Source organism: Paenibacillus sp. LPE1-1-1.1, assembly GCF_040676435.1.
Classification (GTDB): domain Bacteria; phylum Bacillota; class Bacilli; order Paenibacillales; family Paenibacillaceae; genus Pristimantibacillus.
Genome location: NZ_JBEGHY010000023.1, coordinates 634,388 through 865,073 on the forward strand (window position 1 = coordinate 634,388; position 230,686 = coordinate 865,073).

General features: G+C 48.5%; 223 protein-coding genes, 1 pseudogene and 1 riboswitch (2 of these 225 cut by a window edge). Of the genes and pseudogenes, 42 read left to right on the forward strand and 182 right to left on the reverse strand.

Annotated features, from left to right (window positions below; genetic code table 11):
* The 9 genes from mutL to MRBLPE1_RS19610 all read right to left on the reverse strand — a co-directional run.
* Positions 1-698: the start of a DNA mismatch repair endonuclease MutL gene (gene mutL, locus MRBLPE1_RS19570; protein ID WP_364148617.1), read on the reverse strand. The gene continues 1,336 nt to the left of window position 1, outside the view; 698 of the gene's 2,034 nt are visible here — the first part of the coding sequence; the start codon lies at positions 696-698; its stop codon lies off the left edge, out of view.
* A 27-nt stretch (positions 699-725) separates the two neighbouring features.
* Positions 726-3,389, reverse strand: coding sequence for a DNA mismatch repair protein MutS (mutS, locus tag MRBLPE1_RS19575; protein ID WP_364148618.1), 2,664 nt, complete (start codon positions 3,387-3,389; stop codon positions 726-728).
* A gap of 271 nt (positions 3,390-3,660) precedes the next feature.
* Positions 3,661-5,076 (reverse strand): putative amidoligase domain-containing protein, encoded by a 1,416-nt coding sequence (locus MRBLPE1_RS19580; RefSeq protein ID WP_364148619.1) that lies wholly within the window; start codon positions 5,074-5,076, stop codon positions 3,661-3,663.
* Between the two features lie 139 nt (positions 5,077-5,215).
* Entirely contained in the window at positions 5,216-5,779 is a 564-nt protein-coding gene (locus MRBLPE1_RS19585) for an outer spore coat protein CotE (RefSeq protein WP_364148620.1), read from the reverse strand.
* A gap of 700 nt (positions 5,780-6,479) precedes the next feature.
* Positions 6,480-7,448, reverse strand: coding sequence for an aromatic acid exporter family protein (locus MRBLPE1_RS19590; RefSeq protein WP_364148621.1), 969 nt, complete (start codon positions 7,446-7,448; stop codon positions 6,480-6,482).
* Positions 7,449-7,486: 38 nt separating this feature from the next.
* A complete protein-coding gene (locus MRBLPE1_RS19595) occupies positions 7,487-8,284 on the reverse strand; it encodes an ABC transporter permease (protein WP_364149754.1) in 798 nt (265 codons plus the stop codon).
* A gap of 82 nt (positions 8,285-8,366) precedes the next feature.
* A complete protein-coding gene (locus MRBLPE1_RS19600; protein ID WP_364148623.1) occupies positions 8,367-9,164 on the reverse strand; it encodes an ABC transporter ATP-binding protein in 798 nt (265 codons plus the stop codon).
* A 28-nt stretch (positions 9,165-9,192) separates the two neighbouring features.
* Positions 9,193-10,203: an ABC transporter substrate-binding protein gene (locus MRBLPE1_RS19605; RefSeq protein WP_364148624.1), complete on the reverse strand. Its 1,011-nt coding sequence runs from the start codon at positions 10,201-10,203 to the stop codon at positions 9,193-9,195.
* A gap of 156 nt (positions 10,204-10,359) precedes the next feature.
* Positions 10,360-11,874: a carboxypeptidase M32 gene (locus MRBLPE1_RS19610; RefSeq protein WP_364148625.1), complete on the reverse strand. Its 1,515-nt coding sequence runs from the start codon at positions 11,872-11,874 to the stop codon at positions 10,360-10,362.
* Positions 11,875-12,025: 151 nt separating this feature from the next.
* Between MRBLPE1_RS19610 and MRBLPE1_RS19615 the strand changes: the two genes are divergently transcribed.
* Complete coding sequence (locus MRBLPE1_RS19615) at positions 12,026-12,358, forward strand: iron-sulfur cluster biosynthesis family protein (protein ID WP_364148627.1); 333 nt, start codon at positions 12,026-12,028, stop codon at positions 12,356-12,358.
* Entirely contained in the window at positions 12,355-12,915 is a 561-nt protein-coding gene (locus MRBLPE1_RS19620) for a beta-class carbonic anhydrase (RefSeq protein WP_364148628.1), read from the forward strand. The genes MRBLPE1_RS19615 and MRBLPE1_RS19620 overlap by 4 nt, the downstream gene beginning before the upstream one ends.
* A gap of 32 nt (positions 12,916-12,947) precedes the next feature.
* On the opposite strand, the gene MRBLPE1_RS19625 is transcribed toward MRBLPE1_RS19620, so the two are convergent.
* Positions 12,948-13,487, reverse strand: a complete 540-nt coding sequence (locus MRBLPE1_RS19625) for a DUF309 domain-containing protein (protein ID WP_364148630.1) — start codon at positions 13,485-13,487, stop codon at positions 12,948-12,950.
* 190 nt (positions 13,488-13,677) lie between these two features.
* Here MRBLPE1_RS19625 and MRBLPE1_RS19630 point away from each other — a divergent pair, with 190 nt between their 5' ends.
* The 3 genes from MRBLPE1_RS19630 to MRBLPE1_RS19640 all read left to right on the forward strand — a co-directional run bounded on the left by MRBLPE1_RS19630 (position 13,678) and on the right by MRBLPE1_RS19640 (position 16,486).
* Positions 13,678-14,094 carry a hypothetical protein gene (locus tag MRBLPE1_RS19630; protein ID WP_364148632.1) on the forward strand — a complete coding sequence of 139 codons (417 nt, stop codon included), beginning with the start codon at positions 13,678-13,680 and terminating at the stop codon, positions 14,092-14,094.
* A 2-nt stretch (positions 14,095-14,096) separates the two neighbouring features.
* Positions 14,097-14,378, forward strand: coding sequence for a YxcD family protein (locus MRBLPE1_RS19635; RefSeq protein ID WP_364148633.1), 282 nt, complete (start codon positions 14,097-14,099; stop codon positions 14,376-14,378).
* 200 nt (positions 14,379-14,578) lie between these two features.
* On the forward strand, positions 14,579-16,486 hold the full coding sequence (locus MRBLPE1_RS19640; RefSeq protein ID WP_364148634.1) for a glycosyl hydrolase family 18 protein: 1,908 nt from the start codon (positions 14,579-14,581) through the stop codon (positions 16,484-16,486).
* 129 nt (positions 16,487-16,615) lie between these two features.
* Here the strand turns inward: MRBLPE1_RS19640 and MRBLPE1_RS19645 are convergent, their stop codons facing one another.
* Positions 16,616-17,899 carry a HAMP domain-containing sensor histidine kinase gene (locus tag MRBLPE1_RS19645; protein ID WP_364148635.1) on the reverse strand — a complete coding sequence of 428 codons (1,284 nt, stop codon included), beginning with the start codon at positions 17,897-17,899 and terminating at the stop codon, positions 16,616-16,618.
* 359 nt (positions 17,900-18,258) lie between these two features.
* Here MRBLPE1_RS19645 and MRBLPE1_RS19650 point away from each other — a divergent pair, with 359 nt between their 5' ends.
* Complete coding sequence (locus MRBLPE1_RS19650; protein WP_364148637.1) at positions 18,259-18,681, forward strand: hypothetical protein; 423 nt, start codon at positions 18,259-18,261, stop codon at positions 18,679-18,681.
* A gap of 487 nt (positions 18,682-19,168) precedes the next feature.
* Positions 19,169-19,597 carry a VOC family protein gene (locus MRBLPE1_RS19660; RefSeq protein WP_364149755.1) on the forward strand — a complete coding sequence of 143 codons (429 nt, stop codon included), beginning with the start codon at positions 19,169-19,171 and terminating at the stop codon, positions 19,595-19,597.
* Positions 19,598-19,689: 92 nt separating this feature from the next.
* Here the strand turns inward: MRBLPE1_RS19660 and MRBLPE1_RS19665 are convergent, their stop codons facing one another.
* On the reverse strand, positions 19,690-20,220 hold the full coding sequence (locus tag MRBLPE1_RS19665; protein WP_364148641.1) for a DUF1697 domain-containing protein: 531 nt from the start codon (positions 20,218-20,220) through the stop codon (positions 19,690-19,692).
* A gap of 272 nt (positions 20,221-20,492) precedes the next feature.
* On the opposite strand from MRBLPE1_RS19665, the gene MRBLPE1_RS19670 reads away from it, so the two are divergent.
* Positions 20,493-20,786, forward strand: coding sequence for a hypothetical protein (locus MRBLPE1_RS19670; RefSeq protein WP_364148643.1), 294 nt, complete (start codon positions 20,493-20,495; stop codon positions 20,784-20,786).
* 109 nt (positions 20,787-20,895) lie between these two features.
* On the opposite strand, the gene MRBLPE1_RS19675 is transcribed toward MRBLPE1_RS19670, so the two are convergent.
* From MRBLPE1_RS19675 to MRBLPE1_RS19685, 3 genes are all read right to left on the reverse strand, one after another.
* Positions 20,896-21,795: a hypothetical protein gene (locus MRBLPE1_RS19675; protein WP_364148645.1), complete on the reverse strand. Its 900-nt coding sequence runs from the start codon at positions 21,793-21,795 to the stop codon at positions 20,896-20,898.
* A 119-nt stretch (positions 21,796-21,914) separates the two neighbouring features.
* A complete protein-coding gene (locus MRBLPE1_RS19680) occupies positions 21,915-22,319 on the reverse strand; it encodes a hypothetical protein (protein WP_364148646.1) in 405 nt (134 codons plus the stop codon).
* Positions 22,320-22,382: 63 nt separating this feature from the next.
* Positions 22,383-22,997, reverse strand: coding sequence for an acyl-CoA thioesterase (locus tag MRBLPE1_RS19685; RefSeq protein WP_364148648.1), 615 nt, complete (start codon positions 22,995-22,997; stop codon positions 22,383-22,385).
* A 163-nt stretch (positions 22,998-23,160) separates the two neighbouring features.
* Here MRBLPE1_RS19685 and MRBLPE1_RS19690 point away from each other — a divergent pair, with 163 nt between their 5' ends.
* Positions 23,161-24,054 (forward strand): LysR family transcriptional regulator, encoded by an 894-nt coding sequence (locus MRBLPE1_RS19690; RefSeq protein ID WP_364148650.1) that lies wholly within the window; start codon positions 23,161-23,163, stop codon positions 24,052-24,054.
* 67 nt (positions 24,055-24,121) lie between these two features.
* On the opposite strand, the gene MRBLPE1_RS19695 is transcribed toward MRBLPE1_RS19690, so the two are convergent.
* The 6 genes and pseudogenes from MRBLPE1_RS19695 to MRBLPE1_RS19720 form a co-directional block, all read right to left on the reverse strand.
* The gene (locus MRBLPE1_RS19695; RefSeq protein ID WP_364148652.1) at positions 24,122-24,937 is read right to left on the reverse strand and encodes a helix-turn-helix transcriptional regulator; all 816 of its coding nucleotides are present in this window, start codon (positions 24,935-24,937) and stop codon (positions 24,122-24,124) included.
* 99 nt (positions 24,938-25,036) lie between these two features.
* Entirely contained in the window at positions 25,037-25,723 is a 687-nt protein-coding gene (locus MRBLPE1_RS19700) for a phytanoyl-CoA dioxygenase family protein (protein WP_364148654.1), read from the reverse strand.
* 151 nt (positions 25,724-25,874) lie between these two features.
* Positions 25,875-26,597: a vWA domain-containing protein gene (locus tag MRBLPE1_RS19705; RefSeq protein ID WP_364149756.1), complete on the reverse strand. Its 723-nt coding sequence runs from the start codon at positions 26,595-26,597 to the stop codon at positions 25,875-25,877.
* 21 nt (positions 26,598-26,618) lie between these two features.
* Positions 26,619-27,137 (reverse strand): annotated as a pseudogene (locus MRBLPE1_RS19710) (TerD family protein); the annotation flags it as partial.
* A gap of 133 nt (positions 27,138-27,270) precedes the next feature.
* Positions 27,271-28,230 carry a sugar kinase gene (locus MRBLPE1_RS19715; RefSeq protein WP_364148656.1) on the reverse strand — a complete coding sequence of 320 codons (960 nt, stop codon included), beginning with the start codon at positions 28,228-28,230 and terminating at the stop codon, positions 27,271-27,273.
* Positions 28,227-29,282: an SPFH domain-containing protein gene (locus tag MRBLPE1_RS19720; RefSeq protein ID WP_364148658.1), complete on the reverse strand. Its 1,056-nt coding sequence runs from the start codon at positions 29,280-29,282 to the stop codon at positions 28,227-28,229. The genes MRBLPE1_RS19715 and MRBLPE1_RS19720 overlap by 4 nt, the downstream gene beginning before the upstream one ends.
* A gap of 313 nt (positions 29,283-29,595) precedes the next feature.
* Here MRBLPE1_RS19720 and MRBLPE1_RS19725 point away from each other — a divergent pair, with 313 nt between their 5' ends.
* Entirely contained in the window at positions 29,596-29,958 is a 363-nt protein-coding gene (locus tag MRBLPE1_RS19725) for a hypothetical protein (protein ID WP_364148660.1), read from the forward strand.
* Between the two features lie 188 nt (positions 29,959-30,146).
* Here MRBLPE1_RS19725 and MRBLPE1_RS19730 read toward each other — a convergent pair whose 3' ends face one another.
* Complete coding sequence (locus MRBLPE1_RS19730; RefSeq protein ID WP_364148662.1) at positions 30,147-30,638, reverse strand: hypothetical protein; 492 nt, start codon at positions 30,636-30,638, stop codon at positions 30,147-30,149.
* A 130-nt stretch (positions 30,639-30,768) separates the two neighbouring features.
* Entirely contained in the window at positions 30,769-31,281 is a 513-nt protein-coding gene (locus MRBLPE1_RS19735; RefSeq protein WP_364148664.1) for a DUF6886 family protein, read from the reverse strand.
* Between the two features lie 88 nt (positions 31,282-31,369).
* Here MRBLPE1_RS19735 and MRBLPE1_RS19740 point away from each other — a divergent pair, with 88 nt between their 5' ends.
* Entirely contained in the window at positions 31,370-32,161 is a 792-nt protein-coding gene (locus tag MRBLPE1_RS19740) for a hypothetical protein (protein WP_364148666.1), read from the forward strand.
* Positions 32,162-32,223: 62 nt separating this feature from the next.
* Here the strand turns inward: MRBLPE1_RS19740 and MRBLPE1_RS19745 are convergent, their stop codons facing one another.
* Together MRBLPE1_RS19745 and MRBLPE1_RS19750 are read right to left on the reverse strand one after the other, a co-directional pair.
* Complete coding sequence (locus MRBLPE1_RS19745) at positions 32,224-32,409, reverse strand: hypothetical protein (protein ID WP_364148668.1); 186 nt, start codon at positions 32,407-32,409, stop codon at positions 32,224-32,226.
* Complete coding sequence (locus MRBLPE1_RS19750) at positions 32,406-32,924, reverse strand: phosphatase PAP2 family protein (protein WP_364148669.1); 519 nt, start codon at positions 32,922-32,924, stop codon at positions 32,406-32,408. The genes MRBLPE1_RS19745 and MRBLPE1_RS19750 overlap by 4 nt, the downstream gene beginning before the upstream one ends.
* 238 nt (positions 32,925-33,162) lie before the next feature.
* On the opposite strand from MRBLPE1_RS19750, the gene MRBLPE1_RS19755 reads away from it, so the two are divergent.
* The 3 genes from MRBLPE1_RS19755 to MRBLPE1_RS19765 are packed head-to-tail and all read left to right on the forward strand — an operon-like array spanning position 33,163 to position 36,019.
* Positions 33,163-34,029, forward strand: coding sequence for a class I SAM-dependent methyltransferase (locus tag MRBLPE1_RS19755; protein ID WP_364148671.1), 867 nt, complete (start codon positions 33,163-33,165; stop codon positions 34,027-34,029).
* Positions 34,029-34,742: an RluA family pseudouridine synthase gene (locus MRBLPE1_RS19760; protein WP_364148672.1), complete on the forward strand. Its 714-nt coding sequence runs from the start codon at positions 34,029-34,031 to the stop codon at positions 34,740-34,742. Before MRBLPE1_RS19755 ends, MRBLPE1_RS19760 begins: the two co-directional genes overlap by 1 nt.
* A 20-nt stretch (positions 34,743-34,762) precedes the next feature.
* Positions 34,763-36,019 carry a CapA family protein gene (locus MRBLPE1_RS19765; protein WP_364148674.1) on the forward strand — a complete coding sequence of 419 codons (1,257 nt, stop codon included), beginning with the start codon at positions 34,763-34,765 and terminating at the stop codon, positions 36,017-36,019.
* Positions 36,020-36,043: 24 nt separating this feature from the next.
* On the opposite strand, the gene MRBLPE1_RS19770 is transcribed toward MRBLPE1_RS19765, so the two are convergent.
* Positions 36,044-36,448, reverse strand: coding sequence for a MarR family winged helix-turn-helix transcriptional regulator (locus tag MRBLPE1_RS19770; protein ID WP_364148675.1), 405 nt, complete (start codon positions 36,446-36,448; stop codon positions 36,044-36,046).
* Between the two features lie 204 nt (positions 36,449-36,652).
* On the opposite strand from MRBLPE1_RS19770, the gene MRBLPE1_RS19775 reads away from it, so the two are divergent.
* Positions 36,653-36,820 carry a hypothetical protein gene (locus MRBLPE1_RS19775; RefSeq protein ID WP_364148677.1) on the forward strand — a complete coding sequence of 56 codons (168 nt, stop codon included), beginning with the start codon at positions 36,653-36,655 and terminating at the stop codon, positions 36,818-36,820.
* On the opposite strand, the gene gyrA is transcribed toward MRBLPE1_RS19775, so the two are convergent.
* From gyrA to MRBLPE1_RS19805, 6 genes are all read right to left on the reverse strand, one after another.
* Positions 36,801-39,263 carry a DNA gyrase subunit A gene (gene gyrA / locus MRBLPE1_RS19780; RefSeq protein WP_364148679.1) on the reverse strand — a complete coding sequence of 821 codons (2,463 nt, stop codon included), beginning with the start codon at positions 39,261-39,263 and terminating at the stop codon, positions 36,801-36,803. The genes MRBLPE1_RS19775 and gyrA overlap by 20 nt on opposite strands.
* A 12-nt stretch (positions 39,264-39,275) precedes the next feature.
* Positions 39,276-41,246 (reverse strand): DNA topoisomerase IV subunit B, encoded by a 1,971-nt coding sequence (gene parE / locus MRBLPE1_RS19785; RefSeq protein ID WP_364148681.1) that lies wholly within the window; start codon positions 41,244-41,246, stop codon positions 39,276-39,278.
* Positions 41,247-42,255: 1,009 nt separating this feature from the next.
* Positions 42,256-44,253, reverse strand: coding sequence for a glycoside hydrolase family 127 protein (locus tag MRBLPE1_RS19790; RefSeq protein WP_414698901.1), 1,998 nt, complete (start codon positions 44,251-44,253; stop codon positions 42,256-42,258).
* Positions 44,250-45,362, reverse strand: coding sequence for a response regulator (locus MRBLPE1_RS19795; protein ID WP_364149758.1), 1,113 nt, complete (start codon positions 45,360-45,362; stop codon positions 44,250-44,252). The genes MRBLPE1_RS19790 and MRBLPE1_RS19795 overlap by 4 nt, the downstream gene beginning before the upstream one ends.
* Before the next feature lie 238 nt (positions 45,363-45,600).
* The gene (locus MRBLPE1_RS19800; protein ID WP_364148685.1) at positions 45,601-46,806 is read right to left on the reverse strand and encodes a cohesin domain-containing protein; all 1,206 of its coding nucleotides are present in this window, start codon (positions 46,804-46,806) and stop codon (positions 45,601-45,603) included.
* Between the two features lie 16 nt (positions 46,807-46,822).
* Positions 46,823-50,659, reverse strand: a complete 3,837-nt coding sequence (locus tag MRBLPE1_RS19805; protein ID WP_364148687.1) for a beta-L-arabinofuranosidase domain-containing protein — start codon at positions 50,657-50,659, stop codon at positions 46,823-46,825.
* 298 nt (positions 50,660-50,957) lie between these two features.
* On the opposite strand from MRBLPE1_RS19805, the gene MRBLPE1_RS19810 reads away from it, so the two are divergent.
* Together MRBLPE1_RS19810 and MRBLPE1_RS19815 are read left to right on the forward strand one after the other, a co-directional pair.
* Positions 50,958-51,884, forward strand: coding sequence for a peptidylprolyl isomerase (locus MRBLPE1_RS19810; protein WP_364148689.1), 927 nt, complete (start codon positions 50,958-50,960; stop codon positions 51,882-51,884).
* A gap of 47 nt (positions 51,885-51,931) precedes the next feature.
* Complete coding sequence (locus MRBLPE1_RS19815; RefSeq protein WP_364148691.1) at positions 51,932-52,384, forward strand: hypothetical protein; 453 nt, start codon at positions 51,932-51,934, stop codon at positions 52,382-52,384.
* On the opposite strand, the gene MRBLPE1_RS19820 is transcribed toward MRBLPE1_RS19815, so the two are convergent.
* The 10 genes from MRBLPE1_RS19820 to MRBLPE1_RS19865 all read right to left on the reverse strand — a co-directional run bounded on the left by MRBLPE1_RS19820 (position 52,362) and on the right by MRBLPE1_RS19865 (position 72,215).
* Positions 52,362-54,164, reverse strand: a complete 1,803-nt coding sequence (locus tag MRBLPE1_RS19820) for a sensor histidine kinase (RefSeq protein ID WP_364148693.1) — start codon at positions 54,162-54,164, stop codon at positions 52,362-52,364. The two genes, MRBLPE1_RS19815 and MRBLPE1_RS19820, sit on opposite strands and share 23 nt — an antisense overlap.
* A gap of 71 nt (positions 54,165-54,235) precedes the next feature.
* Positions 54,236-55,834 (reverse strand): response regulator, encoded by a 1,599-nt coding sequence (locus MRBLPE1_RS19825; RefSeq protein ID WP_364148695.1) that lies wholly within the window; start codon positions 55,832-55,834, stop codon positions 54,236-54,238.
* A 164-nt stretch (positions 55,835-55,998) separates the two neighbouring features.
* A complete protein-coding gene (locus MRBLPE1_RS19830; protein ID WP_364148697.1) occupies positions 55,999-61,245 on the reverse strand; it encodes a LamG-like jellyroll fold domain-containing protein in 5,247 nt (1,748 codons plus the stop codon).
* A gap of 64 nt (positions 61,246-61,309) precedes the next feature.
* The gene (locus tag MRBLPE1_RS19835; protein ID WP_364148699.1) at positions 61,310-62,350 is read right to left on the reverse strand and encodes an S-layer homology domain-containing protein; all 1,041 of its coding nucleotides are present in this window, start codon (positions 62,348-62,350) and stop codon (positions 61,310-61,312) included.
* Positions 62,351-62,430: 80 nt separating this feature from the next.
* On the reverse strand, positions 62,431-67,626 hold the full coding sequence (locus tag MRBLPE1_RS19840) for an Ig-like domain-containing protein (RefSeq protein ID WP_364148700.1): 5,196 nt from the start codon (positions 67,624-67,626) through the stop codon (positions 62,431-62,433).
* Positions 67,627-67,764: 138 nt separating this feature from the next.
* On the reverse strand, positions 67,765-68,598 hold the full coding sequence (locus tag MRBLPE1_RS19845) for a carbohydrate ABC transporter permease (RefSeq protein WP_364148702.1): 834 nt from the start codon (positions 68,596-68,598) through the stop codon (positions 67,765-67,767).
* Positions 68,595-69,548 carry a carbohydrate ABC transporter permease gene (locus MRBLPE1_RS19850; protein WP_364148703.1) on the reverse strand — a complete coding sequence of 318 codons (954 nt, stop codon included), beginning with the start codon at positions 69,546-69,548 and terminating at the stop codon, positions 68,595-68,597. Before MRBLPE1_RS19850 ends, MRBLPE1_RS19845 begins: the two co-directional genes overlap by 4 nt.
* Positions 69,549-69,627: 79 nt before the next feature.
* Positions 69,628-71,079, reverse strand: coding sequence for an ABC transporter substrate-binding protein (locus MRBLPE1_RS19855; protein ID WP_364148704.1), 1,452 nt, complete (start codon positions 71,077-71,079; stop codon positions 69,628-69,630).
* 276 nt (positions 71,080-71,355) lie between these two features.
* On the reverse strand, positions 71,356-71,631 hold the full coding sequence (locus MRBLPE1_RS19860) for a YqkE family protein (protein WP_364148706.1): 276 nt from the start codon (positions 71,629-71,631) through the stop codon (positions 71,356-71,358).
* An 86-nt stretch (positions 71,632-71,717) separates the two neighbouring features.
* Positions 71,718-72,215 carry a CBO0543 family protein gene (locus tag MRBLPE1_RS19865; RefSeq protein WP_364148708.1) on the reverse strand — a complete coding sequence of 166 codons (498 nt, stop codon included), beginning with the start codon at positions 72,213-72,215 and terminating at the stop codon, positions 71,718-71,720.
* Between the two features lie 181 nt (positions 72,216-72,396).
* Here MRBLPE1_RS19865 and MRBLPE1_RS19870 point away from each other — a divergent pair, with 181 nt between their 5' ends.
* The 6 genes from MRBLPE1_RS19870 to MRBLPE1_RS19895 are packed head-to-tail and all read left to right on the forward strand — an operon-like array spanning position 72,397 to position 78,584.
* The gene (locus MRBLPE1_RS19870; protein WP_364148710.1) at positions 72,397-73,254 is read left to right on the forward strand and encodes a hypothetical protein; all 858 of its coding nucleotides are present in this window, start codon (positions 72,397-72,399) and stop codon (positions 73,252-73,254) included.
* A gap of 53 nt (positions 73,255-73,307) precedes the next feature.
* Positions 73,308-74,879 (forward strand): spore germination protein, encoded by a 1,572-nt coding sequence (locus MRBLPE1_RS19875; protein WP_414698902.1) that lies wholly within the window; start codon positions 73,308-73,310, stop codon positions 74,877-74,879.
* Positions 74,880-74,905: 26 nt separating this feature from the next.
* A complete protein-coding gene (locus MRBLPE1_RS19880; RefSeq protein WP_364148712.1) occupies positions 74,906-76,102 on the forward strand; it encodes a Ger(x)C family spore germination protein in 1,197 nt (398 codons plus the stop codon).
* Between the two features lie 4 nt (positions 76,103-76,106).
* Entirely contained in the window at positions 76,107-76,340 is a 234-nt protein-coding gene (locus MRBLPE1_RS19885) for a hypothetical protein (protein ID WP_364148714.1), read from the forward strand.
* A 16-nt stretch (positions 76,341-76,356) separates the two neighbouring features.
* Complete coding sequence (locus tag MRBLPE1_RS19890; protein ID WP_364148716.1) at positions 76,357-77,469, forward strand: GerAB/ArcD/ProY family transporter; 1,113 nt, start codon at positions 76,357-76,359, stop codon at positions 77,467-77,469.
* A 17-nt stretch (positions 77,470-77,486) separates the two neighbouring features.
* Positions 77,487-78,584 (forward strand): GerAB/ArcD/ProY family transporter, encoded by a 1,098-nt coding sequence (locus MRBLPE1_RS19895; protein ID WP_364148718.1) that lies wholly within the window; start codon positions 77,487-77,489, stop codon positions 78,582-78,584.
* 63 nt (positions 78,585-78,647) lie between these two features.
* Here the strand turns inward: MRBLPE1_RS19895 and MRBLPE1_RS19900 are convergent, their stop codons facing one another.
* The 3 genes from MRBLPE1_RS19900 to MRBLPE1_RS19910 all read right to left on the reverse strand — a co-directional run bounded on the left by MRBLPE1_RS19900 (position 78,648) and on the right by MRBLPE1_RS19910 (position 81,632).
* Positions 78,648-79,184 (reverse strand): DUF3231 family protein, encoded by a 537-nt coding sequence (locus tag MRBLPE1_RS19900; protein ID WP_364148720.1) that lies wholly within the window; start codon positions 79,182-79,184, stop codon positions 78,648-78,650.
* 87 nt (positions 79,185-79,271) lie between these two features.
* Complete coding sequence (locus MRBLPE1_RS19905) at positions 79,272-80,978, reverse strand: GMC family oxidoreductase N-terminal domain-containing protein (RefSeq protein ID WP_364148722.1); 1,707 nt, start codon at positions 80,976-80,978, stop codon at positions 79,272-79,274.
* Positions 80,979-81,632 carry a hypothetical protein gene (locus MRBLPE1_RS19910; RefSeq protein ID WP_364148724.1) on the reverse strand — a complete coding sequence of 218 codons (654 nt, stop codon included), beginning with the start codon at positions 81,630-81,632 and terminating at the stop codon, positions 80,979-80,981.
* A 152-nt stretch (positions 81,633-81,784) separates the two neighbouring features.
* On the opposite strand from MRBLPE1_RS19910, the gene MRBLPE1_RS19915 reads away from it, so the two are divergent.
* Genes MRBLPE1_RS19915 through MRBLPE1_RS19935 form a run of 5 tightly spaced genes read left to right on the forward strand, consistent with a single transcriptional unit; the run spans position 81,785 to position 86,564 of the window.
* On the forward strand, positions 81,785-83,377 hold the full coding sequence (locus tag MRBLPE1_RS19915; protein WP_414698903.1) for a spore germination protein: 1,593 nt from the start codon (positions 81,785-81,787) through the stop codon (positions 83,375-83,377).
* An 18-nt stretch (positions 83,378-83,395) separates the two neighbouring features.
* Complete coding sequence (locus MRBLPE1_RS19920; RefSeq protein ID WP_364148728.1) at positions 83,396-84,118, forward strand: GerAB/ArcD/ProY family transporter; 723 nt, start codon at positions 83,396-83,398, stop codon at positions 84,116-84,118.
* The gene (locus tag MRBLPE1_RS19925) at positions 84,066-85,250 is read left to right on the forward strand and encodes a Ger(x)C family spore germination protein (protein ID WP_364148730.1); all 1,185 of its coding nucleotides are present in this window, start codon (positions 84,066-84,068) and stop codon (positions 85,248-85,250) included. Before MRBLPE1_RS19920 ends, MRBLPE1_RS19925 begins: the two co-directional genes overlap by 53 nt.
* Positions 85,247-85,468 (forward strand): hypothetical protein, encoded by a 222-nt coding sequence (locus MRBLPE1_RS19930; protein WP_364148732.1) that lies wholly within the window; start codon positions 85,247-85,249, stop codon positions 85,466-85,468. The genes MRBLPE1_RS19925 and MRBLPE1_RS19930 overlap by 4 nt, the downstream gene beginning before the upstream one ends.
* A 19-nt stretch (positions 85,469-85,487) precedes the next feature.
* Entirely contained in the window at positions 85,488-86,564 is a 1,077-nt protein-coding gene (locus MRBLPE1_RS19935) for a GerAB/ArcD/ProY family transporter (protein WP_364148734.1), read from the forward strand.
* Between the two features lie 68 nt (positions 86,565-86,632).
* On the opposite strand, the gene purT is transcribed toward MRBLPE1_RS19935, so the two are convergent.
* The 11 genes from purT to leuC all read right to left on the reverse strand — a co-directional run bounded on the left by purT (position 86,633) and on the right by leuC (position 103,415).
* Entirely contained in the window at positions 86,633-87,814 is a 1,182-nt protein-coding gene (gene purT / locus MRBLPE1_RS19940) for a formate-dependent phosphoribosylglycinamide formyltransferase (RefSeq protein ID WP_364148736.1), read from the reverse strand.
* Positions 87,815-87,937: 123 nt separating this feature from the next.
* Entirely contained in the window at positions 87,938-89,761 is a 1,824-nt protein-coding gene (locus tag MRBLPE1_RS19945; RefSeq protein ID WP_364148738.1) for an ABC transporter ATP-binding protein, read from the reverse strand.
* Positions 89,761-91,548, reverse strand: a complete 1,788-nt coding sequence (locus tag MRBLPE1_RS19950; protein WP_364148740.1) for an ABC transporter ATP-binding protein — start codon at positions 91,546-91,548, stop codon at positions 89,761-89,763. Before MRBLPE1_RS19950 ends, MRBLPE1_RS19945 begins: the two co-directional genes overlap by 1 nt.
* A gap of 311 nt (positions 91,549-91,859) precedes the next feature.
* Positions 91,860-95,516, reverse strand: coding sequence for a dynamin family protein (locus tag MRBLPE1_RS19955; protein WP_364148742.1), 3,657 nt, complete (start codon positions 95,514-95,516; stop codon positions 91,860-91,862).
* A gap of 10 nt (positions 95,517-95,526) precedes the next feature.
* Complete coding sequence (locus MRBLPE1_RS19960; protein WP_183561027.1) at positions 95,527-95,799, reverse strand: NAD/NADP transhydrogenase alpha subunit; 273 nt, start codon at positions 95,797-95,799, stop codon at positions 95,527-95,529.
* 5 nt (positions 95,800-95,804) lie between these two features.
* A complete protein-coding gene (nth, locus tag MRBLPE1_RS19965) occupies positions 95,805-96,500 on the reverse strand; it encodes an endonuclease III (RefSeq protein ID WP_364148745.1) in 696 nt (231 codons plus the stop codon).
* A gap of 163 nt (positions 96,501-96,663) precedes the next feature.
* On the reverse strand, positions 96,664-99,144 hold the full coding sequence (locus tag MRBLPE1_RS19970; protein WP_364148747.1) for an S-layer homology domain-containing protein: 2,481 nt from the start codon (positions 99,142-99,144) through the stop codon (positions 96,664-96,666).
* 96 nt (positions 99,145-99,240) lie between these two features.
* The gene (locus tag MRBLPE1_RS19975; protein ID WP_364148749.1) at positions 99,241-99,780 is read right to left on the reverse strand and encodes a GerMN domain-containing protein; all 540 of its coding nucleotides are present in this window, start codon (positions 99,778-99,780) and stop codon (positions 99,241-99,243) included.
* 19 nt (positions 99,781-99,799) lie between these two features.
* Positions 99,800-101,215, reverse strand: a complete 1,416-nt coding sequence (locus tag MRBLPE1_RS19980; RefSeq protein ID WP_364148751.1) for an N-acetylmuramoyl-L-alanine amidase — start codon at positions 101,213-101,215, stop codon at positions 99,800-99,802.
* Positions 101,216-101,371: 156 nt separating this feature from the next.
* A complete protein-coding gene (gene leuD / locus MRBLPE1_RS19985) occupies positions 101,372-101,971 on the reverse strand; it encodes a 3-isopropylmalate dehydratase small subunit (RefSeq protein ID WP_364148753.1) in 600 nt (199 codons plus the stop codon).
* Between the two features lie 28 nt (positions 101,972-101,999).
* Positions 102,000-103,415, reverse strand: coding sequence for a 3-isopropylmalate dehydratase large subunit (leuC, locus tag MRBLPE1_RS19990; protein ID WP_364148755.1), 1,416 nt, complete (start codon positions 103,413-103,415; stop codon positions 102,000-102,002).
* 163 nt (positions 103,416-103,578) lie between these two features.
* Here leuC and MRBLPE1_RS19995 point away from each other — a divergent pair, with 163 nt between their 5' ends.
* On the forward strand, positions 103,579-104,472 hold the full coding sequence (locus MRBLPE1_RS19995; RefSeq protein ID WP_364148757.1) for a LysR family transcriptional regulator: 894 nt from the start codon (positions 103,579-103,581) through the stop codon (positions 104,470-104,472).
* Here MRBLPE1_RS19995 and MRBLPE1_RS20000 read toward each other — a convergent pair whose 3' ends face one another.
* Positions 104,473-105,273 (reverse strand): carbon-nitrogen family hydrolase, encoded by an 801-nt coding sequence (locus tag MRBLPE1_RS20000; protein ID WP_364148759.1) that lies wholly within the window; start codon positions 105,271-105,273, stop codon positions 104,473-104,475.
* Between the two features lie 123 nt (positions 105,274-105,396).
* Between MRBLPE1_RS20000 and MRBLPE1_RS20005 the strand changes: the two genes are divergently transcribed.
* From MRBLPE1_RS20005 to MRBLPE1_RS20045, 9 genes are all read left to right on the forward strand, one after another.
* Positions 105,397-105,858 (forward strand): hypothetical protein, encoded by a 462-nt coding sequence (locus tag MRBLPE1_RS20005; protein ID WP_364148760.1) that lies wholly within the window; start codon positions 105,397-105,399, stop codon positions 105,856-105,858.
* 86 nt (positions 105,859-105,944) lie between these two features.
* Positions 105,945-107,135 (forward strand): pyridoxal phosphate-dependent aminotransferase, encoded by a 1,191-nt coding sequence (locus MRBLPE1_RS20010; protein WP_364148762.1) that lies wholly within the window; start codon positions 105,945-105,947, stop codon positions 107,133-107,135.
* A gap of 337 nt (positions 107,136-107,472) precedes the next feature.
* Positions 107,473-108,579, forward strand: a complete 1,107-nt coding sequence (gene proB, locus MRBLPE1_RS20015; protein WP_364148764.1) for a glutamate 5-kinase — start codon at positions 107,473-107,475, stop codon at positions 108,577-108,579.
* Positions 108,580-108,596: 17 nt separating this feature from the next.
* On the forward strand, positions 108,597-109,847 hold the full coding sequence (locus tag MRBLPE1_RS20020; protein WP_364148766.1) for a glutamate-5-semialdehyde dehydrogenase: 1,251 nt from the start codon (positions 108,597-108,599) through the stop codon (positions 109,845-109,847).
* 53 nt (positions 109,848-109,900) lie between these two features.
* Positions 109,901-110,770: a pyrroline-5-carboxylate reductase gene (gene proC, locus MRBLPE1_RS20025; RefSeq protein ID WP_364148768.1), complete on the forward strand. Its 870-nt coding sequence runs from the start codon at positions 109,901-109,903 to the stop codon at positions 110,768-110,770.
* Positions 110,767-111,996, forward strand: coding sequence for a 2,3-diketo-5-methylthiopentyl-1-phosphate enolase (locus tag MRBLPE1_RS20030; protein ID WP_364148770.1), 1,230 nt, complete (start codon positions 110,767-110,769; stop codon positions 111,994-111,996). The genes proC and MRBLPE1_RS20030 overlap by 4 nt, the downstream gene beginning before the upstream one ends.
* A complete protein-coding gene (locus tag MRBLPE1_RS20035; RefSeq protein ID WP_364148772.1) occupies positions 111,996-112,679 on the forward strand; it encodes a 2-hydroxy-3-keto-5-methylthiopentenyl-1-phosphate phosphatase in 684 nt (227 codons plus the stop codon). Before MRBLPE1_RS20030 ends, MRBLPE1_RS20035 begins: the two co-directional genes overlap by 1 nt.
* Positions 112,676-113,329: a methylthioribulose 1-phosphate dehydratase gene (gene mtnB, locus MRBLPE1_RS20040; RefSeq protein ID WP_364148774.1), complete on the forward strand. Its 654-nt coding sequence runs from the start codon at positions 112,676-112,678 to the stop codon at positions 113,327-113,329. Before MRBLPE1_RS20035 ends, mtnB begins: the two co-directional genes overlap by 4 nt.
* Positions 113,330-113,472: 143 nt before the next feature.
* A complete protein-coding gene (locus tag MRBLPE1_RS20045) occupies positions 113,473-114,525 on the forward strand; it encodes a MerR family transcriptional regulator (RefSeq protein WP_364148776.1) in 1,053 nt (350 codons plus the stop codon).
* Between the two features lie 146 nt (positions 114,526-114,671).
* Here MRBLPE1_RS20045 and MRBLPE1_RS20050 read toward each other — a convergent pair whose 3' ends face one another.
* From MRBLPE1_RS20050 to MRBLPE1_RS20155, 22 genes are all read right to left on the reverse strand, one after another.
* Positions 114,672-117,704: a family 43 glycosylhydrolase gene (locus tag MRBLPE1_RS20050; RefSeq protein WP_364148777.1), complete on the reverse strand. Its 3,033-nt coding sequence runs from the start codon at positions 117,702-117,704 to the stop codon at positions 114,672-114,674.
* A 218-nt stretch (positions 117,705-117,922) separates the two neighbouring features.
* Complete coding sequence (locus MRBLPE1_RS20055) at positions 117,923-118,603, reverse strand: DnaD domain protein (RefSeq protein WP_364148779.1); 681 nt, start codon at positions 118,601-118,603, stop codon at positions 117,923-117,925.
* A gap of 34 nt (positions 118,604-118,637) precedes the next feature.
* Positions 118,638-119,840 (reverse strand): acetate kinase, encoded by a 1,203-nt coding sequence (locus MRBLPE1_RS20060; RefSeq protein WP_364148781.1) that lies wholly within the window; start codon positions 119,838-119,840, stop codon positions 118,638-118,640.
* Positions 119,840-120,712, reverse strand: coding sequence for a 3-hydroxyacyl-CoA dehydrogenase family protein (locus MRBLPE1_RS20065; RefSeq protein ID WP_364148783.1), 873 nt, complete (start codon positions 120,710-120,712; stop codon positions 119,840-119,842). The genes MRBLPE1_RS20060 and MRBLPE1_RS20065 overlap by 1 nt, the downstream gene beginning before the upstream one ends.
* Positions 120,713-120,862: 150 nt before the next feature.
* Complete coding sequence (locus tag MRBLPE1_RS20070; RefSeq protein ID WP_364148785.1) at positions 120,863-122,356, reverse strand: AAA family ATPase; 1,494 nt, start codon at positions 122,354-122,356, stop codon at positions 120,863-120,865.
* A gap of 1 nt (position 122,357) precedes the next feature.
* Positions 122,358-122,888: a hypothetical protein gene (locus tag MRBLPE1_RS20075; protein WP_364148787.1), complete on the reverse strand. Its 531-nt coding sequence runs from the start codon at positions 122,886-122,888 to the stop codon at positions 122,358-122,360.
* Positions 122,889-123,002: 114 nt separating this feature from the next.
* Complete coding sequence (locus tag MRBLPE1_RS20080) at positions 123,003-123,500, reverse strand: DUF5590 domain-containing protein (RefSeq protein WP_364148788.1); 498 nt, start codon at positions 123,498-123,500, stop codon at positions 123,003-123,005.
* A 32-nt stretch (positions 123,501-123,532) separates the two neighbouring features.
* Positions 123,533-124,834: an amidohydrolase gene (locus MRBLPE1_RS20085; protein WP_414698904.1), complete on the reverse strand. Its 1,302-nt coding sequence runs from the start codon at positions 124,832-124,834 to the stop codon at positions 123,533-123,535.
* Complete coding sequence (locus MRBLPE1_RS20090; protein WP_364148790.1) at positions 124,815-125,471, reverse strand: redox-sensing transcriptional repressor Rex; 657 nt, start codon at positions 125,469-125,471, stop codon at positions 124,815-124,817. The genes MRBLPE1_RS20085 and MRBLPE1_RS20090 overlap by 20 nt, the downstream gene beginning before the upstream one ends.
* Positions 125,468-128,374, reverse strand: coding sequence for an ATP-dependent DNA helicase DinG (dinG, locus tag MRBLPE1_RS20095; protein WP_364148792.1), 2,907 nt, complete (start codon positions 128,372-128,374; stop codon positions 125,468-125,470). The genes MRBLPE1_RS20090 and dinG overlap by 4 nt, the downstream gene beginning before the upstream one ends.
* 16 nt (positions 128,375-128,390) lie before the next feature.
* Positions 128,391-129,125 carry a hypothetical protein gene (locus MRBLPE1_RS20100; RefSeq protein WP_364148794.1) on the reverse strand — a complete coding sequence of 245 codons (735 nt, stop codon included), beginning with the start codon at positions 129,123-129,125 and terminating at the stop codon, positions 128,391-128,393.
* 121 nt (positions 129,126-129,246) lie between these two features.
* The gene (gene panD / locus MRBLPE1_RS20105; RefSeq protein ID WP_364148795.1) at positions 129,247-129,630 is read right to left on the reverse strand and encodes an aspartate 1-decarboxylase; all 384 of its coding nucleotides are present in this window, start codon (positions 129,628-129,630) and stop codon (positions 129,247-129,249) included.
* Positions 129,557-130,507, reverse strand: a complete 951-nt coding sequence (panC, locus tag MRBLPE1_RS20110; protein ID WP_364148797.1) for a pantoate--beta-alanine ligase — start codon at positions 130,505-130,507, stop codon at positions 129,557-129,559. Before panC ends, panD begins: the two co-directional genes overlap by 74 nt.
* Positions 130,504-131,418 carry a 3-methyl-2-oxobutanoate hydroxymethyltransferase gene (panB, locus tag MRBLPE1_RS20115; protein ID WP_364148799.1) on the reverse strand — a complete coding sequence of 305 codons (915 nt, stop codon included), beginning with the start codon at positions 131,416-131,418 and terminating at the stop codon, positions 130,504-130,506. The genes panC and panB overlap by 4 nt, the downstream gene beginning before the upstream one ends.
* Positions 131,419-131,675: 257 nt before the next feature.
* Positions 131,676-132,650 (reverse strand): biotin--[acetyl-CoA-carboxylase] ligase, encoded by a 975-nt coding sequence (locus tag MRBLPE1_RS20120; RefSeq protein ID WP_364148801.1) that lies wholly within the window; start codon positions 132,648-132,650, stop codon positions 131,676-131,678.
* 169 nt (positions 132,651-132,819) lie between these two features.
* Positions 132,820-134,097 carry a CCA tRNA nucleotidyltransferase gene (locus tag MRBLPE1_RS20125; RefSeq protein WP_364148803.1) on the reverse strand — a complete coding sequence of 426 codons (1,278 nt, stop codon included), beginning with the start codon at positions 134,095-134,097 and terminating at the stop codon, positions 132,820-132,822.
* A 34-nt stretch (positions 134,098-134,131) separates the two neighbouring features.
* Positions 134,132-135,295, reverse strand: a complete 1,164-nt coding sequence (gene bshA / locus MRBLPE1_RS20130) for an N-acetyl-alpha-D-glucosaminyl L-malate synthase BshA (RefSeq protein WP_364148805.1) — start codon at positions 135,293-135,295, stop codon at positions 134,132-134,134.
* A 64-nt stretch (positions 135,296-135,359) separates the two neighbouring features.
* Positions 135,360-136,058 (reverse strand): bacillithiol biosynthesis deacetylase BshB1, encoded by a 699-nt coding sequence (bshB1, locus tag MRBLPE1_RS20135; protein WP_364148806.1) that lies wholly within the window; start codon positions 136,056-136,058, stop codon positions 135,360-135,362.
* Positions 136,055-136,477: a methylglyoxal synthase gene (gene mgsA, locus MRBLPE1_RS20140; RefSeq protein ID WP_364148808.1), complete on the reverse strand. Its 423-nt coding sequence runs from the start codon at positions 136,475-136,477 to the stop codon at positions 136,055-136,057. Before mgsA ends, bshB1 begins: the two co-directional genes overlap by 4 nt.
* Before the next feature lie 30 nt (positions 136,478-136,507).
* A complete protein-coding gene (gene dapB / locus MRBLPE1_RS20145) occupies positions 136,508-137,314 on the reverse strand; it encodes a 4-hydroxy-tetrahydrodipicolinate reductase (RefSeq protein WP_364148809.1) in 807 nt (268 codons plus the stop codon).
* A gap of 5 nt (positions 137,315-137,319) precedes the next feature.
* On the reverse strand, positions 137,320-137,865 hold the full coding sequence (locus MRBLPE1_RS20150; RefSeq protein WP_364148811.1) for a tetratricopeptide repeat protein: 546 nt from the start codon (positions 137,863-137,865) through the stop codon (positions 137,320-137,322).
* Between the two features lie 54 nt (positions 137,866-137,919).
* Positions 137,920-138,255, reverse strand: a complete 336-nt coding sequence (locus tag MRBLPE1_RS20155) for a nucleotide pyrophosphohydrolase (RefSeq protein ID WP_364148813.1) — start codon at positions 138,253-138,255, stop codon at positions 137,920-137,922.
* Between the two features lie 164 nt (positions 138,256-138,419).
* Here MRBLPE1_RS20155 and MRBLPE1_RS20160 point away from each other — a divergent pair, with 164 nt between their 5' ends.
* Positions 138,420-139,283 carry a YitT family protein gene (locus MRBLPE1_RS20160; RefSeq protein WP_364148814.1) on the forward strand — a complete coding sequence of 288 codons (864 nt, stop codon included), beginning with the start codon at positions 138,420-138,422 and terminating at the stop codon, positions 139,281-139,283.
* Positions 139,284-139,287: 4 nt separating this feature from the next.
* Here MRBLPE1_RS20160 and MRBLPE1_RS20165 read toward each other — a convergent pair whose 3' ends face one another.
* The 75 genes from MRBLPE1_RS20165 to MRBLPE1_RS20535 all read right to left on the reverse strand — a co-directional run bounded on the left by MRBLPE1_RS20165 (position 139,288) and on the right by MRBLPE1_RS20535 (position 203,443).
* Entirely contained in the window at positions 139,288-140,157 is an 870-nt protein-coding gene (locus tag MRBLPE1_RS20165; protein ID WP_364148816.1) for a sporulation protein YpjB, read from the reverse strand.
* Between the two features lie 42 nt (positions 140,158-140,199).
* On the reverse strand, positions 140,200-140,829 hold the full coding sequence (locus MRBLPE1_RS20170; RefSeq protein WP_364148818.1) for a DUF1405 domain-containing protein: 630 nt from the start codon (positions 140,827-140,829) through the stop codon (positions 140,200-140,202).
* 89 nt (positions 140,830-140,918) lie between these two features.
* A complete protein-coding gene (locus MRBLPE1_RS20175; RefSeq protein WP_364148819.1) occupies positions 140,919-141,788 on the reverse strand; it encodes a c-type cytochrome in 870 nt (289 codons plus the stop codon).
* Between the two features lie 18 nt (positions 141,789-141,806).
* Positions 141,807-142,478: a menaquinol-cytochrome c reductase cytochrome b subunit gene (qcrB, locus tag MRBLPE1_RS20180; RefSeq protein ID WP_183561109.1), complete on the reverse strand. Its 672-nt coding sequence runs from the start codon at positions 142,476-142,478 to the stop codon at positions 141,807-141,809.
* A 16-nt stretch (positions 142,479-142,494) separates the two neighbouring features.
* A complete protein-coding gene (locus tag MRBLPE1_RS20185; RefSeq protein ID WP_364148822.1) occupies positions 142,495-143,028 on the reverse strand; it encodes a ubiquinol-cytochrome c reductase iron-sulfur subunit in 534 nt (177 codons plus the stop codon).
* 232 nt (positions 143,029-143,260) lie between these two features.
* A complete protein-coding gene (locus tag MRBLPE1_RS20190) occupies positions 143,261-143,692 on the reverse strand; it encodes a DUF2487 family protein (RefSeq protein WP_364148824.1) in 432 nt (143 codons plus the stop codon).
* Positions 143,693-143,889: 197 nt separating this feature from the next.
* A complete protein-coding gene (locus MRBLPE1_RS20195; RefSeq protein ID WP_364148826.1) occupies positions 143,890-144,072 on the reverse strand; it encodes an IDEAL domain-containing protein in 183 nt (60 codons plus the stop codon).
* Positions 144,073-144,094: 22 nt separating this feature from the next.
* Positions 144,095-144,601 (reverse strand): gamma carbonic anhydrase family protein, encoded by a 507-nt coding sequence (locus tag MRBLPE1_RS20200; protein WP_364148828.1) that lies wholly within the window; start codon positions 144,599-144,601, stop codon positions 144,095-144,097.
* Between the two features lie 101 nt (positions 144,602-144,702).
* A complete protein-coding gene (locus MRBLPE1_RS20205; RefSeq protein ID WP_364148830.1) occupies positions 144,703-145,878 on the reverse strand; it encodes a hypothetical protein in 1,176 nt (391 codons plus the stop codon).
* 196 nt (positions 145,879-146,074) lie between these two features.
* The gene (locus MRBLPE1_RS20210) at positions 146,075-146,653 is read right to left on the reverse strand and encodes a histidine phosphatase family protein (protein WP_364148831.1); all 579 of its coding nucleotides are present in this window, start codon (positions 146,651-146,653) and stop codon (positions 146,075-146,077) included.
* A 67-nt stretch (positions 146,654-146,720) separates the two neighbouring features.
* Positions 146,721-147,323 (reverse strand): anti-sigma factor family protein, encoded by a 603-nt coding sequence (locus tag MRBLPE1_RS20215; protein ID WP_364148833.1) that lies wholly within the window; start codon positions 147,321-147,323, stop codon positions 146,721-146,723.
* On the reverse strand, positions 147,320-147,916 hold the full coding sequence (locus MRBLPE1_RS20220; protein WP_364148835.1) for an RNA polymerase sigma factor: 597 nt from the start codon (positions 147,914-147,916) through the stop codon (positions 147,320-147,322). Before MRBLPE1_RS20220 ends, MRBLPE1_RS20215 begins: the two co-directional genes overlap by 4 nt.
* 501 nt (positions 147,917-148,417) lie before the next feature.
* On the reverse strand, positions 148,418-149,320 hold the full coding sequence (locus MRBLPE1_RS20225) for a M20 metallopeptidase family protein (protein ID WP_364148837.1): 903 nt from the start codon (positions 149,318-149,320) through the stop codon (positions 148,418-148,420).
* On the reverse strand, positions 149,286-149,420 hold the full coding sequence (locus MRBLPE1_RS20230; protein WP_364148839.1) for a hypothetical protein: 135 nt from the start codon (positions 149,418-149,420) through the stop codon (positions 149,286-149,288). Before MRBLPE1_RS20230 ends, MRBLPE1_RS20225 begins: the two co-directional genes overlap by 35 nt.
* Positions 149,413-150,330: an L-serine ammonia-lyase, iron-sulfur-dependent, subunit alpha gene (gene sdaAA, locus MRBLPE1_RS20235; RefSeq protein ID WP_364148841.1), complete on the reverse strand. Its 918-nt coding sequence runs from the start codon at positions 150,328-150,330 to the stop codon at positions 149,413-149,415. The genes MRBLPE1_RS20230 and sdaAA overlap by 8 nt, the downstream gene beginning before the upstream one ends.
* Entirely contained in the window at positions 150,327-151,007 is a 681-nt protein-coding gene (gene sdaAB, locus MRBLPE1_RS20240) for an L-serine ammonia-lyase, iron-sulfur-dependent subunit beta (RefSeq protein WP_364148843.1), read from the reverse strand. The genes sdaAA and sdaAB overlap by 4 nt, the downstream gene beginning before the upstream one ends.
* A 17-nt stretch (positions 151,008-151,024) precedes the next feature.
* Positions 151,025-152,092 carry a dihydrodipicolinate synthase family protein gene (locus MRBLPE1_RS20245; RefSeq protein WP_364148845.1) on the reverse strand — a complete coding sequence of 356 codons (1,068 nt, stop codon included), beginning with the start codon at positions 152,090-152,092 and terminating at the stop codon, positions 151,025-151,027.
* A 2-nt stretch (positions 152,093-152,094) separates the two neighbouring features.
* A complete protein-coding gene (locus MRBLPE1_RS20250; protein WP_364148847.1) occupies positions 152,095-153,111 on the reverse strand; it encodes an NAD-dependent epimerase/dehydratase family protein in 1,017 nt (338 codons plus the stop codon).
* Between the two features lie 124 nt (positions 153,112-153,235).
* The gene (locus MRBLPE1_RS20255; RefSeq protein ID WP_364148849.1) at positions 153,236-154,591 is read right to left on the reverse strand and encodes a hypothetical protein; all 1,356 of its coding nucleotides are present in this window, start codon (positions 154,589-154,591) and stop codon (positions 153,236-153,238) included.
* A complete protein-coding gene (locus tag MRBLPE1_RS20260) occupies positions 154,540-155,169 on the reverse strand; it encodes a carbohydrate binding domain-containing protein (protein ID WP_364148851.1) in 630 nt (209 codons plus the stop codon). Before MRBLPE1_RS20260 ends, MRBLPE1_RS20255 begins: the two co-directional genes overlap by 52 nt.
* Positions 155,170-155,384: 215 nt before the next feature.
* Complete coding sequence (locus tag MRBLPE1_RS20265) at positions 155,385-156,374, reverse strand: Gfo/Idh/MocA family protein (RefSeq protein ID WP_364148853.1); 990 nt, start codon at positions 156,372-156,374, stop codon at positions 155,385-155,387.
* Between the two features lie 55 nt (positions 156,375-156,429).
* Positions 156,430-157,335: a Gfo/Idh/MocA family protein gene (locus MRBLPE1_RS20270; protein WP_364148855.1), complete on the reverse strand. Its 906-nt coding sequence runs from the start codon at positions 157,333-157,335 to the stop codon at positions 156,430-156,432.
* A 199-nt stretch (positions 157,336-157,534) separates the two neighbouring features.
* Positions 157,535-159,151, reverse strand: coding sequence for a response regulator transcription factor (locus tag MRBLPE1_RS20275; RefSeq protein ID WP_364148856.1), 1,617 nt, complete (start codon positions 159,149-159,151; stop codon positions 157,535-157,537).
* A gap of 16 nt (positions 159,152-159,167) precedes the next feature.
* Complete coding sequence (locus MRBLPE1_RS20280; protein WP_364148858.1) at positions 159,168-160,898, reverse strand: cache domain-containing sensor histidine kinase; 1,731 nt, start codon at positions 160,896-160,898, stop codon at positions 159,168-159,170.
* Between the two features lie 33 nt (positions 160,899-160,931).
* On the reverse strand, positions 160,932-161,168 hold the full coding sequence (locus MRBLPE1_RS20285) for a hypothetical protein (RefSeq protein ID WP_364148860.1): 237 nt from the start codon (positions 161,166-161,168) through the stop codon (positions 160,932-160,934).
* An 18-nt stretch (positions 161,169-161,186) separates the two neighbouring features.
* Positions 161,187-162,074, reverse strand: a complete 888-nt coding sequence (locus MRBLPE1_RS20290; protein WP_364148862.1) for a carbohydrate ABC transporter permease — start codon at positions 162,072-162,074, stop codon at positions 161,187-161,189.
* A 30-nt stretch (positions 162,075-162,104) separates the two neighbouring features.
* Positions 162,105-163,064 (reverse strand): ABC transporter permease, encoded by a 960-nt coding sequence (locus tag MRBLPE1_RS20295; protein WP_364148864.1) that lies wholly within the window; start codon positions 163,062-163,064, stop codon positions 162,105-162,107.
* Positions 163,065-163,150: 86 nt separating this feature from the next.
* Entirely contained in the window at positions 163,151-164,767 is a 1,617-nt protein-coding gene (locus MRBLPE1_RS20300) for an extracellular solute-binding protein (protein WP_364148865.1), read from the reverse strand.
* A gap of 506 nt (positions 164,768-165,273) precedes the next feature.
* Positions 165,274-166,365: a prephenate dehydrogenase gene (locus MRBLPE1_RS20305; RefSeq protein WP_364148866.1), complete on the reverse strand. Its 1,092-nt coding sequence runs from the start codon at positions 166,363-166,365 to the stop codon at positions 165,274-165,276.
* A gap of 4 nt (positions 166,366-166,369) precedes the next feature.
* Complete coding sequence (gene hisC, locus MRBLPE1_RS20310) at positions 166,370-167,467, reverse strand: histidinol-phosphate transaminase (protein ID WP_364148868.1); 1,098 nt, start codon at positions 167,465-167,467, stop codon at positions 166,370-166,372.
* A gap of 189 nt (positions 167,468-167,656) precedes the next feature.
* Entirely contained in the window at positions 167,657-168,466 is an 810-nt protein-coding gene (gene trpA, locus MRBLPE1_RS20315) for a tryptophan synthase subunit alpha (RefSeq protein WP_364148869.1), read from the reverse strand.
* A complete protein-coding gene (gene trpB, locus MRBLPE1_RS20320; RefSeq protein ID WP_364148871.1) occupies positions 168,453-169,658 on the reverse strand; it encodes a tryptophan synthase subunit beta in 1,206 nt (401 codons plus the stop codon). Before trpB ends, trpA begins: the two co-directional genes overlap by 14 nt.
* Positions 169,655-170,332, reverse strand: a complete 678-nt coding sequence (locus MRBLPE1_RS20325; RefSeq protein ID WP_364148872.1) for a phosphoribosylanthranilate isomerase — start codon at positions 170,330-170,332, stop codon at positions 169,655-169,657. The genes trpB and MRBLPE1_RS20325 overlap by 4 nt, the downstream gene beginning before the upstream one ends.
* Complete coding sequence (gene trpC / locus MRBLPE1_RS20330) at positions 170,329-171,129, reverse strand: indole-3-glycerol phosphate synthase TrpC (RefSeq protein WP_364148874.1); 801 nt, start codon at positions 171,127-171,129, stop codon at positions 170,329-170,331. The genes MRBLPE1_RS20325 and trpC overlap by 4 nt, the downstream gene beginning before the upstream one ends.
* Positions 171,116-172,168: an anthranilate phosphoribosyltransferase gene (gene trpD / locus MRBLPE1_RS20335; protein ID WP_364148875.1), complete on the reverse strand. Its 1,053-nt coding sequence runs from the start codon at positions 172,166-172,168 to the stop codon at positions 171,116-171,118. The genes trpC and trpD overlap by 14 nt, the downstream gene beginning before the upstream one ends.
* Positions 172,168-173,739: an anthranilate synthase component I gene (trpE, locus tag MRBLPE1_RS20340; RefSeq protein ID WP_364148876.1), complete on the reverse strand. Its 1,572-nt coding sequence runs from the start codon at positions 173,737-173,739 to the stop codon at positions 172,168-172,170. The genes trpD and trpE overlap by 1 nt, the downstream gene beginning before the upstream one ends.
* A gap of 357 nt (positions 173,740-174,096) precedes the next feature.
* Positions 174,097-174,465 carry a chorismate mutase gene (gene aroH, locus MRBLPE1_RS20345; RefSeq protein WP_364148877.1) on the reverse strand — a complete coding sequence of 123 codons (369 nt, stop codon included), beginning with the start codon at positions 174,463-174,465 and terminating at the stop codon, positions 174,097-174,099.
* Complete coding sequence (gene aroB, locus MRBLPE1_RS20350) at positions 174,465-175,565, reverse strand: 3-dehydroquinate synthase (RefSeq protein WP_364148879.1); 1,101 nt, start codon at positions 175,563-175,565, stop codon at positions 174,465-174,467. The genes aroH and aroB overlap by 1 nt, the downstream gene beginning before the upstream one ends.
* A 2-nt stretch (positions 175,566-175,567) precedes the next feature.
* Complete coding sequence (aroC, locus tag MRBLPE1_RS20355) at positions 175,568-176,737, reverse strand: chorismate synthase (RefSeq protein WP_364148880.1); 1,170 nt, start codon at positions 176,735-176,737, stop codon at positions 175,568-175,570.
* A gap of 199 nt (positions 176,738-176,936) precedes the next feature.
* A complete protein-coding gene (locus MRBLPE1_RS20360) occupies positions 176,937-177,104 on the reverse strand; it encodes a hypothetical protein (protein ID WP_364148882.1) in 168 nt (55 codons plus the stop codon).
* A 73-nt stretch (positions 177,105-177,177) separates the two neighbouring features.
* Positions 177,178-177,957 (reverse strand): CheR family methyltransferase, encoded by a 780-nt coding sequence (locus tag MRBLPE1_RS20365; protein ID WP_364148883.1) that lies wholly within the window; start codon positions 177,955-177,957, stop codon positions 177,178-177,180.
* Between the two features lie 34 nt (positions 177,958-177,991).
* Entirely contained in the window at positions 177,992-178,435 is a 444-nt protein-coding gene (ndk, locus tag MRBLPE1_RS20370; RefSeq protein ID WP_364148885.1) for a nucleoside-diphosphate kinase, read from the reverse strand.
* A gap of 29 nt (positions 178,436-178,464) precedes the next feature.
* Complete coding sequence (locus MRBLPE1_RS20375) at positions 178,465-179,439, reverse strand: polyprenyl synthetase family protein (protein ID WP_364148887.1); 975 nt, start codon at positions 179,437-179,439, stop codon at positions 178,465-178,467.
* 8 nt (positions 179,440-179,447) lie between these two features.
* On the reverse strand, positions 179,448-180,296 hold the full coding sequence (locus tag MRBLPE1_RS20380; RefSeq protein ID WP_364148889.1) for a menaquinone biosynthesis protein: 849 nt from the start codon (positions 180,294-180,296) through the stop codon (positions 179,448-179,450).
* Entirely contained in the window at positions 180,265-180,933 is a 669-nt protein-coding gene (locus MRBLPE1_RS20385) for a UbiX family flavin prenyltransferase (protein WP_364148890.1), read from the reverse strand. Before MRBLPE1_RS20385 ends, MRBLPE1_RS20380 begins: the two co-directional genes overlap by 32 nt.
* Positions 180,927-181,802 (reverse strand): UbiA-like polyprenyltransferase, encoded by an 876-nt coding sequence (locus MRBLPE1_RS20390; RefSeq protein ID WP_364148892.1) that lies wholly within the window; start codon positions 181,800-181,802, stop codon positions 180,927-180,929. Before MRBLPE1_RS20390 ends, MRBLPE1_RS20385 begins: the two co-directional genes overlap by 7 nt.
* A 2-nt stretch (positions 181,803-181,804) precedes the next feature.
* Positions 181,805-182,515 carry a demethylmenaquinone methyltransferase gene (locus MRBLPE1_RS20395; RefSeq protein WP_364148894.1) on the reverse strand — a complete coding sequence of 237 codons (711 nt, stop codon included), beginning with the start codon at positions 182,513-182,515 and terminating at the stop codon, positions 181,805-181,807.
* Between the two features lie 9 nt (positions 182,516-182,524).
* Complete coding sequence (locus tag MRBLPE1_RS20400) at positions 182,525-183,394, reverse strand: heptaprenyl diphosphate synthase component 1 (RefSeq protein WP_364148896.1); 870 nt, start codon at positions 183,392-183,394, stop codon at positions 182,525-182,527.
* Between the two features lie 122 nt (positions 183,395-183,516).
* Positions 183,517-184,095, reverse strand: a complete 579-nt coding sequence (locus tag MRBLPE1_RS20405) for a hypothetical protein (RefSeq protein ID WP_364148898.1) — start codon at positions 184,093-184,095, stop codon at positions 183,517-183,519.
* 157 nt (positions 184,096-184,252) lie between these two features.
* Complete coding sequence (mtrB, locus tag MRBLPE1_RS20410; RefSeq protein WP_308996629.1) at positions 184,253-184,474, reverse strand: trp RNA-binding attenuation protein MtrB; 222 nt, start codon at positions 184,472-184,474, stop codon at positions 184,253-184,255.
* A gap of 250 nt (positions 184,475-184,724) precedes the next feature.
* Positions 184,725-185,000, reverse strand: a complete 276-nt coding sequence (locus tag MRBLPE1_RS20415) for an HU family DNA-binding protein (protein WP_053376669.1) — start codon at positions 184,998-185,000, stop codon at positions 184,725-184,727.
* Positions 185,001-185,229: 229 nt separating this feature from the next.
* Positions 185,230-186,708 carry a stage IV sporulation protein A gene (gene spoIVA, locus MRBLPE1_RS20420; protein WP_364148901.1) on the reverse strand — a complete coding sequence of 493 codons (1,479 nt, stop codon included), beginning with the start codon at positions 186,706-186,708 and terminating at the stop codon, positions 185,230-185,232.
* A 295-nt stretch (positions 186,709-187,003) separates the two neighbouring features.
* Positions 187,004-187,756 carry a hypothetical protein gene (locus tag MRBLPE1_RS20425; protein WP_364148903.1) on the reverse strand — a complete coding sequence of 251 codons (753 nt, stop codon included), beginning with the start codon at positions 187,754-187,756 and terminating at the stop codon, positions 187,004-187,006.
* Positions 187,757-187,911: 155 nt separating this feature from the next.
* Positions 187,912-188,259 carry a 2Fe-2S iron-sulfur cluster-binding protein gene (locus MRBLPE1_RS20430; RefSeq protein ID WP_364149763.1) on the reverse strand — a complete coding sequence of 116 codons (348 nt, stop codon included), beginning with the start codon at positions 188,257-188,259 and terminating at the stop codon, positions 187,912-187,914.
* Positions 188,259-188,861: a hypothetical protein gene (locus MRBLPE1_RS20435; protein WP_364148905.1), complete on the reverse strand. Its 603-nt coding sequence runs from the start codon at positions 188,859-188,861 to the stop codon at positions 188,259-188,261. Before MRBLPE1_RS20435 ends, MRBLPE1_RS20430 begins: the two co-directional genes overlap by 1 nt.
* Before the next feature lie 29 nt (positions 188,862-188,890).
* Complete coding sequence (locus MRBLPE1_RS20440; RefSeq protein ID WP_364148907.1) at positions 188,891-189,187, reverse strand: 2Fe-2S iron-sulfur cluster-binding protein; 297 nt, start codon at positions 189,185-189,187, stop codon at positions 188,891-188,893.
* Positions 189,188-189,243: 56 nt separating this feature from the next.
* On the reverse strand, positions 189,244-189,423 hold the full coding sequence (locus MRBLPE1_RS20445; RefSeq protein WP_364148908.1) for a DUF2768 family protein: 180 nt from the start codon (positions 189,421-189,423) through the stop codon (positions 189,244-189,246).
* A 140-nt stretch (positions 189,424-189,563) separates the two neighbouring features.
* Positions 189,564-189,839, reverse strand: a complete 276-nt coding sequence (locus tag MRBLPE1_RS20450) for a stage VI sporulation protein F (RefSeq protein ID WP_364148910.1) — start codon at positions 189,837-189,839, stop codon at positions 189,564-189,566.
* Between the two features lie 81 nt (positions 189,840-189,920).
* Positions 189,921-190,955, reverse strand: a complete 1,035-nt coding sequence (locus tag MRBLPE1_RS20455) for an NAD(P)H-dependent glycerol-3-phosphate dehydrogenase (protein WP_364148912.1) — start codon at positions 190,953-190,955, stop codon at positions 189,921-189,923.
* Positions 190,956-190,965: 10 nt separating this feature from the next.
* Positions 190,966-191,562 (reverse strand): glycerol-3-phosphate 1-O-acyltransferase PlsY, encoded by a 597-nt coding sequence (plsY, locus tag MRBLPE1_RS20460; protein ID WP_364148913.1) that lies wholly within the window; start codon positions 191,560-191,562, stop codon positions 190,966-190,968.
* Positions 191,563-191,573: 11 nt separating this feature from the next.
* Positions 191,574-192,896, reverse strand: a complete 1,323-nt coding sequence (gene der, locus MRBLPE1_RS20465) for a ribosome biogenesis GTPase Der (protein WP_364148915.1) — start codon at positions 192,894-192,896, stop codon at positions 191,574-191,576.
* Between the two features lie 78 nt (positions 192,897-192,974).
* Positions 192,975-193,154, reverse strand: a complete 180-nt coding sequence (locus tag MRBLPE1_RS20470) for a capping complex subunit for YIEGIA (protein ID WP_364148917.1) — start codon at positions 193,152-193,154, stop codon at positions 192,975-192,977.
* Positions 193,147-194,019: a YIEGIA family protein gene (locus MRBLPE1_RS20475; protein WP_364148919.1), complete on the reverse strand. Its 873-nt coding sequence runs from the start codon at positions 194,017-194,019 to the stop codon at positions 193,147-193,149. The genes MRBLPE1_RS20470 and MRBLPE1_RS20475 overlap by 8 nt, the downstream gene beginning before the upstream one ends.
* A 44-nt stretch (positions 194,020-194,063) precedes the next feature.
* Positions 194,064-194,711: a YphA family membrane protein gene (locus MRBLPE1_RS20480; protein WP_364148921.1), complete on the reverse strand. Its 648-nt coding sequence runs from the start codon at positions 194,709-194,711 to the stop codon at positions 194,064-194,066.
* Between the two features lie 92 nt (positions 194,712-194,803).
* Positions 194,804-196,039, reverse strand: a complete 1,236-nt coding sequence (rpsA, locus tag MRBLPE1_RS20485; RefSeq protein ID WP_364148923.1) for a 30S ribosomal protein S1 — start codon at positions 196,037-196,039, stop codon at positions 194,804-194,806.
* Between the two features lie 81 nt (positions 196,040-196,120).
* Positions 196,121-196,699, reverse strand: coding sequence for a lysophospholipid acyltransferase family protein (locus MRBLPE1_RS20490; protein ID WP_364148924.1), 579 nt, complete (start codon positions 196,697-196,699; stop codon positions 196,121-196,123).
* Positions 196,700-196,702: 3 nt separating this feature from the next.
* The gene (gene cmk / locus MRBLPE1_RS20495) at positions 196,703-197,371 is read right to left on the reverse strand and encodes a (d)CMP kinase (RefSeq protein WP_364149765.1); all 669 of its coding nucleotides are present in this window, start codon (positions 197,369-197,371) and stop codon (positions 196,703-196,705) included.
* Positions 197,372-197,542: 171 nt separating this feature from the next.
* Positions 197,543-197,740: a hypothetical protein gene (locus MRBLPE1_RS20500; protein WP_364148925.1), complete on the reverse strand. Its 198-nt coding sequence runs from the start codon at positions 197,738-197,740 to the stop codon at positions 197,543-197,545.
* Between the two features lie 54 nt (positions 197,741-197,794).
* Positions 197,795-198,448 (reverse strand): flagellar brake protein, encoded by a 654-nt coding sequence (locus MRBLPE1_RS20505; protein WP_364148927.1) that lies wholly within the window; start codon positions 198,446-198,448, stop codon positions 197,795-197,797.
* A gap of 59 nt (positions 198,449-198,507) precedes the next feature.
* Positions 198,508-199,863 (reverse strand): germination protein YpeB, encoded by a 1,356-nt coding sequence (gene ypeB / locus MRBLPE1_RS20510; RefSeq protein WP_364148929.1) that lies wholly within the window; start codon positions 199,861-199,863, stop codon positions 198,508-198,510.
* Positions 199,864-199,967: 104 nt separating this feature from the next.
* Positions 199,968-200,129 (reverse strand): hypothetical protein, encoded by a 162-nt coding sequence (locus MRBLPE1_RS20515; protein ID WP_364148931.1) that lies wholly within the window; start codon positions 200,127-200,129, stop codon positions 199,968-199,970.
* 74 nt (positions 200,130-200,203) lie between these two features.
* Positions 200,204-200,899: a glutamic-type intramembrane protease PrsW gene (gene prsW / locus MRBLPE1_RS20520; protein WP_364148933.1), complete on the reverse strand. Its 696-nt coding sequence runs from the start codon at positions 200,897-200,899 to the stop codon at positions 200,204-200,206.
* Positions 200,900-200,914: 15 nt separating this feature from the next.
* The gene (locus tag MRBLPE1_RS20525) at positions 200,915-202,165 is read right to left on the reverse strand and encodes a Glu/Leu/Phe/Val family dehydrogenase (protein ID WP_364148934.1); all 1,251 of its coding nucleotides are present in this window, start codon (positions 202,163-202,165) and stop codon (positions 200,915-200,917) included.
* 137 nt (positions 202,166-202,302) lie between these two features.
* Positions 202,303-202,917, reverse strand: coding sequence for a genetic competence negative regulator (locus MRBLPE1_RS20530; RefSeq protein ID WP_364148935.1), 615 nt, complete (start codon positions 202,915-202,917; stop codon positions 202,303-202,305).
* Between the two features lie 202 nt (positions 202,918-203,119).
* Positions 203,120-203,443: a hypothetical protein gene (locus MRBLPE1_RS20535; RefSeq protein WP_364148937.1), complete on the reverse strand. Its 324-nt coding sequence runs from the start codon at positions 203,441-203,443 to the stop codon at positions 203,120-203,122.
* A gap of 142 nt (positions 203,444-203,585) precedes the next feature.
* Between MRBLPE1_RS20535 and MRBLPE1_RS20540 the strand changes: the two genes are divergently transcribed.
* The gene (locus tag MRBLPE1_RS20540; RefSeq protein ID WP_364148939.1) at positions 203,586-204,500 is read left to right on the forward strand and encodes a polysaccharide deacetylase family protein; all 915 of its coding nucleotides are present in this window, start codon (positions 203,586-203,588) and stop codon (positions 204,498-204,500) included.
* Here MRBLPE1_RS20540 and MRBLPE1_RS20545 read toward each other — a convergent pair.
* Both MRBLPE1_RS20545 and MRBLPE1_RS20550 read right to left on the reverse strand, forming a co-directional pair.
* Positions 204,490-204,723, reverse strand: a complete 234-nt coding sequence (locus MRBLPE1_RS20545; RefSeq protein ID WP_364148940.1) for a hypothetical protein — start codon at positions 204,721-204,723, stop codon at positions 204,490-204,492. The genes MRBLPE1_RS20540 and MRBLPE1_RS20545 overlap by 11 nt on opposite strands.
* Positions 204,720-205,313 (reverse strand): CPBP family intramembrane glutamic endopeptidase, encoded by a 594-nt coding sequence (locus MRBLPE1_RS20550; protein ID WP_364148942.1) that lies wholly within the window; start codon positions 205,311-205,313, stop codon positions 204,720-204,722. The genes MRBLPE1_RS20545 and MRBLPE1_RS20550 overlap by 4 nt, the downstream gene beginning before the upstream one ends.
* A 111-nt stretch (positions 205,314-205,424) precedes the next feature.
* Here MRBLPE1_RS20550 and MRBLPE1_RS20555 point away from each other — a divergent pair, with 111 nt between their 5' ends.
* On the forward strand, positions 205,425-206,348 hold the full coding sequence (locus MRBLPE1_RS20555) for a hypothetical protein (protein WP_364148944.1): 924 nt from the start codon (positions 205,425-205,427) through the stop codon (positions 206,346-206,348).
* Positions 206,349-206,363: 15 nt separating this feature from the next.
* On the opposite strand, the gene MRBLPE1_RS20560 is transcribed toward MRBLPE1_RS20555, so the two are convergent.
* Positions 206,364-206,690, reverse strand: a complete 327-nt coding sequence (locus MRBLPE1_RS20560; RefSeq protein ID WP_364148946.1) for a rhodanese-like domain-containing protein — start codon at positions 206,688-206,690, stop codon at positions 206,364-206,366.
* A gap of 240 nt (positions 206,691-206,930) precedes the next feature.
* Between MRBLPE1_RS20560 and serA the strand changes: the two genes are divergently transcribed.
* Positions 206,931-208,523, forward strand: a complete 1,593-nt coding sequence (gene serA / locus MRBLPE1_RS20565; RefSeq protein ID WP_364148948.1) for a phosphoglycerate dehydrogenase — start codon at positions 206,931-206,933, stop codon at positions 208,521-208,523.
* A gap of 129 nt (positions 208,524-208,652) precedes the next feature.
* Here the strand turns inward: serA and MRBLPE1_RS20570 are convergent, their stop codons facing one another.
* The 25 genes from MRBLPE1_RS20570 to spoIIAA all read right to left on the reverse strand — a co-directional run.
* Positions 208,653-210,116 carry a HAMP domain-containing sensor histidine kinase gene (locus tag MRBLPE1_RS20570; protein WP_364148950.1) on the reverse strand — a complete coding sequence of 488 codons (1,464 nt, stop codon included), beginning with the start codon at positions 210,114-210,116 and terminating at the stop codon, positions 208,653-208,655.
* Positions 210,117-210,833 carry a response regulator transcription factor gene (locus MRBLPE1_RS20575; protein WP_308996659.1) on the reverse strand — a complete coding sequence of 239 codons (717 nt, stop codon included), beginning with the start codon at positions 210,831-210,833 and terminating at the stop codon, positions 210,117-210,119.
* A gap of 27 nt (positions 210,834-210,860) precedes the next feature.
* Entirely contained in the window at positions 210,861-212,120 is a 1,260-nt protein-coding gene (ccsA, locus tag MRBLPE1_RS20580) for a cytochrome c biogenesis protein CcsA (protein ID WP_364148952.1), read from the reverse strand.
* Positions 212,117-213,775: a cytochrome c biogenesis protein ResB gene (resB, locus tag MRBLPE1_RS20585; protein WP_364149766.1), complete on the reverse strand. Its 1,659-nt coding sequence runs from the start codon at positions 213,773-213,775 to the stop codon at positions 212,117-212,119. The genes ccsA and resB overlap by 4 nt, the downstream gene beginning before the upstream one ends.
* Before the next feature lie 17 nt (positions 213,776-213,792).
* On the reverse strand, positions 213,793-214,323 hold the full coding sequence (locus MRBLPE1_RS20590; RefSeq protein WP_364148953.1) for a redoxin domain-containing protein: 531 nt from the start codon (positions 214,321-214,323) through the stop codon (positions 213,793-213,795).
* Between the two features lie 87 nt (positions 214,324-214,410).
* Complete coding sequence (locus MRBLPE1_RS20595) at positions 214,411-215,157, reverse strand: pseudouridine synthase (RefSeq protein WP_364148955.1); 747 nt, start codon at positions 215,155-215,157, stop codon at positions 214,411-214,413.
* A 55-nt stretch (positions 215,158-215,212) separates the two neighbouring features.
* Positions 215,213-215,716 (reverse strand): spore maturation protein, encoded by a 504-nt coding sequence (locus MRBLPE1_RS20600; protein WP_414698914.1) that lies wholly within the window; start codon positions 215,714-215,716, stop codon positions 215,213-215,215.
* A gap of 25 nt (positions 215,717-215,741) precedes the next feature.
* Positions 215,742-216,398, reverse strand: a complete 657-nt coding sequence (locus MRBLPE1_RS20605) for a nucleoside recognition domain-containing protein (RefSeq protein WP_364148959.1) — start codon at positions 216,396-216,398, stop codon at positions 215,742-215,744.
* A gap of 69 nt (positions 216,399-216,467) precedes the next feature.
* On the reverse strand, positions 216,468-217,661 hold the full coding sequence (locus tag MRBLPE1_RS20610) for a D-alanyl-D-alanine carboxypeptidase family protein (protein ID WP_364148961.1): 1,194 nt from the start codon (positions 217,659-217,661) through the stop codon (positions 216,468-216,470).
* Between the two features lie 126 nt (positions 217,662-217,787).
* Positions 217,788-218,273 (reverse strand): GerW family sporulation protein, encoded by a 486-nt coding sequence (gene ytfJ / locus MRBLPE1_RS20615; RefSeq protein ID WP_364148963.1) that lies wholly within the window; start codon positions 218,271-218,273, stop codon positions 217,788-217,790.
* Positions 218,246-218,938 carry a DUF2953 domain-containing protein gene (locus MRBLPE1_RS20620; protein WP_364148964.1) on the reverse strand — a complete coding sequence of 231 codons (693 nt, stop codon included), beginning with the start codon at positions 218,936-218,938 and terminating at the stop codon, positions 218,246-218,248. The genes ytfJ and MRBLPE1_RS20620 overlap by 28 nt, the downstream gene beginning before the upstream one ends.
* Positions 218,939-218,996: 58 nt before the next feature.
* Positions 218,997-219,599, reverse strand: coding sequence for an SMC-Scp complex subunit ScpB (gene scpB, locus MRBLPE1_RS20625; protein WP_364148966.1), 603 nt, complete (start codon positions 219,597-219,599; stop codon positions 218,997-218,999).
* Positions 219,568-220,347: a segregation and condensation protein A gene (locus MRBLPE1_RS20630; RefSeq protein WP_364148968.1), complete on the reverse strand. Its 780-nt coding sequence runs from the start codon at positions 220,345-220,347 to the stop codon at positions 219,568-219,570. The genes scpB and MRBLPE1_RS20630 overlap by 32 nt, the downstream gene beginning before the upstream one ends.
* Before the next feature lie 35 nt (positions 220,348-220,382).
* Entirely contained in the window at positions 220,383-220,853 is a 471-nt protein-coding gene (gene ribE, locus MRBLPE1_RS20635; RefSeq protein WP_076336425.1) for a 6,7-dimethyl-8-ribityllumazine synthase, read from the reverse strand.
* Positions 220,854-220,876: 23 nt separating this feature from the next.
* Entirely contained in the window at positions 220,877-222,112 is a 1,236-nt protein-coding gene (locus MRBLPE1_RS20640) for a bifunctional 3,4-dihydroxy-2-butanone-4-phosphate synthase/GTP cyclohydrolase II (RefSeq protein ID WP_364148970.1), read from the reverse strand.
* A gap of 79 nt (positions 222,113-222,191) precedes the next feature.
* Positions 222,192-222,851, reverse strand: coding sequence for a riboflavin synthase (gene ribE / locus MRBLPE1_RS20645; protein WP_364148972.1), 660 nt, complete (start codon positions 222,849-222,851; stop codon positions 222,192-222,194).
* 46 nt (positions 222,852-222,897) lie between these two features.
* Entirely contained in the window at positions 222,898-223,995 is a 1,098-nt protein-coding gene (ribD, locus tag MRBLPE1_RS20650; protein ID WP_364149768.1) for a bifunctional diaminohydroxyphosphoribosylaminopyrimidine deaminase/5-amino-6-(5-phosphoribosylamino)uracil reductase RibD, read from the reverse strand.
* Positions 223,996-224,217: 222 nt separating this feature from the next.
* Positions 224,218-224,427: riboswitch (FMN riboswitch) on the reverse strand.
* Positions 224,428-224,460: 33 nt separating this feature from the next.
* On the reverse strand, positions 224,461-224,892 hold the full coding sequence (locus tag MRBLPE1_RS20655) for a peptidylprolyl isomerase (protein ID WP_364148973.1): 432 nt from the start codon (positions 224,890-224,892) through the stop codon (positions 224,461-224,463).
* Positions 224,893-224,945: 53 nt separating this feature from the next.
* Positions 224,946-226,277: a diaminopimelate decarboxylase gene (gene lysA, locus MRBLPE1_RS20660; RefSeq protein WP_364148974.1), complete on the reverse strand. Its 1,332-nt coding sequence runs from the start codon at positions 226,275-226,277 to the stop codon at positions 224,946-224,948.
* Between the two features lie 131 nt (positions 226,278-226,408).
* The gene (locus MRBLPE1_RS20665; RefSeq protein WP_364148975.1) at positions 226,409-228,064 is read right to left on the reverse strand and encodes a spore germination protein; all 1,656 of its coding nucleotides are present in this window, start codon (positions 228,062-228,064) and stop codon (positions 226,409-226,411) included.
* A 25-nt stretch (positions 228,065-228,089) separates the two neighbouring features.
* The gene (locus MRBLPE1_RS20670; protein ID WP_364148976.1) at positions 228,090-228,518 is read right to left on the reverse strand and encodes a stage V sporulation protein AB; all 429 of its coding nucleotides are present in this window, start codon (positions 228,516-228,518) and stop codon (positions 228,090-228,092) included.
* Positions 228,511-229,161 (reverse strand): stage V sporulation protein AA, encoded by a 651-nt coding sequence (locus tag MRBLPE1_RS20675; RefSeq protein ID WP_364148977.1) that lies wholly within the window; start codon positions 229,159-229,161, stop codon positions 228,511-228,513. Before MRBLPE1_RS20675 ends, MRBLPE1_RS20670 begins: the two co-directional genes overlap by 8 nt.
* A gap of 114 nt (positions 229,162-229,275) precedes the next feature.
* Positions 229,276-230,031, reverse strand: a complete 756-nt coding sequence (sigF, locus tag MRBLPE1_RS20680; RefSeq protein ID WP_364148978.1) for an RNA polymerase sporulation sigma factor SigF — start codon at positions 230,029-230,031, stop codon at positions 229,276-229,278.
* Between the two features lie 19 nt (positions 230,032-230,050).
* Positions 230,051-230,497, reverse strand: a complete 447-nt coding sequence (gene spoIIAB / locus MRBLPE1_RS20685; RefSeq protein ID WP_364148979.1) for an anti-sigma F factor — start codon at positions 230,495-230,497, stop codon at positions 230,051-230,053.
* A protein-coding gene (spoIIAA, locus tag MRBLPE1_RS20690; RefSeq protein WP_139994590.1) for an anti-sigma F factor antagonist crosses the window boundary here: on the reverse strand, positions 230,494-230,686 show its 3' portion. Its footprint extends 161 nt past the window's final position; 193 of the gene's 354 nt are visible here — the last part of the coding sequence; the start codon falls outside the window, past its right edge; its stop codon occupies positions 230,494-230,496. The genes spoIIAB and spoIIAA overlap by 4 nt, the downstream gene beginning before the upstream one ends.

The following is a 230,686-nucleotide window of genomic DNA, read 5'->3' on the forward strand; positions in this document are numbered from 1 at the left end:
AGTTCGTAATCGGAGGTTTCCGCTTCAATGGGCAGCATGACCTTCGCCGTATTGGAACCATAGACCGCTGCAATCACCTGCAGCCGGTCCCCTGATCCGAGGGTACGCAGGAGAACATTGCCGTTATGCTTAAACGTAAAAGCGATCCCGGGATGCGCAAGCGCGATCCGGTTAATATAATCAGAAATATGTCCAAGCTCCGTTTGGATGGCCTTCATATATTTCAGGCGGGCCGGCGTATTGTAAAATAAATCTCTGACTGTCATTTCCGTTCCCTGCGGCGCGTTTGCGGGTTCGTCGACGGCTACCTTGCCGCCTTCGATTACGATGCGCCTTGCCAGTCCCGATGAGGTATCGGATGACGTGCACTGCAGGCGCGATACCGCCGCGATACTCGGCAGCGCCTCTCCCCGAAAGCCCAAGCTCGCAATGCGAAAGAGATCGCTGCTCGTCGAGATTTTGCTCGTAGCATGCCGTTGAAATGCCGTAACGATATCAGAGGCCTCGATGCCGTAACCGTTATCGATTACCTTAATGAGGGTCAAGCCGCCCTCTTCAATCGAAATGTCGATGGTCGTGCTGCCGGCATCGACCGCATTTTCGACTAGCTCTTTAACGACCGATGCCGGCCGTTCGACCACCTCGCCAGCCGCAATCTGGTTGGCAAGCTGCTCGTCCAGCACTTTGATTTTTCCCATGACGTTACGTTTCCCCCTTTCGCTATGCTAATTGTTCAACTTGCTTTTCATGTCATTCAGCCATTGCATCGCCTGCATCGGCGTGAGGTTAAACAAATCCAGCTTGCGTAATTGCTCGGCCAGCTGCTCCGCTTTCGGGCTCGCTTTCTTGCGAGACGGCTCCGCTTCGCTTGCTGCAGCCGGCTCATCGAAGATGGACAGCTGTATGATCCCTTGCGATTCCGCAACCTTCTGGGGTTGCGCCTTTTCCTCTGTCAAAACGGATGAAGAATACGTCATGGCCTTCGCTATCGTTTTTGGTGCGTCTGCGGCCAGGGTCTCATCAAGCAGCTCATAAGCTCTTCCGATGATCGACTGCGGCAAGCCGGCTAATTGAGCGCAATAGATGCCGTAGCTTGTGCTTGCGGCGCCAGGAATTAGCTTTCTTAGAAATGTTACATTATCGCCGCTTTCTTCTACCGCCATACGCGCATTCGCAAGCGACGGCAGGGATTCCTCGAGATGCGCAAGCTCATGGAAGTGAGTCGATACGAGCGCCTTGCAGCCAATGTGGTGGTGAACATACTCAATAACCGCCTGGGCAATTGCCATCCCTTCACCGGTTGAGGTTCCCCGGCCCAGCTCATCAATGATTACCAGGCTGTTTGCGGTTGCCTGATCCGTCATAATCTGAATATCCTTCATCTCGACCATAAAAGTGCTCTGTCCGCCAATAAGATCGTCCGCTGCGCCGATGCGCGTAAAAATGCGGTCGATAAGCGGTATGACCGCCGACTTTGCCGGGACGAAGCAGCCCATTTGAGCCATGATGCAAATGAGTGCCACCTGGCGCATGTAGGTGCTTTTGCCGGCCATATTGGGACCGGTTATGAGAAGCATCCACTGCTCGTCCTTGCGAAGCGACGTTCCGTTCGAAATAAACGGCACGCCATCCATCATCGCCTCTACGACGGGATGTTTCCCTTCCTCAATGCGCAAATCAAAGGATTCGGTCACTTGAGGACGGGAAAAACGATGTTCGGCACTGACCGTGGCTAACGATTGGTATACGTCAAGCTCCGCTATAATGGCGGCCGCCTTTTGAAGCCGGTGCAGATGGAGCGATAAATGGTCTCTCAGCTCGATAAAGCGTTCGTACTCCAAGTCAACCATTTTATCCTCGGCCTCAAGAATCAATCTTTCCTTTTCCTTGAGCTCCGGAGTCACGAAACGCTCGGCATTGGCCAGGGTTTGCTTACGCTCGTATCTTCCTTCCGGAAGCGACGACAAATTCCCTTTGGACACCTCTAAGTAATAGCCAAAAATACGGTTATAGCCGATTTTGAGGTTTTTGATGCCCGTCGCCTCGCGCTCTTGGCGTTCCAGCTCTGCAAGCCATTTCTTTCCGTTCGTGCTTGCTTCGCGCAATTGGTCCAAGTAGGCATCGTAGCCCGCACGAATAAGTCCGCCCTCCTTGATGTTTACAGGCGGCTCATCAACAAGCACGGTCTCGATAAGATCGGCGAGATCCGCGCAGTCATCCGTACCCTCAACGAGCGCCTTGAGCACATCCGAGCCGGATTGCTCGCATAAAGCGGTCAGCTGGGGAATACGGCGCAGCGAGCTTCGCAGCGCATTCAGATCTCTGCCGTTCGCGCTGCCGAATGCCACTCTGCCGACCAGCCGTTCAAGATCGTAAATAGGCTGCAGCTCCGAACGGATATCGTCTCTTAAAATAAGGTTAAGATACAAGGTCTCAACCGCATCCAAGCGCGCTTCAACGGCCGCGCTGCTGAGCAGCGGCTTATCGATCCAGCGGCGCAGGAGCCGCGCGCCCATTGAGGTCTGCGTACGGTCAAGCAGCCATAAAAGCGACCCCTTCTTGCTGCGGTCGCGAACCGTTTCGGTCAGCTCGAGGTTTCTCCTTGTATAATGATCCAAAATCATATATTGATTGGGCTCATAGCCCGTGATTGTACGCACATGCCCGAGCGAACGTTTTTGGGTTTCGTCCAAATATCCCGTCAGCACGCTCACGGCCTGCAGGCGGGCTCCCGAAATTTTAGCCAGTTCAGCCTCGCCGAACTGTTCAAGCAGCTTGTCCGCCGCCATCGGCTCGCGCGCTGTCAGAAGCAGCTGTTTGTTCCACGCCGCGGAAGCCTGAATAAGATCCAGCAGCCCCCGGTCGCCCACAAGCTCAGAAGGCTGGTAAACGTTGATTTCATCGATAAGCGCTTCTACATGCTCAGGAAAGGAAGTGACATAGAGCTCGCCTGTCGATAAATCGCAGGCAGACAATCCGAACATGCTGCCAGCTTGTACGATTGCAGCAATGAAGTTATTGGAATTGCCGTCCAGCGCCTTCGACTCCATGACGGTTCCGGGCGTTATAATCCGTACGATTTCACGGCGAACAACGCCTTTGGCCGCCGCAGGATCCTCTACTTGCTCGCAGATGGCAACTTTATAGCCCTTATCGACTAGCCGGCTTATATAATTCTCAGCGGAATGGTAAGGCACGCCGCACATCGGAATTTTTTGCTCGCCGCCGCCCTCCCGTCCCGTCAGCGTAATTTCCAGCTCGCGGGATGCCGCAATCGCATCCTCAAAAAACATTTCGTAAAAATCGCCAAGGCGAAAAAATAAAAAAGCGTCCTTTGCTTCTTCTTTGATTGCAAGATACTGCAATATCATTGGCGTATATCCAGCCATTCCGAACCTCCTCAAAAACGTCAACAGCGTGATGGTATATAGGGAATTCACTAATTAATGTCGTTAAACACATGAGCTTCGGTGAAGCAGCATTGTCGCTCAAGCAGTAAACATCAGATATTCATTATAACAAGCGGAACAGATGTGCGCTATAAGCGAAGTGAAGAAGGCCAGCGACAGCCGGCTTTTCCGAGCCTAAAAAAAACAAGATTGCCTTCGCATATGCGCGGACAACCTTGCTCATCGTTGGAAAAAAGATATTCAAATGAATCTAAATAGGCATCCGCCATTTGATGCGTATATCGGCGCGTTCATCCCAGGTCGTCCCACGCCTAGCCGCCTCGAGAAGCGGCACGATGTAAGATGCCAGATCGCTAAAGCTTGCAGTCGCCGACATCGACTCGGCCAGCCCATCCAGGCAGCCGGCCAGCTCGGAGCGGTCGCCGGTGTAATAGGCTTCTACATACCGCTCCTCCAGAGCCGGCAGGAAAGAGAGATTTTGTTCTTCGCGCGCGCACAGCAGCACCAGCGCGAATGCCGCTTTGGCCGCTGCCGGCGAGACCAGCCAGCTCGGCAGCGTCCGGTATTCGAACCCGCCGTGCGGCTGCTGGCGGAAGTCACCGAGCGTGCCGTAACGGGGACGCCGTGCCCGCCCAGCGGGGTCCTCTACAAGCGCGAGCGGGAATGCCGCGTAGCTGTCTAGCAAGCGGAGCAAGCGGCCCGTAAGCGGCGCTCCGCTGAGGTGGATGTGCCCGCCGAGCGCCAGCCCCGGCACGGGCATTGCTCCTGCGGCCCAGCGCAAGGCGGGGTCGCTGATGCGGTCGGCGGCGCGCTGCAGCAGCCGCCGCAGGTTCGCGGCGAGCGCGGCCGGGTCCGCGGCCGGCTCTGGCCGCAGCTCGGCGACGGGATAAAGCAGCCGCCGCCCGACGAGCACGGCGTCGGCTCCGGCTGCCCCGCCGACGCCCGCCCCAAAAAAACGCGACGCCGAAGCGATCTTCCCTTCCTTCGTCACAAGCACAAACTCGGGATCGGCGCCGATTAGCAGCTGCCGATCCGCAATTCCCGCTCCCGCCGCGGCATGCCGCGCGGCGAATCGGCGCAGCGCTGCCGCCTCCAGCCTCGTATCCCTCAGCTTCGGCCAAGCATCGAGGACGGCGGTGCGCCCGTCCCCGCCAAGCGCCACCTCGGCCTCGCCGATATCGAGGCCGAGCGCATACAGCGCTGCCGTCGCGGTCCGCGCCACTCTCCGCAGCGCCGGATCCTCCGGCCACCCCCCCGTTCCCTCGGGGAGCAGCGGCTTCCCTTGCAAGATTTTACCGGCGGCATTGATGCGAAGCATCTCCACCGGCTCTAAATCCACGGCGCTCACGCGATAAATCCGCTCGCTCTCCAAGGGAGCGCCGCCGCATAAGCCGGCACGCTTCCATATGCTCAGCTTCTCGTCGAGGGACTTCTGCGCAGCCATTCGGCCATTCGCATTCAGTACCCATACGCCGTTAAAGCGGCTGCAATCGATCGTTCGCGCATCTGACCATGCCAGAACGGCGTCTCCTGCCTTTACTTCCGTCCAAGGCTTGGCGTAAAGCGGCTGACCGCTGCGTTCGCCTGCGATAAGCGGTCTTTCTTTGTTAGATGTCATTTTTTCAAGCCGATCGTAGCTGCCCCGCCATATCCACGTCGAAGCCATTCCGTTTCCCGCCTTTTTTGCGATCCGATATCGTGAGATTTCATACCTTTAAATATTTCCAAAAAAAAGAGGGCTTTCGCCCTCGAATTTGCTGCTCGCGCAGCATATGATACCTTGACAGCAAAGCTTCCCGGCTTGCTTACAGCTCGTCGTCCAGCAAATCCGGATCCAGATCCTCATAATCGCTATTGCCGAGGCTGAACTCCAAATCCTTGCCGTCCAGGTCGCCGCAACCGCCTGGAAGAACCGCTACGCAAACCTTAGTCTCGGCAACAAGCTCCACCGAAAACTCACGCTCTACGCGAACCACGACACCGGAACCGTTCGAAGAAATATTCGCTTCGATACAGTTCGGCTCTTGAATCACATCGGCTGACACCTCCACGGTAGACGGGCGATGCTTAGGGTCTACATAGGAAAGATTGACATGCTCGACGTAATGCACCGATTCCTTAGCTACGTCTGTTTGCGAGTTTTTGCTGTACGAATACCAAATGTTGATATCGTAAGTACCAATTACCTCAATGCCGTCGCCCGAACGAACCGCTTCATATTGATGGTTAATTATCCATGCTCCGAGAATACTGGTCGGATTATGAGGCGGCGTTACGGTATGGGTTACAGTGGAAAACTTACGACCTTTGCCGCAGACAGCCTTCGTAATTATTTCTCTGTACTGGAGCTGCTTATCTGCAATAGTCATTGATTTAACCTCCTCCATACAATCATTCATTTAAAGTGTATGCAGGACATTCGTCTAGGGTGACTGTTTATTTTCTCGAAATATAAGATTATATAAGTTTTTATACTTATAGGCATCCATATAGATCTGTGCGGAACGTTTGCTAGGCCGCCCGAGGCCGGAATTAGCCGTCACGCTTGAAATATAAGAATACATAAGTCTCGCACTTATATCGATGCTTATATTTCTCAGCTAAACGTATACTGCGCCAAACCAGTCAACGCAGCCGTTTACGCTTGAAAATCAAGATATTATAGGTTTCCTCCTATAACTACGCTTGTTTTTCTACGCGAAACGAAAGCCGTGTCTCCATTGTAGCCACAGCCGTTTACGCTTGAAAATCAAGATATTATAGGTTTCTTCCTATAACTACGCTTGTTTTTCTACGCGAAACGAAAGCCGTGTCTCCATTGTAGCCACAGCCGTTTACGCTTGAAAATCAAGATATTATAGGTTTCCTCCTATAACTACGCTTGTTTTTCTACGCGAAACGAAAGCTGTGTCTCCCATTGTCGCCACAGCCGTTTACGCTTGAAAATCAAGATATTATAGGTTTCCTCCTATAACTACGCTTGTTTTTCTACGCGAAACGAAAGCCGTGTCTCCATTGTAGCCACAGCCGTTTACGCTTGCCTTCGCAACGAATTTTTCCCTTTACATTCTATGGCTGAAGTTCGGACAACATGACTTTTCTTTTTTTAAGCCGCTTGGCTATGCTCAAATACCGCTCCAGCTCACGGATAAGCATGAGCAGCGATGCGCGCACCTCAAACTCTTCCCTCGTTTTCGGAAGCTCCATCGCTTTAAACAATTGCGACAGCTCATTCAGCCGTCCTTCAACGGCCCCTTCATATACATCTGATTTCACATCGCTTGATAGCTGCTCAAGAAGATTGGCAATCATCGCGGCTTGCGGAAACTTCTGATAAACGAACGCGAGCTCGACGAGCATCTGCTGTACCGATTCGAGCTGCTGCCGCCTCATTTCGAAATAGCTGGACCAATAATGTTCCTGGCCCCACAGCCTATTCTCGCGATTGCGAACGGAGCGCTGCGCCCCCTCTTCAATCGCGTTATAAGCCTCCAATATTTCGCCGCCGTTCCACACATGCGTTGGATTCCGAAGCGTGAAAGCCATTTCTTGAAAAATGACGCCAAAGCTTTGTTCAATCGATGAGCGGTAAGAGCTAAGCTGATGCTCATCCTTCGGCATGTAAATGATATTCACGATCGTTGCCCAGCCTAAGCCGGCAAACAGCAGCATAATTTCATTGCCGATAATATCCGTCGTCACCTCAGCCCGGTTAAACAAATGAAAGACGATAACCGAGCTCGTGACGATGCCGTCTTTTAATTGAAATCGCGACAATACGGGAAAAGTGATGAGAATAAATACCGCAACTGCCCAAATGCGAAAGCCGAACAAGGTAAAGATAAGCGATGCAAAAAAAAGTCCAAGCACCGAGGCGACAAACCTCACGAAGGCGCTTTTAAGTCCTTTCATCCGCGTCACTTCAACGCCGAGAATGGCAAGAATCCCGGCGCCAAGCGGCGGCTCCAAACCTAGATATACAGCGGTATAAATAGCTGCAATGGCGGCTAGCGCCGTTTTAATGATACGAATGCCCATGAAATAACCTCGCGAACCGTAGGATTTATTCCTACATCCTACCGCTCCCGCCAGCCCGCCGTCAACCGTCGTTCAAGCGCGGCGACGAGCTGGTACATCACGGTCGCTACGACCGCAATTACAATTAAACTGGATAGCACTAACGTGAAATTAAAGACCTGAAAGCCATATATGATCAAGTAACCAAGGCCTAGCTTAGCAACAAGGAACTCGCCGACGATCACGCCAATCCATGCTAAACCGACGTTGACCTTCAAGGTGGAAATAATCACGGGAAACGAACCCGGCAGGATGACCAGCTTGAACAATTGCAGACGGGAAGCTCCAAGCAATCTGACAACCTTGATATAACCGGAATCGATTTCTCGGAACCGGTTGTATATATTTAAAGTCGTAATAATGACCGTGACCGATAAAGTAATCGCTACAATCGACATGAAGCCCGGTCCTAGCCCGACGATAAAGATCGGACCAAGCGCTACCTTCGGCATACTGTTTAAGACAACTAAATAGGGATCGAATACACGCGATAAAAAAGGAAACCACCATAACGCAGCCGCAATTGCCGTCCCAAGCAGCGTTCCAAGCAAGAAGCCGACTACGGTCTCGGTCACCGTCATGCCGATATGCGGCCAAATTGAACCGTCAGCCATCGTTTTCCACAGCTGGGCAAGCATCTTCGAAGGATAACTGAAAAGCAGCGGATCAATCCAATCATTGCGTCCTGCAGCTTCCCATAAGCCTACGAACAGCACCAGCAGCACCGCCTGGGTCGCAAGAACGGCAGCGGTAACCCGGCGTTTCTGGCTTTTATAGCGGGAATGCAGCTCGCTCATCCAGAAACGGCGTCCTTCCTGTACAGCTATATGTTTATCGCTTTTTGGCGCGGCTGCTGCCCGAGGGTCCGGCTTTTTCGGATCATCCACCCTGCTTTCCCCCTTCGTTGTCTTCCTTGTCCAGCTCAAGCCATAACCGCTCGAACAGCTCTTGGAAGCCCGGCAGCTTGCGGGCTGCCATTGGTGAAGCAAGCCGTACGTCCTCGGGTATAACGACCTCGCGGCGGATATGTCCGGGATTGCGTCCAAGCACGATGACACGGTCGCTCATTGCAGCCGCTTCCGCCAAGTCATGTGTTACGAGTACCGCCGTCTTGCCTAGACGCTTCAGCGTCTGATGGACTAAATCCTCTAGTTGAAGCTTGATATGCAAATCAAGCGCGGAAAATGGTTCATCGAGCAACAGCACCTCTGGCTCCGTCGCCAATGTCCTTGCAAGCGCAACTCTTTGGCGCATGCCTCCAGAGAGCTCATGCGGATATTTGTGGCTGGAGTCAGGCAGACCAAGCTCATATAACAGCTTTTCAACGGCCTGCAACGACTTCTCCGTTTTCCGCCCGCTAATTTCCAATCCGATTGCAGCATTTTCTTTTATTGATCGCCATGGAAACAAATAATCTTGCTGCAGCATATAACCTACTTTCGGGGAGGGGCCGGCTACCCGCTCTCCGTTTAGCAGAACTTGACCTTTCGTGGGCGGAAACAATCCTGCTAGCAAGCTAAGCACCGTTGTCTTGCCGCAGCCGCTCGGCCCGACCAAGCTAATGAACTCCCCGCGTTCAACCGTCAACTCGATACGTTCTACCGCAAGAGAGGCTCCCTTTTCATTCACGTAAACATGGGATAACTGCTGCAGCTCAAGCACTGGTTCACTTCTCATGCCTAAGCCTCCATTCCTAGCAAGCTTGTTATTTCACCTCTTCGATTGCTTTCTCCGCAAAGCTAGTATCGACAAGCTCGTTATGCTCCGTACGTTTTTCAAGCTCTCCAGCCGTTGTAATTACATCAAGCAGGTTATTCCACTCCGCTTCGTCGATGATCGGATCCGTCGCAAACGAGCCTTGCTTTTTGTAACGGTCGATGGAGCTGATCAATATATCACGGTCGACATTTTCGAAATATGGAAGAACCACTTCGGCGATTGCTTCGGCATCGTTGCTCTCAACCCAAAGCTGGGCTTTATGGACGGCATTCGTGAACGATTGCACCGTTTTTTTGTTTTTATCGATATAGCTTTGCTTTGCCATGAAGACGGTATACGGCAGATGGCCGCTCTCCGCGCCAAAAGACGCCACGACATGGCCTTTGCCTTCCTTCTCAAAGATCGAAGCCGTCGGTTCGAATAGCTGCACGTAATCGCCGGTGCCAGACGCAAACGCCGCCGGAATATTAGCAAAATCCACATTTTGGATGAGCTCCAAATCGGCCTTCGGATCAATGCCTAATTTTTTCAAAGCGAATTCGCCTGCCATCTGCGGCATGCCCCCTTTTCTTTGGCCAAGGAACACGCTGCCCTTTATTGAATTCCAGTCGAAGCTTTCATCCGCTTCCCTCGACACAAGAAAAGTGCCGTCGGTTTGCGTTAGCTGAGCAAAGTTGATGATCGGATCGTCCGTGCCTTGCTGATAAACATAAATAGACGTTTCTGAGCCTACCAGTGCGACATCGATGGCATTAGACAGCAGAGCGGTCATGGTTTTGTCGCCGCCCGGCGTTGTTGTCAACTCAACATCGAGGCCCTCCTCCTCAAAGAAGCCCTTTGCTACCGCTACATACTCCGGGGCATAAAATAACGATCGCGTTACTTCCCCGATCCGGACTTTGACCTTCTCCGAATCATTTTTGCCGCAGCCTGCCAGAACAGCAGTCATGATGAGTGCTACCGATAGCAGCAGCGACAATAAAATACGTCTTTTCATTTTCGAGTCCCTCCTGCGCATTTGTGTTTATAAATGTACTCCAACGTATGCGCAAAAGTCATGGGCGGTGAATGCGAACATCAAAAAGAAGGCTGTCCGCTATCGTCCTTGGACGATGGGACAGCCTTCTTATCGTTTCATCTGATCTGATTCGAGCTAAAGCTTGTAGATGTCTGTATATTTATTCGTTAAATACGTGACTAAATGCTGCGGGTCCAGCGGTTTGCCCGTCACGCTCATAATAAGTTCAGAAGGCGTTCTAAGCTTGCCGTATTTGTATATCCGTTCAGTCAGCCATTGCTTAATCGGCAGCAAATTCCCTTTACCGACATTTGTCCAGAAGCCATCAAGCTCCCGCTCCATCGTGTCTGCGATTTGTGCCGCATACATATTCCCCAGGGAGTAGGAAGGGAAGTAACCGAACGCCCCGCCTGACCAATGTACGTCTTGGAGCACGCCCTCGGCATCATTGGACGGCGTTACGCCCAAATACTCCTTATATTTATCATTCCAAATGGCCGGCAGGTCTGCCGCTTTGGCTCCTCCGTTGAAGATGAGCTTCTCCATCTCGTAGCGTATGATGATGTGCAAATTATAAGTAAGCTCATCGGCTTCAATTCGGATAAGCGAGGGCTGCACGACATTGTTCCCGCGATAAAAATGATCAACGCTGACGTCAAGCTGACCAGGGAACCTTTTTTGAAGCTCGCCGAAATACCGGTCCCAGAATGGCCTGCTGCGGCCGATTACATTTTCCCAGAAACGGGATTGCGACTCATGAATGCCCATGGATGTTCCCGTGCACAGGGTCGTTCCGATCAGCTCTTCCATAATATTTTGTTCGTACAGGGCATGGCCGCCCTCATGAATCGTGCCAAATAAGGCACTGGTTACATCGTTTTCCAAATACCGCGTGGTAATGCGAACGTCGCCTGGGCTAAGTCCAGTAGCGAACGGATGCGCGCTTTCATCCAGTCTACCCGCTTCGAAGTTGTAGCCCATTTGCTCTAATATGTATAAGCTAAATGCTTTTTGTGCCGACTTATCATAGTTTTGCTTAAGAAAGGAAGTATCGGGCTGATGCGGAGAATTAGCGATTGCTGCAGCAAGCGGTACGAGCTGCGAGCGTAAGCCGCCAAAAACCTGATCCAGTTCTGCAACCGTCATTCCCGGCTCATATTGATCAAGCAGCGTATCGTAACGAGTCGCTTTAGGTCCCCATAGATCGATAAATTGGTTCGTGTAATCAATAACCTTTTCCAAATAGGGCTGAAAGCCTGCATAATCATTGCTTTCTTTAGCTTCCTCCCACTTCGACTCGGACTGCGAGGCAAGGACTACGTATTCTTGGTATAGCTTCGGCGGAATTTTGACGCTGCGGTCATAATCCTTCCGAGTCTCGGAAACTAAGCGCTGGTCGATTTCAGTCAGATTCGAAAACACGGTTTTCTCCTCCAGCGTAGAGATCAAATCCCCGAGCTCCGGCGAGGTGGAAAGCTTAAACTGGTCAGCGGACAAAGCCCCGATTACCTCGGAACGATTATCCATCCCTTTGCGCGGTGCGCCTGTCCGCAGATCCCAATAAAGGACGCCAAGCGCTTCCTCATAGCTCTTTATTTTACGAATCGTTTCTTTAAAGCCTTGAAGATCTTCGTTTTGTTTGGCTGTCATTGTTTTTCCACCTTTCTCTTTTCTTAGTTACATACGTATCTTTGGAATAGCGTTCATCGGAACTTCACTTGATCTTGCTTATTTCAATCCTTATAATCATCTTAAACCCGCTAGTCATACAGTGCAATAGAGAGAAAGAGAGGAAATCATCATGCAAATTACTTTTTCGAAAGCTGCAACCGATCGCATATCTCCCTATTTAAATGACGGAAACACTCAGCTCAAGCTGCTACATGATACGGAGGGCTGCGGTTGTGTCGTCAGCGGCGTTCCCGCCCTTCAGCTTATCAGCGAGCCCTCTGTCGACGACAAGCTTGCCCAAGGCGATCCATTTCCATTCTATTATGAGCCTCGGCATGAGATTTATTATGAACCGCGGCTTCGTGTCGATTACGATGCTGAACGCGGCACCTTTAATCTGAAAAGCGATAACCAAATTTATACGACGAACCTTCGCTTTCTAACCCAAGGAAGTGCCGCATGAACAAAATAGATGAAATTTTATCCTACAATCAGCAATTCGTTGAAAACCGCGAGTATGAGAAATATTCAACGAGTAAATATCCGAATAAACGTATGGTTATTGTCACTTGTATGGATACAAGATTGACCGAAATGCTTCCTAAAGCCATGAACCTCAAAAACGGCGACGCCAAAATAATCAAAAATGCCGGAGCTATCGTTACTCAGCCCTTCGGGAATATAATGAGGAGTATCCTGGTTGCTCTATATGAGCTGCAAGCCGACGAAGTATTTGTAATCGGCCATAATAATTGCGGCATGACGGGACTCAATCCCGAACTGATTATTCAGCATATGGAGGAACGGGGCGTTTCAACCGAGACGATTACAACGTTAAAGCATTCCGGCCTCAATCTGATGCGCTGGTTGACCGGCTTTGATAATGTCCGGGACAGCGTCATTAACAGCGTCAGCATTATTCGCAACCATCCCCTGCTGCCAGCCGAAATCCTCGTGCATGGATTAATTATTGATTCAGAAACGGGAGAGCTGGAACTTGTGGACGGAGCCTACAAATAAGGATGACCTATAAAAAGAGAGCGTAAAGGGTATTAAGACAACCCCTCACGCTCTCTTTTTTTTGCGGCAAACGCTGCTTTTCTCGCTAAAATAACTTCTGATCGGTCTCTCTTCGTATGCCTATGAACGACTGCTTCATTATCAAGCGGGCTTGGAGCGCCCCATATTAATCCTCTTTGCTTGCATGCTAGTTTGCAAATAGCAGCCAGCTCAACATTAATAATTTGAAGATTAATGTCCGTATACGGTCTTTCCTCGCCCGATTGCAAAGCGGAAATTCTCGGTTTCAATTGTTCTTGGAGGCTATCCTTATCGATGCCGAGCTGCAGGAGCGGTGCCCGCGATAACTTCCGTTCCGCTTGCGCGAGCATCTTCTCTGCCCCTCTCCGATTGCCTCTCCGTTCGTGATATAGGCCGACAGCGAGCTGTATTAGACCTACCCATGTCAGCGCGAGCGGATCTTCCGGATGCTCCTTCCAATATTCTTCAAGCAGCTCATGGCATTCGAAATAATCTCTCGAGGCATGGAATTCCACCAAATAATCGATATAAGCTTTAGGAAATAATAGCATGAATGCCTCCTCTTCTTGTGTTCGAATGGCCTTAAGCCATGTCCTTCATCCTAAAATATTAGCATATGTCGCTTATACTTTCATACATTTAGACCAATCCTAAAGATGAAACGAAACCTTCGTCTGCATTAGCCGTATTATATTTCTATAACAATGGAAATATCAAAGATACCAGGAGGAGAACAGACAGATGAAAAAGGGAATATTAGTTATGATGGCATTCGTGCTATTCTTCACATTAGGCTTCAGTCAGTATGCGGATGCAAGACCGCGTGGAGGAATTAAATCTCCAAAACAAAGCGTTACGCAAAACCCTAAAAGAACAGATGACGTTAAACAAACCAATCCGGGGACCAAAACTGGCGCGACAACAGGCACGGCAAAACCTGGCTTTTTCAGCGGAGGCAGTTTAATGAGGGGCTTAATGATCGGCGGCTTGGCGGGATTAATGTTCGGAAGCTTATTTGCCGGCTGGGGCGCTTTTGGAAATATACTGGGTCTTATGATTAATCTGCTTGCCATCTTTGCGGTCATCATGCTCATCCGGGTTGCTTTCGTTTATCTTCGCAGCAAGCGTAACCCGCCAGACCGCCGGAGACCTTACTAACCGTGCGCATCTATACGGATGAAATAATAAACGCCATCTGCCTCAACATGGCCGACCGAAGAGGAGTCAGTCCCACAGACGTTGAAGTTCAGCTCTCGTGGGAAGAAGAATACGGGTATACGGCCGAGGTTTGGGTAAATGGCCGCAGCCAATACATTATTGAAGCTAATATCCTAGAAGCCATCGAACAATATATTTTCAAACAATATAACCGACGCGTATTCCGTTCCAATATTACTTTGGACGCGGATGAAGAGTTTTGGGCAGATATCGTGGAAGACTAGAAAACATGCATCCTTCGGCTGACATTATCGAAACGATAAGCAGCTTAGGGATGCTTTTTTTTATGCCTATTTGAATCTATTCATTCTCCTCCCAATAATTACTAGAGATATTTTCATAGTTTTCGTGCAACCTCCCTCTGACTCGTGCGTCTAACCACTTGACTAGAGAGGAGTGACTATAGCTTCATATGAGGAGAAAAATGAGTACGGCCCTGCTGCTGCTATTGTTTTGCCAAACGGTATTGACGGCAGCATCTGGAATCGCGGACGCAGCAGCCGCGCAAATGACGAAGTTTCGTGTCTATCAGAATGACCAGGCGCTTCGTGAATTTGCAACTGAAACGCAAGCTATCGCTTATGCAGGTAAATTCGGTTACAGCCACGTCGAGAAAATTGCTGATCGCGCTTGGGTGTGGGACAACTTTCCCCGTTACAAAGTATATCAGAACGGCCAATCGAACCCGAAATGGGAATTTAGCTCTTATGCTAAAGCCTTGTCTGTCGCAAAGACATTGACCAACGTACATATTCGCGATCTTGAAAACATTGGCTGGAGCTATCAAGCCTATGCCAAATTCAAGCTTTACCAAGGGGATAATACCAGAACGAATTGGTCCTTCCTAACTCTTGCTGACGCTAAGCAAGAAGCCAAAAAATGGGGAAATGCGCACATCATCGATATATCGACGAACAAATGGGTATGGAGCAATCTTACCGCTGCCCAAAAAATAGCCCAACAAAAAGCAGTACCCGTATACCAAATCGCCGTAGGCGGCAAATCTGTTCAAGATCTGCCTTTGTACTCCTTCCTATTCGATGCCATTCAAGCATCGGCTGCTGTTCCGGGAAGCGAGATCATTAACACAGCAACCGGTAAAATCGTTCATTCTAACGAGCCTGCCTATTTGGTATTGCAAAATGGCGTTACGCTCCATTCTTTCATAAGCTTAGAGGCAGCAGTGCAGCAAGCTAAGAAAACGCCGAATGGCGAGGTAATCTACAAAGGATCCGTCTATTGGTCAGGCATTCCGTATTTGGCCGTGTATCAAGGAGAAAACAAGATCCGGTCCTTTAATGCAAGGAGCAGTGCGGTTGCTTTCGCTAAGAGCTATTCCAACAGTACGGTAAGAACGATCGAAGGACGAAAAATCTGGGGCAATACAAAAAAACTAATCTACTTGGGCTGGAACGGAAGCGCAACAAGTACTACCGTAATGAATCATGTCGCAAATACCCAAGGCTTATCCATTGATTCCCCCACTTGGTTTGAGCTCGCATCCGCTGACGGGACGCTGAACGATACTTCGGATCCATCGGCAGCCAATACTTTTAAAGCGCAGGGGATAAAAGTCATGCCTCTTGTTCATAACCAGTTTGACAGGAAAATGACAACGGCGTTTCTAAAAAACGCTTCCGCACAGCAGACGTTCATTAATCAATTGACAGCTAAGCTGTCAAAGCTTGGCGTCGCCGGCATTAACCTTGATTTTGAAGAAGTGGCCGGCAGCGACCGTACGGCATACACAGCCTTTGTAAGCGCACTGGCCAAAGCCGTTCATGCCAAAGGCCTGCAAATCTCCATCGACTTGCCCCGCGGAAGTTTGAGCTGGAATCATTTGACCGCTTATGACCATGCAGCGCTGGCAGCAGTCGTGGATACCATCATCATAATGGCTTACGACGAGCATTGGAGCGGCAGCGAAACACCTGGTTCGGTCGCAGGGCTGCACTGGGCAGAAGAAGGCGTTAAGCAATTTCTAAGCTATGGGATCCCGCGCAGCAAGCTTATGCTTGGCATTCCGTTTTACGTGCGGGAATGGAAGCTGGACAGCAATAACAAGCTGGTTGGGAACCGAGCCATTTTCATGAAAGAAGTTCCTAAGCTGATTGCCGATACGAACGCTAAAGGCGTGCTGGACCCGGAATCAGGACAAATGAAATATAAATACTTCAAGGACGGCTATACCTATCTGTTCTGGGCGGAAACCGAAAGCACGGTAAAAGCTCGCATTGATATCGCCAAAACCTATGATCTAGCAGGCGTCGCAGCATGGCGGCTTGGATATGAAAGCTCAGCTTTGTGGAACATGATGCTGCAAATGAAATAAACGGCTTACCTCCCCAATCTTTTGTCATAGGATTGGGGATTATTTTTTTCGGCATTTACACCAAAAAAAAGACTATATCAGCAGATGCTGCACAGTCTTTGATCAAAAATCCTTTTCCATTCGGTTGGTCTAATGATTCTTTTTAGCGGCCGGAAAACGAAGCACAACCTTCGTTCCTTTTCCGACAACGCTTTCAAATGCGATCTTACCTTTCAGAGCTTCAACAATTCGAACCGTTACTAAAACCCCTAATCCCGTGCCTGTATCCTTTGTGGTAAAAAAAGCGGTACCGACATTGTCTAAATCCTCTTTGCTCATCCCTTTCCCTGTATCTATAATTTCTATGAATATCTCTTCAAAGCGATAATAAGCATTGATCGTTACTTCACCGTAGTCCGGTATCGCTTCCACGCCGTTTTTGATCAAGTTCAATAAAACTTGCGACAGCTTTGGCTTATCAGCCCGTACATACAAATCCGTTTGGTTGCAATTTAATTGGATTTGGACATTTTGGATGAGTCCATAGGAATTCATCATTTCCAAGGTGCTGCCCAGAAAGCTGGCAACCTCTATTAATTCAAGCTGGTCCGAGTGCGGCTTTGCCAAATTCAAATAATCGGTAATGATGAATTCTGCCCTGTCCAATTCGTCTAATGCGATTTTTAAATAATCTTTTTTCTTATCGTCAACGGATTCCTTAACAAGCTGCAAAAAGCCTTTTACAACCGTTAACGGATTACGCACCTCATGCGCAACGGAAGCCGCGATTTGACTCACGATCTTCAGCTTCTCGCTGCGTTCCAATTCAAGCTTCAAATAAGCCGTTTCTATGAGATGTTCCTTTAGCAGGGTTGATATTCCCATTCCGATTAATGAAGCGAATGCGAGAATCATCGACATCATTAAGCTATGAATTTGGCCTTCCATGTCATACTGATAACTCTTTATGTAAAAGGTCAACAGCACATACGTAATGAATACCGAATTTAATGATAGCAGCAAGCATATTGCGATTCTTCTAACCGATGAATAACCAAGAAATGATTTTACAAAAAGAAATGCGGGTCCAAGAATAAGTAAAAAAGATAGTTCAGCAATAAGTACAGCATCCCCGCAGATATAATAACGGTACAAAACAGCGATAAGAAGCGCAATTATGCCAGGCACGTATTTTCCAGACCCGTATACAATCGAAATGATTAAAGGAATGCTTCTTAAATCGCCTTGAAAGCTGCCAATCATTTGAACAGGAACAGCCATGCAAAGTACAGCGGATAATCCAAACATACAGCCATTCAAAATTTGGTAATGCAGGTTATCGATTATTTTTTTGCGCGAAAAAAAGAACTGCTGAATAAAGATCGGAAATAATATGATAATTAGATGAATTAGCAATTGATTTACCATATCCATATATCGATTCCTCTCTTTTTTACAATATATGTATAGTTCTAAAGTACCAAATCCCTGAAATTATAATACCATAAAAAATTATAATCCATCACTATTTAAATTATATGAACGCCCCAAAATTCATCCACATGTTTAGATGTCCAATCGAAACTATAACTCTATGAATATACTAGTTCAACTCAGCATAGAGGTGGTGATTGATATGGGATTCGGCGGCGTGAACAAAAAAAGCGTATTGGTTATTTTTGTTAAACCTGGTCAAAAAGTTGTTATTATCGGCAAGAAGCATCGGAAATGGAAACATGATTGCTAATTTTGAACAGTGCATGGTCTAACAGAGTTAATGGAGGTGTCCAAGTATGCTTCAGCTTAATGGAATCGTAGGCGGTAAAAAGGATATTGCGGTTGGTCCTCGCAAAACTATTCTTTTGCAACAAATTGTTATCGCAGTAGAAAACAATCAAAAGCTGACCTTAAAAAGTTTAAATTTCTTATTCAACAATGATGCTTTCGCAATTAAAATCGAAGCGAATCCAACGCCCGGCATTTTTGTTGCGAAAGGCGGATTTGGCGACCTCAATCCGAATAAGGTGCTTTTCAATAACAATACCGGTGATGGAATCATCATTTTTCTAACGATAAGCGCCGTAAACTTAGCCAGAAATACTCGCACGCTTAGCCGTTCCGACAGCTGGGTTCTTGGACTCTCCCGTTGCTCGAAACGTTTTCCTAAAGTGCCAATCCAGAAGAAAAAAAGTTACAAAGTGAAGAAAAAGGTTTGAGGATAACCATCAAGCAGTCTGGATCAGGAAAAAAACCTGCTAGGCTGCTTTTTTTTCCGTTGTTCAGCGCATGTAATTTCCCTAGGCTAATAATACGGATAAAGAGCCATCGGAACAAACACCCAATCATCCACGAAAAAATTCGCATACATTACTGAGTACACTCAACACGCAAGGAGGTGCATTTATACGATGTCCGGTCATGTAGGTGGTGCTTTTACAAACACTGGTACGATTCTGGTGCTTTTCATACTATTGGTGATTATTGCTTGTAGCTGCGGCGTATTCGGCAAAGGCTACTAAAAAACAAAAAAAGAAGGACCCTCAGATTACTGAGGGCCTTTTTTCCGTTCCTATGGACACATAATTTAAATGGATAAGAATTTACATAAATATATTTTGTTTATTTACGCCTAAATGTTACACTAGACTAGGAAATAATGGAATGGAATGCCTAAAACGCTTAGATGATGAAGGAGTGAATGTAATGGCCCTAGATGTATATTTGAACTTTAATGGTAACTGCCGAGATGCCGCACATTTTTACGCAAAAGTTTTTGGATCGGAAGTCACGCATTTAGCTACCTTTGGTGACATGCCGCAGCATCCTGATTTTGAACTGCCGGAGGAAGCTAAGCAGCTTGTCATGCATGCACGCGTAAATGTAATGGGAAGCAGGGTTATGTTCTCTGATGTGTTTCCAGGCAAGCCATTTACTTTAGGAAACAATATTAACCTAACCTTAGTAAGCAAAAACGAAGATGAAGTGAGAACCTTATTTAATAAGCTGGCAGATGGCGGTCAGATTACGATGGAGCTTCAAGAAACCTTTTGGAGCAAGTGCTACGGCCAAGTTACAGATAAGTTCGGCATGGAGTGGCAATGCAGCCATGAAGGCGAAGAATTCTCAGCGTAGCACATAAACCTTACCAAAAAAAGAAATGAAGCTTTTCCAATGCGAAAGGCTTCATTTCTTTTACAATTGGTTATATATACTTGATGGCCCTCCTACGTTCTTGCCATAGCATCCAGCTTGAGAATGGTTTTCCAATTCCTATCCGTAGCGGGCAGCAGCTTTTGAAATTTTTTGGTAAGCTTGGAGTCTAATATGCTCTGCCGGTAAAGAAAGTAGATTTCTTTTCCACGAATTAAATATTCGTCTTCGCCCTGTTCGACTTCCGGTAATTTATCCAATTGCTCTTGCGTTGGAGCTTCCTTTAATAAGGTAAGATGGATACTTTGTTTGTCTTCAAGCACAACCGACTTAAACGGTGATTGGCCGATGATGCTCGCAAGCTCTGCTGCTGATCTCACGAAGACAGCAATATTGAATCCAAAGAGGCGGCTGATCTCCATTTCTAGCTTCTCTTCCAATGTATCAGCGCTCACATCTGCTTCAAACATCACGTTCCCGCTGTTTATGTACGTTTGAACCCGCTTGTAGCCCATTTCCTCAAACATTCGCTTGAGCTCCGGCATCTTAATCATATTATGCCCGCTCACATTGATGCCTCGCAATAATGCAAAATAAATGGTCATCTGCAGACTCCTTTCTCTTTCCGGCGAATGAATATTTATTGTAAAGTTACTATAATTATACCTTGTGCAAACAGGCTTGTCCTACAAATTCATCGCATCTTTGCGATTTATTCGACTAAAAAGACGCACCGGCATTTTTCGTCAAACATTCCTATAAACTGCACCTATCGTTTGACATACTTTTTCAGTAAAATCAATTATTCTTGTCTTGTTCTTATGCAAGCTTACAACTAAATATGACTATTATTTTATAAAGAAAGAGGAGATTACTAATGCTGATTAAAAAGAAAACGGACATTACATTTATTCTTGAGAATTTTAACACTTTGGCTCAATGGGATGAGGAAGGCGAAAAGTTTTATCTAGTTTTTGCTGACCGGAAGCGCGGAGGGCAATGGACGTTAATGAGCTATGGCGAGGATCGTTTCAGCGTACACGGACTTGGACAAGACTACTGGGATAAAAGCGAATATTTCTTCGATGAACAGAATGAGATCTTCTCTTTTTTATGGGAAAACCGGGCAGCTTTCAATGCAGCGCTAAAGCCGACCTCCATGTGCAGCTAATGAGTAACTTACGGCCTTGAGATGGACAGCATTCCGCTTGAAAGCATGAAATATACGAACAAAAAAACACACCAGTCACTGCGTGTGTTTTTTGTTCGTATATTTCGTTTTATTCTTTGAATACTAACCTCTGCTGCAGCATGGAGGCCAAATCCTCTGGGTTGTCCCACATGAGCGGCCGTACGGGCTGCGCATGGACGCCGGCACCGGCTTCCGTGCCTTTCTTCATCGTCCAGATGACAGGAATGCTTCTGCCAAGCGCGTAGCCTGCCGCTAAATATACCTCCGGTGCGTGATACGTAATATCCGCAAAAATCAGCTTGCTGTCCGAAAGATCGGAAAGGGATTGCGCTTCACAGCCTTCCTTTTCCGTTTGTTGAAATAGCCGCGGCAAAAATCCGCTTTGCTCGATTTTCGGAAAAATGCTATCGGTCCATTCCTTGCGGATTCCCTCATCATCCGGCAGCAGAAAGTAAGAGGATTTCAGCTTTCTTCCCCCAGCGCTTGCCGCCGCTTCATTCCACCCTTTTTCCGTGAGCTTGAAGGTCATGCCTTCCCTGGTCAGCAGCTGAGCTTCTCTTAGCTTTTCAATAATATAAACAAGCTCCTGTAAGTTTGGCGAATACGTCAAGTTATAGTTATTTGCTAAAGGCTGGATAACGACGGACTCGCCTGGCGCCTCCGAATTCCGGTACACGTATTGCAGCAACCGGGCTTCCTTGTCCTCAACGGATACGGGAATGGTTGGCGCATTTTCAATGTTTTCTATGTTCTCTATGGTCAATGTGACTCTCTCGCCACAATCCGATTGTTCTCTGATGTATCCTGAAATAATGGGAAAACGCTTATTTTTAACGGAATAGGATAATGCGTTAATTGCCGTGTAATCATCCCTTAGCAAGCTATAATAGCTGCCCGGCGAGCAGTTGCAGCTCAAATATCGTTCAAACTCCCCTTTTACCTCGATAGGTACGATCTCCGAACAAAACAAACATCTCTTTTTCTCCATGCCGACTCCTCCCCCTCTTATCATCTATCTTTCGCACATCTTATCGGATATTAGGGGGACGATGGGATTAATATTTTTTAATATGCCAATATAATCCTAATAAAGCCGCTTATTGATTACTATTTTGATCTGTCTTTTTTCGAATCGAGCTCCGATTCCTGCTCTATAATGAGTCGGTGAAGTTTTTCCGTCTCTCTCTTTTGATCATCTATTTCTATATAAATATCACGGAGCGGCGGCGGTGGGTTATCATCAAAATGAACTTGCGGAGACCAATCACCAAATTCGCCGTTTTCCCGATCCGTTGAAGAATAGCTTCTCTTTCTTGCTGGGGACCTAGGGTTAATCCCGTTAAGTTTTACCATGATTTTGAGAACCAAAGCAGAAACCAGCATGAAGGCTCCCGACTTCAAATGGTCGGTCAGCCCAATAACGAGCACAGAGAAAAGAATGGCCGGAATAATAAATAGAAGCGTAAACAAGAAAATGACCAGCTTCACTACTATTCTTCCCGCATCTTCCATGGCATGCTCCTTTAACCATTAATCATACCGTCATTTAGATTATGCGAAAACAGGTTATCCCTATTACCACTCCACGCCCCAAGCAGACTCATAGCCCTTGTTAGCGGAGCGCTGCGGTACTGCGGAACTGCGTGAATTCTTAATGGCATCATCCGTACCCATATAATTTGCAAAATGCTTGCTTTCTTGCCTGCGGATTCTGCGCGCTTCCTTCCGATCGGGCGCCGTGTCGAACAACAAACGTTCCTCATCCGATTCCGCAATCACGCCGGGTACCTCCGTTGGTTTGTCATCGTCGCCCAGCGCAACGAAAGTTAAAAAGGAGGTAGCGCAAACTTTGCGGGCGCCTGTCAGCAGATCTTCCGTCACCACACGGACGAAGACCTCCATCGATGTTTTATGCGACCAGGTAACGAACGCCGATAAACTGACCGCGTCCCCTTTTTTTACAGGATACAAAAAGTCTACGGAATCTGTGGATGCCGTAACGACAGGCCGGCGCGAATGCTTCGTTGCCGCTATCGTGGCCACATCGTCGATATAGGCCATTAATTTTCCGCCAAAAATCGTACCGTGATGATTCGTATCCGGTGGAAGCACAATCGATTCTTTTATGGTTAAAGAGGCAGATGCCGGTCTTGAAGCGATGGGAATAATCATTTCTTCTAATGTTTTCATGGTAACACCTTTTTTCTTGTTTGATTTTTTGCTACGGCTAAGTTTACACCCCCCAGACATATAGGTAAAATACATATATCGAATAGTTTTCATTCCTTTTCACTATACTTGCAGATGAGCAGACCTGAGCGGATATCTGCTTTTATGCAAAGGAGCAACTCTCATGGACCTCAAGCATTTAACCTATTTCGTAGCCGTAGCCGAAGCGGGAAGCTTCACGCAGGCGGCGCGAAAGCTGCACGTAACCCAGCCTTCCTTGTCAAAAATGGTCCGGCTGTTAGAAGAGGATCTTGGCGTTCAGCTGATCGACCGATCCGCCAAACAAATCGAGTTAACCGATGCCGGGTTATCCATTCTTCGCTCGGCAAAACATATTATCCAGTCGTTCGAAGATATGTCCAGCGAGCTGGAAGAAGTGGTGAAATTAAAAAAAGGCACTCTTCGCTTAGGTATCCCTCCAATGGTAGGCGGTTATTTCTTGCCTTCCGTCATTGAGAAATTTTCGACTCACTATCCTCAAATCAAGCTTCAAGTGATAGAGCAAGGCGGACAAAGCTTGGAGCAGGATATTCTCCAAGGCGATTTAGATTTCAGCATGGTTATTCTCCCGGTAAAAAACGAGGAACGGTATCATGTTCTGCCTTGCATTAACGAAAACTTAAAGTTGGTTGTACATCCGGAGCATGAGCTTGCTGAGCAAACCCGCATTCAAATGAATCAGCTAGAGGATGAATCATTTATCCTTTTCCGCAAAGACTTTACGATCCATCATTTGATCAAGGAGAATTGCGCGGCCGCAGGCTTTGAGCCGAAAATCGTATTCGAGAGCTCGCAGTGGGATTTTATGACGGAAATGGTTGCGGCCAAATACGGCATTACCCTGCTGCCAGAGGGTATTTGCTCACAACTTGACGCGAAACGCTTTTCTTCCGTTGCGGTCGTTAAACCCGCAATCCCATGGCAATTATCCATGATCTGGCGCAAGGATAAGTACCTTTCTTTTGCTTCGCGCGAGTGGATTCGTTTTGTTGAAACGGAGCTGAGTGAAAATAAATAAGGAGGGTTAAGCTAATAAAGACCAAAAACAAATAAGCAGCCAGTATCATGGCTGCTTAGGGTTTTCTTTATTCGGACTGGCTGCCTTTCCAAGAGAAAAGCCTTATTTCCGTAGCCGTTTTGCCCGTATGCTGCTTCACCGTTCTTGCAAAATGAAAGGTGGATTTAAATCCGCATCGGAGTGAAATTTCAGTAATCGATAGACCGGTATGGCTCAAAAACTCTAGCGCTCTTAGCACCCGGTAGCGCCATAAGTATTTAACCGGAGTCGTATTCTCATTCACACGAAATAGACGGACCAGATGCTCCGGCGAGACACCGGCTTGATCTGCCAGCATGGTTAAGGTCAGCTCATCCTGGTAAGCCTTGTGAATCAGGTTTTTGGCCCTCAAAATAGAAGAATGCACCTCTTCAAGCTCCCGTGTACGGGTCATTTCCGAGATATATACCAGAAGCGCCGACATTCCCAAGCTTCGCAAAACTTCACTGCTCGATGGATGTTCAAATTGCAGCGAAAGCATAATATCTGCTATTCGGTTTAATTCCTCGGAGATCGGAAGAAATAAAGGCAGTGCATCGAAAACAGCTTTCTCCTCCATCGATACATGGCTCATATGAACCGAGATCCAGCGATGCCATGTCTCTCCGCGGTCAGAGAAAGTAAAAAGCTCATGATGCCCGGGCTTAAGCAGCACGACGGAGCCGGGCAAGAAGTAATGTGCCATGCCGTCAATTTCGATCTTCATCTCGCCCGAATGCAAAAACACCAACTGGAAATCATCCTGAATCCGGGGCCCGTAACGGCTGCCGGATGGATAAATGACCGTCCCCGCCCTAGCCGATATAATTTTGTTATAGGATACCGCGCACGGGCTGCTCTTCATGTTTCAAACCTTCCTCATCCTTGGGTCTCTTCAAAATTAAACCAAAGCGTATTTCTCGCGCAAATCTTCGCGCAGCGTTACGGCTGAATCTTCGCGAATTTAGTGGCATACGTAAGAACGGCGCCAGCGGTCGGTGCTCCGGTTACGATTAGAGGAATGAATCAACAGCTCATGAAAAAATAAGATGTCTCCTTTCTCCATAATGACCGGAATTTGCCGCGTTAAATCGATGCCTTCCGTTTCATGTGTCCACTCTTCATGCTCCTCCAGGTTTTTGACCTTGCCATGCGGCAGGAGTCCGAGCTTATGCGTGCTTGGAATGACCCATAAACAGCCGTTTTCCTCATTCACCAGCTCTTCCATCGCAATCCAAGCCGCAACCATGGTCATTGGATCATTTTTGATATAATAATAATCCTGATGCGCGGCTTGGCCATGGGAGCCAGGTTCTTTATAAAAGAACATGCTTTGCACGCAAACCGCTTCCTTTCCCATGAGCTGGGCTAAAGTGCCCCGTACGATCGGCAGCTTCATCACCTGACGCGAGAAGCTGTCATGCTGATGCGGATTAAATAACCGCGTGGAATAACGGGCTTTCTCCGAAGTGCGCGCCCAGTCCGGTGTTTCTTCCAGCGGAGCCGAGCGGAGCTCAAAAATATGTCTGTTAAAAGCATCGATCAAATCTGAGCTGCAGCCTTTTTTTATTACTATATATCCGTCTCTTGTGTATTGCTCCATTTGCTCAAGTGAAAGCGGCTTCAAAAGTTCGGATTGCAGTGTAATCAAGGTTATTTTCTCCCTCTCCCATACCCAAGAATGAACGGCGCCGTTTCGGTGCGCCGCTATCCTCGTATCTTACTGCTGCAAACGTTTTTCAACAATGGCTCTAATTATCATCATTGTGTCTGTAATTGATATTTATCGTTTCGATGTTAAATCAAGATGACCGAATAATCCGCTTCTCCTTTGCCGCCATTAGCCAGCTCGGAAACTCATTGAGGAGCTGGTCGTACAGCTGCTCATCCGATACGGCAGCAATATCATCCAAATGAATAAAGTTAGCATTATCTACGACTCGTCCTTCCATCGTATCCAATTGCTTAAGCACCTCGAAGTCAGATTGCCCAATGCCGACGAATTGCCAGAAGATAGGCTGAACGGATGCAGCGGTGATCACCTTTTTTATCGGCTTCACTACGCCGCCATCATTGATAAAAATGATAAACACAGGAATTCCGTCATCTTCCTCGACCGTATATTTTCGGATGACGTCTTCCATGACAGGCGGCTCGTTATTCCGGCCGAATTTATGGATTTCATGGTTATTCAAAATTTTATTTTGCACATAATCAACAAAATCCCGCTCAGTTACCGAAGGCAACCGGCTAAAATGAGTATCGTACACCCACACGTCGAGCGTACCGTTATCATCGAATTTGCTTGCAACGGCGAGTATCCGCTCAACCACTTCCTGTACGGTCCCATTTTTGTATAAGGCTTGCATCGATCCGGTTATGTCGAGAACAATGCCTACCTTAGCAACGACATGGGTCAGCTTTTTTTTCTCCAACGTAATTTGAACGAGCTTTTTGCGCAAATCGATTGGCGTTAATACGATCTCCTCAACAGCTGCAGCCGCTTCTGAAGCATCGGCTTTAATTTCAAGCCCAAAGCTTGTGCATAACGCTTCAAGCCCGCCATAAAATCCACCGCCGATCGCGTTGAATTTCCACTCGCCGCTATGTCTATACAATTCACCGACAACTACAGCTGTTTCCTTCGTAAATTCAGCGCCATATTCGTAACGGAGCAGCTCATCACCATTACTTTCGTTTATGAGCCGAACATATAAGCCGGACACATCCTGCATAAAATGCCCTTGACGTTCGCCTTCGTGCAGGGTAACCGTGAATGCTATTTTCGCGGTAGAGTCCGGCACGCGCTGCAGGTTTATGGAGACGGCTTCTTGCTCATCGCCATGTAATAACCCCGTATGAGATGCAGCCCCGCTGCGAGCGACTGGATTTCCGTAAAAAATAAAGTCCTCATCCTTCTCACAGCGGTTCCTATCCGATAAAAGAAATGCAGCCGCATCTATGCTCATCGAGCTGTCACTCTTTGTCCATCCGAATAGCAGCTTTATCGTTGTGAGTTTACGCCCCTTCGTGACATCTACCTTTTGACCTTTTGACAGCAGCATGCAAACAGCTCCGTTTCATAGGCTATTCTATCGCCCCAAATTAACATTCCAATTCTGAATGACATAGAATTGGCTTCTATTATTATAACCGATCTACAACGAGTCGGTAGATCCTATGATAAGCCGACGCCTATTAAACCACCAGCTGCCCTTTGCTCTCGGCTATCCCGATCGTCGCTTCTACGCCCGCATTAAATTCCAGAAAATCGCTTTCCACGCCGTCACTGAAAATAACTCCGTTTTCTGGCATTTGAGAGGTAACCCGAAGCGGCTTGCTCTCGTTGATCTGACCAAAAACAAGCTCTGCTGCCGTGGTCTTGCTCGGAAAAGGTTCTCTAACCGTGAAATACAGATATGGCGATTGCCATGTAAAGCTATCTTTCTCCTGCTCCGATTGATTTGGCGCCAGCGTAACCCTTTGCTTTGTCGTACTGCTGACGATGCCGGCTGCACCGGCTAGCACGCTCTTGAACCAGCCTGTCGCACCCAGCCCCGTGGAAATAATAATTCCGCTTGAGGACTGCTGTTCGATTTGATTGTCCAGCTGCAGCTGATACCGTGCAGAGACATGCGTTTTACGGCCAACAAACAGATCATTCACGCCATACAGTGCCTGACCGTCATTTAGCTGCACCTTCGCCAGCGTAACCTCCTTGATCTGGCGCTTATTGCGAAGCACCTCCGGTACGATACGTTTTATATCTTCCACCGTGAACGGGAGCAGAACCCCGTCCCAACGCTGCGGATCGGGATTCACGCCGATTAACGGCCGTTTTCTTGCATATTTTAAGGTGTTGGCAACAAGACCGTCTTGCCCGATGACAACGACGGTATCCTGCTCGCCGAAGATAAACTGCGGTACATGCTCCCGATCAATGATTTGCACGCGCCCGAAAGCATTCAATTCGTCCGCTGTATAAGCAACAGCTCGTTGATAGCAACTATCCTCTGCAAGATAATCACTGAAATCGGCACCTAGTCTTTCGACATAGAACTGTGCTTGCTGAACCGTATTAAACCTCGCAACTAACTCTTCCAAGCGTGTTTTGCGTTTGATCAAAATCATTTTGTGGCTCATTCTTGCATCGTTCATCGTGTATGCCTCCCCTTGCTTCCAGCTGGCTCCGATATCCCCGCACCTGTCATGATGCCCTGCAGCAGGTCTGGCGTTATATTAAGCTGGCCGATTTTTCCTGCATTTTCCGCAATATCCTGGAATGCGATTGCGATGAGCTTATTCGGCTCCATGCCCATGTTCGCCATCGACTGCAGCACATAAGGTTCTGTGCCGCTTATCGCTTTCATGACCGCTGCCAGCTCATATGCTTTTGCGTCGGCCTCGGCTTTCTTGTTCGCCATTGCCAGCTCGATCAATGCGCGTTTCTTCTCCTCCAGTGCGGTATCGAAATAAAGCTGTTCTTCCTTCATTTCATTTTGCTTTTGCTTCACCAGCCGCTCGGCGTCAAGCTGCGTCTCGCGAATTTGTTTTTTCTTTGTTTCAACAGCGATTTCAGTGCTAAGCTCGTTTTCCTTGACTCGTCTTTCCTGCTCGATTGACGCATTTCGGCGCTCGTATAGCGCTTTGTCTGCATCACGGAGAATTTCCTCGCGTGCCTTCGCTTCAAGCGCACGCATCGTCTCTTTGTTAGGCAATACGGCTAGCACGGATAACCCGATCAACTCGATGCCCAGCTTCTCGATCTCCTCGTTAACCAGCATTTCTCTTGAAACGGTTTGAACCAGTCGCTCGCTGGCTTGAATCGCGTCTTTAAGAGGCATCTGGACCAACTGCTTCTTTATTAATACCTTAACGATGTGAATAACTCGCTGCGCAAGCTTATTGGGGTCATCCGATATATAGGCTCTCTTCTTCAAATTGTACGTATAGTTCAAAAGTTGAATCGTTTTTTTAAAATCGGCGATGCGATAAGTCAATTGTCCCTGAACCGTGACCGTCTGATAGTCATGCGTCATTTCTTCGAACATGAACGGAACATCAATTGAGGATGTCGGCACTACGACAACGGAAGTCACGGGCTCGTAATAATGAAAGGAGAGCCCCACTCCTTCTTGAACAACCTTCCCGTTTTTCACCTTTAGCACATAATCGCTCGGCTGGAACTTGACGAATCGAAAACCAAACATAATGAAAACCTCACTTTCACGGGATAATTCGTTATTGTAATTATCATTTTGATATTATCAATAAGATATCATCGAACTTCGATAATGTCAATATGATTTTATCAAAACAATAAAGCGTATCAACCCCATACTGTTTCTCGCCAACCCACTCGAACGAAATACCTAATTCTTCCAATCTTATAACCTAAGCCCCCCTACAAACTATCCATTTTTTATGAAGGTTTCGTTTACAAAAATACATATTTAATATAAAATTCTTTATAACGAACATTAAGTTCGCAATGAATGCTTTGTTGGGGGAGGTGTTGACGTTATGTCCAAATTCAAGAAAATCTTATGTCTTACGCTGCTCATAAGTGTGTGTATGTTCCCCGCTTCCGCTTTTGCTGCATCAAGTAAAGATACATCCAATAACAAAAAAAGCTTTTTATCCAGCATATTTTCCGTATTTACAGTAACGAAGAGCAATAACAGCAATGACAATAACAATCAGCAAAACAACAGCAATAATCACTCCAATTCAAACTCGTCCAACCATAATAAGGTCGATAAGGATTGGGATTCAAAAGACTGGTTTGATTGGTTGGACGATGATGATTGGTGGGATGAAATCAATTGGTGGGATAAAAATAAAGATGATTCCTTCAAAATTTGGGAACGTTATTATTGTTACTAACGGTAAGCCCGGAGGAGAACCGCAAGCGAGAGCCTGCGGTTCTTTTTTCGATTTCTTGCGCATATTGGAAAAACTCGATTCTTGTCGAATTATTGTAATGATGATGTTTAACGGATCATAAATTTTGCAAAAAAAAAAAAGCGACATTGCCCTACAACGGCATGTCGTTTTCTCTATTAATAAGATTACTAGCCCAGTCGGTAAGCTTTGCATTCCAGCCTTACTGCAATAACAGCTACCCAATCATCGAAAGCACGCATCATTCGCCCTGTTTTATTTTCACGTTTCAAGATCCTGTAATCCTGCAGTAAAGGAACAAGCCAGCGACTCAGCGGAGAAGCTGCATTTCCTATCGAATAACGTACCTCGCAGCCTTTGGCATGCGGCTTAAGCTCATAATCGTTGCGGTACCACCAGCCGCCAAATACGGTGAAGTGACCGTTTGCGGCATCAATATCCATATAGGCAACACGTATGGCTTCCGACTCGCTGCCCGTATAGACCGTAAATAATTGCGGACCGCCTTTGATATGCAAAACTCCCTCGCTCCCCGATGCTCCCGTTAACAGCAGGGGCAAATGGCTTGCTGTTATTCTCCCTGTAGGCATGGTCGCAAGATATTGAACGACCTCTTCATACGGCTTTTCGATTACTCCGGTAAATGAAATCAATTGTTTCACAGCTGTCCCCCCCTTACTACAGTACTTCCATTTTGACATCATTCACCGGACTTAAACTCGCGCCATGGCCCGAATTCTTTCTCCGTCTCCAGGCTGATATTTTAACAAAATCAAATTTCGGTCCATCCTGTTAGCGCTTGGCATTCGCGAATCTGTGTATGCCGAAATCGGTTACCGACGAGTTTAGAATCGCCTCTTTTAAGGGGTGAAGGTTCGGAGTAAATCTTACCTCGATATTAAGCTCTATTAATCTTTCTAAAAGATTATTTACCGGTTCGACCTCGAGGGGTTTTACGGTTTGAGTGGATATGTAGTATCCTGCGAATTCATCGAATAATCGAAAAGAATCTGCAGGCATCGCATATTTGAAAACGGTTGTGCTCATCATTCGCCCGTACCATGCCGTTTCAACCGTAACGACAATGTTTGAGGCAGTCGATCCAAAAAACTTGTCGTTGTCGTCATCGGTCAAATCATTCGTTCTCGTATATACGATTCTCGGACAATTTCTTGGAAAATAAAAGGTAAATTCATGAGCATCATCAATCGCCCATACGACCGGGGGCATATCCCTGCGATTTTCTTTCACTCTAGGCACGAAAATATCGATGCCGCTTTCTTCGCTGAAATGAAAAAGCTTCAATGCATATTCCTCCTTTTGAGAATATAGCCGACTTTCCTTCCAAAAAAATGATAAAATAAACGAGAACAAATTGAAAGGCGGAGAAACGATGCAGCATACTTTTATTATTGAACCCATAACGTACATGCCCTTCGAGAGCGCAGCAGAGCAAATAGAAAAATGCAAGGAATGGGGCTTGCTTTCCGAGAAAGCCGTCAAAACAAAAACTTTCTTCTATAAAGGGCACGGAAATCATCTAACCTGCAGCATCATTGGTTTTGTGGATAAAATGACTGCGGTTATTTCATTCGACAATGAGCAAAAGCACTGCATCCATCCTTCCTATTTAAAGGAAATGCAAGCTGCGAATTACGGACAGAGAACAGCCGTCGCTACTGAAGAATCAGAATCTGCAGCGCCTGAAATTACGGAAACTAGCAGCAATGATGCTGCCTATGAAACAGCGATGAGCGCCGAGCAAGATTCGAGTTTGAAGGCAGCATTGCCAAATAAGGAAACAAATGAGGAAACAACTGAGCAAAAACCGGCGGCAAAGAACCCTCCGAAAGAAAAAGCAAAAAAAGAAAAGCAGCCTAAGCTGCAGCTCCCCGAAGAAAAGGTCAAGATGGCAGCAACCGTAAAAGAATTTACGACAGTGCCTAACAATTTTTCGGACACGGAGGATGAAGTGGTTATTTATGAAGCGGTTGCCATCGAGGATCCCGAAATCACCGTTGGCGATGCGTGGTCCAGCCATAGCGCAACGCTCAAAAAATTAGAACTGGAAATTGGCGATATCCTTCATTTCGAAGGCAAGATCGTTGCGAAAAAATTGACCAAGCACCCTATTCCCTACAAAATCAATAACCCCGCGAAGATTCAAAAAGAGAAAACGGAATAACAATGGAACGAGGCTGCAGCTTAAAACCTAAATAGGTTAAAGCTGCAGCCTCTTCGCTATCATTAAATTTGTTCCAAACGGTATGTATATCCGCAAAACGAACAACGGAACAGAACGCTTTTATCGCCGATCGTGAAGGTCAGTCTCTCGTCATCTTCAATCTCGATATATTCCCTGCCCTGCTCATCGCGGTCTCCAGTCGCAAACATTACTGTCTTATTTCCGCACTCGCATTCAAAGCTCATCATAAATTAACTGCTCCTCTTTTACTAAATGTAGTCCGGATGAAAAGGATAAGGCTGATGACGGCCATACCTGCTGCATAGCCTCCCAAAATATCCGTCATGTAATGAACGTGAAAATATACGCGGCTTAGACCCATCATCGCAATGAGAAAGATGATAATAGCGGTACTCCATGCCTTAGCTCCGCGAGAAAATCCGCTTGCAGCAATAATGTTCCACGCGAGCAATCCGAACATCGCCATCGCCAGCATCGCATTCCCGCTCGGAAAGCTGGCCCCGTCCGCTTCGATCCCCCACGCAGTGGATGGCCGCGGCCGATCGATCCACGTTTTGATCCAAACGTTGAGAGCGTAAGCCGAGGCTGCGCCTATTAGCACGATAGTGCCTCGCCCCCACCCATATTTCCAACCTGTAGACAAACTTACTAGTAAGGTCATCGCGATGATAGCCGTTGTTGAGCCTAGTAATGAAAACAGCTTCAAAACAGACGTTAATCCGTCATTCCTTATGCTGTCCATCATCTCTTCCGCTGATTGATCTAATGCATTGCCATTGTTCTCGGGGACGGCCGCTGCAAGTGCTGCGAACAGCATTACACTTACGATAAACGTAATAAGCCACCCTTTCTGTTGCTTTCGAATAAATACCAGCCTCCATTTCCATCGGTTTCATTGCTTCATTGTGTTAGCTTCGATATAATTATCGATGACATTTATTATATTACAAAAACAACGTCAAGGAAGGGTTACGAAAAACATGTACATAGCAGATAAATGGGTAGACTACGAGGTTATAGATACAGGAGACGGGGATAAGCTGGAGCGTTGGGGAAATTATACGCTTCGCCGACCTGATCCACAGATTATTTGGCCGATCACAAACGAAACCGGCTTATGGAAAAAAGCGGACGGCCACTACCATCGCAGCAATTCCGGCGGCGGCCAATGGTCGATGAACGACACGCTCCCAGAGCGCTGGACGATTTCATACGGAGAGCTTAATTTCCATATTAAGCCTACAAATTTTAAGCATACCGGCCTATTTCCAGAGCAAGCGGTTAACTGGAGCTGGATGATGGACAAAATCCGCTCGGCGGGCAGGCCTATTCGTGTTTTGAATCTATTCGCTTACTCCGGAGGCGCAACCGTTGCTGCCGCCGCTGCCGGCGCAGAAGTATGCCATGTTGACGCAGCCAAGGGCATGGTCCAATGGGCGAAGGATAACGCGCAGCTGTCAGGACTGGAATCCGCACCGATCCGTTATATTACGGATGATGTATTTAAATTCGTACAGCGCGAACAGCGCCGCGGCAAGCAGTATGACGCAATCATTATGGATCCTCCTTCTTACGGGCGGGGACCCAATGGAGAAACATGGAAGCTCGAGGAAAACCTCTTCCCGTTCCTGCAGTCCTGCACGTCCATCCTATCCGATAATCCATTGTTTCTGCTGATTAACTCCTATACGACGGGTCTGTCGCCTTCCGTGCTGCACAACCTGCTGCATATGACGATGAATGCGAAATACGGCGGCGAGATTCATTGCGGAGAAATCGGCTTGCCGATTACGAAATCCGGACTTAACCTGCCATGCGGGATTTTAGGACGCTGGGAGTCTAAGTAATGCCGATCAAAGTATTATTTGAGGATAATCACATCATTGCGGCCGTGAAGCCGCCCGGCATCCTCTCCCAAGAGGATGATACGGGCGATCCAGACATGCTCACTCTGCTTAAGCAGGATATAAAAGAAAGATACAACAAGCCGGGAAATGTTTTTCTCGGCCTCGTTCACCGTCTTGACCGTATGGTCGGCGGCGTCATGGTTTTTGCTAAAACATCGAAAGCCGCCTCCAGATTGTCCGAATCGGTTCGCAGCCGCCATTTTGGAAAAACCTATGTCTGCGTTGTGCAAGGCGTGCCCAGCAAACCGCAGGCCCGTCTTACGAATTTTATCCGCAAGGATAACAAGCAAAACCAGGTTACGGTCTACAATAAGCCAACAAACGAAGCAAAAGAAGCGATACTTGATTACGAAGTGGCAGCCGTATCCGGCCGTTATTCGCTAATCGCCGTTAAATTGCACACGGGCAGGCCGCATCAGATTCGCGCGCAGCTGGCGCACATAGGTTGTCCTCTGGTAGGCGATCTTAAGTATGGCGCAAAGCCAACGGGCGGGATTACCGAAATCGCATTGTGGTCAACATCGGTTTCCGTCCCTCATCCCGTTTCAAAGGAAATGATGAGCTTCCGCTCCGTACCAAGCGGTTCGGAAGCCTGGAGCTGGTGGATGGATTCTCAGCTCGCAGACGCATCCGTCATGCTAAGCAATGAGTAAAAAGGAAGGAATAATACAAGATGCGCCGCAAACGGCACCAAAAAGTTCAAGCCCTATTATTAGTATTTTGTTTAATTGGATTATTGATCATCTTTTTAGTGCCCCTCCTTACGGATCGCGCACCTGAATCTTCTAATCAAATTCCGATAGTGACCGCAGAACCCGTTCCTGATGAAGCAGCAGCCGTTACGCCTTCTCCGTCACCCGTTGTCCTAGAGCCTACTCCTACACCTGAGCCTGTATACGCAGACGCCGTATGGATGGCTGTAGGCGATGTGATGATGCATACCCCGCAGCTCCCTGGCGCTTTTGACAAAAAAACAAACCGTTATAACTTCAATCCTTTTTTTGCGGAAGTGAAGCCTATTTTGGAACAAGGCGACTGGGTCATTGCTAATCTAGAAACCCCGATGGGAGGCGCGGAATTCGGTTATTCCGGATATCCGCAATTCAATGCTCCTGCGGAGCTTGGCGAAGCGCTCAAGGCCGCGGGCTTCAACCTCATTACGAATGCCAACAACCACGCTTTGGATCAAGGCGAATCCGGCATTTTGCGTACGATTGAGAACCTGAAAGCATTGAATATTCCATTTAAAGGAACCGCTTCGACGCAAGAAGAGGCTGACAGCATGGTTTTATCGGAGAAAAACGGCATTGTGATGGGCTTGCTGGCCTACACGTACGGAACGAACGGAATAGCGGTTCCCGAAGGTAAGCCTTACCTCGTCTCCCTAATAGACGAAGAAAAAATAAAAGCGGATATCGTCCGGCTCCGTGATGCCGGCGCGGATTTTATTACCGTTTCCCTTCATTTCGGCACCGAGTATCAAATCGCACCAAACGAGGAACAAAAACGCCTAGCCAGAAGCTTGGTCGCTGCGGGAGCGGATATTATTGCCGGCTCGCATCCGCATGTCGTACAGCCCTATGAGGTCGTTGAAACAACGGACGAGAACGGCCATGCAAAAAAAGGACTCATTATTTATTCTATGGGAAATTTCATTTCTAACCAACGGGGCGACTCGAAGGATTACGGGGTTATTTTCAAAGTAAATGTTCGTAAAAATATGACGGACGGCTCCGTGGACTTTACGGAAATCGAATCGATACCGACATGGGTTCACCGTTATAAGCCCGATCAGGCTTACCGCTATCGCGTCTTGCCTGTCGAAGATACGATTGCTGCATCCAACGATGCCCTGCTTACAAAAGCCGACTACGAAGTGCTTAAGAGAAATTACAATATGCTGCGTAATCGGCTCGATTCCATGAAATAAGCTCATTCACCGGTAGTAGCTTACTTACAGATTAGCAACTTTACCCAACAGATAAACTAAAAGCTGTTGATTATGAGAGGAAATGCGGTCCAGCGATTGTTCGATCAGTTCGGTCCGAATCGTTGTACCGCGCTCCGCCTCAGCCTTCCCCTTCTCCGAAACGGATACCCACACGATTCTCCGGTCATTATCGTCCCGCGTGCGTTCGATTAATTCATTTCTTTCCATCCGGTCTAGCAGCGTAGTAATTGCAGCAGGCGTAGTAGACAAGTATTGCAGCAAATCCGAAGGTTTCATAGGCTGATGCTGAAGCAGCAGCTCAAGCACATTAAGTTGGCCTTCCGTTAATGGCGCAAGCGATTGTTCCAAGTTATTTTTCCATTCCCGCGATAGCCTTGTCCATAATCGAGTAAATTCTCCAGTCACCATACTCTCACACCAGCTCTCTGTCAATTTCCAACTATTTGTTATTTATTATAACAGTCTTCATTGTCGAATAAAAGATTAACCCAATTAATAATTTGCGCTATTAATCGATAGGAAGTCGAACATTATGACATCGTTAGACATACAATGTGGCGAAGGCCCAGCGCCATGTCTGTTTATGTTAATAAAGTAAGGAGCGTGTACCGAGTGCAAGAAAGAAAAGCGTTGATTATGGAAAAAATCAAAAGTTATGGCATCATAAAAGACCCACAATGGCTGGACCGCCCGGATGAGCTGGTACCATTGTGGGTCATGCTTGAAGCCATATTAGAAGTTATTGAACGATTTGATCCGCCTAATCGGCCTTTTGATTAAGTTCTGAGAAAGAGCGTGCAAGCGTATTTGTAATTACATCCGATTTCTCGACTGGGAACACAAGCTTGCCAATCGCTTTACGCTCTTCTATCGGCGCTTTCTCCGAAGTGGCCGTTAGCTTGGCACCCGATGAGGTCACTGCAACAATTTCCTTCGCTGCTTTGCAATAATACGCCCCGACGAGCGCAGCTCCGTTCGGACGCACCCGCTTGCCTTCTTTGAATTCAAAGGTCTGTACGCCTTTGCCTCCTCTGCCCTGAATTGGATAATCCAGCAGCAGCGTTCGCTTAGCGTAACCAATATCGGTAATGACGAGCACTTCGCCTTCATCCTCTGCAACCCATTCCGCAGCGATAAGCTCGTCTCCATCCTTCAGCTGGATTCCTCTTACGCCGGTTGCCACTCTGCCCATCGGATTAACCTCCGTCTCAGCAAATCGAATGCTCATTCCCTGTTTGGTAACGAGCATGATTTGCTTCGATCCGTCACTGAGGACCACCCGGATCACTTCATCGCCTTCCGAAACCTTGCATGCCGCAACGGCGGTCGATCTCGTAGTCGCGTATTCCTTAAGCTCCGTCCGCTTGACTTGGCCTTTTTTGGTTACAAAAACAAGCGATGCGGCGGAAGCAGAAATATCTTTAACCGGGATCACGCTAACGATCGAGTCATCCTTTGGAATCGGCACAACGTTTACGATAGCTGTTCCCGTGTCCTTCCATTTAAATTCAGGAATTTGATGGACAGGCAATAAATAATATTGGCCTTTGCGCGTGAACAGCAGCAAATTATCAATAGTATTTACCGCGAGCAGCTCTCGAACGAAGTCGCCTTCCTTGACGCCAGCATTTTGCAGCTCTCCGCCCGATCTCGTAAACGAAAGCATGCTTGTCCGTTTCACATATCCGTCCTGGCTGAGCGTAACTAGAACATCCTCCGGCGTTACCAGCACTTCAAGGTTTACCTTCAGCTCTTCGATTTCACCGCGCAGGTCCGAACGGCGGTCGATCCCGTATTTCGTCTGGATTTCAAGAAGCTCATCCTTTATGACGCCAATAAGCTTTTTGTCGCTTGCCAAGATTGACTTCAAATAAGCAATCTTCTTCATGGCTTCTTTAAGCTCTTTCTCAAGCGTCGTAATCTCAAGATTCGTTAAACGGTATAGCTGCAAAGTCAGAATGGCATCCGCTTGTCGGGCGGTAAACCCGAACTTCGCGATCAGGTTATCTTGGGCATCCGCGCGGTTTTTGGAAGCTTTGATCGTTGCGATGACTTCATCCAAAATATTGAGCGCCTTCACGAGACCCTCGACCACATGCGCCCTGTCCTCAGCCTTTTCGAGATCGTATTTCGTCCGGTAGGTGACGACTTCCTTCTGATGTTCGATGTAGGCCGACAAGATTTGCTTTAAACCTAGCTGCATCGGCGTTTTATTGACGATTGCGACCATATTGAAGCTGTATGCCACTTGTAGATCGGTTTTTTTAAATAAATAGGCCAAAATCCCCTGCGCATCGGCGTCTTTCTTAAACTCGACGACAATTCGGAGACCGTTCCGTCCGCTCTCGTCGCGCACCTCTGCAATGCCCTCGACCTTTTTCTCGAGCCGGATGTTTTCCATTGCGGTAACCAGGCGGGATTTAACGACCTGGTAAGGGATTTCAGTAATGACCAGCTGCTGCTTGCCGCCTCGCATATCTTCGATCGCTGTTTTGGCGCGTATGTAAATACGTCCCTTGCCAGTTGCGTAAGCATCGCGAATACCTTCTTCGCCCATAATGATGCCTCCGGTCGGAAAATCCGGGCCTTTGACATAAGTCATGAGCTCTTCCAGCGAAAGCTCAGGACTGCCCATAAGCGCGATACAAGCATCGATGATCTCGCGCAGGTTATGGGGCGGAATTTCCGTGGCAAAGCCGGCAGAGATGCCGCTGGTCCCGTTAACGAGCAAATTAGGGTACCGCGACGGCAGCACAACCGGCTCCTTCGTCGTATTATCGAAATTATCCTTGAATTGAACCGTTCTTTTCTCTATATCGCGAAGCAGCTCCATCGCAATAGCGGACAAACGCGCTTCCGTATAACGCATGGCAGCCGCGGGATCATCATCCTGCGAGCCCCAGTTTCCGTGTCCGTCAACGAGCGGATGCCCCATTTTCCATGGCTGTGCCATCCTTACCATACCTTCATAAATGGATGAATCGCCGTGCGGATGATAGTTACCCATAACGTCGCCGACCGTTTTCGCCGATTTGCGGTATTGCTTGTCCGGCGTATTTCCCGAATCATACATCGCATATAGAATACGACGCTGCACCGGCTTCAAGCCGTCGCGAACGTCAGGAATGGCGCGGTCCTGAATAATATACTTTGAATAGCGTCCGAAGCGGTCTCCCACAACCTCCTCCAAAAACGCCGGTAAAAATTGTTCCAGCATACTCATGCAGTAATCCCCCTACTCCTCATATTCCATAAAGTCGACATTCTCTACGATCCAGCGCTTACGCGGATCGACCTTATCGCCCATAAGCGTCGATACTCGGCGCTCTGCTTTGGCCGCGTCTTCAATCTGCACCTGCAGAAGCGTGCGTTTCTCCGGATCCATCGTTGTTTCCCAAAGCTGGTCGGGATTCATCTCTCCAAGTCCCTTGTAACGCTGCAGTTCGTAGTTTTTGCCGTATTCCTTCAAATAATTTTGCAACTGTTCATCCGTCCATGCATAGCGTATCGTTTCGAGTTTACCTGATTTGCGGGTAATTTTATACAGGGGCGGCTGAGCGATATATACGCGGCCCAGATCGATAAGCGGCTTCATATAACGATAGAAAAAAGTAAGCAGCAGCACTTGAATATGAGCGCCGTCTGTATCCGCGTCCGTCATGATAATGATTTTATTGTAATTGCATTCTTCCGCTACGAATTCGGAACCGACACCCGCTCCGATAGCCGAAATGATCGCTTTATACTCGTCATTTTTCAAAATGTCGATCAGTTTCGCTTTCTCGGGGTTCATCGGCTTGCCTTTGAGCGGCAGGAGCGCCTGGTATTTCGAGTCTCGGCCTTGCTTGGCCGAACCGCCTGCGGAGTCCCCTTCCACGATAAACAGCTCCGTACGCGTATAATCCTTAGACTGCGCAGGGGTTAGCTTACCGTTCAGGTTCGAGCTTTCGCTCCGCTTCTTGCCGCTTCGGATTTCTTCGCGCGCCTTGCGGGCCGCTTCACGGGCCTTCGAAGCTTGCAGCGATTTTTTTAGCAGCATTTGCGCGATTTGCGGGTTTTCCTCCAGAAAAACCTGCATCTTCTCGGAGACGATCGCATCTACTGCGCTTCGAGCGGAAGAGCTGCCGAGCTGATCCTTGGTTTGGCCCACAAACTCTACCTCGGACATTTTGATATTAATAACCACCATCATGCCTTCCCGCAGATCGTTGCCTTCCAGATTTTTATCTTTCTCCTTCAGCATTGCCGCTTTCCGCGCATAATCATTCATTACTCTCGTATAGGCGGTTTTAAAACCGGTTTCATGCGTACCGCCGCCTCGGGTCGGAATGGAGTTAACGAAAGAAGCGATGGTTTCGGTATACCCGTCGTTATATTGGAGGGCAACTTCAACCTCAATATCATCCCGCTCGCTTGCGAAGTGAATGACGTCGTGAAGCACCGTTTTGTCCTCATTCAAAAACTGAACGAATTGACGCGCTCCGCCTTCGTAATGATATACATCCTGTTTGCCGCTGCGGTCATCTTTAATCGTTACTTTAAGCCCGGAGTTCAGAAAAGCGATTTCCTGAAGCCTTTCCGCGAGCGTGTCATAGCTTAGCGTCGTCCCGTTCTGAAAGACGCGGCCGTCCGGCTTGAAAGTAACCTTGGTGCCTGTCCGGTTTGTTGTCCCGATAACCTCTAACCCTCGAACCGGCTCGCCGACATGCTCGCGGCCTGCTTCGTCGACCCAATACTCGAACCGTTGGCGATGAATTTTGCCATCACGGTAGATGTCGACCTCGAGCCATTCCGACAGGGCATTCGTTACCGAAGCGCCAACGCCGTGCAAGCCGCCGGATTTCTTATATCCGCCGCCGCCGAATTTTCCTCCTGCATGCAAAATGGTAAACACAACCTGCGGCGTCGGGATGCCGGTCTTATGCATGCCGGTCGGAATACCGCGCCCGTTATCATGAACGGTTACCGCTCCGTTCTTATGCAGCGTAACTTCGATAGCCGAACAAAACTTGGCTAAGTGCTCGTCGACCGCGTTATCGACAATTTCCCAAACCAAGTGATGCAAACCCGAGCTGCTCGTACTGCCTATGTACATCCCCGGCCTTTTTCGTACGGCTGTCAAACCTTCAAGTACCTGTATATCATCGGCCTCGTAATTTCGGTCTGCGGCCGCTGTATTTGCGAAGAGATCTGTTTGCTCTGACATGAGCGTCCCCCAATCTGTAGTCACGTTTCCGTATCTTCAAGCTATTTTAATTCAAGTTGTCCTGTTTCGTAAAGACACCAAAGCAGAGGATCAAAGCCCTAATCCTCCAAACCGCATGCACAATAAGTGAAAAAGGTGTGGCATTCCCGCCAAGCGGCGGAGTAATCCGCCAAAAGCCAACATTCGGATAACGAAGTAAAATGATATGACATCCGTTAGCGCTACGAATAAGGATAACACATTTCATTTATTAAACAGTATCTTTCTCCGAATAAACAAAACAATGTGCAGGATTGATTCTAAATCGTGCCCGGTTGACGGTCAATTGATACCTTTGCAGCCGGGCTTGGCCTTGCTTTTCGTAAAATCCTTCGGCACGGTATCGAGAAACCTATTGCTCAGCGTAAGTAAAAATCGGAATACGCGCAAGCAAAAACCAGAACGATTGCGAAAAAAGAAATGTCTCTTAAAAGGCGGCATTGCATTTGTTAAAGGAACTGTTGTTAGCATGTTTTACAAATTTATGGGATTTATGTATGGAGTGATGAAAATAGGGGTTAAATGATCTGAAAATATGGCAAATTGATTGTGAAGTCACAGACCTTGAGATAAGATATACTTAAATTTATCCTAATTATTGCGAGGTCGAAATGTCGGAGAATCCACGGATTGACTGCATGAAATGCAAATATTTTTTTATAACATGGGACCCTAATAGCCCAAGAGGCTGCAAAGCCTTTGGTTTTAAAACAAAGACGATGCCTAGTCTCGCGGTCTTGTCCTCCTCCGGGAAGCCTTGCATGAATTTTGAGGCTAAACAGCCGGTGCGGGCTTAGCTGAATAAAACGAAAGGCAGCGGCATCCGCAGCAATCAAAAGAATCCGTCCCGACGATAGCCGTACTGCTTATATTCCATCTGAAACAGGGGGATATCCCGCAAGGTCAGTGACCTAGCGGGATATCCCCCTGTTTGGGTTTCGTTTCAAAAAAACTCCCGCGAGCCGAAGCGTTATTTCTCTCTTATCCATACGCTCATTTCGCCGCAGGCTCGATTTGCCCATGCGTAATACGGTATGAAAGTTACCTTTTCCTCGACGCTGGTTTCCGCTGCAGCTGGTTTATAGAGCTTTCCGTTCCAATCGGAAGCCGAAGCTCGCTCAGCTAGTCCGCGGATGACCGTGACGCCTCCAAGCAAGTCGCTTTGAAAATCTGCTTGTAATTGCGCATTTCCGGGAAGCACGAGCTCATGCAGCAAATTTCCGTTATCCGCCTCTTCTAAGCAATAAACGAGAGGTCCTCTTTGAAGCGCAACCTTACCTATCGTTTCGCGAACAAGCGGGTTCGCTTTCATCCGGATAATCGGCATCTCCAATTCTAACTCGACCGCATCACCGTTTTTCCACGTCCGTTCAATCCGAATGTAGCCGTTTTCCGAACGGCCCTCCGTCAAAAGCAGCTCACCGTTAACTGATATGTGCATAGCCGGACACCAATCAGGCTGTCGAAAACCTAGAGAGAAGACGGCTTCCTCGCCCGGATATACCTGAACGGAAACTTTATTGCCGCTAGGCAAATCAGCTTCTTGAACGAGCCGAACGTTATGTGCACCGAGCTTCAAATCGGCTTCGCTGCCTGCATAAAGATGAACAAAAATCGTGTTTTCGCGTATGGAATAAATGTACTTGCCAAGCGATGATAGCAACCGCGCCACATTCGGCGGGCAGCAAGCACAGCCGAACCAGCCTTGCCGCTCTGCCTTTACATGCTGCTTGTTATGGTAATCGCATGCCTCGGGCACAACCTCGAGCGGATTCACGTAAAAGAATTTTTTTCCGTCCAGCGACATGCCTGCAAGCACGGTGTTGTATAAAGCCCGCTCGAGCACATCCGCATATTGACTGTTCGGCTCCAGACGAAGCATCCGCTCCGCGAAAAAAATAAGTCCGATCGAAGCGCAGGTCTCAGCGTAAGCGAGATCGCTCGGTAAATCATAATCAAAGGAAAATCGCTCGCCGAAAGCCTGCGATCCGATTGCTCCTGTAAGATACATTCTCTTTCCTGCAAGATTATCCCACAAGCGCTTACAGGCCTCATAAAGACCGGCATCACCCGTTTCTGCAGCGATATCAGCCATGGCAGCATACATGTATACGGCCCTTACCGCATGTCCGGTCGCATGCTGCTGCTGTCTTACGGGCTCATGCGCCTGCGCGTAATCAACGCCAAAATCCTTCATTTCCGGGAAAAAGGTTTTCCGTCCCCTTCGTTCCCACTCCTCTGTCAAATACAGAGGCGATTGGCCTCGCTCATCGATGAAGTATTTGCTTAACTGCAGGTAGCGGTCATTGCCCGTTGCGCGGTACAGCTTGATTAACGCCAGCTCGATCTCCTGATGGCCGTCATAGCCATGAAGCCTGCCCTCTCCTTTACCAAAAACCGAATCGATATAATCAGCGAATTTGCACATGACATCAAGCAGCTTCCGTTTGCCCGTTGCATCAAAATAAGCCACGGCTGCCTCCATCATATGGCCGGCGCAATATAGTTCATGGCATTCAGCCAAATTGGTCCAGCGCTTATCCGGCTCCTTAATCGTGAAGTATGTGTTTAAATAACCGTCAGGCTGCTGCGCCGCCGCAACCAAATCAATCACCTCGTCAGCCAGCTTCTCCAACTCGGAATCTGGCACAGCCTGAAGGCTGTATCCAACCGCTTCCAGCCATTTTGCAACGTCGCTGTCTTGAAAGACCATGCCTTGAAATTCCCCTTCCGCGAGTCCTGCGGCGATCCGGAAATTTTGGATGGCGAAGCTCTTTTCCGCTTCGGGAATTCGGTCGTGTATGGCTTTATATTGATAGGGTATAACCGTGTTTTTTACCAGTTGAATATATCTCGACCAAAACGGACTGTCTATTCTTACATCTTTCAGTGCCGGCGTGACGCCGTAACGCGGATTGGCTAAATGATTGGTCAATGAAATCCCTCCCAAAGGTTCGCGGCCGGTCATCCTCTAAGGACGGCAGCCGCTTTGTCCATTTTGCGAAATTCCCTAGTTGTCGTGCCTGTGAATTTTTTGAATAAGAAACTAAAGTAATGGGCATCGTTATAGCCCACTTTGTAGGCAATTTCATAGGTTTTGAAGTCCGTCGTTCGCATGAAATCAATCGCGCGGGCCATTCGGACGGAGGTCAGAAACTCGACAAAGGTTTGACCCGTTTCCTGGCTGAAGATCGTGCTGAAATAACTGGGGCTCATGCCGACATGTTGGGCAACGATATGAAGCGATAATTCGTACCTGGCCGATTGCGCGCGGATAAAGTCCTTCGCTTTTAAGATTTTTCCCGCGTATTTATTGTTAGCCTGCTCGCGGAATCTCGTAACCGTCTCAAGAAGCTCGGCGATATAATCGACGGCCTCTTCATGGCTGGTTACCTTTGCTATTTTTTGCTCGAGCATATTGATCTCATCTTCGGACAACCCCTCGCTAGAGACCGATTCCCTGCAGAATTGAAGCGCCGATAATCCGAGCTCCATGCAGACATAGCGGCCGACAAAGGATGACTTCCAATCTATGCCGCCAAGGAAGCTCATATATTTTCTCGTAAAGGACAATGCGTTTGCGGCTTGGCCATACTTCATAAAGTTACTTATTTCTGTACGGTCGATAGCAATCAGCTTCTGCATGGATAACGTTTCCCGCTGGCTGTGGATGCTGGCATGCTCTGATTGCCTATGGTCCTGCTGCCTTTGGATATCGATCTGTCTGGCTGCTGCCCGAACGGCATCGCTTAGCTCAGAGGCACTGATCGGTTTCAGGCAATATTCGCTTACCCCGATACGCAGTGCCTCAAGCGCATAATGGAACTCCTCGTGTCCGCTTAGCAAAATAATTTTCACGGAAGGCATCGTGCGCCTCACATTTCTGCTAAGCTCCAAGCCGTCCATAAACGGCATCTTAATGTCGGAGACGATAATATCAGGATGAAGCCGGTTGATTAGCGGGAGCGCCAGCTCCCCGTCAGGGGCATCACCGCAAAAAACGCAGCCTATCGACTCCCAGTCAATCCGGTCGCGCATCGCTTCTCTTATATCCGGTTCATCATCGATCAGAAACACTTTTTTCAACGAGCTCGCCTCCTTTTTGATGAAGCGGGAGCATCTTCCGTTCACCTCCGCAGCCTTGCTGGATGTAAGCATTTACATTTCCATTCCATCTTAGCAACTATTGCCGGATGCCACTATATAAACGGGAACATTACCAAATAATTTCTACGATTACAAAAAAATGAGAATAAAAAACGGGCGGCGGACCCTAATGCTGTCCGCCGCCCGAATCATTTGTCTGCCTTACCGGCTACCAGTTAAAAATCAATCTGGCTAAGGCCGCAAGATCCTCGATGTCGATTTTGCCGTCCCGATTGAGATCGCTTCCCTTCACGGCATCCCAGCCCGGACTTTGCGATGTCATGCCGTATCCTTTGGCCATGACCGCCAAATCACCGATGCTTACCTGGTCATCGTTGTTGTTGTCGCCGATAACCTTCGTAATGACTGCCGCTTTAAAAGCTTCGAGCGCCGCATTTAAGTCTTCGGCTGCTTTCGTTACTGCAGCTTGCGCAGCGTTCCTGTCCCCAGCGATAAGCGCAGCGATATCAATCGCTTGCTGCAGTGCTGCTTTGGCACCGGCAGGGTATTGGCCGATCCGGTTACCTTCAACCGCAGATTGATGGGTCTGTTGCGCCATCAACAATAGCTCGTTCAGAGCGGCTTTGTCTACGTGCCCGATCTGAATGCCGTGCGTAGCGCCTTGAAGCTTCGTTTCAACTCCGTTTCCGCTTGCCGTAATGAGTTCGGAAACCGCGACATTAGCGATGCCGTCTGCCGCATTCTCCTTAACTTTAAACGTTAATTTCAGGTGATCGATATTGCGGTCTGCAGGCGGTTCATGAAGATGAACGCTCAAAAAACGGATTTTCCCTGCTGTCTGTTTGAAATCAGCGATCGCGAAATTCCCTTCATCCAAGGGAATCGCGGAAATGAACGCAAGCTTGGTTTCATCGAAAACAAGCGTCATGTCTTGAGCCATAACGTCTTCTCCGACTCCCTTTAAGCCAAACACGATTTCAATATTTTGCCCGGGCTGAACGGCATCCGGCCCCTTTAGCACAGCGCCGGCCAAGTTCCCATTTAATTGAAGGGCCTGATGGTATGGCGTATTTACTTCTTCCCCGCCGGCTCGCAAATGATATTCGCCGGCAGTAACGTGAGTAGGCAAATAAGTGAAAGCGAAGAAACCTCCCGCTCCGCTTGTCGTTTGATTCAAGTAATCCAGCTTGCCGCCCGGGTCGGTAATGGTCAACGTTACTTGCTTCCCGCTGCCCGAAGCGATTTTGCCTTGAACGGTTACGAAGCCGGAAGTTTCATCCACGTTCACGTTCTGTAACGTCACTTCTTCCTGCTGCTCTGACGCACTGACGATATTCGCAGCCATGAACAAGCTTATGGCAACGGCAAGCATTAACTTCAAGCTCCAAATTCGCGTTGGCAACTTTCGTGGCATATCCTCGTTCCTCCTTTTAAGGGTTGATTTTGAAATAAGCGTGATATCTGAAATTATGAGCCTCGTACATCGGCACGAGCGGGATGCCGTTCGTCGTAAAGCTTAGCGGTCCTGTTGAGGCGATAGATTGGGACAATTGATTTTCATTTAACGCCAAATTCAACCAAGAAGTACTGTTGCTATTACCGACCATGACAAGCGGACCGTAATAAATGCTGCCAATCTTCGCATCGTCAGGCGTTTTCTCCAGCCGCAGGCTGAACGGCATGGTTATATCGACGATATCGCCCGAAGACCAAGTCCTGCTCAACGTTACGTAAGATCCGGGGACGGCCTCAATGTTTTGTTCAACTCCGTTTATGGATACTTTATAGCCGTTCTCTACCCAAGAAGGCACACGCAGCTTAATCGCGAGCGGACCGTTTCCGTCAACGGAAATGGACGTTGCCCCTTCTTCCGGATAACTCGTCGTTTGGGTGACCGTAAAACCTTTTGCCTGCCAATGCAATGTAGACGGGATGTAGAGATTTACATAGAGCGTCGATAAATCCGCGGAATGGAAATAGATGGACTCCTGGTATTTTACATGGTTTTCGAGTCCTGTCCCCATACAGCAGGTAAAGGAATTATAATCATTCGTATACGATTTTTGGTTGCCCGGTCCAAGCGGAACAAAATAAGTCGTATGGCCATGCTCCTCATGCTGCTGCGAGGCAAGGATGTGATTGTAAAGCGCTTTTTCGTAATAATCCATATAGACGGGATCAGGATTATGGAAGAACAGGTTACGGGTCAGCTTCAGCATATTGTACGTGGCGCATGTTTCTGCCGTTTTGTCATCAAGAATAGCGGCGATGGCGTCCGCGCCCCTGAACATCTCGCCCTGCCCGGTACCTCCGATATTAAAGGTCCGTTTATCAACGACCATATGCCAGAAGTTATCCGCGACCTTATAATAATAAGGATCATTCGTTTGATCGAATATGCGCAAAGCTCCCGTAATTTGAGGGATGTGCTGATTCGCATGCTTGCCTGTCAAAGTATCCGTATTATCGGCCGTCGGTTTAAATAAGGTCTCGTTATCGAATAGCTTGGCGGTTTCCAGAAATGTATCGTTACCGGTAATCGCAAACATTTCCGCGAGCACCTCGTTCATTCCCCCGTATTCCCCAGCAATGTAGATCGACCACATTCGCTTCAATTGCTCCTTGGGCAATACGCTTAAACGTCCGTGTGTCCATTCGCCCATCGCCTCTACGATCTCGAGTGCTTGCTCATTTCCCGCGTATTTGTAGGCATCTACCAGTCCGGCCATAATCTTATGAAGCGTGTAATACGGAGCCCAGATGGTCGGATAGGTCGTAAATTGTTCCAGCTTAATGAACTGATCCTCCGAATAGCCGCTCAAAAATCCTTCGCTGTATCCTTTGGCCGGCATGGCATCTTGGACCTTACCCAGCTCGGTAATCATTTCATCCAGCTTCTGCTTGAAGCGGTCGTCGCCGCTGCTGGCGTAGGCCATCGCCAGCGCAGACAAATAATGCCCGGTCGAGTGGCCGCGAAGATTGGAATTCGGCGCATCCCAGCCGCCCAGCGGCTGAGCGCCCTTGGTCGACAGCCCAGCGGCATCACGGAAGTTATATAACATCCGGTCATTATCCACGAAAAGCAGGTAGGAGTAGGTGCGGTCCCGGTTTTCGGTGAACGGGCTGTCTTCAAGCGATACTTGGCTTAGCTGAAACGGCTGGACAGACCAGCTTGCATTGCCCGGTACGCCTTGCACGGTGGCGTTTTGCGATAAGCTCCATGCTGATGTATCGTCCGCGCGTTTGGCCCGAACCGCATAAGAATGCGTAGAGTCGTAAATCAAGCCTTTATGCTCGTAAGGACTGCTTACATTGGTCATCACCGCGCCGTCAACTTCAAGATCGTAACTGACGGCCCCTGGTGAAGAATCCCATGTTACGGTAATTTGGCTTTTCCCTTCCTCTGCTTTGACCGATAGGTTGGTTGGAGTCGACGGTGCGCTTGATAGATCCGCGAGCTGGGTAACGGTAGATAAAGGCTTCAGCTTGGACGATTTAATCTCATCGCCTTCCCATACAAACACCTTCACCGTATGCCCGGCAATTTGACTTGGAAGAAGCAATTCGGCGTCCAGCTGCTCAGTTGTTCCGGCTTCTACCCGCTTATTGGCATGAACGGCATCCTTCATCCGTCCAGCCTCGTCGAATCTTGCAGCTGTTACGAGCACAGGGACGGCAATGCCGCTTTTGTTGCTAGCTTTTACGGCGACTTGAAGGTTCTCGCCCGGCAGAAGCCGATCGTGGCTGAACGTGGTTTTAAATAATATTTCCTTGACCTTGACCTCTGCTTTTGCCTTGACCGTTGTACCAGGCACTGTGCCCTCTACTTGGAAGGTACCTGTTTTTTCATAGCTCGACGGGTCAATCTCTGGCCATATGACTTTCATTTGCCGGCTTGTTTCACCGTCGTTATAATCGGCAATCACGATGTCAGTAAGGACAGGCGCCGTCCCTATTGCAGTTTCTAAGTACTCTGGCCTAATGCTTTGTATGGACAGCTGGAATGGCTGTTCTATCACCCGTGCCCCGAAAGTCTTCGTCGCGCTGGCCGATCCTTTTGTGAGCACGGCCGTTAACGTTACCTCCGCATCGCCCGTGCGCGGCTCGGGTCTATTCACCTTTCCGTCCGTACCGATGACCTGGCTGTTGCTCGATTGCCACGCAATAGCCGAACCGTTTGGCCCCGTCTCCGGCAGCTCCAAATCGGAAATAATCGCTTCGATATCACCGAGCTGCAGATGTTCCTTATCCAAAGCCACTATTTCCTGATCGGAAAGCTTAGCCAAAACGGTCGCTTGGAATTCCCTTGTTACGCTATAGCCGCCTTTGGCGATTGTCGCAGTAAGAAGCACGTTCTCGTTTCCTTTTCCAGGCGCTGGCCGAATCACCGTTCCATCCGTTGCAATCACTTTCTCATTGCTTGAAGCCCATGTAATCGATGATCCCATTTGACCGAGAGCAGGCAGCGCAATATCCGCCTCCACCGTGAATAAATTTCCTAAATTAATCGCATCCCGATCCGTATGCACAATAAATTCGTCAGACAAATCCAGCAGCGATGTTATTTCAGCCGCGCTCAGCGCTTTATTGTAAATACGGAAATCCTCGAATTTTCCGCGGAAAGATGCGTCGCCGTTATATTGCGATTTGCCGATGAAATTAGACGTAGTGCTTCCCAGACTGGATGGATTTAGCGTCAAATCCTTGTTTTCCGCTGCTTTAACGCCATCCTCGTACAAGGTTCCCGTTTTCCCTTCTATGACGAGCGTAACATGCTTCCATACGCCTGTGCTTAGATCCGTTCCCTTCGTTACATGCTGCTCGCTTCCCCAGCCATTTGTCGTAATCGCGGCGGTTAACCCCTCCGCCCCCTCGTTTCTACCTGTTGCGGTTACGAACAGGTAACGCGTCGTCCCGCTTCCGAAATCGAACAATCTGGCATAGTCCTGCGAGGTGTCCATATACACCCATGTAGAAACGGTCATATCGGTCACGCCGTTTAAAAGGTTATTGGGCAGCTGCACGTATCCGCCCGCCAATTGAACAGCTTTGCCGTTTTTGCCGTCGGTGATCGAAGTGCTTCCCACGAGCGTTGCATCATTTCCTTTTCCCGATTGATCCTTGATTTTGCTTGCTTCCGCTTCATCGAAAGTGTACCAAGCAATAAGATTTGCCGCAGATGCATCCGCGAATACCTGAACGGTCGGAATGATTCCCCCCAGCATAGCTGCGACCAGAAAGAGCGACATCCATTTTTTTATCCGCATCTCTTAAACCTCCTCATTCCCCATGTTTTTCGATAATCCTTTTAAGCGTTTACACGAATCAAGCTCCACTCCTCCTTCTTCAGACGGCTAGGTACATCAAGACTATAAAAGGACGAGGAAACGAAGACAATGCAATTTCATCCGAAAAAAGTTCGATATTTTTGAAGGGTGTTTTCTTCCATTCGCACGGTAACCTGCCGTATATTTTTCACCTTTCTTTGCTATTATCGATTTGCTATAGTGACTTTGCGGCAACTTTCTATCCAAAGACGAATGAACCGTAAAGGAGAAATAGATGATGAAACGAGCGGTCAAACCATGGTATCGAAGCTATCGTTTATGGATGTTTAGCTGTCTTGCTTTGTTCCTCTTGCTGCTGCTCCTTCTTATGACAGCCTTCATGAACGGACGTGAAAGCAATAAAAAGCCTGTACATGAAACCATTGCGATTGTAAACGGCATCGAAATCGAAAAAAACCGGCTCTACGACATGCTGATGGATACCGGCGGCAAGCAAGCATTAGAAAAGGTAATCGTGGATGAGCTTATCGCTCAAGAAGCGAGCAAACTTAAAATAACGGTCACGGAAGAGGACATTGACCGGCAGCTCGATATCTTAAAACGGGAATACGATTCTCCGGAGGAATACCGTGCCAAGCTGGCGGAGGACGGCTTCACGGACCGGTCCGTGCGGGCCCAAATACGCTCGCAGCTGCTGCTGCGCCGGCTGCTATCGGACAAAACCGACGTAACCGAAGCCGACGTACGTAACTACTATGACCAAAATAAAGCGCTGTGGTCGGAACCGGAAGCCATCCGGGTTTCTCATATCCTTGTGCAATCGAAGGAACAGGCGGAAGAAATCTCCGCAAAATTAAAAAAAGGCGAAGATTTCGCCAAGCTCGCCGTCCAGTTCTCGCTTGATCCAGGTGCAAAAAGCAACGGCGGCGATTTAGGCTTCATCGAACGGGGTTATTTGGAACAAAGCTTGGAAGATGCCGCCTTTGCCCTGCAGCCGGGTGAACAAGCTCATATCGCGGAATCCAGCCAAGGCTTTCACATCCTTAAAGTAACGGAACGGCAAGAAGCCGCTGCCGCAACCTTCAACGAACGCGAAGAGCAAATACGAAATGAGTTGATTGATTCGGAGATTTATGATTTGCTCGGTCCTTGGCTGGAGGAATTGCGTGCCGAAGCTTCAATTGAACTCATGCAGGCGCAATAACGCAATAGGCTTTAGGTTAAAAAGAATGAGGATAAAGGGGGTAAAGGATGAAACGAGGTATTATGCTGCTCGTAACCTTATTCATGGCTGCATCGATCCTTGGCTGCGCCCAGGAAGAAGCAGAGCCGCTGACCAAAGAACAATTCCGAGCCATGTACGAGAAGGTAAATAAGTTTAAGGGAAGGACCGTCGAGATTTACGGCGAAATCTTCGCGACGCCGCAAAGACTCGAAAAAATGGTTTATATTCAATTGTACGCCGATCCGGTCAACCGTGAGCAAAGCGTGATCGTCGCCTTCAAGGATCCTGGTCTGGATGTGCAAAACGGGGATTATGTCTATGTTGCAGGAAAGGTCAAGGATGCTTTTACGGGAGAAAACACGTTTGGCAGCAAGCTTAGCGTTCCGAGAATAATCGCTGGAACGGTCCGTAAAATCGATCCAGCGACTGCCCTCTCTCCCCCGTCACGGAGCAAGCTTACCTCTGAAGAGGGATCGTAACCGCAACGACGGTCCCTTTTCCAATTTCCGATTCAATGCTCAGCCGGGACTGGTTTCCGTAAATAAGCGAAATTCGCTGGGCTATGTTTTTCACGCCGATGCCCTCCGCCTCCGGATTCAGCAAGGTCCTGACCTGCTGCTCGGACATGCCCTTTCCATTATCACTTACCTCGAAATACAGCATCTCTCCGTGCACCTGCCCGCTAATTCGGATAACGCCTCCGCTTTCCAAAGCTTCAAAACCATGGATAATCGCATTTTCCACGATCGGCTGTAAAAACAGCTTCGGCACCTTGCAATCACCAGGCAAATGATCCAGCTCGTAAGTGACTTTAAAAACGCCTTCAAAACGGTTCTCCATAATATGCGTGTAGCTTCTCAACCACTCGAGATCATCCCTCAGCTTCACGATTTCCTGCTTGTTATTCACCGTATACTGCAGCATCGTGGAAAGACTCACGATCATTTTACTGATTGCTCTATCGTCCCGGTCAATCGCCATCCAATTGATAATGTTCAGCGTATTGTACAAAAAATGGGGATTTAGCTGCAGGTTGAGCGCCATGATCTCCGCTTCCTTCTCGCGCAGCGTGCTCTCATAGTTTTCCTTGATTAATTCTTGGATCTTCTCGTTCATATGGTTGAACTTTTTGATCAGGATACGAAACTCGAGCTGCGGTTGATCCGGAATTTTGGTAGAGAAGTCGCCGGAACCGGTTAACTGGATCGCAACCAGCATTTTTTTAATCGGATTCGTCAGCCGTCCCGCGATAAAAGAAGCTATGACAATCGCGATTACGATAAGGGCCATGGCGATCAGGAGATCCATATATCGAACGGTAGGCAAATTTCGCAGCAATTGGTTGTACGGAATGACGGAAACGGTTATCCAATCCGTTACTTTCGACGTATCGTAAGCAATGAGAACATCCTCGCCATCCTCCTTCACGAGCGAAGTGCCCGAGGAGGCCTTAAACTCATCAAGGTACCAGTCGTTCTCATCTTTTTTCCCCAGCTTCGAGAAATCCGGATGCGTTACGATTTGGCCATCCCGCGACACGATATAGAAATAGGAATCCGGCACAGGCAATCTTTGTTCGACCGTATTGCGGTAAAATTCTTCATTGAAATTAATGAGCAGCACGGGGCGTTCTACCGAATCCGGCCAAGTATAGCTGACGCCGTCAATAATGGGCGAGCTGTTGATCATGCGCGCGCTGGAGAACACCATTTTAAACTTCGGATCCATCCCAAAAAGCTGATCCTGGTTATACACTCTCGTCAAATCGTATGTCGGCACCCACACTAGGCTTCCTTGACGTTCCTTTACTTGATCATAGATATAGGAATTTTGGAAGCCTTGGGGCGAGACGGACACGAACGGCGAGTTCGTCGTATACGTCGGCGTTCCGGAACCGAAGCTGTAATAGCTGGTCATGAGCTGCACGGTGTAAAAATCTTGGCTGTGTCCAAAATACTTATACAAAATGGCCGTCGCCTGCCGATCCATTTTCACAAGCTCATAATCGTTACTTGGACGGGGCCTATCGAATAATCGAAATAAATCCGGATCGGAAATGAGCGCAACGGTTCGCTCCTCGATATTTTTGTAGACAATGTCGCCGATCTCGTTATTTTTTTTGACGATTTCCTGGATGCTGTCCCTCGCGTTGCGGACGATGATATCGGAGCTCGCATTATAATTGATATAACCGTTAATTACGGAAGGAAGAGAGATGAGCAGCACAAAAAACAGGATCAGCTTGGTCCTGAATTTCATGTTTAATAATCGGTCTTTCACAATTGAGATCGTAACGGTTCCCTCCCGAATGGATGACTGCGGATATAAGATTATCCCTGCTTCATGCTGCGGGCTATCGACCGGTATTCCTCAGGCGTCAAGCCGAACTCCTTCTTGAACACGCGGTTGAAATATTTAGCATCCTGATACCCGAGCCTGCCCGCCACCTGATAAATCTTATCGTTGCTTTGCTCCAGAAGCTCCTTGGCCTTCGTCAACCTGATTTGGGTCAAATATTGGCTGAAATTGATATTTAGCTTGCTTTTGAAATAATGGCAAAAGTAGCTGCTGTTGAAATGAAAGACTGCGGACACCGACTCCAGCGACAAATCCTCCATATAATGCTCTTCCATGTACGCCAGGCATTTAAAAATGACCGTTTCTTTGCTGTCCCGCCGCGCTTCCGTGATGGCAGCGGCAATATCGGCTAAACGGCCTGCAATAACCGCTTGGAGCTGCTCAATCGCATGAACTTCGTCATGCGATTCTGCGATGCCTGCAGCCAAGCCTTCCCGAATTTCAGGCTTTAGGTATTCCGCTGCCTCCGAAAGTTTCATTAGCAGTTTTTTGCAGTACGCGATCAGCTCTGAAGGCGCTGGCAGCCGTTCCCCCTCAACCAGCTTCGCTATGATGGTCCTCGCTGCATTCTCTATCGCTTTTTCGCCATGCGTCGCATGTATGGCATCGCCCAACATCGTCTCAAGCCTTGCGCTTGATTTAAGAAATAAACGCGGATCAATTTTCGTTCCGGTGCTCTCAAAGACGATTCTCCCATCCGCGTAGAACCCTTCCATCCCGGCAAAATAAGCCTCTTTGAACAAGCTCGGCGCCGCTTCGACCAATTCTTCCGTGCAACGGCTTATTCCGACATTGATGCGAACGCTTTCAAATTCAGCAAGCCGAAACTGCTCCTCGATCCGTGCAAGCAAGGATTCTTCCAAGCGTGCATTCGTTGCTGAAATGAGCAGGCTCCGCTCCTGCTCCGAGAAGAAGCTGATCGAAACGCCGTTTTCGCTTAGCAGCTCTTGCATTTTTTCCCTGATCCGTTCCTTGCTTAACTCCAGTGCCGTATCCTCCTGATGGTCCCTTCCATGGATCGCAGTTACGACGATGCTGCCTCCGCCTTGGAACAGCAAGGTATCGCGCAGTTCCCTCTCTTCATCCTTGGACAGCGGCAAGCCATGGTTCCAATCGCTCAAAATACGGTTATGATATAAGGGAATGATGGTCTGCAGCTTTGCCGATAAGCGCTCCTTCTCCTCGATACCGGCAAGCTCTTCCTCTAAGCTCCGTTCGGCCTTCTCCAGAATATGGGTAAATTTATCGATATCGACGGGTTTCAGCACATATTCAAAGGAGCCGAGTCCAATCGCCTTTTGCGCATACTCGAAATAATCATAACCGCTTAAAAAAATGACCTTTTGCGGTTTCCGGCTGCTTGGCAGCCTTTCGTAAAAATCAAGCCCGTCCATAATGGGCATTTGAATGTCCGTAATAATAATTTCAAAGTTTTCCGAATCGCAAATATTTAAGGCCTCTTCCCCGTTTTTAGCCGTGCGTACGGCGTATTCCGGACGGAGCCTTCGCAATATTTTGGACAAGCCGGCCAGATGCCCCGGTTCATCGTCCACGAGTAAAATATTATACAAGAAGATCGCCCCTTTCTCTTGTCGTATCTTCATCCTATTCTACGTAAAATCGGTTTGCAATCGGAGGTTTTGTTGAATAATGAGGAATTTTGCCGATCCGCTGACAGCGAATAGAAGGGATGCCAAGCCGGCATCCCTTCCCTTCTCCCATCGCTGCGAATGTGCTATCCGCTTATAATCTGCCTTGCGAGTGCGGCTAGATCCTCGATATCGATTTTGCCGTCGTTGTTCAGATCGCCTTTCTTTAGGATGGCCCATTGCGGATCATCGGAGGTCCTCCCATAGCTCGCTGATACGATGCCCAAATCGCCGATGCTGATGCGTTGATCACCGCTTACATCTCCCGGAAGCTCCTTTATAATGGCTGCCTTAAAGGTAATTAACGCCGTATTCAGCTCCGCTGCAGCCTGCTCGATCTGCTGCGCAGTAGCGGCGCCGTCAGCCGCAATGCTAATTGCATGGTCAATCGCTGTCAGCAATCTAGCCTTTGCGCCAACCGGATATTGTCCGGCTTTCGTGCCTTCCACCGCAGAAGCGTATATGTCGCGCGCTTCTGCGATCAACGCGGTCAAAGCTTCTTTATCGATTGCGTTAATCATGACGCTCAACGTTGCTCCTGTCAGGGCCGTTTCCTCGCCTTCCCCGTTCGCAACCTCCAGCTTCGACACCGCGATTCCTGCAGTCGCCTGACCTTCGATGCTTTTTGCTCTAAATCTCAGCTTAAGAAGCTCTCCGTTCGCGCCCGCATCCGCATCCCCGATATTAACAAGCATGATGCGTACCGTTCCTGGCTGATGATCCTCGCCGACTTTGACGAAATTGCGGTTGAGAACCGGTTCCTCGACACCGATCCACTCCAGCTTATCCGCATCATAGGTAACGGTCATATCCTGGGCAAGCACCGGCTGATCGACATCCTGCAAGGCTGCCGTTACGGTGAACTCCTCCAAAGCCGCAACCTTGCTAGGTCCGCTTAGCAGCATCGCTCCTTCCGTTTCCGATTCTCCCTCGTACAATGCCATAATGTCCGCTTCAGACATTGCCACGTCATAAATGCGCATGTCATCCAATGCCGCGTTTAGATGGGAGTTCGAATATTCCGACATGCCGATCATTTTATTTTTGGCCGACGGAGTAATCGAGGCTGGCGTGCCATTTACCGTTAGGGTCTGGCTTATGCCGTTCTTGTAGATCGCCCCCAGCTTCGTCTCCGAATCGAATGTAACGGCAATATGGGTCCATTCGCCGAGCGGAAGAAACTCATCGGGACTTTCATTCACATAAAATCCGTTAAAGCCGTCCACGATCATATAGCTGGAGCTGAGATCCTCCGGATTCGAGCCGTCATAGGTGATATAAAAGCCATTGCCGTTCCAGCCATCCTTGAACCACAAAATATTGCTGTTGCGCCCGTTCATCGTCTCGGTTCGTTTAATCCAATACGCTACCGTAATATCCTTAGGCTGGAGCTGACCGCTTGCGCCCAAATCCACATAATGATTTGTGCCGTTAAATTTTAGGGCACCGCCCCCGCGGCCGTCTTGGATCCACTCGCCGTCATCGCCTTCCACTAAACCATGAAGGCCATTTCCAGAAGCATCCGAGACTTCTTTTCCCGACTGCTCATCGAAGGTATAACGGGCCACCAAATGCGGGATTTGCACGGGAGGTTCTGCAACCGTTACAGTAACAACCGCTTTCAGCGCCGTGCCTTCCACCGTTCCATTCACGGAAAAGCTGCCAGGTGCGGCATAGACCGCCGGCGCCACCGCATCCCATGCTACGGCTGCGGCAGAAGTGCTGCCATTCTCATACGTCACGTTTACAGTCGTAGGCAGCTTTGGCGCTGTACCTGCAACCGTAGCTGCCGCAGCGGGGTGAACGGCTTCGATAAGTTTCCCGTCATATAGCGCTTTCACCTGCGTGTCGCTCATTGCCCCGTCGTAAATTCGGAAATCATCCAAAGCTGCTTGAAGCTGCGCGCCGTTATTATAGCCGGATACGCCGATTTTTTTGACATCGCTTGTAGAGGTGATGGAATCCGGCGTACCCGTAAGGGTGATCTCTTGCTTGACGCCGTTTTTGTAGATAGCGGAATCATCCGTCTCCGAATCGAACGTTATGACAACGTTCGTCCATTCATTCAGAGGCAGAAACTCGTTTGGCCGCTGCTTCACGTAAAATCCGTTAAAGCCGTCAACGACGACTAAGCTCGAGCTTGGATCTGCCGCGTTTGTGCCGTTATACGTAATATACAAGCCATTTTGGTTGTAGCCATTCGTCGGCTTGAACCAGAGCAGGACGTTTTCCGCGCTGTCCATGTCACTTGTCCGTTTAACCCAATAGGATAACGTCAGGCTGCTCGGCTGCAAGGCCTCGCTCGTTCCGGCATCGATATAATTTCCGCTTGTGCCTGCGAAGGTCAATGCGCCTCCTTTTTTGCCGCCTTGCTCTCTCTTTATTGTTCCTACAAGCGTACCGTCATGCCCATGGTAAGTGGAGTCTGACACCGTAGTGCCAGACGATTCATCGAATCCGTATTTGACGATAAGCGAAGGCATAGCCGCTTGCGGAGGCTCCTCCCCCTGCGTCACGGTGACGTGTCCGTACACGTTAAAGGTTGCACCCTCAATTGTGCCTTGAACCGTAAAGGAACCGGGCTGCTCATATTTAAACGCTCTTACGGGATGCCACTCTACCGCAGCCTGCGACGTCGATCCGTCGCTGAGGGTAACCTCGACGGTCTCCGGAAGACGCGGCGCTTGGCCCGCTTCCGTCGTCACGGCCGCTGAGGCTGCCGCTGCGATTCCCGTTCTCGTCTTAAGCCGAAGAATAGATACGGAATTCGGAACGCTGTCATACAAGAACGAGTCCGATACACCCGGTAGAACGCTTGTAACGGGAGCTACGTTAAGCGGATCGGCAAAAGTGTTTTGCGAGCTGATGTTATCGGAAGCCAGCACAATCGCCGTCCCGCGCGGCTCTAATCCCGAAACATTCTCCAGGTTCACGTTAACGGTCTGCACATCCGGAGAATTATTGACAAGCTTAACAATCACATCGCCGCTTTCATTGTCTTTGCTCACGACCGAATACAAGGGGGAAATCGCTCCGCCCGAATCCGTGAACTCATGGATCAGCTGGCCGTCGATATAGCAGCGGACTTTCGAGCCTTCGAGCTCGATTTTCAACTGGTAGGTTTTGTTCGTTTCTACCCGAAACGTCGTATTGACTGAGCTGGCTTCGGTTTTGCTGCCGCCAACCGCCTTCTCCACCAGAGTCCGGGTGTTGCCCCAACCCCCGATATTCCACCAATAATAATTATCCGTGTCCTTTACGCCGAAGCCGACGAGCATGCCTTCATTCCCCGATTTCTTCGTTGCTTTTAAGGTCATCGTATAATTGTTCCAGCTTGCGTCTCCTGCCGTGTTGCGGGCGGGTGTCGCCGTGCCTGACTGTCTCATGACCCCGTCAGTTACCTGCCAGGTCCCGCCGCTCGGGCTCCAAAGGCTGTTCGCGCTGCTGAAATCATCGCTCAGCAGCGTTTCGCCGTTAGCCGCGGTAACCAATAGATCATCGTAATCCACCGCAGTGCTCCAAGAGGCGAGCATGATTTTGCCCGTAATCGGCTTCTGTTCCTGTTCGTCGTTTTGCAGCAGCTCGCTTGCTGTCACTTGATCGCCGACGTTTGCGCTGAACATCTGCTGCACATAGAAGCTGGGGGCGCCAAATACATCTGTATTATTAAACCAGATCAAGTCCGGCGTCCATTGGACGAATTTATCCTTCGCAAACGTCGGCGCATAAGACGCAAACCGTATCACATCGCCATTGCGCTCAAGTCCCGTCATGAAGGCCGCTTCCGAGATCGCTCCTTGTAAATTGCTAAGCCTGCCCTTATCGCCCGATCCGATATGCGCGGCATATTCGCCAACGAATACGGGCGGATCATTGCGGTCATAGCTGTCGTACCGCTTCGTATTGCTTAGGAACCAAGCCGGCGGCTGATACATATGCTCATCAACGACCTGTGCTTTGCCCGTCTGGCGAGCCCAGCTCCAAGCGGTGCTGAACTCCGTTCCCGAAGCATAAGCGCCGGAAGACAACATTAAATTAATCGACGGGTACACCGCTTTAATCGCATCATAGAAAAGTTGATAACGGTCAAAGTAAGCGCCGGTCCAATGCTCGTTGCCTAAGCTCAAATATTTTAAATGAAACGGCTCGGGGTGGCCTGCGGCTGCCCGCTTAGCGCCCCATTCGCTCGTTACCGGCCCGTTCGCATATTCGATTAAATCAAGCGCGTCCTGAATATACGGCTGCAGTTCGGCCAGCGGCACGACGATGCCCGGCGCCAAGAATTGCTCCGCCATTCCGACGTTGATGACCGGCAGCGGCTCCGCACCCAAATCCTCCGACAGCAGGAAATATTCATAAAACCCAAGCCCGCCCGTTTGATAGTAATAGGGATCGTTGCCGCGCGCAGGATCGGACCAGAAATTTTTATTGACCTTGCGCTCCGCGACGTCGCCTATCGTGTTTTTCCAGCGGTAAAAGTTATCGACGTTTCTTCCGCCGACAATGGAACCGCCGGGAAAACGGATAAATTTAGGCTTCATATCGGCCATCGCTTGAACGAGGTCGGCTCGCAGGCCGCCCGGACGGTTTTTCCACGTATTTTGCGGGAAAAGCGATACCATGTCTAAATCGACGGTGCCTGCTCCGGACGAGGTAACGCTTAGTTTGGAGGCTGCGGCAGTCTCGGATGCCGTAAGCGTCGCCGTAAGCTTCTGCCAATCCTTCGTAATTCCGTCTATCGTGGCTTCGGCTATGGTTTCGCTGCTTGCATTTAACAATCGGATGCGAAGCGGCGACTGAAAAACTCCGCTGCTGCGCGCATAGACGGAGAAATCATAGCGGAGTTCGCGTTCGACGGCTATGCCTGCAAAACCAGAGTTAACCAAGCCCGCGCCGGTTCCCGGCGTTTGAACCGTTAGTCTAGCATAATGCGGGTTATTGGCATTTAACGGCTGCGCTGATTCAATGGTGACATTCGCCGAACCTCCGCCGTCCGTTACTTTCGACCAAGCTCTGAGCGATTCTTCAAATTCGAAGGACCGATTTTGCACAAGCTCCGCATAAAGACCGCCGTCTCCGGCGTAATTAATATCCTCCAGAAAAATGCCGTTTAACGTCGGGCTTATCGCTGCGCCGTCCCGGGCTCCGTTTATGTTCAGCTTATAATCATAGCTTCCCGCCTCCGCCAGCGCCGCCGGATCATCTATCGCATTCTGCACGGGTTCGGCCATGCTCCCTTCGGAGGCCCAAACCGCTCCTGGCGAGAAACCTATTGTTCCTGCAAGCAAGACAGCCAGCGTACTGGAAACAATTTTACCGAATCGACGATTCATGAAATTCCCTTCCTTCTCTTATCATCCAAGACATAAGACATGACCAGCCTTCCTTGTTCCCAGCCTACGATCCTGTCTCCTCAGCCTGCTTATCCAGCATGTTCAGCATTAAGGTAACGGCCTCGGCACGTGTAGCGGATGCGTTAGGCGCGAATCGATTGCCTCCTTGGCCTTGAACGAGCGCTATCTCTACCGCTGCCGCGATGGATGGCTCTGCCCATGCCGGAATTTGATCGCGGTCAGCAAATGCGGTACGGTCGTTCAGATCGATCGTCAAGCCTAATACTCTCGTTAAAATGACAGTCATCTCGGCTCGCGTGACCGGCTGATTCGCTCTAAATGAGCCGTCTTCGTAGCCTTTAATAAAACCTCTGTCCGCCGCAATCCGGGCATAAGCCCTAGCCCATGACGGAATATCCGCTGTATCTGAAAAAGCTGCCGTCTCGTAATCTGCTGCCGGGATTTCAAGCGCCCTGACCAGCATTGCCGTGAACTCTGCGCGCGTGATGCTTCGGCTAGGCATGAAAGTCCCGTCGCCATAGCCTTTCACGATCCCTAATTCGACTGCCCTTTCCACATTCGTTCTTGCCCAATGATTCGCCATATCGCTAAAATGAATGCTATCCGCCTGTCCGCTGACGCTGCTTGTTACCCGGAAAGCAGCCGCAGGCTGGGTCGCTTTCAGCTTGCTGTCCACAAGCTTGGCAGCCGTCAGCTCAATGCTCGCCTGGCCTTCGGCCAAAGCTTCGAACGTAAGCGTGCATAATGTTAATTTCCCGTTCTCGCCGGCTACCGCACCGGTTTTCGTGTGGGCAAATACGATTTTGTTGTTGTCGATAATCGGCTTGATCGAGAAGCCCTTGATTTCGGACTTTGCTCCGAGCAGCTTCAGCCGTTTGGAGTCAAAGCCAAATGTTAATTCGAAAGCGTACATATCCGTTAAGCCAGCCCCATCGACGGTCACCGTGACCATTTGTCCGACCGCCTGCTTCTCTTTTGATAAGCTCATCGTAAAAGCTGGAGAGCTCGCAGCACCGGCAGCTGCCGGGAATAAGGAGAAACAGAGCAGCAGCGTTATTGCTGCGGACAGCCATCTCAATTTCATAGGACGTTTCTTCCTCTCCGTATGTAGGTGGGGAAGGCATACTCGCCTTCCCCTTGATTGCTTCATCTTTCGGGCTGCGGTCAGCCGAGTATCAGTCTGGCAAGGGCTGCAAGATCCTCGATATCAATTTTTCCATCCTTATTCATATCCGCTTTCTTGATTTGCTCCCATTGCGGATGTGCTGATGTTTTGCCATAGGATACGGCTACGATTGCAAGATCGCCAACGCTAACCTTGTCATCGCCGCTCACATCGCCCGGCAGCGCTTTGTTGACCGAAGCTTTGAACAGCTGCAGCGCGTCGTTCAATTGCTGGACAGCCTGCTCGATTTGAGCAGAAGTAACGCCGGTCTTAACGGCAATGGCCTGAGCGGATTGAATAGCAGCGAGAAGCGCGGCTTTGGAACCGGCCGGATACTCGCCAACCTTCGTCCCTTCGACTGCCGCATCATGCACTTGCTGCGCATCCGCGATAAGCGCGCGGAGCACGGCTTTATTTACTCCGTTAATCTGGATGCTGTAGCCGGCTCCCTCCAGCTCTGTTTCCAGTCCGGCTGCATCTGCGGCAGCCGCTTTCGTTATCGAAATATTCGCCATTGCTCCGCTGTCCGTATCCTTGGCTTTAAACATTAGCTTCGCAAGCGGACCGTTCACATCCGAGCCTGCGGCGTTGATTTTCGCGGTGATGAGACGAATCTCGCCATCCTTCTGATCTTCGCCGACGAGCGCGAAATGCTCGTTCAACAGCTCATCCTCTGCGCCAAGCCATTCAAGCTTATCCGCGTCAAAAGCGATGGTGATATCTTCCGCGTAAACCGATTGTTCCGCTCCGCTAATTCCGAGGATGACATGAAAGGCTTCTCCGCCTTCTATTTTCTCCGGTCCGCTGAGCGTTACGGCAGCCGTGCCTTGCGCTTCGGTTACGGTAACGGAAGCCTCCGCCTTCTTAGCGGTAACGGCAACGGTTCCATTTACTTTAAAGGTACCCGGCTGCGCGTAGGCTGCCGGAGCTATCGCATCCCAAACGACTGGCACTTCAGCGGTTGCTCCGCCTTCATAGGTCACGGTAACCTTAGCTGGCAGGTTCGGAGCCACGCCGGCTGAAGTCGTTACTTGAACGGACCCCACTTCCGTAACCGTACCTCCCGTCACGGAAACGTATGCTTTCACCTTTGTCGTCGAGGCTGCGATGGCGCCCTCTACGATAAACTCGCCGATCTGGGCATAGGATTCCGGCGCGATGGCATCCCAAGCGATGACATTGTTCACGTTATCCCATGAACCGTCGTTGTATAGAACATCGGCTGCCGCAGGAAGCACCGGAGCCTTTCCGACGGCAGTGACCGCATGGATATCCGTGATATTGGTCACTTGCACGGCATTCGTGACTCTGACGTAAACGGAAGCCTCGGCCTGCAGCGTTGACCCTTCGATAATTCCCGTCACTTTGAAGGAAGAGCCTGGATTTTGCAGGAGCTCCGGATCGATAGGGAACCAAGTCACCTTGCTTGCTTGAGTCGAACCGTCTGCGTACGTTTGCTCGATTTTGGCAGGCAATTGAGGCTGCTCGCCAACCAGCGTAGGAATTTTGACTGCATTCGCGCTTACCGGCGGTTCAGCGAATACCTTCCATTCCAAAATGCCCGTCGAGGCATTATTGCTGACCATGACGATTCTCAGCTTCGTTGTCGTCACGGGTTTGAACTGCACGTGGTTATAACCGTTTTTGGCTAAGCCGTAAGCGGTAGGCTCAGCAACGTCCACAAGCTTAGAGCCGTCCCAGTATTGCAGTTTCCAAGAGGCAGGCAGCTTCACGCCTCCGCCGTCATCCATCCAAGAGACCGAAGCTTTCCCGATTTTCACCGGCTCGCTCCACGTATATTCCACCCATTGCGTGCCTTGCTGGCTCCAGTTGCCGTATCTCGGAATGCCGCCGGCGGACACGCCATTAGGCGGATTGGAATTGGGCCAATCCAAGCCGTCATTGACCGCGGTTACCGTCTCCCAGCTGGATACGAAGGAAGTTTTCGGCGTCGCGAAGGTCGCCACGTTAATTTCCGATGGCAGAGGTTCAACAATGACCGTCAACTCTGTTTCGGATGACAACTCGCCGTCGGTTGCTTCAAATTTCAGCGTGTAGGTTCCGGCGGCCGTAAACGTTGCGGTTGTGTTTCCTTCCTTCGGGTTCGCGAAAACGACGTCACCCGGCCCGCTTAGCTTACTCCAGTTCACCGTGACGACGCCTTCCGGCAATCCGTCATCTACAGCGCTCCCGATTAATTTTGCTTGAAGCGGCAGCTTTGGTCCGCTGTCTAGCGCAGCGGTAACCTCCGGCTTCTCATTAACCGGAACAGGCGGGATAATGCCTGTGTGGTACACCTGAATTTCTTTTAGGGCTGTTTTGTTCGCACCCTTATGCGTCATCGTTACCCGCATTTTGCTGGCTGTAACTGCCGGGAACTGCACTTCGTTCAAATTTGCCTGAGGGATCTTAGGCAGCTTATACGGCTTCAGCGCAGGCAGCCAATTCGAGCCGTCGAAATATTCGACCTTGTACATGGATGGCTCGCTATAGCCTCCCGAATCCACGCGGTCGTTGTAGAAGTAAAGCTTCACATTATCAAAAGCTGTCTGCTTACCGAAGTCGATTTCATACCAATCCGTCGCGTTTGGCGAGCCTTTGCTTCCCCAGATCGGCGGCGTAAAGGCCGCTTCACGAGGTTTGGACGTTCCGGAAATCGTAAATCCGTCCACGGCGTCGCTTACCTTTGTTCCCGCTGCATTAAACGATGCGGATTGCTGAACGCCTTCGCCAGCGGCTAGATTAGGAAACGCAGCCGTCTCCGGGTCAAGATCGATGCCTGCTTTCTGGAACATGTCGATCACTCTGCCGTCGGTCAGCGCAACATCCTTCGCTTCCTTCAGCTCACTCATCGTTTTTTCATAGAGTGCCGTTCCGTCATCGCCTGGGAATTCCACCTTGCCGGTCTCCGGGTCCCAAACCAGCTGAACCAGCTTATCCGCCGTAAATGCGCGCTCACCGTCGATAAATACGGAATAGCCCTCAGGTGCCGTGCCGTAATGCGTCGCGCCGTCCCCCGGCTTATCCCATACGATCGTCAAATCCTGATCATGGTAATTCAGATTGTTGACCGTAAAATGATCCCAGCCGATATCAAGCGGCCAAAGCTCGATTTTTTTGTCGAGTCTTGGACGCAAGCCGGCCACGTCCTCAATCAGCGTATAATTGTAATTCCCGAGAATGTTGTGGTGGATCCAAGAGCGGTAATCGATTTTTTGGGTAGCTGGATTCCAGTTCGCCCAAAATTCGTTCGCATCCGGATATCGCGTATCCCCGTCGTAATATTGCGCCCAAGCCACCCAATAAAGAAGCTGCTTATACATATCTGCCGTGATGTACTCCGACGGATATTCCCGAAGCGCTTTCGCGAACAAACGGAACGTGACCGTAGAATTGATGGTCGAAAAGTTGTTGGAGCCCGCTTCCCCTTGGGCCGCTGCTGCCGCTTTATCCTTCTGGTTCGCCGTGAAAAAAGGAAAGATCGGATATTCGGCGGAGTCCTGCCATAGGCGGAATGCTTCCTTATACTTCTCTTCATTTGGCGGAACGCCTTCGGTAAACGGATAGTAATTGTTTATTTCCTTCCAAGGATTCAATTCGTCCGTGCTGATATGGCGATGCTTGAATACTTGGTCTTCTTCGTCCCAAAGCTCTTCCATAATGCCTTGTTGAATATCGGCAGCGATTGCGCCAAGCTCGGCTTCTTTCTCCTCGTTGCCAAGGAACCCGTACATTTCAGCAGCCGCTTTCGCGCCTCCGTATACGTAAGCCCCCTCCGCCCGCTCTTGGTTACCCGATTTCCAGTGAAAAGACACGGCGTCTGCATCATTGCCGGTTAATGCTCCCCAATCGTAGGCAATGACGCCGTTATTGTTCTTATCGAAACGAAAGAGCTGTCCAGCTACGTCTTTTTCCGCATAGTGGGCCAAGTTGCCGATAATCTCGGATTGTCCGCCATGGATTTTATAGCTGTTCCATGCCGCTTCCGATAAGTATTGGGTGTAATAATTGTTCCAATTGTCCGGCATGCCCGGGTTATCTGTAAAAGCGCCGCCATTGGAGGTTTCGCCGACCGATACCCAGTTCCCGTACGAATACATCGGATTTCGCAAATATTGCAGATCCTGAATATGCATAGGCTGCGTCAAAACAATCGCATTGTTGTAGCCGAGTACCCCTTCAATGGAGGTAGGGAATTGAAAGTCATTCCCTGGAATGTTAGCGTCAAGATAGTTGAAGCGGTTCAGCCACCACCGGTAATAGGCGATTTTTTTGATATTTTCATCCGGTACATCGATATACGGCACGTTATCCGCCCACCATTTGTTATAATCCTGTGTCTGCTTGGCGAGCGCGGCATCATTATTTAGGCTCTTGTAAACGTTGTATTCCGTCAGCGATTCCGGAATTTCAGCCGTAATGAAGCCCATTACCACATTAGCCTGCAGCGTCGCTCCGGCCGGAATGCTTATCGTGCGAGTAAGCTTGTTATCTGCAGCTGTCATGCCGCTGCCGGATAAGCGCGTGTTAATTTTGGTTAAATTCCGGGCGGAATTGACCACACCCGTCAGCTCGTCGCCTTCCGCTTTGGATACGAAGGAAGGATTAACCGTCATCGTTACCGTTTTGGCTTCCGTTCCCGTATTTATGAGATCAAGCAGCGTTACCGCTGCGTTACTATCCGTAATGAATTTACGCTGCACGATGCTTAATCCTTGCGCGTTATGCTCGCTTCTCCAGTGGCTCGGCATTTGCAGCCGCTTGCCGACATCCTCCGTTAAAGTCAGTCCGGTGAACGTAACCGTATAGGCATTGCCGCCAAGCACATCCTGATATGCCGTCCTTCCGGCAAAGCCGATCAAGCCCGGCGTATGCTCTTTCATATACAAGGCTCTGCCCCGCGTCATCAAATCTACGCCGCGAGCCTCCCTGGCCGGATCATTGCCGGGGCGCGCCAGCAAACGGTCTATCCAGAAATCAGTACCGTTTTTCTCCATGTCGTAGATGGCCTGCATCATGCTTTGTTCAGGAGAATAAGCAGCGGGCTCCTGCGGAATTACGGCACCCGAGCTTTTAAAGACGGGCATTCCGGGATTGTTGGCCGCCGATGCGAGCGGCGGGATGCTCCCGAAGACAAGCGCAAGTCCCAAGACGAGGGACACGGTCCGCTTTATCCGTTTTGTCGATCGTAACATGATAGAATCTCCTCCAATTTCGATTGAATTTTCGAACCCATTATTTTGTAAGCGCTTTCTTCATGGCTCGAGTCAAAGCAGCATCCTGCCTGCAGCACGACCATTTGTTTTGAAGCGTAAGCATAACGATAACCGCAGTTAGCCTTTTATGCCAGTCATTGCAATCCCTTCGATAAAATGCCGCTGCGCGATGAAGAAAATGATTAGCGATGGAATGACAATGACGGCGGTGGCTGCCATCATGAGATGCCATTGTGCCGAATAAGAGCCTTGGAACAGTGTAAGTCCCTGCATGAGCGTATAATTTTTCTCAGAAGTGATGAAAGCTAACGGTCCGAGATAGTCGTTCCAATTGGCAAGAAACGTCAACAAACCGACGACAATCATGGCTTGTTTCGCTACCGGCAAAATGATCTGCCAATAGATCCGGAAATGTCCGGCACCGTCAACCTTAGCCGCTTCATCCAAATCTCTAGGAATGCTGAGAAAAAACTGACGCAGCAAAAAGATATTGAACACGCCGCCTCCGAACCATGAAGGCGCAATAAGCGGAACGAACGTATCCGTCAGATACAGCGCATTCCAGAAAACAAACTGCGGAATCATGACCACGAAAAACGGAATCATTAGGCCTGACAGAATAAATCCAAACACCTTGTCTCTGCCCTTCCAGTCGATTCGCGAAAAGCTGTATGCGCAAATCGAGCTTGAAAGCAGCACGCCTACGACAGCGGAACCCGTTACGATCGTGCTGTTAAGGAAAAAACGTTCGAACGGGTACGCTTCTAGCGCCGACTTGTAATTTTCCCAGCTGAGCGATTTCGGAAATATAGTGGGCGGCACCTGATAAAGATCGCCCATACCGATCAACGATGTTCGCAGCATCCAGAATATAGGAAATAAACAAAAGAACGTACCCGCGAGCAGCAAAGCGTAAATGACGCAGCGCTGAAGAATAGGAAGCTTTCTCATTTCTTCCCCCCCTTCCCTTCGTAATAGACAAATGATTTGGAGAAGAAAAATATCGCTGCGGTAAACAGGATGATGACGATAAACAGCAGCACCGAAATCGCGCTGGCACTCCCCATTCGGGAAGACTTGAAGCCTTCATTAAACAAATAAAGCACATAAAACAGGCTTGAATTATTCGGTCCGCCTTGCGTCATGACGGCAGGCTGGACAAAGGTCTGAAAGCCGTTAATAAAGGCAATGACCGTATTGAAGAAAATAATGGGAGAACTCATCGGGATTGTGATGTATATGAGCTTATGAAATGCGTTTCCGCCATCAATGTCGATGGCTTCGTAGAGATGAGAAGGAATGCCTTGCAGGCCTGCCAAAAAAATAACAATCGTGTTACCCAGTGTCCAGAAGCTGAACAAAATAAGCGTCGGCACCACGGATGTCGTATCGCCCAGCCATTTCGAGGATGGCAAATGAAGCGAATCCAGCACATAATTGACAATACCGAAATCCGGCTGGAGCAGCCACATCCATACCATCGACGAGGCAGCCAGCGGAATGATGACCGGCAAATAAAATACGCTGCGGAAAAACCCTCTGGCCACGATTTTCTGGTTAAGCAAGATCGCCACAAAGAAAGATAGAATAATGCCAAGGGGTACGCTAAGCCCCACATAATAGAGGGTTGCCTTAACTGCCGGATAGAAAAAAGGATCGGATCCCTCGAATAAATGGACGTAATTATCGAACCCCAGCCATTTCGGCGTCGTTCCAACGCTGTAAGAAGTGAAGCTAAGATACAGCGTTGCTACAATCGGTACGATGACGAAAATGAGATAGCCCAGCAATACAGGTGACGCGAAAAGTATGCCGTAGCCGAACTCCTTGGATGAACGCTTTTTCCTGCCGGCACGCTCCTGCACGATCGAGCGTTCCCGGAAGCCCGCTATTGATTTCATAGTTGCTCTCTCCAAACTATTGGTAGGTTAGGGCAACCGGCAATGCCGGCCGCCCGAATAGCAATTCTCCTCCTCTAACTTATGGGCTTACATCGTATCTGCCTTGAATTTCGGGCTGCACCTTCGCTTCGATTTCTTTCATCGCTTCTGCGGCCGTTTTCCTTCCAAGCCATACTTCATCCATACCGGAGAATGTAATGGCGTTCACCTTGGAGAAGTTTTTAATATAGTAGGATCCGTTAGGCACGCCGTTATTCAGCAAATTGTTCATCATCGCATCCTTGAAGCCGGCTGGATGCGCCGGGTTATTCTCTGCCCATTTGGCAATAAGCTCAGGCTCGGTATACCATTTCGTCATCGTCGGCATCCATAATCCGCCGCTGTACAGTTCAAGCGAGCCTTCCGGGTTTTCCAAAAACTTCGTTAACAGCCAGGCTTCATCCAGATGCTTACTGGATTTGTAAATGACGGAGGCCCCGCTAATGCCCATCGGTACGGAACGGCTCATTTTCGGAAGAACGCCGATATCGTAGTTAACTTTGGCTGCTCCAAGATCAAGGTTGATCCATTGTCCGTGCATAGACATGGCAACTAGCTTGGATTGCAGCGCGACCGCTTGCGACGGAATCGATTTCATTTGCACCGGCGAAGGCGCAACATGATGAACATTGATCAGATCGGCAAGTCTTTGAATCGCTTCCGTTGCTTGCGGCTCGCTAAACCCAAACTTGCCGTCCTTCGTTATCCATTCGCCCTCATTGTTAATAACGGTTGCGTGGATCGGTCCATGCCATGTTTCGAACGACACGCCGTACTGCTTGATATTATTCGGATCAAAGCCTTCTTCCGAAGCATTCTTGCCGTTTTTGTCCAGCGTCAGCTGTTTGGCCACTTCGACGAATTGATCCCAGTCCCATGCTTCCTCCGGTTTGGATGGCGGATAGGCTTGCTTCGCAGTATCGAAGAGGTCTTTATTATAGAACAAACCGAATGTCTCGCCGGCTGTGCTGATTCCGTAAGCGAAGTCCTCGGAAGACTTAAACCAGATGTAATCCAAGAAATCTTCACGCTTTAATTCGTCGTCTTTGTCCAGCAGCTCGAACATATTGACGAATTTCCCTTCCTTTTGCCACGGATCCGCCAGCTCCCCGTGCATATAACCGAGATCCGGAGAATCATTTCCCGCTACCATTGCGGTTATCTTCGCATCATAATCCGCCTCCGGGATATGAATCGCATCCACGGTAATCCAAGGATATTTTTCCGTAAACTTTTTCGTCGCCTGCTCGATTGCCGTTTTCTCTTGCGGGCTTCCCCAGAATGTGAATTTCAGCTTAACCGGCTCTTTCGAATCCTCTGTTTGTGCATTCGTTGGTTCGTTCCCGCTGTTCTCCGGGCTTGTTGTTTTTTCGGTCTGTGAAGGCCCGGTCTCATTTTCCTTGTTCGTCCCGCCCGAGCAGCCTGCAAGCAGAGTTGCAAACATTAAGATGGCCAGCATGAGGATGAATAACGCCTTGCGGTTTTGTTTCATGGTATACCTCCCTTGTAATGTAGAGCTCTTTAACGTTTTTGTTCCTGTTTTTAATACTAATGAATGCGGTTACAGTTTAATATTCGAAATTTTTTGTAATAGTGGACTATCTACACAACCTTCTTCATCCTGCGGCCTGGCATGCCATACAAAGCCTTATTATGAGCATTAGGCCTTCTCCCGTAAAGGAGCTTTTACGTTTTTCTAAAATAAAAAAAGCACCCGGGAGGGTGCTTTCGATGAGGCCTGTCATGAATATAAAAAAACAAGAAACGGCTATTTATGCTTGGACCAGCTCGGATCGCTATTTTCAAGCAAATACGAGAAATCATTTTCCAAGCGCTTTTGTTCCTGCTTTTTCTTTTCTTCCTCCTGCTTACGGATGTCTTCCTTGCGGGTCTCCTCGGCTTTCTTCAATTCCTCGGCCTGTGCTTTCAGCTTCTTTACGGTATCTGCGCTCAGAAGCTCATTCAGCAATACAGGATTGTCCTTTTCGCCTTTCGGCGCAGCTTTTGCCGCGGATGACGCTGCCTGCTTTTTTTTCTTGCTCATCCTTACATTCCCCGATTCTTCATGATTTCAATATGACGTGTTTCTAATGCCTATATGTTTATAATAACATCCCCGCTGCAAAAAAGTTAGCTCATCGGAACATCCAACCAATGCATTAATAGTACTACGATTACGATAGAAACCAGATAGGCGAGCAGAGGCCTCTTATGATGAAAGACCAGCATAGGAAACATCATGATATCAAATAAGAACGAATGGAATAAGCTCCATCCGTTTTGATAAGAAATTCGTCCGAAGTATTGCAAAATGATTTCTACTATCGTGTAAATCAACAGCCATTTGGCTAAATAAATAAGCTGCTTCTTTAATGTTTGCGGGAACCTTGACAAGAAGAGCAACACGCTAAGCGGCATCGTAACAAAAGCATATACAATGACAGTTATTTGCTGATTATATAGAAAATCCGGATGAAAAATCCATAGCGTATAGTCTTTAGTTAAATACTCGTATAATAATCCGCCTGCCGCTATGTAGAACATAGTCGCGTGGTATTTCCGCCAATTTTGCCAGTCACCCCAACGCCATGTCGAGAAAATCGTAAATAAACAAATCGCTACATGCATATATCCACCATCGTTTTCATAATTTTTCTTATTTTATATTCACCTCATCGCCTTTTCTTTATTCTATTTCCTGAAAATTTCAAACAAACGAACATCTGAAAACTTATCCATAACTGTAAATAGGTATAAAAACAAGCAACGAAACCATAATAAAGAAATATTCTCGTTATGGGGTGTAACCATGCATTTTAATTCGTATTGGTATCTGGGATTAGGGATCCTTAGCCTACTTCTTCTCGTTTACGTATGTCTGAAAAAAAGAAACAAGCGAAGCCTATTGCTGTTTTTTTTTATGGTAGGTCTCGGTTACTTCATTGAAGCTATCATTTATATTTTCATGGGCAGCTATCAATACTTCCCGAAATTTTTAGCTGATGAACCTTATTATGATAGTAATATGGGAGCGATTGCATCCAATGCGTTAGCTTTACCTTCGGCAGCAGCCTTCATTGCCGTTTTTCGTTTACGATGGATTTGGTTGTTTGTTTTTACAGGCTTATTCGTAGGTATTGAAATATTATTTCTATACCTGCACATCTATTCTCACAATTGGTGGCGCCTAAGCTATACTGCATTAGGCCTTCCAGCATATTTTGCTACGGCTAAAATGCTGCACCTCAAATTGTTACAACCCTTAAAAGGTGCCATTCACTTTTTGATCCTGTTGTTCATTATAGGCCCGATTACAGGTACCTTGCATATTCTCCCTATTATGCTGCTGAACAACAGATATTACCGTCCAGGCTGGTTCGTTAGCCTAGCTCATGATACAACCGCTTTTTCCGCCGTTTATTATATGTGCTTGAGTCTAATCCTTGTGATAACGGTCAAGCTCCATTGGAAATATAAATGGTTAAAATATGCGTTTGTTTCAGCTTTTGCAGCATTAGTAACAATCACTCTGAAAATAGCAGGAATTTTGTATAGCCTTGTGTGGTGGGATCCGATTTATTATATTCTTTTGCCTATGGTTGTTTTGAAGATCGCCATAGTCGTGAGTAAACGCCTATCCATAGGTCCGGTATTAAGGAAGGAATAGGCCTTTCTTCGTTACGATACCGTATACAAGAGAGATCGCGAGGAAATATTGCTATGAAATTAAAAAGAAACTTCAACTCCTCTGGCCAAAGCGGTCAACAACAAATTATCGCGCAAGCGGAACCGCTGTATGCAAGTCTCGATGAAAATATAAAAAAGATCAAAATGGATCTCGGCAACAGCACGGATATCATTATCCGGGAGATCCGGAGCGGCAAAGATAAGAAGACAAAAACAGCCATTCTTTATACGGACGGATTAGCTGATAAACAAGTCATCACGGATTTTTTTATGGAATCGTTAATGCAGGATTCACAAATCGAACCGATCGAGCAGCTTTCTGAAAGCGATAATCGTCTGGAATCATTGAAAGGCATGGCCCTCCAAATTGGAGACAACAAAGAAATTACCGATTTCTCCTCTTTGTATAACTCTATTTTATCTGGAGACACGGTAATTTTATTAGACGGCTGCTTGCAAGGGATTTCTGCCAGCACCCAAGGGTGGAAAAGCCGGGGGATCTCGGAACCTGTCGCTCAAAGCGTCGTTCGAGGCCCGCAGGAAGGCTTTACCGAAACGCTGCGTACGAATACGGCCATGATCCGCAGGAAAATTAAAGACCCTAACCTTTGGCTGGAAACAAAACAAATCGGCAGCGTTACGAAAACCGATGTAGCCATCATGTACATCAAAGGAATCGTCAACGACAAGATTGTCGAAGAAGTCCATAAACGACTTGATAAAATCGACATCGACGGCATCTTGGAGGGAGGATATATCGAGGAGCTGATACAAGATGAACCCTATTCTCCTTTTCCAACCATTAATAACACTGAGCGGCCCGATGTGGTGGCTGCCGAGCTATTAGAAGGCCGTATCGCTATTTTGGTCGATGGGACCCCCTTTGTTCTCATCGTTCCAACCTTGTTTATTTCGTTTTTTCAAACCGCGGAGGATTATTACCTGCGCGCGGATATCAGTACCCTCCTCCGGATCATCCGTTTTATATGCTTGTTTATTGCCATGGTCGGACCGGCAATCTATATAGCGATTACCACCTTCCACCAAGAGCTGCTGCCTACGCAGCTTCTTATCAGTTTAGCTGCGCAGCGGGAAGGCGTACCCTTCCCTGCTTTCATCGAAGCTTTAATGATGGAGGTAACCTTTGAAATTTTGCGGGAAGCGGGTCTAAGAATGCCTCGGCCGATTGGACAAGCCGTATCGATCGTCGGTACGCTGGTCATAGGGCAAGCGGCTGTTGAAGCCGGCATCGTATCGGCATCCATGGTTATCGTCGTGTCGATTACCGCGATATCTAGCTTTGTCATTACGGGATACAGCATGGCAATCTCTATTCGTATGATTCGTTTCATCATCATGGGTCTAGCCGCATCCTTCGGCATTTTCGGGATAGTAGTCGCTTTAATTGCGCTTGTTCTGCATCTTTGCAGCTTGCGCTCCTTCGGAATTCCTTACATGAGTCCGTTTGCTCCTTTAGTGCTTTCCGACTTAAAGGATACGATTTTCCGCCTTCCCCACTGGGCAATGACTTCAAGGCCTCGCTTGATAAATCAGAAGAACGTGATTCGTGAGCAAATGTCCCCGCCCACTAAACCAAAGACTTGAATAAGGTCAAGAAAGGAGCAAACTTAATGAAACGAAAGTATATAGTTTTCATCAGCTGCCTCCTTCTTCTTAACCTGTTAACAGGATGTTGGAATAGACGGGAATTAAATGAGCTAGGGATTTCAGTAGGGATCGGAATCGATAAAGAAGGGAAAGGATACCGGGTCTCTGCCCAGGTAGTCAATCCGGGGGAAGTGGCGTCGGCGAAACCGAGCGGGAACCGTACGCCGGTAACCGTTTATGAAGCAACCGGGGATACGATATTCGAAGCAATACGAAAAATGACGACCACCAGTCCCAGAGTCATTTACATGGCGCATCTTCGCGTGCTCGTGATTGGCGAGGCATTGGCAAGGGAAGGGATCGAGAAACCTCTCGATCATTTCTCCCGGGACCATGAGGTGCGAACGGATTTCTTCATCGTTATCGCGAAGGGTTCGTCAGCCAAGGATGTATTGAAGGTATTAACCCCTGTTGAGAAAATACCGGCAAACAAACTGTTTCTTTCCCTTGAAACATCTCAGAAGGTGTGGGCGCCAACATTGACGACTACGCTGGATGAGCTCATTACGGACATTATTAGCGAAGGGAAAAGCCCAGTCTTAACAGCTGTTAAAGTCACTAACGTAAATAAAGGCCAGTCCCAACAAAACGTGGAATACATAGAGCCTCCGGGTAAATTAAGATATTCGGGTTTAGCCGTATTCAAAGAAGATAAATTAATCGGCTGGTTGAACGAAAAGGAAAGCAAAGGTTATAGCTACATCCGAGATAAAGTAAGGAACACGGTTGGGACTCTTGCATGTCCAGAGGGCGGTAATATAGCCGTAGAGATCATGAAGTCAAAAACGGATGTGAAAGGAAAAGTGAAAAATGGAAAACCGCAAATTGACATCGAAATAAAGACGGAAGAAAACGTGGGCGAGGTGGAGTGCGAAATCGATCTTACAAATAGAGAAACGATCGATATGCTTGAAAAAAGCGCAGAAAAAAAAGTAACGGCAATCATCCTGGATTCCATCCATAAGACGCAGAAAAGACTAAAGGTTGATATTTTCGGATTTGGCGAAGCCATCCGCCGGTCGAACCCTGCAGCTTGGAAAACGTTAAAACAGGATTGGGAGGAACAGTTTTTAAACTTGGAGATCAATGTAAAGGTAGATGTAAAGATTAGGCGTATCGGTACAGTGTCCAATTCGTTCCATAGAGAAAAGGAGGAATAATCAGATGTGGATGATTACGGGAATCGTGGCCACAGCCTCTTTCATTGCCTTGATCGAGGTTCCTCCTTTGTTGAAAGCGAAATTAAAAAGGGAGCTTTGGCTCTTTTCTATCCTGCTTGTGCTTGGAACCGGGTTAAGCATAGCGAAGTCTCTTCAATTCCCTATCCCTAATCCGCTCGACCTGCTCTTTATCATCTTTAAACCATTCAGTGATTTGTTATTCAGCTTCCTAAAGTAATATTGGAGTGAAAAAAATGAGCATCAACATTAAAATTTCAGCTCGTCAATTTACCGTACTTATCATGTTCTATACGGTCGGAACGTCCATATTAGTTATTCCATCAAGCCTGGCTGCGGATGCTGATCAGGATGCTTGGATTGCTGCGATTCTAGGATGGGCATTGGGATTATTAATTGTAGGGATGTTTATATGGTTAGGCCGGCAGCTTTCCAATATGACGCTCATTGAATATAACGAAAAAGTGCTAGGGAAATGGTTAGGCAAGCTCGTCTCCTTCCTATTTATTTTCTTTTCGTTTATAGGGGCTGCTTCTATATTATATTACATGGGAAATTTCATGACGACGCAGGTTTTGCCTGAAACGCCGATCGAGTCCTTTACGATTCTCTTCGCAGGCATTGTCGTCATGGGGCTGCGTCTCGGTCTTGAAGTCATTGCCCGGGCCGCCGAAATCTTATTCCCATGGTTTCTTTTGTTGTTCTTTGTTACTACTCTTTTCCTTTTGCCTGAGATAGAAATTCAAAAAATACAACCGGTATTCGAGGGCGGCATTCGACCGATAATGAAAGGAGTGTTAACATTTGCAAGTATTGCTTCCCTTCCGCTTGTGATTCTCTTGATGATATTTCCTGCTTTCTTAAATAATCAGAAGGACGCAGAAAAAGCCTTCATTATTGGGGCTCTTCTCGGAGGAGTGTTTGTTATCATCATCACCTTTTTAAGTATTTCGATATTAGGGGTAGATTTCAGCGAAAGAAATATGTACCCCAGCTACGCTTTAGCGAAAAAAATAAATGTCGGCAATTTTATTCAAAGGGTAGAAATCTTAGTTGCGGGGATGTGGTTTTTGACCATATTTTTTAAAACCGTATTATACTCCTATAGCTTCTTGAAGGGTCTTGCGCAAATCTTTGGCGTTAAGGAGTATCGTCCCCTTGCTTTGCCTTACGGCATGATTTTGGTCGTATATTCGCTTGTCGTCTATCCGAATGTGACTTATATGATGGATTTCGATTCAAAAATATGGACCCCTTATGCGTTGACGATTGGATTATTGCTGCCGCTTTCCATACTTGGCGTCGGTTTGCTCCGCAAGAAAGTATCCAAACAAATGCATAAAAAGTAAGATTGGAGTGATAGCCAATGACAGGCAACATAAAAATTTCAATACGACAATTTACTGTGCTTGTCATGTTTTATACGATTGGCACGACTATCTTAGTCATTCCATCGAGTCTCGCCGCTGATGCGGAACAGAGTGCTTGGATTGCTGCCATAGTAGGCTGGCTATTAGGTTTATTCGTTGTGGGCCTGTATCTATTGCTCAGCAAACAATTCCCAGCTATGACGATAATTGAATATACGGAAAAGCTATTCGGTAAATGGATAGGCAAACTGATTTCTCTGCTTTTTATTTTTTTTTCGTTCATCGGTGCCTCTTCCGTATTATTTTATATGGGAAATTTCATGACGACGCAGGTTATGCCTGAGACGCCGATTGAGTCTTTTATCATATTATTTGCAGGAATTGTTATGATGGGTCTGCGGCTTGGACTTGAAGTGCTGGCTCGGGCAGCCGAAATCTTATTCCCATGGTTTTTATTGCTGTTTGTTGTATCTACGCTTTTCCTTATACCTGAAATGGATATTCAAAAAATACAGCCTATTACCGAGATTGGCATGAAACCGATCTTTAAGGCTTCGTTATCTTTTGTCGGTACGGCTGCTCTTCCGCTCATTGTTTTTCTTATGGTATTTCCTGCTTGTTTGAATCATCCGGAGAAAGGAGCAAAAGCATTTTTTATAGGGAATTTATTAGGCGGAATATTTGTCATTATTATTACTTTTCTGAGTATTGCGATATTAGGCGCAGATTTCAGTGAAAGAAATATTTACCCCAGCTATGCTCTCGCTAAAAAAATAAATATCGGCAATTTTATTCAGCGGGTAGAGATTCTAATGGCAGGCATGTGGTTTTTAACCATTTTTTTTAAAACTTCATTTTATTCCTATCATTTCGTAACGGGGCTTGCGCAAATTTTCGGGCTTAAAGATTACCGCCCCCTTGTGTTACCCTACGGCATGATTTTGGTTGTATATTCGCTTGTGGTCTATCCGAATGTTGTTTATATGATGGATTTCGACACGAAAATTTGGATCCCTTTTACATTGACAATCTGTCTCTTCATTCCGTTAATTATGCTGATAATCGGTTCGATACAGATGAAAATGAAAAAATGATGTTACCCGGGCATAAAAAAAACCGCAGCATTTGCGGTTTTAACTCTGAAGATTTTACCAGCTTCAAACATGCTCCGGCTGGTAGTAAGGAGGTTGTTTAAACCAACCCTTTTTCATCGCTAAATCCTTTAAAGGTAAAGAATACGTAACCTTCATGATTTGAAATTTGGCAAACATGGCCGCTACATCCGGTCTGACGGCCTCCGTCAATCCCCGGCAAGCATAGTTTATGCCTAATACCATATTGAATTGCAAAAGATTGGAGACTTCCTCGTCGTTTAATTTTGCGCCTTCCGGGATTTCTCGAAAATCTCCGATCGGTTTATCCGGCGTAGACGGAGGAAGAGATACCCCTTCTTCTCTGAGAAATTCCGTAATTTCCTTAATAATCGGGGCATGGACATTGTTTATGATTTCTCTAAGGTTTTCTTTGAGTTCTTCATCTTGGACAATATTGAAGGATATTTGTTCTCCCCTCATGGTTTGCTCTGAAGCAGCCAAATAGAACCATAGATTCATCACTTCTCCTACATGCAAAGGCGGCTTCTTTCCGTCTACAAAAGGTTTTATCGCATCCTTTAAGATCTCCAGCAAATTCATTTTTTCACCTCTTATATCTCATTCTTCACAAATAAGATACCCCCTTTTGTTGTATTCATTCACCAAAGAAATTGCAATGCAGGCATTTTAGCTGAAATACTTGTTCATTATTTTTTCAGCTGTCCGCGTGGCTAAGGCTTGTGTCGTAAGCGTAGGATTTGCTCCTCCTAATCCATTAAAATGAGCGCTGTTATCGGCTATGAATAATCGTTTGACCTGATAAGCTTCGCAATCGGTATCAATGACAAAGCCCATTCTCATTGAGCTTTCCATATGTAGAAACATACCCGGCGGCCAATTGGCGCGGCTGATTTGCCTTGCTCCCGCTTTTTCTAAAATATCGATTGCGATTTTCATTAATATATCCCGGTTCTCTCGAGCCCGTCGACTTGGCATATAACTAACCCGTGGAATCGGGCCATGTTCATCCGCGACATTCGATTCAACGGTAATCCCGTTACGTTGGTCCACGTCATCATCTGCATAAATGGTTATTTGCAATGCGTTTCGATAATCTGCCATTAATCCTGTCAGCTCTGGACCAACGATAAGTCCTTGCGCGTTCCAAGGGGCATCCGGTGCAGGAGGCTGAAGGAAATTATAGCCTGACTCGCTGATCCCATAGCTAAATACGGCAGTTAATCCAGGGCTCAGACCCGTTACCTGAATGCAGCCTACCCCTGGATAGTCCAGCCTTGCGCCTGATGTATGGCCGGCAAACGAATCAATATGCGGCGTTCCCAGGATCGAATATAATACTTTCTCATCAAAGATTCCCGTTACCCAGTCAAAATAGTGATTAACAAGCCCTTTCCCCACCCACTCGTTTTTGGGCAAGTCCGAATTTAACCAGAGTCGCGGACTTTCAATGCAGCCGGCAGCCATGACTACGGTTTTTGCATAGATGTCTTCCGTCTCCCCGGTCCAGGTATCCCGAACCTTTACGCCTATGGCGCGCAGCTCGCCCAGTGGATTTGTTTCCGTTAATATCTTAGTCGTGTACGCATTTGGCCTAATTCGAACATTGCCTGTCTTTAATGCTAGCGGGACATAGCTTACATTAGTGGAGCGTTTGGCTATCTTATCAACCGAGGGCCCATGCGGACAACCGTTAATGCAATGCCCGGCTAACGTGCACCCTTCCATCCAAGATAATTCCTCTAACGAATAATTCGGATTCATCAAATGGCGATTGGGCGGAAGTATGGCATTCGGCTGGGGGCGGTAACCGGGACTCGTCACATCCAGCGTCGAAATTAAAGGCCAGCCAGCTTTTTTGGCCCCATAATAAAACAACTCTTCCTTAGCAGTTGTAGGAGCAAAATCGACAGGCAGCGTAGCTTCGACTTTCTCATAGTAGGGTATCAATTCACGATAAGAAATAGGCCAAACATCATCAACCGCCAGCGGAAATGCCCGGGGGGAATGGGAAAGATAATGCTGCGTGCTCCCTCCCACGCCTGAGTTTTGCCAAATAAACCCTTTCTGTGAAAGTGTCCGGTTCCACGGAGCGCGTCTGCTGTCAGCCGGCCCCCAGCGGACTCTGCCGGATATCAGGTTGTCCATTGTATCCTCTAATTTGTTATAGATCTGTTTAAAGAGAACGACATCCAAATCCTCGGTATTCGAACTGCTTGCCGCTCCCCTTTTGCTGTTCGGTTCCGGCCATCGTTTATTACCGTACCAGGGACCTGCTTCCAAGACCAAAACCTTTAACCCCAAATCTCCGAGCTCCTTGGCAATGACTGCCCCTCCACCGCCTGCACCGATCACGATGACATCTTGATCTGCCATTCAGATCCTCCCTTTCTGATGAGGAAAACGCATTAAGAAACCGCGAAAGTCGCGGTAACCGTAAGAGGGTCCCGGATAACCGACCAGCTTCCAGCTAGGCGGGCAGCATTCGATTCTCTTAAGGTTTGACGGTAAAAATCGGGTCGTTCCATATCCGAACCATTCCGAGTAGTAGCCGAACAATGTTAATTGATTAATGGAAGACATCATGACCTGAACAAGCGCAGGGTTATTTTGAAAGGGCTGCGGAAGACTTTCAAGGGGAACAGCAAGGTGGTCCAGCAAAGTGACCGCACGTAGTCTGTCACTGCGCGGAAGAGTAGAAAATAATCCCTCGCAGGGATACGACAACCCGCTGCTAGGTAATAGCGCATGGTTTAAGTTAAGAAATTGCGCTGCACCGATATCAAGCAATATCGCCGTTGACTTGGAAAGCGGAATGATATTCGGCTCCGCATCTACCGGTATAAACTGGGAAAAATCCAGTTCCTTAATGACGTAATTTTGAATACAAAGTTGTAACGCCCCCGGTGCCTGCTTTGCTTCCGAGGAGCCCGTGCACTCGCACACAGGCGGAATTATAGCATCGACAAGCGCCTGAAATGTCGCCTGGGTATGAAGATCGCGTGTACCCTCAACTCTCCCGGAACTCACCAATGCTTTCACCGCCTACGTTCAAAATGTTTCCTGTTAGAAACTTTATCTTATTGTATTTATGATGTTGTGTTTACATGCCCGGCGGATTTACATATAAAAGGAAATTTTGGATACCATAACGAACAAAGTGACTTTGTTGAAAGGAATATATGATTATGAACACGCGGCGCTTGTTTAAAAAGCTCACCAAAGCTTCCATAAAAAAAATACACGACGAGCGTGCTCAGCAGCAAAACGCAAATCATAGTCAAATACAGCAGCTTTTTACCGATTTACAACAAAACGAACAGCAGCTCCGCTCTATTTATACCAACTGCTCGGACATCGTCTTTCGTTCTTTCATCATTGAAGGCCAGACTAAAGCTATCTTGATCTATATTGACGGTCTTGTCGACTCCGGGGGAATTGAGGCCAATGTCATCTCCCCCCTCATGCAAGAAGCGGACGGGAAAGTATATGCAATCGGTCAGCTCGCTGAGCGGAAAATATCAACGTCGAAAGCAACGCCTTTTAACACCTTTCAAGAATGCGTTGAATATTTATCAAACGGCCTTCCGATACTGCTGCGCGATCAAGAATCAACAGGTCTCGCATTCGGTTTGAATAAATGGGAAAAGCGCCCCATCGAAGAGCCCGTTGCTGAATCTGGCATTCGGGGACCGCGTGAGGGCTTTACCGAAACGCTGCGAACGAATACCTCGCTTATTCGCCGAATTGTGAAAAGTCCTTTGCTCAAAACGGAAACGATGAAAATCGGCGAGTACACCCAGACCAATGTCGTCATCGCATACATCGAGGGGCTAGTCGATACGACATTGGTGGAAGAAGTGAGAACTAGGCTTAAGCGTATCCGAATCGACGGCATTCTGGAAAGTGGATATATTGAAGAATTTATTGAAGATATGCCCTACTCGCCATTTCCGCAGCTCATTTCTACGGAACGCCCCGATGTGACCTGCGCCAATTTGCTTGAAGGGCGGATAGCGATATTGGTTGAAGGAACTCCCTTTGTTTTAATTGCCCCCATCACCTTATTTTCCTTAATGCAGTCAGCGGAAGATTATTACCAGCGGTACTGGGTAAGCACCGCAATGCGTTGGCTTCGTTATATGTTTACTTTGATTGCTTTGCTGCTACCTTCGTTTTATGTAGCGGTTCTGACCTTTCATCAAGAGATGGTTCCTGGCAATTTGCTGTTCAGTATGGCGGTCTCGCGGGAGGGAGTGCCCTTTCCTGCATTAATTGAAGCGCTCATGATGGAAGTGACCTTCGAAGCGCTTCGTGAAGCGGGCGTTCGGCTGCCTAAGCAGGTAGGCTCTGCCGTTAGCATTGTCGGAGCGCTCGTCATTGGCCAAGCGGCGGTTCAAGCCGGCCTCGTGTCTGCGCCGATGGTTATTGTCGTAGCTATCACCGGGATTTCGTCCTTTATGATCCCCCGTTACATTGCCGGTATTGCGATACGGCTGCTGCGCTTTCCGTTAATTTTTCTCGCAGGTTCATTAGGGCTGCTTGGCATAATGATGGGTATTATCGCTATTGTGCTCCATTTGTGCAGCCTGCGTTCTTTCGGTGTTCCTTATTTGTCAGCCATCGCAACTCCAAAAATGAAGGAATTGAAAGACGTGCTGATCCGGGCTCCTTGGTGGATGATGAATACGCGTCCGCGTTTTACAGGGGACTACGATGAGTTCCGGCAAGCGCCAAATCAAAAACCGGGACCTGAACGGGGAGGCGAAGTCTAAAGAAAAGAGGTGAAATGGATGCTGAAGAAAGGAAAAATTTCAGCTTTTCAAATGGCAATTATGCTGTACCCAACCGTACTATTAACGGGATTTCTCGTCCTCCCTACAATTACGGCCCAATATGCGGCTAACGATCTTTGGTTGACCGGCATTCTCGCCTCTTTGATGGGATTTCTTACCGTTTATGTGATGACACGTATGCATGAGATTTACCCGAAACAGACCTTTATCGAGTACAGCGAACATATTATCGGTAAAACGCTTGGAAAAATCATGGGTATCGTATACTTCCTTTATCTTTTGTATATTTCTGGCATTGTTTCCCGTCAATATGCTGAATTCGTGATAGGAAGCTTTTTATTTAAAACTCCGATCCTACTGATCATCTCCTCCTTGGTCTTCCTCTCCGCTGCAGCCGTACGTGGTGGGATTGAAGTGCTTGCCAGAAGTTCTGCCATTTTTACGCCAATCTTTATTTTGCCTCTATTTTTTCTATTACTGCTATTTCCCGAGTTGGACGTAAAAAACATACTTCCGATTCTTAGCCATGGAATGATTCCCGTGATCATATCTCATTTAAGAATATTATCCTTAGAGTTACCAACGTTCTTCACGCTCATTCCGCTGCTTTTGCTACTTGCGGCCGTTATACGTCGAAGAAAATCGGCAGACAAGGGGGTCCAACCTTGTGAAAAACGGTTTAAAATTATGTATTTTACTTACATTATTCGTATTTCTTGAAGGCTGTTGGGACCGTACGGAGCTGAACGATCTCGCGCTTGTTACGGCGATGTCTTTCGACCTGACGAAGGACAAGCAAATTCAAACAACCATACAAGTCATCATTCCGCAAAACCAAGGTGGCGGCTTGTCGGGCGGAGTAAGCGGCGGAGCACCGAAAAAGACAACCATCCGCGGAGAAAAAGGTATAAATATTTCCGATGCGTTGTCAAAGCTGCAACGAAAAATTCCGCGAAGACTGTTTTGGGGACAATGCAAAGTATTTATATTCAGCGAAGAAGTCGCGAAAGCAGGCATCAAGGACGAATTCGATTTTTTGGTTCGTCATCCGCAGCCGAGAGAGAGGGCTTATATGTTTGTAAGCAAAGGAAAAGCGTCGGAATCACTCGAATTGTTCCCGCCGATTGAACGCAGCTCATCGGAAGTGCTGAGGGAATTAGCTGATTTGCAGATTGGGGTTAAGGTTACGCTTGAGCAGTTAAGCATGATGTTGAAAGGGGATGCTGAGGCGGCAGCACTTCCACTCGTTCATATCCTCCCAAAAGTCAAGTCAGCGGAACCGCTTCAAACGATTCCGTATCTCATGGGAGCCGCACTGTTCAAAAAAGACAAAATGGTCGGACAAATTTCGGAAAAAACGACGCGCGGCGTGATGTGGATTTTAAATGAAATCGATGAATATACCGTGACGTTTACGATGGACGGGAATAAAGATCTCGTTTCGTTAAAACCGGTTAAAGCTAAAGTCAAGCTCCTTCCGAAAATCGAAGGCGACAAATGGATGATGACGATCAAGGTGAAAGCGGAGGGAGACATCATTCAGAACGGTACCGAATGGAACCCGATGAATCCAAAATTTCTGGAGAAGATGGACAAGGCTTTTGAGGATGATATAAGAGATCGTATCGATGAAGCGCTTCAAGAGGTCCAACAAAAAAATAAGGCAGATATTTTAGGCTTTGCGACCGCTTTTCACCGGAAATATCCAAAGCAATGGGAGAAAAACAAAGATAATTGGAATGAGCTGTTTCCCAAGGTTGAAGTATTGATCGATGTTAATGCGTCAATCAAGAGACCGGGACTGATTAACGCGCCGGGAGGAATACCTGAAGATGAGGTGCAGGAAAAATGAGACTGGCTTTTTTTATCGGAGTGACGATCGCCGCGCTGCTTATCCTAAGCTTTGAATGGCCGCGAATGAAAGCAAAACCGGCAAAGGACAAGGCGGCGTTAGTATCGCTGCTCCTTATCGGATGGGTGCTGTCTATGCTGGATCTTCCAAACATGCCTGGCCCAACCACGCTGCTTGAAGTCATCTTCTACCCGTTCAGAGGTCTGATTGAAAAATAAAACGAGGTGGTGAATGATCATGTTGGAGAAAGGAAAAATATCAGGCGTCCAGATGGTACTGTTGCTGTACCCGACCGTGCTGGCCACAGGATTTCTTGCCCTGCCGACGATTACGTACCAGTATGCTCAGAACGACCTTTGGATGACGGGAATCCTTTCCATCTTTATGGGTCTCGCTTCTGTATATGCAGCGGTTCGGCTCCACGAGCTATATCCGAAAGAAAACGTCGTCCAGCACAGTGAAAGGATTGTCGGGAAATTAGCAGGGAAAATCATCGGTACGATTTTCTTTCTCTATTCCACTCACGCCAATGGTACGATTATTCGCCAATATGCCGAATTCGTAAAGGGCAGCTTCCTATTTAAAACGCCGATCCTGCTCATCAGCGCTACCATGCTTTTGCTCGCCTCGATTGCCGTACGCGGCGGCGTGGAGACCATGGCGAGGAGTGCCGTTATTTTCACGCCGATTTTCATAATTCCTTTATTGTTCCTTCTTCTCCTCATTCCCGATATGGATGTACGAAACATCTTCCCTATACTTAGCCACGGTATTATCCCGGTCCTCAAAGGAACGGCCACGCCGCAGGCGTGGCTCAGTGAATTATTTTTTATGACCTTTTTTCTGCCATGTATGACCGATTCGAACAAAGGCCGAAAATGGGGCCATCTGGTATTGGGCGCTGTCGTACTCAGTTTAACTTATGTCAACTTAATTATGCTATTTTTGTTTGGATCAGACACGGGCAACAAATCGTATCCGGTACTGGTCGCTTTCCGTTATATTAGCGCTGCCAACTTTTTTGAAAATTTAGAGGCGCTGCTTCTCGCGATGTGGATCGTAGGAAACTTCGTTAAGATCAGTGTATTTTTATATGCGTCCGTTCTTTCTTTCGCACAAACGATGCATTTATCGGAGTATCGGCCTATTGTATTCCCGATAGGCATCCTCGTGCTCGTGTTCAGCTTTTGGGATTTACCTAGCACATCCAGATTCGGAATCTATTTAATGTATGCCGTTCCATTCCTGATACCGATAGTGTTGACGCTTATCCCGCTGCTGCTGCTATTTATCAATCGACTGCGCAAATTCTGAACGATAGGAGTAAAAAACCTCCAATTCCCCTTATCGGGAAATCTGGAGGTTTCTTTGATCCTTGTCAATTAGTTATCATATTTAATATATAGGGCTTCGGCGGCCATACGCGCTGCTTCACGTGCTTGCTCCACGTCAGAAGCGCTGCTAAGCGCTACGGCCATACGGCGGCCTACCTTCGTCTCGGGCTTGCCAAATACGCGAACCTGCGTATTTGGCACCGAAAGTGCTTCCTCAATACCGCCGATACGGAATGAATCAGATTCACGGTCTGCTTTCAACGTATGCGATGCGCCTGGCGTCAGCAGCCGGATCGTTGGAATCGGGAATCCTAGAATAGCACGGACATGAAGGGCAAATTCGGACAAATCCTGCGTAGCCATCGTTACCATCCCCGTGTCATGCGGACGCGGCGATACTTCGCTGAACAATACGCCGTTTTTCGTTATGAACAGCTCGACACCGTAAATGCCATACCCGCCGAGTTCATCCGTAATCCGCAATGCAATAGCCTCGGCTTGCGCGATTTGCTCCTCCGTCATTTCATGCGGCTGCCAGGATTCGATATAATCGCCATCCTTCTGAACATGACCAATCGGCGGGCAATAGCTTGTCCCGGATACGGAACGAACGGTCAGCAATGTAATTTCGGATTCGAACGTGACGAAGCCTTCTACGATAATACGCTGCTTCTTCGCGCGGCCTCCCTCCATGGCATAGCTCCAGCATGCTTCAAGTTCCGCTTCGGAACGGCAAACGCTTTGGCCCTTGCCAGAGGAGCTCATAATCGGCTTAATGACGCAGGGAAAGCCAAGCTCTTCTGCGGCAAGCCGCAATTCGTCGAGCGTATCGGCAAAACGGTAGGGCGCCGTCGGGAGCTCCAATGTCTCCGCAGCCAACCGGCGAATGCCTTCGCGGTCCATCGTGAGCCATGCCGCGCGAGCCGTCGGAATGACGCGATGTCCTTCCTTTTCAAGCTCCAGCAGCGTCTCCGTTGCGATCGCTTCGATCTCCGGAACGATATAATCCGGTTTCTCCAACTCGATAATACGGCGCAGCTCGGCGCCGTTCAGCATATCGGCCGTATAGCTGCGGTGCGCGGCTTGCATCGCCGGCGCATGATCATAGCGGTCAACGGCAACCGTCTCCACGCCAAGGCGCTGAGCCTCCAATACGACTTCTTTCCCAAGCTCGCCGGAGCCTAACAGCAGCAATTTACGGGCATTCGATGTTAACGGTGATCCATACATAAAGAAAAAGAACCTCCTGGAAGCAAATCGATTCGTTTTCCTCTGCCTTGTTCGGCAAAGATAAACGCCTCGGTTCGTTTTTTCTTCCATTGTGGAGGTTCCTTGATGAAAAATCAACCATTATTACAGAAATCGATACTGTGCTTCGATTAATCCGTTATAAACGCCACGTTTGTTAATCAGCGTCTCATGATTGCCTTGCTCTACGATTTGACCATGGTCAAGCACGATAATTTCATCCGCGTGGCGAATCGTCGACAACCGGTGGGCAATCATAAACGAAGTGCGACCGGCAAGCAGTATTTTCAGCGCTTCTTGGATCTTCAGCTCCGTCTCCGTATCGATACTCGCCGTCGCTTCATCCAAAATCAAGATTTGCGGGTCGGCCAGCAAAGCCCTTGCAAATGAGAGCAGCTGACGCTGGCCCATCGAGAGTACGTTTCCGCGTTCTTCAACCTGTGTATCGTATCCGTCGGGAAGCCCCATAATGAAATCATGCGCATTAACGGCCTGGGCAGCCTTAACGACTTCCGCGTCCGTTGCGTTCAACCGGCCATAGCGGATATTGTCACGAATCGTGCCTGCAAAGATAAATGTATCCTGAAGGACGATCCCCACCTGCGAGCGCAGGCTCTCGATCGTTACGTCGCGAATATCGATGCCATCGATGAGCACGCGGCCTTCTACGGGATCATAAAAGCGGCAAAGCAGGTTTATGATCGTACTTTTGCCGGAACCGGTGTGGCCGACAAGCGCGATAGATTGCCCTTCCTTCACATCAATCGTCACGTTTTTTAGAGCAGGCCTTCCCTTCTCATATTCGAACACAATGTGGTCAAACGTAACGGCGCCTTTAATCTTAGGCAGCGGCTTCGCTTGCGTTAATTCGGCGACCGTTGGCTCTTCGTCGATAAATTCAAAGATACGCTCCGATGACGCCATCGCGATCAGCAATTGTGAATACATTTGACCAAGGCGGTTGATCGGATCCCAGAAGTTTCCGATATAGTTGGCGTACCCGACCAGCAAACCGACGGTAATCGCGCCGGTTTGAATGAGATGGGCACCGTACCAGAACAGAATAAAAGTTCCGATGGCTGAGGTGACCTCGATGACGGGACCAAACGCTTGGTTCATCGCCGAAGCTTTGTTCCAGGACTTGACGTTGACCGTATTCATTTGGTCGAAGAAGCCCATGTTTTCCTTTTCCTGCACATAAGCCTGCGTAACCTTCATCCCTTGAATGCTCTCATTCAAATGGGAGTTGATTCGAGACTGCTTAATCCGGACATCCTGCCACGCAAAACGAATTCTTTTGCGCAGGGTCGTTGAAACGAGGAACATAAGCGGAACGGTTATCATCACGGCAATGCCGAGTTTGAAATTCCAAACGAGCAGGATGATAACGATCCCGAACAGCTGAACGCAGTCCATCAATAGATTGACGACCCCGTTCGTAAATAGATCCTGCAAAGCATTAACATCGTTCGTCACGCGGACAAGCACGGATCCAGCCGGCCGTTTATCGTAGAAGCGGAAGCTGAGCTTCTGGATATGCTGGAATAAATGATTCCTCAGGTCATAGATAACCTTTTGTCCGATAATATTTGTATATTTGATGCGGTACGTATTGGATGCCCATTGGATAATATACAAGAAAAGCATGGCTCCTGCAATGACGAGCAGCTTGGGTACGCTCGTTGCCCCGTTAGCCGGCGCGATCGCTTCGTCGATGGCGAGAATGACGAGCGCCGGTACGCCAAGACGCGTCATTGTTCCTAGGATCATCATCAAAATAACAGGCATTAACTGTTTAGAGTACGGCTTCATATACATGAACAATCTGCGCAGCTGTCCCCAGTTAAAGGGTTTTTCGATCAGCTCATCGTCTTGATAAATGAAGCGTTCGTTTTTATTGCTTACCTTTGCTTTGGCATTCGTGCTCATTATACGGTACTCCCTTTCCGATCATGCGCCCCCGCAGTCAATGTTGTATCATCAAGCGGATAATCAGCATATTGAATGTTATAAGTATCCCGATAAGGGCCTTGCTGAGCGATTAATTGCGCATGCGTGCCCCGCTGCACGACATGGCCTTTATCGAGGACGATAATTTCATCGGCATGTCGGAGCGAAGAAATACGGTGAGCGATAATAAACGTCGTCCGCCCAGCCATCAGCTCTTTAAAGCCTGCTTGAATTTCATGCTCGGTTTCCATGTCAACTGCGCTTGTTGCGTCATCCAAAATAAGAATGCGCGGATTTTTAATGAGCGCTCTTGCGATGGCAATCCGCTGCTTCTGTCCGCCTGATAAGCCCATGCCTCTTTCACCGACGATCGTATCGTAGCCAAGCGGCAGCTCCATAATAAAATCATGCGCTTTAGCGAGCTTAGCGGCGTATTCGATTTGCTCCGGTGTGACGTCGCGCACGCCGTATGCAATATTGTCCCTGATCGACGCGGAGAACAAGAACGTCTCTTGAAACACGGGAGCAATCAAACGGCGGAGGCTTGCAACATCGAGGTTGCGGATGTCGATGCCATCCAGCGTAATCGTTCCGTTTTTCACGTTATAGGCTCTCATCAGCAATTGAATGATTGTCGATTTGCCCGAGCCAGTCGCTCCCAAAAACCCGATAACGGAGCCTGCCGGCGCATCGATAACCAAATCCGTGACGGCCGGCGTTTTGTCCGGATAGCTGAACGTCACATGATCGAAGCGTACATGGCCTTTCACGGTTTCATTGCTGACCTCAATCGCATCTTCTGTATTTTTGACGTGGACATGCTCATTCAGCAGTCCCAGCACGCGCTCGCCTGACGCTTTGAACTGCGTGTAGTTGTTGATATGAAACCCGAGTCCCCACATTGGTCCGATAATGTACCAGATTAAACTGAAGAATGCGACGAATTCGCCAAGCTTAAGCGAATTGTTGATGACAAGAATACCGCCGGTAACGAGCAGGATGACAGCGCTTAAGTTAGCGACAAGCTCCATGACCGGAAAAAATTTAGCCCAGATCTTTGCTGCGCCGACTTGGTTCGTCTGATACGCTTCGCTCCGCACCGAAAACTTGGATACCTCATGCGTCTCTCTCGCAAAGGATTTGACCGTGCGCACGCCCGTGATGTTCTCTTGGACCGCGGTGGTAAGATTACTCATCGCTTGACGCATTTCCCGGAATGCGGGATGAATGTTGCGTTCGAAACGAATCGCCGCGAAACCGAGCAGCGGGATCGTAACCAGCGTTATAAGCGTTAGCTGCCAATGGATCGAGAGCATCATGGCCCCGCCGAACACAATCATGAGGACCATGTTCAATATTTGAGCAAAGCCAAAACCGATAAAGTTGCGGATCGCTTCCAAATCCGCCGTTAGGCGAGACATCAGATCCCCTGTCTTCGCTTTGTCGTAATACTGGAAGGACAGCGTTTGCAGCTTGTCATACAAAGCGTTCCGCATGCGGAATGCCACCTTATTTCCAAGCCGTCCGCCAAAAAAACCGTGCAAAAACTGCATAAAACCTTTAAATGAAACGACTCCAACCACCGTAAAAGCAAGCGCAGGTACCAATTCGAATTTCTGTGGCGTGATCACATCATCAATGAGGTAACGCAGCAAATTCGGATAGACAAGTCCGAGCGCCGTAGCGCACATTAAGCATAATATGGAAGAGAACAAAAACTTTCGTTCCGCCCAATAGAATGCTTTCAACTGCCTTAAAACGTCCAAGTAAATCCATCTCCCCGTATCTATTTTGTAAGCATGAGTGAATATTATCAGCATCGTGAAATGCGAGCAAACAGTATAAATATTCATATAGGTGATTGAATCCGCTTATTATCGCGATATGTAAATTGGAAACCGTTAATGCTCTCAAATGGTCCTAAATCGTGACATATATGTGCCAATTGCTCGCTTTTTGCACAGAAACACACAAAAATAAAAAATGCTTTTGCGGACGTCATGCAAGTCCGCAAAAGCATTCAGCTGTTAATGCGATAGAACCGTCAAGATCCATTGACGATTAGAGAACAATTAACTTAGAGATCAATTAATTGCTTGTAAAGATTTTTGAGTTCCGCAATATCCGCGCTCCCGGTTAACGAAACCCGCTTGCCGCTCTCATAAGCAAGCATATCCTCTTGAAGCAGGCTTCCCGCATGCTCGGCTGCGCTGAGCCAGATCCGCTCATACAGCGCAGTCCACTCTGCAGTGTGCACCGCCATCCAACCGTTTAAGGACGGGGCAAGCAAAGCTTCCAGCTCTTTGCGAAGCTGAGCTTTGCCCTCGCCTTCGAAAAATTGGCGCGGAGATTTGAATCGGCTCCAAAGAAGCTTCGCGTCAATGTTATCCGCTTCCCAGGCTTTAGGCTCATCCGGCGTTGGCAGCGATGCCGGTGAATACGGAATAGCGCTGTATGAAACGATCGCCGCTTCCAGACGCTGTGCCGCTCCGTCATATTGCTTCTGCAGCTGGGTGTGGATGCCGCGTTCCATCCGCAAAGAGGTCGCCAGCATCTCCTGCGACAGCTCAAGCTGGACAAGCCGCTGCAGCTCGAGCCACGATGTCCAAATCGCTTTCCGCAGGTCGCGACCGTCATCCTGCAAAGAAGCGGGATTAAAGGCAAGATTATAAAATTCGCCAAAGCGGTACTGAATGCGCTGTACGACATAATACAGCAGCTCGCTCAGCTCCTGTTTAAGCTGCTCCGGCATTAATGCGCTTTGCAGCTCCGAGATCTCGCGCTTCGCATCGCTCACGGCAAGCAGGAGCTCCTTGAGCTCCGCTTCCCGCGCTGCGGCATCCCCCTCTGCGCTTTGCAGCCAGCCCGCAACCGTTGCTGCCGCCCGCTTCAGATCCTCCTCCGCCGCTTCAATTGCCAGGCGTCCAAGGTCATTCTGGATAAAGGAAAGGAATGAGTGCTCAAAAGCTTCGATGCCCGAGCGCTTCAGCAGCTCCGCATTTCCGTCAAGCTTGCCGTCAAGCGCCTGCAAGCTGGAAACCGGAAACAGGCGAGGCGAACGAATCGCATGCTGAAGCAGATTCGTCTCTACGTGCTTTAACACGCCGGCCAGCTCCTCCCCGTCTGCGGCCAAATCCGCCGCGTTAACGAGGAAAAACATTTTATCGAGCTCGAACTGGTCTTTTACCCGGCCAAGCTGCATGAGAAACTGGCGGTCGGCCTGTGAGAACGCATGATTATAGTAGGTAACAAACAAAACCGCGTCGGCATTTTTAATATAGTTGAAGGCAACGCCCGTATGCCGAGCATTAACGGAGTCTGCGCCTGGCGTATCCACCAGCACGATGCCCTGCGCGGTGAGCTCGCAGTCATAATGCAGCTCGATTTCGCTGACGAAGCAGGAACGTGATTCCTCTGCGACGTAGCGCTCGTACGCGGCTTGGTCAACGGAAAGCTGCTGCCCAAGCAGCGGCTCATGCTCTGCCCAGCCTGCGCGCGCGGCGCGCAGGAAGCTGTAATGCGGCCGGCCGCCGGCCCCGATCGAATCGGGGGTAAGACGGTCAATCGCCCGCATTAGCGCTGCGGCATCAGGCAGCTGGTCGATGCCTGCTTTCTCGCCGAGCAGCGCCAAAGAGTAGCGCACGTCGTCTTCGATTGCGGCGCGCGACTTCATGACGATGCGCGCCGTGCCGTGTCCGTGCTCCGCCGTAGGGGGCACGAGACGGTTGATCGCTGCCGTCGTCGGATTAGGCGAGACCGGCAGCACCGGTTCGCCGATCAGCGCGTTCGCGAGCGATGATTTGCCGGCGCTGAAGGCGCCGAACAACGCGATGGTGAAGCGGCTGTCCTGCAGCCGCTTCGCCTTCTCGCGCATCGCTTGCGCAGCCGCTGCCAGCGCGGCATGCGGCGCCAGCAGCGCCGCGGCGCCCGCTAAGCGCGCAGCAGCGCCGTGCTGCTGCGCAAGGGCGGCGCCGCCTGCTAAGGCGCCCCGCCCGGCGGTGGCGCCACGCGGCGCTCCTGCGCCGCTGCGTGCGTCGAGCGCCAAGGCAGCTCCGGCGGCAGCGGCCTCTGCCGCCGCCTGCGCCTGCACTTCCGCACCAGCATGCCGCGGCGCGGGCAGAGCCGGCCTATCCGGCGCTTCAGGCAGCGCGGCGGCAAGCCGCGCCTGATGCTCGCCTGCTCGCTTCGCCAGCGCAGCCAGCGCCTGAAAAGCGCCAGCCTGCGCGCGAAGCGCCGCAAGCTGTGCCTGCGCATCTGCGGCGGCGGCTTCAAAGCCCGCCGCTGCATGATCCGCCAGCGCATCGATCAGCGCAAGCGCCCGCTGGCGGTAAACCGCTTTTACATCCGCGGCCATATCGCGGCTATAAGTCATCGTATATTCATTTCCGATGACAGCCCCGGCCTTTACGCGCGAAATGAGCCAATCCGAATCGGGCAGCCACCCCAGATTGCCCACAAGCTCTGCTTCCAGCTGTCCGCCGTCAAAGCCGATACGTTCAGCCTCTCCGCGCAGCAGATGCTTGACATGCCAATCGATGGAGGCACTGATGAGACCGTTTAATTCCTCGCTGAACGCCTGCAATCTCCGTTCCTGCTCAGCAGCCGTCTTGGCCGCAGCGAACAGCAGACCCGCTTTGAAGCCGGGCTTCCGGCTTTCCAGAAACGACTGGGCCAAATCCCGAAGTCCCGCCGGCGTAATATTGGCATTGTCAAGCAGCGATTGCAGCTCTTTGCGAAGCTGCGCCCGGTATACCTCTTTTTGCTCCGCAAGAGAATGCAGAAGACCCTTTAAGCGAGCCATTTCAGCCGTCACTTGCGCCGCGGCTTCTTCCCCGCCTGCCTCTTCCAGCAGCCTTTCACGTTCAGGCTCCGCTTGAAGCTCACTCCATTTCAAATGGCCTTCAGCCAAATGACGCAGGGAAGCATCCACGCTATAAACGCAAAGCGGCTGCCGGATCATTTGAAGCTGGTCCAGCAGCTCTAGCAGCTGATCCCACTCCTGATACGGATGCTGCGGCTCGCGCAACGACAAATAAACGATTCCTGCCGGCTCCAAATGCCAAGCATGAAACGCTTCCTCTACGCTTTGGCGGTAACTGGCAAAAGATAGCTCGCGGTCGCGATGCTTATCGATCTGATTTACGATAAAGTATAAGGGCTTACCCCAATCCTTCAACTGCTTCGCAAATGAAAAATTGATCTCGGATTGCACATGGTTATAGTCCATCACGTAAAACACGACGTCAGCAAGATGCAGCGCCGATTCTGTAGCCATCCGATGGGCATCGTCGGTAGAATCGATCCCTGGCGTATCCAGCAGCACGGTATGGTTCCCTAGTCGCTTGCTTGGATAGACGATCGAAACCGAAGTAAACTGCTCGCCGTCTACGCAATAGCGATCAAGCTCGTCGATCGGCACCTCTGCTTTGGATACAACGCCGTCGCGAAGGATTTCGACAGCTGCATAAGCCCGTTCGCCGCCGCGGATGGATACCACGTTCGCGCTGGTCGGAATGGGACTGGAAGGCAGCAGCTTGGCGTCGCATAATCGATTGATCAATGTTGATTTCCCAGCCGAAAAATGTCCACAAAAAGCGACAGTAAGCCGACCTTCGGTCAGCTTACTGTTTAGCTCCTGTGCTTGCTTTGCATGTAATTTATCTCCTGAGGCTGCCATTAATCCCGCTGCCTCGGATAAAGCTCCCGCTATGCTTTGCACCGTTATTTCTGTCATTTGCTTCTCCTTAAACTGCTTGCTCTTCTTCAGACGGCAGGCAAATTTCAAATACGTTGCCGTGCTGCAAAATCATAATGTTACGCTCTTTATCGCGCATAACGACAACCTCGGGTTTAACGCGCATACGCTCGATGTATTGCTCAGGCACGTCGCCGGAGCCGCTTACGGTGATGCCTTCAACGACGATGTCCTCATTCTCCTCCGGCGGAGATTCTAGCACCTGCTCATAAATATCGGAAAAAAGCTCAAAATTCTTTGTGTAAACGGAAATACAGTTCATCGTCATCATCCTTCACTGGCTATTTTAGGTTTTATAATCTTATTTTTTGTTTTAAAGCCTGGCTTCATACGTTGTTTTCCTTCTTTGCACAAATCAAGCAGCGGACAGACCGGACACTGCGGGCTTTGCGCTTTGCAATGATAGCGGCCAAAAAAGATCAGCCTATGGTGAGTTAAAGTCCATTCCTCGCGCGGAACGAGCTTCATGAGCTTCTTCTCGACCTCCAGAACCGAATCCTCCGCTTTTGCAAATCCAAGCCGCTTGGTTACGCGATCCACATGCGTATCAACGGCAATAGCAGGAACGCCAAATGCATTGGACATGACGACGTTCGCCGTCTTGCGGCCGACACCTGGCAGCTCGGTCAGTCCCTCATGGCTTTCGGGCACTTCTCCGTCATATTTATCAATGACGATCCGGCATAGCTTTTGTATATTGGAAGCTTTGCTTCGAAACAAGCCGATGCGGCGAATGTCCTGCTCCAGCTCTTCCAGCGGCACGTTCAAATAATCCTCGGGACGCTTATATTTCTCGAATAAGCCCACCGTTACTTTATTGACCGTTTCATCCGTGCATTGCGCTGACAACAGCACGGCTATCGTAAGCTCAAACGGATTGCTGTGGTTTAGCTCGCAGTGCGCATCTGGAAACATCTCCGCAATGATATCCAGCACATGACGCATTTTCTGTTTCGCACTCATCGTCCTCTCTCCTAATGAAACACTATCGTTCAAAGTGTAGCGAAATTTGACACGCTTCGCAACCGTAAACAAGCACATTCTATAAAAAAACTGCCCATAAGGGCAGTTTTTTCACAAAATATAAATATCTCTGGCTTAAATTCATGAAGTTTCAAGCATTTTGCTACTTGACGACCGCAATCGCGTAATTTCTGAAGCCATAGATCGTAATGGCATCGCCCGCCTTAAAAGCGGTCACGGCAACGGCATTCCCGTTTAAAAAGTATTTCGATAAGCTGTTCACGTTAAAATAATTCCGGTTGTCTGCGTCCGATGCTTTCTCTGTCCAAATTTGCGACGCCGTTGCATTAAAGTTCGAAAAGATACGGCTCTCTCCAACAGCTACCGATATTTGAGTCTTGTTTCCGCCCGGCTTCTGTATCTCTACGTAATCGCCAACCGTAATCAGGCTGGTAGCCGTGCTTTGCGAAGCGCCTTTAATAGAAGTGAATCCTGCATCGACGTTATAAACGACCGTTTGGCCCGCAAGATCTACGATGGTTACGCTGCTCGCCGAAACGGCTTGTACTCTCCCGAATGTTGCAGCTACCGTGCTCGCCGTTGCTGCCTGCTTGCCGATATAGCTGACATTAATGAGAGTACCCGCTGTAATTTGATCGATGGTCAGCTTAGCGCCTGCTTCATTCGTAAGCTCCGTGCTGAGCACGGAAAGATCGAATGCAGCGGTCATTGCGTTTTTCACGCGCAGTTTTTTGCTCCCGGCATCTATGGAAATTACTTCGTATTGGGCATTCGAATGTACTTTAATTGCAGAAACACGGTCCTGCGTATTATTCAATTCCAATGTCAGCAGATCGCCTGACTTCAGATCGCTTAGCCCCGCGCTTGCGATGGCCGCATGCTCTACATAAGCGGTATTGTAAGGCAAAGCAACCGACGAGCCGTTGTCTAAACGAATCGTCATGAGATTGCTAGCTGCGTTCATCGAGACTAAAGTGCCCGTATATTTAGTCACGAATTGCAGCGATACGATCGTATTTCCTGTATAGCTGATTACGATTTTACGGTTAAGCGTCAGCAAATTGTAAGCGGAAGCCAGCGAAATCGCATTGCCGCTGTATTCAATTTTTGTTTTATCCGTAAAATATAGCGCCTGCGCATTTCCGCCGTTGGCATCAACGATCGTTAACAGCTTCTTATCGTTCACATAGCTGGCGATTTGCGCGCCTGCCAGCATTTTCACATTGCGGTTCACGACTTTAATCTTCGTTACTTTATCCGATTCATTAAGCGTCAGCTCAACTTCGTCCGCTTCTTTGATTAAGTCGTCGATTGTTGCCCCGCTCAATCCCTCGATTTCCACGGTTACCGTGCTTGCCATAAATTTCGATACAAGCGCGGAGCCCTGCATAACGGTAATCAGATCGCCGCCCGCTCCATAGAAAGCTCCTTTAACGCTCGTTGAAGTTGCTTGCGGAGCAGCGATGATTTTAAGCGCTAACGGCGTTTCACGGAACGTATCCTGCACGATGCTGATTTGGCTGTCTCTTTTGATATCGGACAGAGCAAGCGCTTTGCCGTCGCTGTCTGCTACCGTGAGCGTATCATTATAAAAAATTTCGACAGGCTTGTTATTTATCCAAACGTATATTTTCTTCTCGTCGGCAATTACGCGATCAAGCGTGCCTGTAACGGTTTGGGTATAGGCTTTGTCGCCCTTCACCTCAACATATAAGGCTTTGCCGTCTTTAGCAATCACGGTTACATCGCCATATTCAAGCAGCTCCTGCTTCGTAATCGGCGTTTCTGTATTGTAATGGTAAAAAAGCGTGTCTGCGTTAATCGTATAGCTGGTTTCCTTTTTATTGCTGTAGAGAGTGATTGATGAATCCGTTATTCGGGACAAGATCCCGTCGACCTGTCCTTCATAAGCAACCGGGTACAGCTTCTCTGCACGGCTGAACATTGTGGCGAGGCTTGCCCGATTCACGTTTGCTTTGGGATCGAATTTAACGGTTGTAACGCCCTTCACCAGCTCTAGCTTAGCCGCAAGATTCACATATCCCTTATAAATCGAATTGATCTGGGAAGCGTCAGAAAAGCCGGAAGCCGTATTTTGCAGCTTCTGTGCTTCTTCTTGTTGATTAATGGCACGGACCATAAGCTTCGTTACCCATTCACGCGTAGCAGGCTTCGTACCCCATGCAACATTGGGATCTTTGGCAGCAAGCTCGAACTCTTCCGTTTGGTCAAGCAAGCCTTCTTTGAAGGCGAGTGTTATGTATGCTTTAAAATAAGCGCTGACAGAAAAGGAAGCCGGAAATCCGATAATCGCGTCCAGATCGGCTTTTTCGTCTAAGCCCGCAAACCGCAGCGCCATAAGCACAGCCTCCTGCTGGCTTACGTTTTCGCTCGGGCGGAACACAAAAGCGCCGCTTGTTGTCGTGTAGCCTTCGATGATTTTCTGCAGCGCCAGCTTTGCGATATGCTTCTCTGCCCAATGTCCGCTGCTTACATCTTTGAACGGTGTCGATAATACGGAAGCCGCGTTAGCTTGGTTTGGGATAATAACGCCGCTTCCTGCCACCAACGAGAAAGCCAAGGCTCCGATCAAGATCTTTTTGCCCGCAAAATGCATTGTCATAAGTTGATATTCCCCCTGATAGTTTGTGTAGATTCAAGCAGAACGGCTTCGCCGCCCAAAAAAAGAGGACGGAGCGAAGCCATTGGTTTTATTGCCTTATTCCTTGTTCATTGGGTGCTCGAGCTCTACATGTCCCATAAGCGTTTCGATTTCGGCTCCATCGACCAAAAGTTCAATGGATTTAACAAAATCGAATTGGAACAACGTACTCTTGAGCGTTTCGATGACGAACATCTCTCCCGGAGCGCCCAGGCGAGCTTCATCCGGCAAATGAATATCAATTGTAACGAGCCCGTCAGCAAGTTCTACGGTCTTTACTTCGATTGGTTTCCATAAGGATAAGGCATTCTCGCCTGCGTCCTTCTGTAATTCGGCAATTGCAGCCTTGACCAAATCGGCATCCGTCTCGTAAGTTAATTTGACGGGTTGTTCAACTGTTTCATTCAGCTCTGCATCGGTTAAATAGATAATAGCTTCTTTCGTATTCAATACCGGTGTCGGTTCCGGGGCAGACGAAGCAGTTGGCGCTGCTGTACTTCCCAGGTTACTTTCCGGCTTGCCCTGTACACCACAGCCTACGATCGCAGCAGATAAAATGATGACAGCAAGCAGCCCTTGTGCTTTGAATATTTTCATTACACTGAACACCTGCTTTCTATTTTACTTTTAGATACTCCTTGATTCCGGCAACCATCTCGGCAGCAATACGGTTCTGAGCTGCATTGTCAAACAACATTTTCGCATCGACCGAGTTCGATAAGAATCCAGCTTCAATCAGTACCGCCGGCATGGTCGTTTGCTTAATCACTTTATAGCCCTCTTTCTTGAGGCCACGATCTTTAATTTTGGTAGCAGCAATCAAGTGTTTGTGAATGACTGCGGCAAACGCTTTGCTATTCTCGCGGTAATAATAGGTCTCTGATCCTGATGCCGCTTTGGCTCCGCTATTTGCATGAATCGACATAAATAAATCCGCTTTAAGACTCTCGGCAAACTTGACACGCTCGTCCAAGGATGGGTAGGTATCTCCCGTTCTTGTGAAATGAGCTTTAATTTTAGTTTCTTTATCAAGCAGCGCTTTCATCTTTAAAGCAATGCTTAGATTGAATTCCTTTTCCCATTTGTTCAACACGCTTTTCGCTCCGGGATCCGATCCCCCATGTCCGGGGTCAATCACGATATCGAAAACGTCATTGGATGCGGGAGGATTTTCCGGGTTGATGACAACCGGAGGTTCAACCGGAACGGTCGGATCTACGGGAACATCCTTAAGCGGCATAAACTTTAATTGGAATTTGCCCAAATCTTCCGTCATGACATAGCCCGTATTATCGGCAATCAAGATGACTACGCGTGCTACGGGAGGCGATTTCGAAAATAAGGAATAACGAAACCCGTCTAGATAAGTGCTGTCTGTAACATCGACTTCAAACTGCCCGTTCAAAAACTGCGTGTTCAAAATCGGGGTGAACGCCGTGTTCGGAAAATCAAATACAACCCTTTTCGGGTTATCGAGCAGCAATGGCTTATTGGCTTTGACTACGCCTTCATAATTAATGGTCAGCGTACTGTCTCCACTGTAAGCCACGTTCGTAATGATTCCAGCAGCTTCTATTGGTGCGTTTGGATCGCTCGGTTCCTGCGGATGCTCGTACATATGTACTTCTTTCTCCGTGGCTTTCCACTCAAAATCCAAGCCGAATTGCTCGCCGATAAAGCGAAGCGGAACTAATGTCGTACCTTTAATCACTGATGCTGTGGTATCCATTTGAACCTTTTGGTCATTCACAAGCGCAACATTGTCATTTAATATGAGCTTGATGACATTATTGCTGTGCGTGACCGTCGCTGTTTTGGAAACATTGTCCCAAAAGATTTGATAGCCGAGGCCTTCTGATACCGTCCGCACCGGAACGACTGTCGCATTGTTGATGATCTGCGGGTTGACATCAGATTTTAACTGCTGACCATTCAAAAACAGCTTTGGGACGACCTCTGCAGCTTGTCCTACAGTGGCGAACATCGTGAAAAAAACCGACATAAACAACAACATGGATACAAATCTTTTCATTTCCCACCTCGATGACTGAAATTGCCCGCATCGAATGAGTGCATTCGACTTTTACAGACGAAAATATAGACGCAGCTTGTCAGAAAAAGTTGCGTTAAAAGGAAAAAAGAGGACGATTCGCCCTTTCGGGCAAAATCATCCTCATTTTTTGTTAGATTAAACTAAACGAGCGGCGTGTTTTTGCTCGTAAGCCGTGATTTTAGCCTCATGTTGAAGCGTCAATCCGATATCATCAAGCCCTTGCAGCAAAAATTGACGACGGTGTTCATCCAAGTCGAACGAGATCGTCAAACCATGCTCATCGGACAGCTGTTTATTTTCCAGGTCAACCGTCAGCTTGTAGCCTTCGAATTTCGCTGTACGCTGGAACAGCTCTTCCACTTGCTCTTCGCTAAGCTTGATTGGCAAAATACCGTTCTTAAAGCAGTTATTATAGAAGATATCCGCATAAGACGGAGCGATAATTACTTTGTAACCATAATCAAGAATAGCCCAAGGCGCATGCTCACGTGAGGAGCCGCAGCCAAAGTTCGCACGGGATACGAGTACGGAAGCACCCTCGTAACGCGGTTTGTTCGGCTCGAATTCAGGATTTACGTTGCCGCTCTCGTCAAAACGCCATTCAAAGAATAGGAATTGACCGAAGCCGCTGCGCTCGATGCGCTTTAAAAATTGTTTAGGTATGATTGCATCAGTGTCGACATTGACCCGGTCGACCGGGGCGACGATGCCTGTAAGTTGTTTAAACGGTTCCATATCGGTTATACCCCTCTCTCGCGTTCAATTAGTTCAACACTTCGGATTTAATTTCCCAATCGCGTACATCTGTAAAATGACCTTTAACTGCCGCAGCTACTGCCATTGCTGGCGATACAAGATGCGTACGTCCGCCGCGTCCTTGACGGCCTTCGAAGTTACGGTTGGAAGTGGATGCGCAGCGCTCGCCTGGTTTCAATACGTCAGGGTTCATCGCTAGGCACATGGAGCAGCCTGCATCGCGCCATTCAAAGCCAGCTTCCGTGAAGATTTTATCAAGCCCTTCTTTCTCGGCTTGGATTTTTACGCGGCCCGAACCCGGAACGACAATAGCCGTAACACGGTCGCTAACCTTGTAGCCTCTAGCAATTTCTGCTGCAGCGCGCAAATCTTCGATCCGGCCGTTCGTGCAAGAGCCGATAAATACATAATCAATCGCGATTTCATTCATTGGCGTACCTGGCTTCAGATCCATGTACTCAAGAGCTGCTTCAGCCGCTTTACGTTCGTTCTCTGTTGGAAGATCAGCAGGGAATGGAACTTTAGCCGTGATGTTCGTACCCATGCCTGGGCTAGTACCCCAAGTCACCTGCGGGATTAGAGCATCAACATCGAAGTGAACGACTGTATCGTACTCAGCGCCTTCATCCGTTGTAAGCTGTTTCCAAGCTTCAACCGCTTCATCGAAGTTAGCCGGCGCATATTGACGTCCGCGAAGGTAGTTAAAAGTTGTTTCGTCCGGAGCAATAAGACCAGCGCGAGCGCCTGCTTCAATGGACATATTACAAACGGTCATACGCTCTTCCATAGTTAAGCTGGTAATCGCTTCACCAGTGAATTCAATAACATATCCGGTTGCGAAATCTGTACCGTATTGAGCAATAACGCCTAGAATCAAATCTTTTGCCGTCACGCCCGGTTTGCGTGTGCCGTTGAAACGAACCTCCAGCGTTTTTGCTTTCGATTGCTGCAAGCACTGGGTTGCCATAACATGTTCAACCTCGCTCGTGCCGATACCGAACGCCAAAGCGCCGAATGCGCCGTGGGTCGAAGTATGGCTGTCGCCGCAAACGATTGTTTTACCCGGATGCGTAAGTCCAAGCTCAGGTCCCATAACGTGAACGACACCTTGGTCGATGCTGTCAAGATCAAACAGCTTTACGCCGAAATCTTTACAGTTTTGAGTTAGAGTGTCGATTTGCTGCTTGGAGATCGGATCCGTAATATTAAAACGATCCTTTGTAGGTACGTTATGATCCATCGTAGCGAATGTAAGGTCCGGACGGCGAACCTTGCGGCCGGATAGACGTAGGCCTTCAAATGCTTGCGGAGACGTTACTTCGTGAACGAGCTGCAAATCGATATAAATAACGCTTGGCTTGCCTTCTTCTTGATTAATGACGTGATTATCCCAAATCTTCTCAAACATTGTCTTTTTCGTCATTATATTCACCCCATCGTTTCATGAAATCTTCTGCTTTTCTTAACTGAACCTACTATAGCATTTCTTTCTTCATTGATCCAAGATATAATATCTATAAAGTCTATAGGTAATAACTATAATGGAAGTTTCTTAGCTTAATCAAACAATAAAGGAGATGGCTTATATGGAATTAAGACAATTAAATTATGTTATCCAAATCGCCACGGAGAAAAATTTCTCGCGCGCCGCGGAGAAGCTTCATATTGCGCAGCCCTCGCTTAGCCAGCAGCTCTCCAAACTAGAGCAGGAAATTGGCGTGCTCTTGTTTCGCCGTACGACCAACTCCGTAGAGTTAACGCAGGCCGGACAGGTGTTTGTGGATAAATCGCAAGCCATTCTAGATGCCGTCGAGCAGCTTAAGCAAGAAATGGACGATATGGCGCAAATGCGACGCGGCCGGCTGGTCGTCGGCACCCTCCCGATTACCGGGTCCCATATTCTACCCCTCGTTTTGCCTGTATTCGGTTCGCAATACCCGCAGATCGAAGTGGTGCTCGTAGAGGACACGACAGCCAAGCTTGAACAGCTTACCGCGAGCGGAGGCACGGATTTGAGCCTGCTTTCCCTTCCTCTTATCGATAATTCGCTTTCGTATGAGCCCTTTCTGGAGGAAGAAATTTGCTTAGCGGTTCCGCCTAACCATCCCCTTACTCGCAGAGAGGATCCGATCGATATCGCCGAGCTTGAAGAAGAGCCCTTTATCGGTTTAAAGAGAGGGCAAGGCTTCCGCCAAATTACGGTGGATTTATGCGAGCAATCCGGCTTTACGCCGCGAATCGTATTCGAGAGCAGCAATATCGAGACGATCCAGTCATTGGTAGCCGGCGGCATGGGAATAGCCTTTGTCCCGCAAATGCTGACGCGGGTCAAAGGCTCCGAGTTTGCTCCTGTGTATTTGCCTTTGCATCCTAAACCAACCAGAACGCTTGTTGTCGCGAGCCGCAAGGGACGATATTTGTCCAAAGCGGCGGATGCCTTTATCCGTACGCTGAATAAAACAATAAGCAGCTATCGGTAATTAAGCTTCATATATAGTGGGCCTGCGATCTTCAAAAACCGGGATCTTGGCACGGACCGAATCGACGAGCGACAAATCGATATCGGCATACAGGATCGTTTCTTCTTCGCCGGCTTCCGCAATCGTTTCTCCCCACGGATCCAGCACCAAGGAGTGGCCGAAAAATTGCGTATCTCCGCTCGTGCCCATGCGATTGCAGGCAATCACGAACATTTGATTCTCAATTGCGCGCGCCGTCAGCAGCGTTCTCCAATGGTGCAGGCGCGGATTCGGCCATTCGGCTGGTACAAACAGAAGCTTGGCACCCTCCAGCGCCAGCTTTCTGGCCAGCTCCGGAAACCGGATATCATAACAAATCATCATCCCCGCTTCCGCGCCTTCGAGCGTAAGCTTGCCCGGCTTATCTCCTGCAGCTAAATATTTTTCCTCATCCATCAGACGGAACAAATGTATTTTTGAATAGTCAGCAATCACTTGTCCGGAACGATCAAAGGCATAGATGGTATTTAATACCTGATCGCCTTTCGTCTCGGCAATGGATCCCCCAATGATATTTACGTGATGCTTTCTGCTGAATTCGGACAAGTACGCCCGGGTACGGGCTCCATCCTGGTCTGCTAACGTTTTGATTTCCGTCAGCGCATAACCCGTATTCCACATTTCAGGAAACATAATGACATCCGGCTTGTTAGCTTGGCTGACCGCTTCTTCAAGCAGGCTCTCGAGCTTCGCGAAATTAGCTTCCGGATTTCCCGCTTCTATGTTCATTTGCAGCAGCGCAAGCCGCAATTGTTGGCCCATCTTACGATTCCTCCCGATATTGCTTTTTTTCCCTAATGATACCCTGTCATGGATCTGTGTCAAGATGGGAACCGTAACATCGAGGAAATTACTACTTTTCTATAAAAAAGGAGAATGTCTGTTATGCTTTCAAAACGAATAGCCGCAATGCTCCTGGCTTGCTGCTCGCTTTTCCTATTTGCCCAAATTGCTGCTGCCCACCCTGCCCACAGCGCGCCAAGCTCCGAAACCGGATTAAAGCCGGTGCAGGTATTTGACGTGGCCGCAGGCAAAGTCATCAAAACGATTCCTAACGACGCACAGTATCAAACATTTGCTTCTTCATGGGTCAACTCCATAACCGGGCTTGCTCCACAAGTGACGACTGACGAGAGCTGCAGCTATGTATTCCGGGTGCCGCTTGAAAAAGCAGTGACCATTAAACAAAATGATGTATCGGTCACATCGGATGATCTTTTCCTTTTTTACTGCAAGGATAAGCCGCCGATCCTGCTCGTTTTCGACGAGAAACGCAGACCCTATTTGTTCCTTTTCAAAGCCGATATCAAGCCGTTCATTCAAAAAGTAGGCGTTCCTGCCCTATAGGCTCCGCTTCTCTTCTCCCGGCATTCATGCTACATTTAAGCTATTGCTTAAATAGATAGCGATTTTGCCATGTGGAGTGTGAGGGAATGGAAACACAAATCGGTAAACATCTTATTCAACCCGCAGATCGGATGAATGGTCTTCCGACGCAATTTTTTGCCAAACTGGTCGCCAAAGCGAATGCGCAGACGGCCAAAGGACGCGATGTCATCAATTTGGGACAAGGCAATCCGGATCAGCCGACTCCTCCCCATATTGTTGCGAAGCTTCAGGAAGCTGCGGCTAATCCGTTATACCATAAGTATCCTCCGTTTAGTGGTTATCCTTTTCTAAAGGAAGCCGTCGCTAAGCGGTACAAAGAAGATTACGGCGTAGACGTAGATCCGACAACCGAGGTTGCGATCCTCTTCGGCGGAAAAACCGGACTCGTTGAAATCAGTCAATGCCTGCTTAATCCGGGCGATGTCTGCCTTGTCCCTGATCCCGGTTATCCTGACTATTGGTCGGGTGTAGCGCTGGCCGGTGCCGAAATGGTATTCATGCCTTTAACGGAGCAAAATGATTATTTGCCTGATTACGCAGCGATTAGCCCTGAACAAGCGGAACGTGCCAAGCTGATGTTTATGAATTATCCGAACAATCCGACAGGCGCGGTTGCGAATGCCGAGTTTTATGCTCAAACGGTCAAATATGCTGAGGAGCATGGCATTGTTGTTGCAAGTGATTTCGCTTACGGCGCCATTGGCTTCGACGGCAAGAAACCGGTCAGCTTCCTTCAAACGCCGGGCGCGAAGGAAGTGGGCGTCGAATTTTACACGCTGTCCAAAACGTACAACATGGCCGGTTGGCGCGTAGGTTTTGCCATCGGCAATGCCCAGATCGTGAAGCTGATCAATATGATTCAGGATCATTACTATTGCAGCCTTTTCGGCGGCATTCAAGAAGCTGCCGCTCTCGCATTGACTGGCCCGCAGGATTGCGTTGCTGAATTAAGATCGATGTATGAGAGCCGCCGCGAGGCGCTGTTCAGCGCTCTAGATCGTATTGGCTGGAAAGCCGCGCGCCCCGGCGGTTCCTTTTTCTGCTGGCTGCCGGTTGCCGAAGGCTATACCTCCGAAACCTTTGCCGATCTTCTTTTGCAGGAAGCGGATGTCGTCGTCGCTCCCGGCGTAGGATTCGGCACGCATGGCGAAGGCTTTGTCCGGCTCGGTTTGCTTACTAATGAAGCAAGGCTGCAAGAAGCGGTGGAACGGATCGGCAAACTGAATTTATTTTAAGGACGATCCGCCGTTTGCCTTGCTTTACAGCGGCTTTGGATCGTGATATGCTTGTAGGAATTGAACATGAAACGTGATGACGGGACTAGTAAGCAAGATGGGTCGCGATCAGAGAGTAAATTCCATGGGCTGCGAGAATTTACCGAAGGCCGCTTGCTGAACCTACCTCCGAGCGGCCGGCTATGAACCGGACAGCGCCTTCTGTTATAGGCTTAAGCTGGATGACCCATTATATTGGGGTCATCAACAAAGGTGGTACCGCGGAAGCTAAGACTTTCGTCCTTTATGGACGAAAGTCTTTTTGTTGTCACGAAACAAGCATAGGATGGGATTAATGATGACGGAACGCATAGTCGTAAAAATTGGCAGCAGCTCGCTGACCTCCGAAGAAGGCGGTCTGAACCGCGAACGCATTCAGTACTTCACATCGGAGCTGGCCTCCTTGCACAAGGAAGGAAACAGCGTCATGCTGGTAACCTCCGGCGCGGTTGCAGCCGGATTTCGCCAAATCGGGTACGCTGCCAAGCCAAAAATCGTACATGAAAAACAAGCAGCCGCAGCGGTTGGTCAAGCGCTGCTCATGCAGGCGTATCAGGAAGCTTTCAATGGCTATGGCATTGTCGCCGCGCAAATACTTCTGACCCGCGCGGACTTCTCCAACCGGCGCCGGATTCAAAATGCGCTGATGACGATTGAAGAGCTTCTGCGGCTCGGGATCATCCCGATTATTAATGAGAACGATACGGTAGCCACCGATGAGCTCGTCCTCAAATTCGGAGACAATGACAGCTTATCCGCGCTGGTAGCCGCGATGACGAAAGCAGCCAAGCTCGTAATCATTACCGACATGGACGGCTTGTATACGGAGGATCCGCGTAAAAATCCGCAGGCGGTCAAAATCGAACGCGTCGATCAAATCTCCGAGGATATCATGAAGGTAGCCGGCGGTGCAGGCTCCTCTGTCGGCACTGGCGGCATGCGCTCCAAAATCGAAGCAGCCCGCATCGCGATGCGCGGCGGCGTCCATGCATTTATCGGCAAGGTGCAGCTAGAAGGAGATTTGACGCTTGCCGTTCAAGGCCGCGGCCGCGGTACATACTTCGATACGAAGCTGAACAGCCTGCCCATGAAGAAGCAGTGGCTGGGCTTCCACTCGATTCCTCTAGGTCGCGCTGTCGTCGATGACGGGGCTGCCCATGCCTTGCTGGAAGGCGGAAAAAGCCTTCTTCCTGCCGGCGTCGCGGAGGTCCATGGAGAATTTTTGCCGGGCGATATTATTGAGGTCGCGAATCAACAAGGCGAAACCATCGGCCGAGGTGTCGTCAACTACGCAGCTTGGCAAATCCAAGCGGTAGCCGGTCTTAGCACGGAAGAAGTTAAACGAAGAGTCGACGTAGCCCGCATCGAGTTTATTCATCGCGATGAATGGATTACATTAAAATAATAAGGAGGCTATCTTCTATGGCCAGCGAAGTTAGAACGAAAGCAGCTTTGGCTCAGGATGCTACAGCCATCATGAACCGATTGACAACCGAACAAAAAAACACGGCACTCCTGCGCATGGCGGATGCCCTGCTTACGGAACAAGCAAACATTATCGCCGCAAACGAGCTTGATTTGCAGCGTGGACGCGAGCAAGGCACGAGCCCTTCCCTGCTCGACCGCTTGTCGCTGAATAGTGATCGCGTGGCCGCCATTGCCGAAGGACTTCGGCAAATCGTCGAGCTTCCGGATCCGGTTGGCGAGCTGCTTGAGCATTTTGACCGTCCAAACGGTTTAAAGATCAACAAAATCAGAGTGCCGATCGGCGTTATCGGCATGATCTATGAAGCGAGGCCGAACGTGACGGTTGATGCCGCAGGCTTATGTTTGAAAACAGGAAATTGCGTCGTGCTACGCGGCGGCTCGGCGGCGCTTGAGTCGAATCGCAAAATCGTTGAAATCTTAAAAAATGCGCTTCATGCTACCGATATGCCAGCAGATGCCATTCAGCTTATCGAGGATTCGGACCGCGCTTCCGTGAATGAAATGCTAAAACTGAACGGCCTGCTCGATGTCGTCATTCCGCGCGGAGGCGCATCGCTTATCCGAAACGTCATCGAGAACGCAACCGTTCCTGTCATTGAAACCGGAGCAGGCATTTGCCATACCTTCGTCGATGAAAGTGCAGACTACACGATGGCCGTTGAAATTGCTTTTAACGCCAAGGTCCAGCGTCCTTCGGTTTGCAACTCGATGGAAACCCTGCTTGTCCATGAAACCTTTGCAGGTCAGCATCTTATTCCGCTTGCGGAACGTTTCCTCCAAGCCGGCGTCGAGCTTCGCGGCTGCGAGAAAACCGTTGCCCTGATACCAGGCACAAAATTGGCTTCGGATGAGGATTTTGGCACAGAATATAATGACTATATCATGAACGTCCGCATCGTTTCTGATCTGGATGGCGCACTGTCGCATATTCGCCGCTTCAGCACGAAGCATTCGGAATGTATCGTTACGGAAAACAAAGACAACGCAGAGCGCTTTATTCAAGATGTGGACGCGGCAGCGGTATATCACAATGCCTCCACCCGCTTTACCGACGGCTTCGAATTCGGATTCGGCGCGGAAATCGGTATCAGCACGCAGAAGCTGCATGCTCGCGGTCCAATGGGACTGCCTGCTTTGACCTCCACCAAATATCAGATTTTTGGAAACGGCCAAATCAGAGGTTAATTCAATCCAGCAATCATTATTTCTAACATACGATTTTACGGAGGAATGCCACGATGTCGCAATTAACTCAAACCAACATTTCCACCCTTAAGCTTTGCTTCTTCGGCGCAGGATCCATGGCTGAGGCAATCGCGAGAGGTTTGATCAATAAAGAGCTTATCCAAGCCAAACAGATCTCTATGCTAAACCGCCAAAATGCTGAACGGCTTGCTGAGCTGCACGGGCAATACGGCGTTCAAACCATATTGCAAGGCGGAGCAAATGAATCTTATATGCGGAACGCGGATATTATTTTTCTCGTGATGAAACCAAAGGATGCTGCCGAAGCCATCGCTTCGATCAAATCCTTTGTTTCTCCGAACCAACTGATCATTTCTGTTATAGCCGGCTTATCGATCCGTGCAATCGAGCAGCTGCTAGGCGGCCAAACGGCCGTCGTTCGCGTGATGCCTAATACTTCCAGCACGATCGGGCTTGGTGCTTCCGGCATAAGTTATTCGGATAAAGTTACGCCGCAGCAGCGTTTGCTTACGGAAGCGATTTTCAGCTCTGTGGGCATTAATGCCGTCGTCGACGAATCGCTCCAGCAAGCGGTGACCGGCGTGTCGGGCAGCGGTCCTGCTTACGTTTACTATTTCATGGAATCCATGATCGAAGCGGCTGTTCAGTTAGGCTTAACGGAATCAGCAGCTAAGGATTTGGTCGTTCAAACCGTTCTGGGCGCGGCGGAAATGGTCCGCCATACCGGTGAAGAGCCGGCGGAACTTCGCCGCAAAGTAACCTCCCCTAACGGAACGACCCAGGCCGCTCTTGAGCTAATGGCCGAAAACCGCTTTGCCGAAACCATCCATAAAGCGGTTCATCGTTCTGCTGAACGCGCAGGTGAACTAGGCGAAGCCATTGAGAGGAGCATTAACGAATGAACGGAGTATGCGTAGCCACTTACCGCTCTTATGACGATAAAGCGGATTTTAATAAGAAGGCGCTCTCGATTGCTGTCGGATTGACTGTCGGAAGCTGGACTGAACTGCCTGAAGCACAGAAAGCAGAAATGGAGAAGCATCTCGGTAAAGTATTGTCCGTCAGCGTTCATGAGCCGGCCAATGCCGCGCCTGGAGAACGTTATGCCGATATCGCTATTGCCTATCCCGATATCAATTTCAGCCGTGACCTCCCTGCCCTGCTCGTTACCGTATTCGGCAAGCTTTCGATGGACGGCAAAATCAAGCTGATGGATTTGGACGTATCCGAGGATTTTGCATCTGCTTTTCCTGGGCCGAAATTCGGGCTAAACGGCGTCCGCGACCTGCTTGGCGTCAACGACCGTCCGCTGCTTATGAGCATTTTCAAATCCGTCGTGGGCTATGATTTGGCTAACCTGCAGGATCAATTTTATAAACAAGCGCTCGGCGGCGTGGATTTAATCAAGGACGATGAAATTTTATTCGAAAATCCGCTTACACCGCTTGAGAAGCGTGTCGAAGCCTGTATGGACGCTGCTCGCCGCGCTGAAGCGGAGACGGGTCAAAAGCTTCTGTACGCTGTAAATTTGACTGGACCTACGTCCCAGCTTGCTGCCAATGCCCGTAAAGCAATCGATGCGGGTGCCAATGCGCTTCTTTTCAATGTGCTTGCCTACGGATTTGACGTACTGCATGAGCTAAGCAGCGATAAATCAATTCACGTTCCCATAGCTGCGCATCCCGCAATGGCGGGCGCGATGTATCCCTCCCCCCATTACGGCATCAGCGCATCCTTGCTGCTAGGCAAGCTGATGCGGCTCGCTGGGGCAGATCTTGTGCTATTCCCTTCCCCATATGGCTCGGTCGTGATGCCGAAGGAAGAAAACTTAGCGGTTAAGGATGCATTGCTTGCACCACTGCATGGACTACGGACAAGCTTCCCTGTCCCATCCGCGGGCATTCACCCTGGTCTAGTGCCGCTCATACTGAAAGATTTCGGCACGGATGTTGTCGTTAATGCCGGAGGCGGCATACATGGGCATTCCATGGGCACCGCCGCAGGCGGGCAAGCATTCCGCCAAGCGATCGCTGCCACGTTAAATGGCGTTCCGCTCCGCGATGCAGCTGAACAAGCCGGCAATGAGCCGCTGCAAGCGGCAATTCAAGCCTGGGGGATCAAAGAATAATGACAGACAACAAAACAGCTAAGAAACGCATCGTGTTCTGTGATTTCGATGGGACGATTACGGTAAATGACAACATCATTGCGATTATTAAGCATTTTAACCCGGAGGGCTGGGAGAAAATTGCGGAGCAGACGATTGCCCAGGAGATTACCATCAAGGACGGCGTAGGGCAGCTGTTTCGTCTCCTTCCTTCTTCTATGCAGAAGGAAGTCATTGCGTTCAGTATCGCAAATGCCCGCATTCGTGAAGGATTCGCTGACTTCCTCGACTATTGCAAGGAACAGCAAATCGAATTTTACGTAACGAGCGGCGGAATTGACTTTTTCGTGTATCCCATACTCGAGGCGTTTAATATTCCAAGGGATCATATTTATTGCAACAGCAGCGACTTTAACGGCGACCGCATTGAAATATTATGGCCGAATCCATGCGATGAGCACTGCACCAATGATTGCGGCATGTGCAAAACGACGATTATGCGCCGTTTTCCGTCTGAGCAGTACGAACGTATTATTATCGGCGACAGCGTTACCGATTTCGAAGGCGCCAAGCTTGCCGACGTTGTTTATTCCCGCTCGCATTTAACGGTAAAATGCAAAGAGCTTGGACTTTCTCATCATGAGTATGAAACGTTCCATGACATTATCCAAAGTATGAATACCGAAAGGAAGATCGTGCAATGAGCTTTCAACAAATCGCTTTAGAGGATAAACAGCGGGCGCTATCCGAGCTTCGCGAAGTAAAAGAACTCTTCGCTTCACGCGGATGGTTTCCCGGCACAAGCGGCAATCTATCCATCCGAGTCGGAGATTTTAATGCTGATGATTTTCAGTTTGCGGTGACGGCCAGCGGCAAAGATAAAACCGTACATACGCCGGAGGATTATCTTTTCGTTGACCAAGACGGCAAGCCATGCGAAGCCACGCGGTTAAAGCCGTCCGCGGAAACCTTGATTCACTGCGAAATCTATAAGCTGACAGGCGCAGGAGCTATTTTTCACATTCATTCCGTCTTCAACAGCGTCATTTCCGAATACTTCTGGGATCGCAAGTCTGTTCCGGTTGACGGCGTTGAGCTGATCAAAGGATTTAATATTTGGGATGAGGAAGCCCATATCGATATTCCTATCGTTTCGAATTTTGCCCATATCCCTTCGATCGTGCCGGAAATTACGGAACGGATCGTCAAAAACATTCCGGGCATATTGCTGAGAAAGCACGGTATCTATGCTTGGGGCGCCAATGCTTTTGAAGCAAAACGCCATCTGGAATCGTTCGAATTTATTTTCGAGTACGTTTACCGCATGGAGCTGCTTATGCGCGGCAACCGATAATTGCTCTTGAATAGATGCCTCTTAAGCAAAATCGCTGCGGAGGCATCTATTTTTATATTCGATGGCCGTTTTGCTGCATCACGCAGCTAAGTCCGGTTTGCTGCATGTGAACGCTTGACTTTGACGTTACGGAAACGTTCATAATGGCATTAGAGGTGATGATTTTGAAGGTGCATGAGGCAGCTCGGCTGCTCGGCGTTACTCCCCGTACGCTGCGCTTTTATGAAGAAAAAGGACTAATACATCCCAGCAAGCTGTCGGAAAACAACTATCGATCCTACTCCGAGCATGATCTTACCCGGCTGCGCTGGATTATATCGTTGAGAGAGCTGGGTATCTCCTTATCTTCTATCCATGAGGCGCTTGCTTCCATAAATGAGCCTGAAGCTTTTATTCGCAAGGTTGAGAGTGCACGCGCTCAATTATACGAACAATGGATTACCGCTTCGAAAGCGCTGCAGTCGCTTGATGTTACGATATCCGAATGGCGGCACAGCCGTTTTCCCGAGCTGGATCAAATCGAGTATGCTGCCGAAGAAATGAAGCGCAACCGGCTGGTCCGCGCTTCTTGGAGCGATCAATGGAATTATGATGGTTTAGCTCTGCAGCACGGGTTTGATACGCCTCTCGTTTCGCTTGGCGGACTGCTGTCTGAGGAGCAATATAACGATGCCTTAATTAATACGGTAGAATGGCTAGATCCGGGAATGGACGAGCTTGGTTTAGAGCTGGCGCCCGGCAGCGGCAATTTATCCGCTTTGCTCGTAAGAGCAGGAGCAAAGCTCACCGCAGTCGAGCAATCCGCCGAGATGCTTGCAATCCTTCGGGGAAGGCTGCCTGCCGTAGAGGCCAGGCCGGGGAATATGTTAGCCTTGCCGCTGGCCGCGCAAAGCTATTCCTTCATCGCTTGTACCTTTGCCATGCATCATCTTAACCCTGACCAGCAGCTTATGGCGCTTGAGGAAATGGATCGTGTGCTCCTTCATGGCGGCCGCCTCGCTGTTACCGGTATCATGAAACTGCATGATGATGATGATGTTTTGAAATCAGCTTTTTTCGAAGACAAGATTTCACCGACAACCTGGCATCCCTCCTTGGCTTCCAGCCTGATAAACTGGCTTGAAGGCAAAGGGTACTCAACCATGCTGGCCAGTCTAACACCCGTGACGGCGCTTCTTTATGCAAGTAAACCGTAGACTGCATTCTAGACTATCCTTTGCCGGGAATATGCGTACAATGAAAAAGCCAAGTCATATTGACGAATGAACGTCCGCGACTTGGCTTCTTCCTATGCAAACTTAATCAATCGGAATAGCTGGCACCTTCATTGCATTACATTGCCTTATTGAAAAATTGCGCTTGCAATAACTGCTAGATCAGCAACATCAATGACGCCGTCGAGGTTGGTATCCGCTTTTTTGATCCTATTCCAATCCGGGCTGGTCGAATTTTCACCATAGCTGGCAGCAACGATGGCGAGATCGCCAATGGTCACTAATCCATCTGCGTTCATATCACCCGATTTTGAAGCATGGACTGCATTCTCAAATGCGTGCAAAGCCAGGTTTAAAATGCTTACGGCGTGATCGATGGCTGCTTGGCTTTCAGCGCTCTCGGATGCTACTTTGGCTGCTGTAATCGCATTTTCCAATGCAGCTTTGGAGCCAACCGGGTATTGCCCGGGAGCATTGCCTTCCACCGCTGCATTTACCGCGGCTTGGGACTCAGCAATTAACGCATGTAATGCTTCTTTGTCCAGATCATTAATGCCAATGACTTCCAGGTTATGCGTGACTGGGGCAAGCGTTGTCTCTGCGCCCGTTCCGTTCGCAAGCTGTGCCCGGGATAAGGTAATGCTTGTGTTAGCCGTCTCTTTGATCGCTTTCCAGGTTAATTTAAGCAAATCCCCATCGGTCGTGACAGGATGATCAGCCCCTTGACTTGCAAGCAGAATCCGGACTTGGCCAAGGACTTCCGTTTGAGAATCAATGACCAGCAGGCCATCTTTTAGGGATACTGCCGAAACAAAATCAAGTTTATCGGGATCATAGTTGAAGATTAGATCCTGAGCATAAATAGCATCTTCCATGCTCGTCGGTACATGGGCTAAACCATAGTTCACCTCGAAGTCATTTCCCAACGAAACTTGGGACATGCCGGCAAGTGTGCCCGTTACATCCGATGAAAAATCCGGATTTGGAACATCTGCCTTATACATCGTCAAAAAGTCCACATTCACATTACCTATACTCCCGTTATCAATACGATAACTGATTACATTTTTCCCTGCTTGCAGGTTCAAACGTTCAGAAGCCGTAAACCATTCATCCCAGCTGATTGCCGTTTTGTCTGGCGCAACGGTCTTTACGAGTACACCATTTACATATACATTGATTTTTGCTCTTGCAGGCAATTGCGTCGTAGGATGATTGGTTGATTCCCCATTCACTTGTACGCCGTATGCATATCTTACGCCTACGATATAATCGCCTTCTTCTACCGCATTTACGACAAAGCTTGCTTCAGCACCCGAAGTTTCCGGCAGGTTAATATAACCTGTCCCTTGATAATTGGCATGGGTGTATTCTTTTGTAATGCTGCCAAAGTGAATGGCATCCTCTGCTTGATACATTTCGCCTAATCCTAAATCTCCAGAAGGCAATTCTTGCCATTCATGGGGGGAGACAGGCTCACCGAAATTAGGCGTACCATCTTCATTCCAACCGAATTTCTTTAAATTTACTTCACGCCACCAGTTACGTTCCGTATCTTGGTAAACGCGTGAATGGTAAATCATCCAATCTTCCGTACCATCTGCAGATTTCACAAAACCCGCTCTGGCAGAACCAGATACATCACCGGTAGAAACGAAAACATCATTTGTACGGGTCCAAGAAGCCGGGTTTAAAAAGTCCCCGTCTGTATTCGTAAAATAAGATAAACGGTAATCATTCGATGCATAGTCACCTTCTGACATGGTGATAAATACTTTTCCGTCTTTTTGTAACACACGAGGTCCTTCCCCGCCCCCGCCTGGCAAGAATGACCGATCAGCCGTTATCGTGTAGGGGTTATCCATCGGAGCAATTGCCGGACCGATTGGCTCTCCGAGGCCTAAGGTTCCCCAAACCGCATAAAGCTGGCCATTGTAGTCAAATACCGTAAAGTCGTTTGCTTGTTTATACTCGCCATTTTCACCAGCATATAATGCGCCTTTATCCACATATTCCCCTTGCGGATCATCGGTAACGGATTCTAAAACCGTTGCCATATGTTTGTAGCCATATTCTTTTAAGTCGGCACAATAGTAGATATACCATTTCCCGTCAAAGAAGAAGATTTCCGGAGCGAAAATCCGCGTTTGCGTTCCTTTGGAATCAAATACCATTACCTTTTCGCCTTGGTCTATCAGGGTACGGGATTTGGATACATATACTTTATTGTTAGAGTCTAAGTTACTGGAAGATACAAAGTAATAAAATCCGTCCTTATAAGTGACAAAGGGGTCCTGACCTTGATAAAGCGGGTTGTTAAACTTGTCAGAAACCGAAGAACTCGTGATACCCATTTCTTTCATAAAATCGGAACGTGCAATGGAGACGTTCGCAATCGCCGCTATTAATCGTTCTGCTTTCTCTCTGTCACCCATCTCTTCGTCATCAATCGTATGAAGCAAGGCATCCGCAGTTATTTGCTCGGCACTTAACTTATTGAATACGATTTCGTTTACGTTTTCAGCAAAGTTTTCTATTAAATAATCGACCTTTTGAATTTCTGCTGCCAAATCAGCTTTTTTTGTTGCGATTATACGATCAGACGGCAAATAAAGTGCTGATTCAGGAACGATCTCTCTATTTTGGCTTGCGCTTTCCCATTCCATTCGAAGCCAAGTACCTCCCCAGCCTTGCAGATATTCAACTTTGATATCATAATGTTTTCCAGCTTCCAAAGATACCGGAGCACTTACCTGAGGGACTTCCCAAGTTTGCTTCCAAAAGTCAATAATCATCTCCCCGTTAATCCATAATCTGAACCCGTCATCACCTACCATATGGAAGGTATAATCTTCTGTATATTCCGGTACGATGGTACCTGTAAAAATTGCGGTATTATAATCGGGTGTACCTGAAAATTGATTAAAAATGCTTGAAAAAGAATCACCATTTAAATTGGCAACAACTCTTTCTCCTCGCAGATCATCGAAATTAAATACACGAATATCTTCCCGATTATTGGGGTTTTGGACGCATTTATAAAATTCACCCAATAATCCGTGACCATCCATCGTTGAATCTGCAGCCTGAACCTTCATAGGTAAGTTAATCATGCCTGCAAAAAGGATCATTGCCAAAAGTAGTCCGATTGCTCTTTTCAACCTTGTTCCTCCTTTTCTCTCATTCGTTTCCGCACTCCATTCATAAGCAATATTTTCCGCAGGATTCCTCCTTTTCCCAATCTTATTGCGTGCTACAAACGTAACACATTTTTAAAATTATATATTTCTAATATCCCGATCTTTTTTAAGATTTTCTATCCTTTTTTAGCTGCGGCTCGTTTTGTCACCCGTATAAAAAAAGAGGCTAAGCCTATGGCTTAGCCTCTTCCTCCGCGAAACTTCTGCGCATGCGCGCGAGCCTCGTCTGCATTTGTTACCCTGTTGCGGCTCCATTCAATCAATATCCGGTCAATGTACCGCAGGCTCAGCTTGCCTGCAAAGACGGCTTCCTTCAGCGCAAAACGAATGATTTCATCCGTATAGCGATCATGGTCAAGCCAGCCGGAAATCGTCTCGCATTCGATGGGCGATAACAATCTTCCGAACTCCTGCTCGAATACGCTGAACAAATCCGAAGCCGGGGCCTGCTGCTGCCGAACGGGCTGCCGCTCCGCTTTTTTTGTTTCCCGTTTTAGGTCAGACGTAAGCGAAGTTGCTTTAAGCAGCCATCCCGTCCAATTGTAGCGTTCGGACTGCCTGCCTGTTGAGCTGTCCATATACTCGTCAATGGTTAAAAAATCTTCCTTCATCAAGCGCCCGAGCAGCTGACCAACCTCTTTTACGGTCAGCCCCATTCGCTCAGCCAGCTCCTCAGGTGTGGGAAAATCATTCCGGTCGGCATCCATGTAAACCATGATCTGCAGCAGCAGCATCGCTTCCGTGTCCGACAATCCAAGCTGGCTGTATGTTCTCAGCAGCATTGCGGATACATATACGCCGCCCTCCTGCAATGCTGAGGCCATACCATGCGAGTAAGCCTTCCATATCTCGTTGTTCACTGCCAGCTGCCTCCTATATTAACCTTAACGACATTTAGGCTTGTTTCACCAAGTTATAAGTATCTCTTGCGATCAGCAGTTCTTCATTCGTTGGAACAACGAGTACTTTAATTCGCGAACCGTCCGTCGTAATTTCACGCGTATCCTTGCGTCGCTCCGCGTTGCGCTCTTCATCGAGCTCGATGCCAAGAAACGAAATGCCCTCACAAATCGCTTTACGCAGCGCGACTGAATTTTCGCCGACCCCAGCCGTGAACACGATCGTATCTACGCCGTTCATCGCAGCCGCGTATGCGCCGATATATTTTTTGACCCGGTAAGCATACATGTCAAAAGCGAGCTTGGCATTCTTGTCGCCATCGACCATCGCCTCGGTAACCTCGCGCATATCGCTGCTTATCCCCGAAATCGCCAGCATTCCGCTATGTTTGTTAAGCATAGAATTTACTTCATTTAATGTCAATTCCTCTTTGTTCATGACAAACGGTACGATAGCTGGATCAATATCGCCGCTTCTCGTCCCCATCATAAGACCCTCGAGCGGAGTCATGCCCATGCTCGTGTCAAATGATTTTCCGTTTAAAATCGCTGCACAGCTCGCGCCGTTACCGATATGGCAGGTAATCATTTTTAGCGATTCCAGCGGTTTATTCAAATGCTGCGCTGCTTTCGCGCTTACATAGGAGTGCGATGTTCCGTGAAATCCGTATCTGCGTATTTTATGGCGGCGGTACAGCACGGTGGGAATCGGATATAAATACGATGTGTTCGGCATGGATTGGTGGAATGCCGTATCGAAAACGACCGCTTGCGGAACATCCGGCAAGTTCGTTTCTACGGCTGTAATCCCCATCATATGAGCCGGGTTATGCAGAGGAGCTAAGTCAAACAACCTGCGTATCTCCAGCTTAACCTCCTGCGTAACAAGGACGGAGCTGCTAAACACCTCGCCTCCATGAACGACGCGATGACCGACAGCTTCGATTTCATTCAAATGGCTGATCGCGCCGAATTCCGGATGCGTCAGCATATCGATGACCCGTTTAACAGCGGTAACATGATCGAGTATTTCACTTACATTACGAATCTCCGGCTTATCAATTGGCTCATGCGTGACAATGGAAGAATCCATTCCGATACGCTCTACGCGGCCGCTCGCCAGCACGGATTCATTCCTCATATCGTAAAGCTGATATTTTAACGAGGAGCTTCCTGCATTGATGACTAGTACTTTCATTAGATCCGGTCCCCATCCTTATCATATTTAAAGAAGCCGACGCCTGATTTGACGCCTAAATGCCCGGCACGCACCATTTTTTTCAATACAATGGACGGACGGTATTTGAGCTCGCCGTATTCACGGAACATTCGGTCAAGTGCCGCAAGCACGGAATCAAGTCCGAAACGGTCGCACATCTCAAATGGGCCATGCTGGAACGAATATCCGATACGCATGGCGCTGTCGATATCCTCCGCGGATGCCACGCCTTCCTCCAAAACATGGAGGGCTTCATTGATGAACAAACAGATAAGGCGGGATGTCACGAAGCCGGGAGATTCAAAGACCATGACTCCTTTTTTGTGAATGACCTCTTCCACGAAATGTTTCGTCCGCACGAATGTTTCCTCCGAAGTTTTCAAACCGCGGACGATTTCAACCAAATCAATCTTGAACACGGGATAGATAAAATGCATGCCGATCACGCGATCAGGCTTACTCGTTACGCTGGCAAGCTCCGTTAAACTAAGCGTCGATGTATTGCTCGCAAGGATGACATTCGGTCCGCAAATCCGGTCAATCGTTTCGAAGACCGCTTTTTTCTGATCCAAGTCCTCCGTAATCGTTTCAATGACCAACTCGCAAGCCGTCAGCTTCTCATAGCTGGTTGTTGCCTCTATTCTATTCATAATGAGCTTTTTCTCCGAATTCGTGAGCGCCCATTTTTCTATTTGCTTGTCAAGGCTTACCTCGATCATTTGTTTCCCGTATTCAAGACGCTCGTCCGAATGCTCAATAATGATGACATCCAATCCTTTTGAGGCAAGCATTTCTGCGATTCCCTGCCCCATGGTCCCTACGCCTACCACGCCTACTGTTTTTATATGCAATGTATTAGCTCCTTTAGTATGGCAAGTCTGCTTCTTATAACGATTTGAAAAGATTCTATGCCATTATAATTCAATCTTATTATAACGGTTTTCATCAAAAATAGAAGGCGGATAGACACTCCGCCTTCAAATTGTAATAATGTAAACGTTTTATGCCGCCGTACTTGTCTTAAACAGCGTTCTAAACTCGTCGCCGCTAAGTGTTTCCTCACGCAGCAGCGTTTCGAGCGATTGCGTAAACACGTCTCTTTTGGATTCTAACATTGTTTTGGTTTGCAGCATAAGCTCATCTAATATCATGCGATTCGTAGCTGCCCATACTTCCTTGGTCAACATGGACGCATCGATGATGCCTAACTCGGTCAAACCGGATTCTACCAGCGTTTTCACAACGTTCATCGCTTGCTCGAAATCGCCTCTCGAACCGGTGCTTCGGTCGCCATAGAACATTTCCTCCGCAGCGGCTCCTCCAAGCGCAATCATGATCTGTCCGTTTAAAAACGCTTTGGTATACAAATATTGGTCCTGTTGAGGATTATGGCGCACATAGCCCAGCGCCTGTCCTCGCGGTGACAAAGCTACCTGCGAAACACTGCCTGGACGAACAAGCTCCGCCATTATCGCATGTCCAAGCTCATGAAGCGCAATGCGCTCGCGTTCTTCCTTCGTCGCTTCCCGATCCGTTTTCTCGCCCATCATCACTTTATCAATCGCCATGGAAAGATGCTTTTCCGAAATTTGTTCTCTGCTCTCCCGCATCGCATAGATCGCCGCTTCATTCATGACGCTTTCAAGCTGGGCTCCCGAGAACCCAAAGGATTCTCTTGCGATGCGATCCAAGTCAACCCCGTTTTCAATAGGCTTATTGTTCGCGTGAATGTTTAAAATATGCAGCCTGCCCTTTTTATCCGGTAGATCGACGCCGATATGGCGGTCAAAACGTCCTGGCCGCAAGAGAGCTCCATCGAGCATTTCCTTGCGGTTGGTAGCCGCTATCAGCAATATGCGCGGGGATTCGTTGGCATAAATGCCGTCCATCTCCGTCAAAAGCTGGTTCAAGGTTTGATCGTATTCCCGCTGCTGTCCGCCGTCACGTTTTCCCCCGATGACTTCAATCTCATCGATGAAAATGACCGCGCTGCTTTTTTTCGCTTTGTTTGCTTTGGTACGCGCTTCTTTGAATAAATCCCTCACGCGTCCCGCGCCGACGCCGACATACATCTCAACGAATTCACTGCCTGATGCGGCCAAGTATATGGAATCCGTATACTGAGCGGCAGCTTTGGCCAGCAGAGTTTTACCGGTTCCCGGAGGTCCCGCCAATAAAATGCCTTTTAGCGGCCGAATACCCAGCTTCTTTATTTTGTCTTGGTGAACAAGGAAATCAAGCGCTTCGATAAGCTCCTGCTTCGGCCGCTCCTGCCCTCCGATTTGATCAAAGGTAAATGGCGCGGATTTCTCCCCCGAACGCTGCCTCTGACTTGTCATGGCCGTAAGCTTGCCTCTGCCGCGCGCAGTATAAACGAGTGCAAAACCAATAGCCGCGAGCATCAGCATAGGGACGACATTTTGTCCGATAAAGATTAAAAACGCGATCACAACAGGTACGAGACCTATCGCGATTTCTGTTCCGTATTTTCTCATATTACCATGCCTCCAATTGGGCTGAGATACGTGGCAGTACGACGTATTTCACCGCTTCTGGATTTTTTAAAGTAATATATACGTTTTTTTCATCCATTTCCGTTGTTACCGTTACATCTTTGTACGCTTTAGCCGTTTTGTTCATCGCTTCCGGAATGCTCGAATAGGTTTTGGTCTCCATGGCTTCCGCAATATCAAACATAGACGCATACCATAGATCTTCAAGCTGCTTATTCGATTTCCCTTTAAACTTCAACGTAAGCACACGGTTATCGAATACATCCTTGCCGTTTGCCTCTATTCTCTCATATACATCGCGAAGATTCGCATCCTCGTTCAATTCTATCGTTATGGTTACCTGCTCGTTATCCATTACCGGCTTATCTGAAGAAACAACGCCGGCTACATCTTTCGCAACCTGTTCTAACGGTGCTGCAACAGCCACTTGATTGTAAATGGCCCAGCCTCCGAATAAAACGGAAGCCGAAATGGCAGCCGTAATCACTATAGGTATCACTCGCGGTCTCAACATTTGCAAAATCCCTCCCGCAGCATTTTATATGGTCATTCCGTATATCAATTCCTCTATACGAGAGTATATCATACTTTGGGGCAAGATGCGTACTGCAAAAATAGGAAAGGAGCCTTACGGCTCCGTCCTCGATGGCAGCTTATAGGAATCAATGAAGGCTCCATTATCAAAACGATAGAAATCATAATGATAGCGAGCCGGATTTTCTCCGTCGCTGTAATATATTTCCCATACCCGCTGATCATCAAGCAGGCCGGGCTGAATTCTTTTCACAACTGCATTCGGCTGTTTGCCTTTAAACGTATTTTTAAGGTTTTGCTCGGAAATTCCCTCTGATGCTTTGATCACCTCGGACAGCTTCTCCTCTGTTAACCATACAAATACGTTTTCATTCTCTTTATTGATGCCTTCGATAACCCATGTTTCTTTATCCCATGTATGATGATAGACCTTGTCGACCTCAGTAAGCCCGGCAGCTTCTATGGCTTGCTTCTTGGCTGCTTTAATCGCCGTCCATTGCGAATCCTGTATATCACGGAAATAAATAAACCCGACTGTTAAAAGCAGCAAGAGACAGGCGACGATAACGAATAACCATCGCTGCAGCGTCATGAACGGCGGACGTTTCCTTGCTGTGGCGCGCATTAGGCGTTAAGCAAGCGATCGAAGCTCGCCTGCGCCTCATAGCGAATTTTCTCCTCGTCGAGTAAGGTGCATTCGCCGTTTTTCAAAACCTGGCGCCCGTCGATCCATACATGACGGACATCCCGGCCGGAACCGGAATAAACCAAATGCGACATCATATCTGTCTTTGGATAGAAATGAGGCTGCTCGATATCTATCGCAATGAAATCCGCTTTCTTGCCCACCTTAAGGCTGCCAAGCTGATCCTCCTGCCAGATCGATTTTGCACCGTAAATTGTGCCGAGCTTCAATGCTTCCGAAGCCGGTATAGCCGTTGGATCACCCGATACGCCTTTATGCAGCAATGCCGCGAAACGGATTTCTTCGAATAGGTCGAGGTTATTATTGCTTGCTACGCTGTCTGTACCTAAGGATACCGTTACGCCTGCCCGCAGCAGTTTCGGCACGCGGGCGATTCCGCTTGCCAGCTTTAGATTGCTAACGGGATTATGCGATACGGCTACCCCCTTGGCTGCAAGCAATTCAATCTCGGCGTCATTCAAATGAACCGCGTGGGCAACGAGTGCCGGACGCGAGAAAAATCCTAGGCGATCCAAATGCTCGACGGGGCGGAGACCGTAGTCTCTGACATTTTGCTCAACCTCGGCGAGGGTCTCCGACATATGGGTGTGCAGAGGCAAATTGTAATCATGCGCGGCCTGCACGAAACGTTCAATATATTCAGGAGGACAAGTATATGGCGCATGCGGCGAGATCATCGTCGTAATTCTGCCGTCCGCTTTACCGTTCCAATCGCGCGCAAAAGCAATCGCTTCCGTGAGCTTGGCTTCTTGCACCGCAGGCGGACATAGACCGATAACGCCCCTCGTCAAAACGCCTCGGATTCCGCTTTGTTCAACCATTTGCGCAACCTGGTCCATGCGGTCGTACATATCAACGAATGCCGTTGTTCCTGAACGCAGCATTTCCACGATGGCAAGTGCACTGCCGGCGCGTGTATCTTGGTCCACGTATTTGCCTTCCATCGGCCACATCTTCTGTTCCAGCCAAACCTGCAAATTTTGGTCATCCGAATAGCCGCGAAGCAAGCTCATGGCGGCGTGGCCATGCGTATTGATAAGACCAGGCATAAAAGCGAGCTTGCTGCCGTCTATCTTTTGAACCGCTTCAGAAAGCTGCTCGGGAGCCGCCGTGCCTATGTACGTAATCCGGTCGCCGGTAACGACCATATGTCCCTTGAATGACGGGTTTTCATCATCCATAGTTATAAACAAACCATTTTCAATCCAAATCTGACTCATTCTGCGTTTCTCCTTCTCTAACTAAATAATAGGCTATGCTTAGCAATTCCCTCGTAAAATCCGCATTTTGAATGCGCACCTCATCGGGCACCCGCAAAATAGCCGGCGCGAAGTTTAGAATGCCCTCCACGCCAGCCTCCACGAATTGATTAGCGACGTTTTGCGCCTCAAAGGCTGGAACCGTGATGATCCCGATCCGTATTTTTTGTTCCTCAACCGTAGCGTTAAGTTCGCTCATTGGCAGTACGGTCAAATTATTGATACTCGTACCGATCTTGCTGGGATGCACATCGAAAACCGCAGTGATTTGCATATTATCCTTGGAGTATTTGTTGTAATTGCACAAAGCATGCCCCAAATTCCCCGCGCCGACAAGCGCAACTTTAATCGTCTGGTCAACCTTTAGAATCTGGCGGATTTTTTCTATCAAATATACAACGTCGTATCCGACGCCTTTTCGGCCAAATTCACCGAAGTATGCAAGATCCTTGCGGATTTGTGCCGGATTCAAATCAAGCTTTGTGCCTAAGTCTTGGGAAGAAACGGTTTGAATTTCTCGATTCACCATTTCATTCAATACTTGGAGATAAACAGGAAGCCTTCTGACGACAGCCTCCGATATTTTCGTTTGCTTCATCGCTTCTCCTCCTCCGTGCTTGTTTCGTTGTGGTGAACCAATGTTTCGGCTGCCTTCCCATCGCTTAACCACTCCCGCATCCGCAGGATCATTTGGTCCGTATGCATCGTTTCGATCTTGGGCCCAGGCAAGGAGTACAAGAAATGCTTGCCGTAATAGGTGTCGATCACCCTTGTATCGTAAATGATTACGATTCCTTTATCCTGAGACGTTCTTACCAAACGGCCGAACCCCTGCTTAAAGCGAATGACGGCTTGCGGTATAGACAGCTTCATGAACGGGTTTTGCTTTTGACGCTGCAGCATTTCCGCTTTTGCTTCCGCCAACGGATGGCTGGGCGGCTGGAATGGCAGACGCACGATCGCAAGGCAGATCAGCGCTTCGCCCGGTATGTCTACGCCCTCCCAGAAGCTGCTTGTGCCGAGCAATACCGATTCAGGCGTTTGCCGAAAGCGCCTAGTAAGCTTTGTTCGGTTCCCGCTGTCGATGCCTTGCCCCAACACTTGGATGCCAGAGACGGTTAGCTTTTCTTTTAACGGCTCGTATACTTGCTTAAGCATCCGGTACGAAGTAAACAATACAAGCATGCGGCCCTTCGTTTCCTTGGCTGCATCCGCAAGCGACGCGACCAGCATTTCCAAGTACGTGTCATCGACGGATACTCCCTTCAAAACAGGGAAGTTCCTCGGGATGACCACCAGCGCTTGTTCCCTATAATTAAACGGAGAGGGAAGCTGCACGGTTTTTAACCTGCCTTGTTCTTCATACCCCGTCAAGCCTAATTGCTCTTCGGCATATTGAAATGATTTCTGGACGGATAACGTTGCAGACGTCAGCACGATGCTTTCTTTTACATCGAAAAAGTACTTTTGCAGCTGAGCGCTCACATCGACGGGAACGCCGTAAAGCTGCACGGAGCGATAACGGTAAACGCTGCTTGCTTCGATCCAAAACACGGAATCCGTCAGCTCCAATTTGATAAAGGTCCGGAGTTCATCCTTCAGACGGGTTAAATCGCGGACAGCTCCGTTCAGATCCGTTATTAGCGCCTGCACGGCTGAATCGTCAACGCGGTCTTTAATGTCCGTTACCATCTTGTCTACGGTACGAACCACGCGGTTAAGCTCGGTATGCAAATTCCCCTCTACCGTAACCCCGTCCTCCCAGCCTGCGGGAAGCTCGTTTTTTTTCAGCCTGCAAACCGATTGTCCGTTTTCGGTCGGGCCATCCGTTGACGTAGACGTGAAGCTGTAGAACATTTCAAACAGCTTATCCCAATGCTCTTTTATTTCTTGAAAAATGGGAATAACCGTATCGATCGTCTCTAACCAGGAAGCCTGATGGGCGTCATCCTCATACAGTAGCTTTTGACGAAGCCCCGGCAACAGCCCTGAACGCGCATCTTTATAGAGACGGAGCACGGCCTGCGTCAAGGAAAAATAATTGATCTGCATGCCAAGATGCTTGCCCGCCACCTCTTCCACATGATGCGCTTCATCAATAATAAGATGTGTGTACGTAGGCAGTAAGCGATGATCCGCTTGGACATCGGTAAACAGCATGGAATGATTCGTTATGGTAACATCGGCTATGTTTGATTCATGCTTTGCCCGGTGGTAAAAACATCGCTTAAACCATGGACAGGCACGATTCAAGCATGAATCCGTATCGCTCGCCACGGTCGACCAGAAATCGGAGCCTTTGTTGCCGAAATTCAGTTCTTCTTGATCGCCGGTCTCCGTCTCACCCAGCCAAACGACCATTTGCGCTGCCGTAACCGTATCTTCAATCGGAGAAACCAAGTCCTTTGTGTTTACTTTTCCTTCAAATTTTCGCAGACATAAATAGTTGCCTCTGCCTTTGAAGATAGAAGCTTTGAATTCAAAAGGTAAAATTTCATCCAAAAGAGGCAAGTCACGTTGTCTCAGCTGTTCCTGCAAATTAATCGTATGCGTGCTTACAACGACTTTTTTACCGTTTTGAATGCCATAATAAAGCGCGGGAATTAAATAGCCCAGCGACTTACCCGTGCCCGTGCCCGCCTCGATCAGCAAATGCTGGTTTTGGTTAAGAGCGCTGTACACCTCTTGAAACATTGCGACCTGCGCTTCCCGCTCTTCATAATTTTCGAACTTTTGTTCAAAACGGTGCCTGACATCGGCTAAGTAGTTATCGAATGAGACATCCGTTAACGGCATCGAATTAACGCTGCCTGCGCGCGGCGGCTGTTCGTCGCTCCATTCCCGCACTTTTAGAGCGAATTGATTGAAGTAATCATATTCATTGGATTCGAATACGGTCCGATACTCCATTTCCTGCTGGGTATGCTTAATAAACCAGCTTAAATCGCTTCCGTCATCAACAAGCGCGGAAAGCCGCTGCAAAGTGAGCAGCGGCAGTTTGCGAAGCTTTTTAACCGTCTCGATTAGCAATAACGCGGTTGCTTTAGCGTCGCTATCTGCACGGTGATGCTGATCATGCGGGATACCGAAAAGCTCTGTGACAGCTCCAAGCTGATACGTATTTATTGTAGGGTATAATATTCTCAATAGTTCAATGGTATCCAGCCTGCGTCCCGCAAAAGGACGTAAGGCGCAGCGCCCCAGCGCTTGGTTGAGAAATCCGGCATCAAAGCCGACATTATGAGCAACAAGCACTGCATCGTCCAAAAATGGGACAAGGCTGTCGATAACCTCTTTGAGCCTTGGGGCATCCGCAACAACCGATTCGTCTATGCCTGTCAGTTGTGTAATGAAGGCCGGTATTGGGATGTTAGGCCGAACAAAGGAGCTATACGATTCGATGATTTCAAGCTCATCAGAAACGATGACCAGCCCAACCTGCAAAATGTCATCCTCCGAGCTATGTCCCGTCGTTTCTAAGTCCAATACTGCAAATTTCATTCATTCCCCGATCCTCTCACAAACAGCACAGCTCCGTGCTTCCGAAATATAACGATAATTGCTTGGGCGTTTCTTGGCATGACTTCAGGTTGTTTAATGGATCCTTGAAGCTTGGGCATACATCATAAGCCTTGATAAATAATTGTTCTGCTTGCGCCAAGTTCATATGCACCGCCTGAATGCACCCTAGCGCATTATAGCCCATTGCCAGCCATTTGGGGAAGTCCGTTAATACAATTAACAATTGAAAATGCCGCTGCGCCTCGCTCCAATTTTGGAGATGCATGTGGGTCATGCCTAAAAATAGCCTTGCCAAATTGCATTCAGGCGATTGAATAATGACGGATTGAAATTGTACTGCCGCTTGCGAAAACATAAATAACTTATAATAGCCTTGACCTTTGGATATGACGGATGCGAGCTCATCTGGAATTTCTAAATCCGCTGTGTTGCATGGCGCAGTTTCGCTGACCGGAGGAAGAATTTGCTGAGCCGCTCCTGTGGAGGCATGCGCCTGTGGTATTGCCGACGCCGTTGGCATTGACTCCCCCGCCAGCTCGCAATGCTGCTCCTTAAACTCTGCAAACTTTTCCTCGAAATCGAGCCACTGCTCAATAAACGTATCGCTGACCTTTTTAAGCTCATTCATTTGCTCGTCGTAATGCTTTTTTTCCTGGACATCCGCATTTTCATACTGCTCAATGATTTGATCGAGCATGTCGTTCATGGATGAAAACATATGCTGGAACATACCGCATCCCGCCTTCGCCAAAGAATTAAGGAGTGTTATGTTCATTTTTTGTTTTAACGCGGTTTTTCATACAACAACCCATTCGTTACATAATGCAGGGATTGTCGTACCGTTCATGCCGTTACAGGATGGTCGCGTGAATCTCCTCATTCAAGATCCGAAGCGGACGATTATCGGCATCCAAAATAGTGACGACCGGTTTATGCTCCTTTGCTTCGGCATCCGTCATCATCGCATACGAAATGATAATGACCTGATCGCCAGGTTGAACCTGCCTTGCTGCTGCGCCATTTAAGCAAATAACACCCGAGCCTCGCTCGCCTGTAATCACATAAGTCTCGAAGCGCGCTCCGTTGTTGTTGTTTACAATCTGCACCTTTTCATTTTCCCATAGGTTGGCAGCATCCATCAAATCCTCGTCAATGGTAATGCTACCTACATAATTCAAGTTCGCTTCCGTTACGGTTGCCCGGTGCAGCTTGGATTTCATCATCGTTCTGAACATGCGCATTTGCCCCCTTTGCTTCTAAAATACGGTTGTCGATCAGCCTGGTTGTTCCAAATTTCACGGCTAATGCCAATATTAACGGTTGATTTAATGTTGTAAGAGATACATTCGCTTCCGGTAATTGAAGCGACGGAAATTGCAGCAGCTCGACATAGTCGACTACCGCTTCACTCGCTTTGGCAATCTCTTCCTTAACCCTAGCTGCAAGCTTCTCCGCCGTCATGTCCTGCTCATTCATCCAAACGGATGCCTGCTGCAAACTTTGTGACAGAATAACCGCCTGCTCGCGCTGCTCCGCATTTAAATAAACGTTTCTGGAGCTAAGCGCAAGGCCGTCCGGTTCCCGAACGATCGGGCAAGGAACGATTTGAACGGAAAAATTAAGATCATTGACCATTTGTTGAATAACGGCTACCTGCTGCGCATCCTTCATGCCAAAATAAGCTCGATCCGGCGTGACCAAATGAAACAGCTTGCTGACAACCGTCCCTACTCCGTCAAAATGTCCCGGACGCGATGCGCCGCATAACCGGTCCGTCACTTGATTGACGATGACGCTCGTGAGCGGTTTGTCCGGATACATTTCCTGCACGGAAGGAATAAATACGATTCCCGTTCCGTTTTCTTCGGCAAGCGCCGTATCTCTCTCTTCGTCTCTGGGATAACGGTCCAGATCCTCATTCGGTCCGAATTGAAGCGGATTTACGAAAATGCTAAGCACGACAGCATCATTCTCTGATGCTGCTTGGCGAAGCAAGGAGGCATGCCCTTCATGCAGAAAGCCCATTGTCGGGACAAACCCGATCGATTTGTTTTGTTTGCGCAAAGCAGATATTTGATTTATAAGTTCAGCCTTCGTACGGACGATGATCATGTCAGACGGACTCCTTTCTTCGGCAAGTCGTTCTTTCCGTCGTTCACACTGTTTTTCTCGCCATCATTCACGCCGCCGTATAATGACGGAATGGCTGCGGGCTGTGCGGAGAATACATGTGCTTCCTCGGGAAATTGGCCTGATTTCACTTCTTCCACATAGGATTGGATCGCATTCCTAATCGTCGTGCCGATATCGGCATAGGTTTTCACGAATTTCTTCTCAAAATAAGGCGAAGAATATTGCAAAATATCATGATATACCAGCACCTGGCCGTCACAGCCTCTACCCGCGCCTATGCCGATTACCGGTATCGTTAGCATTTCGCTGATCATCTTGGCAAGCGGTTCTGTCACAAGCTCCAATACGATGCTGAACGCTCCGGCTTCCTCGATTGCCTTCGCATCTTTCATTAAACGCTCAGCATCCGCGTCAAGCTTGCCTTGAACCTTGTAGCCGCCAAGCTGATGAACGGATTGCGGCGTTAACCCGATATGTCCCATTACCGGTATGCCGGCTTTGACAAGTGCCGAGACATCCGATGCGATGTCGGTACCGCCTTCGAGCTTCACGGCTTGGGCTCCGCCTTCTTGCATGATTTTTGCTGCATTGCGCAGCGTGGACTCTCGTCCGATTCCATAGGTCATAAAAGGCATATCGGCAACGATAAACGTTTGCTGAGCGCCTCTGGCAACCGCTCTTGTATGATAAACGATATCGTCAATCGTTACGGGTATGGTCGTATCATAGCCAAGCACGACATTCCCGAGCGAATCTCCGACAAGAATGACATCTATTCCAGCTTCTTCCGCAAGCTTGGCTGAAGGATAATCGTAAGCTGTCAAAACGGAAATCGCATTGCGGTCCTGCTTCATTTTCTTTAAATTAGTAATCGTCAGTCGTTTCCTCATCAGCTTCATCCCCCGTTCAATGATAGGATAAACACAAAAAAACCTTTTAGCCGCTGCTAAAAAGGTCCCCAAACTGAAAAGGAAACGTTTGCTTGTCGTGCTTCCTTCTGTCTCGGTCCCTACGGCTCAGAGCAGAGTGTGCATTCCCAACCATTCACATTTTTTGAATCATCATCACCAGTGCAGCTTCCTTCGAATACCGCCTGATAGATCTAGTTTACCAAACTTTCTGCATTCCGTAAACGACCCGGAAAACACTATAGCGGTTCGCCCATTTCTGCGGAAAAAACAGGCTTTACCGTGCCGTCCGGGAGTTCGATTTTTATTGCCCCGCTTTCATCAAGCCCAATCGGAACGCCGATTATATCGCCTTGCGGCGTAATTAACCTTGCAGGTTTGCCTAACGAAACGGATAATGCCTCCCATAGGGTCACGATCGGACTGAAGCCTTGTTCATGATATAGAAAATAAAGCTGTTCCCACTCTTTCAAGAAATCTGCAATAATGGCTTCCCTTGTCCATTTCTTGCCGCTGCTAATGCGGAGCGAAGTCGCTTTCTCCAATAAATCGACCGGGTAATCCGTTTCCTCTAAATTCACGCTTATGCCGATTCCGGCAATAACATAGCGGAGCCTTTCATCTTCTGCGGCAGATTCGAGCAAGATACCGCTAATTTTTTTGCCATCAATAAGTAAGTCATTTGGCCATTTGATGCCGATTGCCAGGGATGTAACGCGCTTTAAGCTTCTGCATAAAGCAACCGCCGTAAGCAGCGTAAGCTGCGGGGCAAAATGGATCGGTACGGACGGGCGAAGCACCATGCTCATCCAAACGCCCTTGCCTCGCGGCGATACCCATCCGCGTCCCATTCGCCCGCGTCCGTTCACCTGCTGCTCGGCAATAAACAACGTGCCTTCATCGGCGCCTTCTTCCGCAGCCGCGCGCGCCAAGTTTTGCGTTGATTCTACCGATTCGAACAAATGGACGGTTTGGCCAAATACCTTTGCTTCCAGCCGATTAGCCAATTCGTCTGTTGACAGGTGGTCTGGAACACTGACTAACCGATATCCAAGCCGTCTCGAAGCTTCAAAATGATACCCCGCGCTCTCCAGCTTGCGAATTTGCTTCCAGACCGCGGTTCTGCTGACACCGAGCTCTTGGCTTATGCTCTCTCCCGATACATATTCACCGGGCTTATCCATAAACAATTGAAGCAAGGGCTCATGATTCATGAAAGGTAACCTCCTAAAGTTTTGCGAAGCAAAACTGACTTCGTAAGCAGGTGCTTAGTTTTGCGAAGCAAAACTGACTTCGTAAGCAGGTGCTTAGTTTTGCGAAGCAAAACTGACTTCGTAAGCAGGTGCTTAGTTTTGCGAAGCAAAACTGACTTCGAAGCTCCCGCTATTTCCAAAGCGATGCTTGGCCGAGCAGCGCGCTTTTTTCATTTTCAAGCTCGCCGGCAGCTACCAGCAGCAGCAATTGATTTAAATATTCGCTTACCCAAGGACCTGCTTGTTTTTCCATATGGCTCGTTAACTCCTTACCGTTCACGCTAAGCTGCTTAAGCTTTGAGATAACCATTTGTTCCAGCCATTCATTTAATTGCGTTAGAAGTGAATCTGGGAAGCTTAGCTTCGCTTCTGGAAGCACTCGCATGACGTCAAGCCATTCCGTCAGTTCTTGTTTCCCGTAACGGATAGCAAGGCTTAGCCATTTGACGCGCAGCTCACGCCCGCTTGCCTCAGTTACTCCCTTAACCATATCTCGATGAATTTCAACCATCGATAAAATCAATTTGCTTCGAGAGTTCGAGAAGCGAAGCACCTTCATTACCTGCTGCACAGCATCGACCGTTAGGTCCAAGCCAATGGCCAAAGCAGCCCAGCGCAAATCCGCCGCCGCCAACTCATGCAGCCTCGCGAAACGTTCGGCAGCGCCGTCTGACTTCTCTGCTTGTCGAATGGCCATTTCAGCTTCATCGCAGAAGGGTTCTTTTAAATGTAACAAGAGGCCGCTCGCCACGGCAAAATGGAGGGCTCTCTGAGGAGAGCCTCCTGATAGCATCTTATCGAGCTCAGCCTGTACGCGCTCCATCGCAATAAAGGCAAGCAGTGCACGGTGCTTCCTGAGCGCTCTCCACGTCCGGTAGGTTGGGATAAGCCGGTATACGCCGATAAACCGAACAGCCCGCAGCATGCGGAGCGCGTCTTCCTGAAAACGCGCATTCGGATCTCCAACAGAGCGCAGCCTATTGCTCCGCAAATCCGCCATCCCGCCATAGGGATCATGCAGTACTCCGTCCGCGGCAAGCGCCATTGCATTCATCGTAAAATCCCGACGCAGCAGGTCGCCTTCAAGCTCGGTTATGTAAAGCACGCTTTCCGGCTTGCGATGGTCTTCATAGGCGGATTCAAGCCTGAAAGTAGTCACTTCATAGCCAATATCGTTATTAATTACGGTAATTGTCCCATGCTGCAAGCCCGTCGGAATGCAGTGCTCAAAAAGCTCGAGCACTTGCTCCGGACGGGCTGAGGTTGCGATATCGACATCCTTTATCGGTAATCCGAGAACGGTATCCCGTACGGCGCCGCCAACGAAGAAGGCTTCGAAATGATGCTCTCGAAGCCGGTTAACGATGGGTAGCGCGGATAATATCAGGTCCGAAAATGCAAGCCGCATTTCAACCACCATCCTTGGCTGCATTCATATACTGTTAATCGCTGCACACGGCAATGGGCAAATCTGCCTCAATGCCAAGTACCCGATAATAGATTTGCTCATATTGTGTAGTGATGACATCATTACAAAATTCATTGCGCGCTCTAAAAATGCAAGCTTGCTTAAAGCGTGCGTGCATCTTCTCATCCATCAGAAGCATCTCTGCGTTTTTCGCCATATCCTCAACATCGCCGATTGCTGACAGAAAACCAGTCTCACCGTGGGTAACGAGCTCAGGGATGCCCCCTGCGTTGGAACCGATTGTCGGAACGCCGCAGGCCATGGCCTCCAAGGCAACTAGCCCAAAGCTCTCTTTCTCAGAAGGGAGCAAGAGCACATCCGCCATGGATATCACCTGTGCTACATCATCCTGCTTACCTAAGAAATGAACGCGTTCTTCAAGACCTAATTGACGGATTCGGCACTGAATTTTTGATAGCTCCGGTCCTTCTCCGACCAAAAGCAGCTTGGCTGGCACCTTTTCTGATACGCGTGCAAATATATCGACAACGTCGCCAACCCGCTTTACCGGGCGGAAATTCGAGATATGCATCAGTATTTTCTCATTTGGGGCAGCGAAATCCGAACGCAGGGAAACGGCGTCACGCGGATAATAAACCCGCTTGTCAACAAAATTATAAGTTAAATCAATCGGTGTTGTTATATCCAGCAGCTGCCTTGTTTCATTAATCAAGTCTCTGGAAACGGCTGTTACCGCATCACTTTGATGAATGGCAAGCCTAATTAAATCTTTTAAGGATTCATCCTGCGCAAGTACGGTAATATCGGTACCATGCAGCGTCGTCACCGTCTTGAGACCGTCACCGTTCATCTGCTTGGCTAAATAAGCGCAGACCGCGTGCGGCACCGCATAATGAACATGCAGCAAATCAAGCTGCTGCATTTTGGCTACCTGAGCCATTTTGCTTGCTAAAGCCAAATCGTAGGGCGGATAACGGAACACGTAATAATCGTTAACCTCAACCTCATGGTAAAATATGTTTTTATTAAATTGACCTAATCGAAACGGAATACTGTGTGTTATAAAATGAATTTCATGGCCGCGTTCTGCTAGAAGTTTGCCTAACTCCGTAGCAACGACGCCTGATCCGCCCAAAGTTGGGTAACAGGTAATGCCAATTTTTAATTTTCTCGCCACCGATGTCGCACCTCCTGTGTTCGTCACGTATATCTATTGTATTACACAAGAGCTGTACGATTTGTCAAAAATATTGTACGGCGTGAGGACGCTTCACAGCAAAGCCCTCTGCATACGCCCAGCCTCTTGCTTGTCCAAGCAGCGAATCACGCGCCTCGACCCGTTCTATGTATCGGTTGGTTAACGGAGTTGCCACGCGATCGGAACCCGCTGCAGCCGACTCGAATTGAGAACGATAGGCCAACAGCGCCTTTCGTTTCGTTTCATAAAAATCGCTAACATCCACGATCAAAGATTCATTCTCGGAATCATTTATATAATAATAAACAAGCTGAGTTACTTGTACCGGAGGCAGCTCCGGCATATAACGGCGAAGCTTGGCATTGAAAACAGCTTCCTCAATCAAGCGGCTGCAAGCCACATGATCGGGATGACGATCCACCCAATAGGGCGCAAAAACGATCCGCGGCTTGAAATGACGAATTTCCGCTACGATACGTTCGATTTGTTCCTTCGAAGGCTCTAAGCCCCGATCAGGCAAACCAAGGTTCGTGCGAGCGCTAAGACCAAGCACCTTGGAGGCGTTATCAGCCTCCTGCTTGCGAAGTTCTACGGTACCGTTGGAAGACATTTCGGCATACGTCAGATCGCATACGCCAACCTTATGGCCAGCTTGTACATGCTTGGCTATGGTGCCGCCCATTCCGATTTCAGCATCGTCCGCATGCGCGCCAAAGATTAAGATATCCAGCTCAGACGTCATTCGGCGATACCCGGCTTATATTTATGAACGAGCTCGCGCCAGGCAAAATCTCCGCGTTCAAGCGCTTTGACCAGCAGCTCGGCCGTCGCAACATTCGTAGCAACGGGAATGCCTTGTACATCGCAAAGCCGAAGCAAAGCGATAATGTCCGGCTCATGCGGCTGCGCCATGAGGGGATCACGGAGAAAGATGATTAAATCCATTTCGTTTTGTGCTACCAAGGCTCCGATTTGTTGATCCCCGCCAAGCGGGCCGGACATAAACCGATGGATAGACAGATCGGTTTGCTCCATGATACGGGTGCCCGTCGTACCGGTCGAATATAATTTATGAGGGACAAATACCTTTTCGTAAGCGATGACAAAATTAACAATTTCCTCTTTTTTTCGATCATGTGCGATAAATGCGATGTTTAACATGTCGTTCCCCTCTCCTGCTGTCGAATCGAGCTACTCCATAATATGTTCAAAGCCGTAAATTAAACCGCTATAGGTCATAACCTTTTTAACTGCTACGTTTACGCCGGGCATATACCCTGCACGATCATAGGAATCATGACGAATTTTGAGCGTTTGCCCGTGTCCGCCGAATACAACCTCCTGCTGGGCAAATACACCCGGCAGTCTCACGCTATGTATGCGAAAACCGTTATAATATCCGCCGCGGGCGCCTTCAATAATCTCTTCCTCCTGCGGGTTGCCTTGTCGCAGCTCTTGGCGAGCCTGTGAAATCAGTTCAGCCGTTTTTATCGAAGTGCCTGAAGGAGCATCAAGTTTCTGATCGCCGTGGTATTCAATAATTTCGACATGCGGTAAATATTTAGAGGCTTCGGCTGCGAATTTCATCATCAAAATGGCGCCGATGGAGAAATTCGGTGCGATTAAACCGCCGATTCCTTTTTCCTGGCAAAGCTCGTCCAGCTCTTCGATTTGCTCAGGCGTAAATCCGGTTGTTCCCATGATGGGACGAACACCGAAAGCGATCGCTGTTTTGGTGTGGCCGTATGCCATTTGCGGGATGGTGAAGTCGACCAGAACATCCGCATTCGAACCACTAAGCGCCTCTTCAAGCGAAGCACTCGCTATAACGCCCGTTTCCGGTTTGCCGGCAAATACGCCGGCATCGACGGGACCCGCAGAAGGAGCGACGGCCGCCACCAATTGAAGCGACTCGTCCTCCAGCACCATTTTCACAACCTCGCGGCCCATCCGACCGCTTGCTCCCGCAACTGCCACGCGGATTTTTTGTGTTGACATCGTGATCACCTGTTCCTTTTTCTTTTACTTGCATTTATTCTGATGCGCAGCATGCGTCTCTTGCGGTTTACGTCAGCAAACAGCCTTCTTGCCGCTGAATGGCCTGGATCAAGCCGCATCGCTTCCTTTGCGTTTACAGCCGCTTTTTCATATAGATTTTGAGAAGCATACACGACACCAAGCGTATAAAACGCGTCAAAACTTAATGGATCGAGCAATGCAGCCTGCTCAAGCAGCTCCGCCGCTTCGATCAGCTTGGGGGGGACCTTCGAAAGCAGATAATCCGCATCTGAGAGCAGCAGCTTCGCTTCGACTACTTGCAAATGATACTTATACTCCGCATGCTCGGGATCAAGCCTCAGCGCTGTCTCGGCATGCTGCTTGGCTTTCGCCCATTTGCCGCTTCGGGCGCATGATACGGCACATGTATGGTAATAAAACGAATTGTCCGGTTCAGCCTCGATCGCCTGCTCGAACCAATATATCGCTTGCTCGAAATCGCTATTCAAAATGAATTCGTAACCCTTTTTGATGCAGCTTTCTCCATCCATCTGCCCATCCTCCTTGTACACAGGTTGATGGTACAGCATATGTAGGGAGCTTGTTTACAGTTCGGTTATTTTCTTCGTCCACCTATTCGCATCGCGAGTCGCAAACTTATGCATGACCTTATTATGCGCTTCGGTTAAATCAATATTGAGCGAATTAGCGAAGCAAGAAAGAATAAATAAAATATCGCCTAGCTCCATTTCAACGGAATTTTCCGCTTCATCGGCTTTTTTTGGTTTTTCTCCGTAATAGTGGTTTACTTCACGCGCCAGCTCACCGACCTCCTCTGACATTCTCGCCATCAGAGCAAGGGGACTAAAGTAGCCTTCTTTAAATTGAGAAATGTAATCATCTACTTCACGTTGAATATCCGACAATGTTTTTTCCGGCATCGATGTATTTCCTTTCTGTCGATAGCTATACTTCCTTATGTTAACGTAAAGCCCTGTTTAAAATCAATGTTTTTCGAATCATGCATTTTAGCCATACTAAAGCGTAAGTGTATCCCCTGTTTTCGAAGGACCGTATCCGGACAATGGACAAGGAGAGTTGAGCAATGACAAGACCATTACGGCAAATCCGTATCATTATCCCGATCTTGATCGGCACCGCGATCTATGCTTTCGGCCTGCATTACTTTGTAATCCCTAATCAGCTGATGGAGGGCGGCGTGACGGGAATCGCAGTGCTCCTTAATTATGCTGCCGGGTTTCCGCTTTCCATCTCAACTTTGGTCTTGAACATCCCTTTGTTTTTTCTGGGCTGGAAGGCGCTTGGCCGTGATCAAATGCTCTATACACTGGTTGGAATCGTCTCTCTGTCTGGCTTTCTTGCCTTGATGGAGCATTTAATCGAACGCAAATGGCTCATCCCCTTCGGAGGCTCGCAGGACTATATGCTCATCGCCCTGTATGCAGGCGTATCCTTGGGTACAGGCCTTGGCATCGTTTTCCGTTATGGAGGCACGACAGGCGGTGTCGATATTATCGCAAGAATCGTATCGCGATCTAAAGGAATTAGCATGGGACAGATCATTTTATCGCTTGATGCATTGATCATCGGGATCTCCTTGCTTTACATTCCGATCGAGAAGGTCTTATACACCTTGGTTACCGTTTTTATTGCGTCCAAAATTATTGACTTCATACAGGATGGCGCTTATGCGGCAAAAGCCTTCTCCATCATATCCGAGCACGGGGAGGCGATTTCCAAAAAAGTGACGATCGAGCTTGATCGCGGCGTTACCCTTATTCCAGCGAGGGGCGCGTTTTCCGGACAGCAAAAAGAGGTCGTCTATTGCGTCGTCCAGCGGCAGGAAATCCGCCGGCTGAAATCGATCATTCGCAATATTGACCCCCGTGCTTTTATCGTAATTAACGAAGTTCATGATGTATTAGGCGAAGGCTTTAAAGAGGAATAACCCCTCAAGGAAGCGGCTTTACGCCAAATGGATTCGTTTTATACTTTCTCCAGCCGCTGAAAGCGAGAATGGCTGAAATAAAAGCTCCTAAGAACAGTGTCCAGCTTAATGGATTCTTGAGGGGCACCGCTGCGACAGCCGGCACCTCTTCTTTAGATCGGCTCTGATCGAACATACGGATTAACGATTCCTTGGTAGCCGTAAGGGAGCGGTCAATCATAGCTTCGTTCGTCTTATTGACGATACTCGCATCAAGCAGACGGTTCGTATAATTGATTCGTTCTTTCAGCTCGGCCTCCCGCATGCTGCCGAATTGGATGCTCATTGCAGTAGATATACGAGCAGCATGGTTTTCCAGGCTGTTCATGGAAGCCCGAGCTGCGATTGCCCCGTCACCTGTTTGGCGCTTCCAGGCTCTCTCTATCCGAGAGAGGTCATCAAGCATCACACTCTCGTATTGCAGCCACAAAGCATGATCCGAATTTACAAGCGCATCGGCTGCCAAGCGGATTCGCGATGCCTCCATCAGCCAGCTCGAATCTGATGCGGCCTTCATAAGCTTCTGCTCAATGAGTCCGGTATCCTTTTCTATCGCTAGCCAGCCTTCAATCCTTCCAACGGAATACTTAAGCTCGCCTTCTAGAATCCGTTTTAACCTCTGGATATCTTGAAAGCCCGCCTGCCGGTTGTTTGTATAGGCGGCTTCATATAATGAGCTCACAATATCGTCCAATCGCACAAGCTGCTTATCACGGCTTTGCGACAACAGATCCGAGTATGCATTTAATGGTACAGCGCCGCCCCAAACCGAACCCGCGTAGCCAATCGTCATGACGATACATAAGACGAATGGAATGATAAACCGTATCTTCATGGACATCCCCCCATAGATCACTCTATGAGGGGATGCACTGCGTTATACCTTCTTTCTAAAGTGCCAAACGAGCATCGCCGCAAGAAAGCTGAAGAAGGATAAACCATATGTATATGCTCGAACAGCAGATAAATCATCATCCAATTCATCTGCAAGGTAAGGAAATACGCCAAACGTATAATCAACCGTATCATTGAGCAGAAGCCATCCTGTAGCGACGGCCAAAGCGAATACACCAGCCTTCATAAAACGGAAAAATAACAGCGCCTCGAACGCCATTCCCAAATGTGATGCAATCAGCATATAGTGCTGCCAACTCAGGTCAGCCCCCTGCCAAGCTCCTGCTACAATCATCGAAACGGCCCAAATGCCGTATTTAACGGAGCACACGACAGCTAAAGCCTCTATAATATAACGTCCAATCCTTGCAATTCCAAATGAACGCTGCGGCGGAAATAATAAATAGAGGAGAGCGACCGTAAAAAATAAGCTTGCCGTCGGCGAGTCGGGAACAAAAACGATTTGCCAAAGAGGATGACCGTTCAAGGTAGCAGCCAGCTGGCCTTCATACCAGATATATCCGTATACGGTTCCGGCAAAGTTAACAAGAAACAGAATCCACAAAAATGATCGGCTAAGCAAAAATTCGCGGCTCCAAAAAAAAGCAAGCATGTTGAACCACTTCTCCTTCAAACTATCATAATGTGCATGTTCGAAGAAAAACCTGACCGTGTAATACGATCAGGTTTTCCGTTAATGATTTATTCGGTTGCAGCCTTTTGCTTAGAAAGCCAGGTTGTAAGCTGGTCAATCTCTTCAGCGGACAATTGATCTTTGAATGCCGGCATGCCGTTACGACCATTTGTAACGACTTCTACAAGCTGTTCCTTCGTCAATTTGTCGCCAACGCCGACCAAGCTGGGAACAGAGCCTTGACCCTTCAGATCAGCAGCGTGACAGCTGACGCATTGCGCTTGCTTCGCGATATCCATTGCTGGATCGTTCGCGTCTACAAGTGCGGCTTCAACTGCAGGCTTCGTGTAATTCGGACGCTCTTGACCTGCTTCAGCAGCTTCGCGTGCCTTTTCTTCCCGTTCGATATGCTCCGGTACTTGACCGTTAATTTCCAATTGATGCTGGTAGTGGTCCCAAGAAACAACCGTCAAGTAAACGCAAGCAATAAGTGTCAGTCCCATCAATGAAGATGCAATCGGACGACGGTAGAAGCGGCGCTCCTTGCCTGTGTCCAGAAATGGAGCAAGCAGCAAAGCCCCGAACATAACCCCTGGTATGCCAACAGTACCAAGCAAGATATAATCCTGCGATACATATGGATATTTCAAAAATTGATACAGGAACAAGAAATACCAGTCCGGCATCGGTATGAATGCCGCATTCGTCGGATCTGCCGGATAACCAAGCGGAGCCGGTTCAGCAATAACCCATACTAGAAAACCAACCAAAACCACGCAGCCGACCATCCATTCCTTAAGCAGGAAGTTCGGAATAAAGGCTTCCGATTTACCTGGGAAAGACGTATAGTCCGGCGGAATGCTTGAAATGTTGCTTTTCTTAACACGCGAGTCGCCTACATAGACAACCTTCTCGTTCGAATTATGACCATGCGCCATAAGTATGCCTCCCTTCGCTTAAAGTGGTCCCGAAATACCTTGTTTCCGAATCATGATAAAGTGCGCTGCCAACATGGCAATCAATGCGCCAGGCAAGAAGAATACATGGATCGCAAAGAAACGGGTTAGCGTTTGCGCGCCTACGATATCGCCCCCGTATAGGAAGGAAGCGAGATATGGTCCGATTACCGGTACGGATTCAGCAATTTGGACACCAACTTTTGTTGCGTAGTAAGCTTTGTTATCCCAAGGCAGCAAATAGCCAGTGAAGCCTAGGCCTAACATGATGAAGAAGATCAGCATTCCGACAACCCAGTTCATTTCGCGCGGTGCCTTGTAAGAACCGGTAAAAAACACTCGAAGGGTATGTAGGAACATCATTACGATAACTAAGCTTGCCCCAAAATGGTGCATGCCTCGAACGATTTGCCCGAAAGCTACCTTATGCTGCAGATAATCAACGCTTGAATAAGCGTTAATGATATCCGGAACATAATACATCGTTAAAAACATACCAGACAAAATTTGAATGACTGTGATAAAAAACGTCAATCCGCCGAAACAGTAAACGAATGCGGAAAAATGGTGTGCCGGGTTAACGTGCTCAGGCACCTCATGGTCAGCTACATCTCTCCACAGTGGCGTAATGTCAAGACGTTCGTCAATCCAGTTGTATACACTTTTAAACATCTGCAATACGCCCTCCTTAACTCGTTCTTGTATTCGGCATTACCGGACCCAAGTATACGAATCCGTTCTCAATCTTCACTTCGTACTCATCCAATGGATTCGGGGCAACCGATAGGTTTTTCCCGTCTTTGGTATAGCGCGCGTCGTGACAAGGACAATCGTATTCGTTTTGGCCTTTTGTGTTCCATCCGATCGTACAACCTAAATGCTTACATACTGGCGAAAGCGCGAAAATTTTGTTATTCGCATCCTTCGAAATCCAAGCCGCAAGCTCAGGGTCACTAACGTACCAACCATCGATCTGATGAATTTTAAATTTAAATTCTTGCGGTTCGTTCGTAATTTTGCTCTCTTCCACAACTTTTACGTAAGTGCCCTCGCCTTTTTTTACCAAGAGCGGGTCCACTGCGAAACGAACCATCGGCAATACCGCGCCGCCCATCATAAATGCTGTCGTGCCGCCGAGCGTATATGACAAAAATTGACGCCGGGACATTTCTTTGCGCTGAACCGGTCGATGCGCGGTCTCGTGTTGTTCATGGTTACTCATCTTCTGTTCTAACCCCCTTTGCCAACCATATCTCGCGTCTTGCCGCAGGGCAAAAACACATGACGAACTAGGACATAACTTATAATAGCCTAGGTGCTTGGGAGCGTCAAGAATATGGCTTCATATTTGCAAGCTTATCAAAATACCGTTCAATAATTTGTTATCATTTTGTCACATTTGACCTTCTCTGGCATTTGTTTTCCCCAAAATTTGATTATATTATACGACAAATTCAAGAAGTTCCTGTCGCTTGTCCGCTCCATAACGCACGAATAGCGCTTGAAACCTCAGCTTGCAGCGGAAGCTCGCCGCCCGTTCCCGGACCAAAAAACAAATCAACGGCGGAGCATTCGAGTGTCAGCTCTTTATTGGCCGTTACAACGATAACATAACGAAAACCGCCGGCTTTCGCCGCTGCGCACCATTCATTCAGCTCCTTCGTCAGCTGGTCGCGGCTTGAATGGTAATGCCAAGCAGGATACGTAACCACTCTGCCTTTGAACGGGATTTCAATTAAATCCATGATGTCTCTCAGCTGTTCGAGCCATTCCGTAGCCTCGTATGGCTTAACGGAAGTATCCATTCCCGTTACGGGCAGCAGACAGGTATCTAAATATGGACTTAGCTCCTCCCATTGCTCTTTTGAAATTTCGCTAAACTTCATTGCTTCAAGCTCACTCCTTCATATTATTGCCATACTACTAACATTAATGTTTCTATGTTAACTCCATAATCGCCGATTGCCAAATCAAACTTTCAGAAAAAAAAGCCTTCCTGCTCTTTATGCGGAGTTACTAGGTTCGCATAAGTCAGGAAAGCTTCTTGCAGGGCACCGACCTATTTTCCTTCCGGCGGCACTCCCTATTTTTTTAATGCATTTAGCTGTTTTGCGAGACGGTAAAACGTATCCTCGTCGCCTGCGGCCAATGCTTGGTCAATTGCCGTATAAATTTGATTGGTTTGAAATTTCAAAACTGCGTCATCAAGCACGAATTCCGCAGCCAAACCTAGCATCGCTTCATACGTTACTTTCATTTTGTCCATAGGATACACCTCCAAACCGGCGTTAAGAGATCCTATATTCTATTCCCTTTGTCACATAGCTCTCCATCGTCTTTCTCATACGCTGTAGATCGTCATCTGTTAATTCTCTTACGACTTTGGCGGGTGAACCGATAGATAGAGTATAGGATGGTATTTTTTTATTCTCTGTAACAATCGAACCGGCTCCTATTAAAGCATATTCACCAATGTCTGCGCCGTTAAGTACGATTGCCCCCATTCCAATTAATGTGCCTCTGCCTATCTTACAGCCGTGTATGATTGCGGCATGTCCAATAGACACCTCATCTGCTAATATCAAAGGCTGGTTCACATTTACGTGACCGACAACCCCGTCTTGAATATTGCAGCTATGCCCGATAATAATCGGTGCTAGATCTCCGCGAAGCACAGAATTAAACCATACCGTGCTTTTTTCCGCGATTGAAACATCGCCAATGAGCTTCGCTCCGTCTGCTATGTATACATCATCATGAATTTTTGGCAGTATCCCTTTATAAGGAATCAACATTTTTTATCTACTCCTCTGAACGATCAAATATAGCAAGCTGATATTATACTGTCCCTCTACTCTAGCTTATATTTGACCATACACCAAGAGCGAATGAAAACTTAATGCAGCGTGACCGGTTCCAAGTCTTCCAAGCTTAAGCCCGATACGACCGCTCTTCCGGCCTTCGTCATTCTGACGACGGCACCCTCCTCCGGATGCTCGCCAAGCCGCAGCAACCCTAAATGAACCATCATCGCCATTATTCGCTGTTCTAGGATCGTGTTGGCATCGTCATAATAATAGGGTTTTATAAACGGCACAAGCACATGTCTTAATGACTCTACCGTTACCCATTCCGCCGCAAGCGCATTGATCCAGTGAACGAGCGACAGCAAATGCGTGATGGGCCCCTTATACAGCTTTAGCCAAAAGCGGTAGATTTGTTCCGCTTCGCCCGGGGGCTTGCCTTGCATGCGTTCCTCGCCTAAAGCCGTGACGCTCAGAACCGTCTGATTCTCGGTTATGTATTTTGCGTAATGGCAGTAGTCGTAAATAAACGAGAACCGATTCGGGTATTGATTGAAATGCCTGCCGTATCCAAAGCGCCATGCTCCTTTTGCAGGCAGCTCCTCCGTAACGCCGAATTTGTCAAGCAGCTGCAACGTGAATCGTTTGTACATGGAACCGTCAGCGGTCAATTGCACTTCATTATGGTACAAGTAATGAAGCAAATGCGTGATATCATCGTGGATAAGCATTTGCTCATCCCGATAAACAGGCGGCTCTTCCGTATACCGCAATTCAGCCGCGAACCTTTTGGCAAGCGTATCGCGAAAGCGGGCCTTCAAATCATTCGGCACCTGGAACAAATACCTGCTCGGTCCGCTGAAGCCGTTAAACAGCCAGCCTTGATGCTTGAATTTTGCAATCATCTCTCGCGGACTTAGCGGCTTGATTTCCGCTGCTGTCTTTTTTTTCGTTTTTTTTGTTTTGTTAAGCGATTCTGGTTCTTGTTGGATGGCATCTTCGCCAAATCTGCTCTGCTGCACGCGGGCAAGCAAATCCTCCAGGCTGAAGGAATTTCTCGCTTCGAACAGCAAAGAGTTCAAGAATCTCAAGTCCTCCAACTTCATGCTGCTTATTTGAGCTTCAAAGACATCATTTCGACTTACGGTAGAGAGAATCGATTGAATCAAATCGTTTTTGGAATGTCCGTTGCACTCACATCTGTAAACGTCAGCAATTCTGCTAAGCTGTTGAATGTCTGCATAACCTAGCATATCCGATAAATTCATAACTCTCTCCTTTCTTCAGGAACCGACTTTTCAAGCTTCGTATTCCGTTTCGTAAGCGTATTGTGTAATGGATAAGCTTCAGTTGATATCATTATGGGAAGATAACTATTGTTTTATAACCTAGTTTTCAAGGTTTTGCACAAAAAAAAAGAGTCACGCCTTCTTAAAAACAAAGGCAGGACTCTCATTCATCGTACTATGGGGTTAAGTGAATCGTACAATTATACAGCTGCGGATGCCATCCTTCTTCACGGCGTTCCAAAATAGAATAGGATAAGTTGGATAAATACTGATCTTCCAATCCGGTACAAACCTCTGCTAACAGCTGCGCCAAAAAGCTTCCATGCGAGACGACGAGCAGATTCCGGTCAGGAAAAGCCAGCTTCCATTCATTAATGGCGCTTAAGCCGCGGGCCCTAACCGCTTCATTCGTTTCCACGCCTTCGGCCACGTTGCGCCAATCCGTTCCCCAGCGTTCATGCCGTTCCTGCTCTTTTGTACCCTCAACCTCGCCAAAGTAGCGTTCTCTCAGCCGTGGATCACTTTCAAGCAAAGGAATATTCAGCTTCTCGGCAATGATTTGCGCCGTGGCATAGGCCCGTTTCAAATCGCTCGATATGACGGCATCCCAAATGCGCTCCTCGCTGCTTAAGCGGTTCCCTAAAGAAATGGCTTGCGCAATGCCCGCCGCATTTAACGGAATATCGGTCTGTCCTTGAATTTTGCCTTCTTCATTCCAATCTGTCTTACCGTGTCGAACTAATCCGATTAACAAGCAGACTCCAACTCCTCTTCCTATAGATATAACAAAAGCTCCCTAAGGAGCTTTGGCCAGTCATATGTCAGTTCCGGGTTCTGGATAACCAATTCAAAATCAGCAATGTCATGATCATGCCAAGCAAGGATAACGCAACGTAATACTGCGGAAACGCAGGCATGACCTTTAAGACGAATGGATCACTGATACTGGCTACGGGAACCTCCGCATAAAATCCGGTAGTAACAAGCCCGTCCCCGGATGCGTTTGCCGTGTCCATCAATCCGCTGATCTCGGCAATTTCCGCTTGTGACGCACCGCCGCGATGGTCAAAAACAAAAACGAAAAACGCGCTTGCAAACATAGCCATGAAGGCTGCAACGATCAAAGCAATATTGCGGCGGAACGATTTGGAAAACTGATAGCTCTTGTGCGGAACGGGCATTAACCAGGATTCCTCCGCATAAATGCGATCCATGACATTGCGATTTACATGCTCGATCGGTCCAAGGCTTTCCTCTTCATCCGATAGAAAACGAATCATTTCTTCGCTCTCTTCCCACAGCAGAAACTGCTCCGCACATGCTTTGCACTCTAGCAAATGAGCGTCAATCGCTATCCGATCTTCATCATGCTCCGATAAATCCCAATATTCGCCGAATTTGTCTTGCGCATCGTTGCAATTCATCTTGTATTCATCCCTTCATATTCTTCCATCAGCGGCGATTGTCCGAAATAAGGCTCCAGCTGCGTTTTGACGCTTGCTCTCGCTCGGAAAAGCAGTGATTTAACGGAACTGACCGTTTGCCCTAAAATATTCGCGATTTCTTGATAGTCAAGCTGGTCATATTCCCGAAGAATAAGAGCAGAGCGCTGTTTCTCCGGCAAATTATTAATCGCCTCGCGTACCATAGCCATCCGTTCATTCCGCAGTACATGCTGCTCAGGCACGGCATCGAGCGCCGCCACTGGCTCGAATCCAGATTCGTCAAGCGACACATGCGCAGACTTTTGCTTGCGCAGCTCGCTAAGCACCGTGTTGCGCGCAATCGTATATAACCATGTCGAAAAAGAAGCATCCAGTTCGCGGAACGAATGAAGGCTGCGGTATGCTTTATAAAATGATTCGGAGCACAAGTCCTCAGCCAACAGCTCAAGCTTTGCGCTCTTCAGCATATGATAGATAAAAGCCAAGATTTTTCGTTGATAGCGCCGCATAAGCTCGGAGTACAGCTCGACATTGCCATCCTTTATCTCACGTATTAATTGGGAATCAGTCATGACAGGCGAACCTCCTCCACCTGCGGATTATTCCTGGATCGCCACATAACATTGTACCGGCCCGAGAACGAAAAGTTGCGGTCTTTATCATAAATAATCCAAAAAATACGAGTATACATATTATTCGTGTTTCGCGGGCAAATTCCTGCCTCTTTCGACAAAAGGATAAAATACAATATTTTTACAAGTGAAAAAATGAAATTCAGAACGGCATACATAAAAAACCAGTCTCAAATGAAACCCGGTATCTACAAGCAGCCCTATGATTCTTAAGAAGTATAATGGGTATCCATCCATTATATGCATGCAAATATTTCAACTTGCTTCGGTTTGAGTTTCCAAATAACGTGAAACCATAAAAAAAACGAGTGTTGAAGCGACTGCTTCCCATCCCGGAGAGCAGTACCTTCAACACTCGTTGTCCGTTTCAATCTAAAATAGCGCAATAACCGCCGACGGTCAAGAACGGTTTTGACATTGTTGCGTCGTCCATGCCTTGATTTAGGCATTCGCATATCCAAGCCGAAGGAGCACGATGCCGGCCAAAAGAGCGGCACCTATAGGCAGGCATTCCTCATGAAGGAGAAATTGGGGATGATGAAGTCCGTAGGCTTGATCGGCACACGTGGCGGGACCGGATCCCAACCAAAAAAAACAACCGGGCACATGCTTCAAATAGTTCGAAAAATCTTCGCCGGCAAGAACCGGAGCCGCTTCGCTTCTATTCTCCGCTCCCTGAATCAAATCAATCGCCTCTTCGACCAGGCGGACTTGTTCATCTTGGTTGACTAGCACAGGCACCATCTTCGTATAGCGAAGTTCTGCTTGACAGCGGTGAGCCTTTGCCGTGCGGCTAATCAGTCTTTGCAGCTTTGATGGCATTGCATCTTGAACGCTCCGGGAGAAAGTTCGAACCGTTCCCGTCAGCTCCGCCCGCTCGGGTATAACGTTATAGGAAGCTCCGCCATGAAAGGACCCTACCGTAACGACCACGGGCTCAAACGGTGAGATTTCCCGGCTGACCGCAGTTTGAAGCGATAGCATGACGGCCGAAGCCGCAACGATGGGATCCACGCATTGGTCAGGAATCGCACCATGTCCTCCTTTCCCCGTAATGATGATTTCAAACCTGTCGACCGACCCCATAAGAGCACCGTGACGGGTCGCTCCTTTGCCGACCGGAAGCGTAGGAAGTTTATGCAGGCCGTAGATTTCGTCAACGCCTTCCAGAACTCCTTCTTCGATCATGGCCTGCGCTCCGGCATTGATTTCCTCGGCCGGTTGGAAGATGAATCGAACGCTTCCGGCCAGCATATCCTTCCTCTCGGACAGCAGCTTGGCAGCTCCGTACAATATGGCCGTATGCGCATCATGGCCGCAGGCATGCATTTTGCCGGGAATCACTGAGCTCTGGATTCTGATGGAGCTGCCTTCTAAGTGCGATCAGCTCGGTCTCAATCGCTTTGGCCGCAGGAAGAAGCAAATGCAGCGACGGCCTAGTCATTATTTTCCTCCTTCGTTCCGGACAGGGACTTCTCTCTGCCTTTGGCCAGCTGCTCTATTATCTGCTTGCCGGTCGGCGTCTGGGCGAGCCCCCCTCTTGCCGTCTCGCGGTGGGCGTCGGGCATCGCGCTTCCCACTTCAAGCATGACCTGAATGACCTCATCCGATGGGATTACGCTTCTCACGCCTGCAAGCGCCATATCGGCTGCCGCCAGCGCATTCACCGCGCCAAAGCCGTTGCGGACAATACAGGGAATTTCCACCAAGCCGCCAACCGGGTCGCAGATCAACCCGAGCGTATTCTTTAACGCCAATCCGACGGCGTGGACCGCTTGGGCAGGCGAGCCGCCCTTCAGCTCGACAAGCGCCCCGGCTGCCATTCCGATTGCAGAGCCGATTTCGGCTTGGCAGCCGCCCTCTGCGCCGGATATAAAAGAATTGTTCGCAATGACATAACCGATTGCACCAGCGCAGAAAAGACCCTTGACCATATGATCGTCATCCCAGCCGAAGCGCTCTTGGCTGCTGGCAAATACGCCGGGAATAACGCCGCAGGACCCGGCGGTCGGCGTCGCTACAATGCGTCCCATGGAAGCATTTACTTCAGAGACAGCCAGCGCGTAAGCCATGGCAAGCCCGGTAAACGGCTCGAGTGAAGCTTCCGGCGTACGCGTATATTCATATACGCGTTTGGCGTCGCCGCCGGTAAGCCCGCTTCGGGAGGTTTTCTCCGAAGCAATACCTTTCGTAACGGCATCTTTCATGATGCCGTAATATTTTTTCATTTTGTCCCATTCCTGGTCGGCCGAGCGTCCGGATTCCTTTGCTTGATCCTCCAGCATTATCCGGTATATCGGCTTGCCTTCATCCGCGCATACCATCGCCAATTCCTTCAAAGTGCAGAATCTCAAAGCGGTTCGCCACCATTCCATTCGATATAATCATAGCTTTTTACGTGTGCCAGCCTTTTAATCTCGTTTAAGAGCTTCTCAGGAATCGCGCCATCCGTCTCGATAACGGTTGCCGCCCGCCCCAGCCTGGCTTTACGGTCAACATCCATGTAACTGATATTGATTCCGGCATCGCTTAGAAGACGCGTAAGGCTTGCCAGCACGCCTGGACGATCGACATGATAGACAATCAGGGCCGGGTAATTGGCCGTAAACTTAAGATCGAACCCGTTTACCTCGATGACTTCAATATTGCCGCCGCCAATCGAGCAGCCCGTCATCTGGGAGCGCCTGCGGCCCGAGCTTAGCTTAATCGTCAATGTGTTCGGATGAACGGAAGGCAGGCTGCTTGCCTGAAAGCTAATCTCCATTCCCGATTGCCCGGCCAGCTGAAGCGATTCCGGTATTCGTTCGTCATCCGTATCGAACGCGAGCAGCCCGGCTGTCACGGCCAGATCTGTTCCGTGTCCGCTATAGGTGGCGGCAAATGATCCATAGAATACGATCTCCGCGCTTTTGGGCTGTTCCCCGAACAATCCGCGGGCGACTCTTCCAAGCCGAACGGCGCCCGCCGTATGGGAGCTGGAAGGCCCGATCATGCCAGGACCAATAATCGAAAACACGTCTTTAAAGCGCATAGCCCATTCGATACCTCCTAAGTCAGCCAGTCCGCGAGATGCTGCTTAACAAATTCATCGTCGTTCAAATGAGGGTAGTCCCGATAAACCCGGTCTATCTCTTCCTTCTGGCCCACAGACAGGTCTTCATGCGGGTTCAAGCACCAGGTTCCTTTCATGAGGCCTTGTCGGCGGAGCACCTCATGTATACCGGGTATGCAGCCGGCAAAGCCGTGCGCCGGATCAAAAAACGCCGCATTCGAGTCCGTTACCTCCACATTGCGAGTCAGCCACTCCGCAGGAATCGTGTCAAATATCCGAGCCCGTTTTATTTCTTCCAGCATTTGCACCGCTTTATGCGTCCATACGGCCCAGTGCCCGAGAAGTCCGCCGACAATTCTTTTCTCAACCATTTTGCCCTCCGCCTGAAACCGGTAAACTGTCATTAAATCATTGACAATATTATCGTCATTACCTGTGTACAGGGCAATTTGATCTCTGCGCGCGGAGCAGCAAACGGCACGGATGACATCAATCGTATGATAACGGTTAAAAGGAGCCAGCTTGATTGCAATTACGCCGGGAATGTCGGCGAACGCGCGCCAGAAGCCAAAGCTGAACGTTCTCCCTCCTACGGAAGGCTGCAAATAAAAACCAATAACCGGAATAACCTCCGCCACTCTCTCCGTACGGCTTAATAATTCTCCTTCCGACCAGTCCTGCAGCCCTCCCATGCTCAGCAGGCCCGCCTCGTAGCCGAGACCTGCAGCGAGCTCCGCTTCGCTCAGCGCTTGCTCCGTAGGTCCGCAAATGCCGGCTACCCGGATAAATGGACGGCTTAGCTTACCTTTATCAACCTCTTCCGCCGCCAAACGAAGAACTTTCTCGAAAAGTCCGAATTTCGGATCGCGGATCTCAAATTGCGTTGAATGTACGCCTACGGCAACGCCCCCCGCTCCTGAAGCCATGTAATAGCGGGTTAACGCACGCTGGGAGATTTCGTCCAAACGGCGATTCTCGTCAAGCGCCAGCGGGTGGGCGGGAATGACGAGACCTTCATGGAGCGCATTTAGCTGCTCGGGTGTTAATGGATTGAAATGGCTCATGTTCAGAATTTCCCCTTTCTTTCCTGAAAATGCGTAGGTTTATTCAGCGTTGCTCCGCCTGCCTCCACCCATTCCGCAGTCCAATCGATCATCTGCAGAAGCGTAACGCGCGGGTAACCGAAGCGCTGGTGGCATTTTGAAGCATTGTTCAGCAGCGCATTCTCTGCTTCAGCCCCTTCGAACTGCGGCTCTGTACTGAACCTTTTGCCAAATTCCTCGGCAGCCCAGCGTATCGACATCGTCTCCGGCCCCGTGACATTCAGAAAATTGACCGGCGCTTCGCAGGCAAGCAGCGAACGTATCGCAATTTCGTTGGCATCTCCTTGCCAGATCACATTCGCATGCCCCATCGTTAAATCGATCGGTTTACCGCTCTTCACGGCTTTTGCAATTTCAAGCAATACGCCGTACCGCATGTCGATGGCATAGTTGAGCCTGTATACGACCATAGGGATTTGATAGGTTTTAGAAAAATGCTCGAAAACCCGTTCCCTGCCCAAGCACGACTGGCCGTATTCTCCAATCGGAGCCGGCGCCGCCGCTTCGCTTGCCCCGCCGTAACCAACGGGCGTAAACGGATAAACGTTGCCCGAGGAAAATACGACGATTCGGGAGTTCCGGTATTTCACGGCAACTCTTCCGGGAAGGTAAGCATTCATAGCCCACGTAAAGGATTCGTTTCCCGTCGTGCCGAATTTGTTGCCGGCCATATAAATTACATTTTCGGCGTCCGGCAGCGCTTGAAGTTTCTCGTCGTCAAACAAATCGCACGCGATCGTCTCCACGCCTTCCGCCTCCAGCTGTTGTTGCAGGCCCGCCTCCGAAAACTTTGAAACACCGATTACTTTTTTGCTGACGCCCGCTTTCTTGATCGCGTTCATCAGCAGCCTCGCCAAGCTCGGTCCCATCTTCCCGCCGACGCCGAGAAGAAGAATATCTCCGTTTACTTTCTTTATATCGTGAATAAGCGCCGCGGACGGTTCGGCCAGCTTGGCCTCGAGTTCTTCAATTGTTCTCATGGATTCAACAGTCTCCCTTCCAGGTTTGAGGATATCTTCATCATAGAGACTGTCGTCTTAAAAGACAAATCTTTTAATCGTCTGTAAATAGCCAGTAAAAAAACCGGATCGCGAATGACCCGGTTTAATTTCCGACCTTATCCTCCAGAAAAGCAAGCCTGAAAATTTGGCGCGGCCTGCCCTTCGGAACCTTCTCGACTCCCGCGATCCGAAGCAGGCCCTGATCGATCCACTGCAGGACTAAGCGATGCGTGCTCCGTACCGTGATATCCAAAATGGCAGCCAGCTCGTGCACCATATAATCCACCCGGCCGCTTCTCGCCACGTGTGCCATCAGCCTGCTCAAATAGACCGATGTCATGCCGGCATCCTCTGCTTTCTTAATTAAACCCGCGTCGGTCATCGATAAGGCAATTTCCAGCGGATCCGCCATGGCAAGCGGTCCGATAAAAGTCTTATCTTCTCTGACGATAAAGCAAGTATCCCCGCCCGCGTCCTTCGATTTCCGAAGAGCCGACCTGGCATGCGTGCCCGCTTCGTTCGCCGACCGTCCAAAGCCGATGCCGATGCTCAGGGACAAACCGAATTTTTGATTTGCGTGCCTGCCTAGCGGGATCGTCTTATACCCGCCCGTCTCTCGTTCAAAAATGCCGCGAGTCGTAAAAAACAAATATTCATCTCCGCCGAGATGCGTCAGATAGCCGTCTAAGGACTCTACATAGTCCAGCAGCATCCGATGGATTTCCAGCTTAAACTTCTGGACCTCATGCTCCGAGGTATGCGTATGGATCCGCTTCTCGAAATGATCAATATTAAGCAATCCGACTACGATTTGCGCTTCCTTGCTCTGCCTGGTTTCCGTCGAAAGCAAGGCTCTCTCAAGAGCAACCGTGATGTTCTGGTCTGTCGGAATGATCCACTCATTCGGAATCCCCAGCTTTGTCAGCGCATCGGAAACCGCCCCTTCCGCCGTCAGCGCCGCATCGCATGCGCCGGTCTCATATAGCTGCGCGTGGAAGGCCGTTAGCGCTTCCTGGGTGGGATAAGAAGCACCGTTAAAAATCGTCGTCTGCACACGGAATTCATTAATTTCCTTTAGCGACTTGGCGATCATTGGACCCTCTAAAGTGTCAATCGACACGCGGAGCTCCTTTTCTGGGCCAAGCGCGTTCTTCAAGCGGGACAATGACCGGTAAAAGCTCGTATCCGTCAACGGCACATGATGAAGCGCGATGTTCAAGCTCGTTTCTTCCCGTATTCTATGGTATGGCATAGGTCCGGTTACCAAAATAACCTCCGCTTCGCCCGCGATTTCTTCCGCAAGCGCCGGAGCCTCTTCCTCTTTCCTGTATATCCTTGCCAGCGGACGGAAGGAAGGAAAAGCATTCAGTACCCTCAGTATCCGCTTGACCAAAATCTCGGGCCCGATTACGCCGATCGCAATGCCTTTCTCGGTGTTGATGTCCGTTTCATTCCCCATACAAATCCCCCAATATTTAAAGACATCATCTTTAATAAGTCTATTAAGGAGCATAGCATGAATGTGAATTGCCAAGCAACGATCCCGTCCACCGCGCGCCAGTTACTCGTCCTTCCATGATCTATCAGCTCGAATTGACCATTGATTAAGTTTGCGCTGAGATCGGGCAGAACATCGCGAAATCCCGCATCGTCAAAATAGGTCGTTCCGACATTAGCCGCGCCTAAATATAATCTTACCGTCGCGTATTTCGCCGTCGGCGGAGCAATCGAGGAAACACGGGCCTCTTTCCATTCGTTTAACGAGGTAATGCCTGCATTCGCAAGCGTCAGTTCGCCGCCGGCTTCATTTAAAAATTCAATGTAGACGGCCGCTGATCCGCCTTCGATGTAAGCATACGCGTAAGCTTCGTATTTAAGCCCCGGCGTAACCGGAATCCGCGCGCTTCGCAAGCCTATCCCGCCATTGTTTTTGGAATCCGTTATTTTCACGCTGCGTTCGCCTGAACGCTTCCTCTCCGTCGATGTCGAGCTGGTTACGTCGAATAAGGTGCTCCAATACCTAGGCAGCCCGTCCATAACGGTCTGATTTGGGCAAACGGCGACAAGTAAAACGCTTTCATTCCATGTTTCAATTCATTATTTTTTTTGCGTCCGCCCAAGATAGGCGCCTATTTCAACAAATTGTCCATTAAATCAATCATTTCTTCCTAAATGAAAAAAGGTTATCCAGCAAGTCTTCTGCGACCGTTGGATAACCCCATTATTAATATCCATTTGATGACATAAAAAGATTACCAACGCAGCTGCTGCTCCGTACCTGTTTCCGCGGATCGGTAAACCGCTTCGAGTACGGCAATCACGTTACGCGCGTATTCGGGCGTACAGCTAGGATCCTCACCGTTCAAAATGGACCGCTGCAAATCGGCGTACTGCAGGCTGAACGGCGCGGCATTGCCCGTGTTCTCCACCTTCTCGTAGCTGCCTCCACGGCTGATCCAAAGGCCTTCTCCGGTTACGAGCTTCAACATGCCTTCGGTAAAGATGATCTCCGTTTCATTCCTGGGAGCGCCTAAGTAACCTGATTGAACGATCGCAGCGGGAATGCCGCCGTCGAGCTCCATAAAAATCATGCCGCTTCCTTCCACATTGCCCCTGCTGCCATAGTAGCTTGCCGAAGCATTCAGCTTTCGGACCGGACGCTCGGTAAGCCACTGGATTTTATCGATGGAATGCGTGCCCAAATTGGCTAATATCCCGCCGCCGGCTTTCTCTTTCTCAAGAAACCACAGAGGCCTCTCGTCCCGGAAATAGTTTATGTGCCTGGCATCGTGGATCATGACCAGCTTGCCAAAATTCCCGCTTTGGATCATGCTCTTCGCCAGTATATTTTCAGCGATATAATGCTGGGTGTGCCCGACCAAAATTCGGATGTCTGCCCTGCGTCCGGCTTCGATAATCGCATCGCATTCCGCGACCGACAGCGCCATTGGCTTCTCCAACAGCAAGTGGCAGCCGTTTGCGGCCGCAAAAACAGCCGATTCTTTATGTAAAAAATGAGGCAAGGCAATAACCGCGATATCGGGCCTCTCCCGCAAAATCATCTCCCGGTAATCTTGATACGCTTTTATGCCATAGATTCCAGCAACCTCGGCTGCCCTCTCCGAACGAATATCCGCTACCGCGCATGCAGTTAAGCCCTTTGCGACTCGAATGGCGTCGAAATGATCACCCGCGATGGCGCCGGCTCCGAGCACCGCTACCTTTAATTCTTTTTCTTGCATGCTCGATCATCCTTCTTCCCGCTTATGCTGATGTCCGGTTATTCTGCTTCTTAATCTATAAATCTACGAACCTGCCAGTTACGCGGCTCTCATTGGCTGCTTCCATGAACCGAATAATCTGCAGGGTTTCATCCCCGTCAATATCCGTTACCCCTGTCAGGAACATGCTCATGATTCGTTCCAATAAACTCGCGTAATAGGATTTGGGATGGCTGTAAACGTCGATATGATCGGTGCGGTTTTCCCTGTGAAGCAATGCGCCAAATTGATTGTTCCCTTTACGGTTGCCCCGCATGGTCCCAATCGAACCATTCTCCCAAACCCCGCTAATCAAATCGTGATCTTCGTTCGTTACGGCCAGAACCTTCTTGCAGTCTTTGCCCAGCGTTCTAAACAGCATATCGGCCATATGCACGCCATACCAAAAAAGCCCCGGCTGCGTCGCTTGAAGCGCCATCGGACCGTAACAATCCATGCCGATAACCGGGGCCGCCTTGTTATCCGTTAATGCCTCGGTCAACGCTTCCGCATAACGAAGCGCCGAGCAGCTCATCAAAGGTACGCCATTCAGCTTTGCTAGCTCTGCAATCGCAGCTGCGTCCGCATAAGACACCGCCATCGGTTTGTCAATAAACACGGGCTTTCCGTAAGCAGCAATGCGTTGAAACAACTCCAGATGTGCCCTGCCGTCCACCGCGAGCAAAAGAATGGCATCACAGGCTTCAGCAGCTTCCTCCGGGGAATCGACGATCTTAACGCCGGACTGCCTACGTAATTGCTCCGTAAAGCCCTCGACGCGCGAGTAGCTCAATTCGAAATCGGCCGAGCCCCCGGGAAATGCGGCCGTTACTACGCCGCCTGACACATGGAATTCATGGGTTGGATCATTTAAGAGCTGGGTAAATACCGGTGCATGGGAAGTATCGAGGCCGATGATTCCAATTCTTTTGACACTCGCCATAAGCTGTTCATCCTCTCGTCCGCCGATCGCCGGCGTTAATCGTTTCCGTCATATGGACGGCATTTCTTTACCGTATACCTTCACGACATAAAAGCCCGGCAGTCGGCCTGTATCGAAATGCATGGCTGCATATAACGGACAAACCTCATATCACCGAAGCGGTTTACGCGAAATAGATCATTCCTACGGCTCTTCACGTTTATGCTTGCTTGTTTTTGTATTGCGTTGGCGTTATGCCAGTATACCCTTTGAACATTTTACAAAAATAGCGGTAATCGGATATGCCCACGGCACTCGATACCTCGTAGATTTTCATCGTCGTCTGCTCGAGCAGCTCGCTTGCTTTTTCCATCCGTACCCGATTTACGTAATCCGAGAAGTTTTCGCCGATTTCCTGCTTGAACATTTGGCCGGCATAAGAAGGGTGCAATTGCACGAGTTTGGCCAGCTCCGAGACCTGTACATCCTCCATATAATGCTTTTGTATATACCGGCACATTAATTGGATTTCTTTGCGGACGGTAGCAGGCGGACTCAATCTCTTGCTTAACCATTCATTCATCGTTTGAATCGTTTTCGACCACCAATGGCAGTACGCCGTCCATGTCTCCAAACGCCGTAATTCATTCAACCGCGCAACGACCGATTCCGGCAATGGGACGAGCTCAGGATTCAACATCTGCTTCGTTAACCGCAGCAGATCTGACGGATGAATCAAAGGGTCGGAGAGCTGGGTCATGAAAGACGCGATTTCTCCGAAAGCGTCTATGTTCTCTCGCTGAAGTGCCTTTGCAGCACCGCCTACCGTCTCGCGGATCAGCTCTGGATCAAGCCGCTTGAAACCTTTCATGTCTTTTACCGCAATAGCCGAATCCGATTTGTAAAAATGTACAGCCAAACCGTCCAGTCCTTCCCGTATACTCTCGGCTATCCATTTGGCCGCCAGCGGCTGCTTCCTTAATTCGCGCACCGTTCCTACGTAAATAAAACTCCTCACGGAGGCAAACGCGTCTACAGCCTCCAAAGCCATCATCGCTAATTGGTTCAAATGTAAGTTTTTTAGCGGCTGCTTAGATGCGATTAATAGGCATAACCGGTTTTGCTGCAAAGGAAGCATTACCAACCTGCAGCCCTCGCCGATTATGGACGGATTCAATCTATTTTCCAAACATTCGCTTAGCTGTCTTTGAAGTTGGACACGGTCTTCATCCGTTGACTCAACGCGATCAACAGCCGAGGAAGACTCACTCCAGCCGATGGTCAAACCCGTCCAATACCCAGCATTTCCCGTACCATTCAGCCATTCGCTCGGAATGTCTGATTGGTTATCTCTTCCAAAATCATCCATTAAACGTTCCGCCCATTGGCGCTTCCTCGCCCAATCCTTTTCCTTCTCCAGATTGACCCTCATCTCCAGCTTCTGATCCACATCCAGCTCTTGCAAAATCTCATCCGCTATTTTGCGGCAAATATCAACAATGATATCGGGGGTCTGAGCCAGCTTGATCAAATATTGATCCACTCCGAGCTCAATCGCTTGCCTAGCGTACTCGAATTCACTGTACGCCGTAAGGATAACGATCCGAATTCGCGGCCAACGCTTCCGGACATAACCAGCCAATTCCAAACCATTCATATTCGGCATCGTAATATCCGTCAGCAGCAAATGCGGCATTTCTTTCTCGATCATGCTGATTGCTTCTTCGCCTCCCGAAGCCGCTCCCATAAACGAAAAACCCGCATCGGACCAAGGAATCCGCTCTGAAAATCGATCACGCACCCATTTTTCATCGTCGACCATAAGAAGCTTCAGCATCGTATTCCCCCTTATGCTATCGTTTCACGCCCGATTCGCCTACAGGCAGAAGAACCGAGACCGTTAGTCCCTCATCCGGTTCGCTGTGAAAATGCAGGCCATACGAATAGCCGAATGTCATCGATATCCGATCCTGCACATTGCGAAGCCCTAAATTGTTCAAGCCTTTATACAGATTAGGCGAGCTAGCTTCTTGGGTCAGCAGCGCGAGCTTTTGCGGATCGATTCCGGGACCCGTATCCGATACCTCGAATAATACGCTGCCCGCATCCTTGCTTTTGGCGGTTACAATAATATGATTGACATCCTGCTTGCTAAGCCCGTAAAAAATACTGTTCTCTACTAAAGTAATTAAGGTCAGCTTGGGGATCGGCGTTTTGTAGTAAAGCTCCGGGACGGCAATATCCATCTCAAAGACATCCCCGTACCTCAGAACCATGATCTCTACATAGTTTTCTAATTGCTGCAGCTCATCTTCAACCGTGACGATATCTCCCACTTTATCCGTGGAGTACTGCAGCAGCCCCATCAAAGAGCGGATCATTTTGCACATTTCCTCTGTTTGCCCGGTTTCCCCCAAACAATAAATGGCGTTAAGAGTGTTGTTGAGGAAATGAGGATGAATCTGCGAATGGAGCACCTTTAATTCATGATGCCGCTTCTTTTCCTCGGCTTCTCTCAGATCATCGAACAAGGACTGGATGTTTCCCATCATGCGGTTAAAGCCATCGGCTATATGCGTAAACTCATCATTGCGCTTCAGCTTAATCCGGGCCTCAAGCTCGCCTCGCGCTGCCGCCTTGAACTGGCGCGTAATGAGAGTCACCGGCTTACGGATGTAGTTCGTTATCCAAACCGATACAATCACGGCAAGGATGATCGCCATCGCAATCACCAGCACCAGCTGCTGTCTCAGGGAATCGAGCAATGGAAAAGCCTGTGACTCCTCAATGACGGAAAATACGACCCAATCCCAGCGATTTTGGTTGCTGCTGAGCACGGTATAATTGCCAAAAGAGGTTTGTACGGTATTGTAGGCTGTCCCGCTGGTCTTGGTCAGCTCTTGCAATTTCTCTTTCATTTCTAGGTGATCCTGGAATGTTTTTGGGTGCGAGAGAAAGGTATTTGTGGAAAGATATTTGCCTTGTCCCGTAAAAAGATAAATCCGCCGCTGTTCGCCTTGAATAATCTGCGGACCCGTCAACGCATTTAAATTGATATCCATCGCGACGAACCGGTTCGCGTCGATTTGCTTGGCAACCGTGATTACGGAGCGATCGTTGACTGCACGGGGCGGACTCCACCAAAAGCCCGATTTGCCTGTCTGATAGATGATTTCATTGATGCGGTCAGGCGCGATAAAAAATTTATAGCCGTAGGGTGAACTGAGCCGCACGTTATCTTTCTCGATCAAATAGATGCCGTGAATCTGGTCTTGGTGATAAGTCATCATATCATCAATAAGCTGCGCATAATCAGCTTCGTCCATTTTGTTGTAGAGAACCGGATTAGAGAGAAAGATCAGCTGGCTCTGGAACGTATTCATCAATGTCTTCATATAATTTTCAACCTGCACGACAGAGCCCTGCAGCTCTTTTTCATTATTTTGGCGGATCGGCCCGAATAGCCGCTGATAACCGAAAAAAGCAATTACGAGAAACAATACGATGACAGAAAGAAAGGTAAGAATGAACAGTTTGGTGCTGACGCTGGAAGTGAAGCTTGTTCCTGTAAGCCGACGAACCATGCAAGACCACTCCCCAATCTTATGCAGCCTTGATTATTGATGCCTAGCGCCTAGGCAGATTTTGGACCTGCTGCTATCCACAATGATTATAGCATTGCAGCTGCTATTCTGTACCGCGTTCTTGTATCCACTGCATCGCTTTATCGGTAAGCCCGCTGCTGTTCTGCCGACGCACAGCATAACCGCATCCGCTCCTGCATCATTCGTTAAAGCTTGGATGCAGCGGACCGTCTCGTCCTCATTGTCGAATACATGCTGTACGCCTTTCATGTCGCTTCTCCTCTTTCGTTACCCTTTGACCGATCCCAGCAAAGCGCCTTTGACAAAATACTTTTGCAAAAACGGATATACGATCACGATCGGCAGCGTTGCCACGATCACGACGGCCATTTTGATCGTCTCCGGGGGAAGCGTATCAAGAACAAGCGAATTAACCGACAGCTCGGTGCTGACGTTCGGCGCTTGAATCATGCTTCTTAGGACGACCTGCATCGGCATGAGCGTTTTGTCGGATATATAAAAAATGCCTTTGAAATATTCGTTCCAATGGGTAACGCCGTAGAACAAGCCAATCGTTGCCATGATTGGGGCGGACAAGGGCAGAACAATCCGGAATAAAGTCGCCAAGTCGCCGCAGCCGTCCACTTTTGCCGCTTCCTCTACTTCCGGCGGAAGATTTTCAAAGTACGTTTTAACGATTAATAAATTAAAGGTGGATACCATGCCCGGAATAACGAGCGCCCAGACCGAATCATACAGCCCAAGGCTGCGAACCACGATGTAAAGCGGGATAATGCCTCCGCTGAAAATCATGGTAAACACCAATGCCATTAGAATAAATTGACGGCCGGGTACGGATTTCTTGGATAACGGGTACGCGAGCAGCGTCGTAACCGCCAGATTTAAAGTCGTACCCACGACCGTAATAAATACGGTAATTTTCAGTGCCTGCGGGATGCGCGGGCTGCTAAATATTTCTTTATAGGCTTGCAGCGTGAAATGCTCCGGCCAAATGACGAATCCGCCATTTTTCATTACCTCAATATAAGGAGTCACCGAAACAATGACCACATAATATAGCGGGAATAAGGTAAGCAGGGCAAACAAGGCAAGGATGATATAAATAATCGTGTCGGCAGCCTTATCCCCTTTTGATTTTTGAATGACAAGCGACATGCTGGCCAGCCTCCCTCTCCATGTTGTAACCTACCATATGCCGGAACCTCCTATTTTTTTGGCCAATCGATTTGCGCCAATGACCAATACCAGGCCTACAACGGATTTAAATACGCCCATTGCTGCCGCCACTCCAAATTCAAGCCGTTCGAAGCCGTAGCGGTATACCCATGTATCGACGATATCCCCTACCTCATAAACTCTGGCATTCAAGAAAATGAACACTTGGTCAAAGCCGGCATCCAAAATGCCGCCAATTTTTATAATCAGCATAAGCACGATGACGTCCCGTATTCCCGGCAGGGTAATATGCCAAAGCTGGCGCCAGCGTCCTGAGCCGTCCACAACAGCGGCCTCGTAGAGATCCTGATTGATGGATGCTAAAGCGGCCAAATAAATGATGGCTCCGAATCCGGTATTTTTCCATATTTCCGTCAGAACCAAGAGAGGTCTAAAGAAGTTTTTATCCGTCAGCAAATCGATTTGTCCCCAGCCCATGTCGCGCACGAAGGTGCTGATTAAGCCGGAGCCGGGAGCAAGAAACGAAAACACTAATCCATATACGATAACCCATGACAAAAAATATGGCCCATACGTGATCGTTTGAACCCATTGTTTGAACCAGCGTACTCTAACTTCATTAAGCATTAGAGCGAGTATGATATCCGGCACCATGCTGCCAATAATTTTATAAATGCTGATTAACAGCGTGTTTCTCATAACTTGCAAAAATTCGGGGCTGTCGAATATGACTTGAAAGTTTTTCACCCCTGCCCATGGGCTGCCCCAGATTCCCTTCATCAGGTTATAATCCTGGAAAGCAATCAACGTTCCGGCCATAGGCGCGTAATGAAACACAATATAGTATATTAATCCGGGTACCATCATCAGATAAAACCATCGATTCCGGTAAAAGCTCCGAAGCTTGCCCGGACGCAAGGCCTGTCTCTTTATCTGCTTCGATTTCAATGAAACAACCGTTTCCGCCATCACTATCGCCTCCTTGCTTAATCTAAGTTGGTAGGCAGAAGGAAACCCATGAACATTCCAGGGTTTCCTTCGATGCCGCAGCTCATTTATTTGAAATCGTTAAGCGGTTTATCTTTTAAAGCGATATTTAAAATTCTGGTGTATTCGGTAAAAATATCTTTGCCTTTGAATTTTGTCATCAGCTCTTCACGGTATGCAGGCCAGTTTTTGCCGCTTTGGTCCTCAAGCACGGCCTTCGCATGGAACTTGCTCATTTCTTTGCGGAAATCGCCGATATTGATGCCTTCAGGCGGTACCAAGCTGACTGGCGGGAGCGCATTATGTTTCGGGAAACCTTCGATCGTTTTCAAAATGGCGCTGTCATGCTCGGAAATACGGGAATCAATCAGCTCCAGCCCAAGCACGTTAGGCTCATCCGGCGTAAATGCCGCATATACATTCAACCAGTTGCCGGCTTTGGCAATATCCGCTTCGAATGCGTCAACATTTAATGTCACTTTATTGCCGTCTTTCGTATAATGATTTCCTTCTTGCCCATAATGAGTCAACAAGAAGCCCTCTTCGCTCGTCAGCCAGTTCAAAATTTCAAGCGAACGCGTGACCTTATCCGGATTTTTGTCAGCCGTTGTTTTACTTACCAGGATCGTGTTTTCCGGAACGTTGTATTTCCACATGACCGGTTGATCCAACGGATAAATCGGCTGCCAGTTGGCATTAGGATCAAGGGCCTTCGAACGGTTCTGCACGCTGGTTGCCACGCTGTCTAATGCAATGGTCTTATCCCCAGGCGAGAAAATCATGCCTACTTTGCCTTGTGCCGCTTTATCGTGATGTGCAGGTGCTTTGTTGAGGAACCAGTCGGGATCTACGATTCCCGCTTTGTTCCATTCCACGACTTGATCAATGACACCGGCTACTTTTAGATCTGTACGGTTGTCTACGTAAGTGTTGTCTACGATCATGAAATCGGCAACAAAACCGTTGTTCAGCCACTGCGGAAAATCGAAAGGCAGGTTTTGCCCGCTGCCTGCTGCGGTAAAGCCGTAAGTATCCTTCTTGTTGTTGCCGTCGGGGTCGCCCACCGTGAATTGCGTCAGCACATTCGTCAGTTCTTCATAATTTTTAGGCGATTTCAAGCCGAGCTTGTCGAGCCAGTCCTGACGAATATACCAGGATGCGTACGTATTGCGCTGGAATGGCAGGATTGCGCGGGTAAATACGCCTTGCTTGAGCTGAAATGCCGCAAGTTCTTCTTGCGTCACCCATTTAAAATAATTGGGCATCGTCTCTTGCGTAAAGTACGTTCCCAGTTCGGAAGCGATTCCATCCGTAATATACTTCTGCGATTCCGCGCCGCCGCTGATGAATAAATCCGGTGCGCTGCCTCCTGCAAGGGTCGCATTCAACTTGTCGTGATACTCTTTGCCAATAACCATATAATCGATTTTTAATTCCACGTTAAATTTTTCTTCGATTTCTTTTTTGACAAAATCTTTATCTGCCGAAGGAAGCGTCACATTCGCTAGATTCCCGTTGGCGACAGACCAATTCAGCGATAGCTTGGCCGGCTTGGCGTCTTCGGTTTCCGCGGGCGATCCGTTTGTCGATCCGGGAGTCTCCGTCTCCTTATTGCCGCCATTTGAATTAGAGCATGCCGTAAGCGCAAAAATGGCAGCGAGACCAAAAAGCATTAACTTTTTCATTTGAATAACCCCTTCCTGTATGTTTAACGCTCGTAACCGCTTACCTTTTGGCGAACCAAAGGTTGACCTTTACTTGAATTTATTGTAATTCGTATAAACATTCAAAACTAGCTGACGATTACAAGAAATAGTGGTCTTAATACAGAAATGCCATGCTAATTTTAAAATAATAAAGTTTCTGCCTAAGTCTGCTTCATGCTTGCTGCCCCTGCAATAGATACTGCAAAAAACCGCATAGCGTGGTTATACCCGCAAGCGGCTCATTCGCGTATCCTATATCGGTCGATTTAAGCGATCATTGCTTTTAATCTCCTAATGCAAAAAAAAACCACCCCGAAGGGTGGTCCGTACTCATGATGAGCACTATAGGATTTGGATAGGAGTGGAGAGAAACCATACTGTACCTTCATTATATGTATACGCTTCCACTTTGTCAATAAGCGCTTTCATTTTTGTTTTAAATATTTGTAAGCGCTTGATTCCGCAAAAAAAAGACGAGCACCTAATTAAAGGTGCACGTCGTATCCATTAGCAGTAAGTAAGATGACAGCCTTATCCAAATACTCCTGGCTCCGGAATGAGAGCCTTAGAACGCCCGGAACGTCCTCTCTGCTCTCTATGATATGGATATTGCTCAAGTTGATTAAGCTATTCCCAAGCTCGCTTGTAATTTTACCGATAATGCCGGGATGATCCGGGATGTCTACGTAACAATCAAAAGCAGAATGGATCATGCCTTTGCGCCGTTCCGGCATTTTGCTGCGGAAATCTCCCGCCGTTTCAAATGCGCCTGCGATAGCATCGCCGTCAGCGCTCTCCAGCATCCGTACAAACTTATCCGTTTCATGGCTCCAATCACGAAGCAATTTAAGCACGACTTGACGATTGTTTATCAAAATATCGCGCCACAAAATCGGATCACCTGAAGCTATCCGCGTAATATCACGGAAGCCTCCCGCGGCCAGCGATTCATAAAGGCCGTTATTTTCGTTATAGCCGCGAATTTGATTAACAAGCGAAACCGCAATAATATGCGGCAGATGGCTGATTGCGCCAGCAATCTCATCATGCTCCTTCGCGTCAACCTTTACGATATTCGCTTTCGTATGGCTCAGCAGCTCGACTAGACGCTCCAACGCTTCCTCGGACGTATCCTCGTCGGGAGTCAACACATAATAAGCATTCTCGTAAAGATGAGACGATGCCGCTTCTACCCCCGTACGCTCGGATCCCGCCATCGGATGACCGCCGATAAACGAAGCTTGACCGAAATCAAGCGATTTCGCGCATGCTACTACGGAAGCCTTCGTGCTGCCCGCATCGGTTATAATACAGCCCGGCTTTAAACGGAAAGCGCTTAGCTTCTGGATATATTCCTCAATATTACCTACAGGTACGCACACAAAAATAAAATCTGCCTGCTCCGCGGCCTCTTGCATGGATGTCGTCGCATAATCCACAACACCGCGCTGCAAGTATTTATCAACCTGCGAAGGACGATTTGAATGACCAATTACGGTAATGCCCGGTTTTCCTTTAAAACAAAGGGCGATCGAACCTCCGATTAGCCCCACGCCAAAAATCGCTACAGTTGTCATAACTTTATTCCTGCACCGCCGATTCTTGTAAAACCTGTTCTAACGCCGCTATGAATTTCTCGTTCTGATCACTCGTACCGACGGTAATCCGAATATGGTTCGGGTAAAAAGCCCAACGCGGCCTTGAAATAATTCCGCGGCGCAGCAAGCCGTCGAATACCTCAGGCGACGAGCGTTTCACGTCGACCATCATGAAATTTCCGTAAGCCGGGAAATAGGACAAGCCTAGGCGATCGAATTGCCCGGATAAATAAGAGAGGCCTTGTTTATTTTGCTCGCGGCAATAATCAATAAACGCCTTGTCCGCAAGGGCCGCTTTCGCGGCTGCCTGGGCTGCCCGCGACGTATTAAAGGGCTCACGCACCTGATTCGCATAACGAATGACGTCCGGGTGTCCGACACCATACCCGATACGCAAAGCAGCTAGGCCGTAAATCTTCGAGAAGGTGCGCAGCACGATCAAATTGCGGTGTTCGCTCAGAAGCTTTATTCCGTCCGGGAATTCCGGATCTTCAATATATTCACCGTATGCCTCATCAAGAACAACCAGCACGTTTGCCGGGACCTGCTTCAGGAATGCAGATAATTCAGGCAGCGTAACGATCGTTCCGGTTGGATTGTTCGGATTGCAAATCCAAATGATTTTCGTGCGGTCATTAATTTTAGCCAGCATCGCAGGCAAATCATGTTTGCCTTCTTTTAAAGGAACCTCTATGATACGGGCATTCTCGATTTCTGCGTTATGTTTGTATTGCGGGAACGTTTCGTCTGCCATAATCGTCTCGTCCCCGGGAACGATAAACGCTCTATTAATCATGAGGATAATTTCACTGGATCCGGTTCCAAAAATAATTTGATTGCTCTCTACGCCCAGCTCATCCGCTAATGCTTCCGTAAGCTCGACGCTTGCTCCGTCGGGATAAATATTGAAATTCCCAAGTTCCTCAATGACAGCGGATTTCGCCTGTTCGGAGCAGCCGAACGGATTTTCATTGGATGCCAGTTTTATGACTTCCTTTAAACCAAGCTCCCTCTTAACATCTTCAACCGGCTTACCAGGCTGATAGACGGGAAGGTGGACGATATTACTTTTAGGCTGCATGAGCCGTTCACCTCTTTTATGATTGACTAATCTCTATACTCGACCTTCATTGTCTCATATCTGTATGAGGTTTTAAAGTTTTTTTACATAGCAATAAACGTTCCTTTGAAAGTTTGAAAAGAATGGGGATTTATAACACAGCAAAAAACTCTCTAGCCGCGAGACTAGAGAGCTTCATCAAAGAAATCATTAACCTTTAAGCTGAGCTACAAAATCACCAATTTGTTTAAGGCCTGCCTCGCGCTGAGCAGGATCCTGCAGCTTAGGAATAGCTTCTTCGATCTGACGCACGATTGCGCTTCCTACGATAACGCCATCGCATTGCTTCTCGAAACGTGCCACTTGCTCACGGCTTGAAATACCAAAGCCAACCGCGATCGGCAAATCAGTCGCTTCCCTAACCATGCCGAGAAACTCGTCGATCCCGGTATGAAAATCGGCTCTTTCGCCGGTAACGCCGAGTGACGAGACACAATATACGAAACCCTTCGCCTTGCTCGATATGCGAGTAACGCGAGCCTTTGAGGTCGGAGCAACCAGCGGAATAAGATGCACGTTAGCCGCTTCAGCCAACTGCCGGACTTCTTCATCCTCTTCGATCGGCAAATCAGGAATGATCAGACCGCTGATGCCTTTGCTTTGTACAAGCTCAAAAAATGCATCTAAACCGAATTGGAATACGGGATTGTAATACGTAAACAAAATAAAAGGTATTTTAACGCCCGCTTCACGGGCTTGCTCGGCAATCTCGATGCAATCTCTCAACGTGATGCTGTTATGAAGCAATGCCCGTTCGGAAGCGCGCTGGATAACAGGACCGTCCGCCAGCGGATCGGAATAAGGAACGCCTAGCTCGATCATGTCGGCGCCTGCTTTCTCGAGCGTTTGGATAATGGCAACCGATGTGGCAAGATCCGGGTCACCCATCGTAAGAAATGGAATAAGTGCCGTTTTCCCTTCCGATTTCAGGCGAGCAAATGCCGTATCAATGAGATTCATGTTTTTCTACCCCCAAATAGCCCATAATCGCTTCCACGTCTTTGTCTCCGCGTCCAGACAAGCTGACTACGACCACTTTGTCTTTATCCAGCGTAGGTGCCAGCTTGATCGTCTGTGCGATCGCATGCGCGGATTCAAGTGCCGGGATAATTCCTTCCGTGCGCGAGAGCAGCTGCAGTGCTTCAAGGGCTTCCGCATCCGTTACCGGCACGTAGTCCGCACGTCCGGAATCCTTCAGGTAAGCATGCTCCGGCCCGATTCCCGGGTAATCAAGTCCCGCTGAGATGGAATGCGCAGGCTGAACCTGTCCATGCTCATCCTGCAGCACATAGCTCATCGAGCCTTGGAATATACCATGACGGCCTTTGGTCATAGTCGCGGCATGCTCAATCGTATCTACGCCTCGGCCAGCCGCTTCAACGCCCAGCAGCTTAACGCTTTCGTCATTGACGAACGGATAGAAGATCCCCATCGCATTGCTGCCTCCGCCTACGGCCGCCACGACGTAATCCGGCAATCTGCCTTCCTCGGTCAAGATTTGCTTGCGCGCCTCATCGCCGATAATGCGCTGGAAATCGCGAACCATCATCGGATAAGGATGAGGGCCGGTAACCGAACCCAATATATAATACGTATCGTCTACATGGCTAACCCAGTAACGAAGCGTTTCGTTGCACGCATCCTTAAGCGTTCGGGTACCGGACAATACGGGTACAACCTCGGAACCGAGCAGCTGCATACGGAACACGTTTAGCTGCTGGCGCTTCATATCCTCTTCCCCCATGAATACTTTACATTCAAGACCAAGCAAAGCAGCGATCGTTGCAGATGCCACGCCATGCTGTCCGGCACCCGTTTCAGCTATGATCTTTGATTTGCCCATCCGCTTGGCAAGCACGCCTTGACCGATCGTATTATTGATTTTATGTGCGCCTGTATGATTAAGGTCTTCCCGTTTTAAGTATATTTTTGCTCCGCCGAGGTGCTCGGTTAAGCGCTCTGCATAATAGAGCGAAGTCGGACGGCCTGAATATTTATGCAATAAATAGCTAACCTCGTCTTGAAAAGCCTGATCCTTAGAGTAATGAAGGTATGCCTCCTCCAACTCAAGCAATGCGTTCATTAACGTTTCCGGCACATATCTACCGCCAAACTTCCCAAAGCGGCCATTTACATCTGGTATTTGTGTCATGCTTCCATCACCCTTCTAACAAATAATCGGATTTTTTCGATATCTTTCCGTCCATCCGTCTCGACACCGCTGGACACGTCAATCCCGCCTGGAGAATAAGTCCTCAGCAGCTCCTGAACGTTGCCTTCATGCAAGCCGCCTGCTACGTAAAGCGTTATCCCTAATTCTCCGGCAGCTTGGTTATATTCATTAATCGCTTCCCAATTGAAGGTCTGGCCCGTGCCGCCGCCCGGCGCATCGATTAACACGGCATCTACTGCATCCTTATACGGAGATAACCGCTCTGTCGCTCTTTTTGGCTCATGGCCATCAGCATCCTGCTTCATGGAAAATACTTTCCACACTTGAACATTCAGCTTATCGCGGACTTCCCTGCATAACGCTGCCGTTTCACTGCCATGCATTTGTACGATATCAAGTGGCGCTTCCGCTAAAACAGCCTGCAGGCCCGCAAAGTCCTCATTCACGAATACGCCTGCAGCAAGCGGACGTTTGCCGCCGGCTGCCTTTAGCTCCGAGACCGCTTTAATGAGCTCTGCCGCAGCCCTGCCGCTAATTTGCCTCTTGCTGGGAGCGAACACGAAGCCTATCTCATGAATAGGCAAGCCATCCATTGCTTGAATCGTCTGCACGTCCATCAGCCCGCATATTTTTATGCGCGGCTGCAGCTTCATCGTACACCCACCGCGCCCATTAAGTCATGAACGGCTTGGCCCACATTTTCATGCCGCATAAAATGCTCGCCGATCAGCACGCCGTGCGCGCCTATCGATGACAAATAATCCATATCCGAGTTACCGGCTATTCCGCTTTCGCTAATCACGGTAACATTTTCAGGCATAAAGCCAATCAACGCTTCAGTCGTTTTCAAATCCGTTACGAAAGATTTCAAATCACGGTTGTTAATGCCGATCAGACTCGCTTTGCCCAGCTCCAGTACGCCTTCGAGCTCTTCTTGGTTATGAACTTCGACAAGCACGTCAAGACCGATGGATTTCGCGAGATCATGAAATTCACCCAGCTGTGCCGGTGTCAATATAGCCGCAATCAATAAAATCGCGTCAGCGCCAATCTGCCGTGCTTCATAAATTTGGCGGTAATCTACCGTAAAGTCTTTTCTTAAAAGCGGAACCTTAACCGTTTCTTTGACGGCTTGAAGGAATGCGTTCGAGCCTTGGAAATAATCACGGTCCGTCAGAACCGAAATGCAATCCGCCCCCGCCGCTTCATAAGCCGCGGCTAACGATGTCGGTTCAAAATCAGCGCGAATCAATCCTTTCGAAGGCGAAGCCTTCTTTACCTCGGCGATAAGCCCCATGCTCCTGTTGCGTTCAGCAGCAGACAGAGCTTTTTCGAAGCCACGGCATTTCTCTAGCGCTGCGATCTGCTTCTCTACCTCGGCAAGGTCGAATCGGGCAGCTAGTTCTTCAACCTCTGCCCGTTTCGTTGCTACAATTTTATCCAGAAACATGTGCCAACTCTCCTGTCGTTTGAATGAGACTAACGAGCTTTCGCTGCGCATCTCCAGAATCGATAACCTGCGCCGCTTTCACCACGCCATCGCGGAGTGAATCCGCCAAACCGCCAACATATATGCATGCGCCCGCATTAGCAAGCACGATATCCCGGTAGGCTCCTTGCTGCTCGCCTGCAAAAATCGCGCGGATAAGCGCCGCGTTCACTTCAGGCTCGCCGCCCATTACATCCGCGATCGGCCAGCGAGTTAAGCCCAGCTCCTCCGGCGTAATATCAAAGGTTCTTACTTTGCCGCCTTGCAGCTCCGAAATTTGCGTCGGCGCAGAAATACTGATTTCATCCAGTCCGTCATGACTGCTTACAACAAGCGCCCGCTTCAAGCCAAGGTCGCCCAGCACCTCTGCTACCGTAGCCGTACGCGCCCGGTCGTATAAGCCCAGCAGCTGCCGATCCGCTCCTGCCGGATTCGTTAGCGGCCCAAGCATGTTGAAAATGGTCCGGATGCCCAGCTCGCGGCGCGGAACGGCCGCATGACGCAGCGATGGATGGTAAAGCTGCGCGAACATGAAGCAAATGCCGATATCCTTCAAGCATTGTGCCGCCTGCTCCGGCGTAATCGTAATTTGCACGCCAAGCGCTTCCAGTACGTCGGCACTGCCCGTCTTTCCTGACATGGCCCGGTTTCCATGTTTGGCGACTCGAATGCCGGCCGCAGAGGCAATGATTGAAGAGGCCGTGGAAATATTGAATTTATGAATGCCTGAGCCGCCGGTTCCGCAGGTATCGAGCAAGCCTTCCTGTTCGGTATGTAGATGGCTTGAATGCGCGCGCATGGCTTCGGCAAACCCTGTAATCTCATCCTTGGTTTCACCCTTCATCCGCATTGCGGTAATGACGCCCGCGATTTGCACCGCAGTAGCTTCCCCGCTCATGATGATGCTCATGACCGCTTTTGCCTGCTCCCGCGAGAGGCTTGAACCGCCTATCAGTTGATTCAGCGCTTGCTGCATCGATATCGTTTCGGTTCCCAGCATTATTGACCAAGCCCCTCTCCGGCCGTGACGTAATAATCCATATTAATGGTGTTGAAGCTTTCTTGCGTATTTTTAGGCTGTGCAAAAATCGCTTCCGCCGCGCGGATAGCTTTCAGCATGCCTTTCGCTTTGTTCACGGTTTCCATATATTCGTTCTCAGGAACGGAATCCCATACAATTCCTGCCCCCGCTTGTACATACGCTTTGCCATGCTTAAAAATAATCGTCCGAATCGTAATACAGGTATCCATCGAACCGCCAAACCCTAAATATCCGATAGCGCCGGCATAAGCGCCGCGAGCTTCATTCTCCAGCTCCGAGATGATCCCCATTGCCCGCAGCTTCGGCGCGCCTGAAACGGTGCCAGCAGGCAAGCAGGAGACGAATGCATCAAAGAAGTCCTTGTCCTTATGAAGCTTGCCCGAAACGTTGGAGACGATGTGCATGACGTGGGAGTATCTCTCGATCTCCATAAACGAATCGCATTTCACCGAACCGAATTCCGATACGCGCCCGATATCATTGCGGCCAAGATCAACCAGCATCAAATGCTCTGCGCGTTCTTTCTCGTCTGCGAGCAGCTCTTCCTCTAGCGCTTTATCCTCTTCCGGCGTTTTGCCGCGCGGCCTTGTTCCCGCAATCGGTCTCGTTTCGACCCGGTCGCCGTTTACTTTCACAAGCGCCTCCGGAGACGTGCCGACGATGACTTCCTCGCCCATTTTCAAATAGTACATATAAGGGGATGGGTTCATCGTGCGAAGAACGCGGTACACATGCAGCGGATCGATATCGGTTTCGATGCTAAAGCGCTGCGACAATACCACTTGAAAAATATCTCCTGCGCGAATATACTGCTTCGCCTGTTCGATGTTGGTAATAAACTGCTCTTTTGTTACATTCGATTGAATGTCGCCCAGCTCATAATCCACCTCGACGGAGCTTCCAGTCGTAACCGGGATGGTCACTGGCTGCTGCAGCCGTTCGATTGTCGCTTCGATCTTGGCGATCGCAGCTTCATGGCTTTTTGCGATTTCGGCATCCGTTGCTCCCTCGGTGATGTGTACGTTGCCGACAATTTGCAGCTGCTGCTTGAAATGGTCAAACACGATAACCTGGTCACAGAACATAAACTGCATATCGTTCATATTCAAATCATCGATTCGGTGAGCAGGCAGCTTTTCGTAATATTGCAGCAGGTCGTATCCGAAAAATCCTATCGCACCACCAGTAAAAGGAGGAAGCCCCGGAATAGCTGGACTGCGGAAGGAGCGTAACTGGGCTTTCAGAAGCTCGATTGGTTTGTCGCCCAGCTTTTGTTTTTCTCCGTTATGCTCCAGCACCATCTCGCCGTTTTTGCCATACAGCATCATGAACGGATCCGTTCCAATGAAAGAATGACGCGCCCATTTGGCGCCGCCCTCGACGCTTTCCAGCAGAAAGGCGTGATCCTCTTTCGCGAAATGCTGAAACAACCGAATAGGTGTTTCTGTGTCCGCCATCATATAACGAACGACTGGAATTAAATTGTATTGACCGGCAAGACGGATAACATGCTGCAGCTCATTTGACATTCGGAAACATCCTCCCTTTGCAATTCTTTATCTATCAATGTGTACAAAAAAAGCTCCTGCCAGAGCAGGAGCGTTGGTTTAGATGATGACGGAAGTGTGTAAGCGGAAAATACGCATATCTGGATAGGGTGAAACAGCACTTTTACCATCAACTGCGCGCTTGCACAGTCGATCGTTCAGCTCTTTCGCTAGCTCCCTGTTCATTCCATGCCTATCTCTGCTACTCTCAACTAGTCTCGACTCATCTCAACTCAGCTCATAAAACCACTCTGCTACTCTCACTTACGTAACTAAATATACAACAACGAACAGCTATGCGTCAACAAAGGGATTTCTTTCATTATGAGCTAATAAGTATTATGCCTTAGACAGATCCGGTCGAAGCGCTTGTGCTCCGTTTAAATAAACGTGGCGGATTTCCGCTTGTGTTTTGTCCGTGTTAATCAATACCATCAGCCGGATGCAGCGCTCCAGACTGCCCTTAACAGGAACTTCAAGGGCGCACATAAGCGGCACAAGCTCCCAGCCCTTCATTTGGCGAATGGCGCGAGCCGGGAAGGTCTCGTCCAAATCATTCGTAACCGTCACGAACACACTGCATATATCGTCTGGCACAATCTCATTATCAGCAACGATCCCGTTCAGCATTTCGATCGTTGCCTGCAATATGGATTGCTCTTCGTTTGCGTCAACGGTAATTGCACCGCGAATTCCTCTGACACTCATTACAGCTGCACCTCCTGCTTTAATTGCTCCACGATTTCCCGTACCCATTGCACGGGAACATCCGGTTTGATTTCCACTGTACCGATTGCCGTAGGCACGACGAATACCATCGTCCCCTCGGTAAACTTCTTGTCATGCATCATGGCTTCCATTATCCGGTCGACGTCAAAATGCTCGGGGAGCCGAACAGGAAGTCCTGCTTTCGCAAGCACCCGCTTCGTCACGCTGTATACCTCTTCCGGAGCGCCGTAGCGAAGCCCCAGCTTAGCCGATCCAATCATGCCAATCGAAATCGCTTCGCCATGGAGCAGCTCTCCGTAACCAGCAACGGCTTCCAACGCATGTCCAATCGTATGGCCCAAATTCAATATCGCTCTTAAGTCATTCTCGCGCTCATCCTTCGAGACGACGGCTGCTTTCACGCTGCAGCCCTTATAGAGCGCATAACCAAGCGCTTCCGCATCTAGAGAAAGAAGTTTCTCGGCATTTGCCTCGCACCACTCAACGAATGCTTCATCCCAGATGAGCCCATGCTTGACGACTTCGGACAAACCGGCGCTTACCTCTCTTGGAGGAAGCGTTTGAAGCGTATGCAGGTCATATAAGACGAGCTCAGGCTGGTGGAAAGCTCCGATAATATTTTTGGCCAGCGGATGATTGACGGCCACTTTGCCGCCTACGCTGCTGTCATGCGCCAAAATCGTTGTCGGTACCTGGACGAATTTAATCCCGCGCATGTAGGATGCCGCTACAAATCCGGCAAGATCACCGACCACGCCGCCGCCAAGCGCCACGATCGTTGATTTGCGGTCAAGACCGGCTTCCAAGGCTTTGGTAACGAGCGACTCCAGCATCGAAAGCGACTTCGAGCTTTCACCGGACGGGACGACTATACTTGCTGTCTTGAAGCCTGCGCTTGCGAGTCCCGACTCAAGCGCTTGCAAATGAAAATCGGCAACGCGGCTGTCCGTAATGATAAGCAGCGGCGATTTTTTGCTGATACCGTGTTTCGTAAAATAAGCGGAAGCCTCCTGCAGGAGGCCTTCTCCGATATAAATTGGATAAGAGCGGTCACCTAATTCGACTGTGAGCTCACGCATAATTAGTACCGTCCAAGCTGTTCAAGGTAATTGTTCAGATTGGCGCGGATTTCCTCGATGGAATCGCCTCCGAACTTTTCAAGGAACGCTTTCGCTACTTCCCAAGCGACGACATGCTCCATCACCACGCTTGCCGCAGGCACAGCGCAGCTGTCCGAGCGTTCAACTTGGGCCGTAAACGGTTCCTTCGTATCAATGTCTACGCTGCGGAGAGGCTTGTAAAGCGTTGGAATAGGTTTCATCACGCCGCGTACGACGATTTGCTCCCCGTTCGTCATGCCGCCTTCAAAACCGCCGAGCCGGTTCGTTGCGCGGTGATAGCCGCGTTCCGCTTCATACATGATCTCGTCGTGAACTTGAGAGCCGCGAAGTTTCGCTGCTTCAAAGCCAATGCCGATTTCGCAGCCTTTGAATGCATTAATCGATACAACCGCCTGCGCAATGCGGCCGTCTAGCTTCCGGTCCCACTGGACATGACTGCCGAGTCCGATCGGCACGCCTTCGATAATGCACTCCACAATACCGCCGATTGAGTCGCCTTCTGCCTTAATTTGATCGATATAATCGGTCATTTTTTGTTCGGTCTCTTTATCGACGACGCGAACCGGGGATTCCTCCGTTAACCGAATCAGCTCATCAACGGGAAGCTGGTTGGCTGGCGCTTCGATTTCGCCTATGCGAATAACTTGTCCCGCTACTTTAATGCCGAATTCAGCAAGAAATTGACGCGCTACCGCTCCTACTGCCACACGGGCTGCAGTTTCGCGCGCGCTGGAGCGCTCCAATACGTTGCGAAGATCCTTTAGATCGTATTTCAATCCGCCGTTTAGATCCGCATGGCCCGGACGAGGACGGTGAACTCTGCGTTTTTCTTCGTCGCTGCCTTCGATCGGCTCTATATTCATAACCGAGGTCCAGTGCTTCCAGTCATTGTTCGCAACAATAAGCGCTACTGGGGCGCCTGTCGTTCTTCCGTGACGCACGCCGCCCACGATATTAGCCGTATCTTTCTCAATTTGCATCCGGCGCCCACGTCCATGACCCTTCTGGCGACGGTGCAGCTGAAAGTTCAATTCCTCGAAATCAATAGTCAAATTGCTTGGTAATCCTTCAATAATTGCTGTTAATTGGGGACCATGCGTTTCCCCCGCTGTCAAATACCTTAAACTCAACCCAAGCTCCTCCTTCAAAGCAAGCCTCTAAGCGCCTGCTATGCTTTACTGCACTAAACACCTTTGCTCATTATAGTACAGCGTTACCGGTTTGACAAGAATTCTAACACCTTGCAAGCTGCTGTCTTTGCACAAAAAGAGGCTGCCAATAATGTCATGCGGATCGACATTTCTGACAGCCTCTTTGAAATTCAACGCATTAGCTATTAACCGATTTTTTCTCAAGCAGCGCCGTTCCATCCTTTGTCAAAAGCGGATCATTTACGAGCCTGATCATTTGTCCGCTGTCGACGCCGATAATTTGGGCGCATTCATGAATTGAAATAAAACCGCGCTTGTAGGCGGCAATTACCTTGCGTTTATCCATCAGCTGCTTCATCCTCCAAGTCGTTTACCATATGACTAGTATAGGAGAAGATGGAAAACGGTATACATCGAGCTTACACCTTGCGATAAAAGAAGGTGTCTGCAGTCTCAAAACCGTATTGCGCAGGCGAGAAAATCTGCTCGGTGCTGCCAACGAACAGCAGTCCCCCAGGCTTAAGCGCGTTAGAAAACTTTTGGTACAACAGATGTTTAGCTTCTTCCGTAAAATAAATCATGACATTTCGGCAAACAATTAAATCAAACGAGCTGTCAAAAGCGTCATGAAGTAGGTTTTGCTGCTTAAATTGAATACATTGCTTTAATGAGTCCGAAATTAAAAAAGCGCCTTCCGATTGTTTGAAATATTTCTGCCGGCTGGCCGGCGGAACATCGCGCAATGAACGCTCGAGGTAACTGCCTTCCATCGCCTTTTGCAATACGCCCGAATCCAAATCGGTTGCCAGCAAGGACGAACGCTGCAAGGCGCCAAGCTCGGATAAGATCATCGCAAGCGTATAGGGCTCCTCACCCGTTGAGCAAGCAGCGCTCCACACCTTTAAGCGATTGTTCTTGCTAAGCATTTCAGGGAAAAAGCGTTTCTCCAAAACATCCCATCTTGATGGGTTTCTCCAGAATTCCGATACGTTTATCGTCATGCGATCCAGAAATTCATTCAACATGCTCCGGTTTTGTTCAATCGCTTTCCAATATTCCTCGAACGTTTGAAACCCGTGCTTCATTCGCAACGTGGTAAGCCTGCGTTTCATTTGGGCTTCTTTGTATTGCGATAAATCGATGGCTGTTTTCTGTTTTATCCGGATAATAAATTGCGCAAAGTCTTGATCCTGGTGCATTTGTTCCTCCATCGCGATTGGCGGGTTAAATGAATTATATCCACCGTTGAATTGAATGCTCATAGTTAACGATTTCGGATTGCGGGAAGAAAATGCCGATTTCTCTTTCCGCATTGGCAGCAGAATCGGAGCCATGAATGAGATTGAAATTCGTATGTACGGCAAAGTCCGAACGAATCGTGCCCGGCAGCGCGTCGATCGCATCCGTTTTGCCAATTAAAGCGCGAGATAAGGCGATGACGTTGTCTCCCTGCCAAACCATCGCAAACACGGGTCCGGATGTAATAAAATCGAGAAGCGGATCATAAAATCCCTTCCCCTTATGTTCTTCATAATGCCGCTCCGCAAGCTCACGGCTAATCACCATGAATTTGGCAGCCGACAGCTGCAGTCCCTTTCTTTCAAATCTCGACACGATTTCGCCGATCAAGCCGCGTTGAACGCCATCTGGTTTAATCATCAGAAAAGTTCTTTCCATCCACAACCATTCCTTTCAACTTTGCAGGATTAGTAATTTCGTTTACCGACAAAATACGCAATATCGATCAAGTTCTTCTTCGCTGTTATATCGGGTAATCCCTCTAATGCTTGCATAGCTTTTTTTATGTAGCGGTTTGCCAACTGATCGGCTAGCTCTCCGCCGTCGCTCTTTCGAATCATTTCAATCGCGCGGCTTGCATCCCTTTTGCCTCCGAACTCACGGATGGATGTGATCTCATCCAACAGCGGCTCACGGGTTTTCTCATCCTGAAGGGCAAGAAGAACCGGAAGCGTGATGTTGCCTTGGCGCATATCCGAACCGGGAGGCTTCCCGATTTGTTTTTCCGTGCCGTAAAGATCAAGCAAATCATCCCGTATTTGAAAAGCCATGCCTACATTATAACCATAACGGTACAAGCGATTAGCGGTCTTCCGGTCGGTATTTGCGGCAACGGCTCCAAGCTGGCAGCTTATTGCAATCAACAACGCCGTTTTCCTTCTGATGCGCAGCAGATAATTCCGAACGGATTGCTCCGTATTGAAAAAATCGCGAATTTGCTCCATTTCACCCACGCACATCTGTACCAGCGCGTTCGATAAAATTTGATGGATTTGCGGATTAGGCAGCTCAGCGGCAATGGTTAACGCTTTACCGTGAATAAAATCACCCGTGTACATCGCAATCCGGTTATCCCATTTGGACTTCACCGTTAACTGTCCGCGGCGAGTGTCCGCATCATCGATTACATCATCATGAACAAGCGAGGCCATGTGTATTAGTTCTAGAGGAACAGCGACCCTTTTCATCACTTCCAGCCGATAATCGCCAAACTTGCCAGCGAGCAGGACGAATATGGGCCTAATCCGCTTCCCGCCGGCTTTGAGCAGATGCAAAGAAGCCTCGCCGAGCAGCACATGGTCATCCGATACGCTGCGCTCTAGCTCTTGTTCGATCTGATTTAGGTCGCCTTTCATCTTTGCGTACAAATCTAGTAGTTTCATTCTTTCACCTATTGGGCAGATTGGTCTTCAAAAAAAGTAAGCTCCACATCATTCTTTAGCAGGCCGAGCTGCTTCGAATAATCAAAATACAATTTAAGTCCTTCTTGCAGCTTGCTCCCAAAATCATATTGAAGCGAATGAAAGTACATCTCCCAGTAAGTCGATTCTCCTCCAAGCTGCTTGCAGGCTTGTTCAATTAGCGGACGGAGATGAGTCTTATTATACTGTTTGCTCGCATTTAAAGCCTTATACACCGCTTGCACAGCTTCTGGCGCAGCGAGCGCAGCTTCTTTGCGCGCCGCCACAACAGCATACGTCATCCCGAGCCCCGTCCATTCATTCCATAACTGTCCCAAGTCGATGACATGAAGACCATGATCCAGCCAAGAAGCTTGAATGGCAGTATCGCCAATAATCAGAGCCGCATCGGAGGTTTCCAGCATTTTCTCGAGATCAGGTTCCGCCGTAACATATTCGGGCTCGCAATCGAAATGCATAGCCATTAAAATTTTCAATAAATTAACGGAGGTTGCCGATGTCGTCGTCACCGAAATGCGTTCCGGCCGTCTGCTTGCCATCGGCTCCTTCATGAACAATAGGATGGAATTCACATGTCCGACGGAACCGACGGACAACTCTGGAAGCAGGACGTAATCATTGGCATTCTGACCATAGGAGAATGACGAGATTGCCGATACGTCTAAGTCGCCTGCCTGCAGCATCCGGTTTAATTCAGAAGGTACGCGTTTAACGACTTCGAAGCTTTTCCAATCCGATCGTTCCTCGAACTGGTGAAATAGCGGCCATGCATTCGCGTAATCAATTCTACCGATGGTGATCGGGCGATTCATGCCCATTCTGTTCATCTCCCCATCTTCTGTACAAATCATGATCGATTGTCATATTATCTAGTACTTTACCCACTAAAAAGTCAATCATTTCTTCCATGCTTTGCGGCTTGAAATAAAAAGCCGGCATAGCCGGAATTATTTTTACGCCTTGCCGGGCAAGCGTCAGCATGTTTTCCAAATGGATCGCATGAAGCGGCGTTTCCCTTGGTATAATAAGCAGCTTCCGATTCTCCTTCAGCATGACGTCAGCCGCTCTAGTCATCAAATCATCGGAAATGCCGTGCGAGATCGACGCAAGCGTCCCCATCGAGCACGGCATGATAACCATTCCTTGAACGCGGTAGGAGCCGCTTGCAATGCTTGCGCCGATATCCGCATTCGGATGGTACACAAGCCTCTGATCAGCAACAGCGCTGGCAAAGCGCTGCTCTAGCGCATCCATGCGGCGCGCGGTTTCCCAACCCAGCTCCTCCTTGATAACTCTCCAGCCTGCTTCCGTTACGACGAGATGAACCTCATAGCCCATGCTAAGAAGAACTTCAATAAGCCGTATGCCATAAATAGAACCGCTGGCTCCGGTAATCCCAACTACCCATCGTTTCGTCCAGTCCGACTTGGCAGCCGTTTTGTTTCCTTCTACCATTGGTGGATAACCAATAGATCAATAATAACAAATAGGAAAAGCACGACGCTAAGCGTTCCGTTCATACCGAAAAATGCCGTTTGGACGCGCGACAAATCATTTGGACGCACCAGCCAGTGCTGATAAAACAATAAGCTGATCGAAATCAGCGTGCCTAGCAAATACATCCAGCTTAGATCAGTCAGCCAGAACAAAGTTACAAAGCCGATTGCCGTAACGATGTGCAGGCAACGGGCTATCCAAAGGGCACCTGCAATCCCGAAGCGTGCAGGGATGGAATATAAACCAGCGCCCCGGTCATACTCAAAGTCTTGCGTGGCATAAATAATATCAAAGCCGGCAATCCACAGGGCCACAGTTATATAAAGAATCCAGGCTGCAAGATCAAACTGTCCGGTAATGGCTACCCATCCGCCCAGAGGCGAGAGACCGATCGTAAAGCCCAGTACCAGATGACAAAGCCAAGTGAACCGTTTTGTGTAAGAATAAAGCACGAGCAGCGCAACTGCGATCGGCATCAATTTCAGCGCAATCGGCGCCAGGTTGGCACTAGCGACAAACAATAAAACGAACGAAACGATAATAAACAGCAAAACCTCCGCCGACTTTAGCAAACCGGCAGGAAGCGCTCTTTTCTCCGTCCGCGGATTCCGTAAATCAATTGCTTTGTCAATCAGTCGGTTCAAGCTCATAGCCGCGCTGCGCGCTCCAAACATCGCCAGCGTAATCCAGCCTATCTCTGCCCATGAAGGCAGCCGCTGTTCCATCATGACCGCTCCCAAAATCGCGCCCATAAAAGCGAAAGGCAGAGCAAAAACCGTGTGTTCAAACTTTATCATTTCTAAAATAATGCGTAATTTGCGAATCATTGCTATTTCTTCTCCTTTGTCCCCATATGCAGCGCAGCTACTCCGCCGGTCAGAGGATATGCCTTTACCTGTTCAAGACCCGCTTCTTCAAACAGCTCTGCAAGCTGCTGACGACCGGGGAACATTTTAAGAGATTCTGGGAGCCATTTGTATTCTTGAAAACTTTTGGCTACAACTTTGCCCATTACGGGCAATATACGTTCGAAATATAAGTTATACATCGCTTTGAAGGGCTGCCAGGTTGGTTTCGAAACCTCCAAGCATACCACTTGCCCCCCCGGTTTGACGACGCGGCGCATTTCCCTAAGCACCTGCAGATAATCAGGCACGTTGCGAAGGCCAAAGCCGATGGTTACAAAGTCGAAGGAATGATCCTCGAAGGGCAGGTTCATCGCATTCCCTTGTACTAATGTAATCTGTTTGTCCAAACCAAGTTTGTTTATTTTCACGGCGCCAACATCCAGCATGTTTTGGCTAAAATCAAGACCTACTATCTTCCCGTTCTTGCTTGCGTCGGCAAGCGCAATCGTCCAGTCACAGGTACCGCAGCAAAGGTCGAGTGCCGTTTGTCCTTCCTGGACGTTCATTTTCTTCATCGTCACCTTCCGCCATGCTTTATGCCTGCGAAAGCTGATCAGGTCATTCATTAAATCATATTTGGGTGCAATCCGTTCAAATACGCCATGCACATGGCTCTTGGAGTTCGTATCCATCCTAGCAGGTCACCTCGTCTCGTTGAGTGCGGGCGTGTAACCGGTTTGTTCGTACAACAGAGTATCGACAATCGAAGTCAATTCACCGAGCAGCTTGACCGATTCCAGCTTTCCAGCCGAAGCTTTCACTGAATCTGCTGTGAGCTTCAGCTTCTCCCTAAGCTGGGTTCGCACATTATATTTTTCCGCCAAACCTTGAATAAATGCACGCTCATAGGTGTGCATCGTTAATTGCTTACATTCTTCATCCGAAGCGACTTGCATGAGATGCCAATATGCCCAGCCCTGATCGAACCGGTCGGAGCTTTCACTTCTTGCGATTTCATCCACCAATATCTCGCATCGGCTGATTCCGTTAAGTACCTCTGGCCAAATACGGGAAAGCGTCCCTTCCAGCTGGTCAGAGAAGATATGAAACAAGGCGCTTTTAATTTGCACGGAATAGCCTAGATATTCTTCCGCAGACAGCTTATGCTGTCTCATCCGTACGTAAAGATTAACTTTCAGCCGGTTAACTTCGCTAACCGCGCCGCTGATTTTGGCAATCATCTCAATTTGGCCTGCTTGTGCAAGCAATTGATAAAATGTCGCGCTAAAGTAATCCCCGGCGAGCACCTTAAGCTGCCTCGACCGCATCTCCGGCTCAGAGCGCTGCTCTTGCTGCGTATCGATTAAATCATGCGTATCCATTCCTAGCTGAACGAGAGATACGACGAGCGTAAAAAGCTCACTGTGGGTCTGCAGAGTATGCTGCTGGCTCAGGAATGCCTGCAGCAGGCGCAGCCGCGCATTCGCTAAGTCAGGTAGAGCAGTATGCTCTTGGATCATGTCATACTCCACATACTTTTGAGCTATTTCAGGTACACGGTATGTTTTCATTGGGGAAGCCTCCGAACAGAGAAGCGCAAATCGCCGCTCAATAATCTAAACTATTATAGCACAACTTATTCTAAAGAGCATACGATTCCGCGTGCTTGTTCAACAAATTGCAACATACCATGTTATTCCTCCTGCGAAATGAAGGAAGGCTTTACAGTAAATCCCGCTATAGGCCCGAACCGTTCCTCCCATGCGGACGTGAAGCTTACTCTCAGCCTTTTGCGCCACATCTCGTCATGCACTGGATCCGCCCTCGAGAGAAATTGCATTTCGTTAATCAGCCATTCATCCGTCTTTCTGACATCGACAGCAGCCAGCAGGACAGGACCATTGCCGCGCTCTTCTACCATTCGGATAAGGATCCGCTTCACGTTCTCCAATTGCAGGAAGGACACGCGCACCAGCTTCTCTACGTCGGCAAACCATAATCCTGGCCTTCCCCCGCTTGTACTGACCCGCATATCCACGGACAGAACCCCGTTGCTCCAATCCGCCTTTTTTATTCGTTCATTCAGCTGAACGGCAACGAGTACGTCAACCAAATTGTTATTCGTTAAACGAACGGCCGGCGTCGGGCGAAAAACGGCGACATCGCCGCGGTTTACCGTGTTCTGCCATGCCGCATGGGGAAGCCATGTAAATAATAAAGTCACGGCCAGCGCCGTGGCGCATGCCGCGAGCAGCGGTTTTCCGATATTCATTCTGCACCTCCAAATTACGGCTCAAGGATCAAAGCCAGCTAAACAAGCTGCTTCGAGCGACAAGCCTCTTATCCCATTGTACGAGCGGTGCAGAGTGAATATTCGAAACGTTAACGGGCAAAAAAAAAGCAGGCATCGCCTGCTTGCCCGCTCGTTATTACTGGTCGGTTTCCATGGTGCCGTATTTCGTCATGACGACTGCTTTGCCTCGAATTTTAATTGCCGAAGTATGATCGGTAAACTGGCAAATTAAAATTTCGTTTTTGTCCAGTTTCTCCGTATGATGAAATTTCGTGTCCAGTCCGCGTGTTAAACCGATGACTTGCACGCCTTGATCCTTTGCTTTTACGATAATATACTCGCCGTGTGTAGGCTCCATCGTTATCCCTCCGCATCCGTATTTCCAAGCTATCCATGTGAATTATAGTTTAAGTATGGCGTTTGTGCAATCCATAACCGGTAGGCCGCAGACAAAAAAAAGCCCGGGCGGTTTCCCGTCCGGGCGTTTTCGATTATTAAATATAAGCGTTACTAAGTTTGATCCTTATGTAATTGCTTATATTCCGGCGCATAACCTCAATGCTCTCTTCCTTGCGGATAAAGTCATAGCGTTTATGCTTTTAATATGCTTAATTGGATACGAGGTCCTTAAGTGATTTTCCCGGTTTAAAAGCAGGCGTTTTGCTTGCTGCGATTTCGATTGGGTCTCCGGTTTGCGGGTTGCGGCCTTTACGGGCTTGACGCTCGCGAACTTCGAAGTTTCCAAATCCAACCAATTGCACTTTATCTCCGCTTTGCAGCGCATCGGAAATGGCATCAAAAACAGCATCAACTGCTTTTGTTGCATCTTTCTTCGAAAGATCCGTCAATTCAGCTACTTTAGTAATCAAATCTGTTTTGTTCATTGTTTCACCTCCTCCAAAGTGCTTTTTTGAATCCATTTCAAAGCTAGCATATAAATGCTCATCTTATCCCTCTTATTAACGGAAAACTTCAAAAATATACCTTTAGACCGAACAAACCTATAGTAATACAGCCGTTTGCCAATTTCAAGTGCTAAGCAACAAATCCTCTTAAACAAATAAAGCCGCTCCCTTTTTGGCAGCGGCTTATCCGTATACTAAAATCTTTTACTTACAAGATGATTGCAATCAAACCGCCAGAGCCCTCGTTTATGATTCTTCCAAGCGTTTCTTGCAGCTTGTAGCGTGCATTATCCGGCATCATAGCGATTTTCCCTTGAATGCCTTCGCGCACAATGGAATGCAGGGAGCGGCCGAATATATCAGACTCCCAAATTTTGATCGGATCATTCTCAAAGTCTTGCATTAAGTATCTGACCAGCTCTTCGCTTTGCTTCTCCGTGCCGATAATCGGAGCGAATTCCGATTCAACATCGACGCGGATCATATGGATGGACGGTGCTGTGGCCTTCAGTCTAACCCCAAAGCGCGAGCCTTGGCGGATTAGTTCCGGCTCATCGAGTGCCATTTCCGCAAGTGTCGGCGCCGCAATGCCGTAACCCGTTGTTTTGACCATCTCGAGCGCTTCAGCGAATCGGTCATACTCCCTTTTGGCATGAGAGAATTCCTGCATCAGCTGCAGCAAGTGGTCCTTACCCCGAATCTCAACACCGACAACCTCCATGAGGATGCGGTCGTACAGCTCATCAGGCGCATACAAGTCAATTTCCGCGACGCCCTGCCCCATGTTCATGCCGCTTAGTCCGGCCCTCGCAATGAAATCATATTCCATGAACTGAGTCACTACTCGATCGACGTCGCGCAATCTGCGGATATCCTTGACGGTATCGCGAACAGAGCTCTCATAGTTGCTGCGGAGCCAGTGGTTGTCGTTCAGCACCATGACCCAGCTCGGCAGATTTACATTCACCTCATGAACAGGGAATTCGTAGAGCACTTCCCGCAGAACGGAGATGACCTCTTCCTCGCCCATGGTCGCCACGCTTAGCGTCATAACCGGGATATCGTATTTCGCCTGAAGCTCATTGCGCAGCTGCAGAGCTTCGTCGCTCTTCGGACGAGTGGAGTTAATGACAAGCACAAACGGCTTGCCGACTTCCTTCAGCTCGTTGATAACGCGCTCTTCTGCTACAACATAGGAGCTGCGCGGAATTTCTGCGATAGAGCCGTCCGTCGTGACAACAACACCGAGTGTCGAATGCTCTTGGATTACTTTACGCGTTCCAATCTCAGCCGCTTCCTGGAATGGGATCGGCTCGTCAAACCAAGGAGTCGTGATCATACGTGGACCATTTTCATCCTCATAGCCCTTCGCGCCTTCAACCGCATATCCAACACAATCGACCAGCCTCACGTTTACCTCAAGTCCATCGGTAACCCTGAGCTGAACCGCTTGATTCGGAACAAATTTAGGCTCTGTTGTCATAATCGTCTTACCTGCGGCGCTTTGAGGAAGTTCGTCCACGGCTCTCACACGGTCTGATTCATTCGCGATGTTCGGAAGTACGACCGTCTCCATAAACCGTTTAATAAACGTTGATTTGCCCGTCCGGACCGCCCCTACAACCCCGAGGTAAATATCCCCGCCGGTTCTTTCGGCTATGTCCTTGAAAATGTCCACTTTCTCCACTGAATATCCCCTCCCAATTGATTTTTCCGGTTCGCCGCCATCCACCGGTCAATAGGGCAGGCCAGCGACGCAACTCGTACATGCTTTTGGACTAGTAACATCATATGTGCAGGCTTTCCGATTATGACGATTCCTTCTGCGAAACTTTTTTTTCTTACGCTGCAGGCTTTCCTTCCAAGACTGAGTTATATGAGAAAAATGGCAAATCTATGACCCCAAAAGGCAAAAAAAATCCTCTCCCAGACATTGATCTAGGAAAGGATTGCAGGTGCTAATGTTCTAAAAACGGCATGCCTTATGGCTTTACGGCCTGCGGCTCTTGATTTACCAAGTGATAGACAGGAGCCTTAACGGGTACAAAATCAGACCCGTCTACAAGCAGCGCACGCAAATCAAAATCCGCGGCATAATCTGTTTTACCGCTTTTTTGAATGTATTGCATGATATCGATACCATAGTCGGAGTACACGACGCCATTCTCATCTACGAGCGCTTGAAGGGTTTGCCCCGTAAACACGCTTCGTATCGTCGGAGCCGTTTTATTCATTTCTTTGTAGTCGATTTGATAAAAACCGGGATAAGTTTGCTCCCCCTTCGGAAGCACGCCGTTTGTCTGGATATACGAGGTAACCCAGTTCTGGATATCGTTAATCTTCTGGAAAGCAAGAATATCCAGCAGCTTAACTCTCGGCGCAGTTTCCTCGTCGATGACTAGGAAGCTGTAGCTGCCTCCTTTTTCAAAAGCGGCAGCCGGAATATCGCTTAAATAGCCTGTCCGCCCAAGCTTTGCAAAATCCACGTAAAACTTTTCATACTTCGGCGTTTCCGCGGTGCTGTTTTTAATCGGCAGCATGCCGGTTTCCGTTTTGTACTGGTCAATCGCTGCCTGAACATTGCGCACCGCTTCTTTTGGAGCGACCTGGTTTTGTTTGAGCCGGTCCTTGGGATACAAGCAGCCCGTCAAAGAAATTAATATTAAGCCTAACGCGGAAAGCAGCGCCAAAAAACGCATGCCCCGCCGCGCGCCGCTCATAGGAATACCATTCAATTGAATAACCTCCTTAAAGGTTTGTGTAACAAACCTACTTCGTAAGCATTAGCTTAGGTTTGTGTAACAAACCTACTTCGTAAGCATTAGCTTAGGTTTGTGTAATAAACCTACTCCGTAAGCATTAGCTTACGTTTGTGTAACAAACTTGCTTTCTACCACAAATCATCGGATTCCTCCGCTTGGCGGGCAAGCTGGCGCGCCACAGCTGCACGCAGCGGGTCCAACGGAATTTCCACGTCCACCTTACCCGCTACCCTAGCCTGGCAGGAAAGTCTAATATGATCGCCTTCTAAGCCGGAAAGCTTACGGCGCTCATTATCCCCAATCGGCGCAAGCTCGCTCCCTGGCCGCACGGTGACCTTGCACATGAAGCATGCGGCTTTGCCTCCGCAGCGTGTGCGGATCGGTATATTCGCGCGTCTGGCGGCGTCTAGCAGCGTTGTGCCGCGCTTAACCTTTACTGTTTTGCCGGAAGGCCAAAAGGTTACCTCTCCATCCATCACAAACCACCGGCCTCTCGAGTAGAGATGATTAAATGGAGGCTGCGCTTTGCCTCAGTTGTGAACGCATTGCATTCTTCAATGGCTAGCAGGGCACGCTCATGCAAAGCAGGTGCCTTGGCATATGCTTGAGCTACGAGATCAACCCGGTCCATACGGTCTCGCAAAAAGTTAAACCACAGCTCATGCGCCAACGGTACGACTGGCACGGCGATAGCCGTTTCGTTTATTTCGATACGATCAGAGTACGCGAGCAGCACATTCCGTACCATGGTCACGTAGAGGCTGCCGCTTGCCTTTACATGGAAACCTCCGACCAGTTCCACTTGTATACCTTGGATTAGATAATGACTCAGAATCGAGCGGTACATGCCAGTTTCGCTTAAAGCCGGCTGATCAAGCGCATAAGGCTCCAGCGCTTTATGAATAGCAGCTATGTCCTCTTCATCGCAATAAATGTCCAAGTCACGCGGCAAAGCGGATAAGGGAAGGCCCCGAAGCATAAGGCTGGTGCTTCCGCCAATCACCCATTTCGCAGAACTTGCTTCTGTAGCTTTTTTCACGACTGCCAGCGCATTATGAATGCGTTCCTTTTCAGTCATCGCCGGCACTTCCTTCCACTGCATTAACATTAGAAATAGGGTTTGTTTGCAGCTGAAATTTTTGCATCCGCGGATTTGATAATCGCCTGGCAGCCTAAGCGATAGCCTTGTTCAAACTCCTCCGGCTCAAGGCGGTCCCACTCTTCATCCGTGATTCCTTCAAGCTGGTCCGCGCCTTCCGTTACCAAGCACCGGCAGCGGGCACAGGTTCCCCGTGCGCATGAAAAGCTCCAATCGATATTATGTTTCATGGCAAGATCAAGCAGCGACAAGCCTGCTTCCGCTTCTACGACAGCCGTTTTGGTTCTACCCTTTAATTCAATCATAATATGTCTATATCCTCATTTCCGTTAGTAATCTTTCGTCCCCTATGTAGGCCAAGTTAAATAATGGATAGTAGTCCGCAAACGAATCCGATTAATAAAATAATAAAAGCAATGAGAGACAGCACGAATTTCAATGCGCCTTTCGTTTTCATACGTGCAAACGTAATTAATAGGGCCGCAATCGCCATCATCCCAATGCCGAAAAGCGAAACCCACATTTTTGTCATCGCATCCATAGTAATTCCATTCTCCTAATCTGTATCATAATGAATTCTCACCCATTATAACATCGCATAAAAAAAAGGACAAAAGCTGACAGGTCGCTGCACCGAATGCTAAAATTCGGAACGCCTATCGCTTTTGCCGAAGCTGATCATTATTTTTTTATCATAAATTTCATCAGCGTTTCCATATTGCTCACGTTCATCCCGCTAGCTTTGACAGCTTTCACGATTTCATTAACGGTCGAATCGGCAACCTTAACCTTTGCCATTTCCGACACCTGTTTAATCAGCTTGCGAAGCTCGGCTTCGTCTTGCATCGTTTCTGCCGTAACGCTGTTAGCCAGCTTTTTAACGGAGTTTTCGGAAATACTCTTGCCGGTCTTTTTGTTAATCGAGTTGAGAATATCTTTGGAAAAATCCTTCGCCATATCCTACACCTCCAGGATGCGCATGTGTCTTGCTCCATGCATCATATGAGGAGGGCGGATGTTTGGTGTAGGCGCTGGTCCTTAGCCCAGTTCCTCGATTTCATGCGTCTTAAGTCTGCCCATTAAGTGCTCAACCGCTGTCCGCGGTGCTTTATTTGCGAATAAAACCTCGTACAGCTGAAACGTAATCGGCATTTCAACCTCGTATTGCTTCGCCAGTTCGTAAGCAGCGCGCGTGGTTCTCACGCCCTCCACAACCATTCCCATGCGGCTAAGCACCTCTTCAAGCGGCGTTCCGTCGGCAAGCATGTAGCCTGCGCGCCAGTTGCGGCTGTGCTTGCTCGTGCAAGTTACAACAAGATCGCCAACGCCTGCAAGTCCGGCAAAAGTGAGGGGATTTGCCCCCATTGCCGTACCTAACCTGCCGATTTCGGCCAAACCGCGCGTAAGCAAAGCCGCCTTCGCGTTATCGCCGAATTGCAAGCCGTCGGTCAATCCGGCCCCTAAAGCAATGATATTCTTTATTGCTCCGGCAACCTCCACCCCTACGACATCGGGATTCGTGTAAACACGGAAATCCGTATTCATCAAGGCATCCTGTGCTTGCTCAGCCGCTTCAATGTTAACCGATGCCACAACAACCGTCGTAGGCTGCTTTAAAATCACTTCTTCCGCGTGGCTCGGTCCCGAAAGAACGACTAATTCCTCTTCCGGGCGGCCTAGCTCTTCCGAGAGAACATTTGTCATCCTCTTCAGCGTATCCGTCTCAAAACCTTTCGTAGCATGAACGACAAGCGTTTCGTCGGATAAATAAGGAGCTGCTTGCTTTGCTACCTCGCGCATCGCGCCGGAAGGCGCTACGAATAAGGCTAACTCCGCATCCTGAAGCGCAAGCTTCATATCCGTTGTTGCCTGAATGAGCTCCGGCAGCTGAACATCCGGCAAAAACTTGCTGTTCACATGGTTGCGGTTTATATCCTCCGCCTGTACTGCGCTTCGCGTCCACAGCCTTACCTGATAGCCGTTATTCGCGAGCACAGACGCAAGCGCAGTGCCCCAGCTCCCGGCGACAAGCACAGCTGCAAATTTCGGTTTTTCCCCGTTCTGGATTGTCATGCGTCGCTCACTATCCTTTCTTAGCACCCAGTTTGTTTTCCGTTCCTTGAAGCAGCTTTACGATATTCGTCCGATGGCGTACGAAAGCAAATATACATATCAGAAGACTTGCACAAAGTAAAGGTACGGAAAAATAAAAGATGGAAATGAATAATGGCGTTAAAGCGGCAAACAATAACGAACCCAACGATACGTAACGTGTTACGGCAATCGTGGCGATCGCAACGACACCCGCGCATAGCGCGGGGATGAACGCAAGCGTCGCAATAACACCGACAGTCGTAGCGATCCCCTTGCCTCCCTTGAAGCGGAACCAGATCGGCCAATTATGACCGACGATAGCAGCTAATCCGCACAAAACCGGGATCCAATCATTTTCGCCTAGGGCATGTCCGATCCAGACCGCTGCGACGCCTTTTGCAATATCAAGCACAAATACGAGTAAGCCCGGCCCTTTGCCGAGCACCCGCAATGTATTCGTTGCCCCTGCATTTCCGCTGCCATGCTGACGGATATCGATGCCTTTGACCCATTTTGCAATTACGATACTGAATGAAACTGAACCTAACAAATAGCTTAAAGCAACCGCAATTACTCCATATAACAAGCTACTCTCCCCTAATCTTCCTCGGACTTACGACGTGAGAATATTCGTATTGGCGTCCCTTCAAAATTAAATGCTGCACGAATTTTATTTTCCAAATAACGCTCATACGAGAAATGCATGATTTCCGGATCATTTACGAAAACAACGATCGTCGGCGGTTTGGTGGCTACTTGGGTTACGTAATTAATGCGCAAACGCTTGCCTTTGTCAGACGGCGGCGGATTGATCGCCACAGCATCCGATACGACATCGTTAAGCAGATGCGTCTGAATGCGCATAGCATGCTGTTCCGATACATGCTTAACGACGGGCAGCAGCTTTTGTAAGCGCTGTTTCGTCAAGGCGGATAGATAAACAATCGGGGCATACGACATGAACAAGAAATGATCGCGGATATTTTGGGAGAAAACTTGCATCGTCTTCTCATCCTTCTCGACGACATCCCACTTGTTCACTACAAATATCGAGGCTTTTCCCGCTTCATGGGCATAACCTGCGATATGCTTGTCCTGCTCGATAATGCCTTCTTCTCCGTTGATCAAGACAAGTACGACATCCGCGCGCTCGATCGCTTTCATCGCACGCATCACGCTGTATTTCTCCGTAGATTCATAAACCTTGCCTCGTTTACGCATACCGGCCGTATCAATTAGAACATACCGCTGGCCGTCGCGTTCAAACGGCGTATCAATCGCATCGCGAGTCGTGCCTGCAACATTAGATACAATGACCCGATCTTCACCGAGAAGTGCATTAACAAGCGAGGATTTGCCAACGTTTGGCCGTCCTATTAACGCTACGCGAATTACATCTTCATCATAGCCGTCGTCCGTTTGATCGGGAAGCAGCTCGACTGCCGCATCAAGCAGATCGCCGATGCCTAAACCGTGCGATCCGGAAATCGCAATAGGTTGTCCAAAGCCTAGTCCATAAAACTCATATACCTCGTCCATACGGCCAGGATTATCAACTTTATTAACTGCGAGCACGACAGGCTTCCCTGAACGGAAAAGCATTTGAGCTACTTCATCATCCGCATGCGTCAAGCCAGACTTCGCATCAGCCATAAAGATAATTACATCAGCCTCTTCAATTGCGAGTTCAGCCTGCATACGAACCGATTTCATGATTTCATCTTCGCCATCAATTTCAATACCGCCAGTATCAATAATGCTGAACGGTTTTCCATTCCACTCTCCGGTGCCGTAAAGTCTGTCACGCGTGACACCCGGTTTATCCTCAACAATTGCTAGACGGTCGCCGATGACCCTATTGAAAATCGTGGATTTACCCACATTCGGACGACCGACGATAGCGATAACGGGTCTTGCCATAGTTTGTTTTCCACTCCTTCAAAAATACTCACGTTATCCATCATAGCAAAAAAGTGCGTTCTTGGCTAACTTTTCATATTAGCGGTGATTCACTAAGATAATTGTTCCATTCTTTAAATCATGCGCGCTGGCATCCAATATCTTCTCCAAGAGAAACGCGGTTTCCTCCAGCTTGTCCGCATTTTCAACCAAGAAAATAGGAGCTCCTCCCCCTACCGCATCCGGCTTCATCGATACAACGGCGACAATTTTAGCCATTATCGCTTGCCCCTTTCTTGTTGACAGACGCTTCCGTTGGCATGCGAACAGCCGACTCCAATATCGGGACTCGCAGGATGACTTGCTTTCCTTTATCCGCGTCCATTTCTTGAGGCAATATAAATACAGCCAAGCGTCCATCCTTCATATCCAGCTTGGCCATCGGTATTAATGCAGGTTCTCCATCATCCCGGTACACGCCTAAAATCGTAGCCATATCATATAAAATGGCTTGACGCTGTCCTAGATTGCTCATAGTCACTTTTCCGTTAGAATTATAAGGCGTCAAGATAAAACCCATTCCCCGTTTTGCGATGATGTCCTGGTTAGCTTTTAGCCCCACGTTCATAATATAAATATCTCCCACGAACAAATCCGGTCCATCCACTTTAACTTCTGCTTCCTGTACCGCTGCGATATGGGAAATCGCTTTTCCTGACTTTAGCTTTTCTACAAGGAGCAAGGATAGGGCGCCTGCAAGAATGCCGATCCAAATATTCGCCATGATGCTAAATAGGCTGGTAAGCAGCGCGGTCATGATTACTAAATAATTCCGACCTTCGAATACCATCGCGATTCCTTCAATATAGGTCGATCCCCGTCCAACCAATTCCATGCTGTCTATCTTGGTCAATGTTTCGCGTTCCATCTTCCGGACATCTCTAAACTGCTGCGCAGCAAGCGTAAGAAAGGTTATCGCCGTATAATCCTTATTGAACAGTGCGGGGACGGCAACCGCTCCTAACGCTGCTGCAATTACTCCAAGTGATATATGGATGATACGTCCATGCGGATATGTCGGATACTGTCGATAATCGGTTCTAAGCATAAGCAAGCGTGAAATAATTCCGAAGGCGATGCCCATCAGAACGCCTACCAAAAACTTATTTTGGACGAGATAATGTTGGATTATGAAGAACGCCCCCCCTTAATATGCCAAAGCTTTATGCTTAGCTTCGATATTCCTAAACGTATCGCTTTAAGCAGCAGGCTAAACAATCTAGCTGCCGCGAATGCGATCCAAAAGCTGTCCCACCAGCTTGAATGACCGATGTGAGCCGTATACGAGCCGGATTGGAGCACTGTATTTACTGTTTCACCGAGTACCGCTCCCCACACCATCATCCCAAATTGATGTTTTATTTGCGAGGTGAATGCCCCGCAAAAAATTCCGGCTAACAATGGCGCATCCCAATTTGGACCTAACCAATAGAAGACAGGATCATAGCTGTACATCTTGCGAATAAATCCCCATATAATTGAAATCATAAGCGTGCACAAAATTAAATAACCTAAGTAGCTGGCTTGCTCAGAACTTTTATAGGACAACATACTTCCGATAAAAAGCAGCAAACAAACGCTTATCTGGATCTCGAGATGCATATACTCGGGAAATGGAGACCACCAAAGCGGCATTCCAAGCAGCATAACCATTACGATAACAAGTAACGCCATCCAGCGGGCACTGATCTCTGGAGCCAAATACGATTTCCAACCTGTCGCGATCAGGACGAAGGTAATACTCATAATCCAAATCGACATAAAACCGGGATTCACTTGATATCACCTCTTGTACCCCCTATTATGCACCAAAAAAAAAGAGCTATTCCTGCGATAAATCGCAGGAATAGCTCTTTCATATAAAAAGATTATTTAAGATTTTTTAGTTTGTCGCCAAAACGCTCAGCAAGTGAATAGCTCATGCTTTCGTTGCTTAGGCTAACATTCGGATTATCGATTTTCTCGATTTTTGGCGAGCGTGGCGCTCTATCCGGTCTAGCGCTTGGAGCAGCTTGTTCAGGAGCTTCTTCTGTTTCTTTAATGCTTAGGCTAACGCGTTTTTCAGAAGGATTGAAGTCAAGTACTTTCGCTTGTACTTCTTGACCTTCTTGAAGAACCTCGTTTGGCGTAGCAATGTGACGGTGAGCGATTTGGGAAATGTGAACAAGTCCTTCAACGCCAGGAGCAATTTCAACGAAAGCGCCAAAAGGCACGATACGGCGAACTGTACCTGTTACGATATCGCCGATAGCGAATTGGCCGCCTGCAGAATCCCAAGGACCTGGTTGCGCTGCTTTCAGGCTTAGGCTGATTTTACCAGCTGCCGGATCAACTTTAAGTACTTTAACACGTACCGCTTGACCTTCGGAAACAACATCCTTCGGATGCGCTACATGCTGCCATGAAAGCTCGGAAACGTGAACAAGACCGTCAATACCGCCGATATCGACGAACGCGCCGAATGGTGTAAGGCGTTGAACCGTACCTTCAAGCTCTTGGCCAACCTCAAGCGATGCAATGACTTGCTTCTTGCTTTGTTCGAACTCGCTGTCAAGCACTTCTTTTTGGGAAAGAATGACTTTGTTGTTTTCGCGGTCGATTTCTTTAACCTTCACGCGAAGCGTGCGGCCTTTGTAATCGGAGAAATCTTCAACAAAGTGACGCTCAACCATAGAAGCCGGAATAAATCCGCGAACGCCGACATCGGCAACGAGACCGCCTTTAACAACATCAGCAACAGCAACTTCAAATACTTCGCCGTTGTCAAAGCGTTCTTGAAGAAGATCCCATGCTTTCTCGCCGTCAACTTGACGCTTCGAAAGAACAAGCTTCTCTTTCTCGTCATCGATGCTAACCACTTTAAGCTCAACCTCTTGACCGATTTGAACAGCATCCGTAGCGTTTTCAATCTGCACGGCAGAAAGCTCGCGAATCGGAATAACACCGTCATATTTATATCCAAGGCTTACATAAGCTTGGTTATCTTCGATTTTGACGATCGTACCTTTAACGGAATCGCCTTTTTTCAAAGACACGAAATTATCCAAAGCGTCTTGGCTTACTTCTTCCGCCTGGGATTCTTGCAAATTAGTTTCTTCTGACATTGAAATAACCTCCTCAGTTCATACCCCAACTTTATTTAAATCCGCAAGCGCCTAGAGCGAGAGCAGCATTTAAAACATAAATTATCGATTGTTCGAAGCTAACTCGCGAATGCGAGCCATAATGGCATCTGTTACTTGTTCAAGCATGTCTGGAGATGATTCCTCAATAATTGCGGTAAGATCGACAGGCTTGCCGTAACATACGACGATTTTGCTAAATGGTCTATACTTGCCGACAATGGCTACAGGAACAACGGCAGCGCCGCTTCTTACGGCAATCATGGCTGCGCCCTTCTTGGCCGCGCCAGATTGATTGTTGCGGGAGCCCTCCGGAAAAATACCTAGTACATTGCCTTCCTTCAGCAAAGTGATCGCAGACTTAATGGCATCCTTGCTTACACCGCCGCGCTTTACGGGAAAAGCGCCAAACGCGCGAATGAGCGGACCAAAAACCGGAACCTTGAACAATTCTTCTTTCGCCATAAAATACACCTTGCGTTTTACCTTGACTCCTACCGTAGGCGGGTCAAAATTGCTTAGGTGATTCGAAGCGAGCACGACTGGGCCGTTGACAGGAATATTTTCCGTACCCCTAGCTTCCAATCGGAAAAGCAGCGTATACATCACGCGAAGCAGAAAACGGAAAATATAATATAACATAGTTTACTTCGCCTCCGCCAATTTGGTTCGGCTTAATTTCACAATTGTCTGAATGACTTCATCAATTGACATGGCGGTGCTATCGAGCACAACAGCGTCTGCAGCGCATATGAGCGGCGAAATGTCGCGTTGCTCGTCCAAACGGTCGCGTTCGGCAATCTCGGATTCCAATTGCTCGAGCGTTATGCTTTGGCTGTCCACTATTTCACGGTAACGGCGAAGTGCCCGTTCCTTAACGGATGCGGTCAGAAAAATTTTCAACTCCGCTTGCGGCAGTACATGCGAACCGATATCCCGGCCGTCCATTACGACGCCTTTGCGTTCTGCCAGCTTACGCTGCAACATTCCGAGAACCTCACGTACGGTCTCGTTCGCTGCAATGTGTGACACCTGAAGCGTCACTTCGCGCGAGCGAATCAATGCGGTTACATCTTCTCCGTTCACAAATACGGACTGGCCATGCTCGCCAGGCTCAAGTTCAATCTCTAAAGATCTTACGAGTTCAGCAAGTTTGGCAGTCTGAGACACCTCAATTCCCGCTCGCTGGGCGCTGAGCGTAACAGCGCGATACATAGAGCCGGTATCGATGTACACATATCCAAGCTGCTCGGCGACTTTTCTCGCAACCGTGCTTTTGCCCGCGCCTGCCGGCCCGTCAATCGCAATGTTCATACGGTCGCTGTCGCCTTCGTGATGCACCACTTAAGGTCAACCCCCTTTTAGTAGAGACGGCTGGCCGAATGCATGTAAGAATGCGACGCAAACCTCTCAAGAAAAAAGCAGGCTTTGCCTGCGAACGTGAAAATTATACCACACTATAAACGCAGATGCAAAAGCCGAGCGTCAATTCAAGCGGGTTCCTTCCCACTGATCGACGCCCGTCAGCCAATGCCGAACCGCATTGTTTTGCAAAGCTGCTTGCGAACAAACCAATAAAATAACAAGCGTTATAATGATTTTCCGCAATACCGAGCTAACGTCATCGGTCAGCTTTAAGATCTGATTGCGGCTTCTTTTTTTGTTAAGCAGCTTTTTTATCACTTGGAATTACCCCTTTCTCTTTCCGGGTAGTTTTCCAATTATCGCAAATGTTATTCAACGGTTACGATATTCAAGCTGCTTCTCAAAGCAATAACGGATAACCTTTTGTCTCTCGGAGTCGTTGATACTGACATATTTGATCATCGCCTGCTTCCTGCCGGAGTCAAGCTCCACGACCCTTACGATTTCCCCTTTGAAAAAAGCATGCTCGATGCTGCCGTTTTTATAAGGCACAAGCAGCCAGCATTCCAGCTGCTGCTCGGACGAAAGCGGCCATTTCCCGTCGCAAATAAACGAGATTCCTCCGCCGCCCACATCATCCGTCTCGCAAACGAATCTTAAATTGCTGGCTGTCTTTACAGCGATTTCCAGTTCTGCCGGCACTCTAAGAAAGCTGCGCCGTTGAACCTTTGTAATACGCTCAGGCTCAGGCTTTCGGATTTTGATTAGCTTAACGCCGTCTTCTTTAAATCCGAGCACGTGAGAATCAAAATAACTTTTGATACCGTCCTCGGAAACAAAATAAACAGAAAGCTCATCGCCTAGAAAAAGTCGCTTGTACCGCCCTGTTTTTTCGCTGATTGGGACTTCAATAAGAAATCCGTCCTCTTGCGCATCGGCAATTCGGGATTTGTATTCGATCGATGCTTCCTCTTCATCCGAAGAAGCGATCTGAAAGTGCAGCATTTGGTTCAATTTAGGCAACAAATTGGCTCCCCCCCATTTACATGCCATTATAGCACGTCGATTTAGAGGGAGCCATATCGTTATTTGTCAGATGCTGCCTTGGAATCGTAGGGAGACATTTCCTCAATCGATTCCTCTAGGCCGGATTCTGAATTTATATAGATGCGATAGAGTGAGCCATTGATTTCACCTGTATATTCGTAACATAAAACTTCTTCGCCCAGGTCGTTGTCGATTAACGCCAATTGCTCCTTATGAACTTTCATTTCGGGATTTAGCGCCTTCTTGGCTTCAGCTTTCGTTATGATTGGACTAGGGAGCTTCCGCTTGCGATGCTCGTATACATAGTCATTTGCCTGCAAGCCTACGGTTTGACCGTTGTCCAGCGCCACTTTAACCGTCAGCTTATCCGGGTAGATCAGCACGCCGCTTTGGACACTGACATAGGTGAAGGCTCCCATATTGTTATGCAAATCGTAGCTTACGGCCTTCATACCCGAGAAGCCATGCTCATCCAGGAAAGCATCAGCCGATGCTCTCGCTTTCTCCAGATCAATTTTTTTCTCGCCAATGTCGCGCGAATTCATGAACCAAATGAGCTGCCCGCCCTTTTGCGTAAAATCCATTTGAAGCTTATTGTTCTTGCCATCGTTCACCGTCGCTGAATAGGAGGCATATTCCGTCCCCTTTGCATTTTCAACAACGCGGATTTCGGCATTCGGTGCTTTGGTGAATTTAGCGGCAAGCTTCTTGATATCCTCGGCTGTAACCATTTTTCCGCCCAACATTTTAATGGTCCGCTTTTGATACATGCTGCTGACCGAAGGTCCCCAGTTGATTTCCGGATATTGGCTTACCTTTTTGTCAACCGTTTTGAAACCGTCAATTATCGTATTGTCATTGTTCGATTTCTCAGAGGCCAAGGCAATTTCGACGTCCATCCATCGCAAATTGTTTGCAAGCACCTCTTTTTGCATGCCGATCAATTCCTTTGAAATTTGCTCGGAATTCGCATACAGCGTCTTCATCGTTTTAAACTCGTCCGGCGTAAGCGGCTGCTTGCTCAAATCACGGACTGCCGTTTTGTACGCAAAATTTGCGATACGCGATAAAAAATCTTCCGCTTCATTGAAAGGGAGCAGCGTCAACGGAAGCTGGTTGATCTCGTTTTGGGCTTGGCTCGTTAACCGCCATACGTTTACCAGCCCTTTCCGATGGTAACTTTGCGAGGTCGAGTTAACCGCTAGGGTAGTGCCAAGCTGCTGATGCAGCTGCTCGACGTGAAAGGTTAAGTCGTGAAATGCCCTTTGATACTGGTTTTCGGCTTTTATCAGGATCGAGTTTTTCTCCTGATGCTCTTGATAGCCCCAGTAAATTGCCCCTATGAAAAGCAAGGACATAATCGGAAATAGGATCGAGCTGAGTCGATGGTACATAATACAAAAGCTCCTTTCTTGTGCAAAACCTGGTTTTAGTTTGGTTTGCCCAAGGGAGCTTTATGCATCCGTCTATTTAATTGTAACATCTTCTTTTATTTCCGTTAGAACATGCTGTGCTCCTCAATATCCAGGTCATTGGCATTATTGCAAATACATTGCTTAAAGCCGGTATCGATCGAGCCCTTTTCTCTTCGTCCGCGCAGCACGAATTTCTCTCCGCACACGTTGCACCGGATGGTTACCTTGATTCTTGCAGCCTCCATATGCCCCTCCTCATCCATTATTCGAATGCCGTCATTTCAGGCATTGCTATATAATGTAAGTATGGACGGATCAACTACAGTTTAATCTCATCCTCGCGGACCAAAAACCGAAAGGGAGAGCGTGAATTAGCGTGGTTCATTTTACGCAGCCCCCATACCCATAGAGCGATCATAAAAGGAACGATAAACCACATCCAATTCGTCTTGACGGTTATCATGATCCAATCATAGGTACCGTGCAAAAGGATCGGCAGGAGCAAGGAAATGCCCAAGAAATAAACGCTTTTGTTCTTGGGAGCAAACTTTGCCTTGCCTAGGTAATACCCCATCATGATGCCAAACAAAGCATGGCCGGATACCGGGAGCAATGCCCGGACCAGCAGCGTGCCAAAAGTTGCCGGCGAGTATATGGCGTACAACACATTCTCCAGCGTGGCAAAACCAAGCGAAATGGAAGCCGCGTATAGGATGCCGTCATAAGGCTCGTCAAATTCGGTATGGCTGTATATTACGTGGTAAAGCACGAACCACTTGACAAATTCCTCAACGCCGGCGGATTCGCCAAAAGCAAATACAATCGAATGGTCACCCAGCCAAAGCTGCAGACCGCGCTGTATAACCATAATCGGAACGACGACGAGAATGCCAAGTACAAACATTCTGGCAACCATGTGAATCGGCTCAGCCTCGTAGCGGTCCCTCAAATATAAATAAGTAAGCAGTGCTACGCCAGGCGCAACAGCTGCGGTTAATACGGAGAACAACAGCATTTAGTCCCTACTTTCTTACACCCAGCCGCGGTAGCGAACAGCCTCGGCTAATTTGCGCACGCCGGCCATATATGCAGCCAGCCGCATGTCGACCTTGCGGGTGCGGTGTATTTCGTACACTTGATTGAACCCTCGGATCATCATAAGCTTCAGCTTATCGTCTACCTCCTGCTCATCCCAATAGTACCCTTGATTATTTTGCACCCATTCAAAGTAGGATACAATAACGCCGCCGCTGCTCGCAAGCACATCGGGAATGAGCAGCACGCCTCGATCGGACAAAATTTTTGTAGCCTCAAGCGTCGTTGGGCCGTTTGCGGCTTCAACAATAATCGATGCCCGGATACGCGGAGCATTCTGATCCGTAATCTGATTCTCGATTGCGGCCGGTACCAGCACATCGCAATCAAGCTCCAGCAGCTCTGCGTTTGTAATCGTTTGTGTAAAAAGATTCGTCACGTTGCCAAAAGAATCTCGACGGTCGAGCAGATACTCGATATCGAGTCCTTCTTCATTATACAACGCTCCGTTCACATCGGAAATACCTATAACGCGCGCACCGGCCTCATGCATGAATTTGGCAAGATAACTTCCCGCATTTCCGAAGCCTTGAATGACGATGCGCGCATTTTTCATTTCTATCTGCTTAATGCTGAGCGCTTCTTGAATCATGATCACTACCCCGCGCGCAGTAGCTGTCTCTCTTCCTTTGGAGCCGCCAAGCACAATGGGCTTGCCAGTAATGAATCCAGGAGAATCAAATTCGCGAATCCGGCTGTATTCATCCATCATCCAAGCCATAATCTGTGAATTCGTCATGACATCCGGAGCCGGAATATCCTTGCTCGGTCCTACGATTTGGCTTACCGCTCGCACGTAGCCCCGGCTAAGCCGTTCTATTTCCCTAAAAGACATCGTGCGGGGATCGCATATGACTCCGCCTTTGCCGCCGCCATAGGGTAAATCCGCAATTCCGCATTTTAAGCTCATCCATATCGATAATGCCTTAACTTCATTTTCGGAAACGGCCGGATGGAACCGCACGCCGCCTTTGGTAGGTCCAACCGCGTCATTATGCTGGGAGCGGTAACCCGTAAAAACTTTCGTTGTTCCATCATCCATTCTAACCGGAATCCGTACGGTAAGCAGCCTCATCGGCTCCTTTAAGAGGTCAATCATATCCTGATCATAGCCAAGTCTGCGCAGCGCTTGTTCAATTACAATTTGAGTAGAATGCAAAACATCGTTCGCTTCTTTGTTACTCATTCCATTCACCGCCTTTGTCTACTTCTAATATGAACGCCTTTCCCCTACTGTATTCCATTAAAATGGCAGTTAACATACAAGAAGAGCACCGTGCAGCCAAGAATCAGCCTGCAGATGCTCTCTCCGTGTACATTTTGTTAAAATTTAAAATGATTACAAATTTCCCGAACCGCTTTCTCGGGCATAATCACTTTCCCGTATTCTTCCAACATGGCATAAGTAACCGAAGTCGCTTCTCCATATTCCGCAAGCAAAGCAATGACGGCATTATGTCTTGAGGCTTCAATCAAAGCCGGCTCCAACGCTAAAATGTACTTGCCGTTATAAGAATATAACCGTCCATCCTCGGTTAGGGTGGAGCTTTGCAATTGCTTGCAAACCGATATTACGTCTTCAAATTCGCGGAAGGAATACATCACAATATCGCTTTGCTCAAGCGTTACTTCCATTTCGTATATTTCGTCTTCCGTGTCGTCATATTCGGTTGCCCGATCGCCTGCATGACTGTTCATTTTGCCACGGGTGACAATCACTACCATACCTTGCGCGGGGAGGGCAAACACTTCGACCGCTAATGGGCCGCTGGCATCGAATCCAAGTTCACTATATGCTTGATCCATCATTTCACTGAATAGTTCGTGTACTTTGGGAATTTCGCGCCACATGTCGTCCTTCTGGATCCCCCGTTCCAGCAGGTCGTCGAACGTCAGGAAAATCCGTATCTTGTCCTGGCTCAGTCGTTCGATTTTCATGACAGGATCCTCCTCTGCAGCATCTGTTGTAACAGCGTATGATTTTTTTAGTAAGATGTGATCGATTTGACCAAATCGTGCTATGTAACTACTTTATCATTTCTTTTCGACGATTGCACTAATATTGAATGAAAAAAAGAATCGTTTGAGCGCATCGCATTTCTGCTTTGCGTTCCCACGATTCCGCGTTCTGACCGATGAATTAATGGCGAACCGAAGACGATTCCGCCTTGATCTTGTTCGCTTCCTTCTTTAATTGGGGATCACTGTTTACGATAGCCTCAATCTGTTCCCAAGCGGCTTCGGATTTTGCGGCGGTATCGCCTAAATGCTTTGGGGAAAGCGCAACCGCCTGATCCTTTACCGCGTTGCCCATCATTTTTGAGACGGATTTGCGAGTTGCCGTGGAAAACACATCAGACATCGCAGTAGCTGCCCAAGAAACTGCACCCGGCTGCTTGCGGGAGACATAAACGGTAGCTGCCGCACCAAGTAAACCTCCGACTAAAAATCCACTCCATTTCATAATCGCATACACCTCTTCCTTGTTCAGCTTTCGTCTTCATCAAATAGTTTGACCCCTTGTCAGAGTGCTCATTCTTAATAAAATAAGGAAATCATTCTAGTCCGGAAAAAGGGCAAATATGATACAATGGGGTCGATTCAGCATGAAAAACAACTTAGCGATGGAGGTTTTGAGAAAAATGAAGAACAGCCGTTTAATCATTACCAGCCTGCTAATCGGCTCGCTTCTGACTGCCTGCAGCTCTCAGCAACATAACGGGAGCATTTCAGAAGCCACCAATGCTTCAACCCCAGTCAGCCAAGAGACGGCTGTCAGCACGCAATCCGTAACGGATGAGGCAATTCCAACCGAAACCCCAGAACCAACGCCATCGCCATCGCCATCTCTTCCGCCCTCGACCGTCGGAGAGGGCAATAGCACGGAACCCCTTTATTCGATGAGCGAGGCGTACCGTTTCGTTCCCCTAGATCAAAATACGACGGACAAAGCAGTCTTATTGACCTTCGATGACGGACCTAAGGATCAAGAAGTATTGACTAGCCTGCTCGATACCCTTGACAAGCATAAAGCAAAAGCAATCTTTTTCGTGAACGGCTACCGGGTGAAACAAAATCCGGATTTATTGAAGCTGATCAATGAACGCGGCCAAACGGTGGGCAATCATTCTTGGGACCATATTAATCTAAAAGACGAGACGGAGACGGTCGTTGATGAGCAAATTGGCGATGTTCAAGCTGCCGTCGAAGCATTGATCGGTAAAAAGCCCGTATTTTTCCGGCCTCCCTACGGCTCCGGGGGAGATACGGTCAAAGAAATAGCAAAAAACCACGGCATGCTCTACATGACGTGGTCAAATGGTTCGCTCGATTGGGATCAGTCAGCTAAGGATAAACCTGAAGTCGTTATAAAAAATGTGCTGGAGCAGCTTCATCCGGGCGCTAATATTCTCATGCACGAGCTGAAATGGACGGCTGACGCGCTCGATGAATTGCTTACTTCGCTTGAGAATAAAGGCTACGGCTTCATTGATCCTGCCAGCATCAAGATTAGTCCGTGAATTTCAAACCATACCAGAATAAACCTCCGACCAAACTTACAAACAAGACGAATAACAGATTATAATACCATTTCGTGACTTTATAATTGCTCGAAGGATGTTTTTTCCGTCTAGGCGGCAGAGCTTCTCCTTCATTGGAATTCGTTCCGATGCTGGACGGCGCGGCCGTCTCATCTTGCTGCCTTGCTGCCCTCGAATTTCCAAACCTTTCTTTCCTGCTCATGACTCCCTCCTGAATCGTATAATCAAACCCATAATTAAATCAATTAGAAAATGGGCAATAATCGGCGCCAAAATCGAACCGGATTGCATATAAATCCATCCAAGACCATAGCTTATCGAGAAAACAAGCCCAGTCGGAATCCAATGCTTTAAGTACCTTACATGAATAGTAGCAAAAATAATGCTTGTCCAATAGGGACCAATGGCATGCTGTATGGCTCCGCGAAATAGAAGCTCCTCGCATATTGCGACTACTAAAGAAAGAACCGCAATGTGCCAGACCGGCCGCGTACGGAAAATACGTTCATTTACCCCTCCGTCATCGCTTGCTTCCTCAGGCACGAACCGGGCAATAAGCAAATCAACGACGATAACAGCAGCCGCGAGTCCGACTCCCCAATATACAAACGAAAGCTCCTTCGGAGGAGTAAACATAGAAAACAAATTTTGGTGCTGAAATAAAATCCATATTAAACCGATAATAAAAGTAAACCCTTGCGTAGCGTATAAATTGATGAGCAGCATACGGTCATCCAGATCGTCAACGGACACCTTCCGGATACGAATATTTCGAATATCAAATTTCTTCATAGCTTCCCGCCTGTCTGGAACGTTCGTATTTTCTTTTTCGACCAATTCACCTATACTGATAGGACAAATCGACAGCATAATTTTTTTACATAGAAGGAGATAGAGATAGAGATGGAAAAACGATTAACGACGACTGCAATGTTATTCAGTGTTGGATTTGTGTTCATGCTCGTTTGCTCCGTTGGCGCTTTTTTCTATGGCATCCAAATCGGTACTGAAAAGACTGAAGCCAAATATGAAAAAGAAGATGCGGGCTCAAAACAAGCCTCCGCTTCTGTAAGCCCATACCAGCAGCAAGATTTAGTATCTTTCTATCATACTGTATTTTTGTCTTACCGTGAATTTCAAAACGAATGGTTCTCCGCAATGAACAAATTATCGCAAGGAAAGACAAATGAAGCAACTTCCATGTTTAAGGATCTGGCAAGTTTGGCGGGTGACAAAGCCCATGAAGCAAGCTCTGTCAATATGCAGAGTTCACCATTGTTAGGAGAAGCCCAAGTCAGCTACATCCGCAGTCTCAACCTTTTTGAAGAGGCATCCAATACAGCTGCGGCTCAGGCCAAGACTCTCAGCTTCAACGAGCTGAAGAAAAAAATCGAGCAAGAAAAAAACTATATGTCTGCTTCACAATTTGCGCTGAGCGCACAGCAAGCCTATTATGCCGCCATGCTGAAATGGGCAGCTACGGTTGATCTTGATATCCCTTCCGACTATAAATCGCCGGCTCTGTTAGAACTTACGCAGTGGAAGAAGCTTTCGATTACAATTAAAAACAAAATAATGGCCGATCAGCTCTTGACCCGCAAAAAGCTTACTCATTATTATCCGCAGGACTTAACGAGCCGGGTAGACGAATTTGTCGAATCGGGGCAAGCTGCCAAAATGAAGGTGCATACCGTTACAGCCGTCGTCGATCTCCTTATCAATACGGAAGCAGTCCGTTCAGGGGATTTTATTGAAAGCAAGTCACGCCTTTACGAGAATGCCCTTCTTCCTCAACTGCCGTTCTTTACATCGGAAACGAATTTATAAAATGGCGGTTATAGATTAGTCATATTGAAATCCTTTTAACGAGGCTATAGCTGCCATTCCGCCGGTAACATTGTGGAGGCCGCTGTAGCCTTGTTCTTCTAAGTAGCTGCAAACCGCAGCGCTGCGGACCCCATGCGCGCAAATGATGTAGATCGGCTTGGATTCGTTCAATTCATGCAACCGCGCAGGTATCGTATTCATAGGAATTAAGACCGAAGTATCCAAATGGTAATAATCCCACTCAAAAACTTCTCTCACATCTATAATCTGGCTTGCTTCAACTTGTCGATTGTCAAGCAGATCAAGCATAAATTGAGGAGTCACATCTTGCCAATTATTCACGTAAAAAGACCTCCCATGTCGCATTTTGTATGTAATGATGCTAGAATCATAACGAAATTTTCACATTTCAGCAAGTTTGAGGATTGCTTTTGCACACCCCCTTGCATTAAAATAGAAAAGTCTGAGATCGATGATCAAACTCTCGTCCCGCTGCTGCACAACGGTGCCGGGTAGAGGGTTTTTCTGTTCATATTAAGCGGAGCCTTCCGGCTTCGCCCCAATTTAGGAGGCATACTTCACATGTTTAAAGTGTTAGTTTCCGATCCAATTAGCGATTTGGGCATTCAGCAACTTGTTGATGCGTCAGATGTCGCAGTCGACAAAAAACCTGGATTAAGCGAAGACGAATTAGTAGCCATTATCGGCGAATACGATGCGTTGCTCGTTCGCAGCCAAACGCGTGTAACCCCAAAGATTATGGAAGCTGGAAAACAACTGAAAGTCGTTGGGCGCGCAGGCGTAGGCGTCGATAATATCGACCTTGACGCAGCAACGCAACGCGGAATTATCGTAATCAATGCGCCAGACGGCAATACGATCACAACATGCGAGCATACGTTTGCAATGATGATGGCCGTTGCCCGTCACATCCCGCAAGCTTACATGAAAACCGTTAACGGTACTTGGGACCGTAAATCTTTCCTTGGCGTAGAGCTTCGCGGCAAAACGCTAGGCGTGCTCGGCATGGGCCGTATCGGAAGCGAAGTTGCCAAACGCGCAAAAGCTTTCGGTATGGAAATTATGGGCTATGATCCGTTTATGACGGAAGAAAGAGCTGAAAAAATCGGCGTTAAGCTGGCTAGTGTCGATGAAATTGTACGCAATGCTGATTTCATGACCGTACATACGCCGCTTACTCCGGAAACCCGCCATATGATTGGGAGAGCACAATTTGAAGTCATGAAACCGGGCATGCGCATCATAAACTGCGCACGCGGCGGTATTATCGATGAAATTGCGTTGGTTGACGCAGTAGACGCAGGCATAGTTGCCGGCGCGGCATTCGACGTATTTGAAGTAGAACCGCCTGCTGAAGACCATCCCTTCTTGACGCATCCAAAAATTATTGTAACGCCTCATCTTGGCGCTTCGACGGTTGAAGCACAAGAAAATGTTGCCATCGACGTGTCGGAGCAAGTCCTTCACATCCTGCGCAGCGAGCCGTTCATCAATGCAGTAAACATGCCTCCTATTCCGGCAAATCTGCAAAACATTCTTCAACCATACTTCACGCTTGGTGAGAAACTTGGTAACTTTATCGCGCAAGCGACGGAAGGTGCAGTCATCGAGATCGTTGTCGGTTACGCAGGCGAGCTTGCAGAGGTAGATACTCAGCCGCTTACTAGACATATCGTTCGCGGCGTTCTAGCCCATCATTTGGGGTCTGAGCAAGTTAACGTCGTTAACTCCTTGCATCTTGCTAAGGTTCGCGACGTAAATATCGTTATTCAAAAATCCCATGCTTCAAAGGATTTCACGAACCTTGTAACGGTAGCGCTTCGTACCAAGAAGGAAGAGCGCGTGGTATCCGGTACTTTGCTGACAGGTTATGGTCCTCGTATCGTACACATCGATAAGTACCCTGTCGACGTTACGCCGGAAGGCAACCTGATTCTGATCTCGCACAACGATAAGCCTGGTATCATCGGCCGCGTGGGTACGCTTCTCGGCAACAATGATGTCAACATCGCTACGATGCAAGTAGGACGTCAGCTTGTTGGCGGTTCTGCGATCATGGTGCTTAGAGTCGATAAAGCTACACCAAAAGAAGTACTCGAGCAGCTGACAAGCATGCCAGAGCTTAATACCGCAAAAGAAATCACCCTTTTTTAAATCATAAGCAATAAAATGACAAGAAAAGAGCCAATCGAATCCTTCGATTGGCTCTTTTTGTTTCACGAGCAACAAGAATTATCTGCTGCATTCTACAAAAAAAACGCCCCCTAAGGAGCGCTGTGACAACTACTGATGAGCTTCGACAGGAATGAGTATCGTAAACAAAGTACCCGTTCCTGCGCTGCTTTCTACAACGATTCGACCATGATGCAGATCAATAAGATTTTTTACGATGGCAAGCCCTAAACCGGTCCCGCTAGAAGAGCCGCGTTTACGCGCTTTATCTGCCTTATAGAAGCGTTCAAAGATATAAGGTACATCCTCGGAAGGTATCCCCTGCCCTTCGTCTCTTACGCTAAGCTGAACATACTCACTGCCATTCACATTCTCGTGCTGGCCTGCGATGGTAATGGATTTACCGGATGGTGTATGCCGCAGCGCATTATCAAGCAGGTTAGTTAATACTTGCTCCAACCTATCCTCGTCTGCTTCTTTAACCAGAAGCGGCTCCTCCGGCAATTTTGATAAAAGCTTTACCTCGCGTTCCTTCGCATAAACCTGGAATTTCCGATGCACTCGCTTCAGCACATGACTGAGATCAACCTTTTGGAAGTTCATATCCACATGCCCTGCTTCCATGCGGGCAATGTCTAGAAAATCATTCACGAGTCTGCCCATACGCAGCGATTCGTCGTAAATAACCTGCACGAGTTCCTTACGGTCTTCTTCGGAAACCACGATGTCATCCAAAAGCGCTTCGCTATAGCCCTGCAGCATCGAGAGCGGCGTTCTGATCTCGTGGGAGATGTTCGCCACAAAATCCCTTCTCAGCTTCTCGAGCTTATGCTCCTCCGTTACATTCCGAATGACCGCAACAGCTCCCCGTGTAACGCCTTTAGATTGAAGCGGCGCCATAACGGCCGACCATACGCTGCTTAATACATGCACCTTGTCGGTCGCATCCCGTCCTTCTACCATCACGGTCTGGAACAGCTCCCGCAGCGGCATTGGGACTGCTGAGTAGGAAGATGAGCTTTCGAACATATCCTCCTGCCACGCTTTTTCAACGCCGGACCACTGATTAATTAGCAAGTGGCCGCTCGGATTGGTGAGAATCACCTTGCCGTCCGCATCAAATGTAATAACCGAATCGCCCATGCTTCGCAAAATGCTCGCAAGATGGTTTTTCTCATGATTCAAATCATGAATAAGTTTATCGAGCTGTTCCGTCATGTGATTAAAGGTTTGCGCAAGCTCGCCAATCTCATCGCTGGAGCGGATATCCACTCTTGTCGAATAATTCCCTTGGGAGATGGAGACGGCAGCGTCTTTCAGCTGCAGCAGCGGCTGCTGTATCTTCTTGGAAAGGAAAAAAGCGAAAAACGTTGATAATAAAAAGCCGATAATCGCAGTTAAGACGAACAGTACTTTTACTTGATGCGTATTGCCTTCAACCCAAATGTCAACGTATTGCAGCAAGAACACGCCAACAATTAACAGTACAACCGCAACAAGCAGCATAATGGTTGCCCAGAGTTTGCCAACTACGCTGCGCCAGAGCTTGCCTGCCAAACGCCGCCACAAACCCATTTACTTAGGCACCTCAAGCTTATAGCCAACGCCCCATACGGTCGTTATCATCGATGCTGCATCGGGAGACACCTTATTCAGCTTCTCCCTTAAGCGTTTCACATGGGTATCTACCGTCCGTAAATCGCCAAAAAACTCGTAATTCCAAACATCCTTAAGCAGCTCTTCGCGAGAAAACACTTTATCGGGCGACACGGCCAAGTAATGCAGCAGCTCATATTCTTTAGGCGTTAAGCTCACTTCATGTCCCCCAGCGGTCACACGGTGAGCATCATGCTCAATAATAAGATGAGGGAATACGATGTTATTGCTTGAATTAATTTCTTTAGTCAAAAACGCGGTTGCGGATGAACGTCTCAATATCGCTTTTACGCGGTATATTACTTCGCGCGGGCTAAACGGTTTTACGACATAATCGTCTGCTCCAACTTCAAAGCCTTGTACACGGTTCATCTCCTCGCCTTTTGCGGTTAGCATAATGACAGGAGTAGCTTTCACTTGGCGCAAACGGGAGCATACCTCTACGCCGTCAATTCCCGGAAGCATCACATCAAGCAAAATGAGCGCATAATCGGTATTCGAAGCTAATCGCAAAGCGGTTTCACCGTCTTCCGCTTCGTCGATGGTATAGCCTTCCTTCTCTAAATACATCTTAAGCAGACGACGTATGCGTTCTTCGTCATCTACGACCAATATACGGCTTGAATAATCGGACATAGGGCAATACTCCTCTCAAACTAAATACTAAACACCGGAATAAGAATGTAAACCAGCAATGACTAGGTTAACGCCCACCAGCGTAAACAATACGACGACGAAGCCGATAACGGCCAGCCATGCGGAACGCTTGCCTTGCCAGCCGCGTGATAAACGGAAGTGCAAATAAGCACTATAATACAGCCATGTGATAAGAGCCCAAACTTCCTTCGGATCCCAGCCCCAGAAACGGCCCCAGGCGATATTGGCCCAAATCATTGCAAATATTAAGGCTCCGAGGGTGAAAATCGGAAACCCGATCGCTATCGATCTATAGCTGATTTCATCCAAATCTTCGGGATCAACGCCATCCATTACCGGATGTATTACAGCGCCAAGCGGCTTGCGGAATACGAGACGCAGCAAACCGTAAAGCAATGTACCCGCGATGATGGACCACACAACCGTATTCAGCTTGCGACCCGAATTCACTCCATTCATCCAATAAGGAGCTTCAAACAGGGGCTCCTTCATGCCTAGGAAAGATTCGTACTTAACGATATCGCTGTTATAAGGCTTTACAATCGGCGGCAGCGAATAATCGACGGTTTCCGTCGTCGACGTCTCTATCCCTTTTCCATCGATGCTCGAATTTTCTTGAATAAATTGTGCTTCGTAACCTGCTCCGCGAAATGCAAAGACAGCTACGATAAAGCCCACGATGAGAATAATCGAATATAACGAAAACTCTACCCAGAACTGGGCTTTTTTCGCTTCTTTCGTTTTGCCTTTGAAATCGACTACGCGCAGCAGGTACATAAGGCCTGCGGCAAAACCAACCGCAAAAAAGGCTTCGCCGAGCGCTGCAGTCGTTACGTGAACTTTAAGCCAATAGTTATTGAGAGCCGGAATTAACGGCTGTACTTCCTGTGGAAACACAGATGCGTAAGCAACGATGATAACCGTCAGCGGCAAGGAAAACATACCGAGCAAAGGTTTTCTATAAATCGCAAATACGATTGTGAAAGCAATCATGATTGCCATCCCGAGGAAGGTCATGAATTCATACATATTGCTCGTTGGAATTTGTCCGCTTCCGGCCCATCGAGTAAAGAAGAATGTCAGATGCGAGGCTAATCCAAGACTCGACGTAATAAATGCGATCCGTCCCCAACGTTTCTCGTGCTGCAAGGGGTCGCGATTGCTCCACTTCTTCCCCGCAATCGCGATGACATAAAACATAAAAGCAAAACAATAAAGAAAAAATGCGACTATAAATGCGTCGCTGCTAAATTCAACTAAATTCACGCGTTGTTCCCTCCGTTATCAAGCGACTTCGGATCTACGGTTATCCCTATTTTTTGAAGAGCCCCCGCGACATCTGAGCGCATACCGTACCAGTTTTTGTTTGTATGAGCGCCTAATGAAAGCTCGCCTTCATCTATGCGCAGCCATATCCGGCGATGCTGCCAGTAAGATCCCATCAACAGGCCGATCATCGAGAAGGCCGCTCCGATCCAGACATAAGGCAGTGCCCTATCCATACGCACGTTTAAGTAAGTTGACGCTTCGGAAAAATCCACGTTTTCCATCCCGTCGACACGAATTTCGATTTTGTCCGCGATCGCATGATTGATGGCGTCCTGCGAAAATTTCACCTTATCCTTCTGCATCGGAAAATACATATACGGCTCGCCTGCCGGATCAAGCCCTGGCCCTTTTACCGTAAAGACGAACGCCGGAGCGATCGGATCACGGGACAAGGTCGTCGGCTCGCCATTGTCGCCAATCGCGAATTCCATGTAATTGGCATACAAGTCAAGCGTGTAAGGTCCAAGCTTATGCTGCAAAGCCGAATCTTTCATAGGAAGATCAAACGGCCCGTACTTTTCCCCCGTCTCTTTATTTACGAGAACAGGATGGACGGCATTTAGACGAGGCGTCGTATCAAAGTCGAATTGATAAAGCTTTAACCCTTTATATTTCAAAGGCTCGTTCACGATGATATTATGTCTCTTTACTTCTTTGAGCTCCGGCTTTTGCGATTGATCCGAACAGTTGCTCAAGCACTCATAAAGCACGGCTTTGGTTTCAAAAAGTTTTGCGCGCGCAGTTCCTTTTAGCTTGTCAGGCAGCTCCTCGTCCTTGTAATACTCAACGGTAAACTTTTCGTTTTTCACAAAATAATTCGTATCCGCGATTTGCACGGTATCGCCGTCGGGGATTGTTATGTAGCTATCCATTTGCCAGCTTGGAATGCTCCTCGCCAGAATAGCCAAGAGAAACAGGATTAACCCGATGTGGTTAATATAGGGGCCCCAGCGGCTAAACCGGTTTTTCTCCGCAAGCAGGGCCGAACCGTCGCGATGGATACGGTAGCCCTTCCGTTTGAGCTGCGCTCCGAATTTCTCTACCCATTGCTCTTCATCGCCATCAATTTTTTGCTTGTACACGGTCTTTTGCCGATGTATAAACTGTAAATGCTTGCGAATCTGCTGCTTGCTCAGCGCGCGGTAAAGCGGCAGCACCCTGTCCAAACTGCAGATGACGAGCGAAGTGCCAATCATGACCAGCAGTCCAATGAACCACCAGGATTCGTACGTATGCGTCAAACCGAACAAATAGTACAGCTTGCCCGGCAGACCGTACGTCTCCTCATAATAAACCGACGGGTCAAAATTATTTACGAATGTGTTTTCCTGCGGATAAATCGTGCCTAACATCGCCGTCAAAAAAGTAATGACGATTAAATAAATCGCTATTTTGACAGAGGAGAAAAAATTCCATATTTTATCAATGTAATTCGGATTGCTCTTCTGCGAACGGCGGGCAACGCCGTCATATCTCATTTCTAGAGGCAAGTCAGAAACATCATTGTTCTCGAGCGGCTTTCCGCAGCTCTCGCAAAGCACGGTGCCGACCGAATTCTGATGCCCGCACTCGCATTTTGTGTTCTCAACCACTAACACAATAAAACCTCCTACAGCTTAAGCAGCCTTTCAATCCGTTCGTCAATCTCTACTTCAGTCATTCCGCCTACTTTGATTTCCATTAATGTACCGTCCGGTTTAATGAAAAAAGTTGTCGGATAAGACTTTAATCCATAGCTGCGTTCCGTTTTCCGATTGACATCACGCAAGATCGGGTAATTCAAATCAAAGCGGCGAACGAAGTTGTTCACGGTTAACGTATCTTCGCTTAAATTAATGGCTAAGATTACGAGCCCTTGATCCTTCCATTTTGCATACTGTCTCTCGAACTCCGGCATTTCCTTCACGCAGGGCGGACAGAATGTGCCCCAGAAATTAACGACGACAGCTTTGCCTTCATAATCCGACAATTGCCGCGATTCTCCACCCAGATCGACAAGGTTAAAAGCAGGCGGCTTGTCGCCTTCTTTCAGAGGTCCTTTGTCATCCGCGGCAAATAGGGTAGATCCTATTGCATACCCACCAATGATCAAGACGGCAATCAGTATGACAATTTGAACCGTCTTGCGCGATTTTCCCATAATTGAATTCACCACCAGCTTCTCTCTATGCAGTCACGAATATTACCATTATAACGAAAAGTCGACGGCAATTACTGCCGCCGTCGATTACTTTTTATGAACTTTATGTGTCTTGCTGTGCGCAATGTCAAGCAATTCTTTGATTTCCTGCGGCGTTAAATGACGATACTTACCACGGCCTAGATTTTCAAGTCCAAGCTCGCCAAAACGAATCCGTTTCAATCTCGTTACCTTATGCCCAATCGCTTCGAACATCCGGCGAACCTGACGGTTGCGGCCTTCAAAAATAGTAATCGTAATCGTTGCTTCATTTCCGTCCGTGTCAACATCATGGTATTCCACCTCAGCAGGAGCGGTCATGCCGTCTTCCAGCTTGATGCCTTTTTGCAGCTGCTCAAGAGCCGTTCCATGCGGAATGCCTTTTACCGTTGCACGATAGGTTTTTGGAACATGATGACTCGGATGCGTTAACAAATTGGCGAATTCGCCATCGTTTGTCAGGAGAAGAAGTCCTTCCGTATCATAATCCAATCGCCCGACCGGATATACTCTCTCTTTGATTCCTGGCAAAAAGTCCGAAACCACTTTGCGGCCTTGGGGATCCTTGGCGCTTGTGATAACCCCTTTGGATTTGTTGAGCATGAGATACAGCTTCTTCTCGCTCCGAATCGGCTTGCCATTTACCGTAATGGCATCGACGGAAGGATCGGCTTTTACGCCAAGCGTCGTAATCTTCTCACCGTTAACCTCAACCATTCCTGCCAAAATCATTTCTTCACACTTGCGACGGGATGCGATTCCCGCTGCGGCTAATATTTTCTGTAAACGTTCCAAATGCTTTCACCTCAATCTCCATCATAACGATATGAAGAAGAAAGTACAAGCTTCACTACCCGAATATGTATAAGCAAATGATAATAGCGGCAAAAAAACCGACTAAATCTGAAAATAATCCAACTTTTAACGCATAACGCGATTTCCGGATACCGACAGCTCCAAAATAAACCGTAAGGACATACAAGGTCGTATCCGTGCTTCCTTGGATGGTTGAAGCAATTCTGCCGATCATGGAGTCGGGTCCGAAGGTTTGAATAAGATCGGTCGTAAAGGCTAATGAGCCGGCGCCGGTCAAGGGGCGCAGAATGCCTAAAGGCAGCACCTCGCTTGGAATGCCGACCCAATCGAAGAGAGGCCTGACCGCCGACAGCATCAATTCCAGTGCTCCGGATGATCGGAACATACTGATGGCAACCATCATGCCGACTAAATGGGGAATTATATTAATCGCTGTGCCAAAGCCGTCCTTCGCCCCTTCGACAAACGTCTCATATACGGGAACCTTACGTCTAAGCGCTGCATAAAGCGGTATAAATACAATAATAGCCGGAATCATCCAAGCCGATAGACTGGAAAAAAGGTTATACACCAGGCTCACCTCCCACAGTAGGCGATCCTGCCTTCATACTGCCGGGTTTAGGAGGCGGAGTGATTGGCGGCGGCGGTGACTTTCTCCTGTACCAGCGGTCGGCAAGAATAGCTGCAGAGGTTGCGACAAAGGTTGCGGCCAGCGTCGTACCAATAATTTCTGCCGGATTAGCGGAGCCGTAATTCATCCGAATTGCGATCAAAGTGGTAGGAATAATCGTAATGCTGGAGGTATTAAGCGCTAGAAGCGTACACATGGCGGGTGTAGCCGTGGCAGGATCAGGATTAAGCTTTTGAAGCTCCTGCATCGCCTTGATCCCCATCGGAGTCGCGGCGTTCCCGAGTCCAAACAGATTAGCGCTTAAATTACTCATGATGTAGCCGATTGCCGGATGATTGGGAGGAACATCAGGGAACAGCTTCCTCACGATAGGTCCGAGCATTCGGGCCAACGTTTGAAGCAGACCTGCATCCTCCGCAATTCTCATCATGCCGAGCCAAAACACCATGATGCTTATTAAACCAAAGCTTACGGTGACGCCTGATTTTGCCCCTTCGAAAGCAGCTTGCGTCACCGCGTCCATCTTGCCTGTAATCGCAGCAACGACAACGCTTGCCACGATGAAAAACAACCATATCCAGTTTACCATTAAGGTCGCCTCCCCCAACTGTGCACCTAACGTATTCCATTCCATCAGCGTCTCCCGCGCCGATAGGAATTAATGCTCGAATAATGCATCCAAAACTTTGATGACCGAACCAAAAAGCGGCTCATGTTTGTCTTGGTTAACAGCCTTACGGAAATCGGCAAGCGATTGTAATGCTTTTGGCGATTTCATCGATTGCTCAAGCTTCGGGCTTGCAGCATCGTAAACAGGAACAGCGCCGATTTTGATGTTATTCATATGCCATTCCAATATTCCGCGTTCACCGAATGTGTAACGTATGGAATCCATATTGTGCAGCACCAGTCTGGATTGAATGTCGTTTGATTCTTCCTCCGCGAGCGGGTATTTGAAGGATTGTCCAACCGTGTAGGGATATCCTGAAATTTGCTGTCCCTTGGCAGCAATCTCCTTTAGGGGATAATTGCCAAAGCCCCAATCGAGCATTTTACGATGATCTGCCCAATCGTCGCCGTCATTAATCGTAACAGCCGCCAGCTGCTGCCCTTCTCTTGTTGCCGAGCTAACTAGGCAGCGGAGCGATTTTTTCGTATAACCGGTTTTTACTCCGTCTGCGCCTTCATACATGGACAGCATTTTATTTTTGTTCGTATAGCTGTATTCCCATTTTTCATGCGGATTTGGCACTTTTTTAACGCGCGTGCTTACGATTTCGGCAAATACCTCGTTTTTCAGAGCATAGGCAGTCAGCTTTGCCAAATCGTTAGCGGAGGAATAGTGCCCCTCCTCATCCAGGCCATGCGGGTTTTTAAATTGGGTATGTGTAAGCCCTAAAAAAGCCGCTTTCTCGTTCATGAGATGCACAAAGCCTTCCTCCGATCCGCCTACATGCTCCGCGATAGCCGTTGCCGCATCGTTTCCGGATCTGAGCATAAGCCCGTAAAGCATATTAAGCAGGCTCATTTTTTCACCCAGTTGAAGATAAATCGAGGATCCTTCTTTGCCGACGGCGCGTTTGCTTGTCTTCACCATATCAGTCAGCTTGCCGTTATCGATGGCTACGATCGCTGTCATGATTTTAGTTAAGCTCGCTATTCGCATCGATGTATCGCCGTTGCTGCTGAACAGCAGCCTGCCGGATTCTACGTCAATCAGAGCCGATGCTCTTGCATTCGTATGGAGTGGTCCCGGTTTTGCCAAGGCTGTCGTCGGAAGGCTGCTTGTCCCAACCAGCATAGCTGCCATTAAGCCCAATGCAGCAATCCTTCGCAGTTTCATGAAATACATATCCAATGTTGCTCCTCTCGCTGCGTTTGTAGATAAAGCTTGCGTGTAATTTAGTATATGCCTGTACACCTAGCTCTAGACGAAAAGCCCAAGAAAAATGAAAAACTGCCCTCTCGGGCAGTTATGTCATAAGAGGTGATCGTTTACTTCGACATGTCCGCTTATTACGGTAGGGGACGGATCGACGTATGCGGATGTGCTTGACGGCTGTTTCATCATCGTTTGCAGTTTTTCGAACACTTGCGGCGCTGAATCGATTACCCGCTCAAGCAAATGCGTTTGACTATCGAGAGGGACGATTTTTACGCCATGCGTACCAACGACCAAGAAAGCGATTGGCGTAATGGATACGCCGCCGCCGCTACCGCCGCCGAAAGGCATGGATACCGAGGCATTGTGGGCATCGGACTGTGCACCGTTTTTATGATCGGCATCATCTAATCGAATATCGCTGCCTCCTGCTACAAAACCAAACCCCACCTTCGAAATCGGCATAATAATACTGCCATCTGGCGTTTGTACAGGGTCACCGACGATCGTATTGACGTCAACCATCTCTTTAATATTTTCCATTGCGGTTTGCATTAAGCCTTGAATAGGATGTTCTGCCATGCTTTGACGCCTCCTTTCATATTCCTCATCCGAACTAAAAGTTGCAGTCCGGCAAGGATAGCATAACCGAAGCGTATTTGGGCTATGCATGACCATTCGGTCGTAAATGCGGATCTTTGATAATTAGGTTGAACATTCATTTGAGGCTCCGCTTGCAGCTTAACCATTTGGGATAAAACACCGATAATCGAAGTTTTCACGGACCAGACCAGTCCGGTTGACATTGCTGTCCACATCGCATCCCCGGTGCCCACTGACGTAGACCAATTCCATTCCAGCAGGCGTACCTTCGTCAAAGTCTTTCTCACCCAGCCTGTCAGATTACGTGTAATTTCCAGCAGATACTTTAACTTATCGATGGCACTCGCGACCTTATCGGCATCAATATCCTCATTGAACTGCTTCCAAGTGTTTATTCCCGCGCTCGAATTCGAGACTTCTTCCTTCAGTTGGACGGATCTGCCGGTAAATTGAACCACCGGCACTTTCATGGTGTAACGGATTATGCCGAATAGTGCTTTTATGTTCACTTCTGCATCATCATTGTTACCAATACGCCGCATATGTCCTTTAATGACAACCTGCGAGCTTAAGACAACAACTAAAATGAGCAAAAAAAAGAGACTGGCCGCCGTTATCCAACCGTAAGGGTAACCGAGCATCATGATGCTTCCTCCGTTTCCCTAATATGGGTTGAATATAGTATGACCCGGCGGCCAAATCTCATTCTTTTATTTCATCAATTGTCATCTGCTGGCTATCTAAGCGATCGAAAAGCAGTTGAGTTTGCTCCTCAAGCGCATCATCGATATCCACATTGCCTGGCTCTGGCAGCTCTTTGATCGAAGGTAATCCAAAGTAATCTAAAAATGATTTCGTCGTACCATATAAAATCGGGCGGCCAATCTGCTCGGCACGGCCAACCTCTTCGATTAAGTCCTTGGAGACAAGCGATTGAATCGCCCTGTCACTCTTAACCCCGCGAATTTCTTCGATCGAAATTCTTGTGATGGGTTGGCGGTAAGCCACGATGGACAGCGTCTCCAATGCAGCCTGCGAAAGCTGTGATCGAGTCGGGGTATAGGCCATCCGCTCAAAATAAGGAGCGTGCTCCAAATGAGTCGTTAACCGATAGGAGGCGGCAACCTCGGCAATTTGAATGCCGCGCGCCTCGCGTTCAAGGTCCCGCTGCAAATCGTAAACCAAATCGGAGGCAAGCTCAGCGTCCAGCTCCAAAATATCCGCGAGCTGCCGCTTCGTAAGTCCCTCATCGCCTGCCATGAACAGCAAGCCCTCAATAATTGTCTTCAACTTCTGATAATCCAATTTGAGACGACTCTCCTCTCCAATGAATAACGATGTCGTCAAAGAGCTGATGCTGAAAGCAGGTAATATGCTTCATTTTCATTAGCTCCAGAATCGCTAGAAAAGTAACCACGATTTCGTGCCTGTCCATATTTTCACGGATGAGACGCGAAAAACGAACCGTTTCAAATTGCTTCAGCACATCCACGATATCCCGAATGCGATCCTTGACCGAAATCTCGTCACGCTGCACCGTTGAAACGACATTACGTCTTGCTGCCCGGCGCAGTGCCTTCTGGAAGGCCAATATTAAGTCAGAGAGATGGACGCCTTCAACGGGATTCACCTTTTCTTCCTTCATGAAAGGCGTCATATCCTCCGGCTCGCGAGAATAAACCAGGCTGCGCTCGACTTCCTTCTCGCGCAGCTGTTCGGCAATTTGCTTAAACTTTCGGTATTCTACGAGCTTCTGAATGAGCTCGTCTCGCGGATCCAGCCCATCATCGGGCCAATCCTCGTAATCATCCTCAAATACGGGAGGCTTAGGAAGAAGCTGCTTGCTCTTTATCGCCAAGAGGGTCGCCGCCATCACTAGAAACTCGCTCGTAACCTCAAGCTCCAGCTCCTTCATCGCATGCAAGTAATCCATATATTGAATCGTAATCTCGCTGATAGACACTTCATGGATATCGATCTCGGCTTTGTCGATCAAGTGAAGCAATAGATCAAGCGGCCCCTCAAAAGAATCCAGCTTATAAAGCACCGACACTTACATTTCCTCCCGCCTAGCCTTAACTTCGAAGCTTACCCTTGCAATTGCTTTGTCAAATTCGCCATTTCTATCGCGCTCGCAGCGGCCTCGTAACCCTTGTTGCCTGCTTTTGTACCCGCGCGCTCGATAGCTTGCTCAATCGAATCGACCGTTAGCACGCCAAAAATCGTAGGAATGCCTGTTTTCAACGCGATTGCGGCAACGCCCTTAGCCGCTTCATTGCAAACAAAATCAAAATGAGGCGTTGATCCGCGAATAACCGCGCCAAGGGTGATAACAGCGTCGTATTTTCCGCTCTCCGCCATTTTTTGCGCAATTAACGGAATTTCGAATGCGCCCGGTACCCATGCAACCTCAACATCGGAATCCTGCGCGCCATGGCGTTTAAAAGCATCCAATGCTCCACCAAGAAGCTTGCTGGAAATAAACTCGTTAAAACGTCCTACTACTACCCCGTATTTTAAACCTTCCGATACTAAATGCCCTTCATAAATGCGTGTCATTTTGTCATCATCCTCTCGTTATTTTAAATGATATAGTCAATATCTTCAAAGCTAAGTAAATGTCCCAGCTTAGATTTTTTTGTACGCAGGTAGCTTTTGTTATCTTCTTTGGTTTCCATTTGAATCGGAACGCGTTCCACAACCTCTAAGCCATAACCCTCGAGACCTTTAATTTTGCGGGGATTATTCGTTAGCAAACGCATTTGGCGTACGCCAAGATCCTTCAAAATTTGCGCGCCTATACCATAATCTCGCAAATCTGCCGGAAAGCCAAGCTTTAAATTTGCATCAACCGTATCCAAGCCCTGTTCTTGCAGCTCATAGGCCTTTAATTTGTTGATGAGTCCTATGCCTCTTCCTTCTTGACGCATATAGAGCAAAACACCGCTCCCTGCTTCTTCAATTTGTTTGAGGGCCGCTTCGAGCTGAGGACCGCAATCACAGCGATGGGAATGAAATACATCGCCCGTCAAGCATTCGGAATGGACGCGCACAAGCAGCGGACGTTCAGAGTCAATGTCGCCTTTGACAAGCGCAATATGCTCCTTGTTATCAACAAAGTTCGTATACGCAATCGCGCGGAATGTACCAAAATCCGTCGGCAGCTTCACATCAACCGCACGCTCCACGAGTTTTTCTTTGGCATTCCGGTATTGGATGAGCTCTTGTATCGTAATAAGCTTTAGGTCATGCTTTTCCTTAAAGACGATCAGGTCGGGCAAACGGGCCATCGTTCCGTCTTCATTAATGATTTCGCAAATTGCCCCAGCCGGCTCGGAGCCGCACATGACTGCCAAATCGATCGCCGCTTCCGTGTGGCCCGCTCTTCGAAGCACTCCGCCGGATCTTGCGATGAGCGGAAAAATATGCCCGGGTCTGCGGAAATCGGATGCTTTAGTTGACGGATCGATAAGCGCCTTGACTGTCTCCGAGCGCTCGAACGCTGAAATACCGGTCGTAGTCCCCGCGTAATCGACAGACACGGTGAATGCTGTGCCATGGTAATCCGTATTGTGGGTCACCATTGGCGGCAAGTCAAGCTGTTCCGCGCGTTCCTGGGTAATAGGAACACACACAAGGCCCCTGGCCTCGGTGATCATAAAATTAATGACCTCCGGCGTCGTTCTATCCGCCAGCGCAATAAGGTCACCCTCGTTTTCCCGGTCTTCGTCATCCACAACGATTATCGGCTTGCCGAGCTTTAAATCCTCTAACGCGTCTTCGATTCTATCAAATGGACTTCTTTCTGTATGTTCCATATGGGATTCCCTCCTTTGTGACAAACATCTTTTAAGACTTCTACCGATCCTGCGAAGGATTCAACAGCCATAAATCATATTATAAAAACCCATTTTCCATCAGGAATGCCGTGCTGAGCTTTGATTGTTGCTTGGCAGCTTCTGGCTTCTTGAAATGAAGCAGATGGTCGACATATTTGCCGAGTACATCGCATTCAATGTTGACGGTGTCGCCCGCATGCTTATGCTGTAGGGCGGTCTCGCCAAGCGTATGCGGAATGACCGACACAGACAAGGAATGTCCGGAAGTATCCACGACCGTTAAACTTATCCCGTCGATTGTAATGGAACCCTTCGGAATGACATAACGCAGCATATCAGAATCCTCTAAATGAATCTTAAATACCACGGCGTTTGCATCCGAATCCCGATTGACGATTTTGCCAGTGCCGTCTACATGGCCTTGAACAATATGACCGCCGAACCTTCCGCCTGCTTGCATGGCACGTTCCAAATTCACTCGTTCACCTGCACGAAGCTGTTGAAGATTGGATTTACGGTACGTCTCGGGCATGACGTCAGCCGAGAAGGAAGAACCGTCAAACGACGTAACGGTTAGACAAACGCCATTAACCGATATGCTGTCTCCGATCATGACACCATCCGTCACGCGAGCTGCTCCAATGACCAGACGCATCGCTTCACCCTGCTTCGTAATTCCTTTCATTTTCCCCACTTCTTCTACTAATCCGGTAAACATGAGCGTCCTCCCCAACGATCCTTATATAAACTCACCCGCCCCAAATTTAGTAAACGGGGTAGCCTGTAACGCAAATATCTTCGCCTGCCATTTCTACGCTCACACGTTCCAATTGAACGGCATCTGCCATTTTCTCGAAGCCGGTAAAGGTGAAAACACCGGGAGCATCGACTCCGCCAATAATCTTTGTGGCATAATAAAGCACGATTTTATCGATAAGACCCGCTTCCAGCATCGCGCCGTTCAGCTGTCCGCCGCCCTCAAGCAAGATCGAACCGATCTCAAGCTCACCGAGCTTTTTCATGGCGGCAACAAGATCAACCTTCTCATCAGAACCGCAGGCTACAACTTCGATCCCTGCTGCTTCCAAAGCTTGACGGCGTTCCTCGCTTGCTTGACCGGACGATAATACGATGGTTCGGACTGTGCGGTCAACGACAACCCGGGCATCCAAGGGCAGACGCAGCGCTGAGTCTACAATAATGCGTACGGGATCAATGGCCGGGACTGCCGCTCTCGTATTCAAGAGAGGATCATCTGCCAAAACCGTACCAATGCCGACCATTATAGCTTCATGCTGGTGACGCAGCGTATGAACCTGCTCGCGTGCGGCCGGCCCTGTCACCCAGCGGCTGTCCCCTGTCCGAGATGCAATTTTTCCATCGAGCGTACTAGCTGACTTAAGGGTTACATAAGGAAGACGGGTCGTAATGTACTTATTGAATTTCTCGTTAAGCTGCTGGGACCGCTGCTCAAGCACGCCAACGGTTACCTCAATGCCTTCTTCACGAAGCCTTGCTATGCCTCTCCCCGATACCTCCGGGTTCGGATCGCCGCTTGCGACGACAACCCTCGCTGCTTTTGCATCAATAATGCGCTCGCAGCATGGCGGCGTTTTACCGAAATGACTGCAGGGCTCGAGCGTCACATAAACGGTTGCTCCTTCCGCTTCGGCACCCGCCATTTGGAGAGCGTGCACCTCCGCATGGCCGGTCCCCCGTTTAAGATGCGTTCCGATTCCGATGATTCGTCCATCCTTCACCACAACGCAGCCGACTACAGGGTTAATCCCGGTTTGACCGGAAGCTTTTGAAGCCATCTCCAGCGCTAATCCCATATAATACTCGTCATTTAATACGTCCATCAACAAAAAACACCCCTATCGGCAAACGATCCGACAGGGGTGATGAAAGACAAACCGAGAACTACGACAAAACCGATCGACGTTGTCGGCTTTAGTGGCCGACAAATCATAAACCGCAAAAAACTGCGATAACGGTTCGTAAAATACGCTAAAAAAACAAACCGGCTTCACATGTGAAATAAAACACACACGTAAATAAGCGGAATGTTATAGCTGTCGAAGCATCCCCTTCTCCCATCCAGACTATACTGTCGGTCCCGGATTTTCACCAGGTCCACCGTTCTAATTAGCTTCTCTCGAAAAATATTCGAACAAAAAGCTGCTCAGACCGGGTCACGGACTGACGAGCAGCACAGGAGTTCGGTTATCCGATGCTCCTGTGCTTACTCGATCACCGCCGGTTAGGAATTTCACCTGACCCCGAAGGAAAGCTGCACTTACATAATTATAGTTAGTATATTAACACTAAATCGTTTCAACTTCAACCTTTTCCATTTTGTCTCCGCCTTTGAAAGCATCAACAAATTCCATACCCTTTGTAACCTTGCCGAAAACGGTGTGGCCGCCGTCCAAATGCGGTTGCGGAGCATAACCGATATAGAACTGGCTGCCGCCTGTGTTACGGCCGGCATGGGCCATAGCAAGCGAACCGCGCTCATGCTTGTTCGGGTTGATTTCACAATTGATTGTGTAACCAGGACCGCCTGTACCATTTCCTTTTGGGCAGCCGCCTTGCGCGACGAAGCCTGGGATAACGCGGTGGAAAGTAAGTCCGTTGTAGAAACCTTCGCTAGCAAGCTTCTCAAAGTTTGCTACTGTGTTCGGCGCGTCTTGATCGAATAGATCGATTAGAACCTCTCCGCCGTTTGCTAGTGTAATTTTTGCTTGTTTTGCCATTGCTGCATCTACCTTTCTTTTATCCGAATAAGACTACGTTACCAATTTCGCCCTTATTTCGCAAGCGGTGATTTTTGAAGTCTAGCCGGAATGACGTCATTGCATACGATATTTTCAAGCGATTCACGTTTAACAGCAAGGTCTGCCTGACCGTCTTTAACGAAAACGACAGCCGGACGACGAATGCGGTTATAGTTACTCGCCATTGCATAATTATAAGCACCTGTACAGAAAACAGCAAGCAGGTCGCCATTTTCAGCTTTAGGCAATTCCAAGTCCCAAATCAGCATATCGCCACTCTCGCAGCATTTGCCGGCAATCGATACCGTCTCTTCGGCAGTATCGTTTGCACGATTGGCAAGCACTGCTTCGTATTTGGATTGGTAAAGAGCTGGGCGAGGGTTGTCCGTCATGCCGCCGTCAACCGCAATGTATTTACGAACGCCTGGGATATGTTTGCTTGTGCCTACCGTATAAAGGGTCGTCCCTGCATCGCCAACCATGCTGCGGCCTGGCTCAACCCAAATCTCAGGCAGCGGGAATTCCGCTTTCGTGAAATTCGATTTGATCGCGCCTGTAATAGCCGCTACATATTCGCTTATTGGAAGCGGAGTATCGCCTTCCACATAACGAATGCCGAAGCCTCCGCCAAGATTGATTACTTTGAATGTAAGGCCAAGCTCGTTACGGATCGCAACCGCAAAATCAGCAACCTTGTCCACGGCCATACGGAAGCCTTCCACTTCGAAAATTTGCGAGCCGATGTGGGAATGAACACCCAAAATAACAAGGTTCGGCAGTGCTAGAGCTTCTTGGATCGCTTGTTTCGCTGCACCGTTGCCAAGATCAAAGCCAAACTTCGAATCCTGTTGGCCCGTTGAAATGTAATCATGGGTATGTGCTTCCACGCCCGGAGTGATTCGCAGCAAGATGTTTACTTTCTTGCCTTTATCGCCAGCAAGTGCATTCAAAAGCTGAAGCTCCATAAAGTTATCGACTACGAAGCAGCCGATGCCAGCGTCAAGCGCCATATTGATTTCCTCCGGCGTTTTGTTGTTTCCGTGGAAATGGATACGTTCAGCCGGGAAGCCGGCTTGCATTGCCGTGTAAAGCTCGCCGTCAGATACGACATCTAGCGATAAACCTTCTTGCTCGGCAATGGCACACATAGCCATTACGCTGAATGCTTTGCTGGCATAAGCGACTTGAAATCTTAAACCCGATGCTTTGAAAGCCTCGACGTATTCGCTTGCGCGTTGACGTACAAGAGCTTCATCCACAATATATAGTGGCGTGCCAAACTCCGCAGCCAAATCAGCTACATCGCAGCCGCCAATTTCCAAATGACCTTTTTCGTTGATTTTACTAGTTCCATGCAGGTACATAGTTTCCCCTCAGCTTTCTTCTATCTGCATGCAGATAGAATGGATAGAATTTGCCTCAATAGGACCAGTATAACGCAATTTCCCTGCACTGCGAAATGGATAAATCGACATTTCATTTGCATTTTATGAATTTACTCCGTTTTTGGCAGCTTGTCGCGCTGCTGCGGCCTCAAGTTATTCGGACGCGTCCGGTTGTACAAGACGGGCTGGCGGATCAAAATATTCAATACCGCTCTTATGTCGAATGGTATTATTGGCCACATATAGGGGCGATTAAAGGAGCGCTCCATGGTAAGCATCAGCATAATGGCTGTCGTCGCGATGACAAAGCCCGGCACGCTGAAGGCGGCCACCGAAACAATAAGCACCAGCCGGACAATCCGGTTTGCGAGTCCAAGTTCATAGCTGGGCGTTGCAAACATGCCTATCGCTGCAACTGCCATATATAAGATAACCTCATTCACGAAGATACCGGTCTGTACCGCGATATCGCCGATCAGAATCGCGGCAACGAGTGACATTGCCGTCGCAAGCGAGGTCGGGGTATGAACGGATGCCATCCGCAGTAAATCCACACCGATCTCGGCAAGCAGGAACTGGACGACTAACGGCAGTTTTGCCGTTTTATTCGGACCTAAAAATTCTAACGCTGGCGGCTTTAATTCCGGATGCATGACGAACAGAAGCCATAACGGCAGCATAAACAAGGATGCAAAAATCCCAATAAAACGCACCCAGCGCAAATAGGTTCCGATGAATGGCGTTTGCCGGTTCTCTTCCGCATGCTGCATAAGGTCCGAATAGGTCGTCGGGAGAGTCATGACGCTGGGAGAAGTATCGACGAACACTGCGACATAACCCTCCAGCAAATGCGCCGCGACCGTGTCGGGACGCTCTGAATAACGAACCAACGGAAAAGGACTCCACCCCCGCTTGACGGTTGACTCCTCCAGCTGCTTGTCAGCGAGCGGCAAGCCATCGATCTTCACCATCGAAATTTTATCCTTTATCGATTTGAGCAGCTCTTTATCTACGATGTCATCGATATACGCAACACAAATATCCGTTTGCGTTCTCTCGCCCACGCGCATGATTTCATAACGGAGCTGAGGATCGCGGAGCCTCCTCCGAACGAGAGAAACGTTTACCATCAGTGTTTCCACGAAGCCGTCTCTGCTGCCTCGCACGACCTTCTCGAGTGACGGCTCCTCGGGACCGCGCGCCGGAAAGGCCTTGGCATCGATCATAACGACGCTCGACTCTCCGTCGATAAACAATGCGGTTCCGCCGGATAACACGCCCGTGAGCATGTTATTCCAATCCTCTTCTTTTGTTACCTGCGCGGCCGGAACGTACAGGTCTAAAAATGAATGGAACGCATGGGTCGAAAGATCCTCCGGCTGCAAAAAGGTCAACCGTTTGAGCACTTCGGTCAGCAGCGTATCCTTAACTAATCCGTTCATGCACAGCATCGCCGTGCGCCGCTCGCCGAAGGTCATTTCCCTCACGACGACATCGAAGCTTGTTTTATAGCCGATTTCTTTTTCCAACCGCAACAGGACATCATCTAGATCGGAGGGAATAGGTTCTTTCTCCTGTATTTCATTCTTCCTGTCCGGGGAATCGGAAATTCCGCTTCCAATTCTATTTCGTTTGCTTGGGCGGACAAACGATGCCTCATTTATTATGCCGCCCTCTTCCTCTATCTGCTGCTCCGGAATCGTGATCATGGGAGGCGCTCCGTGCCGATCCTTATGATTACCTTCCGAATTCTGGTTGTCCTTCATTCGCCTTCACCTCGTCCTTTATGAATCACCATTGAAATACCAGCCAATCGAATAGCGAGCCTAATGTCTTGCCAAGCACCATAGCCATTACGAGCGCGACCATGTAATTAGATAAATTCATTCTTTTTGCCAAAATGGGCAGTACATTCATAACCTCTGTCAATGCTGCGGCCAGCATCCCGACAAACATGCCGTCGATAAGTCCTGCCGTGCTTAAAAATACGTTGGAAGGCAATGACAGCTTCCAGTCCATGAAATCGGCAAATGTCCAATACAATGAACCGCAAATGACCGCCGTCTCGAACCACACGGACATACGGTATGCATTCGCAACCTGAGCGAGCCGGGGAATAAGATCAAGCACAATCAGCAAAGCCACCAAACCGCTTCCAACCGCAAGCCCGCCCGCTAACCCAAGGAGTGCTACAAAAATATTGGCAACGGCGCTAATCATGCTCTTTATCCTTAGTCTGGTCGTAATCCGCCTTTTTGCGCATTTCATCGGCGATGACATAGGCATTGACATTTTCTTGGTACATATAAAGCTCTACCTCAAGCGGATTCGGTTCCTCGTTGAATCTTTTGCGGAAGATGTGGTTAAAAAACAACACCATTCCAAGCCCTATTCCGAGTGAATAAGGAATTTGAAACCAAAGCGGATGGTCTGTTCGTTTCCCGGTGATCAGCTCGACGATTCGGATATGAACCTCCTTCATGCTGACATCTGTATGAAAGTTCATAATCGCGAGTCCCGCGCCGAAAAAAAGCAGCAGCCATGCTAAAATAAGCACGGGGATACGCGGCTTGACCGGTTTTTCCGCAACCATGACAAGCACCTGTGGATCTCCGTAGGCTTCAATCGTTAAGCCCGGCTCGGTCTCGCGGATCGTTTTGACGATTTGCAGCAAATCAATCACGACACGGTTGCCGTCCGCTTTCTTATGCTCGTAAAGCACAAGCGATTTTAATTTTTTTTCAAGCTCATCGTCCTTAGCCAGAAGCCTGGCCGCTTGGCCTAAAGTGACCTTCTGATTCGGTTTCGCGTAGATTCTTTTTTTTAGGCGCAGATAAAGGACCGAAGGGTTGGTTATTGCCATCTGCCAGCTTCCCTTCTGCTTATACTTTGGTTTATGTTTCCCTTTTAGTATGAGAAAAGGACGATTCGGATACTCATGCAAAATGAGGTAAAAAATAGAAAAAACCAAACCGCCTTAAAGGGCGATTTGGTCTTTTATGGACTGTAATATTTTCTTTTCGAGCCGCGATACCTGTACCTGTGATATTCCCAGCCTGCTTGCTACCTCGGATTGCGTTTTATCGCGGTAATAACGTAAATATACGATTAATCGCTCGCGTTCGCTCAGACCTTCTATGGCTTCTACAAGCGCCAGCTTGTCAAACCACCGGTCCTGGGATTCATCGGCAATTTGGTCCATCAAAGTGATGGGATCTCCGTCATTTTCAAACACCGTTTCGTGTATGGAAGTCGGCGGTTTGTTTGCTTCTTGAGCAAAAACGACATCCTCGGCCGTAATGCCCAGCCGTTCCGCAACCTCGCTGATGGTGGGCAAGCGACCTAACGTTTTGGAGAGCTCATCCTTCATTTTGCGCACCTTATTGGCCGTTTCTTTGAGGGATCTGCTAACTTTTAACGTACCGTCATCGCGCAAAAACCGTTGGATTTCCCCAATAATCATGGGCACCGCATAGGTAGAAAACTTCACGTCATAGGACAAGTCGAATTTGTCTACTGACTTCAGCAATCCGATGCAGCCGATTTGGAACAAATCCTCGGGCTCATAACCGCGATTGATGAACCGCTGCACGACTGACCAAACTAGCCGAATATTGCACTGTACGAGTGTATCCCTAGCAAGCGTATCACCGGATTGACTTAACGCAATAAGCCGTTTTACTTCCGCGTCATCCAAGTATGGCTGGGCCGTCTGCTTTAGATTGACATCCATGAGGTTCAACCCCTATACGCTAATTGTAGAGCGCTTTTTTCGATTCGATTCGTTTCTGCATGGCAACGCGCGTCCCGCCGTCTAACTGGCTTGTAACTTCAAAACGGTCCATAAAGTTTTCCATGATCGTAAAGCCCATTCCTGAACGCTCAAGTTCAGGCTTCGATGTGAAGAGCGGCTGACGGGCAAGTTCTAAATCTTCAATGCCGCGGCCATTATCCGATACGGTAATCGACACGGAATCGCCTTCGATTCTGGCTTCGATTTTAACTTCGCAGGAGGGATCATTCTCGTAGCCGTGAATAATCGCATTCGTTACGGCTTCGGAAATCGCTGTTTTTAAATCATTCAGCTCCTCGAGCGTCGGATCAAGCTGCGACACAAATGCAGCAACTGCAATTCGTGCGAAGGCTTCATTTTCCGATCGGGCGCTGAAGGAAAGCGTCATCTCATTGGATCCGTTCATGACACCACCTCCAAACTGGAAATTGCGTTTCGCTCATTATCATGTATCGTCAGGATCTTGAACAAGCCCGACATCTCGAATAAACGGTGAACATTTGGATTCACGTCACAGACGACCATTTTGCCACCCTTGCTCTTCACCTGCTTGTACCGGCCCAGAATGACGCCCAGACCTGAGCTGTCCATAAAT

What these genes read in the sequence shown, in the direction of transcription:
- mutS (WP_364148618.1), bottom strand. Translation starts at nt 3,389, where the DNA reads ATGGCTGGATATACGCCAATGATATTGCAGTATCTTGCAATCAAAGAA.
- MRBLPE1_RS19580 (WP_364148619.1), bottom strand. Translation starts at nt 5,076, where the DNA reads ATGGCTTCGACGTGGATATGGCGGGGCAGCTACGATCGGCTTGAAAAA.
- MRBLPE1_RS19585 (WP_364148620.1), bottom strand. Translation starts at nt 5,779, where the DNA reads ATGACTATTGCAGATAAGCAGCTCCAGTACAGAGAAATAATTACGAAG.
- MRBLPE1_RS19590 (WP_364148621.1), bottom strand. Translation starts at nt 7,448, where the DNA reads ATGGGCATTCGTATCATTAAAACGGCGCTAGCCGCCATTGCAGCTATT.
- MRBLPE1_RS19595 (WP_364149754.1), bottom strand. Translation starts at nt 8,284, where the DNA reads ATGAGCGAGCTGCATTCCCGCTATAAAAGCCAGAAACGCCGGGTTACC.
- MRBLPE1_RS19600 (WP_364148623.1), bottom strand. Translation starts at nt 9,164, where the DNA reads ATGAGAAGTGAACCAGTGCTTGAGCTGCAGCAGTTATCCCATGTTTAC.
- MRBLPE1_RS19605 (WP_364148624.1), bottom strand. Translation starts at nt 10,203, where the DNA reads ATGAAAAGACGTATTTTATTGTCGCTGCTGCTATCGGTAGCACTCATC.
- MRBLPE1_RS19610 (WP_364148625.1), bottom strand. Translation starts at nt 11,874, where the DNA reads ATGACAGCCAAACAAAACGAAGATCTTCAAGGCTTTAAAGAAACGATT.
- MRBLPE1_RS19615 (WP_364148627.1), top strand. Translation starts at nt 12,026, where the DNA reads ATGCAAATTACTTTTTCGAAAGCTGCAACCGATCGCATATCTCCCTAT.
- MRBLPE1_RS19620 (WP_364148628.1), top strand. Translation starts at nt 12,355, where the DNA reads ATGAACAAAATAGATGAAATTTTATCCTACAATCAGCAATTCGTTGAA.
- MRBLPE1_RS19625 (WP_364148630.1), bottom strand. Translation starts at nt 13,487, where the DNA reads ATGCTATTATTTCCTAAAGCTTATATCGATTATTTGGTGGAATTCCAT.
- MRBLPE1_RS19630 (WP_364148632.1), top strand. Translation starts at nt 13,678, where the DNA reads ATGAAAAAGGGAATATTAGTTATGATGGCATTCGTGCTATTCTTCACA.
- MRBLPE1_RS19640 (WP_364148634.1), top strand. Translation starts at nt 14,579, where the DNA reads ATGAGTACGGCCCTGCTGCTGCTATTGTTTTGCCAAACGGTATTGACG.
- MRBLPE1_RS19645 (WP_364148635.1), bottom strand. Translation starts at nt 17,899, where the DNA reads ATGGATATGGTAAATCAATTGCTAATTCATCTAATTATCATATTATTT.
- MRBLPE1_RS19650 (WP_364148637.1), top strand. Translation starts at nt 18,259, where the DNA reads ATGCTTCAGCTTAATGGAATCGTAGGCGGTAAAAAGGATATTGCGGTT.
- MRBLPE1_RS19660 (WP_364149755.1), top strand. Translation starts at nt 19,169, where the DNA reads ATGGCCCTAGATGTATATTTGAACTTTAATGGTAACTGCCGAGATGCC.
- MRBLPE1_RS19665 (WP_364148641.1), bottom strand. Translation starts at nt 20,220, where the DNA reads ATGACCATTTATTTTGCATTATTGCGAGGCATCAATGTGAGCGGGCAT.
- MRBLPE1_RS19670 (WP_364148643.1), top strand. Translation starts at nt 20,493, where the DNA reads ATGCTGATTAAAAAGAAAACGGACATTACATTTATTCTTGAGAATTTT.
- MRBLPE1_RS19675 (WP_364148645.1), bottom strand. Translation starts at nt 21,795, where the DNA reads ATGGAGAAAAAGAGATGTTTGTTTTGTTCGGAGATCGTACCTATCGAG.
- MRBLPE1_RS19680 (WP_364148646.1), bottom strand. Translation starts at nt 22,319, where the DNA reads ATGGAAGATGCGGGAAGAATAGTAGTGAAGCTGGTCATTTTCTTGTTT.
- MRBLPE1_RS19685 (WP_364148648.1), bottom strand. Translation starts at nt 22,997, where the DNA reads ATGAAAACATTAGAAGAAATGATTATTCCCATCGCTTCAAGACCGGCA.
- MRBLPE1_RS19690 (WP_364148650.1), top strand. Translation starts at nt 23,161, where the DNA reads ATGGACCTCAAGCATTTAACCTATTTCGTAGCCGTAGCCGAAGCGGGA.
- MRBLPE1_RS19695 (WP_364148652.1), bottom strand. Translation starts at nt 24,937, where the DNA reads ATGAAGAGCAGCCCGTGCGCGGTATCCTATAACAAAATTATATCGGCT.
- MRBLPE1_RS19715 (WP_364148656.1), bottom strand. Translation starts at nt 28,230, where the DNA reads ATGAACGATGCAAGAATGAGCCACAAAATGATTTTGATCAAACGCAAA.
- MRBLPE1_RS19720 (WP_364148658.1), bottom strand. Translation starts at nt 29,282, where the DNA reads ATGTTTGGTTTTCGATTCGTCAAGTTCCAGCCGAGCGATTATGTGCTA.
- MRBLPE1_RS19725 (WP_364148660.1), top strand. Translation starts at nt 29,596, where the DNA reads ATGTCCAAATTCAAGAAAATCTTATGTCTTACGCTGCTCATAAGTGTG.
- MRBLPE1_RS19740 (WP_364148666.1), top strand. Translation starts at nt 31,370, where the DNA reads ATGCAGCATACTTTTATTATTGAACCCATAACGTACATGCCCTTCGAG.
- MRBLPE1_RS19745 (WP_364148668.1), bottom strand. Translation starts at nt 32,409, where the DNA reads ATGATGAGCTTTGAATGCGAGTGCGGAAATAAGACAGTAATGTTTGCG.
- MRBLPE1_RS19750 (WP_364148669.1), bottom strand. Translation starts at nt 32,924, where the DNA reads ATGGACAGCATAAGGAATGACGGATTAACGTCTGTTTTGAAGCTGTTT.
- MRBLPE1_RS19755 (WP_364148671.1), top strand. Translation starts at nt 33,163, where the DNA reads ATGTACATAGCAGATAAATGGGTAGACTACGAGGTTATAGATACAGGA.
- MRBLPE1_RS19760 (WP_364148672.1), top strand. Translation starts at nt 34,029, where the DNA reads ATGCCGATCAAAGTATTATTTGAGGATAATCACATCATTGCGGCCGTG.
- MRBLPE1_RS19765 (WP_364148674.1), top strand. Translation starts at nt 34,763, where the DNA reads ATGCGCCGCAAACGGCACCAAAAAGTTCAAGCCCTATTATTAGTATTT.
- MRBLPE1_RS19770 (WP_364148675.1), bottom strand. Translation starts at nt 36,448, where the DNA reads ATGGTGACTGGAGAATTTACTCGATTATGGACAAGGCTATCGCGGGAA.
- gyrA (WP_364148679.1), bottom strand. Translation starts at nt 39,263, where the DNA reads ATGAGTATGCTGGAACAATTTTTACCGGCGTTTTTGGAGGAGGTTGTG.
- parE (WP_364148681.1), bottom strand. Translation starts at nt 41,246, where the DNA reads ATGTCAGAGCAAACAGATCTCTTCGCAAATACAGCGGCCGCAGACCGA.
- MRBLPE1_RS19790 (WP_414698901.1), bottom strand. Translation starts at nt 44,253, where the DNA reads ATGACCGGCCGCGAACCTTTGGGAGGGATTTCATTGACCAATCATTTA.
- MRBLPE1_RS19800 (WP_364148685.1), bottom strand. Translation starts at nt 46,806, where the DNA reads ATGCCACGAAAGTTGCCAACGCGAATTTGGAGCTTGAAGTTAATGCTT.
- MRBLPE1_RS19805 (WP_364148687.1), bottom strand. Translation starts at nt 50,659, where the DNA reads ATGCGGATAAAAAAATGGATGTCGCTCTTTCTGGTCGCAGCTATGCTG.
- MRBLPE1_RS19810 (WP_364148689.1), top strand. Translation starts at nt 50,958, where the DNA reads ATGAAACGAGCGGTCAAACCATGGTATCGAAGCTATCGTTTATGGATG.
- MRBLPE1_RS19815 (WP_364148691.1), top strand. Translation starts at nt 51,932, where the DNA reads ATGAAACGAGGTATTATGCTGCTCGTAACCTTATTCATGGCTGCATCG.
- MRBLPE1_RS19820 (WP_364148693.1), bottom strand. Translation starts at nt 54,164, where the DNA reads ATGAAATTCAGGACCAAGCTGATCCTGTTTTTTGTGCTGCTCATCTCT.
- MRBLPE1_RS19830 (WP_364148697.1), bottom strand. Translation starts at nt 61,245, where the DNA reads ATGAATCGTCGATTCGGTAAAATTGTTTCCAGTACGCTGGCTGTCTTG.
- MRBLPE1_RS19835 (WP_364148699.1), bottom strand. Translation starts at nt 62,350, where the DNA reads ATGAAATTGAGATGGCTGTCCGCAGCAATAACGCTGCTGCTCTGTTTC.
- MRBLPE1_RS19840 (WP_364148700.1), bottom strand. Translation starts at nt 67,626, where the DNA reads ATGTTACGATCGACAAAACGGATAAAGCGGACCGTGTCCCTCGTCTTG.
- MRBLPE1_RS19845 (WP_364148702.1), bottom strand. Translation starts at nt 68,598, where the DNA reads ATGAGAAAGCTTCCTATTCTTCAGCGCTGCGTCATTTACGCTTTGCTG.
- MRBLPE1_RS19850 (WP_364148703.1), bottom strand. Translation starts at nt 69,548, where the DNA reads ATGAAATCAATAGCGGGCTTCCGGGAACGCTCGATCGTGCAGGAGCGT.
- MRBLPE1_RS19855 (WP_364148704.1), bottom strand. Translation starts at nt 71,079, where the DNA reads ATGAAACAAAACCGCAAGGCGTTATTCATCCTCATGCTGGCCATCTTA.
- MRBLPE1_RS19860 (WP_364148706.1), bottom strand. Translation starts at nt 71,631, where the DNA reads ATGAGCAAGAAAAAAAAGCAGGCAGCGTCATCCGCGGCAAAAGCTGCG.
- MRBLPE1_RS19865 (WP_364148708.1), bottom strand. Translation starts at nt 72,215, where the DNA reads ATGCATGTAGCGATTTGTTTATTTACGATTTTCTCGACATGGCGTTGG.
- MRBLPE1_RS19870 (WP_364148710.1), top strand. Translation starts at nt 72,397, where the DNA reads ATGCATTTTAATTCGTATTGGTATCTGGGATTAGGGATCCTTAGCCTA.
- MRBLPE1_RS19875 (WP_414698902.1), top strand. Translation starts at nt 73,308, where the DNA reads ATGAAATTAAAAAGAAACTTCAACTCCTCTGGCCAAAGCGGTCAACAA.
- MRBLPE1_RS19880 (WP_364148712.1), top strand. Translation starts at nt 74,906, where the DNA reads ATGAAACGAAAGTATATAGTTTTCATCAGCTGCCTCCTTCTTCTTAAC.
- MRBLPE1_RS19885 (WP_364148714.1), top strand. Translation starts at nt 76,107, where the DNA reads ATGTGGATGATTACGGGAATCGTGGCCACAGCCTCTTTCATTGCCTTG.
- MRBLPE1_RS19890 (WP_364148716.1), top strand. Translation starts at nt 76,357, where the DNA reads ATGAGCATCAACATTAAAATTTCAGCTCGTCAATTTACCGTACTTATC.
- MRBLPE1_RS19895 (WP_364148718.1), top strand. Translation starts at nt 77,487, where the DNA reads ATGACAGGCAACATAAAAATTTCAATACGACAATTTACTGTGCTTGTC.
- MRBLPE1_RS19900 (WP_364148720.1), bottom strand. Translation starts at nt 79,184, where the DNA reads ATGAATTTGCTGGAGATCTTAAAGGATGCGATAAAACCTTTTGTAGAC.
- MRBLPE1_RS19905 (WP_364148722.1), bottom strand. Translation starts at nt 80,978, where the DNA reads ATGGCAGATCAAGATGTCATCGTGATCGGTGCAGGCGGTGGAGGGGCA.
- MRBLPE1_RS19915 (WP_414698903.1), top strand. Translation starts at nt 81,785, where the DNA reads ATGATTATGAACACGCGGCGCTTGTTTAAAAAGCTCACCAAAGCTTCC.
- MRBLPE1_RS19920 (WP_364148728.1), top strand. Translation starts at nt 83,396, where the DNA reads ATGCTGAAGAAAGGAAAAATTTCAGCTTTTCAAATGGCAATTATGCTG.
- MRBLPE1_RS19930 (WP_364148732.1), top strand. Translation starts at nt 85,247, where the DNA reads ATGAGACTGGCTTTTTTTATCGGAGTGACGATCGCCGCGCTGCTTATC.
- MRBLPE1_RS19935 (WP_364148734.1), top strand. Translation starts at nt 85,488, where the DNA reads ATGTTGGAGAAAGGAAAAATATCAGGCGTCCAGATGGTACTGTTGCTG.
- purT (WP_364148736.1), bottom strand. Translation starts at nt 87,814, where the DNA reads ATGTATGGATCACCGTTAACATCGAATGCCCGTAAATTGCTGCTGTTA.
- MRBLPE1_RS19945 (WP_364148738.1), bottom strand. Translation starts at nt 89,761, where the DNA reads ATGAGCACGAATGCCAAAGCAAAGGTAAGCAATAAAAACGAACGCTTC.
- MRBLPE1_RS19955 (WP_364148742.1), bottom strand. Translation starts at nt 95,516, where the DNA reads ATGACAGAAATAACGGTGCAAAGCATAGCGGGAGCTTTATCCGAGGCA.
- MRBLPE1_RS19960 (WP_183561027.1), bottom strand. Translation starts at nt 95,799, where the DNA reads ATGAACTGTATTTCCGTTTACACAAAGAATTTTGAGCTTTTTTCCGAT.
- nth (WP_364148745.1), bottom strand. Translation starts at nt 96,500, where the DNA reads ATGAGTGCGAAACAGAAAATGCGTCATGTGCTGGATATCATTGCGGAG.
- MRBLPE1_RS19970 (WP_364148747.1), bottom strand. Translation starts at nt 99,144, where the DNA reads ATGACAATGCATTTTGCGGGCAAAAAGATCTTGATCGGAGCCTTGGCT.
- MRBLPE1_RS19975 (WP_364148749.1), bottom strand. Translation starts at nt 99,780, where the DNA reads ATGAAAATATTCAAAGCACAAGGGCTGCTTGCTGTCATCATTTTATCT.
- MRBLPE1_RS19980 (WP_364148751.1), bottom strand. Translation starts at nt 101,215, where the DNA reads ATGAAAAGATTTGTATCCATGTTGTTGTTTATGTCGGTTTTTTTCACG.
- leuD (WP_364148753.1), bottom strand. Translation starts at nt 101,971, where the DNA reads ATGGAACCGTTTAAACAACTTACAGGCATCGTCGCCCCGGTCGACCGG.
- leuC (WP_364148755.1), bottom strand. Translation starts at nt 103,415, where the DNA reads ATGACGAAAAAGACAATGTTTGAGAAGATTTGGGATAATCACGTCATT.
- MRBLPE1_RS19995 (WP_364148757.1), top strand. Translation starts at nt 103,579, where the DNA reads ATGGAATTAAGACAATTAAATTATGTTATCCAAATCGCCACGGAGAAA.
- MRBLPE1_RS20000 (WP_364148759.1), bottom strand. Translation starts at nt 105,273, where the DNA reads ATGGGCCAACAATTGCGGCTTGCGCTGCTGCAAATGAACATAGAAGCG.
- MRBLPE1_RS20005 (WP_364148760.1), top strand. Translation starts at nt 105,397, where the DNA reads ATGCTTTCAAAACGAATAGCCGCAATGCTCCTGGCTTGCTGCTCGCTT.
- MRBLPE1_RS20010 (WP_364148762.1), top strand. Translation starts at nt 105,945, where the DNA reads ATGGAAACACAAATCGGTAAACATCTTATTCAACCCGCAGATCGGATG.
- proB (WP_364148764.1), top strand. Translation starts at nt 107,473, where the DNA reads ATGACGGAACGCATAGTCGTAAAAATTGGCAGCAGCTCGCTGACCTCC.
- MRBLPE1_RS20020 (WP_364148766.1), top strand. Translation starts at nt 108,597, where the DNA reads ATGGCCAGCGAAGTTAGAACGAAAGCAGCTTTGGCTCAGGATGCTACA.
- proC (WP_364148768.1), top strand. Translation starts at nt 109,901, where the DNA reads ATGTCGCAATTAACTCAAACCAACATTTCCACCCTTAAGCTTTGCTTC.
- MRBLPE1_RS20030 (WP_364148770.1), top strand. Translation starts at nt 110,767, where the DNA reads ATGAACGGAGTATGCGTAGCCACTTACCGCTCTTATGACGATAAAGCG.
- MRBLPE1_RS20035 (WP_364148772.1), top strand. Translation starts at nt 111,996, where the DNA reads ATGACAGACAACAAAACAGCTAAGAAACGCATCGTGTTCTGTGATTTC.
- mtnB (WP_364148774.1), top strand. Translation starts at nt 112,676, where the DNA reads ATGAGCTTTCAACAAATCGCTTTAGAGGATAAACAGCGGGCGCTATCC.
- MRBLPE1_RS20045 (WP_364148776.1), top strand. Translation starts at nt 113,473, where the DNA reads ATGGCATTAGAGGTGATGATTTTGAAGGTGCATGAGGCAGCTCGGCTG.
- MRBLPE1_RS20060 (WP_364148781.1), bottom strand. Translation starts at nt 119,840, where the DNA reads ATGAAAGTACTAGTCATCAATGCAGGAAGCTCCTCGTTAAAATATCAG.
- MRBLPE1_RS20070 (WP_364148785.1), bottom strand. Translation starts at nt 122,356, where the DNA reads ATGAGAAAATACGGAACAGAAATCGCGATAGGTCTCGTACCTGTTGTG.
- MRBLPE1_RS20075 (WP_364148787.1), bottom strand. Translation starts at nt 122,888, where the DNA reads ATGTTGAGACCGCGAGTGATACCTATAGTGATTACGGCTGCCATTTCG.
- MRBLPE1_RS20080 (WP_364148788.1), bottom strand. Translation starts at nt 123,500, where the DNA reads ATGACGCTGCAGCGATGGTTATTCGTTATCGTCGCCTGTCTCTTGCTG.
- MRBLPE1_RS20085 (WP_414698904.1), bottom strand. Translation starts at nt 124,834, where the DNA reads ATGAGTCAGATTTGGATTGAAAATGGTTTGTTTATAACTATGGATGAT.
- MRBLPE1_RS20090 (WP_364148790.1), bottom strand. Translation starts at nt 125,471, where the DNA reads ATGAAGCAAACGAAAATATCGGAGGCTGTCGTCAGAAGGCTTCCTGTT.
- dinG (WP_364148792.1), bottom strand. Translation starts at nt 128,374, where the DNA reads ATGAAATTTGCAGTATTGGACTTAGAAACGACGGGACATAGCTCGGAG.
- MRBLPE1_RS20100 (WP_364148794.1), bottom strand. Translation starts at nt 129,125, where the DNA reads ATGTTCCAGCATATGTTTTCATCCATGAACGACATGCTCGATCAAATC.
- panD (WP_364148795.1), bottom strand. Translation starts at nt 129,630, where the DNA reads ATGTTCAGAACGATGATGAAATCCAAGCTGCACCGGGCAACCGTAACG.
- panC (WP_364148797.1), bottom strand. Translation starts at nt 130,507, where the DNA reads ATGATCATCGTCCGTACGAAGGCTGAACTTATAAATCAAATATCTGCT.
- panB (WP_364148799.1), bottom strand. Translation starts at nt 131,418, where the DNA reads ATGAGGAAACGACTGACGATTACTAATTTAAAGAAAATGAAGCAGGAC.
- MRBLPE1_RS20120 (WP_364148801.1), bottom strand. Translation starts at nt 132,650, where the DNA reads ATGAATCATGAGCCCTTGCTTCAATTGTTTATGGATAAGCCCGGTGAA.
- MRBLPE1_RS20125 (WP_364148803.1), bottom strand. Translation starts at nt 134,097, where the DNA reads ATGCGGCTTGCATTTTCGGACCTGATATTATCCGCGCTACCCATCGTT.
- bshB1 (WP_364148806.1), bottom strand. Translation starts at nt 136,058, where the DNA reads ATGACGTCTGAGCTGGATATCTTAATCTTTGGCGCGCATGCGGACGAT.
- mgsA (WP_364148808.1), bottom strand. Translation starts at nt 136,477, where the DNA reads ATGTTAAACATCGCATTTATCGCACATGATCGAAAAAAAGAGGAAATT.
- dapB (WP_364148809.1), bottom strand. Translation starts at nt 137,314, where the DNA reads ATGTCAACACAAAAAATCCGCGTGGCAGTTGCGGGAGCAAGCGGTCGG.
- MRBLPE1_RS20150 (WP_364148811.1), bottom strand. Translation starts at nt 137,865, where the DNA reads ATGGATGGAGAAAGCTGCATCAAAAAGGGTTACGAATTCATTTTGAAT.
- MRBLPE1_RS20155 (WP_364148813.1), bottom strand. Translation starts at nt 138,255, where the DNA reads ATGCCGGAAAAAACATTGTCGGATATTCAACGTGAAGTAGATGATTAC.
- MRBLPE1_RS20160 (WP_364148814.1), top strand. Translation starts at nt 138,420, where the DNA reads ATGACAAGACCATTACGGCAAATCCGTATCATTATCCCGATCTTGATC.
- MRBLPE1_RS20165 (WP_364148816.1), bottom strand. Translation starts at nt 140,157, where the DNA reads ATGAAGATACGGTTTATCATTCCATTCGTCTTATGTATCGTCATGACG.
- MRBLPE1_RS20170 (WP_364148818.1), bottom strand. Translation starts at nt 140,829, where the DNA reads ATGCTTGCTTTTTTTTGGAGCCGCGAATTTTTGCTTAGCCGATCATTT.
- MRBLPE1_RS20175 (WP_364148819.1), bottom strand. Translation starts at nt 141,788, where the DNA reads ATGGCGCATGGTCATAATTCGAACGAGAAGGTTGTCTATGTAGGCGAC.
- qcrB (WP_183561109.1), bottom strand. Translation starts at nt 142,478, where the DNA reads ATGTTTAAAAGTGTATACAACTGGATTGACGAACGTCTTGACATTACG.
- MRBLPE1_RS20185 (WP_364148822.1), bottom strand. Translation starts at nt 143,028, where the DNA reads ATGAGTAACCATGAACAACACGAGACCGCGCATCGACCGGTTCAGCGC.
- MRBLPE1_RS20190 (WP_364148824.1), bottom strand. Translation starts at nt 143,692, where the DNA reads ATGAAGTTTAGCGAAATTTCAAAAGAGCAATGGGAGGAGCTAAGTCCA.
- MRBLPE1_RS20195 (WP_364148826.1), bottom strand. Translation starts at nt 144,072, where the DNA reads ATGGACAAAATGAAAGTAACGTATGAAGCGATGCTAGGTTTGGCTGCG.
- MRBLPE1_RS20200 (WP_364148828.1), bottom strand. Translation starts at nt 144,601, where the DNA reads ATGTTGATTCCTTATAAAGGGATACTGCCAAAAATTCATGATGATGTA.
- MRBLPE1_RS20205 (WP_364148830.1), bottom strand. Translation starts at nt 145,878, where the DNA reads ATGAATTTATCGGATATGCTAGGTTATGCAGACATTCAACAGCTTAGC.
- MRBLPE1_RS20215 (WP_364148833.1), bottom strand. Translation starts at nt 147,323, where the DNA reads ATGAATTGCAACGATGCGCAAGACAAATTCGGCGAATATTGGGATTTA.
- MRBLPE1_RS20220 (WP_364148835.1), bottom strand. Translation starts at nt 147,916, where the DNA reads ATGACTGATTCCCAATTAATACGTGAGATAAAGGATGGCAATGTCGAG.
- MRBLPE1_RS20230 (WP_364148839.1), bottom strand. Translation starts at nt 149,420, where the DNA reads ATGACTAGGCCGTCGCTGCATTTGCTTCTTCCTGCGGCCAAAGCGATT.
- sdaAB (WP_364148843.1), bottom strand. Translation starts at nt 151,007, where the DNA reads ATGCGCTTTAAAGACGTGTTTTCGATTATTGGTCCTGGCATGATCGGG.
- MRBLPE1_RS20245 (WP_364148845.1), bottom strand. Translation starts at nt 152,092, where the DNA reads ATGAGCCATTTCAATCCATTAACACCCGAGCAGCTAAATGCGCTCCAT.
- MRBLPE1_RS20250 (WP_364148847.1), bottom strand. Translation starts at nt 153,111, where the DNA reads ATGAGAACAATTGAAGAACTCGAGGCCAAGCTGGCCGAACCGTCCGCG.
- MRBLPE1_RS20255 (WP_364148849.1), bottom strand. Translation starts at nt 154,591, where the DNA reads ATGGGGAATGAAACGGACATCAACACCGAGAAAGGCATTGCGATCGGC.
- MRBLPE1_RS20260 (WP_364148851.1), bottom strand. Translation starts at nt 155,169, where the DNA reads ATGGACGGGCTGCCTAGGTATTGGAGCACCTTATTCGACGTAACCAGC.
- MRBLPE1_RS20265 (WP_364148853.1), bottom strand. Translation starts at nt 156,374, where the DNA reads ATGCAAGAAAAAGAATTAAAGGTAGCGGTGCTCGGAGCCGGCGCCATC.
- MRBLPE1_RS20270 (WP_364148855.1), bottom strand. Translation starts at nt 157,335, where the DNA reads ATGGCGAGTGTCAAAAGAATTGGAATCATCGGCCTCGATACTTCCCAT.
- MRBLPE1_RS20275 (WP_364148856.1), bottom strand. Translation starts at nt 159,151, where the DNA reads ATGCTGAAGCTTCTTATGGTCGACGATGAAAAATGGGTGCGTGATCGA.
- MRBLPE1_RS20280 (WP_364148858.1), bottom strand. Translation starts at nt 160,898, where the DNA reads ATGGTTCGTCGGCTTACAGGAACAAGCTTCACTTCCAGCGTCAGCACC.
- MRBLPE1_RS20285 (WP_364148860.1), bottom strand. Translation starts at nt 161,168, where the DNA reads ATGAAAGGCGTACAGCATGTATTCGACAATGAGGACGAGACGGTCCGC.
- MRBLPE1_RS20290 (WP_364148862.1), bottom strand. Translation starts at nt 162,074, where the DNA reads ATGTCGCTTGTCATTCAAAAATCAAAAGGGGATAAGGCTGCCGACACG.
- MRBLPE1_RS20295 (WP_364148864.1), bottom strand. Translation starts at nt 163,064, where the DNA reads ATGGCGGAAACGGTTGTTTCATTGAAATCGAAGCAGATAAAGAGACAG.
- MRBLPE1_RS20300 (WP_364148865.1), bottom strand. Translation starts at nt 164,767, where the DNA reads ATGAAAAAGTTAATGCTTTTTGGTCTCGCTGCCATTTTTGCGCTTACG.
- MRBLPE1_RS20305 (WP_364148866.1), bottom strand. Translation starts at nt 166,365, where the DNA reads ATGACAACTGTAGCGATTTTTGGCGTGGGGCTAATCGGAGGTTCGATC.
- hisC (WP_364148868.1), bottom strand. Translation starts at nt 167,467, where the DNA reads ATGCAGCCTAAAAGTAATATCGTCCACCTTCCCGTCTATCAGCCTGGT.
- trpA (WP_364148869.1), bottom strand. Translation starts at nt 168,466, where the DNA reads ATGAATCTCATTGATACGGCATTTGCTCGCCTGAAATCGGAAGGGAAA.
- trpB (WP_364148871.1), bottom strand. Translation starts at nt 169,658, where the DNA reads ATGACACAAATACCAGATGTAAATGGCCGCTTTGGGAAGTTTGGCGGT.
- MRBLPE1_RS20325 (WP_364148872.1), bottom strand. Translation starts at nt 170,332, where the DNA reads ATGAAGCTGCAGCCGCGCATAAAAATATGCGGGCTGATGGACGTGCAG.
- trpC (WP_364148874.1), bottom strand. Translation starts at nt 171,129, where the DNA reads ATGTTTCTGGATAAAATTGTAGCAACGAAACGGGCAGAGGTTGAAGAA.
- trpD (WP_364148875.1), bottom strand. Translation starts at nt 172,168, where the DNA reads ATGCTGGGAACCGAAACGATATCGATGCAGCAAGCGCTGAATCAACTG.
- trpE (WP_364148876.1), bottom strand. Translation starts at nt 173,739, where the DNA reads ATGTCAAATGAGCTGCAGCATGTTATCCGTCTTGCCGGTCAATACAAT.
- aroH (WP_364148877.1), bottom strand. Translation starts at nt 174,465, where the DNA reads ATGAGTGTCAGAGGAATTCGCGGTGCAATTACCGTTGACGCAAACGAA.
- aroB (WP_364148879.1), bottom strand. Translation starts at nt 175,565, where the DNA reads ATGCGTGAGCTCACAGTCGAATTAGGTGACCGCTCTTATCCAATTTAT.
- MRBLPE1_RS20360 (WP_364148882.1), bottom strand. Translation starts at nt 177,104, where the DNA reads ATGGATAAACGCAAGGTAATTGCCGCCTACAAGCGCGGTTTTATTTCA.
- MRBLPE1_RS20365 (WP_364148883.1), bottom strand. Translation starts at nt 177,957, where the DNA reads ATGCACCAGGATCAAGACTTTGCGCAATTTATTATCCGGATAAAACAG.
- ndk (WP_364148885.1), bottom strand. Translation starts at nt 178,435, where the DNA reads ATGGAAAGAACTTTTCTGATGATTAAACCAGATGGCGTTCAACGCGGC.
- MRBLPE1_RS20375 (WP_364148887.1), bottom strand. Translation starts at nt 179,439, where the DNA reads ATGAAACTACTAGATTTGTACGCAAAGATGAAAGGCGACCTAAATCAG.
- MRBLPE1_RS20380 (WP_364148889.1), bottom strand. Translation starts at nt 180,296, where the DNA reads ATGGGCATGAATCGCCCGATCACCATCGGTAGAATTGATTACGCGAAT.
- MRBLPE1_RS20385 (WP_364148890.1), bottom strand. Translation starts at nt 180,933, where the DNA reads ATGGTAGAAGGAAACAAAACGGCTGCCAAGTCGGACTGGACGAAACGA.
- MRBLPE1_RS20390 (WP_364148892.1), bottom strand. Translation starts at nt 181,802, where the DNA reads ATGATTCGCAAATTACGCATTATTTTAGAAATGATAAAGTTTGAACAC.
- MRBLPE1_RS20395 (WP_364148894.1), bottom strand. Translation starts at nt 182,515, where the DNA reads ATGGATACGAACTCCAAGAGCCATGTGCATGGCGTATTTGAACGGATT.
- MRBLPE1_RS20400 (WP_364148896.1), bottom strand. Translation starts at nt 183,394, where the DNA reads ATGAAAACATACCGTGTACCTGAAATAGCTCAAAAGTATGTGGAGTAT.
- MRBLPE1_RS20405 (WP_364148898.1), bottom strand. Translation starts at nt 184,095, where the DNA reads ATGAATATCGGAAAACCGCTGCTCGCGGCATGCGCCACGGCGCTGGCC.
- mtrB (WP_308996629.1), bottom strand. Translation starts at nt 184,474, where the DNA reads ATGGAGCCTACACACGGCGAGTATATTATCGTAAAAGCAAAGGATCAA.
- MRBLPE1_RS20415 (WP_053376669.1), bottom strand. Translation starts at nt 185,000, where the DNA reads ATGAACAAAACAGATTTGATTACTAAAGTAGCTGAATTGACGGATCTT.
- MRBLPE1_RS20430 (WP_364149763.1), bottom strand. Translation starts at nt 188,259, where the DNA reads ATGGATGGAGAGGTAACCTTTTGGCCTTCCGGCAAAACAGTAAAGGTT.
- MRBLPE1_RS20435 (WP_364148905.1), bottom strand. Translation starts at nt 188,861, where the DNA reads ATGACTGAAAAGGAACGCATTCATAATGCGCTGGCAGTCGTGAAAAAA.
- MRBLPE1_RS20440 (WP_364148907.1), bottom strand. Translation starts at nt 189,187, where the DNA reads ATGATTGAATTAAAGGGTAGAACCAAAACGGCTGTCGTAGAAGCGGAA.
- MRBLPE1_RS20445 (WP_364148908.1), bottom strand. Translation starts at nt 189,423, where the DNA reads ATGGATGCGATGACAAAAATGTGGGTTTCGCTTTTCGGCATTGGGATG.
- MRBLPE1_RS20450 (WP_364148910.1), bottom strand. Translation starts at nt 189,839, where the DNA reads ATGGCGAAGGATTTTTCCAAAGATATTCTCAACTCGATTAACAAAAAG.
- MRBLPE1_RS20455 (WP_364148912.1), bottom strand. Translation starts at nt 190,955, where the DNA reads ATGACAATCCAGAACGGGGAAAAACCGAAATTTGCAGCTGTGCTTGTC.
- der (WP_364148915.1), bottom strand. Translation starts at nt 192,896, where the DNA reads ATGGCAAGACCCGTTATCGCTATCGTCGGTCGTCCGAATGTGGGTAAA.
- MRBLPE1_RS20470 (WP_364148917.1), bottom strand. Translation starts at nt 193,154, where the DNA reads ATGGCTAAAATTGTCGCCGTTGTATCGATGAAGCCGGATGCGGTAGGG.
- MRBLPE1_RS20475 (WP_364148919.1), bottom strand. Translation starts at nt 194,019, where the DNA reads ATGGGCATCGCCTTCGGAATTATTTCACGCTTGCTTATGCTTAGAACC.
- rpsA (WP_364148923.1), bottom strand. Translation starts at nt 196,039, where the DNA reads ATGTCAGAAGAAACTAATTTGCAAGAATCCCAGGCGGAAGAAGTAAGC.
- MRBLPE1_RS20490 (WP_364148924.1), bottom strand. Translation starts at nt 196,699, where the DNA reads ATGTTATATTATATTTTCCGTTTTCTGCTTCGCGTGATGTATACGCTG.
- cmk (WP_364149765.1), bottom strand. Translation starts at nt 197,371, where the DNA reads ATGAACATTGCGATTGACGGGCCGGCAGGCGCGGGCAAAAGCACGGTT.
- ypeB (WP_364148929.1), bottom strand. Translation starts at nt 199,863, where the DNA reads ATGTACCATCGACTCAGCTCGATCCTATTTCCGATTATGTCCTTGCTT.
- MRBLPE1_RS20515 (WP_364148931.1), bottom strand. Translation starts at nt 200,129, where the DNA reads ATGGAGGCTGCAAGAATCAAGGTAACCATCCGGTGCAACGTGTGCGGA.
- prsW (WP_364148933.1), bottom strand. Translation starts at nt 200,899, where the DNA reads ATGCTGTTGTTCTCCGTATTAACCGCAGCTGTTGCGCCTGGCGTAGCA.
- MRBLPE1_RS20525 (WP_364148934.1), bottom strand. Translation starts at nt 202,165, where the DNA reads ATGAGTAACAAAGAAGCGAACGATGTTTTGCATTCTACTCAAATTGTA.
- MRBLPE1_RS20530 (WP_364148935.1), bottom strand. Translation starts at nt 202,917, where the DNA reads ATGAAAATCGAACGACTGAGCCAGGACAAGATACGGATTTTCCTGACG.
- MRBLPE1_RS20535 (WP_364148937.1), bottom strand. Translation starts at nt 203,443, where the DNA reads ATGAAATGGAGTGGATTTTTAGTCGGAGGTTTACTTGGTGCGGCAGCT.
- MRBLPE1_RS20540 (WP_364148939.1), top strand. Translation starts at nt 203,586, where the DNA reads ATGAAAAACAACTTAGCGATGGAGGTTTTGAGAAAAATGAAGAACAGC.
- MRBLPE1_RS20545 (WP_364148940.1), bottom strand. Translation starts at nt 204,723, where the DNA reads ATGAGCAGGAAAGAAAGGTTTGGAAATTCGAGGGCAGCAAGGCAGCAA.
- MRBLPE1_RS20550 (WP_364148942.1), bottom strand. Translation starts at nt 205,313, where the DNA reads ATGAAGAAATTTGATATTCGAAATATTCGTATCCGGAAGGTGTCCGTT.
- MRBLPE1_RS20555 (WP_364148944.1), top strand. Translation starts at nt 205,425, where the DNA reads ATGGAAAAACGATTAACGACGACTGCAATGTTATTCAGTGTTGGATTT.
- serA (WP_364148948.1), top strand. Translation starts at nt 206,931, where the DNA reads ATGTTTAAAGTGTTAGTTTCCGATCCAATTAGCGATTTGGGCATTCAG.
- MRBLPE1_RS20570 (WP_364148950.1), bottom strand. Translation starts at nt 210,116, where the DNA reads ATGGGTTTGTGGCGGCGTTTGGCAGGCAAGCTCTGGCGCAGCGTAGTT.
- MRBLPE1_RS20575 (WP_308996659.1), bottom strand. Translation starts at nt 210,833, where the DNA reads ATGTCCGATTATTCAAGCCGTATATTGGTCGTAGATGACGAAGAACGC.
- MRBLPE1_RS20590 (WP_364148953.1), bottom strand. Translation starts at nt 214,323, where the DNA reads ATGGGAAAATCGCGCAAGACGGTTCAAATTGTCATACTGATTGCCGTC.
- MRBLPE1_RS20600 (WP_414698914.1), bottom strand. Translation starts at nt 215,716, where the DNA reads ATGATTCCGGCTATTATTGTATTTATACCGCTTTATGCAGCGCTTAGA.
- MRBLPE1_RS20605 (WP_364148959.1), bottom strand. Translation starts at nt 216,398, where the DNA reads ATGGTAAACTGGATATGGTTGTTTTTCATCGTGGCAAGCGTTGTCGTT.
- MRBLPE1_RS20610 (WP_364148961.1), bottom strand. Translation starts at nt 217,661, where the DNA reads ATGTATTTCATGAAACTGCGAAGGATTGCTGCATTGGGCTTAATGGCA.
- ytfJ (WP_364148963.1), bottom strand. Translation starts at nt 218,273, where the DNA reads ATGGCAGAACATCCTATTCAAGGCTTAATGCAAACCGCAATGGAAAAT.
- MRBLPE1_RS20620 (WP_364148964.1), bottom strand. Translation starts at nt 218,938, where the DNA reads ATGATGCTCGGTTACCCTTACGGTTGGATAACGGCGGCCAGTCTCTTT.
- ribE (WP_076336425.1), bottom strand. Translation starts at nt 220,853, where the DNA reads ATGACACGCATTTATGAAGGGCATTTAGTATCGGAAGGTTTAAAATAC.
- MRBLPE1_RS20640 (WP_364148970.1), bottom strand. Translation starts at nt 222,112, where the DNA reads ATGGAACATACAGAAAGAAGTCCATTTGATAGAATCGAAGACGCGTTA.
- ribE (WP_364148972.1), bottom strand. Translation starts at nt 222,851, where the DNA reads ATGTTTACCGGATTAGTAGAAGAAGTGGGGAAAATGAAAGGAATTACG.
- ribD (WP_364149768.1), bottom strand. Translation starts at nt 223,995, where the DNA reads ATGGACGTATTAAATGACGAGTATTATATGGGATTAGCGCTGGAGATG.
- MRBLPE1_RS20655 (WP_364148973.1), bottom strand. Translation starts at nt 224,892, where the DNA reads ATGGCAAAACAAGCAAAAATTACACTAGCAAACGGCGGAGAGGTTCTA.
- lysA (WP_364148974.1), bottom strand. Translation starts at nt 226,277, where the DNA reads ATGTACCTGCATGGAACTAGTAAAATCAACGAAAAAGGTCATTTGGAA.
- MRBLPE1_RS20665 (WP_364148975.1), bottom strand. Translation starts at nt 228,064, where the DNA reads ATGAAGGACAACCAGAATTCGGAAGGTAATCATAAGGATCGGCACGGA.
- MRBLPE1_RS20670 (WP_364148976.1), bottom strand. Translation starts at nt 228,518, where the DNA reads ATGATTAGCGCCGTTGCCAATATTTTTGTAGCACTCCTTGGGTTAGCG.
- MRBLPE1_RS20675 (WP_364148977.1), bottom strand. Translation starts at nt 229,161, where the DNA reads ATGGCAATAACCAACCCTTCGGTCCTTTATCTGCGCCTAAAAAAAAGA.
- sigF (WP_364148978.1), bottom strand. Translation starts at nt 230,031, where the DNA reads ATGGATGTCAATCTAAAGCAGACGGCCCAGCCATACTTGGATGACGCG.
- spoIIAB (WP_364148979.1), bottom strand. Translation starts at nt 230,497, where the DNA reads ATGAACGGATCCAATGAGATGACGCTTTCCTTCAGCGCCCGATCGGAA.